Consider the following 230,686-nt stretch of genomic DNA (forward strand, 5'->3'; position numbering starts at 1 on the left):
TCGAAGGACAACAGGTTGAAATTCCTGTACCACCGTAAACCGTTATGAACGATGGGGTGACGCAGGAGGGTAGTGACGCGGACTGATGGATGTCCGTCCAAGCAGTGAGGCTGATGTGTAGGCAAATCCGCACATCGATAAGGCTGGGCTGTGATGGGGAGTGAAAATTATAGTAGCGAAGGTCATGATCTCACACTGCCAAGAAAAGCCTCTAGTCAGGTGAAGGTGCCCGTACCGCAAACCGACACAGGTAGGCGAGAAGAGAATTCTAAGGCGCGCGGAAGAACTCTCGTTAAGGAACTCGGCAAAATGACCCCGTAACTTCGGGAGAAGGGGTGCCTCGGTAGGGTGAATAGCCCGAGGGGGCCGCAGTGAAAAGGCCCAAGCGACTGTTTAGCAAAAACACAGGTCTGTGCGAAGCCGTAAGGCGAAGTATACGGGCTGACGCCTGCCCGGTGCTGGAAGGTTAAGGGGAGCGGTTAGGGAGTAATCCCGAAGCTGTGAACCGAAGCCCCAGTAAACGGCGGCCGTAACTATAACGGTCCTAAGGTAGCGAAATTCCTTGTCAGGTAAATTCTGACCCGCACGAATGGCGTAACGACTTGGGCGCTGTCTCAACGAGAGATCCGGTGAAATTTTAATACCTGTGAAGATGCAGGTTACCCGCGACAAGACGGAAAGACCCCATGGAGCTTTACTGCAGCTTGATATTGGATTTGGGTACGATCTGTACAGGATAGGTGGGAGCCTTTGAAGCATGAGCGCCAGCTTGTGTGGAGGCGACGTTGGGATACCACCCTGATCGTATCTAGGTTCTAACCTGGTACCGTAATCCGGTACGGGGACAGTGTCAGGCGGGCAGTTTGACTGGGGCGGTCGCCTCCTAAAGAGTAACGGAGGCGCCCCAAGGTTCCCTCAGAATGGTTGGAAATCATTCGAAGAGTGCAAAGGCATAAGGGAGCTTGACTGCGAGACCTACAAGTCGAGCAGGGACGAAAGTCGGGCTTAGTGATCCGGTGGTACCGCATGGAAGGGCCATCGCTCAACGGATAAAAGCTACCCTGGGGATAACAGGCTTATCTCCCCCAAGAGTCCACATCGACGGGGAGGTTTGGCACCTCGATGTCGGCTCATCGCATCCTGGGGCTGAAGTAGGTCCCAAGGGTTGGGCTGTTCGCCCATTAAAGCGGTACGCGAGCTGGGTTCAGAACGTCGTGAGACAGTTCGGTCCCTATCTGTCGTGGGCGTAGGAAATTTGAGAGGAGCTGTCCTTAGTACGAGAGGACCGGGATGGACGTACCGCTGGTGCACCAGTTGTTCCGCCAGGAGCATGGCTGGGTAGCTACGTACGGAAGGGATAAGCGCTGAAAGCATCTAAGCGTGAAGCCCCCCTCAAGATGAGATTTCCCAATTCGTAAGACCCCTTGAAGACCACGAGGTAGATAGGTTGGAGGTGGAAGTGCAGCAATGCATGGAGCTGACCAATACTAATCGGTCGAGGGCTTATCCAAAACATATTTCAATGTGTTGCAAATTCGTTTCGTATCTAGTTTTCAGGGAATCAATCTCTGTAACTGCATACAAGTTATGATGGAGAGATACCCAAGTGGCTATAAGGGGACCCTCTGCTAAGGGGTTAGACTGCGTAAGCGGTGCGAGGGTTCGAATCCCTCTCTCTCCGCCATTTGAATAACTTGAACGCAAATAGGTTTATATGGCGGTGTAGCTCAGCTGGCTAGAGCGTACGGTTCATACCCGTGAGGTCGGGGGTTCGATCCCCTCCGCCGCTACCATACATACCTGGAGGCTTAGCTCAGCTGGGAGAGCATCTGCCTTACAAGCAGAGGGTCGGGGGTTCGAACCCCTCAGCCTCCACCATGTACTTATTTTTATTACCTTACCATGCCGGTGTAGCTCAATTGGTAGAGCAACTGACTTGTAATCAGTAGGTTGGGGGTTCAAGTCCTCTCGCCGGCACCATCTTTAATAATGTGGAACTGTGGTGTAGAGGCCTAACATGCCTGCCTGTCACGCAGGAGATCGCGGGTTCGAATCCCGTCAGTTCCGCCATTATTAATCTTAAGGAATAAAAATGGTCGGTTTTCCACAGATTAAAGTGGGCAGGATTGCATTCCGCACTTTATTTTTATGTCATTTATGTAAGGCTCGGTAGCTCAGTCGGTAGAGCAGAGGACTGAAAATCCTCGTGTCGGCGGTTCGATTCCGTCCCGAGCCACCTTTATATCCTGGAGGATTAGCGAAGTGGCCAAACGCAGCAGACTGTAAATCTGTTCTCGTCCGAGTTCGGTGGTTCGAATCCATCATCCTCCACCAGTAAATAAGAGCCATTAGCTCAGTTGGTAGAGCACCTGACTTTTAATCAGGGTGTCGAAGGTTCGAGTCCTTCATGGCTCATCCGAAGAGTCGTCAACGTTGTTGACGGCTCTTTTTGTGTTGTTTTTAAGCAGTTTTTCTCCAATGTAACTGGACTTAGAGAGAAGGCATTGTCGCTTGCACTGGGTGTTATGCTAAAATAAGAAAAAACGATAAAGTGGTGGAGTCATCAATGGTGGAGATGGAGCACATCGTTCAGAAACTAGAGCAGACCTTGGGTACCTCACTCGGTTTAAAAACATTGAATGCTCAGGAAGCAGCATGGTTAACAAAACTAATAGCGACCTCACCGCCATTCGGTGATCGGATGGGTCATGAGGAAAGAGCCCAGGGGACTAGTAGCCGTGAAGAAAACAGAACCTCACACCAATCACGAAGGGTTCACGGCGCCTATGTGCACAAGGACCTTGGTGAGATTTGGATTCCTGTGAATCAACAGGATCCTAGTCGGGTAATTGTAGCGAATCAGAGTGCTTTGACGGAGTCCGAGATTGGGCTTATAACTCTACTATTGTCGAGCCTTCAGGATACGACACCAGGGGTAGTGTCCAAGAGTGCCGGTAAGGTTGAAGAAGAACGACGCGCCCAACAGTTGGGTGGTTGGTTAAAGGAACGCCTGCAAGCCGGTGAACTGCTTGCTGAATTACCAGAGGAAATGTGGATTCGGACAAGCTTGACGGAGGACATGGTTCCCTTTCTTCTTATTCATGAGAGCGAGCACGCCCCTACTCCAAGTTATAAGGCACTGCATCGGTTATTGCGCAGCTATTTTGGCGGGGACATCATTCTGGTGCCACTGCTTGATAAGGAATGGATTATCCTAGCGAACCAGGAATTGCTGGACGGTATAACGACGGATGATAAAGATGATGCTTCGGTGGAAGGCGATCAAGATTTACTCTCCTTATTCTGCATGGGGCTCTACGAGCTGATTTCAACGGAATGGGTGGGGGATTTCCATATCTCGGCGATACCGGCAGTTAATGCCCTGCATGCTCTGCCACAGACCGTTAGCATGTTAAGAGAGACCATGACCATCGGCCGTACATTCCAGGTAAAGGAACATATCCATCTGTCGACCGGGCTTCATCTGGAGCGCCTGGTCTATAGCATTCCCGAGTACCAACGCAATCAATTTCTGCGAGAGTACGCTGCCGGACATACCGATTTATTCGAGGATAGTGAGACCTTGTCAACGCTGGAGTCTTTTTTCGAATTGGATTGTAACGTGAGCGAGACGGCCAAGCACCTATATATTCACCGTAACACGCTGCTATACCGCCTGGATAAGATCAAACAGGAGACGGGGCTTGATGTTCGCAGCTTCAGTGATGCGGTTTTAGTGAAAATAACGCTTCTATTGTATAAAGTGACGAAAAGGAAATAGGTTTTTTGTGCAGATTGTGTATAGCAAGTCAGGTGCCTATGGGGTAATATAAGATTATAAATTAATTGTATTCGATTTCATAACATTCATATGAGGGGGCAAATGCACATGGCTGGTGTACGCTTAGAGCATATTTACAAAAAGTATGCAGGTGCGGATAAAGCAACTGTAATTGACGTTAATTTGGATATTAAAGATAAAGAATTCTTGGTACTGGTAGGTCCTTCCGGTTGCGGTAAGTCCACGACACTGCGTATGATCGCAGGTCTTGAGGAAATTTCTGAGGGTAAACTTTACATTGGCGACCGCGTTGTTAACGATGTAGCACCTAAAGATCGTGACATCGCGATGGTATTCCAATCCTACGCCTTGTATCCACATATGAACGTATATCAGAACATGGCATTCGGTTTGAAACTCCGTAAAGTGAAGAAAGACGAAATCGATAAACGTGTACGTGAAGCAGCAAAAATCCTGGATATCGAGCATTTGCTCGAGCGTAAACCAAAGGCTCTGTCCGGTGGTCAGCGTCAGCGTGTTGCCTTGGGTCGTGCGATTGTCCGTGATCCACAAGTCTTCTTGATGGATGAGCCACTTTCCAACTTGGATGCGAAACTCCGCGGTCAGATGCGTGCCGAAATTACAAAGCTGGTTAAGCGCCTTGAAACCACTTGTATCTATGTAACGCATGACCAAACAGAAGCTATGACGATGGGTGACCGTATCGTTGTTATGCAAGACGGCATTATTCAACAAGCGGATTCCCCAGAGCAACTGTACAACAATCCGAACAACCTGTTCGTTGCTGGTTTCATCGGTTCCCCAACCATGAACTTCATCAACGGTAAATTGTCCGAGCAAAACGGTGGCGTATACTTCACTTCCCAGGGCTTGAACGTTCAAGTACCAGGTGGTAAAGCGCAATTGCTCAAAAACAAATCCATGATTGGCAAAGAAGTAATCATGGGTGTTCGTCCGGAAGATATTCATGAAGAGCCCGTCTTCCTGGAAGCTTCCCCGAACACAATCTTCACTGCAAAAGTTGACGTAACCGAGAACCTTGGTCACGAAATGCTCTTGTACCTGAGCGGCTTGGGCACCGATACGGTTATCGGCCGTGTAGACGGGCGTTCGACTACTCGCGAAAGCGACAATGTGAAATTGGCACTCGACATGAACAAAGTTCATATCTTTGATAAAGAGTCTGAATTGAACGTATTGCTCGAAGACTAATCTTCAGCAATCGGGATCTCTTGAAAACCGCCCTCTCAAGGGGCGGTTTTTTTAGGAGAAAAATACATAAATCCAGGTAGTATTCACTCCTAGAGAGGGTTTAAGGTGTTTCTCGCAGAAGGTAGTAGATGCATTCAAAGGAATAGCAGATATATAAAGCAGTAAACCCAGATACTGGAGAAGAATGGAGTTTATAATGCCTTTCGTGATAAAACATTACATTTATATTATTCAAGTTATAGTACGTAATCGTAGTGTCGGTTCACCCCAATATAAGCCTAATGTCGCGATTGAATAGCCGGTTAGAATTGCATTCATTGGTTTTTTTCGATAAGATAAGCACAAAGCAAGGCATACATAAGTATGGGACATACGGGATGTTGAAGCATATTTCATGTGAATTGCCAGATCGCTGATAAGGCTTATACAGATTATCTACTTTAGATAATATCGAATATGGAATATATCATCCAATACGGGCCGCGTACATGACGGTTGCGTTGTGATGTCAACATACAATGGAAGAAGAGGGGTAAGACCATGGCCAAGAAAGTGAAGGTATCCGAGCTGGTCCAGCAGTTTCAGCTGGAGGTCATCGCAGGTGAGGAAGGCTTAAAACGTCAGATTACAACGGACGATCTGAATCGCCCGGGATTGGAAATGGCCGGTTATTTTGAATACCATCCGCGGGAACGGGTCCAGCTACTGGGCCGCACGGAGTTGGCTTTCTTCGGAATGCTGAAGCCGGAAGAGCGTAAAGAGCGGATGCGCAGCCTGTGTACGGAAGAAACACCTTGCATTGTAGTTACTCGTTCCTTGGAAGTGCCGGAGGAACTGGTGGAACTCGGGAACGAAAGAGGTTTGCCTGTACTGCGCAGCAGTATGGCGACAACCATTCTGACAAGCCGATTCACAAGCTTCCTGGAGCGTAAACTTGCACCAACTACAACCATCCACGGGGTATTGTGCGATGTTTATGGCGTGGGGATGCTGATCACAGGTTCAAGCGGTATCGGGAAGAGTGAGACGGCATTGGAGCTCGTCAAACGCGGACACCGGTTGATTGCGGATGATGCGGTGGAGATACGTCAGACATCGGATTTTCAGCTTCACGGAACGGCGCCGGAGTTGATTCGCCATCTTCTGGAGATTCGCGGAGTTGGTATTATTAATGTCATGACGTTATTCGGTGCAGGAGCCGTTCGGAACAATAAACGGATTACGCTTGTTGTTCGATTGGAAGCTTGGCAGCAGGATAAACAGTATGATCGTCTGGGATTAGATGAAGAAACAACACGAATTATTGAGACAGACATCCCTCTGGTCACCATTCCGGTTCGTCCAGGACGTAACCTTGCGGTTATTATTGAGGTAGCAGCTATGAACTACAGATTGAAACAAATGGGACTGAATGCTGCGCTGCAGTTTACGAACAAACTGACAGCTACGATCGCTGAAGATATGGACGATTTGGACTAGGACTAGGGAGGTTATAAAAGATGCAAACATTGCTCATCGATCCGGTGGCGTTCTCCATCGGATCGCTGCGTGTTCATTGGTATGGCTTGATTTTGGGGTTGGGAGCTTTAGCGGGGCTGTTACTGGCCATTCGCGAGGGGAAGCGTTTTGGCATTCCGCAGGAATTTTTTATGGATTTGCTCTTGCTTGGTGTTCCTTCCGCAATCATTGGTGCGCGTATTTATTATGTAGCTTTTAAATGGGAAGATTATAAAGACAACTTCCTGGATGTGTTCAAAATATGGAACGGCGGGATTGCCATATTCGGTGCCCTTATTGGTGCCATTATCTGTGCGTTAATCTTTGTTCGCCGGAAAGGCTATTCATTCTGGCGGATTGCCGATATCTGCGCTCCGTCCCTGTTGGCTGGTCAGATCATTGGACGCTGGGGGAACTTCGTTAACCAGGAGGCCTATGGCGGTCCTGTAAGTGAATCCTTTTTACGCGGACAGCTGCACCTGCCTGATTTCATCGTGAATCAAATGAATGTACAAGGTGTATTCCATCATCCTACCTTCTTATATGAATCGCTATGGAACTTGGTGGGTATTGTCATATTGCTTATCCTCCGCAGACAGAAATTCCTGCGCGCAGGCGAACTCTTCATCGGATATTTCATCTGGTATTCCATCGGCCGATTCTTCATTGAAGCGGTGCGTACGGACAGCTTGGCGTTCCAAGGCGCAACCGGACTTGCCGACTTCATTAACAATACGCTGTGGGCACCGATGACTTGGATGGGCTTTGAACTGGGCCATCTGGATCCGGCTTACGGCAATATTCGGATTTCTCAGCTGCTGTCGGTGTTCTTCGTCATTGCAGGCATCGTATTGATCGTTGTACGCCGCGTAACAGGCCGCGCCAATGTGCGTTATTTGGACCCCATCGTGTCAACGAAGATCGGAGCAGGGCCAACGCCTGAAGCTGACCTTCAGACGGATAAAGCCGTGAAGTCATCTGCGCAGGCACCTGTTAAGCAGGATAAACTGGCAGCAGATCCAGTAGAGAAGGATGATACAAGCTCTCTAATCCAAACCCAGGAGACGGAAGTCAAATCGTCCCGAGTAGAAGATACTCCGGCAATAAAACCAGATACGGAGGACAAAAAGGAGTAGTTGCAGCATGATAGAAACCGTACTGTTTGATTTAGACGGAACCATTATTGATACGAATGAATTGATTATCTCGTCGTTTCTGCATGTCTTCGAGGCTCAAGCACCGGGACCGTTAACCAGGGAGCAGATCATTCCACATATGGGAACCACGCTGGAACAGCAGCTGCAGGCTTTCTCGGGAGGCGTTGAGGATGTTAGTCCGTTTGTCAAAGCCTACCGTTCCTTCAACACGCTTCATCATGATGAGATGGTTAGACCGTTCCCTCATGTAAATGAGGTCGTGGAGCGCCTTCATCGTCACGGGCTTTCGCTTGGGATTGTAACAACTAAGATTCGTCCTTCTACGATGATGACTTTGGAAAAGTACGATCTCGAGCGATTCATGTCGACGATTGTTACGGTGAACGACGTCGAGCATCCGAAACCGCATCCTGAGCCCGTTCTGACAGCAATTGAGCGGCTGGGCGCCAATCCGGCTACGACATTGATGATCGGGGACAGTCCGGTCGACATTCAGTCCGCCAAGGCGGCGGGTGTGAAGGCCGCAGCTGTAGCTTGGTCCCTGAAGGGTGAGCAGAAGCTGATGGAGTATGGTCCGGATTATGTTTTAAAGGATATGAAAGACCTGTATGAAATCGTAGGACTTCAAGAGGAATAGGAGTTTTGGCAGCATGGCCAGAAAGGTTACCCGTTATCCTGTAGAAGGGCCCAACGCGCTATGGCAAATCTACCGCACCGTGAGCCCGTTTAAGGGCGTCAAGAACTTCATCTTTATCCAGTTGGCCCGCTATTGCCCTATCCTGCCCTTGAAGAACTGGATATACCGCCATATGCTCGGGATGAAGGTGGGAAGACATACTGCGTTTGGATTGATGGTCATGGTGGATGTGTTTTTTCCGGAGAAAATATCTATCGGCGAGAATTCGGTGATCGGCTACAATACAACGATTCTTGCCCATGAGTATCTAATAAAGGAATATCGTCTGGGTGAAGTGCGGATCGGGGAGAATGTGCTCATCGGCGCGAACACCACGATTTTGCCTGGCGTAACGATCGGAGATGGAGCGGTTGTTGCTGCAGGGTCTGTCGTACATAAAGATGTGGCACCGGGTGTTTTTGTAGGCGGCAATCCATTGCGAGAGCTGAAGAGGACATCGACGGAAAGTGAGTCAATTTGAGGTAATGTGACAAGTTAGGTTCTCAAGCTACCTGAATTATTGTAGAATGAGTATAGGATAACATGACACAAAGCGATTCCATAGTCCCCGGGGTATGATGGCCTTGAGGGACTTTTTTGCCCGCCCATCCCTTTTCATTGACTCTATGAAAATACTTGAATCAAGGAGGCGACGCCTGACATGAGTGCAACGCTGAACAAGAAGGAAAGGCTGCCGCAGCTCGATATTTATCGTGCGCTGGCCATCCTGGGCGTGCTTCACGTTCATGCGACTTCATTTGCAACAGTGGATGCGATTGATTCGCGATTCTATTATATTATTAATTTTTTGAATATTTTCTTTAAATACGGTACACCCTCGTTTATATTCCTAAGCAGCTTCGTGCTGTTCTATAACTATGCGGACCGGCCGCTGACCAAAGATCTAATCAAAAACTTCTACAAACGGCGGCTCTTGTACATTTTGCTGCCTTATGTGTTGTTCTCGATCATCTATTTCTTTGTGCGGATGTATCAGAACGGGCTGCTCAACAGCTCATTTGATCTATGGGCACAGATGCCTCTTTTCTTTGAACGTTTAATTCGGGGGCAGAACTATACGCACTTATATTTTGTATTTATCAGTTTGCAGTTCTATATCTTGTTCCCGATCTTCCTTAAGCTGTTCAAATCGTCACGGTTTCTCGTACGGTGGGCGGTTCCCATCGGGTTCCTGCTTCAATGGGGCTTTATCATATGGAATAAATACGAGCTGCACTACACGTTTAAAGGAAGCCTGGCCATCTCGTATTTAGCCTATTATATGCTGGGTGCTTATCTGGCGATGAATTACGACAAATTCAAGGGCTGGCTTACGTCATCCTGGAAAAAGCAGACTTCAGGTCAAAGAGCAGGTACGGTCGTGTTATGGGCCGGTTGGCTTGCGATGGCACTGACACATGTGCAGATTTGGTACAATCAGAGATTGCACGGTGCCAAATACGACTCCCTGTTGTACGAGCTGTTATGGAATCTGCACACGGTTTTCTCCGCGATTGTGCTGATGCAGCTGGCCAGCTGGCTGTATAACAGCGGTTGGAAACTCATCGTGAAGGTGCTGACGCGGATTGGCGAGTTGTCCTTCGCGATCTATCTGGTGCATCCGCTCTGGCTGTTCCTATACCGGGAGTACGATCTCAAGCTGAATCCGGTAACCGATGATTATCTCATCTGGATTTATGGTGGCATGGTTACTGCGCTGATTGTCAGTGCACTGGTGGTACAAACGGTGTTCCGGTGGATTCCAGGCTCCTGGATGCTGCTTGGCAGCGTTCCGCGATCATTGAAGCCATCATCCAAAGCACCGAAAGCACCAACGCAGAGAAAAGATACCGTTACAGGCGACAGCAAAAAATCGGTGGATCTATAACCATAGCAGGCATACTTTTTTCTTATTTATCATTATGAAGCAAAGCCGTCCGGCAATCGGACGGTTTTTTTGTATTATGCGTGGCTCTGGACATAGCAGAGATTCACCCCTAGATAAGCAAGCCACTCCAGCATGTTCTTGTGTTACAATTATACCCAGAAGTTAAGCAGATTCTTTGGCGGCTAAGGCGGATTACAACGGAGAACGATACATAGCAGGACGCATTTATGATGCATTGACGATCAGGCAGGGTTCATGGTAATATAGCCAATATCCTTTAATTTATTAGCAAGGTACTACTTTACCATAGTAAAGACTTTTCTGAATTTGAGGTGGAGCGTCATGTCTAAACCGAAAGGCTTCGAAAAACCGGCAGGTGTTCGTGATTACCTCCCTCATGCGGTCACCAAGCTGCGCCGGATTGAACGTGAAGTGCTGGCATGTATGGACCGCTGGGGATACCGGCAGATTATGACACCAACGATGGAATATTACGATACGGTAGGCGTGGCAAGCTCTACGTCGGACCAAAAACTGTTTAAATTATTGAATAAGCGCGGAACGACGATGGTGCTGCGGTCCGATCTGACTGCTCCCATAGCACGGGTTATGTCGTCGCTGCTGAAGGATGAGCCATTACCGGTGCGTTTGTCTTACCATGCGAATGTGTTTCGCGCAATCGAAGAAGAGGCGGGCCGGGAGGCTGAATTCTTCCAGACGGGTGTAGAGCTTGTAGGCGACGATACGCCGGAGGCTGATGCTGAAGTGATTGCACTGGCCATCGAGTCTCTGAAGGCGGCAGGCGTGGAGAAATTCAAAATCGCGATGGGGCATATGGGTTACCTTAATGGCCTGCTCCAGGAGGTGCTGCCTGAGCGGACGGAGGATCAAGAGAGCCTAAAGCAGGACCTGCTAAACCGCGACTATGTCGGATACCGAAATACCATTGCCAGTCTGCGGCTTACGGAGACACAGCAGGATCAGCTGGAAGGAATCCTGAAGCTGCGCGGGGGGCGGGAGATTGCCGGGCAGGCACTTGAGATTAGCAGCAATGATCTCGCAAGAGCTTCTATTGAGCACCTGTGCAGAGTATGGGAGGTGCTGGAGGCATACGACGTCTCCAGGCATGTTCTGTTTGATCTGACGATGCTCGGAGACTTCTCCTATTACACCGGCATGACGTTTGAAGGCTATGCTGCTGAGCTAGGTTCACCCGTTGCGAGCGGCGGTCGTTATGACAAGCTGCTGCAGCAGTTTGGCCGTGCCGTTCCGGCAACCGGCTTTGCGCTTAAGACCAATCGCATATTGGATGGGGTGCAGGGAGAAGAGATTACGGAGGAGCTGCCCGTTCTGATCCGTTACACGGCTTCCTATCGCAAAGAAGGTTTGGCGAAAGCGTCAGAATTGCGGGCACAGGGTCATACCGTCATCACCTCGATTATGCCGGACTCGGCGAATGTCCGAGATGAGGGGGTACCCGTTGTATCCGGCAGTTTGCTTAATAGAGGCTATCGGGAGATCATTACCCTTCGATAGAACGCTGATATATCACTCTATTTTATTTAGGTTAAGGTCAGGAGGAGTTGAACGTGGCGGAAACGTTGAAAGTAGCGATGCCCAAAGGGCGTATATATAAAAAAGCATCCGCGCTGTTTCGTTCAGCCGGACTTCCGATTCCCCTCGATGTGGATGAGACGCGCAAGCTGGTCATTCCCTTGCCGGAGGCAGGAATGGAATTTATTCTGGCGAAGCCGGTGGATGTGCCGACTTATGTGGAATACGGTGTCGCGGATATCGGAATCGTTGGCAAAGATGTGCTGATGGAAGAGAACAAAGACGTCTATGAGCTGCTCGATCTCGGTATCGCAAGGTGCCGGATGTCGGTTATCGGCTTACCGGACTGGAAGCCGGGCATACGTCAGCGGGTTGCCACCAAATATCCGAATGTAGCTTCGCAGTATTTCCGTGAACAAGGCCAGCAGGTTGAAGTTGTTAAGCTGAACGGTTCCATCGAGCTTGCACCGCTTATCGGCTTAGCCGACCGGATCGTGGATATGGTGGAAACGGGCCAAACGCTCAAGGAGAACGGACTTATAGAGATGACCAGCATTTTTGAAATTACAAGTCGCCTGATTGCCAATCGCGTCAGCTATCGGATGAAGAATGATGAAATTCAGGCATTGTGTGATCGGCTGCAAATGGTCATTATGTCTGAGGGAGCGAATATACAGCGCTAAGAAACGAAGTATAAACAAAGATGAGCATGGATAGATCGGACATATAGATTGTCGATTCGTAAGAAACGCTATGCATGTATGAGGTCAAATGTGATGCAAGCAGCGGGATTGGGGGAGATGAAGGTGAAGGTTGTATCAGCACGGGACTTTCAGCTGAAACGGGAAAATGATTATGGCACACCAGAGCAGAATGAAGTCGTGAAGGCGATTGTGCGGGATATTCGGTCTGAAGGAGATGTTGCCTTATTGCGGCATACCGAGCAATTGGACCGCGTCCGTCTTAAGGCAGATCAGCTTCGCGTAACGGATGAAGAGCTCCAGGAGGCTTATCATCATGTGGAGTCTTCGTTCGTGAAGGCGATTCAGGCCGCGGCGAATAATATTCGCGCTTTCCATGTGAAGCAGAAGCGTAATTCCTGGATGGATCTTCAAGCCGACGGCAGCATCTTGGGACAGATCATTCGTCCGTTGAAGCGTGTGGGTGTATATGTGCCCGGCGGGAAGGCAGCCTATCCTTCGTCCGTGCTGATGAACGTCATCCCGGCGCAGGTGGCAGGCGTGCCCGAGATTGTCATGGTCACCCCCCCGGCTACCGGCGGGAAGGATGGGATTAATCCCTATATCCTGGTCGCCGCAGCCGAGGCTGGCGTTACGGAGATCTACCGCGTAGGAGGAGCTCAGGCGATTGCGGCGTTGGCCTACGGTACGGAGAGCATCTCCCCCGTTGATAAAATCTGCGGTCCCGGCAATATTTACGTTGCGCTGGCCAAGCGAGAAGTGTACGGGGCGGTCAATATTGACAGCCTGGCCGGTCCGAGCGAGATTGCGGTATTGGCCGATGACAGCGCAGATGCTTCGTATATTGCGGCGGATTTGCTCTCCCAAGCAGAGCATGACGAGATGGCATCCGCCATTCTCGTGACGCCTTCACGCAAGCTGGGCGAGGCCGTTGCCACTGAAGTGCAGCGGCAGCTTGAACTTCTGCCGCGGCGTGACATCGCCCGCGCCTCCGTGGACACTTACGGCGCGGTGATCATCACGGAATCCCTTAGAGAAGGGATTGAAGTTATTAACCGTTTGGCGCCGGAGCATCTGGAAATCGTGACGGAGGAGCCGATGGCGATTGTGGGCCAGATCGAGAACGCGGGTGCGATCTTCCTCGGGCCATATAGCTCAGAGCCGGTAGGTGATTATTTTGCAGGACCGAATCATATCATCCCGACGAATGGGACGGCTCGGTTCGCCTCGCCGGTTGATCTGGACGATTTCATTAAGAAATCAAGCTTGATCTACTACAGCAAGGAAGCCCTGCTGCGCGATGGCGAGCAGATTATGGAGCTGGCTCGGCGCGAAGGGCTTGAAGGCCATGCCCGGGCGATCGAGATTCGGCTTGAACAGGAGCATTAAGCATCAAAGAGGAACATGAATGATTCGTTCATACTAGATACGTTTAGAGGAGGCAATCAACGTGAGCAGTTTGGATGCAGCAGCAAGATCAGCCGGCGTGAGCCGTAAAACCAATGAGACCGATATTGCCCTGGATTTCAATGTCGATGGAACCGGGATCTCGGAATTGGAAACCGATGTGCCGTTTCTGAATCATATGCTTGATTTGTTTACGAAGCATGGGCAATTTGATCTTCGCGTCAAGGCGAAGGGAGATATCGAGATCGATGACCACCACACGGTGGAGGATATCGGGATTTGCCTGGGGCAGACGTTCCGCGAGGCGCTGGGCGATAAAAAAGGGATTAAGCGGTACGCCAGCGTGTTTGTACCGATGGATGAGGCGCTTGCTCAAGTCGTTGTAGATATCAGCAACCGTCCGCATTTTGAGTATCGGGCCGAGTATCCTTCGCAGCAGGTAGGCTCTTTTGATACTGAGCTTGTCCATGAATTTCTGTGGAAGTTGGCGCTGGAGGCGCGGATCACGCTGCATGTCATCGTTCATTACGGACACAATACCCACCATATGGTTGAAGCGGTATTTAAGGCGCTCGGCCGTGCATTGGATGAGGCGACTACCGTGGATCCGCGGGTGACCGGCGTGCCATCCACGAAGGGAGTGCTCTAATCGATGGCGATTGCAATCGTGGATTACGGCATGGGCAATCTGCACAGCGTCAGCAAAGCAGTGGAGCGGCTTGGATATAAGCCGCTCGTCACCGGGGAGCGAGAGGAGATTCTGGCGGCGGATGGCATCATTCTGCCTGGGGTCGGCGCGTTCGGCGATGCTATGGAGCAGCTGCGCGAAACCTCGCTGGACTCGGTCATGAAGGAAGCAGCGGAATCGGGGAAGCCGCTGCTGGGGATTTGCCTCGGCATGCAGCTCCTGTTCAGCCGGAGCGAGGAGCATGGCAAGTTTGAAGGGTTGGATATTTTGCCCGGATCGGTTGTACGGTTTACGGGTGGTGACTACAAGGTGCCGCATATGGGCTGGAATTCATTGCAGTTCGAGAAGCGGGAGCATCCGCTGTTTGCGGGACTTGAGGAAGGTCATGTGTATTTTGTCCACTCGTATCATGTTCTTCCTGAGGTTCAGGCTGACTTGCTGGCGGTTACCGATTACGGTCAGCCAGTGACAGCCATCGTGGGCCGCGATTCGGTGTATGGCATGCAGTTCCATCCCGAGAAGAGCGGGGAGCTTGGGATGAGCCTGCTTCGCAATTTCTTGGCTTTAACGTAATGTAAGGTGATCAAATAGACCAGAAGGAAAGTGGGAATGGGGATGTCCTCTTTTATCATATATCCGGCGATCGATATTCGCGGCGGCAAATGCGTCAGGCTCGTGCAAGGCGATTATAATCAAGAAACGGTATACAATGACAATCCGCTCGAGGTAGCCAAATCGTGGGAAGAGCAGGGCGGCACCTTTATTCATCTCGTGGATTTGGACGGAGCGAAGACAGGCCATCCGGTGAATGACGATATCATCGGGAAGATCGCAGCAAGCGTTCAGGTTCCGGTTCAGGTAGGCGGAGGTTTGCGCACGCTGGCGGATGTGGAGCGGCTGCTGTCGCTTGGCGTCAGCCGGGTTATCATCGGTACGGCAGCGATTGAAGATCGTGTCTTTACGGAAGAGGTGCTGGGCAAGTACGGGGATAAGGTGGCCATTGGGATCGACGCGCGCAACGGATACGTCGCAACTAGGGGCTGGTTGGAAACGTCGGAGGTTCAAGCCGAGGTGTTGGCTAAGGAGCTGGCAGCCAAAGGAGCGGAAACCTTTATCTTTACCGATATTTCCCGGGACGGGATGATGCAGGGGCCTAATGTGGAGGGGATTGTCTCGCTGGCGAAAGCCAGCGGCCGCTCGGTCATCGCTTCGGGCGGCGTGACGAAGCTGGACGATTTGCTGGCGCTCAGCGCGCACAGCGGCGAAGGTGTAGGCGGAGCGATCGTAGGCAAGGCGCTGTATACAGGCAATATTGACCTGAACGAGGCAATTACGAGAATCAAATAGGTCTGACTTAGGGTCCGTTCAAATAAGCGGTTGATCGATAGAGTTCATAGGGGAAGAGGGGAAAGGTATGCTGGCAAAACGGATCATACCTTGCCTGGACGTGAAGGACGGCCGGGTGGTGAAGGGTGTAAATTTTGTGAATCTCCGCGATGCGGGCGATCCCGTGGAATTGGCGGCGCTCTATGACCGGGAAGGCGCAGACGAGTTAGTCTTTCTGGATATTTCAGCATCGGTCGAAGGGCGGGCGACGATGGAGGAAGTCGTGCGGAAAACGGCAGGGGAAATTGCCATCCCTTTTACCGTGGGTGGAGGCATTTCGTCCGTTGAGGATATGAAGCGGATTCTGCGGGCAGGCGCGGATAAGATCGGGATGAATACGGCAGCGGTCAAGCAGCCGGAGCTGATCTCAGCCGGGGCACGCAAATTCGGCTCCCAATGCATCGTTGTGGCCATCGATGCCAAGTACAACGAAGCGTGGGGGGAATGGGAAGTATACACGCACGGCGGACGTACGCCTTCCGGCATCAAAGCGCTGGATTGGGTGAAGCAGGCGGAAAGCCTGGGTGCAGGCGAGATTCTGTTGACCAGCATGGATGCGGACGGGACGAAGGATGGGTTCGATCTATCACTTACCTCTGCCGTATCTTCAATGGTGCAGATCCCGGTCATCGCGTCCGGCGGTGCTGGCAAAGAGGATCACTTCTATGACGTGTTCACCACAGGCAAGGCGGATGCGGGTCTTGCCGCAACGATTTTCCATTATAAAGAGATCTCGATTCCTCATCTGAAGTTGCATCTTAGTCAAAAAGGAGTGGATATACGATGAGCGAAGATATGTTGAAGGATTTATCCCTGGAGCAGGTCAGCGAGCATATCCGTTGGGATGCCTCGGGCCTGGTGCCGGCGATTGTACAGGATGCACAGAGCAAGCAGGTGCTGATGATGGCTTATATGAATCGGGAGTCTCTTCGCTTGACGCTGGAAAGCGGCGAAACTTGGTTCTGGAGCCGTTCGCGCGAGGAGCTGTGGCATAAGGGGGCAACTTCCGGGAACGTCCAGACGGTCGTATCCATGACGTACGACTGTGATGGAGACACCCTCTTGCTGCTGGTGGATCCGAAGGGACCTGCTTGTCATACCGGACAAACAACCTGCTTCTACAATGAGATTACGGTTCAGGGGCAGAAGAGCGGGACTGCGAATAACCGTGCAGCTGCAGAGAGCGGGCGGTTTGCGGTTCTTGCCGAGCTGGAAGAAGTCATTGCCCAGCGTGAAGTGGAGCGGCCTGAAGGGGCTTATACGACTTACCTCTTTGATAAAGGGGTAGACAAAATTCTGAAGAAGGTGGGCGAAGAAGCTTCGGAAACGATCATCGCCGCCAAAAATAAAGACAACGCCGAGCTTAAGCTTGAAATCAGCGATCTGATCTATCACCTACTGGTACTTCTCCAGGAGCGCAAGCTCCCACTGGATGAGATCATGGATGAGCTGAGTCGCCGCCACGAACGGCCACGCCGCGATTAGGAGGTCTACCGATGCATATTGATTACCATACCCACCATGCCCGGTGCGGACATGCCGAGGGGCAGCTGGAGGAGTATGTACGGCGCGCCATTGAACTCGGGATGGATCAATTGGGCTTGTCGGATCATATGCCTTTGATTCACGTCAACCCGGAAACCTATTATCCGGAAATGGCCATGCCGATGGACGAGCTGCCGCGTTACGTGGAAGAGTGCCTGCAGCTGAAGGAACGCTACAAAGGACAGATTGACATTCGGATCGGTCTCGAAGGCGATTATATCGAGGGATACGAAGAACAGATTGAGCGGATTGTGAAGGACTATCCGTGGGATTATGTTATCGGCTCCGTACACTTTCTGGGTGAGTGGGATATTACGGATTACCGTCAGACCCAAGGCTGGGAGGACAAGGATCCGCTTGAGGTTTATCAGCAATATTATGATGCAGTGCAGAAAGCCGCCGCGACCGGCTTCTATGATATCATGGGCCATCTGGACGTGATCAAGCGGTTCGGTTATGGACCAGGCCCCGAACAGAAGCCGGACGTGATCGCTCTGGAACAAGCCGCGCTTGCGGCTGTGGCCCAAAGCGGGAAAGCCATGGAGCTGAATGCCTCCGGATTATCAAAGGCCTGTGAGGAAATGTTTCCGAGCCGCCGCATGCTGGAGGAAGCGATTAAGCTTGGCGTTCCGTTGACTTTAGGGTCGGATGCCCATCAGCCGAGGAAGCTGGGCGAGCATCTGGACCAGGCCAGAACACTGCTATCGGAGCTTGGCGTTCGGGAGATCGCGACCTTCCGTAACCGGAAGCGGGAGATGGTGCTTTTGAATGTTGAGGGAAACAATGTATAATAAAGATAAGCACTAATTGCAAACAGGTTTATTGCAGACGGCTGTTTTCTACTTCTAGAGACCCTTCTTCGAAGAGGTTGATGGAGGCGGGAACGGCCTGATTTGACGATAACGCTTTCAACGAGATCGTTGCATCAGCCATTATCAACCACTCTCGTCAGGAGGTCCTCATGTATCGTTCATTACGATTGTTCGCCGGAACTTCCAATCCGGCGCTTGCTGCAAATATCAGTAAGCAGTTGGGAGTTGAACCGGGAAAGATCAAGATTTCCCGCTTTCAGAGTGGCGAAGTTTATGTGCACTTTGAAGAGAGCATCCGCAATTGCGATGTTTTTCTGCTGCAGTCCTTTTCTCACCCTATCAATGAAATGTTCGTAGAGCTGCTGGTGATGATTGATGCCGCGAAGCGTGCTTCCGCCAGAACGATCAATATCATTGTGCCTTATTACGGTTATGCCAGACAGGAACGAAAGGCAGCACCGCGTGAGCCGATTTCGGCCAAAATGGTAGCCGATGTGCTGACCACAGCCGGGGCCAACCGCGTGATAACGATTGATCTGCATGCCCCTGCTATTCAGGGTTTCTTCAATATACCGGTGGATCATCTGACTGCGCTCGATCTGATTACGGAATATTTGAAGACCAAGAAAATTGAGAACCCGGTCATCGTATCCCCCGATGCCGGGCGGGCGAAGACAGCCGAGAAACTTGCGAGCCGCCTAGGATCGCCGTTTGCCATGATGATCAAGCAGCGTCCTGCCCATAACGAAGCCGTTATCACCCATGTCATTGGGGACGTGGCGGGGCGTACGCCGATTATTATCGAGGACTTGATTGATACAGGAACCACCATCGTACAAGTGGTCGAAGGTCTGAAGGAACGGGGAGCTAATGATGCCATTGTTTGTGCAACCCATGGGCTCTTCTCCGGTGAAGCACTAAGCCGTCTGGACCATGCTCATATCGAGGAAATCGTGGTCACAGACTCCATCGTGCTCCCGGATCATCACTGCAAGATGCGGCTTAAGGTGTTGTCTGTTGCGCCCATGTTGGCCCAGGCAACCCACATTATTACCGAGGGCGGCTCGATCGCCACTTTATTCAAAGACGCCGGTGTGTAAACTGGTGTCTTTTTTCTGCAAATGACGTTGAAACTTGTGTTATACTGTTGTGGATAGAGGAGCAAGTTAAAGGAGGTGCCTTGCTTTTCGTGAATGGTTATCCATATGGGTCAAGTGACCCCCACAATGTTATATCTATCGAGATGAATGCCAATTTCTTCTTCGATCGCGCGGTTCGTTCGCTTGATCGTTTCCAATATGACAGGGCTCTGAAATATTTTCGCAAAGCTGTTGAATATGAACCGGATAATCCGGTGAATCATTGCAATATGGCGGGTATATTATCAGAGACGGGAGATTATAAAGCTTCCAACGATGTGCTGGCTCACATTTTGGAGCAAGTTGACCCGTTGATGACGGAGTGCTACTTCTACATGGCGAACAATTACGCCAATATGGAACAGTTCGAGCAGGCGGAAGAAGCGCTTGTTACTTATCTGGAGGAAGACCCCAGTGGTCAGTTTCTGGATGAGGCCGAGGAGATGATGGAGCTGCTTCATTATGAGCTGAATCGTCCTGCCAAGCTGAACCGGATCAAGAGTCGTGAAGGCGTGGTTGAGCATGAGCATGCCCGGGCACTGCTTGAGGAAGGAAAATTCGCACAAGCGGTCAAGCTGTTGGAGGAAATCGTCAAGGATTATCCGGATTTTCTGGCTGCGCGCAACAATCTGGCTTTGGCCTATTATTATATGGGGCGCTTTGATACTGCGAAGCGTACCATTGGCGAGGTGTTGGATCAGGAACCAGGCAATCTGCACGGTTTATGCAATCTGGCTATCTTCTTTCAGCATGAAGGAAATCAGGAGCAGCGTGACCGATTGATGGACATGCTAACGGTGACGGTTCCTTTTCATCAGGAGCATGTGTTTAAGCTGGCGACAACGATGGGAATACTGGGGCAGCACGAAATTGCCTACGGTCATTTTCGCCGGTTGTTGAAGGAAGAGGAGTTTAGCGGAGATCCTAGTCTGTATCATTATACGGCCGTTGCGGCATGCAACAGCGGTTATTATGACAGGGCCGAGAAATATTGGCGGCAAGCATTGAAGCTGGACGGAGATTCGGTGATTCCGAATTTCTATCTGGCGCAGCTGCAGAAGCGTAAAGAGACCGGTACGGACCAGATGAAGGTGAGTTACCACTATCACCTTCCGTTTGAAGAGCAGTTCAAACGCTGGGAGCATGACGGCGACAAATTGACGGAGGAAGCGAAACAGAATCCGCTGATTCGTTCTTCGTTCTTCTGGGCGCTCCGGCATGGCGATCCCCATACCAAGCTGCAGGTGATCCGGACGCTGGAATTGATTGCCGATGAAGAGGTGCAGCATGCGTTGCAATCGTTCCTACAGGAACCGGGAGAGGATGCGGAGCTGAAAGATGCCGCCCGCCTGGTACTCCAGCAGATGGAGGCCGCAAGCAATCGGCTGAAGGAACGCCGCGACGATCGCGATCTATCCAGTAGCAAGACCCGTGAGGTGCTGCCGGATTGGCTGCCTTCCTGGAAGGCGGTGCTGGAGAAGGCAGAGCAGACCATGGACATGCGGGTAGACCCTTTTTGGAAAAAAGAGATGGAGAATCTCTGGTCCGAGTTCCTGAGCCGGCTGTACCCTGATATTCCGAACATTCGGAATGTGGAGGGCTGGGCAGCGGCATTGGAATATCTGACGGCCAAGAAGCGTGGACGAACCCTAACCTATGAACAGGTGGCTGTCCGTTACGGTATTTCGCCATCAACGGTGAGTCGTTACGCACGTCAAATGGATAGCGTATGTGAAACGAAAGCACAGCCGGATGATAATTTCCGGCCATTTACGGAAAACATTTAAGTAAGAACCCATATTCGGATACTTAGGAGACCTTGGTACATGAAGATTCCATAAGTCCTGAATAGGATGTAACACGTAACAGAAATCGACACCTTAAAGGAGGCCGTATCTATGTACAAATCAATCGTAATCGGAACAGGACCTGCCGGATTGACGGCAGCCATCTACTTGGCACGCGCGAACTTGAAGCCGCTCGTTATCGAGGGAATGCAGCCGGGCGGTCAGCTTACGACAACGACGGAGGTTGAGAACTTCCCTGGATTTCCGCAAGGAATCATGGGTCCCGAGCTGATGGATAATATGCGTCAACAAGCGGAGCGCTTCGGTGCAGAGTTCAAGAGTGCCTGGGTCGAATCCGTTGATTTCTCCGAGCGTCCGTTCAAGGTGAATGTCGAGGGCATGGGCGAGCTTCTGGCTGAGTCCGTTATTATATCGACGGGAGCTTCCGCGAAGTATCTCGGAATTCCGGGAGAGCAGGAGAACGTTGGTCGCGGCGTAAGTACATGCGCCACATGCGACGGGTTCTTCTTCCGCGGGAAAAAGATCATTGTCATCGGCGGCGGCGACTCCGCGATGGAGGAAGCCAGCTTCTTGACGCGTTTTGCTTCCAGCGTAACGGTAGTGAACCGCCGGACCGAGCTGCGTGCATCCAAGATCATGCAGGATCGTGCACGTGAGAATGAGAAGATCCAGTGGGCTCTGGACCGTACGCCGGTTGAGGTGGTTACCAGCGAAACCGGTGTTAAAGGCCTGAAGGTCCGCAACAACGAGACCGGAGAAGACGAACTGATTGAAGCGGAAGGCGTATTCGTGGCTATCGGCCATACACCGAACACGGGCTTCCTTGGCAATCAGATTACGACCGATCCGACTGGTTACATCCTGGTTAAACCGGGAACGACGGAGACGAACATTCCGGGCGTATTCGCTTGCGGCGATGTCCAGGATACCCGTTACCGCCAAGCTATTACGGCTGCAGGCACAGGCTGTATGGCCGCTATGGACTGCGAGAAATATCTCGAGGGTCATATGGTGCATGACTGGAGCGAAACGCTGAATAAATAATCCCCGATTTTTTGAGGGATGATATGTAAAATAGAAAAAGCCTCTGGGCTATACGGCTGACGGTTTTGCGAGACTATCTCGTAAAAACCTGTGCTTGTGTAGCCCGGGGCTTTTTTTGCTGGGAGGTTACAGGCTCAATGCCTTGTTGGCATTGTTCATATCATTCTCCAGCAGCTGCTCCAAATTGTAAGACGGATACAGACCGCGTACATACATGAAATAGAAGATCTTCCCGTGCAGCTCTCACCGGATGGAGGAAGGGTGCATCTGCCCAGCCCCGAGCCTTATAAATCTTGCGCCAACCGCACCATGTCACGCAGTCGCATGCCGTTCTCATAGATTTCCTCATCATAATGGCGAACAAAAAAGTCCCGATCGATGCTTGTCATCCGAAATCCGCATTTCTGATACAGCGCCAGCTGCGCCACGCCAGTGCTTCCTGTGCCCACTTCAATTGTTGCATATCCGAGTTCCCGTGCCTGCCCGATGGCATGATTCACAAGCTGTTTGCCATAGCCCTGGCCGTGCAGATTCTCTCTTACCGCAACGTTAACCAGCTCGATCGTATCGGGCCTTGTAGGCAGCAGGACGTAGACCCCGATCTGATGCGAGTCCTCTTCAGCCACATAGCAATGACCGCGCTTTACATAGTCATCAACCAGCCTTAACGATGGATCCGCAAGCAGCAGCAGGTCCATAGGGGGTTTTTCATGAGTATTCAGCTTTCTAATGTTCACGAGCGTTCTCCTTATATCTATAGTGATTTTAAAACAGGTTTATTGTAACATGCCTGGGCACGGAATTCCTGGATTTGGATGATTTCAACTGACGGTTGAATTCTTCCGGGATTCAAAAACCAGGTTATTGTATGCCTTACGCAACGCCCCTACAATGAAGTTATATAGGAGCGTGATCCATATGAGAGACATGTTAGCCAAAAATATTAATCGTTACCGCAAAGAAAGGGGGCTCACCCAGGAGGGATTGGCTCACAAACTGGGCGTTACCTTCCAGGCGGTATCCAAATGGGAAACGGGACAGACCATGCCCGATATCGCGCTGCTTCCGGAGCTGTCCCGGCTGCTGAACGTCAGCATCGATAAGTTGTTTGGTTATTCTGGGGCGGGCAAGCCAATCAGCATATATGAAGAGGAGTACAAAACACCGGAGTACTATTGGGGCACGGAGCCGAACGCGGCCTGTTACCAGGTGCTTGAAATGATCCCGCCCACAAGAAGGGTAAAGCTGCTGGATATCGGGTGCGGGGAAGGGAAGGATGCCGTGTTTTTTGCCCGTAACGGCTATGAGGTCACAGCATTCGACATATCGGATGCGGGGATCGAGAAAACGAAGCGATTGGCTGATAACATCGGAGTACACGTGAATGTATTCAAGGCGGATATTTCGGACTACCGTCTAGACTCGGAGTTTGACGTGTTGTATTCCAGCGGCGTTCTGCATTATATCAGACCCGAATATCGTGAAGAGATCTTTACTAATTATAAAAAATTCACGTCGGCAGGGGGATTTCATTGCCTGAATGTGTTCGTACAAAAGCCGTTCATAACGCCTCCTCCCGAGGATGAGCCGTACGCTTACGACTGGAAATCCGGGGAGCTTATGATGCATTATCACGATTGGTTGATTCACAGCTGCCCGGAGGTCATTTTTGATTGCAATTCGTCAGGTATACCGCACCGGCATGCGATGAGTAAGTTGATTGCACAGAAGGCGTAAAGGAAAGCGAGTTAGGCTGCTTTCTAACTTTTTCGTACAAATATGAGGATGGTTAACATAGCGGCCCCTTCCCAAACATACATAAGGGTGTAGATTAATATTGGCATGGGAGGTTTTTCATGAACAACCATAACCATTTTGGTTATCCAGCGCCGCCTGCGGGTTATGCACCGGGTTACTATGCTTATCCCCCGCCCCAACCGATACCACTGTATTACGCGCCTCGTACCTCGGCAATTCCGCAGCCAGCCCATTACGCAACGTTGGTTGAACCGGTATTTATTGAACATCTGCTCCGGCATAAAGGAGCCAAGGTAGTCATCGTGACTACCGCGGGGAAAGTCGATGGGATTTTGTCCGCAGTTGCGGTGGACCATCTCCAATTGACGGTTGGGGATAATAAGGCACTGCACATTCGTCTGGCCGAGGTGGTGTACTTCGAGGGAGTTCCGTTCTGATAAATAGGTGGGCAAAAATAGTTTAAATAAAAAATTACCGGCTGGAAGGGAAGGATTAGGCCAGCAAATCGCCAATTCATACAGTACAGATCCGAAGGCGTTCCGATGGGGACGTCTTTATTCTATTGAACTGAGACCGACCGATTGGACGGGTCGGTATGGAGGAACGATGAAAAAAGTACGCATTCCATTCGACATAAAAACGCTGCCTGTTAGCTTGCAGCCCTATATCCAGACAGCTGCCGTCTATGACAGCAGCTCCTCGGAACAGGCTAAAACCCTGTACATCGAGGGAGCGAACCAACCGATGTTTTTGAAGATAACGAAACGAGATGAACTTAAGAGAGAAGGGTTGATGTCGGATTATTTACACGGAAAAGGCCTGGCTCCCAAGGTGCTGGCCTATGAGCAGCATGGCGATAACGATTACCTGCTGACCGTCGCCCTGCAAGGGGATGATGGGGTGTCCAGGGGACATCTGGAAGATCCGAAGAGACTGGCTGCCGTGTTCGGGGAGAGTTTGCGTTATCTCCATTCTATATCTGCTGCCGATTGTCCCTTTCCGAATCGAACAGCTGAACTTGTCCAGGAGTATCAGGAAGGCATCATGAACAAAATGGGAGATATCAAAGGGTTTCCGGGCGGAAGAGAACAGGCTCTATTATGCCTTGAGAAGCTGCAGGGAACGGCTGATCATGATGTGCTGCTCCACGGCGATTATTGTCTGCCGAATTTGATTATGAGAGATTTCCAGCTTGAAGGTTTTATCGATCTGGGTTATGGCGGGATCGGAGACCTTCATTACGACCTCTATTGGGGAATTTGGACGCTTCGATATAACCTGGGAAGCGATGACTACCAGGATATTTTTCTCGACCATTACGGCCGCAACGATTTTGATCCGGAGAGATTGGCGCTATGGACCGCATTGACGGATAGTATCTAGGGTGGGAAGGAAGATGCACATGAATTTATACCATATTCGAGTCGCTGGCCGGGAGGATGAATCCTTTTTGCGGGAGATGCTGTATGAGTCTCTGTATGTGCCCGAGGGAGAGGAGCCTTTTAGCCGAGACATACTCGAAGAGCCGTTCATGAAAAAATACGTGGACGACTGGGGGCGAGCGGGCGATTTAGGCTATATTGCCGTGAATGCCACAGGGAAGCCGATAGGCTCGATTACGATCCGTCATTTTGATGAAGAGAACAAAGGGTTCGGTTATGTGAGTGATGACATTCCCGAGCTGGGCATGGCGCTGCTGCCGGAATCCCGCAGGCAAGGGCTTGGAACGGCCCTGATGAAGGAATTGTTCAGAGGAATGAAGGAGCAGGGGATTCAGAAGGTATCGTTAAGCGTCGCTCCCGAGAACACGGCCGCTATGAAATTATATGAGCGTTTCGGATTTCAGGAGGTAGGCGTAAGCGGAACATCTATCACGATGGTTGCGGATGTAATCTGAAACACGAGAATTGGTGATTTAATAATGAAGATGGGGGATCACGATGCTGGTGTACGGGGCTGGACCGATTACGGTTCGTGAGCTGGAGGAGAAAGATGAATTATCTTTAGTTTCTTGGTTGTCGAATCCGGATGTGCTGCAGTATTATGAGGGACGGGATAATCCTCATGACGTGGAGCGGGTGCGGGAGCATTTCTATGTCGATGATGATGAGACCCGCTGTATTATTGAGTATGAGGGGAAACCGATCGGGTATATCCAGTTTTATCTTTTGGATGAGGAGACGTTAGGCGAGTATGGGTATAACGGGAGTGATGCAGACTGCAGAACATTCGCCACGGATCAATTTATCGGGGAGCCGGATTATTGGAATCGAGGCATCGGTACGAGGCTCGTGACTTCCATGGTGGAGTATCTCGTGTTTCAGAGGCAGGCTGACCGGATCGTGATGGACCCGCAGGCTTGGAATGAACGGGCGATTGCTTGTTACGAGAAGTGCGGCTTTCGGAAGATCAGGCTGCTGGAGAAGCATGAACAGCATGAAGGAGAACTGCGGGACTGCTGGATTATTGAGTATCGGGCTGAGCGTAATTAAATATATTTGGATATAGAGGGATGGGCCAGCCTGGCTCATCCTTTTTTGTTCCGCGCAAACGCGCAAAAAGTAAAATTCGTTCCAAAATGCACATTTCTCTTTCTTATAAGCGGCAGGCGACTTTTTTACAATGGAGGTATCCAGATTCTACGTTCAACAGCATCGGTCTCAAATAGAGATACAAGTGAAATGTGGTGCTAAGCAAAAATGCCCAGGAGGAGAGACGTATGAAACGAACAAACAAATCTGCCCATCTTAGCATGGCAGCGAAGGAGCAAATTGCCGGATATTTATTTGTTGCTCCTTTAATGCTTGGGCTGTTTATTTTGACATTAATCCCTGTCATTGGGTCTTTGCTGCTAAGTTTCACGAATTGGAACTTCGTAGCCGGGATGGGTGCAATCAAATTTGCAGGACTGAGTAATTTCGTCACCCTATTCAAGGACAGTGCTTTTATGCAAAGTTTGGTTAACAATCTGGTCTTCATTATTACCGTTCCTGTTACCATGATTTTGGCCTTGGTACTTTCGGTACTGATTGACCGGCAGGTCTATCTTAAGGGTGCCTTTAAGGTTATTTACTTTCTTCCCTATATTTCAAGCATTGTTGCTGTCGCCATGGTGTGGCAGGTTCTATTCCACCCATCTCTTGGCCCGGTGAATAAGTCGCTGATGTCCCTGGGTATAGATAATCCGCCGAAATGGCTTGCGGATATCGATTTTGCGCTGCCGTCCCTGATGATGATTCAGGTGTGGATCCTATTAGGGTACAACATCATCATCTATATTGCCGGATTACAGTCCATCCCAAGAGACCTGTATGAAGCTGCCGAGATTGATGGAGCGAATGCATGGGTGAAATTCCGCAGTATTACGCTGCCGTGCATATCGCCGACCACCTTTTTCTTATTAGTGACCGGGATCATCGGCACCTTCAAGATTTTTGATCTGATCCAAGTTCTAACACAGGGCGGACCGGCTAATTCGACAACCGTCATCGTATATGAATTATACGATACAGCCTTCAATCAGCTGAAGACAGGTTATGCCTCCAGTATGGCTTTGATCCTGTTCCTGATCTGTCTGCTGATCACGGGTGCACAGATGCTAGCTCAGAAGAAGTGGGTCAACTATTAGAGGTTGTTCAAAAAGTCATCCTTTGATCACGAAGCAGCACATGAAGCTTAATCGATATCGAATATTGAATTTAGCCGGGCATGAGAGGAGAGGTATCCCATGAAATTAAATATATCCAAATTGATTTGGACGATCGTTATGGCCTTCATCGGTATTCTGTTTATTCTTCCGTTTGTATGGATGTTGTCAACCTCCTTTAAACCGGAGATGGATGTGTTCAAATTTCCGATTGAATGGATTCCGAAAAATTGGAATGCCGTAGAGAACTACCAGACGGTATGGAGCGGACAGTTCGTACGTTATTATTGGAACTCCATTTATATCACGATCGCTACGACCGTCATTAATGTGTTTGTATGCGCACTTGCAGCCTATGGCTTCTCCAAGCTGCGTTTTCGCGGCAGAGATGCCATGTTTGTGCTTGTTCTGGCTTTGTACATGGTTCCGCCGCAGGCTTCGCTGGTACCGCAGTTCTTATTGTTCAATTGGATGAATCTGATTGATACTCATGCGGGTCTGATCCTGTTGAACAGCTTCAGTATTATTGGGGCATTCATGTTGAAACAATTTTTCATGGGCGTAAACAATGAATATATCGAGTCCGGCAAAATGGATGGGGCGGGTCACTTCCGAACCTTCTGGCAGATTGCTCTTCCGCTTATCCGTCCGGGTGTCGCTACTTATGCGATTCTCCGGTTCATCTGGACATGGAACGACTATCAGTATCCATTAATTTTCTTGAAGTCCAAAGATCTGTTTACGATCCAGCTCGGCATCCGACTCTTTGGGGACCAATACGGGGATGTATATTCCCTCATGATGGCTGGCGCCGTATCGGCCATATTGCCTCTGCTTATCATTTTTGCGATTGGTCAGAAGCAGGTTATCGAGGGCATTTCGCTTGGCGGAGTCAAGGGCTGATAAAAAGTCAAAATAGTTTGGCTTCCGTAAAAATAGGGAACTACGCTAAAAGATCGATCATGATAGGATGATTTTGTAAGCACTTACTTCTATGAATAACGGGAAGCAGTTACTTTCGAGGAGGGTCAATATGAAAATCAAGAGATTATCGGCGATGTTGTTGAGCTTATCCTTTGCGCTTGTTGTTTCGGCTTGCGGAGGTGGAGGCAGCACGACGTCTGATTCGGCCGCTCAAGGCAGCGCGGACGCAGGCAAGGAAGCAGCACCTGATCAAATTGTGTTGAAACTAAGCACGTGGCAGACAGATGCAAAAGCGCAATGGAGCAAGATTATACCCGAGTTTGAGAAGAAGCATCCAAACATCAAGGTGGAGCTAGATCTCCTGAACGAGAAGGGCGATTCGCTGGCATCCATGCAAAAACTGGACCTGATGGCCGCTTCAAATGACCGGTTGGATATCGTCGAGCTTCCTTATACGAATTATTCGCAGCGGGCAGACATCGGACTTTTTGAACCGCTCGAGAGCTACATAGAACAAGATGGCTACCAATACGATGATGAATACTTGGTGGATACCAGAGTCAACGGCAAAATTTACGCACTGCCATCCTCCATGCAGCGCTGGTTCGTCATTATGAACAAAGCGATGTTGGAGGAAGCGGGTCTGCCGATCCCAACGGACTGGACGTGGAAAGAGTTTGAGGGTTACGCGAAGAAGCTGACCAAGGGGGACGGTGTCGAGAAACGATATGGCGCTTACCTGCACAATTGGCCGGATTACTTCCAGCTGCAATTGATGAGCAAGCCGTCTGATAATACGTTTCTTAAAGGCGATGGAACATCCAATGCCAAGGACCCACTGCTGAAAGCTAATCTGGAAATGATGAAGCGAATGATGTATGAGGATAAGAGTGCGAACCCGTACGAAGATATTATTTCGCAAAAGCTGGCTTACCGTAATCAATATTTCAACGGGCTTGCTGCTATGCTCCCTATGGGCGATTGGATGGTGGCGGAGTCTGGGGGAACGGACGCCATTCCGGCTACCTTCGAAACCGTATTTGCACCTCTGCCTAAACTGGAAGGGGAAAGCAAACATTACTCCCCGGTACAACCGACATATATGGCAGTGGCAGCAAAATCCGAAAATAAGGAGGCCGCTTATCAATTCGTCAGATGGTATACGTCCGAAGGTCTCGAAATCGGGGGAAGAGTATTCTCCGGCTGGGCCAAGTCGGATACGGATAAGCTGATCGATACAATTGTAGGCTCCTCGAAAGATCCATCGAAGATCGATGTGGAGTCACTGAAATATACGATTAATAACACGGTGCCAGGATCAGCTCCCGTGCCTGTAAAATATGCCGAGGAAGCAAAGAATGTTGTGATTCCAGAAGCAGAGCTGTATATTCTGAATAAGCATGATCTGGACAAAACGATCGACAGCATCGATCAGAAGATTACCGAGGTTGTGAATAGTAATAAAAATTAGGCTGAGTTCGCAAGAACGTGATATGCCTAATGCATTAACAGGATACGAGGATGGTTAAGGGGAAAACTCAGGTTTTCCCTATTCCAATTCATTAAGATTTGAGGACTGCATCTGTGATGATTCCCAAATTTTCATTGCGAAAAAAATTAATCTGGTCAGCACTGTTATGTTTTCTGCTCCCCCTGGGCGGAATATATTGGGTTACCAATTATTTAACCAAGGATCTTCTGCTGGATAGGGCCATTGTGAGCTCTGAGGATGCACTAAAAGCGGTTCAATCCGATGTGAATAGCGTTCTGGATCAAACATTGGAGCTGTCCAACATGGTGCTGACGAACTCGGAGATCAGACAGCAAATTATGTCCAGGCAGAAGCAGGGCACGCAGGAATACAAGAATGAGATCCTTGTAAACTACAGCCGCTTGATCCGGCTGCTCGATGAGCTCTTTAGGCAGCATGATGATTATTATGTCACCATCCTTGGAAAGAACGATTTTACATATACCAATTATTCTCACAACGACTTTAATCCAGCCATTTTATACAAGCAGCCGTGGTTTGCGGAGCTAAACCAAATTCCCTCGTTCTCAACCTATTGGGTGGGATTGCAGGACAATTATTTTCATACTGCCGATAAGGATGGTTCTTATCTGGTTACGATCGGGCGACCGATAAGAACCTCCTCCAATAGCATCATCGGTTATGTCATCATCAGCGTGAATGAACGTAAAATCCGCAACCATCTTCAGAGCGGCTCTAATTCAGACCAGGATATGATGCTGTTGGATGAGGAGGGCGTGGTCATCTCTCACTCCGATCCGTCCCTAATCGGAAGCAGAATGACCTGGTGGAATCAGGATGAACGTGCAAGAACGATTGAAATGGACGGCCAGGAATATGTATACGCCGAGCAGTCCATTCGCCCGAATACTTGGAATCTGGTCAGCTTAATCCCATTATCATCGGCCGTCTCCAAGTATAAACAGATTTTATTAATCAGTTTTGGGCTGCAGGTGCTTTTCTTTACCTTATTCTGTATCCTTTTGATGGTGTTGATTTCGGCCTTTACGAAGCCGATGAGGGAACTGAGCGGCTTCATAACCCGCATTGGCCGGGGACAGCTGGATATCCGCTCGGGGATACGCGGCAACAATGAGGTGACTCAGCTTGCACGGACGATTGATCATATGCTGGACAGGATCGAATCCAATATTGAGCAAATTACCGTGGAACAGGCCAAGAAGCGAAAGGCCGAGCTGGAGATGCTGCAGGCTCAGATCAACCCGCACTTTATGTTTAATCTTCTGAATTCCATCCGGCTTAACATACTGATCAAAGGGGATAAAGAGAACGCCGAATTGATTGCTTCCTTGTCTTCCCTGCTGCGAATGACGATTAACCGCGATAATGAATTTATTCCACTTCATGAAGAGGTGCAGACGGTTCATCACTATATCCGGCTCATGAATTTCCGGCATGCCAACCAGGTGAGACTAGAGGTGAATTACGAGGCAGGCTGCGAGCAAGCGTTAGTTCCGCGCTTCATGATTCAACCAATAATTGAAAACGCTATTATTCATGGCTATGAGCAGTTTGCCGGGGTCATCTTCATTGAGGCGGTCCATATCACTGAAAAAGGAGCTAACGACATCAGCATCACGGTCCGTGACAACGGGATCGGTATGAGTGAGGCTGCGCTTCAAGAGCTGCGTGCCAATGTGGACTCGGTTCAGGGAGCAGCAGCACCTGCCAAAAAGGGATTTTCCGGCATTGGTGTCAAGAATGTATTTCAGCGCCTTCGTCTGATCTACGGAACGAACGCCCAACTGGAGATTCACAGTGAGCAGGACATTGGAACAAACATCACGTTAAAGTTTCCATTCGAGGTGGAGAGAGGTGAGCATGGTGTTGACAGCGATTCTGGTGGACGATGATTATCCTGTTGTACGCTATTTGTCACAAAGCATTGCGTGGAGAGAGCTGGGTGTTGAATTGATCGGTTGTTACTCGAACGGCTTGGAGGCTTGGGAGGATGCACAGCTTAAGCAGCCTGACATTATTATTACGGATATCGGAATGCCCAAGATGAATGGCCTGGAGATGCTTGAAAAGTTCAACTCAGTGAATCCCTTGTTTCGAGCTGTCATTTTATCCTGTCATAACGAGTTCCATTATGCGCAACAAGCTATGAAGCTGAAAGTGAGTGATTATATTCTAAAAGAGAGTTTGGATGTAGAGCAGCTGCAGCAGCTGCTGCATAACATCGCCGTTGATCTGAGCAAGGAGAAGCACAAAGCGGCAGAAGTGATGATGTATATGCAGAAGGAATCGCTCAATCGGTCCGCGCTAAAAGATCAATTGCTGAAGGATACCCTGTACCAGTTATCCTGGACAAAGGAAGCATGGATTAAGCATGCCCGGTTAAATGGTGTCGACCTTCAGGCCAGATATTACTTGCCTTTCGTTGTCTCTATCGACCGCATGCCCGAAGTTTCAAAGACCCGCAAAATGAACGATTATACGATTGCATTCGCGGTCGAAAATGTGCTGCAGGAAGTGCTCGATTCAATGCACCGCAGCGTTATTTTTCATTACAGCAACAAAGAACTGGTTGTTTTCATCTGTTGCGAGGACCCTGTTAAGGAACAGCAGATACTCTACTATTCCCTGCAGCGGGCGATAACGGCCATGAAACAATATTTGAAAATATCAGTTACCTGCCTATTGGGACGGGAAGCCGCAGCACCTGAAGAGCTTCGGCTTATATTAATGCCCATGCTCAAGGAATGGAGCCATCGCTTCTATCTGGAGGAATCCAGCATCTGCCGGTACGAGAAGGCGTCCTTCACCAGCGGAGATATGTATGGAGAGTATGCCGTATTCTTCTCGCGGATCAATGACATGCTGGCCTTGAATCGGCCTGAGCACGTAGAGGAGATTGTAAAGGAATGGGCGGCATGGGTGGAGACAAACCGGTTCCCTCCTGCAGATGTGAAAGAATGGGTGCTGCAGCTGCTCATGGATTTACAGATGAAAACGAAAGTGACATTACAGGTTCAGGACAGCATAACCGAAGAGAAGCTGTATGACGCGATCAACGATATTCATTCCATGGAGCATCTGCGGAGCTGGATCATGGCATATCTGACGGAGCTCTCCCGCAGATTAAGCGTATTATCCATCCGCTCTAAGCGTTCTGAGATCATCCAGGCACAGAAATATGTGATTCAGCACGTGACCGAGAAATTGACGCTTGAAGAGATGGCGGGTTATTTAAATTTGAACTCAAGCTATTTCAGCCGCTTGTTTAAACGTGAAACGAACCAGAATTTTATCGAATATGTCAATATGGTCAAACTCCAGAAGGCGAAGCAGCTGCTTCAACAGTCTAATAAGACTGTCGAGGAGATATCGGACTATCTGGGTTATGCCAACAAGAGCTATTTTATCAAATTGTTCAAACGGGAAATAGGCATGACGCCGAGCGAGTTTACGTCTTGGAGTTAATAATCGATAGGAGGAGAGTGAGATCATGGAACAGATACAAGGATCGCTACAAGGCCTTCCACTTCGCACCAAAGCTGATCTGCAGAAGGCCGTCCTGGACACGCTGGAGCCTTTGAAGCAGCGATTCACATCGGGATATGCTGGACTAACGCTTGGATCTACAGCAGCCCTATATAGTGACGCCATTGCACTTATGGAGGCTTTTGCCAGGCCCTTATGGGGATTAATTCCTCATGCCAGTGGAGGCGGCGAATCGGATTTATGGCCCCTGTATCTGAAAGGCATCGTGAATGGTACGGACCCGAAGCATGCCGAATATTGGGGAGAGTTTACGACACAGGATCAGCGTATGGTCGAGCAGGCGGTATTCGGATTTGGACTGGCGCTTGCTCCGCATAAGCTGTGGGAGCCATTGCAGGAGCAGGAGAAGCAGCAGTTGTACCGGTGGCTCAATCAGATCAATCTCGTGGATCATTCCAATCCGAACAATTGGCTGATGTTTACGGTGCTTGTAAATATGGGCTTCAAGAAGGTGGGCATGCCTTACAATCAAGCCATTATGGATGAGTATCTCGATATGATCGATACTTACTATTTAGGCGATGGATGGTATTCGGACGGCAAGACAGATCAGCGGGATTATTATATTCCGTTTGGGATGCACTTCTATACGCTGATCTACGCGAAGCTGATGGAGCAGGATGATCCTGAGCGTGCACGGATTTATAGGGAGCGGGCGAAGACGTTTGCCGAGCAATTCATTTATTGGTTCGCCGAGGATGGAAGCAGTCTGCCCTTTGGTCGAAGCCAAACCTATCGCTTCGCGCAGGTCTCCTTCTGGTGCGCGCTCGTATACGCTGGCGTGGAGCCCTTCTCCCTTGGCGTAATCAAAGGAATCATTATGAGGCATTTGCGGTGGTGGTTCGCCCAGCCTATCTTTACGTCAGATGGCTTGCTAAGTATCGGATACGCGTACCCCAATTTGATCATGGGGGAGAGCTACAATGCGCCGGGATCACCATACTGGGCGTTTAAGTCATTTCTCATATTGGATTTGCCGGATGATCATCCGTTCTGGATGGTGGAAGAGGAACCCCTGCCAAGCTTGAAATCAGTGTCAGCCCAGCCTCATGCCAGAATGTTGATTTGCAAACCGGAGGATGATGGACATATAACAGCCCTGGCTTCCGGTCAGATGGCTAACTTTGATATGGCGCACAGTGCAGCCAAATATGCAAAATTCGCCTATTCTACGCGATTTGGTTTCAGTGTTCCCAAAGGGTATTATGGCCTCGGACAGGGGGCTTACGATTCGATGCTTGCTCTAAGCGAATGCGATGAGCATTATCGTGTACGCCGCTTTTGCGAGGAGTTCCGCATCGAAGAACAGCATGTTTACTCCAGATGGCTTCCTTGGCATGATGTCGAAGTGCGGACATGGCTGGTTCCTGCCGGACTGTGGCATGTACGGATTCACCATATTCGTTCCAACCGCTGTCTGACTGCGGCTGAGGGCGGATTTGCCGTGGGAAGGATGACGAATTTTGCCCTCAGCGAGACCGAAGCGGTCAAAGCGGAACCTGAGCGGGTGGCTGCGATGATGCCGGGCGGAATCAGTGGAATCGTCAATGTGCAAGGATACGGCGGTGCGGTCATGGTTTACCCGGAAGCCAATACCAACCTGCTTAAGCCAAGAACAATGATTCCAACGCTAACCGTCCAGCTGGAGCCGGGCGAACATGTTTTGATATCAGCCGTATACGGAGCTTCAAACCGCGAGGAGAATCGGAGGCGCTACGACCTCCCTCCGATTGTAGAGTACACACTCGAAGGAAACATCGTGGTTACGGATGCCGAGAACGGAAGCGTCCTTTTTCGTTTGGACATATAGCACAAGAACAGGAGCAAGAGGAGGATGAACATGTGGAAGGGTGCAATTGAAGATGCCATTCAGAAAATCAAGCAAAACATTAGGAAGCATCCGGGGAAATTGCCGCACATTATCGAGGGCCAGCGATACGAGTGGGGCGATAATAACGACTGGATCGAAGGATTCTATGTAGGGATGATGTGGCTTGCATACGAGTATGGGCACGATCCCTACTATAAGGAGGCGGCCGAGTCTTATTTGACCAATTTCAAAGATCGGCTGGATCGGCACGTGGCATTGGATCATCATGACATCGGCTTTCTATATTCACTGTCTGCGGTAGCGCAGTGGCGTGTAACGGAGAGCGAAACTGCTCGTATGACGGCACTCCAGGCGGCGGACACCTTGCTGGCACGGTGGCGCCCCCAAATGGAAATCATACAGGCATGGGGGGCAGCGAATGATCCGGAGAACGGGGGACGGATCATCATCGATTGTCTGCTGAATCTCCCGTTATTATTTTGGGCTCATGAGCAGACAGGGGAAACAAAGTATTATGATGTTGCCATGAAGCATGCCTTGCAGAGCCAGAAATTTCTGGTGCGTGGGGACGGGTCCTCCTACCATACGTTCTATTTTGACGTTAACAATGGAAATGCGCTTCGGGGCGGTACGCATCAAGGGTACCAAGACGGATCGACCTGGACACGGGGTCAGGCTTGGGGGATATACGGTTTTGCACTGGCTTACAGATATACGAAGCATGAGGCATTTTTGGATACGGCCAAGCGTCTTGCCCGATATTTTATCGAACGTTTGGCTGAGGATGGGGTTGTCTATTGGGACTTCGATGTGCCAATTGATGAGGGCACACCGCGCGACAGCTCCGCATCGGCTGTCGCAGCGTGCGGATTGCTAGAACTTTTGGAACTTATGGAAGACCGTGATCCGGACAGGATGCTGTTCGAGAGTGCCTTGAACCGCAGCATGAGCGCATTGGTGGAGCATTATTCAACGATGGACCTGCCCGATGCGGAGGGGCTGTTGAAGCACGGATCCTATCATGTCAGGGGGGACCGGGCACCGGATGATTATATGATCTGGGGAGATTATTTTTATTTGGAGGCGCTGGTCCGGCTTGAACAAGGAATTAAAGGCTATTGGTACGAATCTTAAAGCGAGATATGTAACGGGTATAGACCTCTGTCGGCGATCTGCTGGCAGAGGTTTTTTGTGTATCTGACGAACGGGACGAGGCAGCGGAATCAAAGAGGTAAAAATCGTGTGGCATCCGTCAAATTTGTTCATTATATCTGTTTTTTAACTTTCCTATAATAAGGTTGATCTAAAATGTAAGTGCTTACAAAAGAACGGAGGGAGATTATGTTTGGGAAAAGGCCTATAGCCCGCACGTTAATACTCCTATTGTTTAGCCTTGTTGTGGGAACCGCGATTATTGCCGTTGTCCTAAACATGGAGATGCGGGCTTCAGCGGATGAAGTCGTTCTCACCATTGATGATGAGCCCGTTACGGTTCAGGAGTTCCAATTTTTTTTACGGCAAAATAAAGCATGGACTACTAGCTACTTCAAGCAGAAACACAATGCCGATTATAATGAAGACTTTTGGACTTCTGCTTATAAGGGAGAAACACCGCTTGATTATGCCAGGCAAAAAACGGTGCAGGATGTAACACGCATAAAAACCGAACAGAGCCTGATGAAGCAGCACGGGATCATCCAGGATGTATCCTATGCGTCCTTCTTAAGGCATCTGGCAGCGGAGAATGAAACCAGGCAACAGAAAATTCGGGAAGGGCAGCCGATATATGGTCCTCAGCAGTATGGTGCCGATTCGTTTTACTCCTATACGCAGAGCATGAATTATCAAAGATTAATCGATACGTTGGTTAAGCAAACAAGGAATTCGCTTGGCGATAAGGAGCTGAAGGCCCTTTATGAAGAGGTCAAACCCGAATATTTTCATCTGGGGCATGCGTTCGTTTATGAAAAAGTAACGGCCTCAGGCACGGAGTCCTCCCGTACCCTAAATACCCTTCAGGAGCTTGTACTCTCTGAGAAGTTTAGTGTCGAGGAAGCTATCGCAAGGTTGAGCCCCTCAGGCGTTGAGGTGCAGAAAGACACGCTGGATATAGACACCAAATCCAAAGACGATGATGCAGCGCGTTATCTACACGATGTGCTGACGTCTACTCAGCCGGGTGAGTTTACCGCTATTCAACAAGATGCGGAAGGCTCTATGATGTTCAGGCTTCTCGATACCAGGGATAAAGGCTATGCGCCGTATGAGCAGGTTAAAGCTTCCCTGGTTCAACTATACATTCAGAAGCAGCTGGAACAGCAGGTAAGTCAGAAGTTACACAATGCTAACATTCGGATCAACGAGGAGGTGCTGAGGTCGATTTCGTTCTAATTCTGATAACCAAAAGATTGTGTCAGGAGGATGATGTAATGAATCATGGGAAAAGAAACAGCAAGCGAAGGTTGCTCACCGTTTGTCTTAGCATGATATTGGCGGTTTCCCTGGGAATTCCCGATCTGCACGGGAATCGGGTAAGTGCGGCTGAATCCTTGGAGGCAGCGGCTTCTGCCCGAGCTGCATCGGGAACGGTCTACTATGTCAGCGCGGACGGGGATGATGCCAATGATGGAAAGTCAGAGAGCCAGTCCTGGAGAACGCTCGAGAAAGTGAATAACATGAGCTATGCGCCCGGTGATCGAATTTTATTTAAAGCCGGGGATGTGTGGAATGGATCACTCAAGCTTCGGGGAATATCCGGTACGGCGGATGCACCGATCGTATTCAGCAGTTATGGCAATATTAAGGGGCTTGGCCGACCGGTTATTAACGGGAATGGCACAACCACCACCGAGAGATCTGCGATTATAGAGAACTACAAGGGCGTTACGGATAAGACGATGTCGGCCACCATCGATGTAGTGGACGGCAGCTATCTGGAGTTCTCCAATTTTGAGCTGACCAACTACCATCCGGATATCATCTCGCAACGAGCGGGCATCAATATCCGCACAGCCTCTACCACGGTATCGGAATGGGAAGCGAATCCTCACATGGGGATTGTCGTCAAGAATAATTATATTCATGACGTGAACGGCAATCCAAAGGGCTGGAAAATCGGAAGTGGCGGAATCCTGATTCTCGGTAATATTACGGACGTTCTCGTTGAGGGCAACATCGTGAAGCGGGTGGATATTGAAGGGATACGTAACGCCGGACTTTATAAAGAAGGCGATATTAAAGCCAATTTCCCAAGAGTCTTCAAAGATATTATTTTCAGAAACAATTATGTAGAAGAAGTCCAGGGCGATGGCTTTGTGATGAGCAACGTCGGCGAGAATGGCCGAATGGAATATAACACCGTAGTCAAACACTCAGCCAAAGACGTGGGGAATGTCAACTACGCGGGACTTTGGGTCATCGCTGTCAAGGATATGGTCATGCAGTATAACGAAGTGTACGGCGGGGTGTACGGGTATAACGACGGCCAGGCCTTTGACGTGGACATGTTCTCGGAAGGAGCGCTATACCAGTACAACTACAGTCACAGCAATCGCGGGGGCTTTATGCTCTTTATGGACGGTTCAACGAATTCCGTGGCCCGGTACAATATCAGCGTGAATGACGGAGACGGCAGATATCTGCTGCATTATTTGCCGAAACAGGCACAGTATGCACCTCTAATTCATAACAATACATTTTTTACAGACGAGAATATCTCCACCAAAATCTTTAACACTTCGGGCAAGTATGCACGGCTCTATAACAACATCTTCTATTCCAAGGCAGATACGCCTATGGGTGCCATCTCCTTCTCCGGCGGGGAGATCAAGAACAATATTTTCTATCCGGGAACGGGGATTAAGGGTACTGCATTCCCGGGTGCAGTCGTAGAGGACAATATCTTTGAAAGCCCGAAGCTCGCCAGACCGGGTGAAGAACCGAAAGATATCATTCAGGCAGATGCGAGCCTCTTCGATGCGGAGAAGCTAAATGGTTATAAGCTGTTATCGGATTCGCCTGCCATTAATGCAGGACTGGATGTGAGCGTACACACCCCTTCGGTATGGGGCAAGGCAGATAAAGACTTTTACGATAATCCCCTGACTGACGGTAAAGCGGATATCGGTGCGCATGAATATTCGGGTGATGCACCAGCTAATCGGGTACCTGAAGTACTGCCCATGGCGATGAAACTGAATCAGGACAAGCTGGACTTGTATGCCCAGCAGGCGGGCCAAACGTTAGCAGTTGAATTCACACCCAAGGACGCATGGTTCAAGGGGATAAAGTGGTCCAGCAGCAATCCGCGAGTCGCGGCAGTAGATGCGAAGGGTTTCATCACTCCACTGAGCCCGGGGAAAGCGAGCATCAGGGCCGAAAGCACGTTCAATACTGCCATTTATGCGGAGACGCAGGTTACGGTTCATCCGCCATCCATGCTGAAGTCGTATCAAGTCGGGGCAGATCAAGCGGAGATATCGGAGTCTCATCCTTCCGTACAGCTTCGAGTCGACGGCGTGACAGAGGAAGGCATTACTCTGAAACATGCGCCTTATTACAAAGTTCAATTCAGGACGGACCAGGATCGGGTCACCTTGGATCAGGAAACCGGAATTCTAACGGCAAATGGTGATGTCTCCGGTATGGATGCGATAGAAGTCACGGCTGATGTCGAAGAATACAGCGACATTCAGTATTCACAGAGTTTTGAAGCGGGCTGGGGAGACTTCGTGTCGGAGACCGGAACGCCAATTGAGACAGGGGTCATCTCTGATCAAGTAGCGTATCAAGGAGAACGAAGCGCCTTATTTGTAAAAGGGAATGGCAGCAATGCGATACAGAAGCTGTTCGGATCACCGCAGCAAGGCATTGTTACCATGATGTTGTATGACGATGGCTCCAAATCGGGGAATACCCGAGTTGTTGCCCATGTCGGAAACGCAAGAAGCCAGCTGCTTGCCGGTATGGGCGTGCTGTATGATGGGAACCCGAACTATGGTTCCCAGGACTATTATTCCGTGAGGGCAAGCGGTGTTTCAACGGCTTGGGAAAAAACGAGCATTAAGCGTAGTAAAGGCTGGCATGAACTGAAATGGGACTATACCTCGGGAACCGAATTAAACATGTACATCGATGGTCATCTGGTGAAAACGACAAACGTGATCACCCATTTCGACCGGATTGTGCTTGGCTTCCTGTGGGACAGCGCGAACGGCCGTACCTTTGCCTTTGACAATATCAAGTATGCTTCGACGGATGACAAGGTGACGAAACCGGCTGAGAAACTCACGCTGTCTGTACATCAGAAAGTGGATAGAGCTGCCTTGAACCAGGCGATTACCGTCGCCCAAAGCGTATATGATCCGGCCGTGGAAGGAACTGAGCCCGGACAATATCCAGCAGGTTCGAAACTCCAGTTATTCGATGCCATCGAAGCTGCTGAGGCAGTGCTTAACCAAGCAAATGCGCTGCAGGATGAAATCGACGCTGCCGTCACTGTACTTCAAGCGGCTGTGGCAGCATTCCAGTCCTTAGTGATCGTGGACCCGGGAGCTCCAGTGGATAAAAGTCGTTTAAACGAAGCGATTACCGTGGCCAAATCGGTGTACGCCGAGGCTGTGGAGGGAGTAGAGCCTGGACAATATCCGCCGGAGGCCATGCTGCTGTTCCATCATGCGATTCAGGCGGCAGAAGACGTGATGATGAATGAGGATGTGACGCAAGCGGACGTCCAGGCGGCCATCAGCGCCATAGACGGGGCCCTTGCAGAGTTTAAAGGGAGCATGATTCCAGGAAGTAAAGTCCCTTCTTGGTTAGGAGGCATACTCACAGCGGAAAATGTCTCTGCCACCAGTATTCATCTTCATTGGTCAGGTGAGGTTCAGGCAGATCAAGTTGAAGGCTATACAATTTCTCGGAATGGGGTCGAATTAGCCAATGTAACCGGGTCAGTATACCGTTATCATGTCACAGGGCTAAGTCCTGACAGCATATACAGCTTCAAGGTTGAAGCAGGCAGTAAGGATAAGTGGAGCCATGACGGGCCAAGTATTACCGTCAGAACAGCCGCACTCGTAACGGAGCCTGGCGGCGGTTCATCGGATGGAGGGACATCGTCAATCACCCCATCCCCAACCGTTCCGAAGACCGGGAACCCGGAGGAGGAGTCCAAGGAAGCTGAAGAAGATAATAAGGGAGAGGTTGAGAAACCGAGCCCTCCGAAGCTGGAGGTGCATCTTCAGGATATTGATAAACACTGGGCTTCAAAGGCGATTGAGAAGGCCGTTGAGCTTGGTTGGGTACAGGGATATAAAGATCATACCTTCCGTCCCAACGCCAAGATTACACGTGCCGAGTTTGCAGTGTTGTTAGGAAGGGCGCTGGGATTGGGCCAGGGCCAGCAGGGGACAATAAGCTTCGAAGATGCGGACGGGATTCCTGCTTGGGCGAAAGCATTTGTTACAGGGGTTGTTAAAGCCGGAATCATGAATGGTTATGAGGATCAGACCTTCAGGCCGGCCCAAGAGCTGACCCGGCTGGAGATGACTGTCATGATCGCCAGAGCAAAGAAGCTTCCATTAGACCCTCAAGCGAAAATTTCCTTTGCCGATGCAGATCAAATCCCTGCGTGGGCTCAGCCTTACGTAGCAGCAGCTGTTGAAGCGAAACTGATCCAAGGCAGAGGCCAGGGGGTGTTCGCTCCACAGGCTCATGCTACCCGCGCTGAATCTGTCAGTTTGATTGTTGCAATCCTCGGTGAGTAAGCCATAGCCGAGCGAACATGCAAAGAGCAAGAGAGTACGGTTCCTGTTAGGACCGTGCACTCCTGCTCTTTTTCTTCGGACTCATATCGTACGGCCTAAGCTCGATTTCGGTTGCTCGACTCTTAGGGAGCCTCTTTCAGCTGCAGCTGCAGATGGTGCTTGGCGAATACTTCCCGCATGGCAGCTTTCGCCTCCATTTGGTCCGGACCATAAACGTAGAGAAGGTATGTTTGGTTGCGGTACAGTGTCATGCTTAGACCCAGTATGCTTTTTGCGTCGATATATTGATCCGGCCCAAGGACGAGTACGATGCTTGATGAGAAATCATTCGCCCTCATATTAATGTCCACGATGGCTCGTATGCTGCTCCCCATTCCTGAACCCTCCCCGTTTCATGGAATCGTAATCGTCATCTTTAGCGGTATTCCCTTGGAATACGGCGCGCGACCCCGGTTCGGATGGCTGCCTGGATGACAAGGTCCCGGATGCCGTTGACGACTTGCTGGTTGAATACGCTCGGGATGATGTAATGCCGGCTCCGTTCCTTGTCCGTGACCGTCGAAGCGATCGCTTCGGCTGCGGCGAGTTTCATCTCCTCATTGATGGCGGAGGCTCTGCAGTCCAGGGCGCCGCGGAAAATACCGGGAAAACATAACACGTTGTTAATCTGGTTCGGATAATCCGATCTTCCCGTTGCAATGACGCCCGCGATATCCTCGGCCTCCTCCGGCAGAATCTCCGGGATCGGATTGGCCATCGCGAAGACGATAGGATGCTCTGCCATCGCCTGAACATCCTCTCTCTTCAGGATTCCGCCGGCAGACAAACCAATAAACACGTCGGCGCCATGGATGACGTCTTGAAGTGATCCGGAACGCCGTTCGGGGTTGGTGTTGCTGGCGTACCATTGCCACATGGGATGGTCATACGTCTGATCGGCGGTCAGCGAGCCGAGGCGATCGACGCCGATGATGTTCTTCACGCCAGCCGACATCAGGATCTTGCTGCAGGCAACGCCCGCGGCGCCAATGCCGCAGACGACAACCTTCAGATTCTCCACGGATTTACCGACGACCTTCAGCGCATTGATCAAGGCTGCATACAAGACGACAGCCGTTCCGTGCTGGTCGTCATGGAACACCGGGATGTCCAATTCCTCGCGCAGGCGCTGCTCAATCTCAAAGCATCGCGGCGAGGAGATATCCTCCAGATTGATACCGCCAAACGCGGGAGCGATCGCTTTGATCGCCGTAATGATGCCCTCGGTATCCTGCGTATCCAGGCAGATCGGGAAGGAGTCTACGTCCGCCAGCTGCTTGAAGAGCATCGACTTGCCTTCCATCACCGGCATGGCCGCATAAGGGCCGATATTGCCAAGTCCCAGGACGGCGCTGCCATCGGAGATAACGGCCACGGTGTTACGTTTGACGGTGAGCGTAAAGGCTTTACGCGGTTCTTCGTGGATCGCCATGCATACGCGAGCAACATCCGGCGTATACACGCGGGAGAGGTCGTCGCGGTTCTGGATCGGCGCTTTCAGCTTGGTTTCAATCTTTCCTCCAAGATGTAGCAGGAAGGTGCGATCAGATAGATGCAGCAGCTGAACGCCGGACATGCTGCGAATGCGCTCGGCAATAATGTCGATGTCGATAGTGTCGATCACGGTGATGGTGACGTCGCGAATCGTGGTATGCTTGCTCGTCTGAATGACGTCAATGGCCACGATGTCGCCGCCAGCCTCAAAGATGGCGGCCGTTACTTGACCGAAGCTGGCTTCTTCCGTATTCATTTCAATTCTAGCGATGACACTTTTCCCGCCTAGTTTGCTGGTATTCATGACTGCCTCCTTGAGCTATCGATATACGTATGATGGTTAGCCTTCTTCGTTCACGACAACTTCCTTGCCTCTTCGCTTGAGCAGAATCGGAACGACAATCCAGAGCAGGGCGATGATGAGAAATGCCAGTGACATCGGCTTCTGCAGGAAGATCATAAAGTCGCCGTTGGACGTGGTCAGCGCCCGGCGCATATTGTTCTCGATCATGGGACCCAGCACGAGTCCGAGCACCAGTGGCGCGAGCGGAAAGTCATTGCGGGCCAGCAGGAAGCCGGCAATGCCGCAGATGAGCAGCAGGACCAGGTCGAAGATCTGCGCTTGCACGGCGTAAACGCCGAAGATGGAGATGGCAATGATGATTGGAATGAGATATTTGGCCGGGATCTGGATGACCTTGGCAAATACTTTGACCAGCGGCATGTTCAGTATGAGCAGAAGCAGGTTGCCGATGAGCATACTCGCAATCAGTCCCCACGCAACTTGAGGATGCTCCTCGAACAGCAGCGGGCCTGGCTGGATGTTGTACATGATGAGCGCCCCCATCAGGATGGCCGTTGTCCCGGAACCGGGAATACCCAGCGTCAGCAACGGGATCATGGCGCCTCCGGAAGCCGCGTTGTTAGCCGACTCGGGAGCAGCAACGCCAGCGATGTTGCCTTTGCCGAAGGATTCTGGATGCTTGCTGACCTTTTTCTCAACGATATAACTGAAGAAGGAAGCAAGCGTTGCGCCGGCGCCCGGCAAAATACCGATAAAGAAGCCGAGGATCGAGCCTCGGGCAATCGGTCCCGCGCTATCCTTCAGGTCTTTACGTGTCGGCAGGATGCGACCGATCTTGGAAGTTGGACCTGCTGCGTAGTCTCTCTCCAAGATGGATTTAAACACTTCGCCAAGGGCAAACAAACCGACGGCGATCGTTAGAAATTCCAGTCCGGAGTACAGGATAGGGATATCAAAGGTGAACCGGGCAACGCCGGATACGGTATCCATGCCGATGGTAGCGAGCAGCAGACCGAATACGGTCATGATGAGTGCCTTGGTGATCGATTTGCCTGCAAGCCCGCTTACTGCACAGAGTCCCAGCAGCATGAGCGAGAAATAATCGGCCGGGCCGAATTTAATCGCTACATTGGATAAAGGCTCCGCCAGCGCGATCAATGCCACAAGCGCGAAGAGCCCGGCTGCGAAAGAGCCGATCGCAGCGATGGACAAGGCCGGGCCTGCTCTGCCTTGCTTCGCCATCTGGTAGCCGTCCAGCGTCGTCACGACAGACGAGGACTCTCCGGGCGTATTGAGCAGGATCGAAGTTGTAGATCCGCCATACATGGCTCCATAATAGACGCCTGCAAGCAGAATGATTGAACTGGTTGCTGCCGCTTCCGCCGGCAAGCCGCTAGTCATGGAGGCGGTGACGGGAATCAGAAGCGCGACGCCGCTCATCGGACCGATGCCGGGCAGTACGCCGACCGAAGTGCCGATCAGCACGCCTATAAAGGCGAAGAGCAGATTATGCCACTGCAAGGCGGTCATAAAGCCATCCGCCAAATAATCCAGAACGTTCATAGTAGATTCCTCCCATGCTCATGATAGCCAAGACGGGAAGCCCGGCATGGAGCCTTCCAGCAAGACAACAAAGATGACGTACACGCCGCCGGAGAACAGTGCGGAGATTAGAATGGATTTCAGCCACTTGCCTCGTTCCAGCGTCTGAAACGCAAACAGGAGGAACAGGAAGGTGCCGATGATATATCCGATGAATTCCAGGAAATAGGCATAGAGAAAGGCTGCCGCAAAAATCATGAAGAAGCGTTTATAGTCCAGCCTCTCCACATGGTTCTCCGTCGGCTTGGCTTTCAGGGCTTCATAAAACAAACGAATGCTCAGTAGCACAAGCGCTAACCCAAGACCGAACGGGAATATGTTAGGGCCGACGGTGCTCCCGTATGCGGATGCGCTGATCTTGGCGCTCTGCCACATAAAGCCGACGCCAAGGAGCAGAAATACGATACTGGCATAGCGGTCAAACGTTCTGTTCAAAGTTGACACCTCCTCAAGGATGAAAAGGGAGAGGGGAGCTGCACTGTTCCCTCAAATTCCAAGGCTTACTTCTGCATGCCTAGCGCTGTGAGCAGCTCCTGCACGTCTTGCTCCTGTTCTTCAAGGAATGCCTTGAAGTCAGCGGCGTTTCGGTATTCGCTTGCCCAGTCGTTGGCAACCAGCTCTTTTTGCCACACTTCGTTCTCGGAGAGCCCCTTCAGCGTTTTGTCCCAGAAGGCCAGCTGCTCTTCCGACAGTTCCTTCGGACCGAATACACCACGCCAGATGGTGAATTCGGCATCCAGACCCAGCTCCTTCAGAGTCGGTACATCTGCAAAGTCTCCGCCCAGGCGTTCGCTTGAGGTAACGGCCAGGATTTTGATCTTGCCTGCTTTCAGGTAGCTCCCGAGCGAAGAAATGTCCGTGCCGATCGCGTCGGCATTGTTGCCGAGGAGGGCCGCGATGGCCTCGCCGCCGCCATCATAGGATAAATACTTCACGGTTCTCGGATCCACACCGGATTTGAATGCAGGCAGAACGCTGATCAAGTGGTCCATCGAACCCGGAGCGGAACCACCCGCAAGTGTGACGGAAGTCGGATCGGCTTTGATCGCGTCGACCAGCGATTGCAGGTCGGTGAATTTGGAGTTTGCCGGTACGGCAATCGCTCCGAAGTCTTTGGTCATCTGGGCGAGCGGCGTCACGTCCTTGTAGCCGAACGGGCTGTTCCCTTCTTTTTTCAAGTTGTTGATGAGGATTGGCGGAGAGCTGACGAACAGCTTGTAGGGATCTTTGTTGTCTTTTGCCACGTATTCTGCGAGAAACACGGTCCCGCCGCCGCCGGGCTTGTTCTCAACCGTCATGGTTTGTTCGATGAGCTTTGTTTCCGTAAGTACTTTGGTGAGGGAACGTGCGGTTTTGTCCCATCCACCGCCGGCGCCAGAAGGCGCGGTCACGATAAATGGTTTTTTCGGATATTCGCCGGCGCTGCTTCCGGTGCTGTTGCAGGCTGTCAGGCTCATGGCCAGGACAAGTGCAGCGGTTATGATTTTTATGCCGTTTCGTTTAAGCATGGATAAGTTCCTCCTTATCGTTGTGCGAGAGTTCGCAATACTTGTAAGCGCTTACCTGATTGAAGTTCCTTCATATTATCATCGAGCGTCTGGCTTGAACAGAATTGCGACATAAGTTGAAAAAACATCATTTCGCTAATTTTGTTCATAAAATTTACGACCGATTTTTTCCAGAGACTATTGTCACATGTGTGATCTAGAATACAATAGGAAAATCAGAGCTGCGCTTATGGCGACAATGTGTATGGAGGAATATGAATGCGTTTACAGACGAGATTGATTCTGCTTATAGGCACCCTGTTGTTCGCCGTCATTGTCGCCCTCACCTTCAGTTTTGAGCGGTTGCTCATCACAACGCTGGAGAAGAGTATCGGCGCTTCGGCATTAAAGCTGGCGAAGGCCGTGGCGGAAATGGACGTTATTCAGAATGCGTTCGAGGAAGAGAACCCGTCAGCCATCATTCAGCCTGTGGTAGAGGAAATTCGGTTGGAGACGGATGCGGAATATATCGTCATCGGTAACCGTGAAGGAATTCGGTATGCGCATCCTCTCGCCGATCGGATCGGCAAAGAGATGGTCGGTGGCGACAACGGCCCGGTATTGAAGGGCATGAGCATCATATCGAAGGCGATTGGCTCCATGGGACCCTCGCTCCGGGGGAAGACGCCGATCTACAATGATAAGAACGAAATTATTGGTATCGTATCGGTTGGCATTCTAATGAAAGATATCGAGATATCAGCACAATCGTACCGAAATCGTGTCCTGTTCTTTGCAGGAATTTCGTTAATCCTGGGATGCGGCGGCGCTATATGGATATCGTCCAGTGTCAAGCGATCCATTCACGGGCTGGAGCCCAAGGAAATCGGTTTATTGTATCAAGAGAAACGCGCGATTCTGGAAACGATTCATGAAGGCATTATTGCCGTCAATCGAGAGGGCATCGTAACCTTGGCCAATCATACAGCCATGATGCTGATCGATCCAAAGGAGCGTAGGGTGATCACCGGGCAGTATGTTCAGGATGTCATCCCGGGCACCAGGCTGCTGGAGGTGATGCAGTCCGGGGTAGCAGAGAAGGATCAAGAGATGGTCATTAACGATCACGCGGTTGTGGTCAACCGGCTGCCTATCTATGATCATGAGCATCGGATTGTGGGGGCGGTCTCCAGTTTTCGGAACAAATCCGAGCTGCTGCGCCTGACCGAAGAGCTTACGCAGGTGAAGAGGTATACGGAAGCGCTGCGCGCGCAGACGCATGAATATTCCAATAAGCTGTATACGATTTACGGACTGATTCAGCTGGAATCGTATCAGGAGGCCATGGATCTGATTACGCATGAGACGGATGTGCATCAGAACCTGATACAATTCCTGCTGCAGGAAATTCCCGATCCGATCATTGGCGGCATTCTCATTGGAAAGTTCAATCGAGGAAGCGAGTTAAAGGTGAAGGTTGAGATTGACCGGAGCAGTTCTTTTAAAGACATTCCCGGTCATATTAGCCGAAACCAGCTAGTTGCCATTATTGGAAATTTGATCGACAACGCCATGGAGGCGGCATTGGGGTCCAAACCGGAGAACAGATGGGTAAGCGTAAAGTTACATGACAAGGGCAATCAATTAATGATCGAAGTATCCGACAGCGGGTCCGGTATAGCCGAGGCTGGAACGGATCGTCTGTTTGAGCGGGGCTATTCCACCAAGGGGGAACGCAATCGAGGATTTGGCCTATCGATCGTCAACGGGACAGTACAGCAATTACACGGTACGATTGTGTGCCATAACTCGCCTGCGGGCGGTGCGGTGTTTACGGTCAAGATTCCAAAAACAGGGGGGAATATCCATGATACGGGTCGTAATCATTGAAGATGATGTGCGCATTGCCAGCATTAATCAACGGTTCGTAGAGAAGGTAGAGGGCTTTGAGGTCGTCGGCATTGCAACGGATCGGGTCCAGGCGCATGAGCAGCTGGATATTCTGGCGCCTGATCTGGTGCTGCTGGATTTGTATTTTCCCGATATGTCGGGATTGGATCTGCTGCAGCATATACAGCGGGGATACCCGAATACCGATGTTATTATCATAACGGCAGCCAAGGAATTCGATACGGTGCGGGAGGCGATTCGCGGCGGAGTGTACGATTTTATGATCAAGCCGGTGGTCTTCGACCGTTTCCAGGAGAAGCTGAAAGCCTACCGGAAATATTACGAGCAGATGAAGCAGCTCGGCGGAGCAAATAAGCAGATTGATCAACAGGGCATCGACCAGCTGTTATGGCGTGCCGGTGAACGGATGGAGAGGGAAGCGTATTTTCCAAAAGGCATCGATAAATTGACGAGCGAGAAAATCCTGTCCTACATCGAGGAGTCCGAGGACGTGTGGACCGCGGAGGAGCTTGGAAAACGTGGCGGCTTCAGCCGAACGACGGCCAGAAGATACCTGGAGTACTTCGTGGAGAAGGGCGTCCTCGTGGCGGATATTTCATATGGCACGGTAGGCAGGCCGGAACGGGTATACCGGAAAGCGGAGGATTAGATAACCGGATGCGAGACTGGGATATTCCGCCTAGACTTGCAGCTGCATATCGCTTGGATCCTTTCCTTGGATTCGAAATTCATAGAAAGGAGGGAGTGACGCGATGATTACCACCGTTGTTTTTGATTTGGACGGGACGCTGCTTGACCGCGACACGTCATTGGTACATTTCGTTCAAGATCAGTATGATCGTCTAGCGCTCCATGGAGGTTTAGTTGTGGGCAGAGATGAGTACGTAAGACGGTTTGTCGAGCTTGATCGTAGAGGTTATGTATGGAAGGATGAGGTGTATCGGCAGCTAACCAAGGAGTTTGCGCTCCCCGTGGGTTGGGAAGCTCTGCTGCGGGATTACATGTCGGGGTTTCAACAACATTGCGTCGGTTTCCCCCATTTGCATGAAATGTTAGCTTACTTGAGGAGTAAAGGGATAAAGCTCGGACTGATCTCCAATGGGTACGGCGATTTTCAATACAGCAATATCAGGGGACTTGGCATTGAGCCTTATTTTGATATTATCGCGTTTTCGGAGTGGGAAGGTTTACGTAAGCCGGATCCTAGGATTTTTCTCCATACATTACATCGGCTTGAATCAAAGGCCGAAGAATCGATCTATGTTGGAGACCATCCGGACAATGACGTAACCGCAAGCCGGCGTATCGGCATGAAGGGCATCTGGAAGCGGGATCCCTATTATGATCAGGACTTCGCCAAGGATGGGGAGATTACCGATTTGCTTGAGATTATCGATTATTTGAAAAATTGAACAACCATTTCATTCTTTTACTCGTTATCATTTATATAAGCCGAATCGAGATAACCGGTTGTTCTGCGTGAGGAGGGTGTCCCCGTGAATCGAAATAAAACCATGACCTTTATAGGCAAGGGTGAGAAGTGGAAAGCGACTTATGCTATTACCCATCAGGATAAGGTCAATACGAAGTTTACCGTGTTTCAGGATTCGCTTGGCGGAAAGTTGAAGCTGCAGTACTTAGGAAAGGAACTCCTCGACCATGGCAAGGTAGACTATCGGCTAGAAGATATGACGGGCCACTCCATGGAGGGCAGAATTGTCGTGGGGATCGATCATGCTGCCATGAAGGAAACCAAGGGGAAGCTGGATTTTGAGCATCTGCTCGATATGATGAACCCAAACAAGGTTCTAACCCTAAAGATTGAGTGGAACGGGCACCGTGAAGAGTTTACGCTGGAGCTTCCCCGGAAGATCGGCTTTGGAAAAGTGGTCCGTAAGCGGAAGGAATAGCGGGACTTCATGGAAGCAGGACAGGGGCCGACTCTCCCATCATCACTTACGCGTAAGGCGGGTATGACAACCATATTACTCCAATGATATTGCATCAAATGCTTTTTTTTGCATATGGTGATCCTGCCCACACTGCTGGTGTGGGTTATTCGGTTTTCGGTTTTGGAGTATAGCTATAACCCCCAGGTTAACAGCAGGGCCGATTATGACGCGGGGGTGCCTTTTTTAAACGCATTTTAAACGAAGGAATCCCCGTCATTTAAACTTGATCCTGTAACCTATAAGTAGAACATCACAGAGGGAGTGAACGAAAGCATGCTGGAATCCTACCTGTTTCCAATATCTTATGCATTTTTAACCTTTCCCATAGCGGCTTTGCTGTGCGCAGTTCCCTTTCTGATTGTGCAGTATCGCAAATATGGTTATTTTAATAAATTCCGGGGATTTCTGCTGTATTTATTTCTGCTCTACATGATGAACGCAGTGTATCTGGTGCTCCTTCCTTTGCCTGCCTCGCGGCATAATGCTCCAATGAATGTTGCCTCGGTCATGCAGTGGATTCCTCTGAACTTTATCCAAGACATATTGAAGGAGACCAAGGTGGTATGGGGCGAGCCTTCGACTTACATGCATCTATTCAAGGAAAGAGCCTTCTTGCAGGTCGTATTTAACGTATTTCTCGTGGTTCCGTTCGGCATGTTCCTGCGTTATTATGCTCGGGCATCTTGGGTTACGTGTTTGGTGGCCTCATTCGGATTATCGCTGTTCTTTGAGGTGACCCAGGTGACCGGTATTTACGGCATCTATGATCACCCTTACCGGTTGTTTGATGTGGATGATCTGCTGTTGAATACCATGGGTGGAATGATCGGATTCGTGCTCGCGGATTGGATGAAAAATCACCTGCCTCGCCTCGATCGGCTGGATGAGAAGGTGGATCTGTCGCAGAAACGGGTCAGTTATACGCGCCGGGCGATCGCTTTCGGTATTGATGCAGGGGTCGTGCTGCCGATGATTGGCGTGTTGACGGTGCTGAATGTGAAGGGTGCGTATTTTATTGTCGTGATTTTATATCATATCGTGCTGCCGTATATGATGCAGGGACAGACGCTGGGCAAGTGGATTGTCCGGGTCCAGATTCGTGGAGCAGAGGAACATCTGAAGTTGAAGGAAGTGATCATCCGTAACGGACTGCTGTATGTGGTCTGGGGTGGATTTCATGCCTTGCTTATTCCCGTTAATATTTTGGGTTCGCAAATCCTGGCTGCCATGTATGCGCTGGGGGTATTGCTTCTGGATGGTGTTGTGTTTATCCATGTGCTGTTATGTCTCATCTATCGTGATCGAGTGCTGCTGCATGAAGCCAAGAGCGGAACGAGGCTGGCTATCGTAGAGAATAAACCATTAAATAAGACTGATTAATGTTGGTTACCACAGGGTTTATTATTTGTTATAATGTGGAAAACGGGTTCGTCGAGGGGGAGATACAACTGAAAGGCAAAATCCTCTCCATTTCCGCAATCATCGTAGGGTTGCTGTTTATTTCCAACCAACATCTGGGCTATTCATTCGGAGATGATCTGTTCCGCTGGGCAGGGATCTCACCATGGACTCAGGAAGGTAATTATGGTCTTCATCTGCCTGTTATAGCAGGTCTTATTTTGTTGGTAGCTGGCATCCTATGGGTGGCACGGATTTATCGTCCACGTTATCCGAAGATTATGAGCCGATTATTAATCGGCTGTATCGCATGGATCGTTATTTTTCCATTTATATCAGAGTTTGTTATGTATGTGGTGAATTATAATTCGAGCGGAATATCTACCGTGTCCTATTCCAGGAAAGACAGCAAGTGTGATTATCGCACAGAGAACGATGCTATTCGGGCGCACTGCCAGCTTCATATTTACAGCTATGGTAACGAGCAGCAGGTTATAGTACGGCCGTTAAGCGTTGATATTGGCGGGAGGATGGTTGATTTCGAGTCTAAGGAGGTTACGGTTCGGCCACGAGGTCGGATACAGATTAGCGAAACCTTTGAGGGTTTCTTGGAACAGCCTGACTCTTCCTACAGTATGTCGGGGGGAACCAACGAGCCGGGCATCGAGCTGATCGTGGATGGCAGAAGCAAACAGGTGAAATAGCCATCCGGTTCTTCAGAATAATGACTCTGAATTGTGGGGTTAACCATGGTCGATATTCATCGTGCGGGTCGGCTTATGAAAATACCGCTGATCACGCTGCTGTTGCTGGTGATGTGTTCATCGCCAGCTGCAGTTGCTTCCTGGGCATACTCATTTGTCGTCAATGATGGGAAGGTTTTTGTCGTGTCAGAGAACCGCGTGGATGAGTCCACGCTTGGAGACGTGGTGGGGAAGGTCACCTACCATACGGATCAGGAAGGGACCTACGGCGGCAACTTCTCTAATATTTACCCAAAGGGAACGAAATACTATGCCATCCAAGGAATCGCTCCTGAATCCGCCATCGCGGTTGAGACGCAGGAAGGTTATGTCATGGCTCGTTATGAGGGTGAGTATGGCGGATCCCGTGTTCCGTGGGAAGTCATCAAGAATTGGATTGCGGCGGGGCTGATCCTGCTAGTCGTTGTGTGGGTGGCGGCCGTTGTTCGAAAGAAGCGGGCAAGTGGCTCATATAGGCGCTAGCTGCTTCGGGAGCTAAGCAGACTTATTCACGATGTGCAATAACAGCCGGTATTCTTTGAGCATGCTCATTGGACACCGGCTTGTTATATTCATGTATCATTGCGGATTGCAGGTTGACCTATGGAGGATTTATATTTGCTACAATAGAAAATAGAACTAGAAACCGATACGATAAGGAGACAGCTCATGAAACCGATACGAAACTCGGCCAAGGCCGTTATTATGCGGAATCATCAAATCCTTCTAACGAAAAACGTAGACCATTTGGGGGATTTCTATCTGTTCCCAGGCGGTGGACAAGAAAAGGGGGAAACCTTGGTGCAGGCGGTGATCAGAGAGTGCCAGGAGGAAATCGGGCGTAAGGTGGAAGTTCGTGATCTCCTGCATGTCCGTGAATACATAGGGTCCAATCATGAATTTGCGGAATGGGATTCCGATGTGCACCAAGTGGAGTTTTATTTTGAGTGCAGCTTGGCGGATGCAGGGGATAGCTTTCTTGGCCATAACCCGGATGAATACCAGGTGGGTGTGGAATGGATCGATCTGTCCGCATTGGATGAGATTCGAGTATACCCTCGATCCCTGGTCAAGCCACTTCAGGATAAGGCTGCACACCCCGTAGTTTGCTATGTTGGCGATACGAACTGATTTTATCTACAGAAAATCTTGAAGTTTGTGGTCAAAAATTCAATGGGATGATGGAGGATGCCGAATATGGATCAATGGGAATACAAAACGCTGAAATACAAAACCGGAGGATTCCTTGGAGGCAAGGTGAACGAAGAGGAATTTGAGGATTTATTAAACAGTTACGGAATTGACGGCTGGGAATTGATCTCGTGCTTTGATACGAGTGTGCATCAAGGCCAGTCCAGAGACATCATTGCCGTAATGAAGCGAAGAGCTTATCTGGGGTGAGGGATAAATAAAGGGGAGACGATATTATGATCATTCGCGAGACAGAGGATGCTTTTGTGATGACGGCCCAGGACGACCATGGCCGATTCTCGGGCGATGTAGCCCGGGGCTTCCGGCGAGAGCTGTTTATGGATGAGTCTGTATTGAAAGAAGTACTGCTGGCTATAACCGAGCATGACCGCGCTTGGCTTCGGATGGATGACACGCCGATCTGGAATGACGAGAGCCGGACTCCATACACTTTTATCGATTATCCGGTCCTGCCGAAAATGCTAATGTATACAAAGGGTGTTGATGAGATCGAAGCGATGAGTCCTTATGCAGGGTATCTCTGCAGCCTTCATTTTGCGTCATTTATGAAAGAGGCGACGGAAGCGCCGCTGGTGGAATTCTACCATGAGGAGTTGGCTCGGCAAAAACGACTAAGTGATCAGTTTCAATTTCCCGATGAAGATGTCGTTAACAGACAGTTTGGCCTGCTGCAGCTGTGCGATGATATCTCGCTCTATGTAAACATGAATGCACCTGGTGTTTCCAAGGATCAGGAGCATCCTTGGTTCAAAGAGGGCTTCGATATGTCGATCGATGGGGAAAGGGTCATAGCGGCCTGGGCAAGCGAGCATGAGATTCGATTGCGACCGTTTCTGTTCGAACAGGCATGGTCGGCTTCGGTGAAGTGGAAATATGTGCTGAAGGCGAAGATTGATGAACTTGGAGTGGCCAAGGCATTTGATGGTGCGGCGTGGACGGAGCAGACGGTTACTTTTGTACCGTAAGTTCATTCATATAAACGATCATACTTCATCAGCAAAAATATGATATGATCACCACAGTAGGCTGCAGACTGGATAGATTTGATTCTGTAGGAATGTAGAGGATGAACAATGAAGAAAAAGGAATTTTTGATCGTTGCGCTGCTTAATTTTTTGGCTGCGATAGCGTTCTTGGTGGTCGTTTTCATTACGGATCGAAGCTCTTGGCAATGGGGATTTGGAATCGTTTCACTGTTGTTTGCGATTGGTGGAGTAGGGAATTTGGTATTGCATGCCAAGAACAAGTAAAACCTCCTTCGCAGGGCTATCACGATAAGATTCACTTTGTAAGGTAGGAGGATTATGATTTTGATGGAATGGAAGAACCTTTATCGGGGTGTGCTGATGGGAGTCAGTGACCTAATTCCAGGTATAAGCGGCGGCACTATTGCTGTCGTGCTGGGTATCTATGATCGTTTGCTGGCGGCTATCAGTGGATTTTTCAGCAGGGAATGGAAGAAGCAGCTGGGCTTTTTGATTCCACTTGGCGTTGGAATTGGAGCAGCTCTATTGTTGCTGAGCCGCGTGATTGAATACCTGCTGGCAAGCTATTATGAGCCTACCCAGTTTTTCTTTACAGGATTGATTTTAGGGGTGTTGCCTCTTATTCTGCGTAAAGCGGAGGCGAGAACCAAATTCAAAGCCGTGCATGTGGTCGTGTTGATTGTGGCAGCCGGTTTATTGGCTTCGACGGCCTTTCTCAGAACGGATGCCACATCCGATCCGATAACCGTCCTGACCTGGTCCAACGGGATCGGACTGTTCTTATCCGGCTGGTTGGCCAGCATGGCGATGCTGCTGCCTGGCATTAGCGGGTCGTTTGTACTTCTCCTTCTGGGTGTGTATTCTACTGCCATTTCAGCTCTATCCTCATTAAATTTAGGGATTATAGCTGTTATTGGGGCGGGAGTGGTGATTGGCTTCGTGGTTAGCAGCCGGTTGATTCGGTACCTGCTGGACCGTTTCCCACATATGACGTATGCCGTTATTATTGGATTGATATTAGGATCTATTGTTATCGTGTTTCCGGGTATTCCATCCGGAACGGGTATGATGGCTACCAGTATAGGAACCTTGCTGCTGGGGCTGATCGTAGCGGTGTTCATGGGTAGAAAAGAATAAGAATGAAATATAAAACAGGGAGCCGAGGCTTCCTGTTTTTAGGTTGCACTGAGCAACTTTGCTCTGAAGGAGCGAAGGGGTGAGATGGCATATGAATGATTTATGCCTTTACTTGTTATCGCATTTATGTGACAATATTCACAAATGGTTTAACATTAAAAAAGTATTCATGAATAGGATCCGTGAGGATTCCGTTCATAAGATATGTTAAATGATAAAGCAATGCATAGATGTCGATGTTGTCTTTCCAAGTAAAGGAGCGTTATTCATGAGGAATAATGGGATTTGTGTCAGCTGCGGCGGCGAGGTATACCCTGCCTCTAACAGATGCGCTCAATGCGGAATGCTGCAGACGTCCGGTCCAACCAAGCACACATTCATGCTGCAGGTCGCTTCGATGATTGGGGCCGGCTTGCTTATTTTTGCGGTCCCGGTGATCCTGCTGCTGATGTGGAGACATTAGGGTAGAAGCGAATATACATTTTACAATCCCCCCACATAAAGACTGTGATCGAAGCGTTCATCAAGTGATGAAATTCGACATGGTTGGCAGGAAGGGGTTTTTGTGCTTGGAGCAGCGAAAGACCTAAATGGGCTTCCCCCTGGAGCTTCAACCGGCATTCCGGACATAAGGGGGAATATTTTATTATACTGGTTGTGTACCGAGACCCTCATCCAGAATGATGTTAAAATACCCCTAATCAGATAAAGGGTGGGATTCGTGATGATACATAAAATGAAGGAATTTGCTGCTGGCATTCGTTTTTCGGGAGCTGTGCTCGTAACAGATGAAAATGACAACGTCGTATGGGATGGTGCCTTCGGTTATTCCAACCGGGCCGATCACATCCCGAATCAAACAGACACCAGGTTTGGCATTGCCTCAGGCTGTAAGCTGTTCACCGCTATTGCGGTTTGTCAGCTTATCGAACAGGGCAAGCTGTCGCTGGACAGCAAGCTAAGCGATTGTTTGGATATCCCACTGCCTAATTTTAGCCCGGAGATTACCGTTTTTCATTTGTTGAGCCACAGCTCGGGTATTCCGGATTATTTTGATGAAGAGGTCATGGATGATTTTGAGGATCTGTGGAAAACGGTTCCCATGTATACACTCCGGAACGGAAGGGACTTTCTACCGCTATTCCAGAGTGAACGAATGAAATTTCAGCCCGGCGAGAGATTTCATTATAACAATGCAGGCTTTGTATTACTCGGTCTGATCGTTGAACAACATGCTGGAATACCGTTTCGCGACTATGTCCAGCAGTTTGTATTTGAGCCGTGCGGCATGCAGGATTCGGGATATTTCCCGCTGGATCGTCTGCCCGCGAATACGGCTTACGGGTATATTGATGAGGAAGACGGCACGTGGAGAACGAACCAGTATGCTATCCCGATTCAGGGTTATGCCGATGGCGGGGCGTATGTGACGGCATCGGACATGATCAAGTTATGGAGGTCGCTTATGAACAATACGCTGCTCACCGCATCCATGACGGAGAAGCTGCTGGCTTCACATAACTTGAATTATGGGCTTGGCGTGTGGATTACCAAGAAAAATGAGGATGTGTTTAAATACCATGTCATGGGCTATGATCCGGGTGTGAATTTTCGGTCTGCTTATTACCCGGCCACCGGTCATACCCTTGTAGTGGCTTCCAATGCCGGTGGTGGCGCTTTTGAAATGATGCAGTTTATCGAGGAAGAATGGTTGAAGTGATCATAATCTACATGAAACAGCCCCGGGCCTTAAATAGGCCAGGGGTTGTTGTTCTGTTGATCCCAAATCAAGCGGGTGCTGAGTTGACTTACGATTCAGCTTTGAAGTACCGATTCGCCGCGGGTCTGAACATAAATATCAAGGCCGCAACAACGGCGATCATATGAAGGGTACGGCTGGAGGCAAATAGTATGGAAATATTGTCTGCTTGAGCAAAGGCGTCCCTAAGGGAACCGCCTGTAATGAGCCATTTGATAGGGTCAATGATTAGGGAGAGAGTGCCAAACCCGCCTAAAAACAAAGCTAATGCGATACGCGCCCAATTCTTTCCCCGAAGCATTCTGATCATGATGTAGACAAGGACAGCGAACATCGTCGTTCGTGCGGCAACTTGAATGAGAATACCGACAATTCCAGCACTCGTTAGGCTGGATATCGAATCGATGACAGCCAGGATCATTTCAAATACCCCTGCACCGATAGCAATTATCCATAACAGAAAGGACTGGAACACCTCAAGGGGGGCAGCATCCTTTTTCAAGATCCATCATTCCTTTCGAGCTAGAGTGATCCAATAACTCGTTGTTAGGGGAAACAATATTAAGCGATGGTGCGTCTGACCGTGAACCACCAGCCTCCTGCAAGCAGAACGAGGGAGATGATCAGCGTGAGTCCGAGTCCTTGCAGCAGCGAATCGTTGAAGAGAAGGGCCAGCAAGCCATCAGCCAGCGTATGCCGGAGTGAAGGAATGGATGTAAAGATAGGGATTGCCGCAATAAATACCACCCAGACCACCCAGCCCATTACATGACGCAGACCGGAAAACAGCAGATTCAGTAATGAAATAAGAAGCAGGTAAACACCGAATTGATAGAAGAACATGCCAACGATGCCAAATTGATTCCATCCAAAGATTTCAAGGATGTTGAAGGTATCCTCATATTGTCGTATAAATCCGTTCTCCACCTGAAGCCAGATGATATTGAGGACAGCAAAGATGGCGGACCATATGGAGTAAACCAGAAGCATACCAATATAATATTCTTTTCGTGTAGCTCCTAAATTCATTACCCGCCGGAACAAGCCTGCCGGGAGCACACTGCCTACAAATATCAGGAACACGGTGAGGATGTTAGCCGCAGACACCTGCGTATTCTCCGAACTGTCTCCAAGAGACAGGCTTATGATCACATTTGCAATCAAACTAATCGCAACGGTGCCGAGCATCACCAAGAGATAAGGTCGAAGCTGAAGAAATGAAGCCCTCATGAGTGCGGTGGTCTTATTCAATGGATTGCCCTCCTTCGATTAAATAGGAGAAAAACTTTTGCAGTGGTAAACCGTCAATAGCAATACCAAGCTTGTTGGCTTGTGAACGGTCTGCCTCATGAATGGCTCCATATATCGCGGTTAAGGAACCTTTACCGTAAGATTCTTTATATATCACGTGACGATCCTTCGTAAATTGTTCGATTTGTTCCTGGTTCCCTGTCAACAGATGAGAATTGGCGCGGATATGGTCAACATCGTCATGCAATAACATAGCGCCGGAATCCATGATATAGACTCTCTCAACGACGGTTGCGATCTCATCAATCAGATGGGTCGAGAGCAGGATGGTCCGGGGATGATTGGCATAATCCTCAACCAGAACGCGATAAAATCTCTCTCGCATGAGCACATCCAATCCCAGCACCGGTTCATCAAATACGGTGATCGGGGCCCGGCTAGCCAAACCGATGATGTTTCCGACCAGGGATTCCATTCCCCGTGAAAGCTGGCGGATTTTTTTGTCCGGGTTTAGCTTGAATGTCTTTAGCAGGCTCTGGGCATAGTCCCAGTCCCAGTCCTCGTGAAAGGCCGATGCCAAGCGCAGCACTTCAATCACCTTGGCACCGCCGAAGAACAAATTTTTCTCTCTTACGTAGCAAATTCCCTTTGGGGTTTCTCCACTCTTAAGCGTTACCCCCGAAACCTGAATACTGCCATAGTCGGGAAAAGATCCGCCGGTCATCATATTAAGCAGTGTGGTCTTTCCGGCGCCATTGCGGCCCAGCAAGCCGTAGATCGTATTCTCTTCCAGCTGGAGCTCCAGATTTCGGACCGCTTCCGTACGCCCGTAACTCTTGCTCAGGTTGGAACAGGTAAGTATTGCGTTCATCCTGCTCATCTCCTATCTCTTTTGTTTGATCATTTCAATAACATCCTCGGTGGTCAATTCAAGCTTTTCTGCCTCATCAAGCAGCTTCAATACGAGTTCGTTGTAAAACCGATCCTGTCGCTTGGTCAATATGATCTGTTTGGCATCTGCAGCAACAAACATGCCCAGCCCCCTTTTCTTGTACAAAATCCCTTCATTGACAAGTAGGGCAATGCCTTTTACAGCTGTTGCGGGATTGACCTGAAAAGTACTCGCGAACTGCGACATTGAGATAATCTGATCATCCGCTTGGTATGTCCCGTTCAATATGTCATCTTCAATCATATCTGCGATTTGCTGAAAAATCGGCTGTCCTTCGTCAAACCTGGAATTCATGATATCACCCTGTCGGTATGTTAGTCTTGTAACATACTATAATGCCTGATGGAAGGATGTGTCAATCAAAAAGAAAAAAACAGACCCAAATGGGCCTGTTTGTGCTGTGAAATACAAAGGACCCCGTCTCTTCAAGACGAGGGTAAGGGGTGTGATCAAGCTGCAAGGAATGCTATATCCAGCCCTTCTCTTCGGCCATCGAGATGGCCTCAATCCGGTTCTTGGCACTGAGCTTGCTTAAAATCTCAGACATATAGTTGCGGACAGTCCCATAGGACAAGTGAAGCTTCGACGCAATTTCATTGGAGCTGTTGCCGTCTGCAGCCAACCGCAGCACTTCCCGTTCGCGTTCGGTCAGCGGATTGGCACCTGCACCTGAAAGCGTACCGAATACGAGCTCAGGGGAGACCTCCCGCCGCCCATCCATTACCCGGCGGATGGCTTCTGCCAGCCGTTCACTGGGCTCGTCCTTAAGCAGGTATCCCTGAACTCCCGCCTGCACGGCCCGCTCGAAATAACCGGGTCTAGCAAAGGTCGTAAGTATGATGACTCGGCTGGCATAACCACGCAGCTTAACTTCCTCCGCTACTTCGAGACCGCTGCGCGCAGGCATTTCGATATCGAGCAGGCATACATCGGGTTGATGCAAGCCAATCAGGGATAGAGCTTCATCGCCGTCGCCGGCTTGACCAATCACATCAATATCGTCTTCAAAATCAAGCAAGGAAGCCAGAGCGCCTCGCAGCATTCGTTGATCCTCGGCGATCAGCACTTTGATGCTCATGGGTTGTGTCCTCCTTCCGGTTCTTGATGATGATCGGAACACGAATTTCTATTATCGTGCCTTGCTGGTCGGAGCTGGCCTCTACGGTGCCCCCGATAAGGGAAAGCCGCTCCACCATGCCTTTCAGGCCATTACTGTTGGATGAAGAAGATGAATCTTCTTCTTTGCATTGAAGACCAACTCCATTGTCGGCCACCTCAAGACGCCACTCATTGTCAAGCGACTCGAGGGCAATCCGGCACTGGCTTGCCTGACTATGCTTCACCACATTGGTCACGGCTTCCCGCAAGCAGAGGCTCAGAATATTGTGGGCCAGGTCGGATATTCCCTCCAGCTTCGGGTTACCGGTGCAGATAAACCGGATATCGGCACTCTCCAGAATGATCTGGGCCTCTACCAATTCCTCGGGCAAGGTGGCGGTCCGCATATCGGACACCAGCTCACGTACTTGGCGCAGCGCGGCACGAGAGGTGTTCTGAATCTCCCGGGCTTCCAATTGGGCCTTCTCTGGATTCTTCATTGCCAGCTTCTCGACAAGCTGGCTCTTCAACGTGATGAGGGAGAGGGTATGGCCTAAGGTGTCATGAAGATCCCTGGCGATACGCATCCGCTCTTCGCCTTTAATCAGATTGCGAATCTGCTCGTTAGCCTGCGCGAGCTCCTTCTCCAACTCCTGCCGCCGGTTCAATGAGCGGATACCGAAGGGTGAAAATAGCATGATGAGAAAGAAAGGAATCATAAATACCAGATCCCTCCAGCCCAGCAAGCTCGCATTTTTGATTAAAGGAACGGTCTCGATGATGCCGAACAATACGAGGGAGATCGTGAAATTACGCCGATCGGTATACCAGCCGATGAAATTGGCCGTAAAGAAGCCCATGTACATGTAGGTTGGGTGGTACCACATGCAGAGAATGAAAATGATGGACATCTGAACGCCCAGCCACGCAAAGAAACGAGGGGTTCCCGCGGCGAAGTAGAGCTGGCGGTACGTGACGAGAAACAAGGCAATAAGCGTAAAGCCGATCCCCATCTTCCATCCTTGTTCGCTCATCATGTTGATCACGGGCAGGCATATATAAATGAGCCATAAATAGGGGAAAAGCCCCAATTGCGTTGGAAACACCTCAAACCCTGCAGATTTCGCGTCGTTCAATTTTTTCATGAAGCCATCATCCTATCCCCTTAATCGGCTTGTTGTTTTTTCCGAATATAGGTGGATAGTAACATAAATACTACCAAATATCCTGCCAAAACCATGAAATTATCCAAGCCCGGCGCTTCTCCGCGCACGATCGACCAGGCACCTCCGCCAAAATGGTAGGAGGGCATCCACTTGCCGATAGCTTGCATGATAGAAGGCATCGCCTCGATCGGGAACCACATCCCGCCCGTTACGGCCAGGCCTAAGTAGATGCCGTTGCTGACGCCACTTGCTGTATCGACCCGTTTCATGGAGCCAATCAGGGTGCCGATAGCCAGGAACGGGACGGACGCGATCAGAATCCACAATCCGCTGAGCAGCCATTGTCCGAGGGTGAGGGAGACGCCGTTAATCAGGTAGCCGGCTACGAATATCACGATGATACAGAGCAGATGCATGACTGTCTGCACAAACATTTTGCCAAAGAAATACACGCTGCCGGGAAGTGGCGTTACCCGCATATATACAGCCCAGCCCTGGACTCGCTCTTGCACGAGGCGAATGCCGAGCGACATGATGGCGGTGCCCATGACACTGAAGGATGCCATCGACATCAGATAATGCGCCTGCCATTGTCCCGTATCGGCGGCCCCCGTATTCACGACCCGGGTAAAGATGAAATAGAACAGAATCGGCATAGCGAGCGACCAGAAAATATAATACGGATTGCGCACCATCCGGAGCAGCTCCATCTTGCACTGTATAGCCAGCAGTTTCCAGGTTGTCATGATTATACGGCCTCCCCTTGATTCATCGTTAATTGCTCAAATGCTTCATCCAGGCTTCCTTGATCGATGCGGATATCACGTACGGCCAGCCCGGCCCGAAACAGAACTGCTAGTGCCGTGTCCGTATTATCCGTTACGGCGTTCAGCCGACCGTTCAGTTCATATACATCCGTTACGCCGGGGACCTCATGAAGCAGCTCCTTGACCTGCTGGTGATCCGCATCGACGATAAAGGAGAGCGACCTTCGGGTCAGCTTAGCCTTAATAGCTTCTGGCGTGCCGTCTGCAGCAACCTGACCCTGGTGGAACAGCAGAATGCGGTCAGCCATATCGTCCGCCTCTTGCAGGTAGTGGGTGGTGAACAGAATCGTCTTGCCCTGATCGGCAAGCTTGCGTACCGTCTGCCAGAATAACCGGCGTGCCGATGTATCCAGGCCGACCGTTGGTTCATCGAAGAATAACAGCTCGGGGTTCCCCGCAATCGCCAGTGCAAAGCTGAGCTTGCGTTTTTGGCCTCCGGACATTTTGATAGCCCATTTGTTAAGTTCCTCTGTTGTGAGCCCGCTAAGCAGGGCGATGTCTGGAAGCGCCAGCGCATTCGGATAATAGCCGCGAATGAGATTGATGATTTCACGCGTGCGGAGCCCGTCCATGACGCTCACCTCTTGAAGCATGGCGCCGATCTTCTCGCGGACCTTCAAGTCCTTCGGGCTTTGACCGAACAAGAGGACCTCGCCTTCGCTGGCGTCTTTAAGACCAAGCATCATGGAGATGGCGGTTGATTTACCTGCTCCGTTTGGCCCGAGAATGGCCGTGATAGATCCTTTTTCTATAGTAAACGACACTTGGTTGACTGCTTTTTTGCTTCCGAACATTTTGGTTACCTGCCGTAGTTCCGCAATAGGTTCATGGATTGGTTTTGACATGGTATCGCTCCTTTCGTAATCGAAATGATCTGAATTCATCATACGAAAGCGAGGGAATGCCCGTTAGTAAAGGATGTCATCACTTCGGAGTGACATTTGTCATGTGCGAACTGCTAAAGATTAGAGGAGGTTTGATTATGAACAAATAAGGGCGGTTTCAAGCTTAGTTGTATGCGCTTACATACGCGCGATTAAAGGACTGCTTACGGCTTTCTGTTACGTTGTCTTCTCTTGACCGCAGGAGTGCCTTCAATTATAGTGGGTACAGTAGGAGCAATCTATAATATAGAAGGAAAAAGGTGGCTTGAAACATGTCTGAGAACATCTACGTCGGTGTCGATCTGGGCGGAACAGCAATTAAAGTTGGAATTTGCAATGAAGAAGGGCATCTTCTGCATAAGTATGAGGGGCCGACGGAAACAGCCAAAGGCGTTGACACGGTTATTGACAACATTGAGAAATATGTGCGTCACATTGTAGAAGAATCGCCATACAGCTGGGATCAACTTGCTGGCGTGGGAGCTGGATTCGCCGGATTTACGAATATTCGTGAAGGCATCATAATTTTGGCACCGAATGTAGGATTTAAAGATGTACCGATTCGCGCACTGCTTGAAGAGCGTCTCGGCAAGCCCGTCAAAATAGACAACGACGCCAATGTAGCTGCATTGGGTGAAGCTTGGAGCGGCTCAGGCCGCGGCGTTGAGAACTGCGTATGCTATACATTGGGTACCGGTGTCGGCGGAGGCATTATTATTAACGGCAAAATTTATCAGGGGTTTGGCGGCATGGCTGGCGAGCTTGGACATATCTCGGTTGTGCCGGACTTGGAAGCGATTCAATGCGGATGCGGTGAAATGGGCTGTCTCGAGACGGTTTCGTCGGCAACCGGCATTATCCGCATGGCGAAGGATGCCGTAGAGCGTGGCGACCGTACTTCCCTTGCCCATGTAGAGAGCATTGCGGCGAAGGAAGTGTTTGACGCTGCAAAGGCAGGCGATGAAGTTGCCGTTCGGATCGTGAATCGCGCAGCTTATTACCTGGGCAAATCCATGGCTGCCGTTGCGGCCGTGTTGAATCCCGAAGCCTTTATTATCGGCGGCGGCGTATCCAAAGCCGGCGACATTCTGTTTAATGAAGTTCGTGCTGTATTTGCGAAGCTGACACCAGAGCCGCTTCAACGAGGTGTACGCATCGTTCCGGCTGAGCTCGGCAATGATGCCGGCGTTGTAGGCGCTGCTGGTCTGCATTTGCGTTCGTAGTCATTAATCACCATACATCGTCTGATCTAAACTTATAAGGGAGGGAAAGCTGATGCTGGAAGCAGCCAACCGCGGCAGCAACACATCATCCATGGCCACCCTGATCATCATCACCGGGATGTCGGGAGCAGGTAAGACCTTGGCCGTACAAAGTCTGGAGGATCTTGGATTCTTTTGCGTCGATAACCTGCCTCCGGTGCTCATTCCCAAATTCGCGGAGCTGATCGAACAATCCAAGGGGAAGATCGGCAAGGTTGCATTGGTCATCGACCTGCGTGGCCGCGAATTTTTCACGGCTCTATCAGAGTCTCTGAGTTACATCAAGGATCACTTTACCATCCATTGCGAGATTCTGTTCCTGGATGCAACGGATTCCGTGCTTGTTCAACGCTATAAGGAAAGCCGTCGTCGCCATCCCCTCGCTCCGGAAGGCATGCCGCTTGACGGTATAAGGTTGGAGCGCAAAATGCTGGATGAGCTGAAGAATTCGGCCACTCAGGTGATCGATACCAGCAATATGAAGCCTGTGCGATTGAAGGAGAAGATTATCTCACGCTTCACACATCTGGAGAGCAGCACGTTATCGGTAAATATTACATCCTTTGGGTTTAAATACGGTATTCCGATTGACGCTGATCTGGTGTTTGATGTGCGCTTTCTGCCCAACCCGCACTATATTGAGCAGCTGCGTCCAAATACCGGCCAGAACAGTGATGTATATGAATATGTGATGAAATGGCCGGAGACACAGGCTTTCTTAACCAAACTGCTCGATATGCTGCATTTCTTGATCCCGCAGTATCGGAAGGAAGGAAAAAGCCAGGTTATTATCGGCATTGGCTGTACCGGCGGGAAGCATCGCTCCGTTGCGATAGCGGAATACCTTGGCAAAATGCTGGGCGTTAGCGAAACGGAGACGGTATCGGTGAGTCACCGTGATTCTGATCGGGATCGGCATTAATTAAGGGAAGTGATAAATGTGGCTGTGCAAGCTAAAAAGCGTCCCCGTATCGTGGTGATGGGTGGAGGAACCGGGCTGTCCGTCATGCTGCGGGGACTCAAGGAAAAGCCGCTTGATATTACGGCCATCGTTACCGTCGCTGATGATGGGGGAAGCTCCGGCATACTGCGTAGCGAATTGCAGATGCCGCCCCCGGGAGATATTCGAAATGTACTTACAGCGCTTGCCGATGTGGAGCCGCTGTTATCCGATATATTGAAATACCGTTTTAAGAATGGCTCGGGACTGGCCGGGCACAGCCTCGGCAATTTAATCTTGGCTGCCATGACGGATTTGCACGGTGATTTTGTCACGGCAGTCAAGGAGATGAGCCGGGTTTTTGTTGTTCGTGGACAAGTGCTGCCTGCGGCGGGTGAAGCTGTTATTTTGCATGCGGAGATGGAGGACGGTTCCATTGTGACCGGTGAATCCAAAATCCCGGAGGCTGGACAGCGCATTAAGCGGATCTTTCTGGAGCCGGAGCATGTCGAGCCGCTGCCGGAGGCGCTGGAGGCAATTCAGCAGGCCGATGCAATTCTGATCGGTCCGGGAAGCCTGTATACCAGTATTTTGCCCAATTTGCTTGTTCCCAAGCTTGCTGAGGCTATCGTATCCTCTGAGGCGATCAAAATGTTCGTGTGCAATGTGATGACGCAGCCTGGAGAAACCGATAATTATACAGTCAGTGATCATTTGCAGGCCGTTTACGACCATATTGGTCTTCATCTGTTCGATTATGTTATTGTAAATGATGGAGAAATCCCGCCTCAGGTTCAGGATAAGTACGCCCAGAAGGGTGCTAAGCCCGTGTTCCTGGATCGTGATGAGGTGACGAGCAGAGGGTACAAACTCATTGCAGATAAGCTTGTGCTATTTAGAACATACTTAAGGCATGACGCTGACAAGCTGAGCAACCATATTTTTCAGCTGGTACAGGATTGGATTACACGAAAGGGGTGAGTACCTTGTCCTTTGCGGCACAGACGAAGAAAGAACTGACAATGATCGAAAGCCAGAACTGCTGTGAAAAAGCCGAGCTGTCCGCGCTCATTCGGATGAATGGTTCTGTTCAACTTTCGAACAAAAAGGTAATCCTGGATATTTCAACGGAAAATGCCGCGATTGCAAGACGTATTTATTCCTTAATTAAGAGGCATTTCCAGGCGCATACTGAACTTTTGGTGCGTAAAAAAATGCGTTTGAAGAAGAATAACGTATATATCGTTCGTATTCCCGCCCAGGTTCAGGAGATACTTAAAGAACTGTGCATCGTTTCCGAAGGCTTTCTGTTTCAATCGCGGATTGATAAACAAATCGTTCGCAAAAATTGCTGTAAACGCGCCTATTTGCGCGGTGCCTTTATGGCTGGCGGATCCGTGAACAATCCGGAGGGGTCTTCGTACCATCTCGAAATTGCCTCAATGTATGAAGAGCACTGCCAGTCCCTGGTGGATCTGGCGAATGAATTTCATCTGAACGCACGTTGTATCGAGCGGAAGAAAGGATTTATCTTCTACATTAAGGAAGGCGAGAAAATTATCGAATTCCTTAATCTAATCGGTGCCCACCAGGCATTGTTCAAGTTCGAGGATGTTCGTATTATGCGGGACATGCGTAACTCGGTAAACCGGATCGTGAACTGCGAGACCGCCAACCTGAACAAAACGATCGGCGCTGCCGTCCGTCAAATTGAGAACATCAAGCTGCTCCAAAAGGAAATGGGTCTTGAGAATTTGCCTGATAAACTTCGGGAAGTGGCGGAAATAAGGCTAGCTCATCCGGACATGAATCTCAAGGAAGTCGGCGAGCTTCTTAAAGGAACCGTCAGCAAATCCGGCGTCAATCACCGTCTGCGCAAAATCGACGAATTGGCCGAAAAGATTCGGAATGGGTAAGAATTTTTTCTTCTAGTGTCCTGTATGGTAAAATGGTATAATATTATAAAATGTCAATCGCGCTTTCAATGCAGCAGATTTATTAGATAGGGGGTAATTTTCATGACAAAGCACCCGGTAGTCGTTCGGTTAAAGACGGGTCTTCACGCCAGACCGGCCGCGCTGTTCGTTCAGGAAGCGAATAAATATTCATCTGAAATCTTCGTTGAAAAAGATGATAAAAAAGTAAATGCCAAAAGTATCATGGGAATTATGAGCCTTGCGATCAGCTCTGGTACGGAAGTTTACATTAGTGCTGAGGGAGCCGACGCTGAGCAAGCGGTTACTTCACTCGTGAACTTGGTGAGCAAAGAGGAACTCGAGAACCAATAAGGGCAACCGTGATTGAAGTTTAAGAAAAGTCTTGTTACTGCAAGGCTTTTTTTGCTATCAAGCTCTGGTATTGCTGGGATTCTCGCTTGATTCTACGTACATAAGAATAGGTTTTAAGAGTAGGGGCGGAGACATCCGCCTTTTTCAATTTTGGGGCCCCCAACAAAGGATTTGGAATAAACATCGTAGCATAAGCTCCACTTTGTGGGGTTATTTTACGTTGTTTTCATAAAATTAAGCCTTCGTTTAACTTCAGTTTAACTTGTTGATATATTCTTTCCTTACAGATGGTAAATAGGGATGGAAGGGAAGAGAAACCGATGAGAGAAACGGATCATACTTCTATACAAGAAATGACGCAGGAAAAGTCGGCCGGCAGCAATAAAGCAGGTTCGCAGGCCTTCTTCCGGCTGTTGAAAGAAACGAAACCTCCGATGCTGCTGCTGATTGGAGCGATCCTGCTGAGTGTGGTATCAACCCTGATCGGACTAGTCATTCCGATGTTTACAAAGAGCCTGGTGGATGGCTTTTCCTTAACGGATATGAATCGTTCCCATATCATCGGGCTTGGCATTGCGTTTGTGTTGCAGACGATTGCCTCGGGGGTCTCGATTTTCCTGCTGAGTTATACGGGACAGAAGATGGTGGCTGCCCTTAGGGATCGGCTGTGGAAAAAGCTGCTTGTGCTGCCGATTCGCTACTTCGATCATAACCGTTCAGGGGAATCGGTTAGCCGGATGACGAATGATACAGGAGTGATCAAAAGTCTCATATCGGACCATGTGGCCGGATTCTTCAGCGGGATCATTTCTATTGTCGGTTCCATTGGGGTGCTCCTCTATTTAAACTGGAAGATGACGCTGACGATGTTTATCGTCATTCCGATTGCAGCGCTGATTCTTGTGCCGCTTGGCAAGAAAATGTATAAAATATCGCTTGGCATGCAAGATGAGACAGCTACGTTTACCGCGAATATCAGTCAGGTGTTGTCCGAGATTCGCTTGGTTAAAGCTTCTAATGCTGAGGACAGAGAGTATGAGAATGGGCATAAAGGGATTACCAATCTGCTGAATTTCGGGATCAAGGAAGGTGTGGTATCCGCCTGGATCGCGCCGCTGATGTCCTTCGTGCTGATGATGCTGCTGGTGGTGGTCATCGGGTATGGCGGACTTCAGGTATCCACAGGGGCGCTGACCGCTGGGGAGCTGGTTGCGTTTATCCTGTATCTGATTCAGATCGTGATGCCGATGACGCAGTTAACGACGTTTTTTACCCAGTTTCAGAAGGCTAAAGGAGCAACGGAGCGAATATTGGAAACGCTGGATGCAGAGGAAGAGTCCATTTCGGCCGGTACTGATGTGGTGAACGCGAATCAGCGGATGTCCATCGAGAATCTTTCGTTTGGTTACAAGCCGGATGAGCTGGTGCTGCATGATATCAGCTTTAAGATGGAGCCGGGCACGGTCACGGCCGTGGTTGGACCGAGTGGCGGAGGCAAAACGACGCTGTTCTCCATGCTGGAGCGTTTTTACCTTCCGCAAAAAGGGCAGATCCGATTGGGCAAGACGGCGATCGATACGTTCTCTTTACGCTCATGGCGCGGATTGATCGGCTATGTTTCACAGGATAGTCCAATGATTGCGGGAACCATTCGTGACAACTTATGTTATGGGATGGACCGGGAGGTTAGCGATGGTGAGATCCGAAGAGCGGCAGAAATGGCCTATGCGGATGGATTTATCGACGAGCTGCCTCATGGCTTTGATACGGATGTGGGCGAACGGGGCGTGAAGCTTTCGGGCGGACAGCGGCAGCGGGTTGCCATCGCCAGAGCCCTGCTGCGGGATCCCAAGATTCTGATGCTGGACGAAGCCACTTCCAGTCTGGATAGTCGTTCCGAGATTGAAGTGCAGAAGGCGCTCAAGAACCTCATGGCTGGACGGACGACGATTATTATCGCGCACCGGTTATCCACGGTGGTGGGAGCGAATCAGATTATTTTCATTGAAAAAGGAACGGTAACCGGACGGGGAACGCATGATGAATTGATTGAGCAGCATGATATGTATAGGGAATTTGCCGTGCAGCAGCTGCAAATGAATGAAACGATCGAGGCCTAAGGCCTAAGGGCGCCTTGAAGATGCTGGGGAAGAAGGGATGGCAACCATGGCAAAAATATTGGTAGTGGACGATGACCCGAACATCCGCGAACTCATAAAGGTGTTCCTGGAGGAAGCGGGAATGGAAGAGGTGTTCGAAGCTTCGGATGGCGTCGAGGCCTTGTCCGTCATGGACCAGACATCCGTCGATCTGGTCGTGATGGATATCATGATGCCGAATATGGACGGATGGGAGTTATGCCGGGAGATCCGGAGGAACACCGGTATTCCGGTGCTGATGCTGACGGCCAAAGGGGAGACGAGACAGATCGTGAAGGGCTTTGAGCTGGGCACCGACGATTATCTGGTGAAGCCCTTCGAGCCCGCAGAGCTCGTCGTGCGCGTCAAAGCGCTGCTGAAGCGGTATCAGGTAGCCGCATCGCAGACGGTGACCGTCGGCAAGCTGCAGATGAACCGCAGAACCTATGAGGTCAAGGCGGGTGATGAGGTTTTTACCCTGCCGCTGAAGGAGTTTGAGCTTCTCTTCAAGCTGGCCAGCTACCCGGGGAGCACGTTGATGCGTGATCGGTTGATCGAAGAGATATGGGGCTATGACTTTGAAGGGAACGAACGGACGCTGGACGTCCACGTGAATCGGCTGCGGGAGCGGTTCCCGGAGGAGAAGTACCGGTTCAGGATTCGGACGGTGCGCGGGCTGGGATATCGCCTGGAAGCAGGTGAGGGCTGATGAAAAAAACGCCTAAAATCTTGTGGAAGATCGTTCGAGAAACGCTTCAGACGATTTTGGTTTTCGCGGTCTTGGGAGCGTCATGGACGGCGGCGACTTATGTGACTCGGTTTGTTTACACCTGGACGGGAACCCCGCCGTGGGATTATGCCATCCAACTGATCGACTTGTTTGTCGGCGTGATCATTTTCTTCCTGTGCATGCTGGTCGTGGGCATGTTCTTCAAGCACCGGCAAATGGCCATGCTGAATTCCATTACGGATGCCATGCGACGGATATCGCAGGGGGACTTCAATGTAAAGATGAACGAAAATGAATGGCGCGGGGAGTTCAAGATGATCGCGAGCAGCATTAACGACATGGCCGGCGAATTGGGGCGGATGGAGACCATGCGTCAGGATTTCATCTCTAATGTGTCCCATGAAATCCAATCCCCACTTACTTCGATTCGGGGGTTTGCCCGAGCGCTCCGAAGTCCCCGCCTCACGGAGGAGAAGAGAGCCCGTTATCTGGAGATCATCGAAGGAGAGAGCCGCCGCTTGTCGCAGTTGAGTGACAATCTGTTGAAGCTGTCGTCCCTGGAAGGAGAGCAGCCGGCATTCGAAAGGGCCCGCTACCGGCTCGACGGGCAGCTGCGTGCGGTCGTCTTGGCGAATGAACCGCAATGGCTGGCGAAGCGGATTCAGGTGGATCTGGACCTAGCTGAGGTAGAGATTGAGGCAACGGAGGATCTCCTGAGTCAAGTATGGAACAATTTGCTGCACAACAGCATTAAATTCACGCCCGAAGACGGCATGATCACGATCGTGCTGAAAGCAGGAGAAGACGGGGCCGAGGTTACGATGACGGATTCGGGAGTCGGGATGTCGGAGTCGGATCAGCTGCATATATTCGAACGCTTTTACAAAGCGGACAAATCGCGCAATCGCGCCGCTGGCGGCAGTGGGCTGGGATTATCCATCGTGAAGCGGATCGTCGATATTCATCAAGGGAAGATAACGGTCCAATCCGAGCTTGGGAAGGGATCGAAATTTACGGTGATGGTACCCTATAAGCGATCTCTGGATACGAAGTAATGATTGTGCAGTGAAGGTTTGACATTAAAATTGTACGTGAAGCTGTGACATGAAGTTGGATATGAAGTTTAGATGGGCTTGGATATGAAGAATAGATGGGTTTAATGAAGTACGTGGGGAGCTGACATAAAAAGGACGCTGATCGTGTGACTCTCCTCTAGGAAGGCGGGAAGGTATAGAGGATTAGGACTGTTTCGGGGATGTTCTCAAGAAGATACTAAAGGTGTGAGGAGATGGCTGCTTACCCGCCATATCTGGAACAACTTGAACCGGATATGTCCATAGAACAGTAGAACAGGAGTAAGGGCTATGGTCGCCCCTACTCCTGTTTAAGCTGTGCGTGATGCGATATGGACAAACTCACCGAGTCGGGTTAAAGCAGGTGAATTAGCTAAAACGGTTGCGAATTTGGCGGACACCAAGGACCTTATTTGCCGAATTAAGCGCCGTATCCTAAAATAACGGACTCCAGATCCGTTATTTTAGGATTTGTTTAGGTAAATGCCACCTTTTGGAAGGAATAACGGATCCTTGGTCCGGAAGTTTCCGGAAAACCGCCATTTTCCCTCAAATAAGGTACTCTCGGTCCGTTAGCTCCACTAAAGCACCGTGCAGCCATCGCACGACCACCGCAGTCGACTCTAATTTTAATGCACATGCCATTATTAGCCGTATGATAACCGGTTAGTCTCACCCTAACGGGCTATCCTGAAGGGTCGCTGGTTACTGCATGAATCTAGTCGACAGCCCTCCAAGCCTGCCCCGGACCACACACCGTGCGCACAGGGAGCAGTGAGCACAGGGAGCAGTACGCCAGGGAGCAGTACGCACACAGGGAGCAGTACGCACAGAGAGCAGTACACACAGGGAGCAGGACAGACAGAGAGCAGTGAGCACAGGGAGCAGAACGCACAGAGAGCAGTGAGCACAGGGAGCAGTACGCCAGGGAGCAGAACGCACAGGGAACAGTACGCACAGAGAGCAGTACGCACACAAAGAGCAGAACGCACAGAGAGCAGTGAGCACAGGGAGCAGCGAGCACAGGGAGCAGAACGCCAGGGAGCAGCCCCAAGGTACATGTAGCTACACGGCAGCGGTTTGTTAAAGAAAGGTTAGCTGCGTGATTACAGCACCTTTTCCAAAAAGCTAATCGTCCGCTCATGCTTCGGTCTGCCGAACACTTCCTCTGGCGGGCCTTCCTCTACGATGTATCCGCCATCCATGAAGATCACCCGGTCCGCAACCTCGCGGGCAAAACCCATCTCGTGCGTGACAATCATCATCGTCATGCCTTCGCGCGCCAGATCCTTCATGACGCCGAGCACTTCGCCGACCATCTCGGGGTCCAGCGCCGATGTCGGCTCGTCAAACAGCATGATGTCCGGATTCATCGCCAGCGCCCGGGCGATCGCCACACGCTGCTTCTGACCGCCCGACAGCTGGCTCGGGAAGGCCTCCGCTTTATCGGAGAGGCCTACTTGCTCCAGAAGCTTTAGCCCCGTGGCACGAGCCTCGGATGCGTTCTGCTTGCCCAGCTCGACCGGGGCAAATGTAATGTTCTTCAGCACGTTGAAGTGGGGGAACAGATTAAAATGCTGGAACACCATGCCGATGTTCTGGCGCGCCTTGTTGATGTCTGTTTTAGGGTCATTGATATCCTTGTCATGCACGAATACCCTGCCTGCCGTAATGTCCTCCAGACGATTGATGCAGCGTAGGAAGGTGCTTTTACCGGAGCCCGAAGGCCCGATGACACAGACAACTTCGCCTTCCTGGACCTGCATGTTAATGCCCTTCAGCACCTCATTCGTGCCAAAGTTCTTCTTCAGTCCTTCTACGCGGATTTTATCCATGACGCACCTTCCCTTCCAGACGGCCCGAAATTTTGGTCAGAATCGTGATCACGACCAGATACATGATGGCGACCACGAGCCAGATATCAAACGAAGCGAACGTTCTTGCAATGATGATTTTCCCGGATTGGGTCAGTTCGACCAGACCGATTACCGACAGGATCGATGTATCCTTGAGCGTGATCACGAGCTGGTTAATAAAGGTCGGAATCATTACTTTGATCGCTTGGGGAATGATGATTTTCATCATGGCTTTGCGGTATGGCAGACCGAGCGAGCGGGCAGCCTCCAGCTGTCCAGGGTCAATGGATTGGATACCGCCCCGGATAATTTCCGTTACATAAGCACCGGCATTCAGGCTAAGTGTCAGGACCGCTGCCACGACCGGCGACATCGTGAAGCCGAGTGCCTGCGGAATACCAAAGTAGATGAAGAAGGCAAGGACTAGCAGCGGTATGCCGCGGAAAATGTCCACGAATACGGTTGCGATGCCTCGGAGCCATTTATTGCGTCCGACCTTCATAAAGCCGAATATCAACCCTAAGAAAAACGCGAAGAACAGCGATACGAGGGTCAGCAGCAGCGTATTGCCAAGGCCCTTCAGCAGCGAAGGCAGCGACTCCACGATCAGCCCCCAACGGCTTTGAGTCGCCGCGCTTACGGCATTTTCGCCAATGTATTTTGCCTTAATGCGATCGTACTCACCACTGGCCCTCAGGTTGATCAAGCCGGCATTGAATTTCTCCAGAAGCTCTTGGTTCTTCCCCTTGGCAACGGCAAATCCGTAGGAGGCGCCAGGCACCATATCCGTGACGATCTTCAGTCCATTGTTCTGTTCGACTCCATAAGCCAGCACAGGGAAATCGTCAAAACAGGCAACGGAATTACCGGTCCTGACATCGTCATACATCTGGGCCGAATCGTCAAAAGGCACGATGGTGAATCCGTACTTGGAGGAGATAGATTCAGCAAAGCTGTAACCCTCCGTACCCGTTTTGACGGCGACTTTTTTCCCTTTTAAATCCTCATACCCTTTGATGGACTCCTGATCCTGGCGAATGGCCATGACCACACCTGAGTCAAAATAAGGATCGGAGAAGTCGAATTTCTGCTTCCGCTCATCCGTGATGCTCATGCCGGCAATGACTCCGTCCACCTGGTTGGCTTCCAGCGCCTGAACCGCCGCATTGAAACCGAGCGGCTTGACTTCATATTTGAAGTTCTGATCTTTCGCGATCGCATCCAGAAGATCCATGTCGATACCGACAAAATTGCCGCTAGCATCCTGGAATTCAAACGGGGCAAACGTAATGTCTGTTCCGATCTGATAGGTTTTACCGGAGGCTGGCTCTGCCGCGGCGCTTGCCGCCCCGTATGGCATGCCCGCTGCCATGAGTATCAGCAGTGACATGAACGCGTATAACATCCGGAATGATTTCATAGTGACCTCCTCTTTTTAACACCGATGTAGTTAGTTACCCATGAAGGCTTCCTTATTAAACAGTTGCCGTCATCTTCATTGGGTATCTTATTGTGCTGATCCACCAATCATGCCTAGATATACCAATTAACAGGGGCGTATCAACAAAGTTAAAGAAAAATCTCAAAACACTTCGTTCCGGATGCAACATTTACCAATGCCCTCACGTTAGAAGGGTAAGGCAAGCATGGCAGCGATGCCAATATAAAGGAGGCTGACAATAATGAAAAGATGGGTCAAACAAGTAGGTTCCATCATGATTGCAGGTGCACTGTTGACTGGCAGTACGGCAGTAGTAGGATTGAGCGGGGCAACCGAGGTGCATGCGGCGGAGGCAGCACAGCAAAACCTTCTTACCGTACTCGGTAAAGGCGAGATCTCGGTGAAGCCAGATATCGTATATCTTTCCATTGGGGCTGAATCGTATGCGGAAACCGCAAAATCCGCACAGAAGAGCAATGCGCAGAAAATGGATAAGATTACGAAGATGCTGAAAGAAACATGGAAGATCGATGACAAGGATATCAAAACCGAACAGTTCTATGTACAGCCTAACTATACGTACTCTGATGATAATGGACGTAAAGTGAAGAATTACAGTGCTTATCATTCCCTGGAAGTCACTCTTCGCGACTTGAGCAAAGTCGGCGATCTGCTCGATGCAGCCTCTGATGCCGGTGCCAATTCCATTGGCAACGCCCGTTTCTCGGTCGAAAACCGTGATGCTTTTGAAGCCCAAGTGATAGATAAAGCCGTGGCAAATGCGGACCTGAAAGCTCAAGCGATGGCAAAAGCCTCCAAGCGTCAGCTGGGTATCGTGCTTAACATTGTGGAAGGTTCTGTGGGTATAGATAACATCTACGGCCTCGAAAAAATGGCGATGGAAGCACAGTCCGTTGCAGCGGACGCGGGTGCCAACACATCCGTGAAGCCGGGCGAGATCAAAATCTCGACGCAGCTGTACGTGCAATATGAGCTGAAATAGTAACTGTTTTCGACTCAGAATACTAAAAACCGTTCATCCGGGTCTTTATCGGTGGACGGTTTTTTGTGCATCCCTTTTCGAAAAATGAAATACCATTATCCGGTCCTGTATCCGTGCCTTCCCTAGATGAAATACACAGAAAAGTGTTGTGTATGGGGGGAAAACGAGGTATAGTGAATATGCGAAAAACTGAACTTTATTTAAACGTTAAAGCCATACCCATGGATATGGCTTTTTTTTTTCTTAGTAGAGATTTCTAGACGCTTCCACCCTTAAGAAACGGATTCTGCCAACCTGAGAACGATAGGCAGTATGACCGTTTCTTCTTAGTGGGGAACGTTTTTGTGCATACTGGTTAGCAGGAATGTACACATGGAATAGGTCACATTTTGAAGAAGGGGTTGATGCATGTGATTGAACTTGTCCAGATCGAGAAGCATTTTCAGGGACAAGCGGTCGTGCATCCGCTGTCGCTCTCCATTAAAGAGGGGGAATTCCTGACTTTGCTGGGCCCCAGCGGCTGCGGCAAAACGACGATTCTCCGAATGATAGCAGGATTCGAACAGCCGACCGAAGGACAGGTCTGGCTGGCGGGTCAGAATGTGACGGAAATGCCTGCGAACAAGCGGGACTTGAATCTGGTATTCCAACACTATGCTCTGTTTCCGCATATGACCGTAGAAGATAATATTGCTTTTGGGTTGAAAATGAAAAAAATGCCGCGTCAGCTCATCAAAGAGCGGGTGGACGAGGCCGTTGCCATGACACAGCTGACCGCCCTGCGGGAACGCTTTCCGCACCAACTGTCCGGCGGACAGCAGCAACGCGTGGCCATCGCCCGCGCCATCGCTAACAAGCCGAAGGTGCTGCTGCTGGATGAACCACTGGGCGCATTGGATCTGCAGCTCCGCAAAAATCTGCAGTCTGAGCTCAAGCATTTGCAGCGGACGCTCGGGATTACGTTTGTCTATGTAACGCACGACCAAGAGGAAGCCATGATGCTCTCCGACCGGATCGTTATCATGAACCACGGACGGGTAGAACAAATCGGTACGCCGCGCGAGATCTATGCGAAACCGCAAACGCTGTTTGCTGCCACGTTTGTAGGGGAGAATAACGTCTTTTCCTCGCCCGAAGGTCTTTTTGCAGTGCGGCCGGAGAAACTCATTCCGCAGCGGGAGTCGGGTGCCAGGAAGAACGGCGTGATTGAGGATGTACAGTACCTCGGCAGTGTTCATAAGCTTCTGGTCCAATTGGATGATGAACCGATGAAGGTCACGATTGCCCTGGATATCTCGGATGACCATCCTTGGGAGGTTGGTGAACGAGTCGGGGTGAACTGGAACACCAAGGATGAGGTGATCATCGGGCCATGAGGAAATCAAGGTTCCTATTGACTCCGGTGCTGCTGTGGCTATCCCTGTTCCTGATCGTTCCGATGCTAATTGTGGTCGGCATCTCCCTGCTCTCGCGGGATTCGCTGGGGAATATCGTTTTTTCCTTCAGTCTCGAAGGCTATAAAACCTTTTTTGATCCATTATATTTGGGAATTTACTGGGATACCCTGGTATTGTCGCTGCTGACTACGGTGATTTGCTTGTTAGTCAGCTATCCTTTGGCCTATTATATAGCCAACGCTTCCCCGCGTATCCAAACCTGGGGATTAATTCTAATCACCGTCCCGTTCTGGATTAACTTTCTGATCCGCACTTATGCCTGGGTTCTGCTGCTACGAACGCAAGGCGTGGTGAACAGCCTGCTGCTGTGGATGGGTTGGATCGACGAGCCGATTCAGATGCTGTATACGTATGGCGCCGTACTTCTCGGCATGGTCTATAATTTCATTCCCTTCATGGTGCTGCCGATTTACGTGGCCCTGGAGCAGATGGATAAGCGTCTGATAGATGCGGCCAGCGATCTGGGCGCTTCTAGATGGAAGGCATTCCGCCACATTACCTTGCCGCAGAGCAAATCCGGTATCATGACGGGAGCGGTTTTGGTCTATGTCTCGACTTCCGGGATGTTTGTAGTTACGGATATTTTGGGAGGCGCGAAGTCCTCCATGATCAGTAATGTTATTCAACAGCAGTTCCTGGGTGCGCGCAACTGGCCCTTTGGAGCGGCGTTGTCGGTGATCTTTGTGATCACGTCCCTGGTGCTGATCCTGCTCTTTAACCGGGCGATGCAAGCCCGCCATCAACGCGTAGGGGAGGGGAGATAAGTGAAGAAGAAGAATCACCCGCTGCTCGGGATTCACTCTTTCCTTATGATGGCTTTCATCTATGTACCGATCATCATGATCATCATCTATTCCTTTAACAACACGCGGCTTAGCGGCAACTGGGAAGGATTTACGTTAGATTGGTATGTGTCGCTATTCGAGAACCGGCACGTGATGGAAGCGCTGATGAACAGTTTGACGGTGGCGGTCATATCAACGATCGTTTCCACCCTGCTTGGAACCGCAGCGGCGCTCTCGCTTCGGAGTATGGGGCGCAGAGGTCGCAGCGGCATGAATGGGCTGCTGTATCTGCCCGTCATTATCCCGGATATTATTATGGGGCTGTCGCTGCTGGTGCTGTTCAGTCAACTGAACATGCCGCTTGGCAAGACGACGGTGATTATCGCACATATAACGTTCAGCCTATCGTATGTGTATGTCGTTGTGACAGCCAGACTGTCGGGCATGGGCAAACAGCTGGATGAGGCGGCCCAGGATTTGGGGGCTACGCCTTGGCAGACGTTCCGGCATGTTACATTGCCGCAGATTGCTCCGGGCATTATCTCCGGCGCCTTGATTGCTTTTACGCTGTCATTGGATGATTTTATGGTCAGTTTTTTTGTCGCCGGCCCAAGCTCAACGACGCTGCCGATCTATATTTACGCTCAGGTGAAGCGCGGCATCTCGCCAGAGATTAACGCGCTGTGTACGCTGCTCATTCTAGTCAGCATCACGCTGATTCTGTTAGCCCAATATATTCTTAACCGCGGCAATGGGCAAAAGAAACATAAAACATTACCGATCTAAGCTGAGATGAACGCTTTTTTCGAAATAAAACATGCAAGTGGAAAGAGAGGAGATATTGAATTGAAAAAATCAAGATGGACCCGCCTGCTGACGGCAGGCATGGTTGCGGTATTGTCTGTGGGACTCTTGGCCGGTTGCGGATCGGATAAGGAGACGCTCCACATTTACAGCTGGGCGGATAACTTTGATCCTGAGGTGCTGAAGGACTTCGAAGCGAAGTTCGACGTGAAGGTAACCTACGACAATTACGCAAACAATGAAGACCTGCTGGCTAAAATCAATGCTGGTGGCAGTGGATATGACCTCATTCAGCCGTCCGATTATATGGTGAAAACGATGATTGAATCGGAGCTGCTTGAGCCGCTTGATATGAATAATATCCCGAACTTCGTCAATCTTACGGATACTTTCAAAGACCCTTCCTATGACCCGGGCAATAAATATTCGATCGTCTACACGTCCGGTGTAACGGGAATTGCATATAACAAGAAGTATGTGAAGGACCAAATCAACAGCTGGGAAGACCTCTGGAACCCGGAATACAAGGGCAAAGTTCTGCTTCTGGATGACAACCGTGAAATGATCGGCATGGCGCTGAAGAAGCAAGGGAAATCCAACAGCAGCACGGATGAAGCGGAAATCACCGCAGCTACGGATGACCTGAAGACCTTGCTGCCGAATGTGCTTGCGTTTGATACGGATAACATCAAGCAGAAGATGATCCAAGAAGAAGGCTGGATTGCTACGGTCTGGTCCGGAGATGCGGCCTTCATTGCAGCGGAGAATCCGGATGTGGCGTATGTCGTGCCAGAAGAAGGGGCTACCATCTTCTCTGATAACTACGCGATTCCTAAGGGAGCCAAGAATAAAGAGCTGGCCGAGAAATTCATTAACTTCATGATGGAGCCTGAGGTCAGCGCCAAAAACTATGAATTCATCGGATACAGCAATCCGAACACCAAAGCGATGGAATTCCATAGCGAGGAATACCGCGCCAATACGATGATCAACCTGACAGATGAAGAGCTGGGCCGTACCGAATGGCTCGATAATGTCGGTGACTCGCTCTCGATCTATGATCGTTTATGGACCGAGCTGAAGAGCGGTCGTTAATTATAACAAGCATTTTCATATTTTTGTAATAAAAAGTCTGTCCCATTGGGGCAGGCTCTTTTTTTTGTTAGCAAAGAATAGGCCCTAAGGCCTGGAATAGGAAAAAATGTCCGATTTATGCGAATCGAACCACAACTTCGGGGCCCGTTTCGTTGTTATATATAAGGGAGGACGCAAATGATTTAAACCAGGTTTCTATGCGTTTAAATCAGGAAAAGGAGAAATCGGCTTGAGCGATGTGATGGGCTTGCTGGTTCTTGCAGGAATCGTAGCGGGCGTTGCAGCGGTGTTGTTTCTGAACTTCTTCAGGAAAAGCGCTCTGCATCTGGTGTTATTGAGTATTCACAGTGCGCTTGTCGGTATCGGATTATTTCTATTAAGTTATGCAATCCGGTGCAGCGAAATCTTGTTGTTTATGGGTGCATGAGCTCTCTTATTCGGTGTATTTCTAAGCTTAAAAGCATTCATGCAGAAAGATTAGATGAACGTATAGGTCCTACGGCATGGAATCAAAATTGTCATTGGCGTTGTTACCAATACATTGAAAGCTTTCCTTATAATGATTAAGGGTAATAGATTAACAACAAACGGAAACTTAATTTAACAAAGGTGGAGTTCTGATATGAATCCTAAATTACGTGTATGTGCATCATTAATTGCAACTAGCGTCCTGCTTGGTGGTCTGGGTTTGAGCGGACAGGTCATCGATGCAAGCGCCGCTAAGGCGCCCGTTTCCGACAGCCAAAAATCGTCAAAGAATGAAGTTGTACTGAAATGGAATGGCAAGACCCTGTCACAGAAAGGTCTCGTGCTGCACGGGGTAACTTATGTACCGGCAAACGCTTTGCGGGACGGCCTGGGGATGCCTCTTAAATATGATGCAAAAAACCGTACGTATACACTGGGTAACGGTTATAACAAACTGAGTGCCATTGTATATGCTTCAACTGAAATCGGTATTCTGGTGAATGGTTCGTATGCCGGCGAGCCTGGCGGACAGATCATCAATGGTCGTCTGTATGTGCCATTCAAAACGATCAGCGAATATATGGGTGTTCAAGGACAATGGAATCCTTCCTTGAAAACACTCAGCATGACACCAAAGAAACAGAATGATATTACCATTAAATCGGTTGCGCTGAAGAAGAAGATTCAAGGCGTGGATGCCGTTGTGAATTATCCTGTAATCAGTGGACTCGATAATGCAGAGGTCCAAGCTGAAATCAACAAAGTTTTGAAAGAAAATGCTTCCGGCGTAATCACAGGTGCTGAAGGGAATGCTGAAGAATTCCCTCCTTCGGAATCCAATCTCTCCTACGAATTCAGTGGTGACTTTGTGGTTCATTACAACCAGAACGATATCCTGAGCATTACGACGTATGATTATTCTTATACCGGCGGCGCCCATGGGATGACCTTCCGTAAAAGCTTCACCTTCTCCTTGAAGGATGGCAAGCAAATGAAGCTGGGCGATTTCATCAACATGCAGGGCAAGAATAAACAGAAGCTGAACAACCTTGTGCTGAACACGATGAAAAAAGAAGGGGGCTACCTCGGCGGATTTGAGGGCGTGCCTGCGGATGCTGATTTTTATGTGAAGGATAATGCTGCGATGCTGTACTTCCAGCTTTATGAGTACACCGCGTATGCCTATGGATTCCCGGAATTTGAGCTGAACCTGAAAGAGTGGAAGTAAGAATATACGGTAAGCGGTTTGTGTAAACTGCAATCATTTATTTTCATACTATAGCTTGTCTAGAAACATTATGTTGTCCTGATGTAACGCTGTGCTGGAACCATTGGCGGAAAATCCCTTGATCACGAAGGAGTGGAGCGCATACTCCCGCTTCCTATGATCAGGGGATTTTCGCGTTTATCGAGAGGCTTGCCTCGATGACAATTTGCATGTTTTGTACATTTTGCACACTGCTTCTGCACGGTGCGTGGCTTTCCTTTATTCCCCTCCTTTCAAGGTAAGGCAGGCCTTTTAGGAGGGGCGCCTTACCGTCTTTAGGTTTTATTGAAAAAGTTGTCCCCTCCAGTGAGAGTATCCCCGGAGGAGCAACGCGTTCGCCTTTGAAATCGGGAAACAACCTATCCATTCATTCCAGTTTCCTGATTTCAACAGCGACCGAAGGGGATACTCTCACTCTCCCGAATTGAAGTTTTCAATAAATCCCCTTCAGAGAATAAGAAAGGGCAGGCACCAGATAACGGCGCCTGCCCTTTACTTCATTTCTTTTATAAGCCTTGCGGCGGTGTATTCTCTAATACTTGATCGATCAGGCCATATTCTTTGGCTTCGTCGGCCGTCATGAAGTAGTCGCGATCGGTATCCTTCTCGATGCGCTCCAGCGGTTGGCCAGTGCGATCAGACAGGATGCGGTTCAGCTTGTCACGCATTTTGAGAATGCGGCGAGCACGGATCTCAATATCCGTAGCTTGACCCTGTGCGCCGCCGAGCGGCTGGTGAATCATAATCTCGCTGTTAGGCAGACCGTAACGTTTGCCTTTAGCGCCTGCGTTGAGCAGGAATGCACCCATAGAAGCAGCCATGCCGACACAGATCGTCGAAACGTCCGGCTTAATGAACTGCATCGTATCGAATATCGCCATACCTGCGGTAATGGAACCGCCAGGACTGTTGATGTAAAGATGAATATCCTTCTCAGGATCCTCAGCCGACAAGAACAGCATTTGGGCAATGATGGAATTGGCGACCACGTCATTTACGTCGGAGCCGAGGAAGATAATGCGGTCTTTCAGCAATCTGGAATAGATGTCGTACGCCCGCTCACCGCGGTTGCTTTGTTCAACGACCATAGGTATAAAACTCACGTGGAAAACCTCCTCTTAAGTACCTCATATAAATACTGTTACCGTATTACCCACATGATAAACAATTTAAATCAAAAAGTCAAAGATAGTCAAACTATTGGGTAAAAAAAAGAGCCGTCATGGGCACTTTAGGGTAATCAGTATAGAGAATAAAGATAAAATGGCGCGCCCGCGAGGAATCGAACCTCGATCTCAGGCTCCGGAGGCCTACGTCATATCCATTGGACCACGGGCGCATAAGAAAAATGTCTATCGACGTACATTCAAAGAAGACAGACCGCGTTTAGCGGTAGTTTTTCTTGCGATATCAGGAAGCTGACTCCGCGAAGTTTATACTTTCTGATATCTAAAAAATTAGCAACGAAGTTGATTATACCGCATCTATTTCAAAAATACAATAGCAGACAAAACTTTGTTCCTATTATATAGACAAGCCTGTAGTTGGTCATAATGAATAAGAATGCTTGGGGTAGAGAAATATACTTTCGGACACTTGCAACCGGCAGGATTATTGGTTAGAATAAGGGTGGGACTTAAAAAGTTCAACTGGGACATTTTACGACCAGGTAGAGGAGAGCCGAGACGAAGTTTGCAGGAGTGGAATGCATGCGTAACCTATTAGAAATACAAGAGCAGCTTCTGCCGGATCTGATGGAAATTCTTAAACGAAGATATTCCATCCTTCATCAGATCAAGCTGTCCGGAATTGTTGGCCGAAGAACATTGGCTTCATCACTCTCGATGACCGAGCGTGTCCTCAGAGCAGAGACTGATCTTCTGAAAGCGCAGGGGCTAATCGAGATTGAAACGCTTGGCATGCGGATCAGCAGCTCAGGGATATGCTTGCTGGAGGAACTCGAACCGGTTATGAATGAGTTATTCGGACTGGTTGAACTGGAAGAGAAGATTCGTCAGGCTTACGGGCTTCGTAAAGTGGTCATTATTCCCGGTGACAGTGAGTTATCTCCGGAAGTCAAACGCGAGCTTGGCCGTGCCGGAGCAAGAACGCTGCTAAGCTTTGTAAAGGATGGAGATACGATCGCCGTAACAGGCGGCTCCACGCTCGCCGAAGTAGCAGAGCAGATGTCCTCTTTACCTGGTGGCGAACCGCTGACAAGCACTTGGTTTGTGCCTGCCCGGGGCGGTCTCGGGGAGAGTGTCGAGATTCAAGCGAACACCATTGCCTCCAAGATGGCAAAGCGTGTGGGGGCTGAGTACCGATTACTTCATGTACCAGATCTGCTAGGCGAAGATGCCTACCAGTCTTTGGTGCAAGATCAGCATATCCAGGAAATTGTGGATGTGATCAGGCGCTGCCGAGTCATTATTCACGGCATCGGAGATGCCATGGAAATGGCAAGAAGGCGGAAGCTGGATGAAAACTCTATTCAGAACTTGCAGGCAGATGGCGCGATTGCGGAATCCTTTGGCTACTACTTTAGTGAAGATGGTGAAGTTGTCCACAAAATGCTTACCCTTGGGCTTCGGCTTGAGGATATTATGCAGACAGAGACGATCATCGGCATTGCTGGAGGGCAAGGCAAGGGCAAGGCGATTCACGCGGTGCTAAAATTCGGACATGAGGATATTCTCGTTACCGATGAAGCAGCTGCACTGGAAGTCGAGAAGGAGATTGACGCCGGTATTTGAATCCACGGGCGTACAACTGATTTTTCATTATTGTTGTCTTGATTGGCTTAACGGCCAATCTTGAATATATAAATTTTACAAATATGGAGGGAACTACTCATGGTTAAAGTAGGTATTAACGGTTTTGGACGTATTGGACGTAACGTGTTCCGCGCTGCGCTGAACAACAGCGAAGTTGAAATCGTGGCAATCAACGATTTGACGGACGTAAAAACGCTGGCACACCTTTTGAAATATGACACAACTCACGGAAGACTTAATGCAACAGTTGAAGCTAAAGAAGGCGCACTCGTTGTAAACGGCCGTGAAGTGAAAGTATTCGCTGAGCGTAACCCAGAAGCATTGCCTTGGGCTGAGTATGGCGTTGAAATCGTTGTAGAATCCACTGGTATTTTCACAGCGAAAGACAAAGCTTCCGCTCACTTGAAAGGCGGCGCTAAGAAAGTTATCATCTCCGCTCCAGCAACTGACGAAGATATCACCATCGTTATGGGCGTTAACGAAGACAAATACGATGCAGCTAACCATACTGTAATCTCCAACGCTTCTTGTACAACCAACTGCTTGGCTCCTTTTGCTAAAGTTCTTGACGAGAAGTTCGGTATCGTTAAAGGTATGATGACTACGGTTCACTCCTACACGAATGACCAGCAAGTGCTTGATCTTCCGCACAAAGATCTGCGTCGTGCTCGTGCAGCTGCTGAAAACATCATTCCATCCACAACAGGTGCTGCTAAAGCGGTTAGCCTCGTTCTGCCACAATTGAAAGGTAAATTGAACGGTATGGCTATGCGTGTACCTACGAAGAACGTTTCTGTAACGGACCTCGTAGTTGAGCTGTCCAAAAACGTAACACTTGAAGATGTAAACGGAGCTCTGAAAGCAGCTGCTGAAGGCCCGCTCAAAGGCATCTTGAACTACTCCGAAGAGCCGCTTGTATCCAGCGACTACAATGGCGACCCAGCTTCTTCCACTATCGATTCGCTCTCCACTATGGTAGTTGGCGACAACATGGTGAAAGTTGTTTCTTGGTATGACAACGAGTGGGGCTACTCCAACCGTGTCGTTGACCTCGCTGCTTACATCGCAAGCAAAGGTCTGTAATTGATCTAGCCATACAATCGAAGAGGAGTTCCGTTTCACGGGTCTCCTCTTTGGTTCATGGTTTTTCCTTGTTTTCATGCCAGAGCACTGGGAAGAATAGACAAGATCCGGGCGCTGGTTAGCGATAGAGAGAGAAACGAGAGCAACTGCATGCTGTCGGTGAGGAGAATAGTTTTCTTAGGAGGAACGTGGAGATGAACAAGAAAAGTGTACGTGATGTAGAAGTAAGTGGCAAACGGGTGTTTGTCCGCGTCGATTTCAATGTACCGCTCGAAGATGGTAAAATTACAGACGACACTCGTATTCGCGAGACTTTGCCGACCATTAAATATTTGGTAGAGCAAGGAGCGAAAGTCATCCTGGCCAGCCACATGGGCCGTCCAAAAGGAGAGGTCGTTGAATCTTTGCGCCTGACTCCGGCAAGTCAGCGTCTGTCCGAGCTGCTCGGTAAACCGGTAGCCAAGGCGGATGAAGCGGTAGGAGAAGCGGTTAAAGCGCAGATAGAGAAGCTGCAAAACGGCGATGTGCTCGTGCTTGAAAATGTTCGTTTTTACCCTGGTGAAGAGAAGAATGATCCGGAACTTGCGAAGCAATTCGCTGAGCTTGCTGATCTGTTCGTGAATGACGCGTTTGGTGCTGCTCACCGTGCGCACGCTTCGACAGAAGGTATCGCTCATCATCTCCCGGCAGTATCAGGATTGTTGATGGAGAAAGAGCTGTCCGTTCTCGGCAAAGCCCTTTCGAATCCGGACCGTCCTTTTACCGCCATCATCGGTGGATCGAAGGTTAAGGACAAAATCGACGTGATCGACAACCTGCTTACGCTTGCTGACAATGTCATCATCGGCGGTGGACTTGCTTACACGTTCTTCAAAGCTCAAGGCCATGAAATCGGTCAATCTCTGCTTGATAAAGATAAGCTTGATGTTGCACTTGGTTTCATCGAGAAAGCTAAAGAGCTGGGCAAAAACTTCTACCTGCCGGAAGATATCGTCGTTACGGACGAGTTCAGTGCAGATGCGAATACTAAGATCGTTGATATCGACGGCATTCCTGCCGATTGGGAAGGCGTTGACATCGGTCCTAAGACTCGCGCCAAGTATGCAGAAGTGATCAAGAACTCCAAACTTGTCGTGTGGAACGGTCCTATGGGCGTATTCGAAATCGCTCCGTTCAGCAACGGTACTCGTGAAGTGGCACAAGCCTGTGCGGATACGGAAGCTTACACGATTATCGGCGGCGGCGACTCGGCTGCAGCTGCGGAGAAATTCGGCCTTGCCGACAAGATGAATCACATCTCGACAGGCGGCGGTGCATCTCTTGAGTTCATGGAAGGCAAAGCACTTCCTGGTGTTGTGGCATTGAACGATAAATAGAATTAGGCACATTGGATAGCAAGTGGATGAAGAAGTTTGGACCCCGATTCTTCGGGGGAATAAAGGAGTGAATCGTGTGAGAACACCTATCATAGCTGGTAATTGGAAAATGTTCAAAACTGTTCCGGAAGCAACTTCATTTATTGAAGATGTGAAAGGCAAAGCGGAAGTAGAAGGCGTGGAAAGCGTGATCTGCGCGCCATTTACCAATCTTCCTGCATTGGTTGAAGCGGCCAAGGGCACGAACATCAAAATCGGTGCACAAAACCTTCATTTTGAAGATAATGGCGCCTTTACTGGTGAAATCAGCGGTTTGATGCTGAAAGATTTGGGCGTGGACTATGTCATTATTGGACATTCCGAGCGTCGTCAGTACTTTGCTGAAACGGATGAGATCGTGAACAAAAAGGTACATGCGGCATTCCGTCATGGTCTTCTTCCAATCGTATGCGTTGGCGAAAAGCTGGAAGAACGCGAAGCTGGCCAAACCAAAGACGTGTGCAAGGTACAAACAGAAGCTGCGTTCGCAGGTGTTCCGGCTGATCAAGCGATTCATGTTGTTATTGCTTATGAGCCAATCTGGGCGATCGGAACGGGCAAATCCTCTACGGCAGAGGACGCGAACGAAGTTATCGCATACATCCGTGAACTCGTTAAAGGGCTGTATGGTGAAACCGTTGCAGACCAAGTTCGCATTCAATACGGCGGTAGCGTGAAGCCTGAAAATGTAGCGGAGTATATGGGACAAAGTGACATCGACGGCGCGCTCGTTGGTGGTGCAAGTCTACAACCGGCTTCCTACATCGCACTCGTTGAGGGGGCGAAGTAAATGTCTGCTCCAAAACCTGTAGCTCTGATCATCATGGACGGTTTCGGTCTTCGGAACACCGAGGTGGGCAATGCGGTCGCACAAGCGAACAAGCCTAACTACGACCGGTATTTGAAGCAGTACCCGAACACCACGTTGACCGCTTGCGGTGAAGCCGTAGGCTTGCCGGAAGGTCAAATGGGGAACTCCGAAGTGGGTCACTTGAACATCGGCGCAGGCCGGATTGTGTATCAGGACTTGACCCGTATCACGAAGTCGATTCGTGAAGGAGAGTTCTTCGAGAACGAAACGTTGGTGGAAGCCGTTCGCGCTGCCAAGAACAACAACAAGAAGCTGCATCTGTACGGACTGGTATCCGACGGCGGCGTTCACAGTCATATTGAGCATATGTTCGCCATGCTGGATCTTTGCAAAAAGGAAGATTTCCATGACGTATACATCCATGGCTTCATGGATGGACGCGACGTGGCACCGGACAGCGGCAAGCAGTTCGTTAAGGATCTGATTGCGAAGATTGAAGAAGTGGGCGTTGGCCAAATCGCTACGCTTTCCGGTCGTTATTATGCGATGGACCGCGACAAGCGTTGGGATCGTGTCGAGAAAGCTTACCGTGCCATGGTGTATGGCGAAGGACCTAAATATACGGATCCGCTGAAAGCCATCACTGAATCTTACGAGAAATCGGTTTACGATGAATTCGTTGAACCGACCGTAATGGTGAATGGTGAAGGCGAGCCGGTTAGTCTGGTGGAGAGCGGAGATTCCGTCATCTTCCTGAACTACCGTCCTGACCGTGCGATTCAGCTGTCCCAGGTGTTTACGAATAATGATTTCCGTGGCTTTGAACGTGGACCGAAGTTCCCGCAAAACTTGCATTTTGTCTGCTTGACGCTGTTCAGCGAGACGGTGGAAGGCTTCGTCGCCTACAAACCGAAGAATCTCGACAACACGCTAGGCGAAGTGCTGGTTCAGCACAACAAGAAGCAGCTTCGTATTGCGGAAACCGAAAAGTATCCACACGTCACGTTCTTCTTCAGCGGTGGACGCGATGTTGAGCTTCCAGGCGAAACACGCGTACTGATCAACTCGCCGAAAGTGGCGACGTACGATCTGAAACCGGAGATGAGCGCTTATGAAGTGGCGGATGCTTGTGTGAGAGAAATCGAAGCGGATAAGCATGATGCGATTATTTTGAACTTCGCGAACCCGGACATGGTAGGCCATTCCGGTATGCTGGAGCCGACGATTAAAGCCGTTGAGACGACGGATGAGTGTGTCGGTAAGGTCGTTGAGGCTGTTTTAGCAAAAGGCGGGGTTGTTCTGATCACCGCTGACCACGGAAATGCGGACATGGTATTTGATGAGAATGGACGTCCATTCACCGCCCATACCACGAACCCGGTTCCGTTCATCGTAACGGATGAGAATGTAACGCTGCGTGAAGGCGGTATTCTCGCCGACATCGCGCCAACGATTCTCGATCTGATGGGGCTGCCGAAGCCGGACGAAATGACGGGAACCTCCATGATTGCAGCACGTAAATAAGTAGTTCATAATGGAACATAAACATAACATTAAAAGGAGACTATACACATGACTATTATTTCTGATGTATATGCACGCGAAGTCCTTGACTCCCGCGGCAATCCAACCGTAGAGGTTGAAGTATACCTGGAATCCGGTGCAATCGGTCGCGCGATCGTTCCATCCGGTGCTTCCACTGGCGTTCACGAAGCCGTTGAGCTTCGCGACGACGACAAATCCCGTTACCTGGGCAAAGGCGTTCTGAAAGCCGTTGAGAACGTGAACGAAATTATCGCTCCTGAAGTGATCGGCATGGACGCTCTGGACCAGCTCGGCATCGACAAGCTGATGATCGCTTTGGACGGTACGCCAAACAAAGGCAAACTGGGCGCGAACGCAATTCTGGCCGTATCCATGGCTGTAGCTCGCGCTGCTGCTGATGCATTGGATCTTCCATTGTACGTTTACCTTGGCGGATTCAACGCCAAACAACTTCCAGTACCTATGATGAACATCGTGAACGGTGGCGCTCACGCGGACAACAACGTTGACGTTCAAGAGTTCATGGTATTGCCTGTTGGCGCTCCTAGCTTCAAAGAAGCGCTTCGCATGGGTGCTGAAATCTTCCACAACTTGAAATCCGTTCTGAAGGGCAAAGGCCTGAACACGGCGGTTGGTGACGAAGGCGGCTTCGCTCCTAACTTCACATCCAACGAAGATGCACTGTCTTCCATCATCGAAGCGATCGAAAAAGCCGGCTACAAGCCAGGCGAAGATGTATTGCTGGGTATGGACGTTGCTTCCACCGAGTTCTTCAAAGATGGCAAGTATGTTCTGGAAGGCGAAGGCAAATCCTTCACGCCGGCAGAATTCGTGGACTTGCTCGCTTCTTGGGTAGACAAATACCCGATCGTAACCATCGAAGACGGATGCTCCGAGGACGATTGGGAAGGTTGGAAATTGCTCACCGAGAAATTGGGTAACAAAATTCAACTCGTGGGTGACGACCTGTTCGTTACCAACACCGAGCGTCTGGAAAAAGGTATCAACGAAGGCATCGGTAACTCCATCCTGATCAAAGTTAACCAAATCGGTACATTGACTGAAACATTCGATGCGATCGAAATGGCAAAACGCGCAGGATACACGGCTGTAATCTCCCACCGTTCCGGTGAGTCCGAGGACAGCACGATCGCTGATATCGCAGTAGCTACGAACGCAGGTCAGATCAAAACGGGTGCTCCTTCCCGTACAGACCGTGTGGCAAAATACAACCAATTGCTTCGCATCGAAGATCAATTGGGTGAACTTGCTCAATACAACGGCTTGAAGTCGTTCTACAACTTGAAGCGCAAATAATTGAAATAATAGAAAGCCCAGCTCCTGCTTTTGGGGGAGCTGGGCTTTTTTGCATTAACTTGAGGGATGTCTGGGGGAGGGAGTGGCTGCACACTCTGATATGGTGCTGTGGGACGGTGCGTATATCGGTTCCGGTCGCTGTTAAAATCGGGAAGCAGGAATGAAATAGGTTTAAGGAAGCTTCCCGATTTTAAAGGCGAACGCGTTGCTCCTCCACCCGATATACGCACCTGAGCAGGGGAGAGGTGTGCAGCCTCTTGGGGGCATCTCGTAGGAGTGCAAAGAAAGCCCAGCTCATGTTAGGTTACATGAGCTGGGCTTTTGAGTGTGGGAGGGGGAGAAAGGGAAGGGCGGCTCTCTGTTATCGTGACGTGGGGTCGTGCGAATATCGGCTCCGGTCGCTGTTAAACTCGGGAAGCAGGAATGAAATAGGTTTAAGGAAGCTTCCCGATTTTAAAGGCGAACGCGTTGCTCCTCCACCGATATTCGCACCTGAGCGGGGAAGAGGTGTGGAGCTACCATGATACTCTAGTAGATCTAAACGCCTATCTTTTTTATAGTTCAAGTTTCCTATATTTGCCGTTATAATGATGAAGACGGAAGTTATAGGAAAAATACTACAAGTAAGGTGGCTTGAATCTATGACACGATCACTCCAACGATCGAGAAAATGGCCGATTTTTCCTGCGGCTATGCTCGTCGCAGCAGTCTTATGGGCCCCCGATGCCCATGCAGCTGACGTTCAGCAGCTGACGGGAGAACGGACGAAGCAGGATATCCTGAATAAATGGCAGCAGTTCAAACCGATGGATACTGGCACATCCTATATGGGGCCTGAACGAATTTACATGGAATCGCCAAGCGTCGCCGTACCCTATAAGGCAGGGACGATAAAACCGGAATATATCGAGGACGGCATTCGGGCCGTCAACTTTGTAAGATACCTATCCGGCCTGCCGGATGACGTGACAGCCAACCCTTCGCTTGCAGGGCAGCAGCAGGCGACAGCGCTTGTGAACGCCCTGCATCAAAAGCTGAACCATTATCCAACCATGCCGGCGGGCATGGACGATTCGCTGTACGCTTCAGCGAAGGAAGGCGCGAGGACAAGCAACCTTTACGGCGGCAGCCCGACCTTTTATGACAATGTCCTTGGTTATATGGCGGATAGCGGGGCTACGAATATCGACCGCGTCGGACACCGCCGGTGGATTATCAATCCGGAGATGAAACAGACCATGTTCGGAATGGTACATACATCCAACAACGTTGCCTATGCGTCGATGTACGCGATGGACAAGGGCCGCGCAGCTTCCGAAGTTCAATATGATTACATCTCCTGGCCGTCTGCAGGATATTTTCCGGAAGAGGTTTTTAAGACAAACGATCCATGGTCGGTGTCGTTGAACCCGCAAAAGTATGACCGGACCAGAACGGATCAGATTCAAGTGAAATTGACCCGTGTGAGGGACGGGAAAGAGTGGAGCTTTGACAAGAGCGACAACGATAAATCGGGCAAATATTTCAATGTGCAGACCAGCTATTACGGCGTGCCGTTTGCCGTCATTTTTAGGCCTGACAGCATAGGCGATTTTGCGCCGGACGATGCCTTCACCGTTCAGATCACGGGGCTATATACCGCTTCCGGAAGCACGGCACAGGTTGAGCTCACCACGACGTTTTTCAAAATGATGCCTGGTTTATTGGCCCGCTACGATATTCAGCTCCAAAAGGGGCAAACCCTTCAAATGGGCCTCACTGGCGGACTTCAGACCAGTGGCAATACGTTCAAGAGCGGAGATAACCGGATCGTTGAGATAGATGCAAACGGCAAGGTCAAAGCCGTAGGCAAGGGATCGACATGGATCTCTGCCAATGATTATCTGGGGGCGAGAAGCCTGGTCTACGTTAACGTGAATGATGGTCCGGCTAATGGCAAAGTGAGCAACTGGGCTCAAGCGGATTACATGAAGGCAAAAGCGAATGGCATTATCGGCTGGTCGTTTGACCGATCCTACCAGCAGCCGATCACCAGAGTGGAGTTTACGGAGATGGCGGTACATATGATCGAAACCATGCTGGGACAGGATCTTTATATGGATGTCTCTGGCGTTAAGCCCCCATTTAAGGACGTCGATGATTGGACCGTGACGTGGGCAAGCCAAAACGGCATCATCAACGGCACATCGCCGCAATCCTTCTCGCCGCGAGCGACCATCACCAGAGAACAGGCTGCCGCGCTGATCCTTCAGGTGTATGCCAAGACAAATGAATTGAAAGGCAGACCGGCGTCAACCGGATCAGCTGCGGCTTCGCTGTTCGCGGACGATAGCAACATCTCGCCATGGGCGAAGGAACAAGTATACCAAGCGATAAACCTCTCTTTAATGAACGGCATGGCCAAGAATCAGTTCAACCCGAAAGGCGAGCTCACCTTCGAGCAGACGTATGTGCTGCTGTTAAATTGCTTTGAAATGCTGATGGAAAAGTAAGTTTTTTAAATCCGATATCAAACGTGGCCCGCATGATCGAGAGTGGCTGACCTCGACGTTAGCGGGCGTGATCGTTAACGCGCTTGAGCACGAAATGTGTTGATGCAGTAGATGAAGGCCAAGCTCTTTCCGGAGAGTTTGGTCTTTTTGTCTGATAAAAATAGAACAAATCTACACATCCACTGCGCTTGCCCTTGGCATCGACCGCACATATCCATGCAATTTCAGGCATTCCCATTCTCAAGCGAACCGGTGCTGATATAATTGAAGAACAAGCGAGCGAAAAGGAGAGTGCGGGAGGGTGCTGAACCGAATACGATTCCTGTTTCCACACAAGCTGAAATACCGTCTGTTTGCCGCGTTCGTTCTGGTCATACTGCTGCCTTTCGGCATTTTGAATTTGTACAACTACCAGCGGATCGAGACCTTGGTCCAGGAGAAAATCAGCCAGCAGAGCCACAGCCAGCTGGAGCAGATGTATCGAACGCTTGAGGATCAGTTGAGCGTGGCCTTTAAAACGCTGATCTTTCTAGAGCAGGATTCGACGGTGGCCTCCGTGCTGACCCATCCCGGGCAGCGACAAGGACTCGAGAACAAAAACCTGATGGAGGAAAAGTTCAAAAATTTGAACAACAGCTTTTTCCTGTATAATCCGTCGGTCTACTTCACGATTCTCGATTTTCATGGTAACGCTTACACTTCATATTCTCCCAGGGAGGCCCTCGATTACAGAAAGCTGCGGGACAACCCTGGATTTGATAGGGAACAGATGGAGGGCGTGTCGTATCACTGGGTTTCGAGCGATGCGAATTACGTACTGAGGGATATCTCCACGAGCCCTTACCTGCTGTCGCTGTACGCTTACATGGAAACTCCCCGCAACAAGCCGTACGGCATGGCCCGGATCAGCATCGATTACTCCTTTTGGTTTCAATCTGTAATGAAGCAGTCGACGCTGCGACAGGAATATTTTTTGATTACGAGCGCCGGCGAGAACGTATCCCAATCGATCCTGAACAGCAGTCTGACAAGCGAGGTGAAAGCCAGGATTGCAGCCGAGCCTAGGCAGAAGTATTTTATCGACAAAGCTTCGAACACCCTGGTGAATTATATTTACGTGGAGTCGCTGGACTGGTATATCGTGAACCGGATTCCGCTGACGGTGCTTTTTAACGAGATTGAGGAACTGAAGCGCCAATATTTTATGACCTTTTTCCTGCTGACCGGCGCGTTTCTTATCATGACCTTCATCATTGCAGCCACGATTACCCGGCCGTTATCTCATTTGCAGAATAAGATGAAGGCGGTTGTCCGCAAAAATCTGAAAATCCGACTGCCCGAGCGTAAGTTTCGAGGTGAGATTCTGGAATTGACGCAGACGTTTAATTCCATGCTCGACGACATGGATGTGCTGATTCAGCGATTGAAGGCCGAGGAAAGGCAGAAGGAAGCGGTGCATTTTCATATGCTGCTGGCCCAGATGAACCCGCATTTTCTGCTCAACACGCTAAATACGGTCAAGTGGATTGCCATCCGTCATGGAAATGACGATATCACCAATATCACCCTGTCTCTCGGCAAACTGCTGGAGGCGAGTCTGAATACGGAGAAAGATCTGGTGCACCTGAAGGATGAAATCGAGCTGGTGCAGGCCTATGTGCATATTCAGCAGGTGCGTTACAATCACCGTTTTGAGGTGACCTTTGCGTATGATGAGGACATTCTCTATGCGCTTGTGCCAAAGCTTTGTCTGCAGCCGCTCGTGGAGAATGCCATCCTGCACGGAATCGGGCCGCTGCCGGAGCAGGAGGGCCTCATTGAAATTACGGTTATCCGGGAGGGGCCGAACCGGCTGGCGGTTGAGATCAAGGACAACGGCGTCGGCATGGAGCAGTCCCGGCAGGCGAACGGGATGCGTAAACGGCCGGGCATCGGTCTTAGCAATGTACAGGAGCTGCTTCGGCTGCTGTTTAAAGAAGAGGGCAGCATGGAGATTATTTCTTCGGAGCTGGGAACGAGGATTCGGTTCTCTATCCCATTGTTAATCTCAACACCCTATCAGAATGAACACTTGATTTCATCATAACGGGCAGATTATTCGGCGCTTCGGCCTGTGCGGGCTGGAACGGGATTTTAAAAGCTACGAGGAGGGGAGACCTATGTGGAAGGTGCTGCTGGTGGAGGATGAGGTGTTCGTGCGAGAGTCCGTACGGGAGATCATCGCGTGGGAGGAGCTTGGATTCAAGGTGGCGGGAGAGGCAGGCAACGGTGCCGAGGCGCTGGAGATGATCCGGAGCAACCCGCCCGATCTCGTGCTGACTGATATCGTGATGCCGGAGATGGACGGCGTGGAGCTCCTCCGCAGAACCCGGGAAGAGGGGTACGCCTCGCGGTTCGTGATGCTGACCTGCATGAGTGATTTCGAGTATGTCCGGCAGGCGATGGAATATGGTGCATCCAACTATATCTTGAAGCTGTCAATGAGCGTGAATACGCTGCGGGAAACGCTGCACAAAATGAACGTCGAGCTGGCGAAGAATAACCCGAACCCGAGCCAACCTGTTCCGATTCCGGTCGTGCCCACGGAGACGATGCCGTCACAGCCGGCACATCATCCCTCCCCAAGGGAAATTACGTCGCACCCGGAAGTACAGAAGATACTGCAGTATATCCATGAGCACTACGAGCAGGACATTACGGTGAAATCGATGTCTGGCTACGTGATGATGGGCGAAAATTACGTCAGCGCGCTCTTCAAGAAAAAGACCGGACGCACCTTGATTCATTATTTGCACCAGGTCCGGGTGGATAAAGCCATCGCGTATTTGCTTCAAACCGACCTCCCTGTTCACGAGATCAGCCTTCGGGTGGGGTTCGTGAACGACAATTATTTTATTAAAATCTTTAAGCGATTGACCGGATTCACGCCGAGTAAATACAGACAACATAGCAAAGACCTCAAATAGAACGATTCTATGCAAGACATAGGATTCGCCGAAACAGGAATTCCATCATTTTGTTCCATCATCTGAATGGATATGTAGCTTAAAAGCGGCTCCCGTTCCCTGCTACGATGAGAGGGCATCATCAAAACCATTATGATTTTCTGGGAGGTCTCTAATATGAAAAATAAAAAGGGATGGGCGATGCTTCTCATCGGTATCATGCTATTGGGTCTTCTCGCCGGTTGCGGTGGTAAGGAACCGTCATCCGCAAGTGAGGGACAAGGAACGGACAATTCGAAAGCGCCTTCATCGGGCGAACCGATCAAACTAACCATGTGGGGCGGCGTACCGCCGGAAGCGGGACCGCAAGAAGTCATTGATGCATGGAATGCTGAGCATCCGGATGTTCAAGTCGAATATGTGCGCTACGTCAATGACGATGACGGAAACCTGAAGCTCGATACTGCCATGATTACGGGCCAGGATGTAGACCTGTTCGTAAATTACACGCTTTCCCAAACGTCCAAACGGGTGGAGTCCAACCTAGCCTTGGATCTGAGCCAATTCAACGATTACAATATTGACGAGAAAATGGGACCTGACGCCGAAGGCTGGAAAATCAACGGGAAGTATTATGGAATGCCGACCACGAAGAGTGCGTTCTTCGTCGCGCTGAACAAGGAAGCCCTCGATGCAGCGGGCCTGCCCGTTCCGAAGGATTGGACGTGGGATGAACTGCGCGAATATGCCAAGAAACTCAAAGTCGGTAATAACTACGGGTTTATTCAAAATATGGAGCCTTTCGTCGATCCGATTGATTCGGTGTTATCGCAAGAGGGGTATACCAAGGCGGACGGAACTTCGAATCTGGACCACCCGCTGGTCAAAAAATGGCTGGAAACGCTGAAGGTCATGATGAAGGAAGACAAGACCACGCCGCCGCTCGGAGAGCAGCTGACTTCCAAAATGCCGGTGGAGCAAGTGTTCTTGAGCGGAGAAGTGCCTATGTTGAATATCGGGGCCTGGCTCCTGCGAAGCTCGAACAACTTTACCGATTTCCCGCGCGACTTCACCATCGCATTCGCACAAGTGCCGAGACTGACGGACAGTGCAGACAATTACGTGACAAGGGGCGGTCTCGGGGATTACATCTCCATTAATGCCAAATCCAAAAAGCAAGCGGAAGCTTGGGAATTCCTGAAGTGGTATGCGGACGGAGGCATGGCTCCTATGGCTGCTGGCGGAAGATTGCCTGCATCGAAGGACGCCAATCAGGAAGAAGCGTTAAACAGCCTGCTCGGGGATAAGAAAGACACGTATGACCTGGATTCCCTGATGCATGTCATGTTCGAAGACAAAACGCCTACGTATGTAAGGAGCTTGCCGCAAGAGGTAATGGATATGCGCGCCCAGGAGTACGAGAAGTATTTCCTGGACGCACAATCGCTGGATCAAACTCTAGAAGCCATGGTAAACCGGCATAATACGTTATTAAAAGAGGGCAAATAAGAGGTTATCAGCACTAATAGAAGGGGACTATCGCTTCAGCGGTGGTCCCCTTTTTTGCTTGAGATAATAGAACAAATCTACGGAGCCGCCAAAAATCACGACCCTGCAATTGCATACTTCTGTAGCATAAATTCGAAGGTTTTGTTCCTTATCCCCGCTTGGTCCCGACTGCTATGCTTGAGATGAAAAAGACCAAGAGGAGTGGGGCTATGTGAAAACATCCTGGATGAAACGGCAACAGTATCTCGGCTATCTGTTTATCGGTCCGAACATGGTCGGCGTGATGCTGTTTTTTATTGTGCCAGCCTTGTATTCGTTCTATCTCATGTTTACGGATTACAAATTTATGAGCTCGGACACGAAGTTCGTGGGTCTGGCCAATATTCAAAAAATGCTGGGCGACGAGGTCTTCTACATTTCGATCAAAAATACGTTGTTCTTTCTGTTATCCGTTCCTATATCGATTGGACTGGCTTTTATCGTCGCCGTAGTTTTGAACCGCTCGGTGTATTTAAAAAAGCTGCTCCGCGCCTTATATTTCATGCCTTACATCACCAGCGGCGTCGCCGTGGCCTTTGTGTGGATGCTGCTGTTCCATCCGAATAACGGCCCGATCAACGGAATCCTCAAGTCGTTCGGCATTACCAATCCCCCGGGATGGCTGTCCACCATGGATTCCTCTATGTATGCCATCGACATCATCTGGATCTGGTTTATGCTCGGCTATAACATGATCATCTACCTAGCCGCTCTGCAAGAGGTTTCGACTGAACTGCTGGAGGCCGCCAAAATCGACGGGGCCCGCGCCTGGCAAACGGTTCGCAGCATCTTGTGGCCGCTCGTCAGCCCTACAACCTTCCTTCTGCTGATTACCGGGCTCATCATGACCATCAAGCAATTCGGGATCATTCAAGCCATTACGCAAGGGGGCCCGGGCAACAGCACCACCGTGCTGTCCCTGTTCATTTACCAAAACGCCTTCCGTTACTACGAAATGGGTTATGCATCCGCGATCTCCTGGGCGCTGTTCTTGATCATCATGATCTTCACTGTCATTCAATGGATCGGTCAGAAGCGCTGGGTTCACTATTAAGGAGGAAGGAATATGACCAAAGCTTTATATACTAAAATAATCATCACGCTCATTATGCTGTTCTTCAGCGTAATTATGATCGTTCCTTTCCTCTGGATGATCAGCACTTCGTTCAAGATGCCGGCGGAAGTGTTCCAATACCCGATTAAGTGGATTCCCGCCCAATTCATGTGGGATCATCATGTGAAAGTGTGGACAGGAGCGAACAGCTTTGGCCAATACTACCTGAACTCGCTAAAAGTCGCCTTGATCAGCACCGTCGGAGCGGTACTGCTGTCCGCTTTAGCCGCTTACGGCTTTGCCCGGATCGAGTTTAAGGGACGGAATGCTATGTTCATGATCTATCTGTCGATGATGATGGTCCCTCCCCAGGTCTTGTTTGTACCGAAGTTCATCATGTTCGACTGGGTCGGTATCTACAACACGCATTGGGCCCTTATATTGCCGGGCGTATTCACGATTTTCGGGGTGTTCATGATGCGGCAGTTCTTCCTCTCCGTACCGCATGAAATTTCGGAGGCTGCCTTTATCGACGGAGCAGGACATTTCCGCATTTTTTCGCGGATCATTCTGCCGATGGCGAAGCCTTCGCTGGCTACGCTGGCCATTATCGATTTCTCCTGGCACTGGAACGATTACGAGAACGCTTTGGTGTTTTTGATCGATCAGGATCTGTATACCGTTCCGCTGGGACTGCAAAATTTCATTCTGGAAAATACGGTGGATTATAACGGCATGATGGCGGCGGCGACCGCAGGCATCATTCCGATGATTCTCGTGTTCCTGATCGGTCAGAAATATATCATTCAGGGCGTGGCGAGCTCGGCTGTAAAAGGATAGCCCAGAATCCAGGTCCACACATGAGCTGGACAAAAATGAAAGGAGTCGAAGCATGAGAAACGAAACGGCAGTAAGCGACATTACGGTGATTGGCGGCGGTTTGGCAGGGGTATGCGCGGCGGTGGCAGCCGCTAGACTCGGACAGAAGGTAGCACTCGTGCAGAACCGTCCCGTGCTGGGGGGCAACTCCAGCAGCGAGGTGCGGGTATGGGTTTGCGGCGCGACGGCCCACGGGATCAACCGCTATGCCCGGGAAACCGGCATTATGGGCGAGATGTTCGTGGAGAACCAGTACCGGAATCCGGACGGCAATCCGTATCTATGGGATTTGATCGTGCTGGAGACCGTACGGGCCGAGCCGAATATAACCTTGTTCTTGAATACGGACGTGCATGAGGTTGAAGCGGATGGTGATTCTGACGCGCGGCAGATCCGATCGGTTACCGGTTGGATGATGGGCTCGGAGCGGCGCATCCGGTTTGAGAGTCCCGTGTTCCTGGATTGCACGGGGGACGGGCTGGTCGGCTTTCTGGCGGGAGCGAAATACCGGATCGGGCGGGAAGCCCGCAGCGAATACGGGGAGGAATGGGCGCCGGAAACGGCGGACGATGTGACGCTCGGCAGCACGCTGCTGTTCTACACCAAGGACGCCGGACATCCGGTGAAATTCGTGCCGCCCGTTTTTGCGAAGGATATTACGCAGACGCCGATCCCGATCAAGCGGGTCATCCGCAGCGGCGACTCGGGCTGCCATTACTGGTGGATCGAATGGGGCGGGGAGCTCGATACCGTGCATGACAATGAGCGGATCCGCGATGAGCTGTGGTCGGTCATTTACGGCATATGGGACTATATCAAAAATTCCGGCAAATTCGATGCCGTCAATATGACGCTGGAGTGGGTCGGCGCCCAGCCGGGCAAGCGGGAATACCGCCGGTTTGTCGGCGACTATGTGCTCACGCAGAACGATATCATGGCCCAGGAGCCGTTCGAGGACCGGGTGGCCTTCGGCGGCTGGTCGATCGATCTGCATCCGCCGCAGGGCATGTACGCCGAAGAGAGCGGCTCGAAGCATATGCATGCGGACGGGAATTACCATATCCCGTACCGCAGCCTGTATTCGGCAAACGTGACCAACCTGTTGTTCGCCGGGCGCAACATCAGCGCCACCCATGTGGCCTTTGGCACCACGCGGGTCATGGCGACCTGCGCCGTCCTGGGCGAAGCGGCCGGCACGGCTGCGGCGCTGTGCGTCCAGCACGGCATCACGCCGCGCGAGCTGTCGCGCAGCCGGAGCGGGGAGCTTCAGCAGACGCTGCTGAAGCAGGATGCCTCCGTGCTCGAGGTGGTGAACCGCGATCCGCGGGATCTGGCACGAAGCGCCAAGATCAGCGCATCGTCCCACCTGTCCAGGATTGTGATCGAGGAGGCGGAGGCCTCTTATGCGCTGGAACGGGACATCGCCGTGCTGATGCCGGCCGATCCGCGTCTGAACGGAGAACTGGAATGGCTGATCGATGCGAAGCGGGATACTCAACTGACCGTAGAAATTTGGAGCACCGGGAAAAGGGAGAATTACGTGCCCGCCAAGCTGGAGAGCCGGACGGAGATCCAGGTGAAGGCAGGAACGCAGCAGTGGGCAGCCATGCCCGTTGATTGGCAGCCGGGAGAAGCGCAGAATGCGTTTGTCATCGTTCGTCGCAATCCGGATCTCTCCCTGTATCTGTCCTCCCGGACCGTCAGCGGATGTCTTGCTTTTGAACGCGGTGCTGCCTCGCAGGTGTCCAAGGAGCTCGAGGACCATGACGACAACCAGCTCGTTGTCGAGTGGAGCATGAAAAAATGGGTTCGCCGAATGTTTTGCCTGAGAATGACCGGCATCACGGATGCTTATCATCCCGAGCATGTCATTGACGGCTATAAACGTCCGTTCGGCGGTCCGCATATGTGGGTATCGGAGCGCATCGCAGACGGGGAGACGCCTTGGTTGAAGCTGGAATGGGAAGAGGCGCGGACGATTCGTGAGATTCACCTCATTTTCAACGATGACGTTAATGAAGATCTGATCAATCTGCACCATCATCGTACGCCTTTCGATATCATCCCTGAGCTGGTCAGTGCCTATAGATTAGAGGCGCTGGATTCGGAAGGGAATTGGATTACGCTTGACTTGGAGGCGCATAACCGCCGCCGGAAGAGAGTCCACCGTTTGGAGGAGCCTGTTCAGAGCACGGCGCTTCGGTTGGTGGTGGAAAGCACGAACGGCTCGGATTATGCCGAGGTTATTGAAGTGAGGGTTTACTGTTAGTTAAAAAATAAAAGCTGGCTCCTGTATTCATCAGGTGCCAGCTTTATTTCGCTTGTGAATTTCGACGAGCCCTCAAAAGGCTGACCGTGGCTCATTGGCATTTCGGTCCGTCTTGAAATAACCGTTTAGTAAGAGGTCACCGAACAGGATCATAAAGGTGGCTTGCTGTAGGCAAGATCATGTATTCATAAGGTTGATGACGCTAATCTTCTTTCGACGGAAAGATCGTCAATTCTGCTGCAGCATCTCCAAAAATGCCCCTGCAGCAAGCGAGGGCGACACCTGCTTCCGAACAGCGACACCAATATATCGATCCGGTAACGGCATTTCTGTTCGAAGCTCTAGCAAGGAACCGTCCGAGATGCGGGACGCGACGAAGGCTCGCGGCAAGAATGCTGTTCCATAACCGCGCTCGGCAAATTCCGCTAACATGTCCAGGCTGTTCAACTCGAAGTCGGCTTCCACTTCCACTCCTTGTGATCGGAACCACCCTTCGATGAAGGAACGTGTCGAGCTGCCGGGGGATAGCATTAAGAGGGGAAGCTCCGTTAACTGTTCTGTCCGAAGGGGCTCTCGCGCCCATTCTGCGAAGGCCGTTCCGATCACAGCGCAATAAGGGGAGTCATGCGAGTCGATGATCTTGATCTCTTCATCCGATACGGGCAGGTGAACAAAGCCGAGATCCAATGAGCCTTTCTTTAAGCGCTCCAAAATGCTGCTTGTCCGCTCCTGTGACAGCTGAATACGGATGTCGGGATAGCGGACATGGAATCGGTCGAGCAAGGCGAGGAGAAAGTCCTTGAGGATTGCCCCATTCGCGCCAATCCTCAGCCTGCCTTCGCTGAACTGCTGTAGCCTTTTCAAGCGGCGCTCGGCTGAATCAAGTTCATCGAATGCTTGCCTTACATGCTGATACAAGGCCTGACCTTCTTGCGTTAAGCGGACACCCTTGGATAACCGGTCGAACAGCCCTACACCGAGTGCTTCTTCCAACTGCTTGATGGCGTAACTCACAGAAGGCTGTGTCATATGGAGGTTTTGCGCAGCTTTCGTCAGATTGGAAGTCTCTGCCGCATGCAGGAACACTCGATACCATTCCGTGTTTGCGATCATTTGTCATCAATCCTCTCTATGGGAACTCTTCGATATTGCGATTTCATTTATTTCAAATATACCTCTAAACTGAAGGAGAAGGAATCGAAAGTATTCGGGAGGTATGGACATGGCAGGGAGTACGTTTGGAGAGCGGTTAAAAATGACTACGTTCGGGGAGTCACACGGAGAAGCAGTGGGCGTCATTTTGGAAGGCGTCACACCGGGCGTTGAGCTGGACGAGGCCTACATTCAGATTCAGATGGATCGAAGAAGACCCGGGCAATCCTCAGTTACAACTCCGCGCAAGGAATACGATAAGATACGAATTTTATCCGGTCTTTTCGAGGGGCGAACGACGGGAACGCCACTGTGCATCATGCTTAATAACACCGACATGCGCCCGTCGGCATACGACACAATCAAATCGGCCTACCGGCCCGGGCATGCGGATTTCACTTATGAAAAGAAATACAAGATCCGCGACTATCGCGGCAGCGGAAGAGCTTCGGGAAGGGAGACAGCTGCGCGAGTGGCTGCCGGAGCCGTGGCGCGCAAGCTTTTAGAACGTCGGGGCGTCTCCATCATGGCTTATACGACGGAGATTGGTGGCATCCGATGTGAGCAATTCGACGCCGATGCTATCGAACAAAATGCCGTTCGCGCGTGCGATCCTGAAGCAGCCGTTCGCATGATCGAGATGATCGAACGACTGGCAGAAGAAGGCGACAGCTGCGGGGGGATCGTCGAATGTCGAATTAGCGGCATTGCCGCAGGACTGGGGGAGCCCGTATTCGACAAGCTTGACGCTGAGTTAGCGAAGGCAATGTTATCTGTTGGCGCGATTAAGGGCATTGAATTCGGGACGGGCTTCCAAGCGGCCTCTATGCGGGGAAGCGAACATAACGATCAGATGGACGCAGGAGGGTTCCGGACGAACCATGCCGGCGGGATCATCGGTGGTATCAGCACTGGGGCGGACATCGTGTTTCGAGTCGTCGTAAAGCCGACTTCATCCATTTCTATCCCTCAACAGACTGTCGATGTGGACGGCAACGAACGGGAGATTGCGACGATCGGCAGGCACGATCCATGCATCTGTCCCCGCGTCGTACCCGTGATCGAAGCGATGGCTTGCATGGTAATCGAGGATCATTACAAGCGTCAAGCCGCCCTGCAAGACGAATAGCCGTCTGGATGAAGCCGATCGGAGAGTATCAGCTGTGTCTCATTTCAGCTATCGGGTATTTCTGGCTGTATGTTTCGCCAGGTCAATTCTTCGGAAAACGGTCCGTTGAATGGAGCTAGAAGTGGCGGTCCCATGAGCGGCAGGCTGTCCAGGTCAGCGGTAAGAGCAAATTATTATACAGCAAAAAACCGGAAGAGACTGAAGTCTTCTTCCGGTTTTTTGATTTAAGAGATAAGAAAGTATAGACATCCGAGGCTTAGCATCCTTATCTCGCAAGAAAAACTTCCGCTACATGCGGTCTGTCTACTGTGAAAGTACGTCGATCGACGTTTTTCTTATAGATATAGAATTTATAAGTTATCAGCGGAGCTGATGAAATTCTATATCGCAAGAAAACCTACCTTTGAATCGCGGTCGCTCGTCCTTGAATTGGCCTCGATAGAGGTTTTCTTATATTTAAAGATCCAATGCGGCTATAAGTCCCGGGGGGTGGGACTGAAATCGCATTAAACCAGGGTTTTCAAGGAATCCGGCGTGAATGGTGCCAACTCGTCGAAACGTCCGTTTCGAACCTTAGCAGCCCACTCTGGATCAGCCAGCAGGGCACGGCCTACGGCAACCAGGTCAAATTCATGCTCCTCAAGGCGGTTCAGCAGCTCTTCAAGGTCCTTCTGGCCGGCACCCTTACCTTGGGTGAAGAGGCTTGTAAATACTTCATCGAGGCCGACAGAACCAACGGTGATAACCGTTTTCCCTGTCAGTTTCTTGGCCCATCCAGCAAAGTTCAGGTCAGAACCTTCGAATTCAGGCTCCCAGAAGCGGCGGGTCGAGCAGTGGAATATATCGACCCCGGCGTCAGACAGCGCGGTTAACAACTGATCCAGCTTTTCAGGCGTATCCGCCAGCTTTGCTTCATATTGGGTCGTCTTCCATTGGGATAAGCGGATAGCAACCGGGAAGTCCGGACCCACCGCCTCACGTACGGCTTTCACCACTTCGACCGCAAAGCGGGCGCGCTTCAGCATGTCACCTCCGTATTCATCGGTACGCTGGTTCGTTCTCTCCCAGAGGAATTGGTCGATCAGGTATCCGTGGGCACCATGGATTTCTACTCCGTCAAAGCCAATGCGCTTGGCATTCGCGGCCGCATCGGCATAAGCTTGAATGACCTGCTCGATCTCATCCTTGGTCATCGGCTTCGTGACGACGTTGCCGTCCAGGTCAAGTCCGGATGGTCCGATGGGAAGTGCCTCCGGATTTGGCTCGGCGCCTATTGGTCTAGTCATGCCGATATGCCAAATTTGCGGCATGATCTTACCGCCGATTTCATGGACCTGACGGACCACCTCGGCCCAGCCGTTCAATGCGGCTTCACCATGGAAGTTAGGCACATTGGGGCTATCGGTAGCCGCTGGATGGTTAATCAGTGTTCCTTCGGTAATGATCAATCCGACGCCATTCTCCGCACGCCGGCGGTAGTAAGCGGCCACATCCGGGCCTGGAACGCCGTTAGGGGAGAACCCGCGCGTCATAGGGGCCATCACCACGCGGGACGAAAGAGTAAGGTTACCGATGGTAAATGGCTCGAATAGGGACGCTGTAGAACGGACATTTTGATTTTGGTTGGTCATGTATGGAATCCTCCAATATGTTTAATATGCTTTTCTGTATTTTCATAAAAATAGATATATATGATAAAAAGAAAGAGCTTTTAAGCTTAATCTTCAATTTCACTTTGCTTTTTAAGCCTAAAGCTCTTTCTTGAGTTGTTCGATAAAACGCTGAATGCCTTCCTCATTCCGTCTGTAATATGTCCACTGGCCCGCTCGATGGGATTCCAGTAGACCGGCCTTTTGCAATTTTACCAGGTAGCCAGAAACGACCGACTGAGCGAGTCCTGTTTTATCCGAAATGGAGCCCACGCAGATACCGCCCTGAAAATCACATTTCGAAGGCATGTGATCCTGCGGAGCAAAATGTTCCTCCGGATGCTTCAGCCACTCCAGGATTTTAAACCGGGACTCGTTTGATAGTGCTTTGATGGTTTGTAAGGTATCCATATGCTTATTATATCTATTTTTATAGAAATGTAAATATGGTTTTTAAAAAGATGGCTATCGGAAGATCAAAACAAGGCCAAGCGTTTGTTGTTTTGCCGTATGAAGGATGCAGACTACAGCTTACCGTGCTCCCACAAATTCAGCTGATTTGATGCCGGCTTGGCGGCCGAAAATAATGATCTCGGCAACAGAGTTGCCACCGATCCGGTTTTGACCGTGCAATCCGCCTGTTAGTTCACCGGCTGCAAACAATCCTGGAATAGGCTTGCCGTCTTTATCCAAAACTTCCGTGTTCGTGTTGATTTTTACGCCGCCCATGGTGTAGTGAATACCGGGGGCGATTTGGATGGCGTGGTATGGCGCTTCGGACAAGTCGTTATCCATGCCTGTCGTTCTGTCGAATTCGGTATCTTTATTGTTCTTCACCGCACTGTTCCATGTATCCAGTGTGACTTTAAGCTGATCAGCTGGGACGCCCATTTCTTTGGCTAAAGACTCGATCGAATCACCGTGAATGACAAAGCCCATTTTCTCATATTGCTGAATCGCTTTGACGCGGGATTTTACCCCGGAATCGAACACAAGATAAGCCGATTTTTCAGGAAGCTTATTGATGGCGGCGGTGACGTTGTCCCGAGTATCCAGCTCGTTTGTGAAACGTTTGCCTTGGCTGGTCACGAGGATGGCTCCTTCTCCCCGAACGGCCTCCCCGATGAGATAAGATTTCTCCTGCTGCACCGTAGGGTGAACCTGGATTTGATCCATATCGACCGTTGTACCGCCGAGCTTTTCAATCATGGTGATGCCGTCACCGGTGCTGCCTTCCTGGTTGGTGGTCACGTACCCTTTCAGATCGGACCGAACTTCGGAAATCATGTCCATATTGGCTCCGAAACCGCCGGTTGTTACAACGACGGCATCTGCTGCAATGTTTTTCTCATCATTCTCGTTGAAGATGACTTTGACGCCGTTTACCTTGCCGTCTTTTTCCGTAATATCCGTTACCTTGGCATTGACGAATAGCGGAATTTCTTGTTCTTGTACATTTTTTACCAGTCCGTTGACAAGGTATTGTCCTACTGCTGAGCCGTCCTCAGGACGGTGCGTGCGTTTTTCGTTCATGCCGCCCGTAATGGTGATATTGTTCAACCGAATCCCAATGGAATCCAGCCAATCGATCGCGCTTGCCGAGTTGTCAACGAAGAAACGAAGCATGTCTTTGTCGTTGGTTCCATGACCGCCCTTTAAAGTCTCTTCATAAAATAAATCGTTGTTGTCCTTAATGCCCTGTTCTTGTTGGAACTTGGTTTCGGAAGCATTCATGCCCGAAGATGATTTTATGGTATTCCCGCCGGCAATCGGCATTTTTTCAAAAATGACCGGATTCATGCCTTTTTCTTTTGCCTCAAGAGCAGCAGACATACCGGCTCCGCCTGCACCGACGATGATGATATCATACTTTTCTTTGAGCTGATCGATCGGCGTATAACCGGTTTGGGACGCACCCGAAACGGCTGTCTCTTGGTCTTCTTCTTTTTTCGCGTTGTCCTGACTCTGATCCTGGTTCCCGCTGCCGCATCCCGCGATAGCAAGCATGAAAGAGAGAATGAGTATAAGCGTTGCTGCAAACTTCCTTTTCACTGTGTAACCCTCCATTTTCTCTATATCTATTTAGTTGACCCTAAAGAGCCAATCGAAAAAGGAGGTCGTAACGAAGGAAAGCGAGAAGTGAAAAGGAACGTGAGCGTGACCTTTACTCTTCGAATCTCAGATCTTCCCTGGTTGCCTCCCTCCGGTCGGCCTCGTCAGGTCCACTTCATTGTAATATAGAGCAATCAATTATGTGGTGAATTATTTCACAATGTGTATTGGGTCTTATTTATTACGATGCCACCCGGGCTACGATCTCTTGACTTCCTGCGTGTTTCCAATTTATTTTGCCTCATAAGGATACCGCTTTTTCGCGTTGAGTTCCTTTATAATGAAGATATATAATCTGATCATTGCCTGTGTGGATGATTACGCTCTTGATTGGAGGGGTTTTATGGCACAAACAACAAAAAAAGCGCTTGCCCTATCGCTAAAAAAAATGCTTGAGAAAAAAACGCTTGATAAGATAACCGTTATTGATATTGTTGAGGACTGCGAAGTAAATCGCCAAACGTTTTATTATCATTTCAAGGATATTTATGATCTTGTGGAGTGGATTTGCACAAGTGAGGCTACCATAGCGTTGGATGGCAAGAAAACATATGACACGTGGCAGCAGGGCCTATTGCAAATATTTGAGTATGTGCTGAAAAACAAGGCGTTTGTGACGAGTGTCTATCATTCGATTAAACGAGAGCAACTGGAAAGGTACCTATTTAACGTAACCTATAATCTTTTGATAGGAGTTATCGAGGAAAAGGCCGTTACGATGTCGATCAGGGATGATGATAAGTCGTTTATCGCTGACTTTTATAAATATGCGTTTGTAGGATTGATGCTGGATTGGATTGCTAAAGGGATGAAGGAAGAGCCCGCTGCGATTGTGGACCGGCTAAGCATTTTGATTCAAGGAGATATTTTTTTCGCGCTTGAAAAGTTTAAATCGCACCACGATCATTAGACAATATTAGGCTTTTGTCGAAAGTTTCGACATTAGGCGGACATTGTCTATAGGAGACCTCCGAATATTTTCTTATGATGAAGTTGCTAGAATCAATTCGGAGGTGACTGGAATGTATTATAGCAATGGAAATTATGAAGCGTTTGCCCGTCCGGAAAAACCGGTCGATGTCGACAAAAAATCAGCATATCTGGTTGGAGCCGGTTTAGGCTCTCTGGCAGCTGCGTGCTTCCTTGTGCGCGACGGCCAAATGAAGGGAGAACGGGTTCACATTCTGGAGGAGCTTAGTCTTCCCGGAGGTGCCTGCGACGGAATTCATGACAGCGATAAAGGTTTTATTATTCGCGGTGGACGGGAAATGGAAGATCATTTTGAATGCTTGTGGGATTTGTTCCGTACTATTCCGTCTCTTGAAATTGAAGGCGCATCGGTTTTGGATGAGTTTTACTGGCTGAACAAGAAAGATCCAAACTATTCTCTAATGAGAGCCACGGTTAACCGAGGCGAGGATGCCCATACGGATGGAAAATTTGCTCTGAGTGAAAAAGCTTCGCTGGAAATCGTGAAGTTATTCTTTACTCGAAACGAAGATTTGTATGATAAGCAAATTACCGATGTATTCACGGAGGATTTCTTTGCCTCGAATTTCTGGCTTTACTGGAGAACGATGTTTGCCTTTGAAGATTGGCACAGCGCTTTGGAGATGAAGCTTTACATTCAAAGATTCATTCACCATATTGGCGGACTGCCTGATTTTTCGGCGTTAAAATTTACGAAATATAATCAATATGAGTCATTGATTCTGCCAATGATGAAATATTTGCAGTCGCATGGCGTTCATTTCCAATATGATACAACGGTCACGAATGTAGTATTTGATATTCAAGGTAATAAGAAGGTTGCCAAGCAAATTGTATGTCGCCGTGCTGGCAATGAGGAATATATCGATTTAACGGAAGATGATTTGGTGTTTGTGACAAATGGCAGCTGCACGGAAAATTCTTCTTCGGGCGACCATCATCGTGCGGCTGAATTCAATCGTTCCGCAGGCGGCTGCTGGGAGCTCTGGAGAAATATCGCCAAGCAGGATCCATCCTTTGGGCGCCCCGATAAATTCTGCACGAATACGGAAGCGACGAACTGGGAATCGGCAACCGTTACGACACTTGATGACAGAATTCCGCCCTATATTGAAAAAGTTTGTCAGCGCGACCCGTTCAGCGGAAAGGTCGTTACCGGCGGCATCGTGTCCGTAAAGGATTCCAAGTGGCTCATGAGTTACACTTTAAATCGTCAACCGCATTTCAAAGAGCAGCCGAAAGATCAGCTTGTGGTATGGGTATATGGATTATTCACCGATGTTCCGGGCGATTACATCAAGAAGCCGATGAGAGAATGTACCGGCGAGGAAATTACGATGGAGTGGCTGTACCATCTGGGTGTGCCGGAGCATGAAATTGCTGACATGGCTGCCAACTCTGCCCGCTGCATCCCGACCATGATGCCTTACATTACGGCATTCTTCATGCCGAGAACAGAAGGAGACCGGCCAAAAGTAGTTCCGGATGGTTGCGTCAACTTCGCGTTTATCGGACAGTTTGCCGACACGGTTCGCGACACCGTATTTACAACCGAATATTCGGTTAGAACGGCAATGGAGGCTGTGTACACCTTATTAAACGTAGACCGCGGCGTACCCGAAGTGTTCGGCTCCTGCTACGATGTCCGTGTACTGCTGGACTCCACTTCCAAAATGATGGACGGTAAAAAACTAACCGATTTGAAGCTTCCGTTGATCATGAACTTAATAGAAAAGCAGGCTTTGAAAAAAGTTTCCGGAACCGTCATCGAAGATATGTTGAAACGCTATAACATCATATAGTCGAAGTCCCATTGTCAAAGATGATATGGAACATCAATGAGCGCACCAATCCAAGATTGGTGTGCTGTATGGAAAAAAACAAACACGATAGATCCCTGGCCTTTATGGCCTTTGGAGACCTATCGTGTTTATTTATTCTTTGAAGGAAAGGCCCTTCTCGGCAAGAGCTTCGCGCAGTATTCTGATCGCTTTGGGCCCTACCCCGTGAAGCGCCAGCAGTTCTTTCTCGGATGCTTGGGTGAGGTCGGCAAGCTGATGATAGCCTGCAGCGATTAGGGCTCGACGTGCAGGTTTACCGGCCTTAACGGGAAAATCGCTCTCTGCAGCCGGAGTGGGGGTTTTGTCACGCATGCAGATCCCTCTCTTTTCGGTTGTTTTGTTAAAGCGGATATAAGGCACCAGACTGAATGGTAGACGCTAAGTTTGTAGGAATAATTTAGTAAGATTATGTTATACATCTCATGTTCTGTAAAGAACGAATTCCATACTCATGGCAGAAAAGGCAGATTCATGGAGGGTTCAGGCAATCTTCATAAATTCTATTGACAATCTTAATGAGAATAATTATCATTGTGCTGAGTGTTGATAATGATAATTGTTCTCAATAATTATTATTAGTAAACAATATCTACAATACATAGAGGGTATGAGGGGGAGAAATTCAATGCGCAGTATGAAGGGTCTCGTGTTTATCGTATTGATTTTTGCATTGGTTTTAGCCGGTTGTGGCGGAGGCGCGGCATCCAATGATGGAGGCGGCTCTACCGCAGCGCAGAATTCGGATCAAGGGGCCGCACAGGGTGGGGATAACACCGAGGCCACGCCGGAGACCCGAACCATTAAGCACGCCCTGGGCGAAACGGAAATCACTGGCGTTCCTAAGCGTATTGTCGCACTGGAATGGCTTTACGCGGAGGATGTCCTTGCGCTCGGCGTTCAGCCCGTCGGCATTGCAGATATTGAGGGGATGAACCAATGGGTAAACATTCCGGTGGAGATCGGTTCGGACGTGACCGATGTCGGCACTCGTCAAGAGCCGAATCTCGAGCTTATCGCTTCCTTGAAGCCGGACCTGATCATCGGTTTGAAATCGAATCTTGAAGCTGGCTATGATACTTACAACAGCATCGCGCCAACATTGGTATTCGATCCTTATCCGGTTGAGGGACAAGGGGACCAATATGAAGAGATGGTTAATACCTTCAATACGATTGCTGACGTGCTTGGCAAAAAAGACGAAGCTGCAAAAGTACTTAGCGACCTGGATCAAACCTATGCCGACGCCAAAGCCAAGCTTGAAGCTGCCGGTATGACGGAAAAACCATTTGCGCTGGCGATGGGGTACAGTAACCAGAATGCGGTGACGTTCCGGATTTCGACGGACAATTCCCTGGCCGTCAAAATTTTGGAGCACATCGGGTTAACCAATGCCCATAAGCCTAATCAATTTGAGGTATATGGATTTACCACTGGGGACGTAGAGGCATTGCCTGCCCTTCAGGATGCGAATTTCCTGCATATAATTCAGGATAGCGATAACGTCATCGAGAACCAATTGAAGGACAATCCGGTATGGAAAGGTCTGAACTTTGTTAAAGAAGACCGCGTGTATGCACTTGGCGGTGACATGTGGCCATACGGCGGCCCATTGTCTGCCCAAACCATGGCCCAGAAGACAGCTGATCTGCTCACAAAATGAGTCTCGGTAAGAAACTGGCACAAGGCTCCGCGCCGGTGAGCATCCATCCAGCCCCACCCGTTTCCTCAGGTAGGGGCTGGAAGCCGTTATGGATGCTGGTTGGAGGCCTTGTGGCTCTGTTATTTCTCACATTTATCAGCTTGACGCAAGGGCTAGCGGATATATCCGTCAAAACGGTGGTCCAAGCCTTGGTGTCTCCGCAGGATATTGCAGATCATCATCTCATCCGCAGCGTGCGTCTTCCTCGAACAGTGATGGGCCTATTATCAGGCGCGGCCTTGGCGGTGTCGGGTGTGCTCATGCAGACCGTCACGCGCAACCCGCTGGCATCGGAGACAACGCTTGGCGTGAATGCCGGCGCTTATTTGGCCGTCGTGGCGGGGATGATCTTCTGGCCGGGACTGCTGCATCAGTATGCCCTTCCTTTGGCTGTCTCAGGGGGAACACTGGCGGCTGTAGCGGTCTATGCGCTGGCGGGAAAAACGCAGGGCTCCCCCTTGCGGATTGCATTGTCCGGGATGATCGTCACTCTGGTTCTATCCTCCGTTACGAGTGCGCTGGTGCTGCTGAACCAGCAAACGACGCAGGGGATTTTTCTGTGGGGCTCCGGCTCGCTAATTCAGAATGACTGGGATGGCGTAGCTTTTTCATGGCCGTGGATCATTGGCGGGCTGATCGTGCTGTGTTTAGCGGTACGCCAGTGGGACATTCTGACCCTCAATGAAGAGTCGGCACGTTCCCTTGGCCAAAAAGTCGGCACTACCCGCTTGCTTGCGATGGGGGCAGCCATTGTGCTGGCCTGCGTGACCGTGAGCGTGGTCGGTCCGATCGGCTTTATCGGGTTGGTCGCTCCTCATCTGGTCCGCCTGTCCGGCGTGATCCGGCATGCGGGGTTAATTCCGCTGGCTGCCTTATGGGGCTCTGCTCTGCTTGTCGGGGCCGACACGGTGGCCAGGATGTTCATAAACGCCTACGGTGAGCTTCCGGTCGGGGCCATTACGGCCATGATCGGAGCCCCGTGCCTCATCTGGCTTGCCATGCGGGTATCCCGCTCGTTGATCGGAGGGAGCGGGGCTTCCGGCGGATCAGCCATGGCGGTCACGAGCCTGCGCCGGATACCATATCCGGCCTTGGTAACACTGTTCAGCGTGCTGCTGGCGCTGGTATGGATATTCAGCCTGATGAGCGGCAGTCTGCGCATTCCCTTCACGGAAGTGCTGGCCGTGCTTACGGGAGGCGGCGAGTCGATGTATCGCCAGATTCTGCTGGAATTCCGCTTGCCGAGGCTGCTCACAGCCGGCTTGTCCGGCATGGCGCTGGCCGTCAGCGGCAGTCTTCTGCAGAATGCGGTCCGGAATCCGCTGGGAGATCCCCAGGTGATCGGAGTGACCAGCGGAGCCGGTGCGGGCGCACTGCTTCTGATGATAGGCTTTCCGCAATTGTCGGCTGGCTGGGTACCGGTCGGAGCGGTTCTCGGAGGGTTGGCTGCAGCCGCTTTGGTATACGCGGTGTCCTGGAAAAGAGGACTTCATCCGACGATTCTTACGCTGGTTGGAATTGCAGTTGCCGCGCTTGGTTCTGCCATCATCAATCTGATGATCATTCATGCGAAGGTCGACGTAGCGCCCGCATTATCCTGGATGGCGGGAAGCACGTATAACCGGGGCTGGACGGAGGTCCAGCGGATTGTTCCCGCCATTCTGATCCTGCTGCCTCTGGCTGCGTGGCTCGGGCGGAAGGTGGATCTGCTGACGTTCAGCGAAGAAAGCTCCACCGGTCTTGGCCTTCATGTACGGAATACCCGGATGTACGTCGCCATCATTGCGGTGCTGTTGGCTTCGATTGCCGCAGCCAATGTCGGCTCGGTCGGCTTTATCGGACTGCTTGCGCCGCATGCCGCCAGAATGCTGGTTGGGGCCCGCCATCGGCAATCGATGGTTATCGCTGCGCTGCTCGGCGGAATTTTGCTGGCTGGGGCAGACTGGATCGGGAGGGTGGTCATGATTCCGAAGGAACTGCCTTCGGGTATCGTTACCGCGCTTCTGGGTGCGCCGTACCTGTTATATTTGATGGGGAAAACCAATAAACTGAAACATAAATAACCGTATGTTGAATATCCAAAAAGGCTATTCCATAGTCGCCAAGAGAGGTGACATGGGATGGCCTTTTTTTGTCTTCAATCGGTTGATTATTAGATTTGCCTCGCTTTGCTTCTTCTGGCTGTGGTCGGCTGTTAGGCTTCCGTGTACCGCACAAACGACAGGATGATATCCTGCGGATGATCTCCGAAACCCGAACCATATAGATTCAGGCCGTTCGGGTGCTCGGCGTCTTTCTTCACTTCAAAGCGGACGCGGATGGGCCGGTTAAAGGCAAGCTCCAGCGAATCGATGGTCGTAGCACTGGATTCGTGGCCATTGACCTGGCTGCCCTGCTTGGTTACGCGCCATTCCGTCAGCATGCCGTACTCACTGCCGCTCCTCCATTTATCCGGGGTGAGTTTCCCCTTGCGATCACCAAAATCACCGGGACTTGTCCAAGTGCCTACAGGGAGGTCGTTGATGCTAACGGTGATGTCGGATGGCCAATCCTGCTGGAAGGAAGGCGCCTCAGAGCTAAGCTCCGCGCGGATGCGGAGCTCATCAAGAGCCGCTCCAGGCGGCATAGGGTTCGCAAAATAATATTCGATATATCCTGATCCCGAGAACCAGAGCAGCGCAGCCTCCGTTCGTTCCGGCATGTAAAAGGCGCGTGGATCGTCAGGCGATCCGATCAGAGAACCGTCCCGAGCTGCCATGCCGCAGGTTGGCTCGATATAGCAGTGGGAGAACATACCGATCGGCATGTGGATTTCTTCCGTGCGCTGCAGCCCCTCGCCGGGCTTCGAGGGGAGTTCGAGAAAAATGGAGCGGCAGGTGACGGCGCAGATTTTTTCCCGATTCGCTCCTTGCGAAGAGACGATCAGATCCGCTTGCTCTAGCATCTGGACATTAATGGATACCGTAGGCTGCGCAATCCCAAGCGCCTCCGCCAACTGACCGACACTCATCGGTTTATCGCCGAGCGCTTCAAGGATGCGAACACGGACATCACTGGATAGGGCCTTGGCTACTTCCACGATCCGGGATGCCGGATAACGGTTGGTTTCCAGCTTCGATTCGTTCATAATCCCCTTCCTTTACTGAAGAGTTGTAGTAGCTCCAAGTGTACAATAAATTCGATGTATTGTAAAAGTATAATGTACATTGCATTTATTATATACAGGTGCTAGAATAGGGGCAAATTCAGAAAAAGGAAAGGTTGTGTTCGCTTCATGAAGACTCCTGTAGCACCCTCCATTCACACGGAAATTCCGCGCGCGGAGTACCCCAGACCGGATTTTGAGCGAAAAGACTGGTTGAATTTGAACGGCCAGTGGTCGTTCCGGCTCGATACGGAAGGATCAGATGAGGTACGACAGCAAGCGGGTACGAGTACCGGTGATGACACTACTGCCTTACAGGGCGGAGACGCTAGCCTTTTTACCTCAGAGATTACGGTGCCGTTCTCTTGGGTTAGTCCCTTGTCCGGGATTGAGCGTAACGAGAAGGGGGTTGGCTGGTATCGTCGGTCCGTGAAATGGGAGCCGGCGAAGAAGCAGTCCCGAATCTTTCTGCGGTTTGGCGCCGTCGATTATCTGTGTGATGTATGGGTCAATGGCAAGCATGTCGGCTCGCATCAAGGCGGCTACGGAACCTTTGAATTTGACGTGACAACGGTGTGGGATTCGGCAAAAGATAATACGATCGTTGTGCGTGCAGAGGACTTCGACCATAATTACCAAGCCCGCGGGAAGCAGGGGTATGGTGAGATCCGGGGCATTTGGCAGCCAGTTTGGCTGGAGGCCCGGCCGCAAACCTACATGGAGCAAGCCATCTTTACGACTTCTATTGACGGTCAGATCGAGTTGAAATCCAAGATCCAGGCTCAAGAAGCAGGCGTAGCGACACTCCAACTCTCGTTTGCGGAGGGCTCGGTTACGCATCAGGTGGAGTGGGAGCTGCAAGAAGGCGCGAATGAACGGACAACGGTATTCCAAGTCCACGAACCGCGGCTGTGGAGCCCCGAAACCCCTCATTTATACGAAGGGGAGCTGCGCCTGGCGGGTTCCTCGGGCGAGGATGTCGTCCATACTTATTTTGGCATACGCGAGATCGGAACGGCGAAGTTTGATGGACGGGATTATCGCTGGATTACGCTCAACGGAAAGCCGGTCTATTTAAACGGGACGCTGGACCAATCCTACCACCAGACAGGATTTTTCACCTATCCGACGGATACGGAGATGCGGGACGAGATCTATCTGATGAAACGGCTTGGACTGAACTTCGTGCGAATTCATATCAAACCGGAGGAGCCTCGCAAGCTGTATTGGGCGGATAAACTCGGGATTCTGGTGATGGAGGATATGCCATGCTTCTGGGGGAATCCGGATGAAACGGCACGTTCTGCTTATGAACGCGAGGCGCTGGAAGTGATTGAACGGGACCGGAATCATCCGTCGATTTTTTCATGGGTCATGTTTAACGAAACTTGGGGACTCCGTACCGACAGTAAAACGACGGGTTTAACGGGCGGAGAGGAGCAGCACAGCTACTATCTTCCGGAGACGCAGGAATGGGTAAGGGAGAAATACAGATGGGCCAAGGAGCTGGACCCGACTCGGATTGTGGAGGACAATTCTCCATGCGCTTACGATCATGTGGAGACGGATATCAACACGTGGCATTTTTACATCAATGGGTATGAACCGCTGCGCAATCATATCGAGGAGATTGTCCAGAAGACTCATCCGGGATCCGAACATAACTATATCGGCGGCAATCAGCAAGGCGATGCTCCGCTCATGAACAGCGAATGTGGAAACGTGTGGGGAATTGACGGAGGAGCCGGGGACAGCGATCTCGCGTGGCATTACCGTTACATGCTGAACGAATTCCGGCGCCATGATAAGCTGTGCGGTTTCGTATTTACGGAATTCCGTGACGTGACAAACGAATTCAACGGCTACTACCGTCTGGATGGGACGGACAAAAAATTCGGGTATGAGGATTTTGTGCCGGGCATGACGATCGCCGACCTGCACACGCCAGACTTCATCGTGATTGACGCACCGCCTTGCCAGACGCTGGAGCAAGGGGCTGAGGCCGTCATACCGCTGCTGCGCTCCAGTTATTCGGATCAATACCATGGACAGAAGCTTATTCTGGCTTGGGAATTATCCTATGATCAGCTCGGAACGAAGGTTGTCGCTGATCAAGGGACCTTGGAAGTGGCCTGGGACGGCTACGGTGTTACGCCACTAACGGAATTGAAGCTTCGCATGCCGAAGACCGATGCGGTTGCGATCCTCGGAGTTCGTCTCTTGAATGCTGCGAACGGTGTGGTAACGCGCAACTTTACAACGTTTGATGTGCGTGGAGGACAGGGACAGGGGAACGATGGAGTGGAAGGCAAAACCGTAAGCATCCCGGTTAACACATTCCGTAAACAAAGCTTCGCCTATATGTGGGAGGCCCTTCAAGGCTCCAAAGTGAATGGCGGCGGAGAAGGCCGATTCGTCTATGAGGTGCAGCTGCCAGATCATGACGAACAGCCGCTGATCCGCGATATCGAGATTTTCTTCGAGGCTGGCGCGAAACGCTTATTAGCCAGAAATATCGAGGGTGCACGGCATCGCACGCACGGAATCGACTTTATGCACGGGGCGTCGGCAGACGTGGAGTATAACCCAAGCACTTATTATATGACGGATGAAGAGCTGCATGAATCCCGTGTATCCGTGTGGGTGGACGATGTCCAAATCGGCGAGGCTGTGCTCACGGATGATCCGGCCGATAGCCGAGGCGTTCTGTCGTGGCACTATCAGCCGGTCAACAACCTTCTGGAAGAAGCTGGTTCGTATGGATACTTGTGCCAGTCGCAGGTACCGGGGAGACTCGCGGCAGAGCTTGACCGCAAGCGCAGCTTCAGACTGGAGCTGCGGGCCGAGGAGGGCGGCATCAGTCTGTACGGACGGAATGCGGGCCGCTATCCGATCGATTTGTTGGTACGGTGCCGGTGATCATGGCAAATACAAACCATTAATGTAGAGTATAATACGAAGTGGGCTGTCCATTTGTAGTGAATAACTACGTGCCGGGCAGCCCATTTTTTATGGGGATTTTTCGTCTCGATGGTCCTAAGGTTGGAAATATGGTGTTATCTGATATTCTCGCCTTCTTTGAAAATAACGCCGCTCTCTTTTCTTACTTAGTCTGTGCGTGCAATTATTTCAGTAAAAAAACTCGCTTGGCCTAGATGGACGCCCTAATCCCAATCCATATAAAAATTCACCACGAGCTTTTCTTGCCCACAATCAGGACAATCTAGTGCTGTGTTTTGGAGATACTCTAAAGGCTTTGATGGCATTGGAGCTGTACAGCGCGGACATACGTAACGGTTCGTATACGTTTGAGAATCTGATCTCATATGTAAATATGGTTCATTTAGTAGATAGCGGCACTTCTGACATACATACAGACCATCAAAGCAGTCAAAAGTCGAATCCTTCTCATGCATAAACTCTCTGATTCGTTGTCGACCGACATCCTCCTTATACCATTCTAAGATGGAAATCAAATTAATATATTGAAATCCAATACCTAAAAACACCTCTTGATTATAAGAGCAGTGACCACAGCTCAATTTACACGCCTCTCCCATAAACTTAACCACCAATCAAGAATAATCTTGTATAAGATGTCAACTGATTTTTCTAATAACTATTTTTCTATACATCCCTTTCAGCATGACGGGTTTATCTTCTTCTATAATTAAATTTTTATTATTTCTTAGGTACAACGCTTCAAAATTCAATCCAATATCTGTTCCTAAGACTTTAATGAGTGGTCTAAACAACTTTTTTGATAACGAGAGTTTATTGTTACTAGGGGTAAATTTATCGAAAATAACGATCCTTCCTTCTTGTTTTAAAACTCTACCCATTTCTTGAAAACACTTGTCAGCATCAGGTACTACGGAAAGAATTAGACTTCCAACCACATAGTCAAACGACATATCGTTGAATGCCATATTTTGAGCGTCCATTTCTAAAAACTTAATGCGAGAATTCTTGAATTTCGCTCTTGCTTTTCTCAACATATCTGGTGAGAAATCTATAGCCGTTATATCTAAATCATAATGGTTCAATAACTCTAAATCAGCTCCTGTACCAACACCGACAAAAAGTATCTTTTGTGTGTTATTGAAGGGGGTCTCTTGGAATATTTGTTTTCGTGTCTGGAGAAAAATGCTTGAATTGAAAATTTTATCATAAATGGGTGACCAGATTTTATAAATAATTTTATTCCAGTTGTTATTCATTAGTTGGTTCTCCTGAATGTGATTAATGTTACTTCTGACAATCAAGGGGCTAATGCACGTAGCGGAGTTTTCGATATTCCTTTATGTATTCCATGCTTTGATTCATATAACAATTTCACCTAACATTCTTGAATTCACGACGCCGAGAGCCTTAGAGCGCTGCTCTTAAGCTCGCATATGTGTCCCGGCATACGTTTTCTCGCTCTATTCTTCCGGGACCGAGGGTCGCTAGGACCGCAGCATGAATGCGGTGTTATCTGATTTAAATACGCTCTTCGATTAAGCTGCGTTTTTCTTTTAGTATAAGTTTAATGGAATTCGCTTTCGCGGCCATTTGTTTATGTACTGTAATAATGCAATCAAGGCGGGTAAGTTTTTCTCTGAGTTTAATATTATTAGGCTCGTCTTCTAACTGAGCCATAATGGAAAAGAACTGTGGGACCTCCCACACACTTCTTAGGGCAGTGCTTAAACAGAATCCATACCTCACTAATCTTATGTCACCCTGCCATCCCATATCTCGCAACCCCTCCAGGTATGCATTATATAAAGAGTTCTGAAACTTCATATATTGGTCAGGCGGAATAATTCCAAGACTCATGTTCACCCCGAATAACTTACCCAAGTCTTCGCCAATACCGGATATACTCATGAACTGCCAGTCAATTAGAACGAGTTGACTTTCGCTCTCTTCTTTTTTAACGAGAAACATATTCATCTGGCTCATGTCTTGATGTGCCAATACACGCGGCAGCTGTTGGAGCGAGTCTATTGAAGAGTCAATGTTACCGAGCAGATCTTGATACCAAGCCCAAGTACTTCGCACATTGTCTGTAGCTATTCGACTTACATACTCCTCCACATTAGGAGCATACATGCGGCATGCAATCGACCATGATTTGAGCCAAGCCCTGCATATCCACTCATGTTCAGGCATCATTTTTATTCCTTTAAGATAGGCCCCATTAAAACGGCCTAATTGTCGGGCGATATATGAAAATTGCTCAACTGTTTTTGCGTATTCGCCCTTAATATATTCCATCCAGATCCATATGGTACCATCTTGTTGTTCTTCAACCAAATAGCTCTCTGCACCATAAATAGAATCGGGAAGTTCTCTTAAAACTCCTGACTCAAATACAAGTGCTTCACGTCTCCAGTAGTTGTGATGTTCAAAGTTATCTTTCTCGGGTGTGTCTGGCTTAATGATTTTTAAGATAACGCACCACGGCTTCAATTCGTTATATAGCTTTACCAACCCATGCAAACGAAATATACCAGAGGTTGTGAAGTTTGGAGTCTTATAACCAATATCATCACAAGTTATTGACACAAGTTCAGCAGTTGAATTTCCATGTATAGATTCAATACAAGCGTTGATCTGGTCAATCTTATCCTCTATAGGTATGTTGGAATTATTCTTCAATATAATTTCTGAGTGCATTTAATCTATCCCTTTATTTAATTTTTACTTGCATTGATTTTAGATAATGTTTTCTCTACGAATTCACCCATTTCCCACATAGAACCCAATGGTCAAATTCGTCTAATGCACATATACAGTATATTAGACGAAGAGGAGGCCAATCCTGCTCCATCTCCGACAAGATTGCTTCACATGAAAATCAAGCCCTTATAAAAAAGCCAGCGTCATCCCAATGGTTGGATAACGCTGGCTTCTTTTGCCTGTCTTCCGACTAACCTGTTTCACCGCTTCTTCCAGAACAGCTGCAGCGCCATCTTCGCGCACCATAGGGAGAACAGCAGGAACAGCAGCGCCCAGACGAAGGCCGGGAGCACGGTCATGTTAGCCAGGTTGGAGGCGTCGCCCGCTTGCTTGGGCTGGGTCAGCGCCATGGTCAGGAGGGTTAGCGGACCGACTACAGATTCTTCCAGCACGAGAAAGGCGAGCAGCAGGTAGTAGAAATTACGGACCTTCTCGCCAAGGAAATAGAAGATCAGATTCACGATCATAAAAATAATGAGCCACCATAATCCATAGCCGGCGCGTACGAAGAAAATGATCATGATGAGGGCAAGCACGGTAATGGTGATCAGGCCGGTGTCCTGTTTTTTCTTGGCATAGCCGTAGAACATCAGAATGGCGAACAAGGATGCCGACATATAGCCTGCAAGCGAGACCACAATCGGACTCCAGCCACCGGAAGCCAGCATGGAATAGGTCACGCCGCTGTGATCGGGATTCAGCTCGATGCTGAGCACCCGTCCCGACATGAGAAGGGTCATGACGGCATGCCCCAGCTCATGGATCATCGTATCCAGGATACGGAACCAGGAAGAGAAGGGGATCAGTCTTGTCAGAATAGCCGCACCCACTAGAAATAACAATGCTTTCAGCCATTTATTCATTCGAAGGTCCTTTCAGCATAAAGTCATTCGCTAGACTATCATTCCGTCCATTATAATACAGATGAGAAACATGTGAAAATCGATTAGTCCCTATAGGTTAAATGGTATAATTGAAGTTGTGACGGAGGTTCATATTCGATGAAAAACGATAAGCCTAACAACGACAATCACATAGAACATATAAGACATACTACGCTCGTGAATGACCAAGGGATTCGTTTTGCTGAATTTGAGCTGGCCGGCGACGAGCAGGACGTCTCGTTACCGGACAAGCCATCAGATCATCAGGGGCAGGAACCCGTTGATTCTGCTGCCAGAGCGAAGGAATCCCTGATTGTGAAGCCGCAGGAGCCGCTGGATATGAATTGGGGCGAGGACTTCCGCTACGTGACCAAGGAGCAGCAATTCGTGCAAAAGGCAAGGGAGCTCGCATGGCATGTAGAGGGAGAGGCCCCTTTTGTAGCTTTCAAAAGCTATTGGCCGACCTACGACCAGATGGCCAGCGACCAGTTCAAATGGTATTTTTACTGGCGGGAGGAAGTAAGGTCCGGGCGGTACCCGGATACGGACTTATCCTATTTGTTTGTCTATTTTTACGAGCTGATCCATGGCGTGGGCTGGAGCGATCCCCTGCAGGGCTATGCATTGATGGAGCAGGCGTGGACGGCCTACCGGAAGCGTTATGCCAAGCTGGATACGTACCTGCGGGAGTGGCTATATGATTTTATGATCGTGCATGGTCTGGATATGCCGATCCGGGAAACGTATCAGCGCTTCCCGCGCGTCTTGTCCGCTGAGCTGAAGGAGAAGGAATGGAAGCGTCGGTTCTCTCTCCAGCCCGTGGAGCTATCATGGGAGCTGCTGCTGGATTTGCTGGATTATGACGTGGAGAAGAGCCGTTTTTACCAGGAGAATGGCCGCAAGGACCTGGAACAGTACGCCCCGAAGGTGATTGCACTCGTGGACAGTTACTTAGCCAAAATGAAGGGGCAGCGCTTCATCGACCGCTTTCAGCCACGGCCCCGGCAGGTGAAACGGCATTTATTCCGCAGCGCGGTGTACGATCATGGGTTATACGGGCGAAACGTCGTGCTGACGGTGGTATCCTTAAGCGAGTACGCTCCTCTGCGCTCCTATATAACGGGGCTGGTTCGCTTGACCGAGAATAAGCTGCGGGAATTGAGAGGCTTTAAGGGACGGCTGCGCGGCCAGGATGCGGTTGAGCCCGAAGTGGAAGAGATCGTCACCCGTTATCTGAAAAAAGAGGTTCAGGAGCAGCTGGAGGCTCAGCGCAAACAGGCGATACCGGAGGTTCAGATCGACACAGGGAAGCTGCACAGATTACAGCGGGAGTCGGACCAGGTCCGCGACATGCTGCTTACGGAGGAAGCCGGGCAGCAGGCTGAGGTGATCAACAGCCAGCCGGTACCGGAGTCTGCTCCGTCAGTTGGAGCCTCTCCAGGCCACTCCGAAGATGCGGGAACAAGCACTAACATGGCTTCGCCTTCCAAAGGCCGTTCCTCCCGAAAATCGGCGGCGAAGAAACCGGACGTGTTCCAAGCTGTGATGGATTTTGATGCGGACCCTTATGAGCCGGGCGCCATAGAGGTGCGTGAACAGCTTGACGATGCAGATGTCATCGTTCGTTCCGTGAACACGGAGCAATCAGAATCAGAAGTAACTAACGGAAGGTCTATGGAGCCATCAGGGAACACTGATGATCGCTCAATGCAATCCATGGGCCCTCTAGATGAACATTCATCTGAGGCTGGGGGTATCCATGTTATAGACCCGCACGTCGTAGATGAAGAGGCCTTTACAATGATGCCTACAGTAGGAGAGCAGTCGTGGCAATGGGAGGTAGAGGATGAGGAATGGCAGGAGCTCGCAGAGCGTCTTAATCCCATCCACCTGGAAGTTCTCCACGCCCTCAAGGCGGGACCGAACCGGCCGGGGCTGCAGCAAATTGCGGAGAAGGCCGGTTCTATGCCGGCGTTATTGCTCGATGAGATCAATGAGGCCGCGATGGATACCATCGGTGATCTTCTGATCGATGGTGAGGCCATTACGGATGATTATATAGATATGCTGGAAACATTGAAGTCCGTATAACCGGACGGATTGAAATCGATTGGACTCGTTATGCTTGTAAGATGCTTGAAAGAGGTGGAACTATGACGAAACTAAAAATACCGAAACGGCTCACAACGGCCCTCGTAAACTCTTTAACGGCAGGGGTTGTGCCGCGGGTGGGGCTTGAGTTCATCGCCGTCGGCCGGAAGCCGGAGGTGGAGTCGATCCTGCGCGATATGGATAATATCGCCGAGGGCGGCGCTGCTTTCCGCCTGATTACGGGCCGTTACGGAAGCGGCAAAAGCTTCCTGCTCCAGATCATCCGCAATTACGCGATGGACCGCGATTTCGTGGTGGCGGATGCGGATCTTTCGCCGGAGCGGCGGCTGGTAGGTACGAAAGGGCAAGGGCTTGCCACTTACCGTGAGCTGATGACCCATCTGTCCACGAGGACGCGTCCGGACGGGGGCGCGCTGGAGGCCATTTTGCAGAAATGGATCGCCGGGATCCAGCAGGACATCATGCAGGAGACGGGTATGCGCCCGGATGATCCTGCCCTGAACGATCGGGTGGAGCTGCAGATCTATGCGGTGACCAACGGCATGCAGAATCTGGTGCACGGGTTTGATTTTGCGAAGGTGCTGGCTGCTTACTGGAACGGCTATAAGCTTGGTGACGATGACCGCAAAGGGGCAGCGCTGCGCTGGCTCCGCGGGGAAGTCCCGACGAAGACGGAGGCGCGCAAGGACCTTAGCGTTGGGGTCATTATCGATGACGACAACTGGTACGAGTATATGAAGCTGTGGTCGGAATTCACGGCTGCCATCGGTTATAAGGGATTGCTGCTGTTCATAGACGAAGGGGTGAACCTCTACAAAATCACCAACAGCGTGTCCCGCCAGAGCAACTACGAGAAGCTGCTGACCATGTTCAACGACACGATGCAGGGCAAAGCGGAGCATTTGGGCATCTATATGGGCGGAACGCCGCAGTTTGTCGAGGATGAGCGACGGGGACTGTTCAGTTATGACGCGCTGCGCTCCCGCCTGATTGACGGGCGTTACGGCAGTGGTTCGCTGAAAACCTACACCTCGCCCATTTTGAAGCTGGACATGCTGTCGTATGAGGAGATTTTGATCCTCCTGCAAAAGCTGCGGGATATTCACGCTCTGCACTTCAAATATGAAGCGCAGTTAACGGATGATCAGCTGATCGCGTTCATGCAGACGGCCGTGAATCGGCTGGGAGCTGAGGAGCTGCTTACCACCCGCGAGGTGGTGCGGGATTTCATGGATCTGCTGCATACGCTGCATCAACATCCGGAGGCCACGTTTGAGGAGCTGTTAGGCGAGCGTGCCGCAGTGCTGCCGCAAGGCAAAGGGGCCAATGATACCAATTCGGATGATCTGGACGATCTGCTGGCGGAGTTTGAGTTATGAGTACGAACCCTTTTTCCAGACTGGCCCCGTTCATTCAGGAGTTCATCTATAAAAAAAGATGGGACACGCTTCGCGAGGCGCAGGTGGAAGCCTGCCGCGTCCTGTTTGATACGCCGAATCATCTGCTGATTGCTTCGGGCACGGCATCGGGCAAGACCGAAGCCGCGTTCTTCCCGGCGCTGACGGAGCTGTACAACCTGCCTTCCAGCTCGGTCGGGATTCTGTATATTGGGCCGCTTAAGGCGCTGATTAACGACCAATTTGAACGTATCACCGATTTGTTGAAGGAAGGCCAGGTGCCGGTATGGCATTGGCATGGTGATGTGTCCCAGGCTGAGAAAACCAAGCTGATGCAGAAGCCGTCCGGCGTGCTGCAGATTACGCCCGAGTCGCTTGAAGGGCTGCTGATGAACCGGCCGAACGCCATCCCGGCGCTGTTCCAGGATCTGCGGTATGTCATCATTGACGAGGTTCATGCCTTTATGGGGGCCGACCGCGGCATTCAGGTGCTGAGCCAGCTGACCCGGATCGAGCGGATGGCTTCCTGCTCGCCTCGCCGTATCGGGTTGTCAGCAACGCTTAGCGACTATGAGACCGCAGCCGGCTGGCTGGGTGCGGGCACGAAGAACGCGGTCGAAGTCATCGCCCCGCAAGGAGGACGGAAGCTGCGGCTGTCGGTCGAGCATTTCTCCTTCCCGGATGCGCGGGATGAGAAGCAGGCGGAGCAGTTGGAGCTTGCGCGCAAAGCCTATTACGACTTCGTATACGACAACACGCATCTGAAAAAAGCGCTGGTCTTCACGAACAGCCGCTCGGATGCCGAGCTGACCACGCTCGAGCTGCGACGGATTGCAGCCAAGCGCGAGCAGCGGGATGTCTTCCATGTGCACCATGGAAGCATCTCCGCGATGCTGCGCGAGGAAGCCGAGGCCGCGCTCCGCGAAGGCCCGGGGCCAGCAGTTGCGGCTGCCACCCTGACGCTGGAGCTCGGTATCGATCTCGGCGAGCTGGAGCGGGTGATCCAGCTTGGCGCGCCGTACAGCTGCTCCAGCTTCGTTCAGCGGCTCGGCCGCTCCGGCCGGCGCGGGGATCAGGCCTCCGAGATGATGTTCCTCTGTCCGGAGGACGAGGACGAGGAAGCCATGCTGCCTGCACGCATGCCATGGATGCTGCTCCGGGCCATTGCCGTCATTGAGCTGTATATTCGCGAGAAGTGGGTCGAACCGCTGGCCCTGCGGAAGAAACCGGTGGGCGTGCTTTACCATCAGACGATGAGCACACTCAAGAGCATGGGCGAGGCTGAACCGCCGGATTTGGCGAGAGCGGTGTTGACGCTGCCGGCTTTCCGCGGCATTGAGCCGGAGGAATATAAGGAGTTCTTGCAGTATTTGCTCCAAACGGACCATATCCAGCGGACTGAAGAAGGCAGTCTGATCATCGGCCTTGGCGGGGAGAAGATCGTGAACAACTACCGCTTCTATGCGGTGTTTAAGGACGATGAGGAGCATGTCGTCTATAACGGGTCCGAAGAAATCGGATCGATTACGACCGTGCCGCCGCCGGGCTACTGCTTCTCGCTCGCGGGCAAGCTGTGGAAGGTGGAGGAAGTCGATACGAAGCATAAGGCCCTGTATGTGAAGTCGGCCAAAGGGAAGGTCGATACCTTGTGGCTTGGTGCAGGCGGCGATGTGCATACCCGCGTGGTGCAGAAGATGCGTGAGGTGCTGGCCGACAGCGCTATCTATCCGTATCTGGCGCCGGGCGCGGTGAATCGACTGGAACGGGCTCGTCGTCTCGCCCGGGAAAGCGGACTGCTGAAGCAGGTGGTCATACCGGCGGGCGGCGACTCCCTGTTCATCCTGCCTTGGGCGGGCAGCAAACAGTTCCGCACGCTGGAACGATTGCTGAAGCGTAATCTGTCCGAGCGGCTGGCGCTGCGCTCCATCGTGCCGATGGAGCCGTATTATATGGTTGTCGCGGGTAAGGTCGATAATAAGACGCTGATGGAGGAAATTAAGAAGGAACTGATGGATTGTGAGGACGCTGGCGCGCTCCTCGATCCGGATGAAGCGCCGTATCTCGGCAAATATGACGAGTTCGTTCCGCCGAAACTCGTTCGCACCGCTTTTGCCGCCGACGGATTGGATCTGGAAGGACTGGCTGAGGTGCTGGGAATGGCATATGGAGCAGCAGGAAGGGGAGCTATGGATGTGTGACAAGGAAGAAGTACTTCCTGGTGGCAATGTGAACGAAGTGGTACGTATCGGAAATAACGTTCACCGTACGACTAAATGGAGTTCCTCCGTGCATGACTTGCTCCGACACTTGGAGAAGCAGGGCTTTGAAGGCGCCCCCAAGTTCATAGGTATTGATCATAGCGGTCGCGAGATCTTGTCCTTCATTCCTGGAGAGGTGCCGGGAAACCAATATCCTGATTTTAAGCCCTATATATGGTCGGACCAGGCCCTTATCCAGAGTGCAGCGTTGTTACGGCGTTATCATGACGCCGTACAAGGCTTTGCAGCAACTTCAATCCAACCGGAGGCTGCGCATAACTCTCAGGCTTCGGAGGAATGGGACGATGAAGTGATCTGTCACAATGATGCCGCTTTGTACAATATCGTGTTTAGAGACGAAGTACCGATTGCGCTGATCGATTTTGATTTGGCTGCGCCAGGTCCACGAATCTGGGACATGGTTTATATGCTGTACACCTCAGTCCCGCTAGCAAGCTTTGCAATAGATTCCACTACAGGGACATCGATACCTTATCGATCCGAATACCATGCAGCGGATCGCACTCACAGAATATCGCTGTTCTTTAAGTCTTATGGTGTAGCACCACCTCCCAACATGAAAGTTTGGACTATAAGACGCATCGAGGCATTATGCGATACACTTACAACCGGTGCGGCACAAGGCAACAAGGCATACCAGAGAATGATCGATGAGGGGCATGTGGCCCATTACGAAAAAGAGATTCAATTTCTGCAGGCACACTTTGAAGAGTGGTACCGATGAAGGGTACCGCTTTGAAGAGTGCCTGCTTTTTCAATATGTCTGACTACCGAGGGGTGGGACTAATCGAAAAAATATTTGAAACCCCTTCCAAAAAAGCATTGTGTTCACCTCACATGTATGGTAACTTATGTACATAAAAACGTTTTTATCGCAAAGGAAGAATGGAATGGTTATATGGGCAAAGTAACAATCAAGGATGTGGCAAGAGAAGCCGGAGTCTCCATTTCTACGGTTTCGAATGCATTAAATGATGTAGATGTATTAAACCCGGAGACCAAATCCCATGTGCTGAAGGTGGCGGAGCGACTCAATTATGTACCTAACCTGAACGGAAAGTTGTTGAAGTCGGGGAAGACCAAGATGCTGGGCTTCTTTACAACAAGCGTGTCAGGGCCTTACTTCTACACATTGGTGGAGTCGATGTCACGGGAATGTGACCGTCTGGGTTATGGATTGAACGTGTTTGTGACAAAGGATAAACAGGTGATTATGAGCAATATTATGGGCGGCCGGGTCGATGGCGTCATTATTTTCGAAGAGCTGAAGATCGACGATAGAGACATCGCCGCCATGGAGAAGGACAAGATAAAGGCCGTTTTCCTGGATCGCGAGGTTCAGAATGAGACGATGGGCAGCATCATATTCGACTCTTACGTAGCCGGTTATGAAGCAACCAAGTACCTGATCAGCCTGGGGCATAAGAAGATCGCCTACATTTCCGGCGTGGATACGATGTTTGACAGCGTGCAGCGGAAGGAAGGGTATCTGGCTGCGCTTAGGGAGTGCCAGTTCCCGATCGACGGAGACTACATACTGCAGGGCTATTTTGAGGAAGAAGGTTCCTATAACGCCGTCAAATCGTTTCTTCACTTACACCCCGGGAAAGTGCCGGATGCTTTTCTTGCCGGTAATGATGTGAGTGCCATCGGCTGCATTCGGGCTCTGAAGTCCCATGGATACGAGGTTCCGCAGGACATCAGTGTCGTGGGCTTCGACGATATCGATATCGCGCAGTATTTTACGCCGCCTTTATCGACCGTACGCAATCAGATTGCCAGACAGGGGATTCTGGTCGTGGATCATCTGGTGCGCATGATTCAGAAGAAAGAGAAGGGCAAGATTCAGAAGCTTCCAGGGGAGTTGGTCGTTCGCGGCTCCAGTCATGTGAAGATGAATCGGAATGAATCGGGTTAAGCGAAGAAAAGAAATCACACCAAGGCGGTTTTTTAAAATGATTTTAAAAAATCAGGGGTTTTTTTCGCCCAAAATAAAAACGTTTTTATGCGGGTTTTGATCAAAGGAGGCTAAGAGGTGAGCGAAACAGCTGCAGTTCAGTCAACCGGCACAAGCCCGGTTCAACCAAACGGGAAGAAGCCGTTGGGGCAGAGGATCAAGGAATTCTTCATCGATTACAAGCGGCAATGGGAGCTTCAATCGATGATCATTCCCGGCGTTATCTTCATGTTTATCTTCTGCTACATCCCGATTTACGGTTTGACGATTGCGTTTAAGAACTACACCGTTATCGATACGTTGGATTCCGCTCCGTGGGTGGGGCTGGATAATTTCAAAATTATTTTGTCGGACAAGTATTTTTGGGATTCCGTCGTTAACACGCTGGGCATCAGCTTCTTGAAATTGGCGATCGGCTTTGTCATTCCGATCATTCTGGCCATTATGATTTATGAGGTCGGCATGGGGCGTTTCAAAAAATTCGTCCAAACCGTGTCGTATCTGCCTCACTTCTTGTCCTGGATCGTATTGGGCGGCATGCTCATTACCTGGTTCTCGACATCCGGCTTGTTCAACGAGATATTGCTTAGTCTGGGCCTGATCTCGCAGCCGCAAAACATTTTGCTCGACCCGAGCAAATACTGGTGGATCGCGACTTTGTCGGATATATGGAAAGAGGCCGGATGGGGAACGATTCTGTATCTGGCGATCATGGCCAAGATTGATCCGACCTACTATGAGGCCGCAAGAATTGACGGGGCTAGCCGACTAAGACAGATTTGGAACATCACCTTACCGAACATGAAGATGATTATCAGCTTGAACCTGATCCTGACTGTAAGCGGTTTATTGGGATCGAATCTGGATCAAACCCTGGTGCTCATGAATTCGCAGAACCGGGAAAAGGCCGAGGTCATTAACTCGTACGTGTACCGGATGGGTATGACGCAGGGCGATTTCTCTTATGCGACCGCCGTTGGTTTGGGTGTATCCATCATCTCCGTCATTCTGCTTGTTACGGCCAACAAAGTGACCAGTAAATTGAATGATAATCAATCCGTCCTGTAGGTCATGCAAAAGGGAGGCATTACGGTGAATTTGAAAGCAGCAAAAGGGGATCTCGATAGCCGGATCTTTGATACGATCAACATCATTTTACTGGTTACGTTTACCATCATCATTGTCGTTCCGTTATGGAACGTTGTCGTTTCATCCTTTAGCTCGGGCAGGTCTCTTGCCGAGGGCGGGTTCATCTTCTGGCCTACCGAATTCTCGCTTGAGAATTATCAGGCCGTGTTCAGGGATGCAAACATATGGAATGCCTTTTTCATCTCGGTGGCCAAAACCGTGATTGGTGTCATCACGCACGTGTTCTTCTGTGCCATGGTGGGTTACGGCTTGAGTAAAAAATACGTCCGCGGCCGCAAGTTCTATGTCGCAATGGGTGTCGTCACCATGTTTTTCTCGGGCGGCATGATTCCGACGTATTTGTTAATCAAAGACTTGGGGCTGTTAAACAGCTTCTGGGTTTATATTATCCCCGCTCTATTAAGCTTTTACGATGTCATTATTCTGATGAACTTCTTCCGAAACGTGCCGGATTCCCTGGAAGAGTCGGCGAAGATCGACGGCGGGGGCGACTGGAGGATTTTCCTGAGCATCTTTATTCCTCTTTCCATGCCGGCCATGGCGACGATTGCCTTGTTTAACGGGGTCGGGCAATGGAATGATTTTATGACAACCAAATTGTATATCACGGACCAAGCGCTCTATCCATTACAGATGATGCTGTATGAGATTATTGTGCAGTCCCAGACGCAATCGATGCAAAACATCGGGTCCGTCGCGATCCAGACGACCACCAAAGGGGTCCAACTAGCAACCATTGTCGTGACGACGCTGCCAATTGTTGTGATGTATCCAATATTACAGAGATATTTTATCTCCGGCATGATGCTCGGAGCTGTTAAAGAGTAGAGAAGCTGCTCTTTAAAGGAGTGGAGCAGAAGCAAGCCTGTAAAAGATTGGGGTCTAACAAGTAAGCGCTTTTATTTAAAAGGGAGGGTTACAGGATGTTGATGAACAAAGCTTTTGGCAAGAAAGGACTTACGCTGATTACGGCACTGATGGCAGTTGTGCTGGTTGTGAGCGGCTGCGGCGGATCAGGCGGCAATTCCGGCTCCAAGAAGGAAAATTGGGTTTCGATCGAGGGTCGTTATACACCGGATCCCGAGACGCCGGCTTGGCAGCTGGATAAAAAAGAAGAGACGACCGAGCTGACTTGGTACGTGAATGCGGACTGGTGGAACACGGATTTTGGCAAGGACGTTGTAACCAAGAAGATTAAGGAAGACCTGAACATCAATATCAAATTCATCACGGGTGACGACACCAAGCTGAATACGTTTTTTGCCGGTGGGGAGATGCCGGATCTGATCACGACGTTTGACTCCAACTCCCCGGTCGTGCAGAAGGCGGCGACATGGGCGCTGCCGCTGAACGATCTTGCCGAGAAATATGATCCATACTTCAATAAGGTAGCGGCGCAGGATACGCTCAACTGGTTCCAACTGAAGGATGGCAAAACCTACGGATATCCGAACTACTCCAATACGCAGGAAGACTATGACAGCGGTAACATTCCGGCCAAAACGGCATTTATTATCCGCAAGGATGTTTACGAAGCGTTAGGTAAGCCTGTTATGGGAACGCCGGAAGAGTTCCAGGCCGTTCTCGCTGATATCAAGAAGCAATTTCCTGCTCTGATTCCACTCGGCTTCAACTCCATTGGTGAAGGAACGGGCTCGCTTGGCGACGTGCTGCAGGATTTCATCGGCGTGCCGTTGGAGGAGAATGGCGGTTTCTATAACCGTAACCTGGATGAAGATTATCTGACTTGGGTGAAAGCGTTCAATACCGTGTACCGGGACGGCGCGATTAGCGATGACAGTTTTGCCGATGACGGAACGGCTTTTGAAGAGAAGGTTAAAGCAGGCAAATACGCAACGATTATGCTAGACGGTACGCCGCAGCAGGGCGGTAACCTGCAAAGCTTCTACAGCAACAATAAAGGGAAAGAGTACATCGCAATTGACGGGCCGCAAAGCACGGCAGGGCGTAAGCCGATGTTGAATCAATCCGGCATCACCGGCTGGATGATTAGCTTCATTACGAAAAAAAATGCAGATCCTGCCAAGTCCATTCAGCTGTTCACGTACCTGCTAAGCGAAGAAGGACAAATGCTGATGAACTATGGCATCGAAGGCGAGACCTACCAAGTGAATGCGGACGGAACGGTTGAGTTCCTCCCTGCCGTGAAGGATCTTCAGATGAACAATCCGGATACGTTCAAGAAGGATTACCGCATGGGCGAATTCATGTTCTTCGGGCATGACCGCCATAAAGCGCTGAGCGGGGATGCTTTCCCGGATGCGATCAAGCAAATGCAGGAATGGGGAAAAGGCAAGCTGACGCCGCACTTTATTTTGGAGAATATCAACCCGGATCAGGGAACGCCGGAAGCGCGCTCTCTGACAGCCATCAATACAAAATGGAACTCCACGCTTGTCAGCATGATTCGTTCCAAGGATGATGCAGCCTACAACAACCTCTTAAACGAATACAAAAAGTTCCTGGACGATAACAACTGGGATAAAATCGTCGAAGTCCGCAATGAGAAGATGAAGGCGAACAAAGAGAAGCTGGGCCTGAAATGAGTTAACGTTTATGGATGGGAGAGCCCCTTTCTTGACAGGGAAGGGGCTCTTTCCAAGTTAACTTTCAAATAGGGCGGGATAGGAAAGCCAGAAGACCATAAGAAACCTGGAGGGAAACAGCATGCTGAACATGACCATCTACCAGTCAAACGGGGAAGAGGAATTATTCGTTAGGAAAGACAAGGAGCAGCTAGCTCCCGGAACTTCGGACGCGCAGCATACGGTTGTTATCGATGAGGAGCAGACGTTTCAGGAGATGGACGGCTTCGGCGCGTCCTTCACGGACTCCGCTGCTTATCTGATCCATCAAGTGCTGGAGACGAAGCAGCGTTCGGAGCTCATGACACGATTGTTCGATCCGAACGAAGGTATCGGGTTATCCGTACTCCGCCAACCGATGGGCGCATCCGATTACGCGCGAGACTTCTACAGCTACAATGATATGCCTGAGGGCCAAACGGATGTGGAACTGAATCAGTTCTCCATTGCGCATGACGAGGAAGATATCATTCCTCTCCTGAAGGAAGCGCTGCGGTTGAACCCGGATGTCAAGCTAATGGGTTCCCCATGGAGTCCGCCAGGCTGGATGAAAACGAGCGGGTCGATGATCGGCGGAGAGCTGAAACTTGAATACTATGCGGTGTATGCTAATTATTTTGTACGTTACATTCAGGGGTATGAAGCCAACGGGCTGCCGATTTATGCGATCACGCCGCAAAATGAGGCATTGTATTCGCCAGGACATTACCCCGGCATGATCATGCTGCCCGAGGCGCAAAGCGATTTCATCAAGAACCATCTGAAGCCGCAATTCGTTAAGAACGGCATTGATACAAAAATCCTTTGTTATGACCATAACTGGGACAAGCCGGACTACCCGCTGACCGTTTTTGAGCAAGCGGGTGACGCCGTGGATGGTGTCGCTTGGCACTGGTACGGCGGCAAGCCGTCGGCCCAATCCGAAGTGTTCGATGCATTTCCGGGGAAAGAGGTTCATTTCACGGAAGGATCAGGCGGGGAGTGGATTCCGCCGTTCGAGCAGGCCTTCTCCAATGTGATGCGAACCGGAATCGAGATACTCCGCAATCACAGCAAGTCTTATGTGCTGTGGAACATGGCGCTGGACGAGAAGAACGGACCTGCCGTGCCGGGCTTTGGCAAAAGCACCTGCCGCGGCATTGTGACGGTGAATCAGCAAACGAAGGAGCTTACCTATACGCTGGATTTCTATGCACTGGCGCATTTTAGCAAGGTGATCCGTCCGAAAGCGGTTCGTATTGCTTCTACCAGCGATGAGTCCATCCGTTCGGTAGCATTCAAGAATACGGACGGTTCGATTGCCGTCGTTATGTTTAACGACAGCGAGCAAGAGGAGAATGCTGCACTGCATATGCAGGGAACGGAGCGGCTTAACCTCCGCCTTGCACCGAAAAGTGCCGTGTCCGTTTTAATAGAGGAGTAATTCTGAGGCAACAGTTCATAGATTTAGACAAGATAAGGCACCTTTGTCGGCGCCGTTAGCCCTTTCGGTTGATGGTTGCCTCGGCGTAGGTGTCTTTTCATATATAGAGTTGGTTATTTCATATAGAAACGGTAGAATAATAACAAGAATAAGGTTTACCAAAGAAAATACAGGTGACAATCATGACCATTAAAACGTTATTTATTGCTCCGTATCCCGCTATGAGCCATTTAATAGAAGAATGCCGGAAGGAAGAGCCGGAGCTGGAAGTCCGAGTCGAGGTCGGCAATTTACTAGAAGCGGTTCCTCTGGCAAAAGAAGGCGAACGCCTGGGATATGACGTGATCATTAGCCGGGGCGGTACGGCCAAGCTGATCGAGCCCGAGGTGGGCATTCCCGTTATCGATGTCCATGTTTCAGGCTATGACATGCTGCGCGTGCTCACCTTGGCCAATCATTTTCCAGGCAAAAAAGCCATTGTGGGCTTCTCCAATATTACGCTCGGAGCCAAAGCCATTACCGATGTGCTGGATATCGAGGTGGATGTGTTCACGGTAGAGAAGGCGCAAGAGGTGGACCGGCTGCTGGAGGATCTGAAGGCGAAGGGCTTCGAATTAATCATGGGCGATGTGGTGACGATGGAGGCAGCCGCCAAGCACCACTTGGAAGGGATTCTGATCCAATCCGGGCGCGAGGCCATTTTCGATGCGTTTCAAAAGGCCAAGTCGGCGTTTCGGTTACATGAACGGACGCAGTGGGAAATATCCTTTCTGCAAACACTGCTGGAGGAAACGGCCGCGAACCTTACCGTATTGGATGCTGAGGGAGAGGTTGTATATGAACAGTGGCCGGATTTCGGTTCCTGTCCGCTCCCTGTGGAAGCCTTACAAGCCGATCTTCGGCTAAACCGGGAGGCGGAAGCCTCCATCCTGATACATGAAAACGGAACCCGGAAGCTTAAACAGAAAAGGACGCTGAAAGTGATACAGGGAAAACGGTACTACCTGTACACTTTTTCCGAGGTGAAGCAGAATGGGGAGGCCGCAGGCTATCATGTCGAGGCGATCACCCAATTGCCGATGTTGATTTCGCAAAGCGAAGCGATGCACGGTTGCCTGCAGCGGATCGAGGATCTACTGGACAGCCGCATCCTGATTCTCATCGGTGAAGCCGGAACAGGCAAGCAGCTGCTCTCCCGGTATATTCATTACCGCAAGAACGAAGGCCAGGGCTTGTATGTCCGGCTTACCGCAAAGCAGGCCATGGCCTTGTCGGGAAAAGACGAAGAAGAAGCTTGGGACAACGATATCCGCACGCTCTACATCCATGGATTGGAAACGATCGCTCCACAAGAAATGACGAATTTGAAGCCGTGGATGAACGAGATGAAAGACCGGGGGTTCACGATCATCCTCTCGCTGGAAAAGGATGATTCGAATTATCATCCACTCCTGCTGGACGAGGAGGCGGCAAGAATCGCCGTGCCGGCTCTGCGTGAGCGCAGGGAGGACATCAAGCCGCTGGTGACTTATTATATTGCGTCCTATCATGGAACGTTAGGGACTTCACCAATCAAGATCAAGGATGAAGCGATTCTCCTGCTGACCCAGTACGATTGGCCGGGCAACGTGTCGGAACTGAAAATCCTGCTCCAGGACGCAGTGACGGAGGAGAAGGGCTACGTGATCGGCAAGCCACTCATTTCCCGGCTTCTAGCCAAGAAGGAAGAACATCCGTCAGCTGCGATGGGCCCTGAGTTTCTTCGCGGTACGCTGGATGAGATCGAGAAGAGGATTATCGACGCGATTATGGAGGAAGAACAATTTAATCAGACGAAGGTTGCGGAACGGCTCGGAATCAACCGTTCGACCCTGTGGAGAAAGCTGAAACAATAGTTTCAGCTTTTTTTGTTTTGCGATCAATAGATCCCTCCGTTTCGGTAGATATTAGGGGAGTAGGAATATATTACAACAAGCTAGAGACAGCGCTGCAATCAATTGTTTAAATTTGCAACAATTAATCCTTAATATGTTGCAAATTTAATTGAATGCACTTACAATTATCCATGCAAGCGATTTCAAAATGAAATCACTGTTTAATATTGAAACAATTATTAAAGGGGTGTTACAATAATGAAGATTAAAGCGACGTTGGATCGGATTCCTGGAGGTATGATGGTGGTGCCGTTGCTTATTGCAGCAGTCATCAACACCTTTGCACCGGATCTACTCCGGATCGGGAATTTCACGGAGTCTCTATTTGTAAACGGTTCAAGTACATTGATTGCGCTGTTCCTCCTCTGTACGGGGGCACAGATTAACGTCAAGTCCTTTGGTGTTTCCGTCGGAAAAGGGGCCACGCTGCTTGTCACGAAGTGGGTGGTCGGCGCAGCGTTCGGTCTGATTGCTTACCTGTTTGCCGGAGAGAATGGATTGTGGCTGGGTTTGGCGCCGATTGCCGTCATTGCGGCGATGACCAACAGTAATGGGGGATTGTTCGTAGCCTTGGTAGGCCAATACGGCAGTAAGGAAGACCGTGCCGCCTATTCACTGCTTGCCCTGAATGACGGACCTTTCCTCACCATGGTTGCGTTATCGATCTTCGGCGCCATGGGATTCGTGGACGGCATGTTCTCCTTCGTGTCCTTTATCTCCGTTCTTCTTCCGATTATTGTAGGGATGGTGCTGGGTAATCTGGATGAAGAGATGCGCAAGTTTTTGGACAAAGGCAGCTCCATGCTGATTCCGTTCTTTGCATTTGCGCTCGGAATGGGCATTGACTTCGGAGCGATCGTGGATGGCGGCTTGTCGGGTATCATTCTTGGATTACTGACGGTTTTTGTTACAGGTACGGCAGGATACTTTGTGTTTAAAGCATTGAAATGGAATCCGATCGTGGGGGCTGCGGAAGGCTCCACAGCCGGTAATGCCGTGGCTACGCCTGCCGCGATTGGGGTGGCGAATGCATCCTTTGCGGCATTTACCGATATTGCGACGGTGCAGGTTGCAGCGTCCGTGGTAACGACCGCCATCCTGCTTCCTTTATATGTCGGATTTTTAGTGAAGCGTCTAGAGAAGAAAGGGCACTCATTTGATACAAATACAGCAGATGCCGAATCATAGAAGGTGTGATGAAATGTGATAAAACAAATTGGAATCATCGCGGACGATTTGACCGGTGCGAATGACTCTGGCGTACAATTGGCGAAGAAGGGACTGGTTTCCACCGTTGTATTCGATCATCGCCATTACCGTCAGGACACCCGTGCCGAAGTGTTGATCGTGGATACGGATAGCAGGGCGAAACGCAGCGTGGACGCCTATGAAGCGGCGTACGAAGCCGCTCATTTCCTTGAAGAGCAGGGTTGCCGCCACATCTACAAGAAGCTGGACTCCACCTTGCGCGGGAATGTTGCAGAGGAACTGCGGGCGGTGCAGAAGGTATTCCAACCGGACTTGGTGCTGATCGCCCCGGCTTTTCCAAAAATGAACCGTACGACGGTACAGGGACATCACTATGTTCAAGGTGTACTGATCACCGAGACGGAGTTTGCCAAGGATCCCAAAACGCCCGTCATGGAAAGCTATATCCCGAAGCTGCTGCAGAAGGAAGGAGAGCCTGAGGCGGTGCTGGTTTCATCAAGTCAAGTGCGACAGCCCGCCGAGCAATTTATGCCATGGCTCCAATCCAAGCTAGCGGAAGGTCAAACCTGGTTTGTATGCGATAGTGAGACGGAAGCGGATTTGCAGGCGATATCGGCATTATTTTCACAGCTGGACAAGAAGATTCTATGGGCTGGTTCTGCCGGACTAATCGAATACTTGCCGGAGGCGCTGTCTCTGACTTCCATGGAGAAGGGGAGCCAAGACTGGGCCCAGGCGGATAAGGCGCTGATCGTATCAGGAAGCTTGTCCCAAACGACCCGGCGACAGCTTCGTGCCGTCGAAGATATGCCTGACTCGTTGATGCTGGAGATCGATCCGGCCGCACTGATTCGTGAAACTTACGATACAGAGGAGGCCCTGCAGCAAATCGCACAGGATATGGACAAGCGCTACCTGGTCCTGTACGTGGACGCTTCGGAAGAAAACCGCAGACTTGCAAAAGAAGCAGGGGATGAGCGAGGATTATCTTCAACCGAGGTAAGCGAAGCGATCTCCCTGGGACTCGGAAGAATGACAAAAGCCATTTTACAGGCATACGCTGAGATCCAGGGGTTGGTATTAACCGGCGGTGATACGGCTAAGGCTATCTGTATCGAACTTGGAATGGGAGAAATGCAGCTGTATTCGGAAGTAGAGCCCGGCCTGCCGTTCGGAAGGCTTCAGGGCATGGAGAAAGGTTACTGGACCGTCACCAAAGCCGGGGGCTTCGGCAATGATCAATCCCTGGTAGATTCCTTGCACTATATAACAAATAAGAAAAAGGTGAGAACATGAGCCAGCATAAACCGGTTATCGGGATTACAATGGGAGACGCCGCAGGCGTAGGTCCTGAAATTATACTCAAGAGCCTCATGAATGAGGAGATGTATCATATTAGTCACCCGGTTGTGATCGGGGACGTGAAGATATTGGAGCGGGCAAAGGCCTTTGTGGGCAGTGACTTGGCTATAGAAGTGATTACTGCCGATGAGCTCGAGCAGGTGGACTACCGTTTTGGCACGGTTCATGTGCTTGATCTGGATCTGCTCCCAGCGGACTTGCCGATTGGACAAGTTGCTCCGGAAGCTGGACACGCCGCGTTTAAATTTTTGGAGACGGCCATCGAATTGGCGAAGGATCATAAAATTCAGGCTATATGCACCGCTCCGCTGAATAAGGAAGCCCTGCATAAAGGGGGCCATAAATATCCGGGCCATACGGAGATTCTGGCGGATTTGACCGGAACGACGGACTACTCCATGATGCTGTCTGCACCGAATCTGAAGGTCATTCACGTTACGACGCATGTTGGCATCATCGACGCTGTCCGTTCGATAAACCCGGAGCGCGTATACCATGTCATTAAGCTTGCTCATGAGACACTGCAGAAGTCCGGCATCGCCGCTCCGCGGATTGCCGTTTGCGGAATCAATCCTCACGCCGGCGAGAACGGATTGTTCGGATATGGCGAAGAGGAAGAGAAAGTCATACCTGGCGTCGAGAAGGCACAGGCGGAAGGAATCCAGGTCGTAGGCCCGCTGCCGGCCGATACGCTGTTCTTCCGGACGGTTCGCGGTGACTTTGACATCGTAGTGGCTATGTATCACGATCAGGGGCATGGTCCCGTCAAAGTGCTTGGCTTGGATGCAGGCGTCAACATTACCGTTGGCCTTCCGATTATCCGCACCAGCGTCGATCACGGAACGGCGTTCGACATTGCCGGTCAAGGCATCGCCGACGAGAAAAGCTTGATGGAAGCGATCCGTCAGGCGGCGGAGCTGGCGCCTAAAGTCTAATGATGTTGTTGATGGGCGGGTATAGCGGCCGCCATTACCTTTTTAATCGAAGTGACAGCAGAAGATTCCGCAGGAATCAAGCTGTCCATGACAAAAAGATGACTCCACCTGTGGGGTCATCTTTTTTTATTGTTCCTCCAGTCTGTTTGCTGTAACGGAATTCGTTCCTCATGACTGGGATAGTCCAAACACGTAAGACTCCCAGCCTGAAAATGTACGGAACCGCTTGAGCAGAGCCCGCAAGAAACTAAAGATGATGCTGGAGAAGAAGCTGGAAGCGATACGGGATGGCAGGGAAAGGGCGATAAAAGGTGCGCATCCGTCCCCTTGACTTTATCCACTGTGAAGTTCAAGTATGATTTTTCGCTAACATGAAAAGCTCGGATAACCCCAATGAAGAGAAAGGGTGTTTTGGTGACGTCTTTGAATGGGAAGCCTCGGCTGCCGCGAAAAAATCGCGGCTTTTTTTGTATAACAATATAAACATCGTGCCCAAGGCCCAATGAGCAAAGAGTGGCCCTTTAGTCTGTTTAGCTCAAAGTGTATCTTTAGTAATGCTTTTCATAAATAGAAGATTAGAGTACTAGTAGTGCCGAAATCAAATTATAGGTCCCAGGGAGGGTGGGATTGGTATAATATGGCTGTTTTTTTTGCATTTGAAGGACATATGTAGAAGGATGTCGTATTCCCACACCATAAAATCTTTCTTAGTGGGTTACCGTGGGGCAAGTCTTTTTTTGATTAGAGTTCCATCAGAATGGCTTTCCTTTCATGGTAACTCGCAAGCTTAACTGTCAGAGTGAGAGGGGTGATCATCCGAGTACAACTAACAGCTTGAAATGAATCAAGGACATCCGCTGGGTCCTGGGCGAAAGACAGCAAACAGCTCTGTTTCATTTGCTACATAGAGCACCTTCATGTTCTTTGTATTTGCACCGGCTGATGCTTTGGTTCATTGATCAATTAACGCGTTACATAATGATGCTAAAGGAGACCTCGTTACATACACAAGCGAAGTAACTCTTAAAGAGATCATGCAGAATTTTGAAAAAGGTTAGATTGTGTGAGGAATGGGTAGAAACGTCGAATTGTGCGGTTTTCGGTATAAACAACAAGGCAGGAAGTCAGTTGTCTTTCTCTTAACTTGCAATTAGCAACACAATGCCTTTTACCACGCACCCGCCATGCTGCAACCTACACGGTTCGCAATATGGATGTTGGTTTAGTCGACGGATTAATTATTTGACAGCATTGGAATGGCCCCAAAGCCTTCCCATTGAAGATAGGGAGGAAACAATGAAAAGAAAACCGATAATCAATCGGCGGTTTAAGTATTTGATGGCTGTTTTCATCATTTTGTTTGGTCAGATTCTACCTCTATACCCTCAAAATGCAGAGGCTGCAGCAGGAAAATGGCTGAATTTTAAATATGATGGATTCCCCGAAGATACTTTCAAACAATCGTTTACCGTTAATGGCGCTGCCCAGGTGCCTCCAGGGGAGAATTTTATACGATTGACACCGGCGACTACACAACAAAGCGGATCTGTATTTAACAATACCGCGCTTTGTCCTAGAGATAACTATTCATTCAGTACAGCCTTTTCGTTTAAAATGAGTAATCCAAGTTCTCAAGGTCCAAGCGACGGATTGACCTTTACGATCCAGGCTGGAAAGACCAGTCAGCATGCAGAAGGAGGCGGCTTGGGATATTACGGTATCCAACCGAGTTTTGCCGTTAAATATGACACATTTCTAAACACTGTATATAAGGATCCTTCTGCAAACTACGTTGGACTTGCGGTAAATGGGACGGTAACCAATGATCAAGCAGGCTGGTTTACCGATTTAGGTCCGTATAATACGGCGAATAACACGAACTATGTATTGTCTAACGGAACCATGTACTACACGTGGATCGAATACAATGGTTCAACTCAGAATGTTCAGGTTTATCTGGGCACTTCGCCGGATAGGGTAAATGCCAGAAAGATAATAGATGTCAATGACATCGATCTTAGTTCGATATTTAACGGACAATCGTTTTTTGCCGGTTTTACGGGATCAACAGGGTCTCCGAATTACGAGACTCATGATATCCATAGCTGGTATTTTGTGAATGAGTACGCTCCGATTGAAACGCTCAATCCGCAAAATGATTACGAACTGAACCAGCCGCCAACCGTGCCGGGTGATTCAAAAATCACGGCGGTAAACACCCCCGTATCCGGACAAGTAAACGGCACGGACCCAGATGGAGATTCATTGACGTACGCCAAAGGCGCGACAGATCCTCAGAACGGAACTGTGACGGTTAATGCGGACGGAACTTGGACTTACACTCCAACGCAAGCTTTTATCGGTCAGGATAGCTTCACCGTCATCGCCAATGACGGCAAATGCGCCAAGACCGAGGCTACGATTAACGTTGAAGTATCGGACTCGGTTCCGTCAACGAATCAACCTCCAGTCGTGTCGGATGATCGGGTGACGACGGAGAAAGATACACCTGTATCGGGCGTTGTGGATGCCACCGACCCGGACGGAGATCCATTAACCTATACCCCTGGCAAGGATCCAACGAACGGGAACGTCACGGTTGATAAAGACGGAAACTGGGCCTATACCCCGGATCCGGGCTTTGTCGGCGAGGATCGCTTCACTGTCATAGTGGATGACGGCAATGGCGGTAAGACCGAAGTTGAAATTATCGTTGATGTGACGGATCCGACTACTCAACCCCCACCTAATGTATGTGGAGAAAGAGTAGCAATGATTAACGGTAGTTTTGAGGATCCGCTTTATACGCCTAATGACCCTAGATTTGATAGATGGCACGAAAGTTATCCATGGTATCAAATTAAACAAGAGGATGTTCCAGGATGGCAAACAACGGATTCTCTTGGTGAATTCGACGCTATGAATAAAGACTTGGCAGAGGAAGCCAGAAATGAGTTGCCGCCTGATGATCCTCATATGGCTTGGGCCGTTGACCCAGCCCATGGCAAACAGTTTGTCGAATTAAACTCAAATGATGCTTCGCAATTATATCAGGATGTTAAGACAACGCCAGGACAAACGATATATTGGCGTTTGGCTCACAGAGGTTTACTTGGCGCTGACACCATGGCAGTTAAAATTGGCCCGAGCTCGATGGTGCCAGGAAATTTGCCTACCGTTGAGACTATCAGCACAGATAATAAAGCATGGAAATATTACTCAGGCACATATACAGTTCCTGCTGGTCAGACCAGCACACGTTTTGGATTTGAATCCGTATCAACCTCAACTGGAGCTCAAAATGCGGGCAATCTCTTAGACGATATCTTCCTTGGTACGACGCCTTGTGTGACGGCCAACAAGACCGCATCTCCACAAGAAGTGAATGCCGGCGATGAAGTAACCTATGAGATTCAGATCAAAAACGAAGGCGGAGATATCGCCGCAAACACGAGTGTTACGGATCTCATCCCGGAAGGAACGGAATATGTTCCTGGTTCCATGAAATGGATCCAAGGTTCGACAACCAAGGACCTGACGGACAAGGCTGATACCGATGAAGGTCAATTCGATGGCAGCAAGGTCAGCATTCAGTTAGGCGACTTGGCCAATACGAGCCAATTGGCTGATGGCGTTACCGTGCAATTTAAAGTCAAGGTTTTAGCGAGCGCCGCCAATCAGCAAATTAAGAACAAGGCACAAATCAGCTACGATAACTTATTGACAGGCGATACCGAACAAAAGGAAACGAACGAAACCACAACACCGGTCCGTTTCAATCCGCCTGTTCTGGAGTCCAACAAAACGGCCGTCCTTCAAACCAAGGCTGCCGGAAACACGGACCCTGACCATCCTGAACCAGGCGATACGCTGCGGTACACGATTCAGGCACGGAACACGGTCGATAACAGCTTCGTCAGCAGTTTGGTCATCTCGGACGATCTACCGGCTGGACTGCAATATGTACCGGGCAGCCTGAAGGTCGATGGCGTTCCCGTCACGGATGACAAAAGCGATCAAGACGACGGTTTTTATACCGATGGTCAAGTGATCGGCCTGCTCGGGGATATTACGGATACCAAGTGGCATACGCTTGATTTCGAAGCGATTATCGCGACCGGGCAAGCCGGCAAAAACATTCGCAATACCGCTATCGTTGGCGGTGAGAATGTGAGCACGCCGAGCAATGCCGAGGAAGTCGTTCAGGTCTATCCGCGCCATCCGGTTGTAGAATCGGAGAAGATCGCAGAAAACCTGGATGCGGGCAAAACCAATTTTGAAGTCGGCGATACGATTGTCTACACCATTCGGACAAGAACGGTGACGGATGACGCGTATATCTCGAATCTAAAGATTACGGATACGCTGCCGGCAGGATTGGAATACGTGCCAGGTTCCTTAAAAGTGAACGGCAAAACCGCTACTGATGCAGAAGGCGACGATGAAGGCCATGTGGTGACCGGCTCTGTGTATGGCGGATTCGGCGACATCTGGGATAAGGAGTGGCATGAGCTTCAATTCCATGCGACGATCCAAACCGGACAAGCTGGCAAAGATATTCGAAATATTGCCGATGTCAGCGGTGACAATTTCGACGAGCCAAGTATGCCGGAAGAAGAAGTCCAGGTCTATCCGCGTAAACCGGTCATCGTATCGGAGAAGTCCGCAACGAACCTCGAAGCGGGCAAGGATACGTTTGAAGTCGGCGATACCGCAATCTATTCGATACGGACAAGAACGGTAATAGGCGATACGTACATGGCCAATCTGGTAATCACCGATACGCTGCCTGCAGGTCTGGAATATATTCCGGGCAGCTTGAAGGTAGACGGCGTTTCGGTCACCGATGACAAGGATAGCGACAAAGGTCATTATGCTTCAGGTCAGGTCGTCGGTCACGTTGGGGATGTATGGGATACGAAATGGCATACGCTGGAGTTCCGGGCGAAGATCGTAGCAAACGCCGGAGAGTCGATCCGAAATACCGGGGAGATTACCGGGGACAACATCGATCAACCGAGCCGGCCAACGGATGAGATTGTGGTTGAGAACGGTGGCACACCGCCAGTGGACCCACCGGTTGATCCGCCAATCGATCCACCAGTCAATCCACCGGTAGATCCAAATCCACCGGTCACGCCGCCTGTAACACCACCGACTACGCCTTCCCCAGTCATCGAGTCACGGAAGACGTCGCGGGATCTGAATGGCGGCAGCACCGCGGTCGGCGATACGATGGAGTATACGATCTCGGCACGCAATACCGTTAGCGGCAGCTATGTGTCCAACCTTGTGATTGCCGACATCCTGCCAGAAGGGCTTGCGTATGTAGCAGGCAGCCTGAAGGTGGATGGCGTTTCCGTCACCGACAACGCAGATGGCGACAAAGGCCAGTATGTTAACGGCAAAGTGAGTGGTACCTTTGGACGGATTGCCGATACCGAATGGCATACGATTGAGTTCAAGGCAACCGTCAAGGCGGGACAAGCCGGTAAATCGATCGAGAACATCGGTGAAGTCACGGGTGATAATGTGACAAGTCCGGAGAAGCCATCGAATGTCATCGAAGTGACGGACAACGAGAACCATGATGGTAACAATCCGAATCCGGGTGGAACGGGAGATTCCGACGGAGATTCGAATGAAGACCCGAACGGGAATTCGAACGAAGGCTCGAATGAAGACACGGATGGAGATTCCGACGGGGATTCGAACACCGGGTCACAAACACCGGACGATCATAACGATTCAACATTGGGCGTATCGGATTCGACTCCACAAGATCCGGCTCAATCTGGAGATCAGGCAACGAACCAGCTTAACGGAAATAAACTACCGAATACGGCTACGAATATGTACAGCTACATGGTAGCCGGAGCTATTCTGCTTCTTGCAGGCTTGCTTCTGCTCAGAAGAAGAAAAAAAGCATAGGCTAAAGAAACAGCTGCCCCCCAGGTGAATTTGACTTGGGGGGCAGCTGTTTATTGTATAAGTATCCTTTTAAAGGAGAAATGGTCATTGTAGACGTAGTCTCTCAGAGAGGAACACACTTCTTCAGACTGTCGAGACTTTCTCGACAGCCATATTATGTCCAGTTCTCACTCTTACTCAGCACACCATTTCTAATAGAGTCAAAGCGCATGAAGCGCTTTTTTTCGATACCAAGTGATTAAAACCGACACGAAGCAAGAAAACACTGCAAAAATGAGGCTTAAGATCCGGTTGGCTTTTGCTATACACCCACTTGACACCAAGAGCAGTGTTCGGGTATGATTTCCAGTAACTTGAATAACCTTAGACAAAAGCAATGAAGAGAAAGAGTACCTTGGCGACGTCTTTGAACAGAGAGCCCCGGCCGGTGAAAAGGGGTAAGGAACGAACCTGGGGAATATGGTCTCTGAGCTGTACACCGAAACCCTGTAAGGGTTGTAGGCTGTACCGGATCCCGCACCCGTTAACGTGCTAGGGTATACACGCGATATATGGCGTCGTACCCGAAGAGGTGAATGCCGCAAGGCATGAATGAAATTGGGTGGTACCACGTGAGCGGCAAGCTCTCGTCCCTTTTGGGATGAGGGCTTTTTTTGTTGTCAAAAAAAAGGAGGAAGATTGACATGACGAACATTTTTATCGGCGGTGCCTGGCCTTATGCCAATGGGTCCTTACATTTGGGGAGGCTTGCAAGCCTGTTGCCTGGAGACGTATTGGCACGTTATTTCCGCGCGAAAGGCGATCAAGTCTTGTACGTATCCGGCAGTGATTGTCATGGAACGCCCGTGGCGGTTCAAGCCATTCAGGAGGGCGTGGCTCCGGGGGATATTGCGGATCGGTACCATGGGGAGTTTGTGGATTGCTTCGAACGGCTGGGTTTCTCCTACAACTTATACACGCGAACCGATCAGGCGTTTCATCACGCCGTGGTGCAGGAGCTGTTTCTGAAGCTGCTGGAAAACGGCCATTTGTATCGAAAAACCATGAAGCAAACGTATTGCGAAACCGATCAGCGGTTTTTGCCGGACCGCTACGTGGAAGGAGACTGCCCCGTATGCGGCAGCAGGGCCCGTGGCGATCAGTGCGACGCCTGCTCCACGATACTTGATCCGTCCGACCTGACGAACAGGGCCTGCAAAATTTGCGGAAACCCTCCGGTGGAGCGTCCTACCGAGCATTTTTACGTATCGCTGTCGCATTTTCAGGGTGAGCTGACGGATGATTTGAATAACGCTCATGGCTGGCGGGACAATGCGGTGCAATTGACCCGAAGATACTTGGAGGAAGGGCTCCAGGACCGGGCAGCTACGCGGGATCTGACCTGGGGCGTGGATGTCCCAGTTCCGGGCTTTGAGGATAAGAAAATCTATGTCTGGATCGAAGCGGTAAGCGGCTATTTATCCGCCAGCAAGCAGTGGGCCGCGGAAACGGGCGGCGATTGGGAATCCTTTTGGCGCAAGGGACGGGGCGAGGTTACGGCTTACTATGTTCATGGGAAGGACAACATTCCGTTTCATACGTTGATCTGGCCTGCCTTGCTGAAGGGGGCCGGGGGTCTGCACTTGCCGGACCGAATCATATCTTGCGAGTACATGACGCTGGAAGGGAAGAAGTTCTCGACCAGTCGGAATTGGGCCATATGGGTGCCGGACCTGTTAAGCCGTTACCAGCCGGACTCGATTCGTTATTTCCTCATAGCGAACGGCCCCGAGAAGCGGGATACGGATTTCTCCTGGAGGGAGTTCATTCACAGCCACAATGGCGAGCTTCTTGGTGCGTTTGGGAATTTCGTCAACCGTACTTTGGTGTTTGTGAATAAATCGTTTGAGGGGAAAGTGCCCGAGGGCTGTATATCTGAAGAGTGGCAGAGCAGGGTTGAGGCATTGTACTGCGAGTCCGGGGCGCTCATTGAGGATGGGCGACTGAAGGAAGCGTTGGAGTCAATCTTCAGCGTGGTGCGCCTGGCGAACAAATATTTTGATGAACAGAAGCCGTGGATTCAGGTCAAGGAGGATCGCGAAGCGTGCGGGACAACGCTGTATACCTGCGTTCAGATCATAGCCAATTTGGCGAATCTGCTGCAGCCGTTTATTCCGTTCTCTTGCGATAGGATACGAGGCTTTCTCTCGCTGGAGAAGCCTGTGTGGGAGTGGTGCCGTGTTCCGGCTGGCAGGCCGATTCATGACGTAGAGCTTTTGTTTGAGCGGATCGATACCAGCCGGATTGAGGAGGAAACGCGTAGGCTGGGGGAGTTATCCGAAAGGGAGTAATTGATTTAAGTGGCTAAGATTCAACTGACCCAAGGAGTGAGTAGTAAGTGATCAAGGAATGTAGTGGATCCAGTGCTAGAGCAGCAAGTAATTAGGGGTCTAGAGGTCAAAGAAGCAAGGGGTTTAAGTGGTCCAAGGAACAAAGGGGTTAAGCGATCCAAGGAGCAAGTGATTAAAGGGGCCATTAGCGAGTGTCAAAGAAGAGGAGGCTGACCCGATGGTCCATTGTGACTGAGTACGGACTGCGATTTTGAGGACTGTGGTTCCGCTATTCCGTTGTTTCTTGGCATTTCGTAGGGTCATGCGGACAGGAGATCCGCTATTCTTAAGTTTTTACAAGAATGAGCCGTGATTATGGTGCATTAACGGAACCTGTGTCCGCATGGGTTTAAAAAACGATGGAATATCAGCAAATAACGGAACCTGTGTCCGTATGGACTTAAAAAAGGAGCGGTTTTCAGCGAGAAGAGCATCCATCCGGACGATGCCGCTGAAGCCGTATGAAGCGAGAGTTTACCGGTTAATACTCAAGTAGACGTAAAAGGAGCCCCCAGCGGAATGCTGAGGGCTCCTCTTCATTACAGTAACGGCATACGTTGTATCTTCACCGGATTAGTTGTCCGTTTCATGAATCCAATCTGTTAATATGGCATCAAAAAGCTCAGGCTCTTCGAACATCGGATTATGGCCGCTTTTTTCAAAAATGACCTTCTTCACGTGTTCCTGCGAGTCGTCTACAGCATCCCAGAGTGATACGGGACTGACCAAATAGTCGTACCGTCCAAGACCGATGAGGACGGGCTTGGCAACCTCTTTCAACGAATCGATCAGATTGAGCCGTGCGAAGGCTTCTCCCCATAAATGATCCATGACGGGCATGCTGGTGAAGACCCCTTCCCACATCCAAGCCGCATCATAAGCATAGTCATAGAAGCTGTGCGCTCCCATTCGGATGCACATATGAGCAAAACGACGTTCCGGCTCTCTCTGGATGTCCCCCGCCAGCAGGGCGATATCCGCTTCAAACTGCCGTTTCCGTTCAGGGCTTGCCGTTTCATTGAAAAAAGCGATGCTCTGCTGCTGCCGCTCCGGGCTGTTGGTCGGGGCCGTGTTCAGCAGGACCACCTTCCGGACATGTTCCGGATATTTTTTGGCATACTCCAGCGCCATGAAGGCATGGCCCGAATGCCCCAATATAATAAAATCCTCCAGTTCCAGCGTTTGCCTTGCCGCTTCGATATCATCCAGAACCTTATCCAGCGCATAGTCTTCCGGCTCCAGTGTCCGAGGGGGCTTCACAAAGCCTCGATGGTCCAGGAAAATCAGTTGAAATGAAGTGTAGAGTTGTTCCGAAAACAAGCGGGGGTAGTAAATACTGCTTCCCACCACCAAAATAGGCCTGCCGTTTCCACGAATGGAAACATTCAATGCAAATCCTTCGCTTATTACCGTACTCTGTATGCTCATGTGTATCGTCCTCGTTTCGTTTTTTATTTAATCGCACCATCCCCTTTCCTGTTCTGATTCCATTACATTCTCCATAGAACGTTCCAGCATTCTATATCACCTCGATTAGCGTTCGTTCAAGCTCAGTATAGCACCAGACATGGGTTCGGTCGACAGCCATCCAAGCTTGCCCGGACCCCACACCCCACACCGTGTGTCTCTACCACCCGGACCGGTATCGTTCCAGGACCGTTGCTTCAGCCACGGTTTGCATAGGGAGCAGTACACTCGATGTGGCATCTGAGCGTACCGCTGCTGTAAAAAAGCACGGTTCACATTCTTCGAACTGCCCCTTCTGCAGCTCCTTTATTCAGCGGTAACGCGGATTGTTAGGGTGAGTCCAGGATAGTCGGCGGCAATTGCGCTCTTGCGCTCCATGATGCGGTCAAATTCAAAGGCAGAGCTGAATAATTCCGGCTCAGGCTTGAATGTCACGCTGGTACCTGTCTCCTGAGTCATGCCGACAATCTGAAGCCCGGTCTGCGGAATGCCGTGCCTGTACTCCTGCCGGTATATGTTCCCGTCACGGCGAATTTCCACGGTCAGCTGCTTGGAGAGGGCATTGACTACGGCGATGCTGATGCCTTTTTCGGCGCCGGGGACCAGAAAGTGTGCGCTGGCGTTCAATTGGTGGACATCGGTTAGTACCGATTGTACGACTGGGATGTTGGAATTCGGAAGGGCCTGCACAGGTATGCCTCTCCCGTTATCGGTAACCGTCACGCTGCCATCCTCATGCAGGAAAATGCCAATCTGATCGCCATACCCGCTCGTGTGCTCCAATACTGAATTTTCCACTACGGCCCAAAGCAGCTGATGAATATCGAAGCCGTGCGAGGTTCCAAAATACATCCCCGGATTGTTGCGGGTTTCGGTCATCTCCAGGTAATCGCTTGTATCGAGCAAATCGCCTGCAGCAGACAGCAGCAGCAGGAACGGCAGGCTCCGATGCTTAGGAAGAGCGTACCGGCCGCCCTGCTCCTGCACAAGGAGATCCGCGCCGAGCAGCGCTTTGAGGTGGTGATACAGCTGACCCGTCGTTCCCATATTCAACCGTTCTACCAGCTCGGAACCGGATAGGGGCTCTGCCATGACGGCCTTTAAAATATCCAGGCGCTGCTTGTTGCCCAGTGCTGCGAGGATTTTGGCAGCCTTCTCGGTGTTCATGTCCAGCAATTGATCCATTCGCCGTTCCTGCGGCTCCCAGCGGATGTTTTGTCCGTTCAGGTGCACTTGCCCGGAGTAGAATACGGAGCCGTCTTCGAAGGTTGCTTCATGTATCGTAGGTGCTGTTGCGATTTCTTGGCGGTGTTGGTTTGATGCGGATACAGGTTTGCGTTCCATAAGAGCTTGATAAACAAGCTGCTGCAGCTCTGCCATTTGATTCTTTAAGACATCCATCTCATAAACCAGATCACGTGTCATGTGGAATCATCAACCTCACTTTATCAATATTATGTTATTACGTAATTATTTTATTACGTAATTCCAACATTGTAAACCCGTATTAAGGAAATAGGTACACGAATAAGCGATTTATTTATCTATAGTTGTTTTTTATCTATGTTTATCATCCCGGGTCGTCTTACAATGAACGCAAAGGTTGGTGACATTCATTTGGGTGAAAGAATCATACGGAATTTTAAGCAGGACGATATGCCTCTGCTGGGGGAGCTGTATCAGGTTGTATCCGCAGCGGATGCACTGTTTTGGTGGGTAGGTGACCAGGACAATTGGGGCAACGTGTTCTGTGCTATTGAAGATGGGAAGATGGTGGCCAAGGGACAAGTGGGCATTATTAACGTGATCCCGCCTGGATGTGAGCCTACCTGCAAGCATCACATTTATGTGAATCTCAAGGCTGTACCACAGCGGGAGCGGGATTATGATCTGTTAGGTGAAATGTATAAGGTGCTCTATGAACGTGCCCTTGCGTTAAAGAGGACGCTGCCGGAGACATACGGGACGTATTTGTGCGTGGGCAACTATGCCCATGAGATCGGCAACAACACTTTCTTTACAGAGGATATCGGATTTCAGCCGCTGGAGAAGTTGTATTCAATGAAGCGGTCACTTAATGAGCCTTTACATGCCTTGCCGTTAGATGATCGCTATCGCTATCGACTGTGGAAGATGGAATCTGCGGAAGAGGAAGAGATGTATCTAAAGCTCGAGGCTGAGGTTTGGCCGGAAGCGCCGCTGGGGCTTGGACGATTACGGGAATACAAAGGGCATCCCAGCTGGACTGCCACGAATGTCCTGGAAGGGGACACGATAATCGGCAGTACCATGGCATGGGTGGAAGAAGGGAACGTCGGCGTGATTGAAGATGTGTTTGTGAGAGAACCGTGGAGACAACGGGGAATCGCCAAATATCTGCTCTACCGTGCCATGTCCTATCTTCAGGCTCATGGATCCGTCTCGGTAAAACTTCAAGTGAAGGCAGCCAATGAGACGGCGTTGTCACTCTATCATTCGGTTGGCTTTGCCAAAGATCAAGAGGAGCATCGATTTTATCTGCCTTTATAACCGAAAGGCCGCTAATACAAAGACCACGCCAAGAAATAATCCTGACGTGGTTTTTTTCTATATAAAATGAGGAGTTATGAGGTCGATCCTTACCCGCCTGTTACATTCGGATTGGCATCCAGAATACCTTCCGTGACGCTCCACAGTTTTGGCAGGAACCGAAGAACCTTGTCGGCCCGTTGCAGCAGGTCATCGGTGGACGTTATGCCGAGATCCGCAAGGATGGCCTCAAAAGAAGGGGCATACTGCTCTTGAAACTCAGGAGTCCCGTCAACTTCCAATATGTTGTGGCATCGAGCGAAGGTGGCCACCATCCAGAAGACGGCCTCTCTATGGCTTCCGTTTAGGATCAGCTCGCGGCTGCCGTCAATGGCAATCGGTCTTGCATCCGGCGTAATGTCACTGCTGAAGAAGAAGGGGGTCTTGGCAATCGCAGCAGCGGCATCGAAGGTGCGGGCCAGCCCATTAAGATGATGGAGCGCTTGTTCGGCACTCATGTCTTTACAACCCAGTAGTTGTAACAGTTCGTCGTAAATTACCTCTTGGTCATATTCCTTGAGCACATCGTGAACCGCCGCATAGCGCAGCCTGACCGTGGGGTTGCGAAGAGCAGCGACCAGGAGCAAATGGGTGGTTACGCCGGTAGGGAACAGCCATGAGGTAACCTGGCGATGCCAAGGGGCAGAAGGATCTATGGAGCGGAGTCCGGTTATGATTCGTTCGCGTACGTTCTCACAGCGGCGGGCGACCCATATCCGGTCGGCAAAATGACGCGAAACCTCCGTCTGCAGCTTACGCAGCTGCCCGGTTGGATCGGACATCAGGGTATCCACACGGAAGCTGCCCGCAAGATGATAGGATGTTAATACCTGCTCGGGCGAGGCGAGGTCCCGCCAGGACAGGTAGGTGGCTTCGATCAAAGCATCCTGGTAGATAAATTTTCCCAGCTTAAGAGGGGGCTCCGCATCCTGGGTAACAACAACGATGTCAATGTCCGAGGACGGAGCCATCTCTGCTTCATCCGGCTTTCCAACCGTGGAGCCACTAAAATAGGCACCCATAAATCCAGGCTCCCTGCTGGCATGCTGCAATACCCAATCCGTCGCCGCTGCGCGTGCTGATCCAACGTTCATAACCTTTATTCCTCCTCTACTTGCATGGTGTCTCACATAATTAGAAAAAATATCCTGTTTCTCACTACATTATATTGACTTCAATTCGAATGTACAACCGCTTACAAGAAGAGACTTGAGCTTTCACGTTTATGAAAATACGGGATTACAGAAGAAGAGAAAATGATACGGGTCCAAGAGATTCGCAAGGGCTTGGCACATATAAATTAAAAGTTAATACGGGTGCGTGCCTGTGTGAAACCGAAACGGACATTCTCTTATCGTAAACATTCAGCGAGGAGGAACGCCCGTTTTTTTGGTCTTTTATTCTATTCATCGGCAATCACTAGCGTTGAATTGGTTTTTTTGAATTTTGGAATGAAGCTTGCATGGACATTCGCATCGGTCACGATCATATCAATTTTGTCGAGCGATGCGATGGAAATGGTGACGTCTTTGCCGAACTTGGTGCTGTCCGCCATGACAACCACCTCTTTGGACAGCTCGATCATTTTTTTGCGCGTAATGGCTTCTTCCAGGTTGTAGTCGGAGATGCCTTTTTCAATCGTAATGCCGCTGCAGCAGATGAAGGCTTTCAGCACATTCAGCTCGTGAAAGTTGAAGATGTATTCATACGCTACGACGGATTGTTCTTCCCTACGGATTTTGCCGCCGATCATAATCAGTTCCACATCGCTGTCCATCAGCTCAATCGCAACCGGCAGCGAGTTGGTAACGACCGTCAGCTTCTTCTTATGCTTCACGTATTTGGCCATCTGATATGTGGTCGAGCCGCTGTCGATATAGATGCAATCGCCGTCATGAATGAATTCGCTGCATTTGCGGGCGATCCGATCCTTCTCTTCCAACTGGCTGACCATGCGCTCGTCCATGGAGGATTCGCCGAACCGGGACTCCACGAGTTTAACCCCGCCATATATCTTCTCGATCCGCCCCTGCTTGGTCAGGGTGTTCAAATCCCGGCGCAGCGTATCTACAGAGACGTTCAGCTCTTCCGTTAGCTCCGTGATCTTCAATACTTTTCGAATCGTTAGCAGCTCAAGTATTTTCTTCTGCCTCTCCAGTGGAAACATTCGCTCACCCATTCAATCTGCATTAGTAGTTGATGCCTGTATTCATGTCTAGTTTACCGATTCGCCTGGCTATGTTCAATAGATTTACCTATATTATTCCTGAGTTGGGCATCAATTATGGATCAATATGGTCAATAGTTGGTATTGATGTATGAATGATATATGCATAATTTACTTACATTTAACAGTTTCCATGATTCTTATTTACATATGGTTTCTATACTGAGGATGTGTTTAAAGGAGGTGAGCCGTTTGCTGAAGCTAGAGCATATTAGCAAACAATTCGACGATAAAGTGGTTTTGGATGACATCAACGTAGAAATCGGTTCGGGCGAAATCGTGTCACTGCTCGGTCCGAGCGGCAGCGGGAAGACCACATTACTGAATATTATTTTGGGACTCACCCGGATGGATCAGGGAAAAATCGTGTTCCATGACCAAGATCTGAGCAACGTACCGATGAAGAAGCGCGGGTTTAATATCGTTTTTCAGGACTATGCCTTATTTCCCAATCTGAATGCCTACGACAATATCGTATACGGCCTGCGCAACAAGAAGGGGAGCGTGAGTCAGCAGGAGGTACAGGAATATATCGACTTTCTGGAGCTTCAGCCTCATGTGAACAAGCGGATCGGCGAACTGTCAGGAGGGCAGAAGCAGAGAGTGGCCCTGGCCAGAACGCTGGTCACGAAACCGAAAATCCTGCTGCTCGATGAGCCGCTCAGCGCGCTGGACGGCGTGATCAAGGAGTCGATCAAGCAGCGGATTCAATCGATTGCCAGAGAGTTTAACCTGACCACGATTATTGTGACGCATGACCCGGAGGAGGCGCTGACGCTCTCAGACAAAATCCTGATTATCCATCAGGGGCAGATCGCCCAATTCGGCACACCCCAGGAGATTGTCCATCATCCGAGCAATGATTTTGTGAAGCAGTTTATTATCAAGCAGCTGCACATCAAAAGGCAGAACATCTACAATCTGTTCGGTGAGCAGTATGCATAACGTGAAACCGGAAATGCGGGTCATCTTTACCGTCATCCTGTTATTGTTCGCCGTGTTTCTGTTCTTGCCGCTGCTCATCTTGCTGATCCGTTCCTTCGAATCCGATCAGGGGTTTACCCTCGGGCATTATGTATCCATAGGGTCGAATCGGGAATTCATCGCAGCGATTGGCAACAGTGTGAAGATATCGGGCATCACGGCGGTAATCACAACTGTCCTCGGGTTTATACTCGCGTATTCCATTCATTGCACCAAAATATATCGGCCCGTCAAAGGCCTGCTGAAAACCGTCATCATCATCCCCATGCTGCTCCCGACCATTACATATGGGTTCGCCATTATGTATTCGTTCGGTAATCAGGGGTTGATCACCCGGCTTGCCGGACGCAATCTGTTCGAAATCTACGGATGGAACGGACTGCTCATAGGCTACGTCATTTACACGCTGCCTCCAGTATTCCTGTTGATCCATAACGCGTTTAAATATATTGATAAAAAATTCATCATCGTCTCCAAGTTAATGGGTGACGGAACGTTGAGAAGTTTCCTGAATACGATTTTGCGTCCCTTGGCCGGAGCGCTTGGCGGAGCCTTTGTGCTTTCCTTTATCTTAAGCTTTACGGATTTTGGGATTCCGGCTTCGGTTGGCGGGACCTATCCGGTCGTGGCAACGCAGCTGTATCAGGTGATGCTGGGCTCCATTCCGGACTTCAACCAAGGCGCCGTCATTGCGGTCATGATGCTGATCCCCGCCGTGTTCGGCATTTGGCTGCTGAATTACTTGGAAAAATGGAATTTCCACTATGACAAGCTGTCGGATATCGAGCTGCCGCGGCAGCGCGTGCGGGATATCGCCTTCGGCATAATGTCATCGGTCATCGTGCTTGGAATGCTTTCCATTTTTGCCGTGATGTTCATTGCGCCATGGCTGAGCAGTTACCCCTATGACATGACGTTTACGCTTAAGCATGTACGGGACGTGTTTCAATCGAGTGATTTAACAGGGGTATACCGAAACTCCCTCTGGGTCGCCTTCTTGACGGCGCTATTCGGTACCTTGATGGCGTATGGATCAGCACTGCTCAATGTGCGTACATCGTTAAAAGCTCGATCCACGGTGGATATGGTATCGATGATCACGAATACGGTGCCTGGCATGGTGCTGGGGATATCCTACCTGCTCTTCTTTAATGGAAGCAGTCTGAAAGGAACCTTCATCATTATCGTTCTGTGCAATATTGTTCATTTCTTTACGACGCCGTATCTGATGGCCAAGAACTCCCTGTCCAAGATGAATCCTTCTTGGGAAACCACGGGGGAACTGCTCGGTGACAGCTGGTTCAAGACCGTTTATCGGGTGATCCTGCCAAACTCGGCTTCAACCGTCATTGAGATGTTCAGCTACTATTTCATCAACGCCATGGTGACGATCAGCGGCATTATCTTTCTTGTATCCGCCCAGACGTCGCTCGTAGCCAGCAAGATCAAAGAGCTGCAGCATTTCGCCAAGTTTAATGAGATTTTCGTGCTGTCGATGCTGATTTTCTTCACAAATCTGATCATCAAGCTGGTGTGCGACGCATTACAGAGGAGAACGGCGCATCGGTAACTTATTTATTAATACAAATAAAAAACAAGGAGTGGAGTTAATCATGATGAAGACGCTTAAGGGAATGCTGCTGTCATTGATCGCAATCAGCATGGTGTTGGCTCTGGCCGCTTGCGGCAGCGGAAGCGCGGGGGAAGCGAAGAAGGTGGTCATCTACACCAACGGGGATGAAGAGGCCGTCGCCGCAATGGAAACATCGTTGAAGAATGCCGGATACGAAGGACAGTATCTCGTGCAATCCCTGGGTACATCCGAACTTGGCGGCAAACTGATGGCTGAGGGGAACAAAATCGAGGCTGATCTCATCACGATGAGCTCATACTTTATCGAAAGCTCGCAGACCAAGCACTCCATGTTTAAGGATTTGGCTTTTGACACAGGCGCTGTCGGAACTTATCCGAAATACTACACGCCGATTCTGGCGAATACCGGCTCTATCTTCGTGAATACACAAGTGCTGAAAGACAAAGGCTTGCCAATGCCAACCTCCATCACGGACCTGACCAAACCGGAATTCAGCGGACTCGTATCGATTCCGAATATTATGGATTCCTCCACCGGTTGGCTGCTGGTTCAGGCGATTATCAACCAATACGGCGAAGATGCGGGACGTAAGGTGCTCCATGACCTGATCGCTAATGTGGGACCGCATCTGGAGAGCTCGGGTTCCGGTCCGATCAAGAAAGTGCAGGCTGGAGAAGTGGCTGCGGGCTTCGGACTCCGCCATCAGGCGGTAGCCGCCAAAGCTGACGGTGCACCGATAGATTACGTGGATCCGGTCGAAGGAAACTTCTCGCTAACCGAGTCGGTTGCGGTGGTGGACAAGAAGAATGCCACAACGGATTTAGCGATGAAAATGGCCGAGACCATCGTGAAGGATGCCAGAAAAGACCTGATCGTGAACTATCCGGTGGCCCTATATGAAGGGGAGACCGTGGATGAAGTCAACAAACCTGCGTACTCGATGACCTTCGAGAAGCCGCTGACGGTGGAGCTGCTGGAAAAGCATCAGCAATTCTTCAATGGATCTAAAGAATAAGCCAGCATAGGAGCGATGCGAAATGAATACCTATAAGCTTTTGACACCAGGACCTTTGACGACAACCAAGACGGTGAAAGAGGAGATGCTCTTTGACCGCTGTACATGGGATGATGAGTATAAATCGATTACGCAAAAAATCAGATCGCAGCTCCTGGCACTCGCCGGGGCGGATGCGGCACAATACACAGCGGTACTGATGCAGGGAAGTGGAACGTTTGCCGTCGAAGCAGTGATGACATCCACCATATCGAATGACGATAGAGTGCTGATTGTAACGAACGGCGCCTATGGTGAGCGGATCGTCAAAATGGCAAAGTATATTGGATTGAATTATGAGGAGTACCAAGTGAATTACGATGAACATCCAAGCGAGGATGAACTGCGAGCTATACTGCATAAGGATGAAGGTATTACGCATATCGCAATGGTACATTGCGAGACGACAACCGGGATTCTGAATCCGCTGGAGATGGTCTCGACGTTGTCCAGAGAATATGGAAAGACCCTCATTATCGATGCAATGAGCAGCTTTGGCGGCATGGAAATCGATGTTCAGGGACTTGGCATCGATTATCTCATCAGCAGTGCGAATAAATGCATCCAGGGCGTTCCGGGGTTTGGATTCGTCATCGCCAAGCTGGACAAGCTTGCAGCCTGCGAAGGGATTGCGCGCAGCTTGGCGCTCGATTTGTATGATCAGTGGAAAGGCATGGATCAGGACGGAAAATGGAGATATACTTCGCCGACCCATGTCGTGGCTGCCTTCTCCAAAGCGTTGGATGAGCTGAACGAAGAAGGCGGTGTATCGGCGAGATTCAGCCGTTACCAGAATAACAATCGCCTGCTGCGTGAGAGATTGGCGCAGATCGGCATCCAGTCTTATATTACTGATGATAAGCAATCTCCGATCATCACGACATTCTTATTCCCGAGTGAAGGGTTTAGCTTCGAACACTTTTACGCTTATATTAAAGAAAGGGGCTATGTGATATATCCGGGCAAGCTGACCGACGTGGATACCTTCCGAATTGGGAATATCGGAGAAATCTATGAGCAGGATATCGAACAGTTATGTCATATTATCGAAGAATATAGGGGAGTGATGGCACAATGAACCGAATCGAAGGCGTTATATTGGACTGGGCCGGAACGGCTGTGGATTTTGGATGCTTTGCACCGGTGAACGTGTTTGTCGATATTTTTAAGAATGCGGGCATTGAAGTGACGATGGCTGAAGCAAGAGCACCGATGGGGATGCTGAAGATCGATCATATTCGTGCCATGCTATCCATGCCGAGAGTGTCGGCGCTATGGGAAGCGAAGTACGGAAGAGCCTTCGATGAGCAGGAAGTGGAACGGCTGTATGCAGAATTCGAGCCGGCGTTGATGGCTTCTTTATCCGAGTACACGGACCCGATTCCGGGTGTTATTGAGACGGTTGAAGCATTGAAGGGTCAAGGCTTGAAGATTGGTTCTACGACAGGTTATACGAGCAGCATGATGGAGGTCGTGGTGGCAAATGCCCGGCAAAAGGGCTACAGCCCGGATGTCTATTTCACGCCGGATGACACGAATTCCCAAGGAAGACCTTATCCGTACATGATTTATCGGAACATGGAGTCTCTGCGGTTATCGGCATCCTGGAAGGTCGTTAAGGTGGGGGATACCGTCTCGGACGTAAAGGAAGGCGTGAACGCAGGTGTATGGTCGGTTGGCGTTGTTATCGGCAGCTCGGAAATGGGCCTGAGTTCAGAAGAGTATCATGCCCTGTCAGAATCAGACCGGGAAGCTGCGATCTCGAAAACCGAACAGACATTTATCCAGCATGGGGCCGACTTTACGATTCGAACGATGGACGAACTGCCGCAGTTAATCGAGAGAATTAACGACATGCTGGCTGAGGGACAAAGACCGGGGATTCAGCGCTAGGAACCATTCAGGTCTTTCGATACGCGGATGAAGTAAAAATCACGCAAATAGATGCGCAAATTGAACAGGCAACCCGAGCGCCTGAAAGGAAAGGAAGCAGCGTTATAGGCTTCCCCCTCACCTCGCACCAAAAAGAGCAGTCCACTTGGGCTGCTCTTTTTCTTCATTTCTCTTATTGCACGTACGTGCCAATAAACTCTGTTACTTCGCGGTCATATCCCTCGGGGTCGAACTGGCGCGCCATGCCGTGACCTGCTTCGGGGACGATGAACAACTTCTTTTGCTCCGGACCATTCTCGTACAGCTCATACACCATCTCGGTAGGTACGAACAAATCGCCGCCGCCATGAATGAACAGCATCGGGGTCTTGGACTTCTTGACCTGCTCCAGGGCGGATGCTTCACCGAAGGAGTATCCAGCGCGGATCTTGGTCAACAGGCTTGTGGATTGAAGCAGCGGGAAGGACGGAAGCTTATACATGCGCTTCAGCTGATAGGTCAACTCATCCGTGACCGAGGTATACCCGCAGTCCTCGACAATGGCTTTTACCTGGGCAGGAAGCTCTTCGCCGCTGGTCATCATAACCGTTGCGCCACCCATGGACACGCCATGTAGGACGACTTGAGCGCCTTCACTCGTATGCCCGATGACTTGATCAATCCATTTCAGATAATCCTTGCGCTCCGGCCAGCCGAAGCCGATGTAATCGCCTTCGCTTCGTCCGTGCCCTCGCGCGTCGGGAAGAAGGACGTTGTAACCCAGGTCCTCATGGTACATTTGGGCGAATCCGCTCATCTGCTCCGAATGACCGGAGTAGCCGTGGGCAATGATGACGGTTTTATCCGTTGATACTTTGGCAGGTAAAAAATAAGCATGCAGCTTCAGACCGTCGTCTGAAGTAAGGTTCCATTCCTCGAAGCTCTGCTGGGCCCACCAATCCTTGCTGTCCGCAAAGGGATTGTCGATATTCGAGTTGGCTTCCAGGTCGGGGTTGCCATTCAGAAAGCCCTTGTCGGCGCGGGCAATAGCGACGTTATAGAAGTAGAAGCTTGCTGAAACAATAATGATAGCTAGTAGTGCGATGATAGCTGCTGACATGATCATAATCCTTTTTTTCATGTTGATGTATATCCTCCCCGTATTCCATGGAACACGATGAATGAAGGTGATAAGGAAGGCATATGTCGATACGATATCGTTCCTTCCACCTATCATATCGCACGTACCCTAATTAATCTATGTCGCGGATCACGTTCGTTTCGCGGGTGTTACATCAATCCTATCGGTTGGGGTAGCCTAAAGATAAAGAGCTGCAGCAGGAGGCGAGAGAGAAATATGAACAAACCCTTCATCAGCCTAATCCTTGCCGTCGTTATGGTTATGGGTTTACCGCTGCCGTCCCATGCCGAGGGGGCCTATTCTTCACCGAAGAAGGATAGTGCACAGCTGCAATATCAGGATATGCTAATGCTATTTCTGCTTCCTCATATCGATAAAGCGGTTCGCGGGCATTATATCCATACGTTGAAGGAGCAGCCGCTTGTCTATCCCTACTTTGTGGATGTGACCGGAGTGAAGAGGGTGAACGGATTTCGCGGTTTTCATTTCATCATTACGCTTGAGGCCAGCCCGACGGTCGGTCCCCATATTATGGTGGGAAAGGACCGGCTTGTGTTTGAGGTGGCTCCGACGATTCCCGGCGGTATGGTCAAGCTGGTGGAATACAAACATCTGGAGACGTATGAGCTCCCCCCGCTTGGCAAGATATCGTGAAGTAACGGCGGTGAAACCAATCCAATGTCACATCCAAAAAAACAAGCAAACGCAGTTCGCGCGTTTGCTTGTTTGGCATGGACATAACGGTACGTTTATCGGGTGTCACACCCTCAAGCATTGAGTGGCAGCAGGGTGCCTGTAATGATTAACGCATCTCGAAAATCGGTCGATCCGGTCCAGGATCGGCCTGGATCCAGCCGATGGCGAGCAGAACGACGACGGCGATGAAGGCAGCCGGCAGTACCCATTTCCAGGCATATGCGAGCATTCGTACAGCCGGGGACATCATGGCAAGTATCAGCCCGATCAGTACGACGCTGAATAGGTGAATCCCTGGCGGCAGCATGAGGAACACAATATGAAAGACCGAAGTAAACATCAGAACAGGGATAAGGGACGTTCCCAGTACAATAGCCGGATGGTTTAAGGATTCGATTGGGTCCCGGGTAAATGCCGCCCATGTCAATGCCGCAAACTGGACCAGCAGCGGAATCGCAAATAAATAGCTTGCACCCGGCAGGAACCAGGTTGAACCAACAAGCAGCAGCAGGAACAGGAATGCGCCCGCCAGCAGCATCTCCAATTCATTCACTTTCTGCACGATCCAGCGGGTGAGTGCAACATGAATGATGAAGGTTACCAGTATAAAGCTGACACTGTACAGAAACGAATCATAGGTTGCGCCTGTGGGCTGCGTCATTTTGCCGGCCCACAACGTATCGACCAGCGACCACAAGCCAAAGCTTAGCGCTGCCGAGAGCACGACGGCCAGAATCGGGGTTAGCAAGCTGATCAAACTTCCCTTTAGGAAGAGTCTAGAGATGCGGGCAAACAATACCGCGAAAGCCAGCCATATCGCCGCGAACACCACGGTGATCGGGACCGCCCATTTTGCAGGGTAATGAACCAGCAGGCCAAATAGATTGAAGTAAATACGGTCGTCTGTTGAAGCCAGGTCAGTCAAGTCGAGATTGCCAAAATGCTTTGCCATGGCGAGTGCATTCTCGCCTTGATGCTGCATGGTTTCAAGGGAGACGTTCTCCGTGTTGTCCATCGGGGTATGATAGGCTACCCACCCATCGCCATAGGCAAAGTTCAGTCCCGGGAGACCATGCTCAAGCGCCACCGTCAGATCGGTATCGTTCGGCAGTTGTTTGTAGAGGTCCACCAAGAGCGAGTTGCTGACAGGATTGGATACGGCCTTGGCGTATTCTTCAATGATCCGACTATTGTTGTCGCTGGTCTGGAACATAAGGGAGGATCCTTTTGATCCTCGGGCTTCAAAATTCGCAATCATGCCAACCTCACGATGCTGTGGGTCACGGAAGAACACTTCAGCCCCCAGCAGGCCTTTCTCCTCCCCGTCTGTCAGCAGAATCCATATGTCATTCTGCGGTGGAGGCCCGGCTTGGATCGCTCTTGTCGTTTCCAGCAATGAAGCTATGCTTACCGAAGCATCATTCGCTCCGGGTCCGGTAGGGACCGAGTCATAATGGGACATAAGCAGGAGCGGTTTGCCCGATCCGGTGCCCTTAATGACGCCCAGAATGTTCGTTAGCTGAGTGTCGGTGTCGATGTGCTTGGTTGTCAGGCGGTCATTAAATTCTTGAACGTCCGGGTTCAAGCCGAGTTGCTCCATCTGTTCCACCAAGTAAGCTCTGACTTCCGCATTGGCAGGCGAACCCATCGGATGGGGCTGCTGTGCGATCTGCTCGACATGCGCCATCGCGCGTTCGGCAGAGAATTCGGTTGCGGGTGCATCGATGCTGCTGGCCTGCGGCGGCTTCTCGAACCACAGCATGAGGGAGATAAAGAGTATGACGGTGAGGATGGTTGTAAGCGGCAGCCAATAAGGAGGTTTGTAATCCGGCGGTCTACTCAATTGAATTTGCATGATAAATACTCACTTCCTTTTATGATCATTCAGGCGTTTCGTAAAGCGATCTTTCATCGTATGTAAGAAACGTGCTCTTACACAGCGTAGTTCCAGAATATGACATGTGTCAACATAAGATTGAGAATGATCAGCTTTCCATGCATAACACAAAGCAAGAGCCTCCATCAGAATGGAAGCTCTTTAGATTTATATTCAATATTCATTTTTTCATACCATGCGTTCAGTCCGGTCCAGAGCTGTTCACAAAGCTCATATACATGATCGATCTGGAGAAGCTGACCTCGCATGACCAATTGCGCAAGTTCATCGTATCCGGAAGGCCTGGATTTCAGGGACAGTGATTCCTCCAATGTCTTGGCTCTTGTATTGTAAAATGTTCGGTTGGCAAGTCCAATCAGCTTGGCGGCCTGCCAGGTCAGATCTTTGGCCCCGAGCGGGAGGTAGCTAAAGTTACCGGATTGGACGTTGTTACGTATTTTGCCCATCGTTTCGTAGGGTTCCCAGATCATGAATACCCGCATCGTTTCTTTGATGGCTTCCTCTGAAACCTGGAGGGGCAGCTTCCGAATCTCAGCGAGCAGGTTCGCCGGATCGTAGATTTCCTGTAGATGGACATAAGCGCCAGCTGTAATCGCCCATGAGTCGTCCACAGACGCGGCAGCCTTCAGTATGTCCTGTTTTTGTTCCATGCCGATTTCGATTTTGAAAGGGGGGTATATGAATTCGTGTCCGGTAAGGGAGACTCCGTCCTGTGTAACAACTTGAAGTTCAATGTCCGAGTAAGGGCCATCAATCCCTTGCGCGATCGAGCCGTACAGGCCAATGGCCAGAATGTCATCGCCGTGCAATTGAAGCAGCCGGTCTTTGATTTGATGAATGATGTTCATTTTCTCTTCTCTGGTCGTAGCCGCAGGATAAGGTAACATAAGGAAATCCCCTCCGAAATAAGTTAGTTATCAATATTATAATATAAATAGAACGGTTGAAAGCGGAGTGGAGTTTGGGATTCTGTGAATAAATATAAGGGTTATCCGGCATTCCATCATATGATAATATATGCTTACGGATGTGGGAAGTAGTGGTCGCCCCCGCACCCACAATTAATAGCTGAGGTGAGAAGAGATGAGTAGAGCTGAGCAGAGTCAAGGCAAGACCAAACAGGAATTGGACCGGGTTGTATTTATTGGCCGCACGTTTGAAGAGTACACGTTTATGTTTGATTTGGAAATGTCAGAGCTTACCGGCAAAAGCATATTGGATTGCCCCTCCGGAGCGTGTTCGTTCACCGCTCACGGTTCGAAGCATGGTCTCGATATCACGGCCAGTGATATTGCCTATGATCACAAGCCGGATGACCTGGAGGCCAAGGGACTGCAGGATATCGGGCATGCGATGGAAACGATGGAACAGGCGAAGAGTAATTATGTTTGGGACTATTACGGAGATGTAAAGGGGCTTCGTCGGCATCGCCAGCAAGCGCTCCGTGACTGCGTCCAGGATATGAGGGAGTTTCCGGATCGCTATGTCGCTGCAGTACTGCCGGAGCTGCCTTTTGCTAACGAACAGTTTCACCTGGTGCTGTCCGCCCATTTTCTGTTTATGTACAGTGACCGATTGGATTATGACTTTCATGTCCAGACGATTCGGGAGCTGCTGCGAGTGGCCTCGGAAGTGGTGCGCATCTTCCCGTTGACCGATTTATCGGGGAGTCGTTACGGCCATTTGGACCGCTTGATTCATGAGCTGGAGGCAGAAGGCTTTCGGGTAGCGGAAGTCACTGTGCCTTATGAGTTTATGAAGAACGGCAATTCGCTGCTAAGCATTCGTAAGAGATAGACAGACAGACGGATAAAATTAAGATATAGAATGAATGTAAAATAAGGGAGGGAGCCGGCAATCAGCTGGCTCCCTCTTTTGGTTGGGATGGTTTTTGCAGAGTGGACGTGCGCTCTAATTCTCTATTAGTTCTAATTCTCCTGTCTTACAGGAGCACGGAGAATGGTTTTCATGGAGGCGGCGGCGGCTTTTCGTGGATCGGACAAATAAATCTCATGATGCAGCCCGTCCTGGACGTAATGATGCTGTTCCATGTAGGCATACATTTTCGCCAACGTATCAGGCTCCGTGCTGTAGGGGCCGATATGCATGATTTGGATGCATAGTCCCTCATGGATCGTTTCCAACACCACTTGTTGAATGGGTTCCAGATGGTTTTTCTTGGAGAAGGCTTTGTCCCGCGCGGAACTTACGATCTCCGAGGTGACGAACGCCGGCATCCGAATGAGCAGCTTCCAATGCCATTCCTCTTTCGGAACCTCCAAACCGTACCGATCCGAGTTAACCCACCATTGTCCTTCAAGTTTAGGAACGGTAAAATCCTGAATTTCCGCCTTGCAATGTCCCTTAACGCCATAGGCAACGGTATAAAGCGCCTCGGTAGCATCCTCGAAAAGAGAGCTTTCGGGCGCACCTTGACCTTCGAATGACAGATAGAGCAAGGGGTCGAACTGCACAAGCTCAGGGGTGTTCCCGGCTGTGTAATAGGTTTTATCGCTTTTGGCTAAATCGAGTTTAGGAAGCGTCATACGTAAATCTCTCCTTTTTGGTCATGATTTACGGCTATCATAAACCAACTTCACTGACTGCATAGGAGTCAGTGAAGTTATCTGAAGTTATCGAAGGATCAGTCCTCGTAATATGCGGCCAGGTCTCGGGCTGTCTCGGAAAGAATGGTTCGCAGCTGCTGAGGCTCAAGTACATTAATTCCTCTGCCATAAGAAAGCAGCAGATAAGGCATGTATTGCAGCATCCAATCCGGATGCATACGGAATTCGGCTTCGTCGTCAGTTCTTCTTGTGACAAGATAAGGCTGCAGGAACCACTGGTTGCATATCGCGTCCAGGACCTCGGTGAGCCCTTGAAGGCGAACGGTTACCAACGTCGTTTCGTTCTCCTTCGTATTCTGATCCTGATACTCATGAATACGGCTCATGTAGTCATGTACCGAGAAATGCTCCGGCATTTCAAACGTGCGGCCTGTTAAGGACAGGCTGTTCATCCGGTCTACCCGGAATACACGGAGGGCTTCCCGTTGATGGCAATAGGCAATCAAATACCATTTGCCGAGCCGGTAGATCAGCCCATAGGGATCAATGTGGCGCTCCTCCGCGGAGCCGCTGAAGGACTTCGCATATTGAAGGATCAGGGTTTCCCGACTGGCAATGGCTTGCTCTAACTCGCGCAACATAGGGTGAAGCAAGGCACTCTGGGATGGCGAGGGGATATGGATGCTGCCGACATGACGCCTCAAGTCTTCCAATTGGGATTCCTGAAGACGGTGTTCAATTTTAGTTCGTGCTTTTTCAAGAGCATCCGTAAACGGATAGTCCGCTTGCCGGGCAAGAAGCACACTATGTTCCATGGCTTTAAGCTCGGTAAGTTCGAAGAACAGCGGCACGCTTAAAAAAGAGTCGGGCAGCCTGAACCCCCCGCCATGCCCCGATTCGGATATGATGGGGACTCCGCTCATACCCAGTGTGTCGATATATCGGTAGACCGTTCGGACACTTAACTCAAGTCTCTCCGCCAATTGCTCGGCTGTCATTTTTTTATGGGATCGAAGCAGCCATAGGATGGATAACAGATAGTCCAGCTTAGCCATGGACAGCACTCGCTTTCTTCATGTTATTTAGGTTAAATCCGGATTAATGAAGCTATTATAACAATCCATGAGGGGGTGTGATCAAGGGTATGAAGAGGGGATTCCAGGTATAACAAATAACAAAAGTTCAATATTGATATTGAATGATGGTTTGTTATAATGTGTTCAACAGAGAGGGGGCGTAAAGATGGGCAGTTGGGCGGAAAATCCAAGGTCTCTATGCTCATTGAACCTATGTCACATGATCAACCATTAACGAAAGAAGCCATATTGGACGCTGCCGAGCAGACGCTTCGGCGCTATGGCCCTGACAAGACCTCGGTTGTCGATGTTGCCAAGGCGCTTCAAGTGAGCCATGGATCTCTATACCGGCATTTTCCCAGCAAGGCCGCTCTGAGAGAAGCCGTAACGGAACGATGGCTGCAGCGGATTGCGGATCCGTTACAGAAGATTGCAGACGGAACGGAAGGCAGCGCCGCTGATCGCTTGCGATTATGGACGGATACCCTCATCCGGGCCAAACGGGCTTATGTCCTTGAGGATCCCGAGATGTTTGCCATGTATACGACCGTGACGCTGGACGCCGTCAAGGTGATTGATACGCATGTGAGGCTGTTAATTGGACAGATTGCCCAGATCATCGATCAAGGGATGTTTACCGGTGAATTTAAGCCGGGCCAGTCGGAGTCGGTGGCAAAAGCTTTTTTCATGGCAACGTCCCTGTTTCACCATCCGGCGCATGCCTCTCAGTGGACCTCGAAGGAGATTGAAGCCGATTTTGACTCGGTGTGGGCGCTATTGTTATCTGGAATCACAAAACAGTAAACAGGCGAGAATAATAGTAAGCGGGAACTAAGCAGTGCTCGCGGCCGCCGTTATGCGATACTGCAAAAGCACCGCGGGAGCTAGCGCGGTGAGATCACCACCTACGTTAAAAAGATGCTATTCTTGGCGATACTCGCATGGGATAGCGTCTTTTTTTGTTCTCATTCAATTACAAATGACAAAAATATAAAATTGTCACTTGTAATTTGTTATATAGAGACATATAATCAAATTACAAAAAAGACGTACAGATCAGAGGATCCATCTGATGAGATATTCGTGCACCTAATTCCTATGCGGGAGGTTGTATCATGGCAAAGAGTTTATCGGGCAAGGTAGCTATCGTAACGGGAGCATCAAGAGGCATCGGGCGTGAAATTGCGGAGAGGCTTGCGGAAAACGGGGCTAAGGTGGTTATAAACTATGCGAGCAGCCCCGCTAAAGCTGAGGAAGTGGTGAGCGCCATTAAGCAAGGCGGCAGCGAAGCCCGGGCCATTCAAGCCGATATAAGTCAGGTAGCAGCAATTGAACGTTTGTTTAGTGAAACAATCGAGGCTTATGGCGGAATCGATATTCTCGTGAACAATGCCGGCATCATGACAACCAAGCCGATTGCGGCCATGACGGAGGAAGATTTCGATCAGCAGTTTGCGATTAATGTGAAGGGGACTTATTTTGCGATCCAGCAGGCTTTTCACCATATGAATTCGGGCGGGCGCATCATCAATTTCTCGACGTCTGTAGTTGGGCAAATGTTCCCGGCGTACAGCGTATATGCTGGCACGAAGGGCGCTGTAGAGCAGTTTACGCGTCAGTTGGCTAAAGAATTCGGACCCAAAGGAATTAGAATTAACGCTGTGGCACCCGGACCGATTAATACGGAGCTCTTCACGGTTGGCAAATCGGAGGAACAGATCGCGGGAATCGCAAGCACGAATGCTTTCGGACGTCTGGGGGAACCGGACGATGTCGCAGGGGCCGTCCTTTTTCTGGCCGGCGAAGAATCGAAATGGATCACAGGTCAAACGATCCGCGTGAACGGCGGGTTTGTGTAATACTCGTCAATATTGCAAAACAAAAAAGGCACCGGGGGTCCGGTGCCTTTCGTTACGGGATACGGTCGATCCGTGGAGAAGGTCATAATTACGCATCAACCTACTTGTGAGTAGAATGCTTCCCCTGAATGTGGGGGAATGATCGATATTCTCCGTAAACGTCCCTTAATCTAGGTCCTTCCACTTCAAGTCCAGCGTCGGAGGCGTGTAGCTATCCATGAGCTCGAGCAGCTTGAGCGGGTCATCGGAGAGGTTGATCAGGTTTAAGTGGGAGGCATTGGAGAAACCTTCCGTGATACTGTACTGAATCAGCTTCATGAACGGTTCATAATACTCCCGGACATTGAGCAGTCCGATCGGCTTCTGATGAATTCCAATTTGCGACCAGCACAATACTTCGAACAATTCCTCAAAGGTTCCAAAACCGCCCGGCATGGCGATAAACCCGTCGGACAGTTTCGCCATCGTCGCTTTGCGCTCATGCATATCCGCTACTTCAATGAGCTGGGTCAGCTCGGTATGTACAATCTCACCTTTAAACAGTCCGCTCGGCATCACACCGATAACTTCACCGCCATGCTGCAGAACGGCATTAGCCACTTCACCCATCAATCCGATATTGGAGCCGCCGTATACAAGCTTATATTGGTTGTGAGCAATGTGTCTGCCGAGCTCGGCAGCTTTCGCTTGATAGTCTGGGTGTTCCCCCATGTTCGATCCTGCAAATACACATATAGATTTCAATTCGCACACTCCTTGACAAGATGTTGATATTTCATTTGAGTAATTATACTATATATAGTGATTTATGTCATGGCATCGATGGACTATACTGTTAATGCTCATCAGATGGCACCTACTTATATTATGGCATACATGTTAGCATTATCATGAGTTTGATCTTGAATTATGTAAAAAGTAAAGGTTAAGTGATCCCAGGGAATCGCGGAGGTAGCACAAGCATGGATATGAATGAAGCGCAGCAATGGATTAAACAGTTTTACGGGGAGCGAGGCTGGACCCAGTACGGTCCCTTTATTCGCGTTGGTTTTTTGATGGAGGAGACAGGGGAAACGGCGCGTGCCGTCCGCGCTTATGAGATCGGCAGGGACCGCCCCGACGAGGAGGTTCAATCCAAGGAACAGCTCAAGCAGGATTTGGTGGAGGAGATCGGCGACGTGCTCGGCAACATTTCACTGTTGGCGGATCTTTATGGCATTTCGCTGGAAGAAGCATTTACGGCCCATCAGCAGAAGCTGCTGAAGCGGTTTGGTTCTTAAAGGTGATACGCTAGACCCTGTTTTGCATCCCATTGACGAGGCTGCCCCCCAGGAATGATTCATAGTCGAAGGGGCATTATTACGGCAAAACTTACGAAGTAAAAGGCTGCCCCAGGTCCCTTGGACCTTTTGGAGCAGCCTTTTTTGACATATATCGTGGGATAAACCATTAGAAGTCTTACGATACCAGGACCTTGCGGAATTCCTCCGTCAGCAGCGGGACGATATCGAACAGATCGCCGACGATGCCGTAATCGGCTACCTTGAAGATCGGTGCCTCAGGGTCTTTGTTAATCGCAATAATGACCCGCGATTGGCTCATGCCGGCCAGATGCTGGATGGCGCCGCTAATGCCGCAGGCAATATAGATCTCGGGCGTGACCACTTTGCCGGTCTGCCCGATCTGGAGCGCGTAATCGCAGTAGCCGGCATCACAGGCTCCGCGCGATGCGCCGACGGCCCCGCCGAGCAGGTCCGCGAGCTCCTCCAGCGGCTGGAAGCCTTCCGCACTCTTCACGCCGCGACCGCCGGAAATGACGATTTTGGCTTCCGAGAGGTCGATTTTTCCCGTGGTTTTGCGAACGACGTCCTTTACCACAGAGCGGAGGGAAGGAGCCGGGTAAGCGATGTCCTCAATACTGGTGCCCGCACCTTCGATGGCTTCCGCGGCGGGAATATTGTTCGGACGCACCGTGACCACCCACGGTCCGTTCTGGAAGACGCGCTTCTCAAAAGCTTTACCCGCATATAGCGGACGCGTGAACACCGCTTCTCCACCTTCAGTCTCGATCGCGATTACGTCGGAAATTTGCCCGGCATTCAGGGAAGCGGCGACAAGCGGTGCTAAATCGCGGCCGATGGCCGTATGTCCGAAGAGGACGGCATCAGGCTGCGCTTGACCGATGACCGCTTCAATGGCCGATATATAAGCTTCGGGATTATAGCTCTCCAGATCATCATGCTCAACCGTATAGATCGTGTCGGCACCGTAGGCTTTCAGGGCCGATACGGCCTCGGTAATATTCGAGCCTGCGACCAGAATGCGGATGCTGTCACCGTCACCAGCAATCAAACGAGCTGCACCAAGCGTCTCGAGGGCAACCTGGCGCAGCTTTCCATCCCGGTTCTCGGCATACACTAATATCGTTTTGCTCATATCATAACCTCCTAGGATCCATTTGAGATTGAAGTGAAGAGAGTTTGACGATTTAACCAGCCTGAGCAACCTAAGCGAATTCAGGAGATTTCCTCCGACCGCTGCTGCTCCGGATTCCCGAAACGTATCAAGCGAAAAGCGTGCATGACGGACATCCCGTAAACCATACAATCAGAATACATAAGGAATGATGACATGGCCCTCTGTCGGTTCCGTGTAACCGCATTCAATAGCGGGTGTCAAAGGGTACACCCGTACACCCGTTCATTAGATCACTTTCGACTGGGTACGGAGCAAGGATACCAGCTCATGTGCTACTTCGGCGGGCTCACCCTTCAGAATACGTCCGGCACTTCGCTCCGGCGGCAGTGACAGCTCGCTTTGCTTTGTTGCCGGCTGGATATCAGCTTCCGATAGCCCGAGATCATCTAGTGTCAACGTCTGAAATGGCTTTTTCTTAGCCTTCATGATGCCAGGCAGCGATGGATAGCGGGGTTCGTTCAATCCCTGCTGTGCCGTGAAGATCGCCGGGAGCTGAACCTCCAGCACTTCAAGATCGCCTTCGGCATCCCGATGCACTTCAGCCGTGGTACCGTTCAGTGTAAGCTTGGTAATGGAGCCGGCATGCGAAATACCGAGAAGGCTTGCCAGGCGAATGGCCACCTGACCCGAACCGCGGTCTACGGAGAAGTTGCCGCCAAGGATCAGATCCGGGCTTTCCTTGGACAAATACGCATGCAGCACCTTCGATACCGCATATTCATCGTCCGGAATTCGCTCGTCGGAGATCAGCACGGCATCATCAGCGCCCATGGCCAGCGCAGTCCGCAAGGCCTCTGCCGTACGATCCGGTCCGACGGACAGGAGTGTCACGCTGCCGCCGTGGTCATCCCGAAGCTTCACGGCTTCTTCCACCGCATATTCGTCATACGGATTGATTACGAATTTCACCCCATCCTCGGCAATCGATCCGTTCTCAATCGTAATTTTTTCCTCCGTGTCAAAGGTCTGTTTAAGCAATACCACAATCTTCATCGGTTAAACGCTCCCTTCAATATGAATATCAGCGGGACTTATTGTCCGCTGGAAACACCGTTCAGGAAAAAGCTAAGCGTCTCATCCGCCTGATCGGACAGAGAATACTTGCGGCCGGAGATCAGCCAAGAGGTTACCGCTTCATCCATCGCGCCAAAAATCAGGTTGCGCACCAGTTTGACGTTCAGATCGGAACGGAATTTCTGTTCTTTGATACCCTGTTCCAGGATATTCTCGATCAGCACAATATATGGCTTCAATGCGCTGCCGATTTCCTTGCGCAGCTCCAAATCGCTCTGCCGCAGCTCAATCTGCGTGACATAAGCAAGCTCAGGATTGCTCTCCAGCTCTGAGAAATGGATGCTGCAAACCGTCCGCAGTGCTTCCACCGCGTCCGTGGTTCCTTCCACGCTTTCGTGGAATTTGCCGACCAACTCGCCAAGCTTTTCCTGAAACAGGCGGATCAGGATATCCTCCTTCCTCTTAAAGTATAAATAGATGGTGCCGTCAGCCACGCCGGCGGCCTTGGCGATCTTGGATACCTGGGACCGGTGGTAGCCGTTCTCGGCGAATACTTTCAGGGCGCCCTGGAGAATAAGGTGGTATTTTTCATTTTTTTTACTTGTCATATGCTCACCCCGATGTTAGAATACAGTTAAAATTATGAATGAATACTCATTCATTTCTTGTATCCATCATAAAATACGTTCATGTCGTTGTCAACGATGGGTTACGAAGAAGCGCGAAATGGATGAAGCAGATGGATCAGAGCAGCAGAATAAGGCGTTCATATCAGAGCAATAGACGGCAGTTCAACCGGAAGAAACAAGTCACTGGGTATCCGCAGGCAAGTACAGATGAGAGCGTTGTACGGATGAAGAGATGCAGCCAGAAAAGATGAAGTTCGGTTTAGCGTGGTCGGCACGGCACGATGTGGAGGTCTATTTTTGTTCTCGCAATGAAAGCGCTTCATATATTATCCCGACCTGGACATATGACGAGAGTTAGGAAGGAGTGACAGGAGCTTCGGAAAATGGGACGCTGCACCAGACTACCAGAAGAAAGAAGGATTTTTTAACGCAAGGGGCTGAGAGAGATGTTTCTAACCTTAATCAACGCACTGCTCTTTGTCTTGATCACCGGTTGGGCGGTGTACATGTTCGCCACCGTAGTGTATCGCCGGTACCTGTATATCCGTTTGGGCAAGCCAGCGAATCTGAAGAAGGACCTGAAGGAACGCCTGAGCCAATTCGCTATCCAGGTATTCGGACAGAGCAAGCTCTTTAAGGACCGCAAGAGCGGCATCATGCACTTTATCGTTTTTTACGGATTTATCATTTTACAGTTCGGTGCGCTCGACATCATCTGGAAGGGATTGTCCGGCCACAGCCTGCCGATCCCGGGGCACGCCGGCTTTATCCTTATGCAGGAGATTACGGTTGCGCTGATCCTGCTCGCTATCGGTTATGCGGCCTATCGCCGCTATGGCGAGAAGCTGAAACGGCTCAAGCGGGGCTGGAAGCCAAGCATTGTCGTGTTTTTCATCACCACGCTGATGGCTTCGGTGCTGCTGACGATGGCTTTTGAACGGCTCATGGAAGGACTGGCGTGGTCGGCAATGGCCCCGATCTCATCCAGCGTTGCGGCCGTGTTTGCCTGGATGCCGCCGGTGGCGGTGACGGTTTGTTATTACCTGTTCTGGTGGCTGCACCTGTTGATTCTGTTGTCTTTCCTCATCTATGTGCCGCAATCGAAGCATTTTCACCTCATTACAGCGCCGATCAACATTCTGGTCCGCCGAACCGATCCCCCGGGCAAGCTCAGCAAGCTGGATCTGGAGGATGAAGAGGCGGAGGAATTCGGGGTAGGCAAAATCGAGGACTTCACGCAGAAGCAGATGCTCGATTTCTATGCCTGCGTCGAGTGTGGAAGGTGCACCAATGTATGCCCGGCATCGAATACAGGCAAGCTGCTGTCGCCGATGCATATGATTGTGAAGCTTAGGGATCATCTCACGGAAAAAGGTGCCGCGCTCACCTCCAAATCAGCGTGGATGCCAGCCTCGGTGTTTGGATCGCCCGGCGTCCATACAATGGCTGCGACAGATCTGGCGCTTGTTGGCTGGAAGGGCGAGGGCGTTACCGATATCGGTCCGACGATGGACGTGCAGAAGCGCTCTTGGCATCAGGTCGAGGGCGTAGACCCGAAGGACATTCAATTGATCGGCGGCGTCATGACGGAAGAAGAGATTTGGGCGTGCACGACCTGTCGCAACTGCGAGGATCAGTGCCCGGTCGCGAATGAGCATGTTGACAAAATCGTGGATCTTCGGCGTCATCTCGTTCTAATGGAGGGCAGCGTGCCGCAGGAAGGCCAGCGCGCGATGCAAAACATCGAGCGACAAGGCAACCCTTGGGGAATCAGCCGCGCGGACCGGAGCAAGTGGGTGAAGGAGGTCGACCCGGAAGGGACGTTGGATCTGAAGATTCCGACCGTGAAGGAAAACCCGGATTTCGACGTGCTGTTCTTTGTCGGCTCCATGGGCTCTTACGACAATCGCAGCCGCAAGATCACCAAGGCTTTTGTCCGGCTTATGAATGAAGCGGGTGTCAACTTCGCCATTCTCGGCAACGAGGAGAAGAATTCGGGCGATACGCCGCGCCGCATGGGCAATGAATTTCTGTTCCAGCAGCTGTGCACGGAGAACATCGAGACATTCCAGAAATACGATGTGAAACGAATCGTTACAGCTTGTCCGCATACCTTCAATATTTTGAAGAACGAGTACCCGGAGTTTGGGCTTGAAGCCGAGGTCATTCATCATACGGAGCTGCTGGACCAGCTGGTGAAGGAAGGGCGTCTTCAGCCTAAATATCAGGTTCAGGAGAAAATTACTTATCATGACTCCTGCTACCTGGGACGGTATAACGATGTGTACGATCAGCCGCGCAGCGTGCTTCGCGCCATTCCTGGCGTTGAGCTCCTGGAAATGGAGCGGAATCGCGAGAACGGGATGTGCTGCGGGGCCGGCGGCGGGCAGATGTGGATGGAGGAAGACGCGGGCAAGCGCGTGAATCTGGCACGCACCGAGCAGGCGCTTGCCGTATCCCCGACGATGATCAGTTCAGCCTGTCCGTTCTGTCTGACGATGCTGGAGGACGGCACGAAGCTGAAGGAAGTGGAAGAAAGCGTAAAAACGCGAGATATCGCGGAAATCCTGGAGTTATCCGTATTCGGTCTATCCGAAATCCATGAACAGGAGGTCGTTGTGCAATGAGTAATACCATTACCAAGGAATCCGTCAGCGGTTCCGGTATCGCCAGTCGAAACATAACCAAAGCCGCCGTGATCGGCTCGGGCGTCATGGGGTCGGGGATCGCCGCCCATCTCGCCAACGCAGGCATTCCCTGCCTGCTGCTCGACATCGTTCCGAGTTCCTTAACCGCGGAAGAGGAAAAAGCCGGATTGTCGCTGGATCATCCGAAGGTACGAAACAGGCTGGCCTCCAAAGCGATTGCCGCTCTCCCTAAATCCAGCACGGCTCCGCTGTACAGCGCTGATTTTGTGGGCCGGATCACCCCGGGCAATACCGAGGATCATCTGAGCCAGCTGAAGGACGTGGACTGGATCATTGAGGTGGTCACGGAGCGTCTGGAAATCAAGAAAAGCATCTTCAAACAGATTGAGAGCGTGCGTAAAGAAGGATCGATCGTCAGCACGAATACCTCCGGCATTTCCGTTAATGCGATGGTCGAGGACTGCAGCGAGGAATTTCGCAGCCACTTCCTGGGGACCCATTTCTTTAATCCGCCGCGTCATATGAAGCTGCTGGAGATTATCCCGGGCTTTGATACCGATCCGGACATTACGAAGTTTATGGTTGATTTCTGCACGAAGCGCCTTGGTAAAGGGGTTGTGCTGGCGAAAGATACGCCGAACTTCATCTCGAACCGGATCGGCACCTACGGGCTCCTGGTCACATTGCAAGAGATGGTGAAGAACAGTTATACCGTGGAGGAAGTCGATGCAGCCACCGGTCCTGTTCTCGGGCGTCCGAAGAGCGCCACCTTCCGTACGCTGGATCTGGTCGGCATCGATACGTTTGTCCATGTGGCCAGAAATGTGTACGACTCCGTTCCGGACGGGAACGAGAAGGATGTGTTCACGGTTCCCGATGTCATGAATGAACTCGTCACCCGCGGCTGGATCGGTGAGAAGGGCGGCCAGGGATTCTATAAAAAAGTAAAGAGCGAACAAGGCAGCAAAATCTTATCGCTTAACCTATCCACGATGGAGTATAATCCGAGCGCCAAAGTGAGCTCTGCTTCCATCGAAGCCGCCAAAGCGGTGAAGGGAGCCAAGAGAAAGATCAAGGCATTCCTCGGTACGCAGGACCGTTACTCGGAACTGGCTTGGAATGTATTGAAGCAAGTGCTTGTCTATGCGGCCGATAAGTTGGGAGAAATCGCCGATTCCATTCAGGACATTGACAACGCAATGAAATGGGGTTTCAACTGGGAGCTCGGTCCATTCGAGACGTGGGATCTGATCGGACTGCCTGAATCCGTGCAGCGTATGGAAGCAGAGGGCATGACGGTTCCGGCTTGGGTGAAGGATTGGATTGCCGCCGGCAACAAGTCCTTCTATCAGCAGAAGGACGGCGAGGTGTTCCATTATTTCAAAGGTGAGTATAAGGGCGTTGAGGTTCAGCCTGAGCTGATCTCGCTGCAAGCACTCAAATCGCAAAACCGGGTCATTCGCTCGAACACGGGGGCGAACCTGATCGACATTGGGGATGGCGTAGCGTGTCTTGAATTCACTTCCCCGAACAATGCAATCGGTGCCGATATTCTGGTCATGATCCAGCAGAGCGTAGAAGAGGTTCGGGCGAATTATCGCGGGCTGGTGCTCGCGAACGAAGGCCGCAACTTCTGCGTCGGCGCCAATCTGATGCTCATGCTGATGGAAGCGCAGAGCGGCGACTGGGATGAGGTGGATGACATCATCCGTCTGTTCCAGGGCAGCATGATGAAGCTGAAAGCGCTGGAGAAGCCGGTTGTGGCTGCACCTCACCGGATGACACTTGGCGGCGGCGTGGAAGCATGCCTGCCGGCCGACCGGATCATCTTCTCGGCGGAGACCTATTTCGGCCTGGTGGAGACGGGCGTGGGCCTCATTCCGGCAGGCGGCGGCTGCAAGGAGCTGGCGCTCATGACCAGCAACCGTCATCCCGACAAGGACAGCGACCTCCAGCCGGAGATCAACAAAATCTTCGAGATGGTGGCGATGGCGAAGGCGTCAACCAGCGGACATGAAGCGATCCGCATGGGTTATGGGCGCAGCGGGGATTCGGTGGTCATGAACCAGGACTACCGGATTTATGAAGCGAAGCAGGCGGTATTAGAGATGGACCGGGCAGGCTATGTTCCGCCGCAGCCGGGCAAAGCCCGCGTTGTTGGCCGTGATGGCCGGGCCGTGCTCCAGATGGGCGCCATCGACATGAAGCGCAGCGGTTATATCAGCGATCACGATCTGTTGATCGCGAAGAAGCTGGCGCACATCCTGACGGGCGGCGATGTTCCTGCGGGAACCGTGGTGAGCGAGCAGCATCTGCTCGACCTGGAGCGCGAAGCCTTCCTCAGCCTGCTCGGCGAGGTCAAGACCCAGCAGCGCATGCAGCATATGCTGGCGAAAGGCAAGCCGCTGCGGAATTAGGGCTTTAAGAGAGCTGCTTCAGCTAAAAGAGATACACCATCTTTCGCAACGTGCGATTCGCCAAATCGACGCTGCATACAGCACATGGTGGCAGGTTATCCATGCTGGCGAAGTTTAATGATGGAGACTCTTTAATCAGTTCCGCCGTTACGAATTCATTTCACGGCCGATTAGCGGCCCGCAATCATATCGGTATTGGATCCAACCATTTCAAGTTGATGAGGTGAATGGCATGAGAGAAGCAGTCATAGTATCCCTTGCCCGTACTCCGGTGGGGAAGGCGAAGAAGGGCAGTTTTGCCCAGACGCGCGTGGAGGATCTCGGCAAAGCCGTACTGGAAGCCGTCATTGAGCGTGCGCCGGGCCTGAAAAAAGAGGACGTCGAGGACATCATCCTCGGCTGCGCGATGCCGGAAGGCGAGCAAGGCCTGAATGTCGCGCGGATTATCTCGCTGTATGCGGGATATCCCGTGACGGTACCCGCGCTGACCGTCAATCGTTTCTGTTCCTCGGGACTTCAGGCGATCGCTTTCGCGGCGGAGCGCATTATGCTCGGTTATGCCGAGGTGATCGTCGCTGGCGGCGTCGAGAGCATGAGCCATGTGCCGATGACCGGCTTCAAGCCGGCGCCGCATCCGACGATTGTCGAAGAGATGTCAGAGGTGTACATCGGCATGGGGCATACCGCGGAAGAGGTGGCTCGCCGCTTCGGCATCACCCGCGAGGCGCAGGATGCCTTCGCGGCCAGCAGTCACCGTAAAGCTGCCGCCGCTATCTCCGAAGGCAAGTTCCGGGACGAGATCGTACCGGTGAACGTAACGCTGGCTGCGGCCGACGAGCAGGGCAAGGTGCGCAGCAAAACCTTTGCCTTTGATACGGATGAAGGGGTTCGGCCGGACACGACTCCGGATGTGCTGGGCAAACTGAAGCCGGCCTTTGCCCTCGGAGGCTCAGTTACCGCGGGTAACGCGTCGCAGACGAGTGACGGCGCGGCGGCGGTTGCCGTTATGAGCCGCGAGAAAGCGGAGCAGCTGGGCCTTACCCCGCTGGCTACCTTCAAGTCGTTTGCCCTGGCAGGCGTAGAGCCGGAAATTATGGGCGTCGGCCCCGTCGAAGCGATCCCGAAGGCGCTGCGCATGGCGGGGATCGAGCTGGATCAAGTGGATGTGTTCGAGATTAACGAAGCGTTCGCTTCGCAATGCCTCCACATCATTCGCGCTTTGGGTATCGACGAGAGCAAAGTCAACGTCAATGGCGGCGCCATTGCGCTCGGCCATCCGCTCGGCTGCACCGGTGCCAAGCTGACCGTCAGCCTCGTCTCCGAGCTCGCCCGCCGCGGCGGCGGCTACGGCGTCGTGAGCATGTGTATCGGCGGCGGTATGGGCGCCGCGGGGGTGTTCGAGGTGCACGCCGCAGGGGCGTAAGGAGTAGGTTGTGGCAAGAAGAAATTTCCTTCCATACCCCAAAGGGGCTTGGGGAGGGATTCCCGCATTAGTCCTTGCCGCTGCTCAGCGTGGTTCGATTCGCGCTATCAGTTCTCAAGGAACTAGTAGCTCCCAAGCAAGGTGCTAGGGAATTTTAGTTCAACAATGCTTCTGAATGTATTCAATGAACCAGATCTAGGTTTTCGATATCTAAGTTCAATGATCTTCTAATGATGCATGACTAGCCAATTCACACTGAGATGTAGTCTTAGTGCGGTGTCCGTTCCGTACCCGGACCGGACACTGCACCACTCACTCCAACCACAGGGGAGTGCAAGGATAGCCGTCGGTACGGCTCAGGACCTGAGTGCTCTAGCCTAGCGGAGAGAGCGGAATTGTACTGGAGAAACGAAGTGGTCGCCTTTGAGTTTGGATTTCTTCTACTTATAGAGCCATTCCTTGAAATCCAAACTCAACAGCGATCGGAAGTACAATCCGCACGCGGAGCGCCACTAATGAGCCACGAGTTATACCTCTATGCCCAGCCCGCAACCTAGCAATACCAAGGCAGTCCTTGCACTCCACCTTATTCCACATTCCGAAAGGGGAAACCAATTATGAGCGATAACCAAACCAAAGAACCGAAAATCAAAGGCGGCAGCTTTGTCATCGATAATCCCGATATGCAGCGCATCCTGACACCCGAGGATTTCACGGAAGAGCACCGCATGATCGGCGAGACAGTGCGTGATTTTATCGATGGGGAAATCGTGCCGCACGATGAAGAGCTGGAGAAGCTCAATTACGAGATGACGGTAGATCTGCTTCGCAAAGCAGGCGAGCTGGGCCTGCTCGGAGCCGATGTGCCGGAGCCGTTCGGCGGGATCGGTCTGGATAAAGTCAGCTCCACGATTATTAACGAAAACTTGGCGAAGGGATCGTCCTTCGCGCTTTCCTTCGGGGCTCATGTCGGGATTGGTACACTGCCGATCGTGTTCTTCGGCACGACCGAGCAGAAACAGAAGTACCTGCCGGATCTGTCGACTGGCGCGAAAATCGCGGCTTATTGCTTGACGGAGCCAACCTCCGGCTCGGATGCGCTGGGTGCCAAAACGACGGCACGCCTGTCCGACGACGGAGACTATTATATTTTGAACGGATCGAAGCTATATATAACTAACGCCGGATTTGCGGATATCTTTATCGTCTACGCCAAGATTGACGGAGAGCACTTCACCGCGTTCATTGTCGAGAAGGAGATGGAAGGCTTTACACTCGGACCGGAGGAGAAGAAGATGGGCATCAAGGGCTCATCGACGCGTCCGCTCTTTTTTGAAGACGTGAAGGTACCGAAGGAGAACCTGCTCGGCGAGATCGGCAAAGGCCACCGGATTGCCTTTAACATCCTCAACATCGGGAGGTATAAATTGGCAGCCGGCACCGTCGGTGCAGCGAAGGAATCGATCGAGCTGAGCGCGAAATATGCTAACACCCGTAAACAGTTCGATACGCCCATCTCGCAGTTCCCGCTCATGCGCAAGAAGCTGGCCGAGATGAACATCACCACCTTCGTGATGGAGAGTATGGTGTACCGTACAGCAGGTCTGCTGGAGGAAGCGATGCAGGACATCGATTACAACAACGAGGATGCCGGAATCCACTCGGCTGCCGCTATCTCCGACTATGCCATTGAATGCTCGATCAACAAGGTGTTCTGTTCGGAAGGACTGGATAACGTAGCAGACGAAGCGGTGCAGATTCACGGGGGCTATGGGTATATCCAAGAATATAAAGTGGAACGCATCTATCGGGACTCCCGCATCAACCGCATCTTTGAAGGCACAAACGAGATCAACCGGCTCCTGATTCCGGGCACGCTCGTGAAGAAGGCCATGAAAGGTGAAATCGCACTCCTGCAAAAAGCCCAAGGTCTCCAGGGTGAGCTGCTGCAGCTGGTACCTGGTCAAACCTTTGAAGGCACACTGGAGCAGGAAGCGCACTTCCTGGACATGAGCAAGAAGATTTTCCTCCTCGCAGGCGGCTTGGCGGTACAGAAGTTCGGCACGAAGCTGGAGAAAGAGCAGGAGGCCTTGTCTAATCTGGCGGATATGATGATTGATATTTATGCCCTCGAGAGTGCGCTGCTGCGTACCCGCAAGCAAATCGAACGCACCTCGGAGGAAAAGGCAGCCAGCATGATCGAGATGACGCAGGTGTTTGCATACGAGGCGTTCCAGCGCATTGAAGCACTCGCAAAAGAGACGATGGCCTCGGTGGAAACCGGTGATATGCTGCGCATGCAGCTGTCGGTGCTCAAGAAACTGACGCGTTGCACGCCGGTCGATACGGTGGCCCTCAAGCGCAGCATAGCCGCCCGTGTCGTCAAGAACGAACGGTACACCGTGTAGCATCCGGCACCGAAAGAGATGTGAATGTAGCCTGAAAAGAGAGAGATTTTTCTTGGAGTAGGAAAGAAGGAGCATTCCTGAGGAAAGGGTTGGTTTTGTATGGATACAAAGCCTTGGCTGCCGTTTTATCCGCCCGAAGTAGCCCCCGCTTTTGATTATCCGAAACAGAATTTGGCATCATTTCTCGTGACGTCGGCACAGAAATTTCCGAATCGGCCGGCCATGTATTTCATGGGCAAAACGATCAACTATAGGAGTTTGCTGGAGTCGTCCTATCGTATGGCGAACGCGCTCCGCAGCAAAGGGATTAAGAAGGGCGACCGGGTAGCGATTATGCTGCCCAACTGCCCACAGGTAGTGATTTCGTATTATGGCGTGCTGCTCGCAGGAGCCGTGGCCGTTATGACCAACCCGCTCTATATGGAGCGGGAAATTGCACATCAGATGAAGGATTCCGGAGCTAAGATCATCATCACGATGGATATGTTTGTGTCCCGCGTTGAAAAAGTCATCGAGGAGACGGAACTGGAGCATATGATCGTCACATCTGTGGCGGATTATCTGCCATTCCCCAAGAATCTCCTCTACCCGATCAAAGCCAAGAAGGAGGGTCCCCTTCCGGTCGTCAACTATGGAAGCCGCGTCCATGCCTTCAAAAAGCTGCTCGCCAGTGCGCCGAATGACCCGATCTGCGAATCCGTGAAGGCGGAGAAGGACTTGGCCCTGCTCCAGTATACCGGCGGCACGACCGGTGTTCCCAAAGGCGTCATGCTGACGCATATGAATCTGATCGCCAATACTGTGCAGTCTGCGAACTGGTGCTTTCAGGTGGAGGATGGGAAGGAGCGGTATTTGGCGGTTCTCCCCTGTTTTCACGTATTCGGGTTGACCGTACTGCTTAACCAGGCGATCTACCGTGCCGGCATGCTGATATTGGTACCGAAGTTCGAAGTGACGATGATTCTGAACCTGATCAAAAAAATGAAGCCGACGCTCTTTCCGGGCGCGCCGACCATGTATATCGCACTGATTAATCACCCACGGATCAAGGAATATGATCTGTCTTCGATCAATGCTTGCGTCAGCGGCTCTGCCGGGCTTCCGGTCGAGGTACAGGATAAGTTCGAGGAGCTGACCAAAGGGCGGCTGATCGAAGGTTACGGCTTGACCGAAGCTTCCCCGGTTACCCATGTAAATCCGATCTGGGGAAGGCGCAAAATCGGTACCATCGGCCTACCTGTCCCGGATACGGATGCCAAGGTGGTCGATCCCGATACGGGGGAAGAAATGCCGGTCGGCGAGCCTGGCGAGCTGATCGTGAAAGGACCGCAGGTGATGATAGGGTACTGGAACCGGCCGGAGGAGACGTTCGATACATTGCGCAACGGCTGGCTGTTCACGGGCGATATGGCTACGATGGACGAAGAGGGGTATTTTACGATCATTGACCGCAAGAAAGACATGATCATTGCAAGCGGTTTCAATATATACCCTCGGGAAATCGAGGAAGTGCTGTATGAGCATCCATCCGTGAAGGAAGCCGTTGTTGTCGGAACGAAGGACGATTACCGCGGCGAAACCGTGAGAGCTTATATTGTGCTGAAGGATGGCGCGTCTCCGGACCCTTCGGGCCTTGAGAAGTTTTGCCGCAGTCAGCTGGCTGCCTATAAGGTTCCGCGCGAGTACGTGTTCCGCGAATCGCTGCCGAAGACGATGGTAGGCAAGGTGCTGCGCCGCAAGCTGCTGGAGGAGGAAGAGGAAGGCAGAACGGGCTGATGCGCAGAATAGCGGAGTAGGCACGATAAGCGATTCATGTTATCCCGCTGGAATGGATACAGTACTAACGACGTCAGAAGAAAAAAGGAGGCGGCCTGATGAATCATACCAATGCCAATCCGGAGACGAAGGCCGGACAGCCGGAATTCGACCGGGAGGCGTACATTGAAGCCATGACCCAAGCGGCGGAGTCCACCTTCTGGGGATATCTCGGCTGCAAGCTTGCGTCTGCCAGCTCGGAGGCGGTTGTTGTGACGCTGGATGCCCAGCCTCATCATATGAATATGGCGGGCATCGTGCATGGCGGCGTACTCTCCTCATTGATGGATAACGCCATGGGCATTGCCGTCATGCTGGAGCGCCCTGGCGAATCAACGGTGACGAGCAATTTGAATGTGCATTTTGTCATGCCAGCCAGAGCAGGTATCCTCACCGTAACGGCAAGCATCGTGCATCAGACGCACCGTTCGGTCACGACGGAATGTAGAATTACGAACGAGAAGGGCGAACTTGTGGCGATCAGCACAGGGTCCTTCCGAGTGAAATAAAGCAGCCTTGGCTGCTATGAAACAGGTGGTCTGCCAACGCTGGAGGGGCAGGCCATTTATTTTTTTGGTGAGCTGGAAATTTTGTGGGTGAGTAGTTTGAGTAACTATTGGTCAGTAGCTTCCCGTCAATTGAGCTTATGACAGGAGGGGGCGCTAACCCCCGTCCTCTCACACCACCGTACATGCGGGTCCGCATACGGCGGTTCCAAAAGGTTAACAAAGCTCCAGATCCACCTGGTACGGGGTCTTCTTTATGGGATTAAAGCAAAGAAGCAGAGAGGGCATGTTCGTGGTTGGAGTTATGAAGTGATTCCCCCTTACTCCTTGTCAGGTCGATAAAGCTGTGGTACAATGAGAATGCTGTTTTTCATGTAGAATCTAGAATGTCTCTTAAGATAATAAATTCAGATGTTTACATACGTAGGAGGTGGAAGTCATGGTTGTATTTTTTGAAGTGTTGCTTGTTATTTTCTCCATCGGGTTGATTACTGTCGTTCTTCTCCAAAAAGGGAAAAGCGCAGGTCTTGCCGGTGCCATCTCCGGCGGTGCGGAACATCTTTTTGGTAAAACAAAGGCTCGCGGTATGGATCTCGTACTGCAGCGTACAACGGTAGGTCTTGCAGCAGGATTTATGATTTTGGCCATCGTTGTTGCTATGTTGAAATAACAATGAACGTTACCCTCGCTTTTTCACTCTTGGAAGAGCGGGGGTTTTTTATTTGCCTGAATTTTGGAATACATAGGTGAAGACGGTGTTCGGAAGGATACCGGAGATTAAATTCGTGTATACTAGGGTATGAGTATATGAAGGTAAAGAATGGATAGCGGAACGATGAAATTGCAGGTTCCCCGAGGTGATAATGATGATAACTGAAGAAATATTACTGAATTTTATGCGGGAAACTGCATACAAACCAATGACGTACCAGGAATTGGAGCAGCATTTTGCCATTAAGGATGCTCATGAATTCAGGGAATTCTTGAAGCTGCTGAATGAACTTGAACAATCCGGAAAAATCATTCTGACCAGCACCCAGCGTTATGGCGTGCCGGAACGGATGAATTTGCTGCGCGGACGTCTGCAGGCACATGCAAAGGGTTTTGCCTTCTTGATTCCTGATGATCGCGAGCACCCGGATGTGTACATTCATGCCAATGACTTGAAGAGTGCGATGAATGGAGATATCGTGCTTATCCGGATCAGTTCCAAACAGAACGATGGCGGCAAAATGGAAGGCGAAGTGGTCCGTATCGTGACGCGCGCCGTCACCCAAGTCGTGGGTGTATTCCAGAACCATGAAGCCTATGGCTTCGTGCTGCCGGATGATAAGCGGATCAACCGGGATATTTTTATTCCGAAGCATGCGATTAACGGAGCCGTTGATGGCGTGAAGGTCGTGGTGAAGCTGGTCAGCTATCCGGAAGGAAGAGCTGCGGCGGAGGGTGAAGTTGTGGAGATTCTGGGTCACAAGGATGATCCGGGTGTCGACATTCTGTCCATTATCCGCAAGCATCAGCTGCCGGAAGGCTTTCCGGAGGAAGTGCTGGCCGAAGCGGATGCAGCGCCCGATGCCATTACGGAAGAAGAAATCGTACAACAGGGCCGTCGTGATTTGCGCGGTCTGAACATCGTGACGATTGACGGCGAAGATGCCAAGGATCTCGATGATGCGGTGAATGTGGAACGTCTGCCGAACGGGAACTACCGTCTGGGCGTTCACATTGCCGATGTCAGCTATTACGTACGCGAGCGCTCCGAGCTGGATAAGGAAGCTTACGATCGCGGCTGCAGCGTGTATTTGGTGGATCGGGTCATTCCGATGCTGCCGCACCGTCTGTCCAACGGGATTTGCAGCTTGAATCCGCAGGTGGATCGTCTGACGATGTCCTGTGAAATGGAATTCAACGAGCAGATGAAAGTCGTGAAGCACGATATCTTCACCAGTGTTATTCGTACGAAAGAACGGATGACGTACAATAATGTGCGCAAAATCCTCGTCGATGAGGATCCAGAGCTAATCGAGCGCTACGGTGACCTCGTGGAGGATTTCCGTTTGATGCGCGAGCTGGCGCTGAAGCTGCGGAACCGCCGGATGCGCCGGGGCGCGGTGGATTTTGATTTTGTGGAATCCAAGGTCATCGTGGACGAGAACGGCAAGCCAGTGGATATCGTCAAAAGAGAACGCTCCATTGCGGAGCAGATCATTGAGGAATTCATGCTGGCAGCCAACGAAACCGTGGCAGAGCATTTCCACTGGCTCAAAGTACCGTTCATCTACCGGATCCATGAGGACCCGGATCAGGAGAAGCTGCAGAACTTTATGGCGTTTGCGGCCAATTTCGGGCATCAGGTGAAGGGACGGGGCAACTCGATCCATCCGCGCGCCCTGCAAAACCTGCTGGAAGCCATTCAAGGAACGAAGGAGCAAACGGTGCTCAGCACGATGATGCTCCGTTCGATGAAGCAGGCGAAATATGATGCGGAGAGCACGGGCCACTTCGGTCTTGCTGCGGAATATTACTCCCACTTTACGTCTCCGATTCGGCGTTACCCCGATCTGGTCATTCACCGGGTCATCCGGGAAGTGCTGGAGAGCGGCGGCGCGCTCGATGAGAAGCGCCATGAGCATCTGGCCGGCCGGATGGCTGATATCGCTCAGCAATCCTCCGAGCGCGAGCGTGTAGCTGTAGATGCGGAGCGGGATACGGAAGCGCTCAAGAAAGCGGAGTTCATGCTGGATAAGGTCGGCGAAGAGTTCGAAGGCATTATCAGCAGCGTGACCAGCTTCGGCATGTTCATTGAACTGGAGAACACGGTCGAAGGCTTGATTCGTCTCAGCGCGATGACCGACGATTATTATCACTTCGATGAGGGTCATATGGCACTGATCGGGGAGCGGACCTCGAAGGTATACCGCATCGGTGATGATGTGAAGGTTCGCGTGGCGAAGGTGAACATGGACGATCACACCATCGATTTTGAGATGGTGGATATGAAGCCGCGCCGCCAAGGGCGCGGCGAAGGCGACCGCGGCGGCAACGGCGGCCGCGGGTTTGGTGCCCGCGATGGCGCAGCCCGCGGGGGCAAGGGCCGCGGCGGTAAGCGCGGCGCGGCTGAAGGCGGCGCACCAGGCGGACGCCGCAGTGACAGCGCCGGCGGCCAGGGTGGCCGCGGCAAGCGCAGCGGCGAGGCGCCAACTGGAGCGGGCGCTGGTGGTCCTGCTGCTGGTGCCGACGAGCAGCAGGCGTCGAACTTCGCCTTTGGCTCCGGCAAAGGCGGCTACAGTTCCGCAGGCGGCGGCGCACTAGGCTTCGACCGCAATGCTCGCAGCTCTGGCGGTGCCGGCGGGAAAAACCGGCGCAAGAAGACGTCGGGCAGCGGCATTTTCATCGGCGAAGGTCCAACGCCGGGCGGCGGTAATGCTGGAGGTAACTCCGGCGGCGGTGGCCGCAAACGGAAGAGCAAGGGCGGAAACGGCACAGCCGCTTTTGTCCGCAAGAAGAAAAAGTAAGCCTCTCCTTCTGATCTTACGCTGGAGGCGCTTGCCCCACCTTGCTTTTGGAGGCTGACGTTTGATACAATGGACTTCTGGTGAGATTGCAATTGGCGGTCTGCCGGAAGTCCTTTTTCCATTATCATTGTTGATGACAAGGGGTGAGACCATGGGTAAGAAAAGTGACGGGAAGGTTCTGGCCCAGAACAAAAAAGCTTCCCATGATTATTTCATCGAGGATACGTATGAAGCCGGGATGGTGTTGACCGGAACGGAGATCAAATCCATACGGAACGGCCGTGCCAATATTGGAGACGCGTTCGCAACCATTCGGAATGGCGAGATTCATATCCATAACATGCATATCAGTCCGTTCGAGCAAGGGAACCGCAACAACCCGACGGACCCTACGCGTACACGGAAGCTGCTGCTGCACAAGGAGCAGATCCGCAAGCTGCTGGGCCTGTCCAAGCAGGACGGCTACGCAATCGTACCGCTGAAGATCTACATCCGTAATGGCTATGCGAAGTTGTTGCTGGGCCTCGGTAAAGGTAAGCGTCAGTACGACAAGCGCGCCGATGCCGCCAAGAAAGATGCACAACGCGATATCCAGCGTGCGCTGCGCGAGAAGCAGAAGATTGCAAGGTAATGGAGCAACTAGCAGGATGGCAGCTTTTAGCTGTGTTACCTGCAATGTATATATCATTTTGATATCAAATGTGATATACTAAGTGATGTAAGAGAGATCAATAAGATCTTTGACAATCAGCATACAGCTTGCGTTTTCCTTTCTTGGAGGGAAAGAATTCGCAATAGATTGACTGCTATGACTGAATACATTCTTTGATTTAATCCGATAGCCCTTTTTGGCAGGAACGCCAAGGTGCGAAGCACCGGCATTTCTCCAACTTAAGGGGGCGTTTTTGGATTCGACGGGGATAGTTCGGGCATGAGTAGCGGGTAGTGGGGACGCGTCCACTTCATCAACGCTAAAGCCAATTAAACGGCAAACAACAAAACAACTACGCTTTCGCAGCTTAATAACCTGTGAGCGTGCTCTCGCTCTGTATCGCCCATGTACCGGGATGAGGGCTCAACTTTAGTGGGATACGCTGTCTAGTCTCCGCCTGGGGCTAGCTGAAGAAGACAATCAGGCTGACCTGAAGGGAATCCGGTGACAGGGAGTCTCTAGGGTGACATCAAATCTGTCACTACACCCGTAGAAGCTTGTGTTGTCGTTATCTTCGGACAGGGGTTCGACTCCCCTCGCCTCCATACATAACAATGATAGAGCCATCAGCCAGTGATCTGGTTGGTGGCTCTTCTGTTTATGATATAATAAGCGTAATTAGAAAACTGGAGGGGACTCAGGATGGTTGCCAATCGAGAGCAGCTCCAAGAAATTCTGAAAAAAGCGAATCAACATGCACGCAAGCAAGCTAGAGAGTCAGGGGCATCCATTTACTATATCAAGAATAATAAACGAGTACGTGAGGATGCTAACGGTAATAAGTTCGAAATCATTTATGATGCAACCGGAAAACGACATGAGTTCGAATATCATGAATAAACTAAAACCAGTTATGACGGTTTTTGCAGGAACAAATGGGGCGGGAAAAAGCACGCTCAGTATGCAGATGAGAGCATGGTTAGGCGAGTTGGTTGACCCTGATCAGATTGCCCGTGAACTAAAACCAGATGATCCAAGAAGTGTCGATCTTTCGGCGGGAAGAGAAGCGGTCAAAAGAATCAGATCGTTGATAAAAAGACAGGAGCATTTTGCAATTGAAACTACACTATCAGGTACATTTGTTCTAAAGCATATGCAAATTGCTAAGGAAAGCGGTTATGACATCGTCATGTACTATATTGGACTTCAAGATGTGCAAATGCATATTGACCGTGTGGCCTCTCGTGTCGAGCAGGGTGGACATTGGATTGCAGAAGAGGATATTCGTTTTCGATACGGTCAGTCATTGCAAAATTTAAAGCCTGCACTAGCCATTGCAGATCAGGTTTTTATTATAGATAACACAAACCAACCAACGATTGTTGCTGAAATCGCAGAAAGTAAGCTGATATATTGCATAGAGAATATACCTGCTTGGTCTGCGAATGTTATTAGGGATCATAGTTGGTAGTGCGTTTTGGGGTGTTATGGCAATTAGCTTAATAACCTTGCACGTGTGCTCTCGCTCTGTATCGCCATTGTACCGGGATGAGGGCTCAACTTTAGTGGGATACGCTGTCTAGTCTCCGCCTGGGGCTAGCCTGAAGAAGATAATTAGGCTGACCTGAAGGGAATCCGGTGACAGGGAGTCCCTAGAGTGACATCAAATCTGTCACTACACCCGTAGAAGCTTGTGTTGTCGTTATCTTCGGACAGAGGTTCGACTCACCTCGGTTCCATCATAAAGAACACCATCCGCATGAGGATGGTGTTTTTGTTTTATATTAATACTATAGGTTAGAACATGTCGTACAGATGGAGTGAAATCGATGAATCATAGTCATGATGGAGAGGAACCATTGATAACGGTACTCAATATGGATGGTCAACAACTAACACCATGTTTACCCCATCGGGCTTGGCGGGAAGTTGAGCGAGCGCGAGCTGTCTGGATTGATGAGCAGACGATCCAATTGCTTTATAATCCGTTCTTATTTCGATACTATCGAAAAGCTGCACTGAAACGAGATCATCACATTTGTTTGTGGTGCGGACGCCACGCCACGACAGTGGACCATATTATCCCCTCAAGCAAAGGCGGCTCGGATCTTCCGCAAAACCTGATCGCTTCATGCAGCGAATGCAATACGAAACGAGGAAACCGTTCTGCATTGTCCTATCTCAAAGAAAACGCACACTCTGTTCCAAATCTTATGAAGCTTTGCTGGCGTATCTTTCTAGCTAAATACAGACATCGTCAAATGAAAAAAGGGTCACTTGAGTAAAGGCTTAGATTTATGATTTTGGGAATCGTGGTGCAGTGAGCTTCAATGATCGCAGCCGTTTGTTGACGATCGAATTGATGGTTAACCATATCCACTGTAAAATTTTCGGCTTTTTTGCATCCATCTTGAAGTGCAGGCCATTTAAAGCGTAGGATGCCTGTGACAATCACCAATAATCACGGACGTTCTTAACTCCAATGAATAGGTAGAACAAAATGGTGTGGCTTCTTACTGCAATGTTAGCTAATTGACAATTGAATACAATATTTTTAGCCGCGAATTTCATGCAACGCTTCCACATGAGAAAGGGTCACGGACATTACCTATTTTCCCTTCGGACAATCGTTCCTGTACCTATAAGGAATACTTTTTTCGAACGTAAAATGAGGTAGAACGCGTTCTAAAGATTGGTTGTTTTTCCTGTAACAACATACAGAATCAAATATTAAGAAATACACTCTTCTCTTGCAACTATACGTATACCCGTACCACATATTGAAATTGCATATGGTAGTATTATCTAATAAGTAACTTAACACAATGAGAAGAGGAGAATCCCATGCCAAGCTTCCTGGAATCCCTATATTACGGAAATTTGAATCCTGTAGAGAAGGCTGTTTCCACCGACCCTCAGTATCGCCAATTGAGTCGGCAAATATCCGAGTCCATGGATGCCTGGAAGAAGAGGCTTTCCGATGATGATTTTCATGAGCTTGAGGAGTTATTAGATTTGTATCGACAAGTACAAGGGCTGGAAATGGCGGCTTCTTTTACTGATGGTTTTAGGCTGGGAGCGACGATGATCATTGAGGTGTACTCTGAATAGTGTGATCAGTAAGAACACTCATAGAAATGCCGTAAAGACACGAACCGTGTCTTTTTTTATATCGTAAAATATTGACTATCAGCCCCTACTTCAGACATCATAAAAAACGAATTTCACACGCAACAACTCCTATAAAAGGTATCCTCGCTCTATATTTGCTCCACACGGCAGGAATATATCCCCAATTTATAGAAATCTCTCTATATAACATCGATTACAGATACAGAGAGGCTGCTATGGACCAAGAGAAATTTATGATGATTGTTAAAGGTGATGACAAAACACAGGATGTATCTTCATACGAAAAAGATCCTCCAATAGTAAGGATTGTATATAAAGGTTATCCCGAGGTTTATACATATAAGTCGAGTGATATACAGTTACTAACGCCGACCGTTCAGGATATAACGGAGGATATGGCTGTTTTTCATAATGGGTATCCCTTTTATAATGTAGAGCGGGTGCTAGATTTCGGTCCAAAGATTCGGGTGTGTTTCAACAATGGGAGTATTCGTACATACGATAGTCGACGTATTCAAGTTAGAAGTAGTAGTACCCAAAACGCTGAAGGGCGTCAGATTCTGGACTATTGGCGCGAGATTTCAAAACATGTGAAGAGTGAGGATGAACAGGAGAACAAGGAAGCTTTTTTGGCCAAGCAATTTGCAAAACTACATTATGTAGATCCGGATAGTGCTTTGAGCCATTATCTTCTGAAAAAACCTATAAAGAGCGATATCCCGGTTACAAGCGAACCGATTTTCCCGTTCAGGTACAATTTGAGTCAAAGGACCGCGCTTGAACAGGCTTTAAAAAGCACCATCAGTATTATCGAAGGCCCTCCGGGCACGGGTAAAACCCAGACGATCTTAAACATCCTTGCGAATCTGGCGGTTATGCAAGGGAAAAAGGTAGCGGTTGTTTCCGGTAACAACGCTGCAGTTCTGAATGTGCAAGAAAAGATGGAACGGCAAGGGTACCACTTTTTTGTAGCTAGTTTGGGCAACCAAGAGAACAAGAAAAAGTTTTTTGCTAATCTACCCGATTGGGATGTATCGGAATGGTCAAGTGACGTGCCAGAGGACGAATTAAACGCCAAACTACAAGATTTGGATCTACGTATTCACCGCCTGATGGAACTGGATCGGGAGAAGGCACAGCTTATGCAGAAGCTGTCGGCTTATTTGCTTGAACAGGAGCATTTTGAGCATTATTTTGCTAGGCAGGATGTTCAGCCTATAGAGAAGTGGTCATTTTATCGGCAGACACCAAAGCGGATTTTGGAGTTTATGAAAGACAGTTTTCTGGCTGTAGAGGTGAAAAGGAAATATAAGCTCCTGTACCAATTCAAGTTATTCTTCAGGCATGGTTTTACGGATTTCAAACGATTGAAGGAGCAGGGGCTGGATGTCATCTTGAATGTTCAGCGTGAATTTTACACGTTAAAAGTTGAGGAGCTATCAGATCGTATACAGGAGCTTGAGAAAGAATTAGAGTCCCAGGACTATCAAGCCTTAATGGATCAGCACCAGCAGTTCTCCGAAATGCTTTTTCGGCACCGATTACATGAGAAATACCATAACCGTTCGGCTGTGGGCTGCAATGAGAAGACATACACTCACAACAACAAGTTTAAAACGTTTATCGAGCATTATCCGATTGTGCTTAGTACAACGCATTCTTTGCGGAATTGTATACCTGCGAATTACTTGTTTGATTATTGCATCATTGACGAATCCTCGCAGGTTGATCTGCTGACAGGGGCTCTGGCCTTGTCCTGCTGCAAGCAGGCTATTATCGTGGGCGATACCAAGCAACTGCCGCATATCGTGGGGAAGGAGATTGAACAGAAGATCCAGAGCCAGGCGGCTCCTGACATGGATGAAGCTTACAGTTATATCGAGCATAATTTGTTGTCGTCCATGTTGGCTTTATACGGGGACTCCGTTCCGAAAGTGATGTTACGAGAACATTACCGCTGCCATCCCCAAATTATTGAATTCTGCAATAGGAAATATTACGACAGCGAATTGATTGCTTTTACCGATCCGGGGATTTCCGAGTCTCCTTTATTGATCTACAAGACGTCACCGGGCAATCACATGAGGGAAGTGACCCATGGCAAAAAAGGAAAGTTCAATGCCAGGGAACTTGATGTCATTGAACAGGAAATTCTGTTGGGGTACCTCGAAGCGGCAGCCGGTCATGCGGATATCGGCTTTGTGACGCCATATCGAAAGCAGGTGGAGAAAGCGACCCAGCAATTCACTGCTGATATAGAGAGTGACACGATCCATAAATATCAGGGACGTGAGAAGTCCGTTATGATCATGTCTACGGTGCTTGACCGAACGAGAGCAGGAGGCATGGGGATGAAGTTTGTTAATGATCCTTGCATGATTAATGTGGCTGTGTCCCGTGCGCAGGAGAGGTTTATTCTGGTGACCGATCAGTCTGCGTTTCGCAAGTATGGGAATGAAGTGGGAGATCTCATGCGATATATGGAATATAGCACACTGGACAACAATGTCGTGGAGAGCGAGATTCATTCTATATTTGACTTGCTATACAAGGAATACTCGGATAATCTCCAGGAATTTCGAGAACGCGTTCGTTTCTTTAATAAATCAAGGCATCGGAGCGAGAATATTATGCACGCCTTGCTCGACCAGATATTACAGGAGCCTATGTTTAAGGATTTTGAACTAGGGAATCAGGTTTTACTAATGAATTTGTTTACCGACCTGGAACGGTTAAATGAGGAAGAGCGCAGATTCGTCAGAAATCGTTCTTCTGTTGATTTTGTGATTTATCATAAACTGGACAGATCGCTAGCGCTGGCGATCGAAGTCGATGGATTTGCCTTTCATGAGAACAATCCTGAACAACTAAAGCGAGATGAGAAAAAAGGAGAGATTTTCAAGAAATTTGGAATGGAATTAGCAAGGTTCCGTACAAACGAGAGCGGGGAAGAACAGAAGATTAGGGAGCTATTAAGCTCTATGTTGTATTAGGTGGAATGAATTAAATAGAGCTAATCATCACCGATTCAACTTATTAGTTGCAGGTTTTACCTTTTAATGTTCGACTCCCCTCGCCTCCATACATAAAATTTTAAAATCCACAACCGCCTGAGGTTGTGGATTTTGCTTTTCCGGCATCTACAACTTTACGATAAGCCCCGCATGTTCATTGAACTTGGATAGCAGTTGACGTAGACTACTTCTGCATGAGACACACACGTGTTTGTTATGAAAATGGTGAGTATGCTTTTAAACCACATCCTTAGAAATAGATATAAAGACCTATCTTGCTGTCGAATTAAGTCGACCGATAAGTCTTATATGGGCTTTTCTATAAAAAAGGAGTGGGGTTCATCATGAGGATTTCTACTTGGATTAAAACGATGAGCGGAGTGTTTATTTTACTTACAGTTCTGAACGGAGTTAGTGTCTATTATCTTCAAAAGAGCGTAGCGCTTGAACGCGAAACAGTAAAAATGCAAGCAGAATTCAAGCAATTAGGTATTGATTTAGCCAGCTCCTCGGATTATTTGAGTAATGAAGTAAGAGCTTATGTGCAGTTCGGAGAAAAAGTTCACTATGACAACTACTGGAAGGAAGTAAACGAGACCAAAACGAGAGATCATGTAGTGGAGAGTTTAACTGCATTGGGCGCGCCTAAAGAAGAGCTGGATCTTATAGAAGAGTCAAAACAAATTTCGGATACCCTTGTCGAGCTAGAAAATGTGGCAATGAAAGCTGCGGAGGACAAAGATTTTACCAAAGCTCGGGAACTCATGTTTGGCAGCGAATACGATACTATTAAAGAGACCATTATGGAGCCGCTGCAGCAGTTTCAGGAAAAGATGAATACTAGGACGGAAAATGAAGCAAACGCTGCAAAGCAAAAAGCGAGCCTGATGCTTACGGGAACTATTGTTTTGCTTGTAATTACATTCGGGGCATTACTTGTGATTTTTGCTGTTATTTTCATCAAGTTGAAGCCACTTAAATTAGTCAATGAAAAGATCGCCGAAATTGCACAGAGTGGAGGCGATCTTACCGGACGACTGGATTACTCCGGCAAGGATGAAATAGGAGAAATTTCAAAATCCTTAAATGCCATGTTTGAGACTCTGCAATCCATTATTAAAGATGTCCGTAACGCTTCCCACAGTGTATTGAATTCGTCAAGTAAATTGGTTGAAAATACGAAAGAAACTGCAAGCGCGACAGAGGAAATTACGAGACAGGGGGCCAGTATTGAGCAAGGGGCGACCACCTCAGTGCAGAGCACACTTGATGCTTCGCATGCAATCAATGAAATGTCCATAGGTGTGCAGCGTATCGCCGTATCTGCTGAGGATCTTGCTACTGTCGCAACTGAGACGGAGCGAGAGGCAGCAAGCGGTGTGAACTTTATACAGCAAGTTAGCAAGCAGATGGTCCAAATTAGCGATTCTGTCGGGTCTACAGTAGAAATTGTATCCAATTTGAAAGAACGCTCTTCTCATATCGAGGAAATTGTAAATGCAATTACTGAAATTTCGAATCAAACGAGTCTGCTTTCGTTAAATGCATCAATTGAAGCGGCAAGAGCGGGCGAGCATGGAAGAGGCTTTTCTGTAGTGGCCAGCGAAATCCGGAAATTGGCAGATCATTCCTCTGCTTCAGCGGGGCAAATATTCGGATTGCTGCAAGATATTACGAAAGACTCTCAAGAAACAGAACATGCGATGCAGCAAGTGACGAGTGAAGTATTGACGGGGCAAAAGAAGATGGAAGAAGCAATTGAATCGTTTGAGAACATATTGAAATCCGCTCAGAAAGTGGCCTGGAAAGTTCAGGAGGTCTCCGCTGTTAGCGAACAAATGGCGGCAGGCTCTGAAGAAATTGCAGCATCTGTTTCCGAAATGGCAACTATAGCTGAAGATTCGCTTTCAGGAGTTAAGGCAGTGAACGATATGACTGCAAAGCAGAGCTCTTTAGTTCAGGAGGTTGCTTCAGTTACGGACTTGATTAGCAAAAATTCTCGAAGCTTGGAAGCACTCGTTATGAAGTTTAAAGTCTAAAATGAATAGAACGTGATTCATATGGTACCTAGGTCATTACCCGAAATAATCTCAGCAATATGCGTCGGCGAATTGTGGATTTGCCAAGCCACGGTTCGCCTCCATACATAGAACCCGCTCATTGAGCGGGTTTTTACATTTATATCTGAAACAAAGTATTGAGTATTAGATCTCCGAATTGGATGGATGCATCAGCTCTTTGATCTCAAGAAACTGTGAATTCGTTATTTGTTGGGATTGATGGAGGGCGTTCAGCTTATATTCTATTCTTTCCATTCGAAGTTGCGTATCTTTTTGGAGTTTCTCGGTCTGTTTTTGTGTTTTGGAGTTATCCATGACGACTAAGATGGTCAGACCCGCACTAAAGATCGTTAACCCTCTAGCGATTTGATTTAAATCGATTGAATTCATGGCAATCAGGCAGTCGGCAAATCCTGCTCCTATAAGTAGACCGCCAATCGTGACAATCCCCGTTCTTTTCCATTGTTCTGGGATGATATTTAATGAATGTTTCATGTAGAGATCTCCTTCAGTTAGGTAGTAAACGTGAAATTAGGATAGCTTCATTCTATATTTAATAAAACACAAATCCTGGAACAATAAAAGGAAATACATAGAAGCTTATTGCGTAAACATTAAGGATTCAGTTTGTGGAAATCTAGTGATCAGCGGTAACGTATTATTTGGGAATGACTTGGAAAGAGGAGGCAGGACTGATACTCAAAGCAAGAAGGAATTAGGAGACTTACGGAGAAATTTTCTAGTGGACATTATTTATATGAGATTATCCTGGGTCGACGGATCTTCGCTCACGCGATCAGGTTAAATATGAACTGTAGATTGGCTGGTGATCTGGAATGAGTGAACAATTCTGGTTAGTGGTACAGTATCCTCTGAAAAGTGCAAAAGGCAGCCAACGTGACCACTGGTTAAGAGAAAAAGTAATGGAATATTTAGAAATATCTCTAGCAGATGCTGGTTTAGGCTATGTAGATGGGTTTGACATGGGGAAATGCATTTCCGACCCGAAGAAATATGCGCTTAATATATTTTGTGTTGTTACGGAAGAAGAACGAAGTATTGCCTTGGTGAAAAGAGTGTTAAGAGAGGGTCGACTTGATTATACTCGAATAAAAATCGCTACAATGTCCTATGGGAATGAAGAAACATATACTCTGAAATATGCCTATAAGAAGGGTGTTACGGAATTTTCACTATAGCATGTATTATGTTTATTGGTGTCGCCTTTGTAGCAGTCTAGTTGTAGAAAACAAGGAGGGAAGAGGTTTATGATTACCATTTATGACTGGTTTGGCTGTGAATTGCCCAATCAAAAGCGTTATCAGTTAATAAAAGAAGCTGGATTTGATGGCGTTTTAATATGGTGGAGTGATGGCTTTGGTCGTGACTGCTTTGGTCGAAACGATTATCGCAACGGGCCGCAAATCGCACGAGAAGCGGGTCTATTTATAGAAAATATCCACACACCAATCCAAAACGAAAACAACCTCTGGCTTGACAATCTGGATGGTGAAGCGGCAGCTGAATGCTATCTGCAATGTGTTGCAGATTGTGCTGAATTTGAGATTCCGACAATGGTTGTGCACTTGCCGGGCGAAGACAATCCATATAACGAATTGGGACTGGATAGAATCAAGAGAATCGCTGACAAAGCTGAACAGCTTGGTGTCAATGTTGCAATGGAGAATTTATGGAACTTTTCCAATTTGGCATATGTGCTGGAGCAAGTGGATTCCCTGCGTATCGGATTCTGTTATGACAGCGGACATCACTACCGCCATTACCCGGAGAAAGATTTATTATCCATGTACGGGTCTCGGCTGATGGCACTACACTTACATGATAATAACGGAAGTTATGCCCAGCACGGGTTACCCCTTGATGGCACGATTGATTGGTCTACAACCATGAAAAAAATTGCGGAAACGAACTATTCAGGCCCGATTGCAATCGAGGCCATGAATTGGGATTATGAGGATTTATCGGCACAAGAGTTTTTACATAGAGCGTTTGAGCAAGCCAAAAGACTGGAAGCGTTAAAAACTGATTCCTCAAAGACGACTGTAACAGAATGAAATTACTATAAAACTAGGCACTCTACATCCATCATGCAGAGTGCCTAGTTCATTTATGCCCTTATTCATCTTCCCAAATGGCGTTGAACCAGAGACTGTAGCTACTAATGTCGCGCCTTCCGAACACCTGATAGCCTGTTACACCCGCATTGTCCGTTGAATCATTAATGGGGTCACTTCAGAGATTGTGGTTTTTTGCTGTGTTCGATTAAAAGTGTAAAATCCTTAGCTATAAGTTTGCAAAACAAGGCACCTCAATCAAAGAGTGTCAAATGCACGTTATGCTGAAGAAGGGCCTAGAGGTCCTTCTTTTTTGCTTTCTTTTTTCTGACATTTGTCATAATCGGCTTGTGACAACCCACACTAATTGGTTCTCGCGCTTTTTCAATATAATGAGGACATCAAGTAACGAAAGAAGAAATTAGCGGAGGTTAGTACAAAATGACAAAGGCGATTGAATGTATAAATCTAGTGAAGAAATTCGGCAACTACTGTGCCGTTGATCATATGAATCTATCATTTGAGAAAGGTCAAATAACAGCATTGCTCGGACCGAATGGGGCAGGCAAGACAACAACCATTTCCATGATCCTCGGAATGATCAAGCCAACATCAGGAGAAGTCAGGGTCTTGGGGATGCCGTCTGGAACAAAAGAATTACGGCAACGCGTCGGAGCGCTTATGCAGGATGTTAAAGCTGCAGATGGACTTACGGTCAAAGAAGTGCTTCAATTGTTCCGCAGTTATTATCGTAATCCGATGTCGCTAGAGCGATTGTTAGACATTTCGGGTCTCCACGCGGATCAGAAACGGCGCGCATCCTCGCTGTCTGGAGGACAACGTCGTAGATTAGCTTTCGCCCAAAGCTTGGCGGGAAATCCAGAGCTTCTCCTGCTGGATGAACCAACAGTCGGAATGGATATCGAGGCTCGTGGCCGCTTTTGGGACACCATCCAAGCGCTGGCAAATGACGGACGTACGGTACTCTTAACTACACATCATTTAGATGAAGCGGATGCTGTCGCAGATCATATCGCAGTAATCGCCAGTGGACAGGTTGTTGCGGAAGGGACTCCAGAAGGTTTAAAGGCTCAAACAGCGCTTAGAACCGTTTCATTTCGAGCGGCGAACGCGCCAGCCCATCAGGAATGGCTCACATTACCTGGTGTAGAAAAGGCAGAATGCAACGGCGAGCGAATTCGTCTGTATGCTCAAGAGACCGATGTATTGTTATTTACACTGATGCAGTCTGAATGGGGAATTTCAGATATTGATATACAATCAGCCAGCTTAGAAGATACATTCCGAAGTCTTACAGGCTCAAATAAACAAACAATTATACGATAATAAACATTTTTAGGAGGAAAATAGCCATGTTACATATGTTTGTTGCCCAAACCAAAGCAGAAAGTATACGAATTATCCGCAGTCCATTTTTCTTACTCTTCTCCATTGCGATGCCGCTTGCTTTCTACTTTTTATTTGCGAGTATGAATGGTGTAGATAAATCGATTCAATCAACAACTTGGGGTGTCTTTTCATTGATGTCGATGACTGCATTTAGTTTGATTGGTACAGCCGTATCTCAATTCGGTATCCGTCTATCGTTCGAGCATCAAGATGGGTGGGTACGCTTGTTGAAGCTAACTCCACTATCTCCTGCAGTCTGGATTGGCAGCAAAATTGTATCGCAAATGGCTGTTCACTTGATCGTCATTGTAGTTATATTTTTATCTGCTGGCCTTGTTCATGATATACAATTGACAGCCGGGCAATGGATTTTATGCGGACTATGGTTATGGATTGGGAGTATATCTTTTCTGGCGCTTGGTGCATTGCTAGGAACGCTTAAAAATGCGAATACCTCCGTTGCCATCGGAAATGTATTACAGATGGGACTTGCCATTGTGGGGGGGCTTTGGATGCCGCTTAGTACTTTGCCAAGTTGGATGGGCTCGGTCGGGGAATGGCTTCCATCTCACCGTTATGCCAATGGGGCATGGAATATGATCGCTGGAAAAAATCCAGCAAGTATTGATTTCATAATTTTGACAGGATGCGGTCTCCTCTTTATGCTACTATCAATCTATATATATAATCGACGGGATGCGGTCTAATTGAATAGAGAAAAGTGGCGTCTCTTTCCAAAATCGGAAGGAGTCGCTCCTTATATTTTGTTAACAAATTTAATGATACCCATGTACTTTCTACTCTATGAGCCATCAAGTCTACAGTGGCTTGGCTTTGTTCTGTTAGGCATATTCGTTCTATCCTTTCGACAATCCTACTTTTATGCAAAGTGGGCCACGCCAATATTGATCGTTCAGGTGGGTATACTTTTAATTTTAGCAGCTGTATTTCACCCTATGTATACGTTTATAGGTTTTATGATAGCTGCTCCGCTGAGCAAACAAAAGCTGCCGATATTACTCTCTATAACGATCGTTTTCACTGTAGCTATGGGATTTATCGCTGTTCCTTACTTGGAGAGGATGGGCAGCCTAGTATGGATAGGGCTGGTGCCTATGTTTGGCATCTGTATTCTGCCGTATCTTATACGAACATCGACTCGATTTCAACAGAAGTCTGCGCGGTTGCGGGCAGAAACGGCTGAACGAATGGCACAGCAGGAGGAGCGCCAGCGGATTGCACGTGAACTCCATGATACATTGGGCCATACGCTGTCATTAATCGCACTAAAAGGGGAAGTCGTTGAAAAATTGGTCAATCGCCATCCCGAGAGAGCGATAGCAGAGGCTCGTGAAATACGAGAAACGGCACGCGCAGCCTTGAAACAAATGCGTGAATTGGTTACGGAGATGAAAGTCACATACTTCGCTGACGAATATAAGCATGCTGTATCGTTATGTTCAGCTGCGGGCATACCGCTTTTATTTCAATATCAATCGATTTCTGATCCCAGACCTTCTAATGTAGGGACGGAAGACGCATTAGTGAACAATCCGCTTCCGTTAACACCCTTGCAGGAGACGATTTTGGCGATGTGTTTTCGCGAGACGATTACCAATGTGGTACGACATAGCCGAGCAACAAGTTGCAACGTTCTTCTCGACATTCAGGAAGGGGAAGTTCGTGTATCTGTAAGTGATGACGGTATTGGGGCAGATATGGATCAATTCTATACAAGCAGTAATGGCCTCGCCGGATTGCGGCAACGGTTGGTTATGATCGACGGGCGTATGTCGCTGTCCTCATCCTCAGGCAAGGGGACGGAAGTCACCTTACATATACCTAGGGTAATACGAAATGAAAAGGTAGGTAGTGCTTAGATGATTCGTATTGTTTTGGCAGAAGATCAAAAGTTATTAAGGGGAGCACTGGCAACTTTACTCTCGTTAGAAGATGATATTGAAGTAGTCGGACAAGCTGAAAATGGGGAAGAAGTGATGTCCATGATTCAGCAATATGAACCCGATGTAGCTGTTTTGGATATTGAGATGCCACTAAAAACGGGGTTAGATATTGCGGAATTGGTTCAAAAAAATAAGTTAGCTGTTCGTGTCATCATCTTGACGACATTCGCGCGTCCTGGATATTTCCAGCGGGCTATGCAGGCAGGAGTTTATGGATATCTTCTCAAAGATACGGGCAGCGAGGAATTGGCTGATGCGATTCGTCGGGTCTATGATGGGAAACGTGTCATCAATTCAGAATTGTCGCTCGCGGTATGGGATGATCCATGTCCATTATCACCCAGGGAGCGTGAAGTCATGAAGTTGGCTGCCCAAGGCTTAGTTCTTCAAGATATTGGAGCACAGCTGTTTCTATCCTATGGAACGGTACGGAACTATATGTCAGAAGCGATTGGGAAGCTCGGGGCGAATACACGGATCGAGGCGATAGATATCGCACGTAGCAAGGGATGGTTGGATTAAGGAGAGCTCCGAGGTATGGAGGTAAGCGGATCACCCCTCTCAAGAGATGATGCAGCCAGCCCATAGAGAGCTTTAGAAGCTCTCTTTTTTATGATCCGCTACTTAGCATACCGTAACCTAATCAATACATTCCGGCGAATTGTGGTTTTACACAGCCACGGCTCGCCTCCATACATACCATAAAAAGGCGACCGTGATCGGTCGCTTTTTTGCATTTCCTGGACATGCAGCTTTAAGATAATGTCACATACTCTTATAGACAATCATTTTTTATATGTGACTGACGATGAAATTTCTAATCTCTAACCGCTGGAACTTCCGGTCAGTGACGACGCCTTTGAAGCCAGCCAGCAAATTTCGTAGAGACTAGTATGACATCCTCTTCTTTTTTATATGACTATTCCAATGAATCTTACTAATGAAGTATTCCTTCTACTTTTGATGTACAATTGGAATATATTATTAAAAAGGGGAGATAATCCTATGGATCTACTCAAAGGGCAAAAGATAGAAATTACAAAAGGTAGAAAGTTAACTGCCCTTAGTTTTCAATTTGGTTGGACGAAGAAGGAAGCGACGATGAGCATCGATGCAGCATGTTTTCTTTTATCGGAGAAGAATCGATGCGAGCGGGATGAGGATTTTATTTTTTACGGGAATCCCTTTGATCTTTATGGTGCAGTTTCACATAGTGCAACTACTCAAGGGGACCAAGAGACTATTGAGCTGCATCTATCGAAACTGCCGAAAAGCGTTGCAAAAGTAGCCCTTTCTGTGACTATTCATGCTGGGGACGAGCATGGGCTTACGATAAGTGATGCGTCAGACTTTTATTTACGGCTTGTAGATACGATTACGGGAGAAGAATTATTTCGTTTTGAATATGGGAATGATCTGTCAAAGGAAACAGCGATTGTCGTGGGTGAGTTGTACCGATATAACGAGGAATGGAAGTTTAATGCCATTGGCAGTGGATTCTATGGGGGGTTGGCTGCGCTTTGCACGAATTATGGGCTTGTGGTCGAGCAGGCGGAAGAGATTGTCGAAGCTGTAGCAGTCGCGGAAGAGATCGTATTGTCTAAAATAGATTTGCGTAAGAACATTGTGGCGTACACGTTGGAAAAGAAGAAAATGACCCATCTATCGGCTAGAGTAGGCATCGTGCTAGATGTTACAGGATCTATGCGGACCTTGTATAAGAATGGGACGGTCCAAGAAGTTGTTGAGCGTATATTGGCCGTAGCTAGCAAATTTGATGACAATGCTGCTTTGGATGTGTGGGTTTATGATCATGAATTCAGTCGATTACCCACTGTGACGGAGCGAGACTTCATTTCCTATGTAAATACTCAAATTTTAAATAATTCGAATATCCATAAGTATGGCCGCAATAATGAGCCTCGAGTTATGGAGGATGTTATTAAGAAATATACCATCGAAGAGGAATCAAGCCTGCCTGTATTCATTATCTTTATCAATGATGGAGGCGTAGTGAAGCCGACTAAAAAAGTGATCGTAGACTCTGCGACTCTTCCAATATTTTGGCAGTTCGTGGGGATAGGAGATTCTGATTTTGAAGTACTAAAACAACTGGATACGATGGAAGGGCGGATTGTCGATAATGCAAATTTCATTCATTTGAAAGATATTTCGGCGGTATCCGATGAAGTGCTGTATGACCAACTCCTGAATGAATTTCCGAAGTGGATCAAGGATGCGACAGAGAAAAAGATTATTCGATGATCATGCAGCCTTTTTACATTGCCATTCTGCTAGCGGGAAACAATGGTTAAGTCTTGGCTATGTTATTTAGGAGCAGACAAGCAGACAGGTTGACTACTCAACTTCCTCAAACGATTTCAGCATCACATTCCGGCGAATTGTTGGTTTTGCACAGCCACGGTTCGTAAACACCATCCGCATGAGGATGGTGTTTTTGCATTTTATTATTTTGAAATCATGATGCAATGATCTTCAATGATAGTAGCCGCTTGTTGACGATCAAATCGATGATAAACCATATTACCTTGAAATCCTCGGCTTTCTCGGTATCCATCTTGAAGCTCAGACCACTATATCGCAGGAATATAACCAGTGTTGTAAAAGCAGTTCTTTTATTTGCGTTGTGGAATTGAAATTCAACTTATCTAATCAATGCTAAAGCCATTTTCTTTGAAATTCTAAATATACATAGTCGCGGAATGCCGGGAATGTCTCTTCCAGAAGCGCTACCGTCCACAGCCCGTACGGCGCCACTATATCCCGAAGAAAGACGGTCGCAAGCGCCCGCTCGGCATTCCGTCGATCCAAGACCGAGTTGTACAGACGGCGTTAAAACTGGTGATGGAACCGAATACTCTACCTGGATTATGCGGTGCATACTCCTGTGCTATAATTAGATATAGCGCAGTTTCATTCAGAGAAATCACATTTCTATACATAAATCTATTGGCAAGGGGTGCATTGACCAACCATGCACGATTATTTGCACCACAAGTTGATTATTATCGGCGCAGGCGCATCAGGACTCATGGCCGCCGTTACTGCGCGGGATTTGGGTATTGATACCGCCATTCTGGAGGGTAACGACCGGATTGGGAAAAAAATCTCAATGACAGGCGACGGTCGTTGCAATATTACGAACGATTCCACTACGACGGGTACGGACGACGAAGCGGTGGTCTTATCGCGCAAGTATCACAGCAGTCAGGCTAAATTTCCGTTGCCTGTGCTGCAGCAATTCGGCATCCGTCAGACCATTGATTTCTTTCACGTGCTCGGGCTGCCGCTTACAAAATTGAAAGAGGGCTTAATGTACCCGATGTCGCTACAGGCTGCATCTGTGGTGGATATTTTCGAGCTTGCTTTAGAGGAGCGGAACATTCCGGTATACCTTAACAACAAAGTGCTGGATGTCACCGTATCGGCAGATCATCCACGATTTAAAATTACATGCCGAACTGAAACAGAGGAGCAGGTTGTTTATACCAGCGAGTACCTGTTTCTTTGTACGGGCAGTCTTACCGGCCAGAATGCGGGGACGGACGGGTCTGGGTATACACTTGCCCAGCGAATGGGGCACTCCTTGGTAGAGCCTGTTCCGGCCATCGTGCAATTAAAGGTGAAGTATCCCTATCAGAAGGCGCTATCGGGCATCAAGCTCCAGGGACGAGCCCATCTCCTTGTAAATGGTAAAATCGTTCGCAGCGAAGTCGGCGAAATTCATTTCACCGACTACGGTTTCTCCGGCCCTCCGATCCTGCAGCTCGGGCGGAAGGCAGCCATACATCTCGCGAAAGGGGACTCCGTTACCCTATCCGTAGATTTGATGCCGAACCGCACGGAGGAAGAGGTTATCGAATTTCTGGAGACGAACTGGGGAACGTTCGCGCATCGGACGGTCGCGGAGTCCTTCGTCGGTTTTTTACACAAGAAACTGGTCTCCGTCCTGCTGAAGGAAGCGAAAATTGATCAAGAGCCGAACCTGCTTTGCCAAGATCTTTCGTTGAAAACCAAAAAGATCTTTTATAAGTTATTGAAGTGTTGGGAGTTTAAAGTAACCGAAACCCAAAGCTTTGAGTACGCACAAGCGACAGCCGGCGGCGTCGCTACGAAAGAGCTCGTCGCAGATACGCTGGAATCCAAGCTCGTGCCTGGGCTCTATTTGGCCGGCGAGGTGATGGATGTCGACGGGGACTTTGGGGGTTACAACCTGCAATGGGCCTGGAGCTCCGGTTATGCGGCCGCGATGGCGTTAGGGAAACGCATTTTTAGATGAAGCTATTAGAAAAAGGAATGAATTCAACACCTATGTATAAGTCGAAATCTACTATGCACCACAAGCTGTTCATTATCGGTGCAGGCGCTTCAGGTCTTATGGCCGCCGTTACTGCGCGAGACCGAGGGATCGATACTGCGATCATTGAAAGCAACGACCGGGTCGGAAAGAAGGTACTAACGACCGGTAATGGGCGTTGTAACATTACGAACAAATCCACGGCGACGGGTACGGACGAAGCGGTCAATTTATCCAGTAAATATCACAGTAATCAAGCGGAATTTCCGCTACCTGTGCTGCAGCAATTCGGCGTTCGGCAAACTGTCGATTTCTTTAACACACTCGGCCTTCCGCTGATCGCTATTGAGAATGGCCGAATGTATCCGATGTCGCTGCAGGCTGCATCGGTGTTAGAAGTTTTCCGGATTGCACTGGAGGATCGGAATGTTCCGATATACTTCAAAACCAAAGTATTGGACGTTACCGTGTCGAAGGAACATCCGCGATTCACGATTGTGTGCCAGACGGAAACAGAGGAAAAGGTCACATATACCAGCGATTATCTCTTCCTCTGTACGGGCGGCCTTACCGCTCCAAAGACAGGAACGGATGGCTCCGGTTACACACTTGCCCAACGACTGGGACATACCCTGATCGATCCTGTACCCGGGATTGTTCAATTGAAGCTGGATAGCCCATATCTGAATGAACTTTCCGGAGTTAAATTCGAGGGATGGGGGAATATCATTGTAAATGGTGAAGTCATCCGCAGTGAGTATGGAGAGGTTCTGTTTACGAAATATGGCGCTTCTGGCCCGCCGATTCTCCAGTTAAGCCGAAAGGCTGCATATCAACTCGCAAGAGGAGAAACGGTGACCTTATCGCTTGACTTGATGCCAGACCGAACAGAGGAAGAGGTCGTCGATTTTCTGGATACGCATTGGGGAATGTTCGGACACCGGACGGTGGCTGCTTCCCTAATCGGGATTTTAAACAAGAAGCTGATCCCCATCCTCTTGAAAGAGGCGGGAATCGATCAGGACCAGAACCTGCTGTGTCAGGATCTATCGTGGAAAACCAGAAAAGCCTTGTGTCGCCTCATGAAGCATTGGGATTTCATCGTGACCGATACCAATGGTTTCCCGAATGCCCAAACGACAGCCGGCGGCATCGATACGACAGAGTTAAGAGAAGGAACGCTAGAATCGAAGCTCGTGCCTGGGCTCTATTTGGCCGGCGAGGTGATGGATGTGGATGGGGATTGCGGTGGCTATAACCTGCAATGGGCCTGGAGCTCCGGCTATTCCGCCGCGGTGGCACTTGCTGATCAACTTAGAGGCATCATGGAAAAAGATTGATATTATTTTTCAGAATATGCTAGAAGTGGTTGAGCATTTAAATGCGCAATATATAGAAGGTTAAGGTAGAGGGCACCTAAATCTGAGCCGGCCCAGTCCCTAGTCTAAAGTCTAGGTTCAGATACCCCCTAAGACGGTTATGTCAGCCCAATAAAGCGGATATAATGGATTTATTACTCGGAGCGTGACTTAGCCATAAGGGGTGTTTGAATATGAAGGCAACAGAAGCGGCTGCAACGTCGCGGGCAGGCAAGGTGAATTGGGTGCTTTTTAATCCAAAAACCTATGCAACGATTCTCTATTTCTTACTATCTCTCCCGTTAGGGATTATTTATTTTACAGTAGCGATAACGGGACTTACACTATCCATCAGTTTGACTCCAATATTTATCGGAATACCGCTGTTTTTTGGAATAGCTAAGTTGTTGAATGGGATTGTGAATTTTGAACAAAGCATGATTAGACAAATTTTAGGATTACCTACTCCTTCTGTATCGTATACCTACAATCGACAATCTGAAGTTGGGGAGAACTGGTTGAAGCGAATGGTGAGAGACTTTGAGGGTGGGTTATTCATTCGAAATCTGCTGCTTGTATTATTAAGATTTGTAACAGGCATTGTATTCTTTGTTATTATGGTAACGGCGATTTCACTAGGACTCGGATTAATTGCTCTTCCAGTCGTCCATATCATTTTGATGAATGAAATGCAGCTTGATATTTTAGAGAATAGCGTGTTTAGTTATTTTCATATAGATTGGACTTATAATCAGCAATATTTGCTGTACGTAGGCATTGGCCTTATCCTTTTCTGGGTCGCGCTGCGCGTCGTGAATGGGCTCATGCAAATTCTTCGTAGAATCATGTATGTGGATGAGCCCTATCAGCAGCCGTCAGTGCCGCCAATGGAAGCACACATACATGCGCCCGTTCAGTCGCAATATTACGAGTACCCAGAGGATCACCCCACTCAAGGGATGATGCAGCCAGCCCAAAGAGAGCTTTAGAAGCTCTCTTTTTTAAACTCCACTACTTGAAGCGTGATTTATTTGGACAACTGAAGAGCTTAACGAAATTCGTCTGACAGGTTTAAAAGATACGATGAAAAACCCGACCGTTTGAGGCCGGGCTTTTGTCTATGCGATTGTATAACGATCCGTTCGAAATAATTGATTTTTACGCAATTTCCTTGTACGGTAGCAAAGGCACGGGCCACTAGAGCAGCATCCTTTTTAGGACTAGCGCTTGAGCCAATGATCTCTCGATGCAGCTGCTAATCTTTGTGTTTTGGAGCGGTAGAAATGGTGTGTGTTTTATTTATTAATTATTAAGCTGTTGATGAGATTTTCGAATGTAACAATTTTCATATATAATTGAACTGAAGTAATGTCATGCTGTCAACAGCGGTCGGAAGTCAAGTCTTTCGTATTGTGACTCTCCAGGTTCATCCGTAAATCTTTAGATAACTAAAATATAATTAAATGAGGGAAGCGAATGAATTTTTTGCGGGAGTTTTTTGCTAACAATATAGTAAGAAGAATTCTGTTCCTCTTACTTGTCGTTTTATTGCTGTATAGCTTAAGAGGTATGCTCAATTTGCTGTTATTGCTGTTTCTTGTTACCTTCGTCATGGGACGCCTAGAGCACTTTATTACGAAGAAAATATCTAAGCTGTTTCCTATATCGTCTATTGTCGTTAATACGATATTGTATGGGGCTTTAATATTTGGGCTTGTATACGGAATTGCCAATTATGTTCCGAAGCTCATTAATCAAATTTCTGATTTATATTTTTCCATTATCAAATTCGTGAATACACCTCAGTCGGATGAAATTGCTGAGCTTGTCTCCTCCGCGCTGGGTAAGCTGGAATTAGAGCAATACGGAAGCCAGGCATTAAATTATATTCTGAAGATAGGCAAATGGGCCGAGGTTATCATTTTTGTTATTGTATTGAGCTACTTCTACTTAATCCAGAAGAAAACAGTCAATGACTTTACAGATAAGTTGAGCAAAAGCAAAATAAGCTGGGCTTACAATGAGTTTAAATATTTTGGCAAAAAATTCACCTCTTCCTTCGGTAAAGTGATAGAGGTTCAACTGATGATCGCCTTGTTCAACACGATTCTAACGACTATCGGGTTGTCGATTTTGGGCTACCCTTACTTGTTCGCTCTAACGATTATGGTATTTTTACTAAGCCTTATCCCGGTAGTCGGTGTTGTTATTTCCTTCATTCCAATCAGTATTATCGGTTACCAGATTGGTGGTATCTCAACCGTCATTTGGGCGATTGTCATGATTTTGCTCATCCATGCAGTTGAGACATACTTCTTAAATCCGAAGCTGTATGCTCACAAAACGAAGCTGCCGATGTTCTACACCTTTATTGTTCTTATTTTCTCCCAGCACTTCATGGGGATCTGGGGGCTTATTATCGGGATTCCGATCTTTATGTTCCTGCTCGATATTTTTGAAGTCGATCAAAGCAACGCGGTATCATCAAAAAAAGAAGCTGTACAGCTTTCAGGAGAAAACGTAAGTCCTAGGAGTCATCATTTCTCGCACAACGAAGATAAAGAAGAATCCTGACCTCGGAGTCCTCCATGCGGATATTAGCTGGATGGGATAAATATAAGATAAGAAAAATGACTACAGAAAATTCTGTAGTCATTTTCTATGAAAGTCAGAAGATTAAGGAATGACTTTCCACACGTCGGCTCCACCTGGAGTCTCACCTAAAGTCCACCATTTCGCTTCATAGTTCACACCGTTATGGGTTACTTTGCTGCCACCAACATAAACCGTGGATGCATCCCAGGCAGGGTATGTGACAGGTGCGCTAGGTGTCGTTACATTGACAATATTGCTAGCAGCGGATACATTGCCAGCGGCATCAAGAGCTTTTACCGTAAAGGAGTAAGCCGTATTTGGCGACAGACCTGTAACCGTGTATTCAAGCGCTGAACCCGAAACCGTAGCGACTAATGTCGAGCCTTGGAACACTTGATAGCCAGTTACACCCACATTGTCCGTTGAAGCATTCCACATTAAAGGCACTGTAGTAGATGTAGTTGTACCCATCACATGTAAGCTTGTAGGTGCTGAAGGAGCCTCTGTATCAGGACCTACTACAGCTAGTGTGGTAAAGGATGCAGGATTGCTGGCGGGTGATATGTTCCCAGCAGCATCTACTGCTTTAACGGTGATGTTATAGGTTGTATTCGGTGTTAAGCCTGTTAGATTGTAATTCAATGCACTTGTGGAACCAATTTGGGTTGAGCCGTTAAAAATACGGTAATTCGTAACGCCAACATTATCAGTAGCAGCATTCCAAGAAATTGTTGCACTCGTGGTTGCGACATTGGAAGCTGTTACTCCTGTCGGAGCAGTTGGCGCTGTTGTATCTGGATTTCCACCACCGGTGAAGTTCACATCGATAACGTTATAGAATGCATTTCCTGTGTCCGCAATTTCCCAAACAGCGAGGATGACTTGATACCCCGTTCTGCTCGGTACGTTACAAGTGTCGGAATAAGTATTGGATGGCATCCCTTTATACGGTACATTACAGAAAGGAGTTAAGTCGAAGGATGCACGAGTTAATGGTGCATTCGGGTCCCAGTCCTGCTTGGTAATGTAGTATTTCCAGCTAGCTGTAGCATGCGGCACTTTTAACTTCCAGTCAAAAGTCGTTTGTCCAGGTGAAATGTTTACTTTTGTCCAACGAGTTGCGGATTGCTGATCAAGTGGAGCGAACAAGCCGTTAGCACTTGCAATTTTACCATCGGCTGGACCTGCTGCCGGGAATCCTTTTGCTGCTTCTAAGCTATACGGTTCATAAATAATAAGTCCACAATTCGTATTGACTCCTCTTGCACATAAATCCGCACGGCTGGAAGGATTACTTACATATCCGTGAGCGGATGCTTTGGACTCGAATAAGAATAGTGCCATAACAGCGAGCGTCATTAATAGACCGCCAGCCAAGACCTTCTTAATGAGTCCGGAATTGGGAAAACGTAGGGTTAACATCAATAAAAAAACCTCCTCTTTTAGATAAACTATGCACGAAGAACCAAACGATCATTCGTACCTTGATGGCATAACGACGTGTTTTCTCACCTCCTTCCAGGTCAATATGTATGCTCAATAAGTGAACATAAATAACTAATGGTTGGTGTAATAGATGATTGTGTTGGTGAATAAGAGGGGATTTCTGACGTAGGTGGTAAAATATAAGCGGATCACATTTTAGGATAATTATGGAATTAAAAGTAATTTAAAAACATTTTATAACAGGCTTTTGTACACTGCAATAGTTAATGAGAACCAGAAGAGTGTGAAACATCCACATCTTCTCCCAGATTAACTGAAGAAGGCATTCAGGCTGACGTTACGGGGTGTCGGGGTTTCGCTTTCGATGCAGGGATTCGACTCCCCTCGGCTCCATACATAAAACCCGCCCATAGAGCGGGTTTTCGCATTTCTTATAGTTAAAATCTAGTCCGAAACTGTGTGAAGAGTGAAAGCATGCTATGACTATGCACCCTTTTTTTATTCGGTCATATTCACCTCCGGAAACGCCAACCGGAATCGGGTAAATTTGAAAATGTCTGCGAAGGGAAACTAGACCATATGCTTATGAAAACAAAGGTTCCGCTATAAATAAAGAACCCGATAGTACATCGGGTTGGATAAATTCGTGAATTGTAAAAAAAGTCCTCGCGTTAATCGGTTAAATGAACGGACTCATTGAAAATTTGGTCAACTCGCATTATTACATCCAGCCACCCATACCTTTATAACGGTGCGCAAGTGCTTTATGGTAATATTCTTGCTCGGCATATTTATAAAAGAACGGCGGATTGCCCGCGCAAGCCATCTTCATTCGCTCAAAATGTTCAGCTTTCACAAAATGATAACCAGCCATTTGTTCAGGATCGTAAGACCTATTTTGTAAATAAACCGTTTCGGACAAAATAACACACTCCTTTTTAGATTTGGTGTTCGATCTAGGCAATAATAATATATGTCGATAGCCCGAAAATCTCCTGTGATATTAGCCTAATCTAGGTGGAAATACTCGAGGAGATTGAAGAATTTACGCCCCTATCATCCGAACTTTATGAGGGGAAAGGATATCCCATCTACGGCTTTCTTATTTTGCACAACACTTCTCTGGAACACCACATAGGTATTTGTCATATGTTATATAGATGTGTTTTTCAAATTATGACAAAGGAGTATGCAACTCATGAATAGATTTATGTACTATGGCTATCCGCGACCATATGCCCCATTCCCAGCTCCGCAATATTATCGGAATGAAGATGTACTGCGCAAGGAAACTCCGGTATTACCAAAAAATGTTATGTATACGACAACTGTGGAACCCAAATTCACTGAGCATTTGATCCAGCACATAGGGCTAATGATTGCCATCACGACAACTGTCGGCAAATTGGTAGGTACTCTGGATGATGTTTTCATTGATCACGTAGCTCTTGTAGTCCATGGAAAAAAGCATCACATTCGATTATGTGAAATCGTTTATTTTGAAAAAGCAGAAGAGAAATAAACAATGGACGAGAGCCGATCTAAGAGGCTTTGGACAAAATCTTCATCAAGGAAGGGCTAGGAATTGTTCATGGTTAAGATCAATACGAAAAAAGGCACCGTTTCGGTGCTCTTTTTGTTTTCTTGAAAGTCTTACAAATATCCAAATTAACCCCGCGATGTCTTAATCGTTTGTTGTTGGCGATCTATTCGGGACAGATAAGGAACCGAAGTCATGTACATTGCCCGGCGTAATATGGACATCCGTAATCATATTGTATATTTTTATCTGGTTTCCCATCTTTTTAGAAAGCGACTCGTCACTTTTCGAAGAAACGGATCACCTCTCTTTGTTCAATGAATTTTCATTTCATTTGTGTTTTTAATCACAAGCTGTGGAGCATGAGGATGCTAGTTTAGAGAAGTAAACAAGATAAAATTTAATCTTTATATATTGAAACAAAACCGAGGTGAAGAACATGAGTGAATTCATTAATAACCGTGAAAATGGAGTTTCTGCTCATCGAACCGTCCGTATAAATATGCTCAAGGATATCATTAAAGAGCTGCACTATGGAAAAAGCGTGGAGGAAGTAAAGGCCAAGTTTAATCAAACTGTAGGGGAAATTTCCGTTGATGAGATTTCGGAGCTGGAGCAAGTGCTGATGCAGGAGGAAGGAATACCCGTAACCGAGGTACAGCGACTGTGCAGTGTGCATGCTGCCGTATTCAAAGGTTCCATCCAAGACATTCACAGAGCTCATCAACCGGAAGAGCAGCCTGGACATCCAGTGCATACCTTTAAAATGGAGAACCGAGAAATTGATCGACTGGCAAATTTCAGAATCGCCCTGCATCTGGATCAATTTCTTAAGGATCAAGGAGAGGCAAACCGCCTCAAATTGCTAGAGGATTTCAGTCTCCTCTATGATGTAGATAAACACTACAGCCGCAAAGAAAATGTGCTGTTTCCTTTTCTCGAGAAATATGGGATCTATGGACCGACCAAGGTGATGTGGGCAGTAGATGACGGTATCCGATTGGGAATAAAAGAAGTGAAATCCAAACTCACTCACTTTGATGGCAATGCCGAGACCGTAGTGGATCTGGCAAAACGCGTCTTAACCGAAGTAACAGAAATGATCTATAAAGAGGAACATATCTTATTACCAATGGCTCTGGAAAAGTTGACGGAAGACGAATGGCTTCAAATTGCTGCCCAAAGCGAAGAAGTCGGTTATTGCTTAATTGCGCCCGATCAAGAATGGATTCCCGAAAGAGCAGCTGAACCTGGCGCAGATCAGGGATTGGGGTCTTCTCCGCTGCAAGAGGGATATATCCGAATGAGTACAGGCATTTTATCGGTCAGACAGATGGAATCCATCTTAAACCATTTACCAGTCGACCTAACCTTTATCGATGAAAATGATATCGTTCGATATTTTTCACAGGGAAAAGAACGAATCTTCGTTCGTACCAAAGCGGTAATCGGCAGAAGTGTTCAGAACTGCCATCCTCCGCAAAGCGTTCATGTCGTCAATCAGCTGCTTGCTGATTTCAAGGCAGGTGTCAAAGATGCAGAAGATTTCTGGATCCCGATTAAAGATAAATTTGTTTACATTCGCTATTTTGCCGTAAGGGATGAAGAAGGAAACTATTTAGGTACGCTTGAATTCACTCAAAACATTAAGCCGATTCAGGAACTCACAGGTCAAAAACGGATACTCTCTTCGTAAGTTGTTACGCGAACCCCAAAACCGCATCCAGAAAAAGTAAAGGGCAAAACTGGGCCGATTTCCCGGCACCGTCATAGCAGATGCCGGATATGCGTCCTTTCCATAAAAGAGGGCTGTCCTTCAAGTAGAATATCTACTTGAAGGACAGCCTTTGTTGTTAAATCGTAACGGATTTCCTGCTAATGATGAACTGTACGGTTAGTCATGATTTAGGTCATTTGGCATAAGGTACTTTACTTTTAACTGGACGCTTTGGGTTTGAATTCGTAATCGGCTCTGTCCACCCACTATGTGAAAAGGGAATTGGTTCCAAGGACCTAACGATTTTTTTACTATTCTGATACTTGTTCCTTTTGTGAAGATTGATAACCTTTACTAGAATAATTACATTAATCTGTATATTGTTGAGGTGAGTGCCATGGGCAAAATATTAGTTCCTCCGGAAAGACTTATGGAGATATCCCAACAATTTGCACAGGCCAGGGAGATCGGGGTGCAAATTTGCAGCCACCTTACCCAGCAGATTCATATCCTTGAAAGTGGATGGGAAGGTACCACAAGGCAGCAATTCTATCAAAATTTCCAGCTTGCCCGTCAGCAAATGGATAATTTTACTGCAGCGGTAGGTTCGGTTAGCACGGAATTACATACGATTGTCAACCGCTTTAAAGAGGCCGATTCCACTCAAGCTTCGTTACAGGCAAGGACGGCCGCCGATCCGATTGATCAAACCCAGAACGTGTTAGACAGCTCGCTTGAAGCAAGAGATAATCTGGAAAAGTGGGGAACTCTCCTTTACAGCTCTGTGGGCGCTTCTTTAGTCTTAAGTAAGACGGTACAATTCAGAGTAGATCCCAGAAATCCGTCCCGAGCCAAAATTCATAATGCGCCATGGGTTAAAGGCAAAGGTAACAATACGTTCTTGAAGAACCTGGCAAGAGGCATAAATCGCCAGATTGTGAACCCAGGCCTCATGATGAAAGGAATCAAAGGCTTTGATAGAGTGGCAAGCAAATTCGGTCTCAATTTTGGGTTAGGCTTTAGTCAAGCTAAGAACTTTCCTCAATGGACTAGACAGGTCATAGCCGGCGTAGAAAAAGGTAGATATGGGATCGCTACCAAGAAAATTCCAGGCATGATCGCCAAAAAGATATTCCCGATTAACGCAACCTTTAATGTGATCGGCGAGGCTTCCGGCCTTGTCAGTAAGTATCGTGAAGGCAAGCTTAACGGGGAAGAAGTAGCTGTAGCCGCATCCAACGTTGTTGTAAAAACAGCAGCGACCTATGGCGGGGCTGTAGCAGGCGGAGCCGTCGGTGCGATGATTGGTGGCCCGGTTGGTGCGGCCATCGGTTCCTATGTAGGTGGTACGGTTGGAGCTTTTGTCGGTGATGGCGCAGCTAAAGTTGTCGAAAAGGGAGTTCGCTGGATTAGCGGACTGTTCAAATAATTTCAGGAAGGCGCTAAATTATGAACGCAATATCTTATCGGAAATCCGTGGCATGGGGCAAATCACTTGGCAGTTTACTGTTTGTGCTGGCCTGCCTGTTTCTGCTGTACGCGGCTTTTTTTATGGATACTTCCTTTATTCGCAAGTTTTTTTGTATCACATCAGCCATAATAGGGATTCCGTTTTTTGGAGGATATTTGGTTGTCAGCTTGCCAAAGGCGTTGAAATCAGACACGCAGCTGCTCACCTACGATCAAAATTCCATTTCAGATGGTACGCGGACCGTAGCCTGGACGGAGATTACAAGCATCAGCTACAGCGGCCCTTCCATTCGGAAGTGGCTGCTTCCGAAATTTCCTGTGCTGATTTTTCATTTGAAAAACAGAGAGACCTGGACGGTGAATACGTATTATTTGTTGACCGATACCGAAATCCAGTCTGTCATGAAGCGCCTGCGGGGGCTGATCAGCCGTAACGGAAAGGAAACGAAATAGATCTGTACTGGAGGATTTGCTTACATGAGCGAGCATACCTATATATTTTCATTAGAAGAGCTGGGATACACCTTGGCCGTTCATCAAGGGGAGGAAATGGCTGCAGGACTTATGAAGGCATACTATGGAGACCTGTCTGAAGACAGATGGGAGCTTCTATTTCAGGCAGCTACACATAGCTTGATGTCCAAAGGCTTTATAGAATCGATTGATGAAGGGAACGGAGTGGTTCGTTTTACTTCCGAAATTACGCAAATGATTCAGCACTTGCTGCAGAGCAATTATATGCTGAGAGGGATTACCGATCGGAATTCTAGCAAAGTACTGACCATCCACGAGCTGCAGCAGCGGTATTTGTACCACCTGTCTGACAATAACACGCTTCATTTTCTATCCTGGACAGAGCCGCAGGATTGGGAAGAGGAGCTTGTACGTTTCTATGGAGTGAAGCCTTCGAAAGCTGAAGGGATGACTTTATCCGAATCCAAGGTTGTGATCACTGAAGAATTGTGGAACCGGCTGACAGCTGGTGAATCCCCTGCCTGCCCTCTCTATGACGAGCTTTCATCCGACCAACAGCGGCTGATTGCAGAATGGCAGCAGGATTTTCAAACCAATGCCCGTACCATGGACAATCTAAGCACGATAAGAATTGGAAGCGGAAACCAGACGGCAATCGAGGATATTTTGTTTGTGCTTCCTGCCAAAGAAGGGGTCTGGATTGTATGTAATCAGGAAGCGGACAGGAATGAGGAACCACAGATTTGCATTGAGCTGCAATCCTTCTCTGCATGCAGAAAGACGCTAGGCTCTTTTGCTGGAGCTTTGACTTAGGGAATACGGTAAGTGTAGTACTGCTCATCTGAAAGGTCTTCTATGCGATCCATAATCTTAGCACCCTTCGGCCATATCGAATCAGACTAAGAGAGCACCCTTCCGGTGCTCTCTTTTGTTTTTCAAACAGTCAGTCTTACCCTAGCTTATTCCAAATCAACCCATCGATGTCTTATCTTGGACTTTGCGTGGTAATAGAATTCAATTTATAATAATAGGCTAATCTTAAACTACGTCAGGAGGAAATAATGGACTTTATCAAAAACCAACTAGACGGATACGGCATGAGCGAACCAACCATTGGATATCTCTCAAATATGATCATGGTTGTTTTTATAGCCGTTGTCTCTATATTAGCCAATTTTTTAACCAAAAAAATCGTATTGAAGATCATAATTCATATTGTCAATAACAATCGTTATACATGGGATAATATCATTGTCGAGAAAAAAGTATTCCACAAGCTGTCACATCTCGTGCCGGCGATCATTATTTATTTTTCGGCGTCCATCTTTCCGCCCTATCAGATTCTGATTGAAAAGGCGGCAATGACGTACATGATTATCGTAACCATCACGGTGCTCAATGCGCTGCTTAATGCCTTTGATGACATCTATCGTTCGTTTGAGGTCTCCAAGATCAGGCCGATCAAGGGATACATTCAGGTGGTGAAGATCGTTCTCTTCATCATCGGCGGCATTGTGGTGATCTCAAACCTCATCGGTCAGAATCCGTTGATCATTCTCAGTGGGCTTGGTGCTTTATCGGCCGTGCTGATGCTAATCTTTAAGGATTCCATATTAGGCCTGGTGGCAGGCGTTCAATTATCGTCGAATGACATGGTGCGTGTCGGCGACTGGATTGAAATGCCGAAATACGATGCGAACGGCGACGTGATCGACATTACGTTAAACACGGTAAAGGTGATGAATTTCGATAAGACAATCACCATGATTCCGAGCTACGCTCTCATCTCCGACTCGTTCAAGAATTGGAGAGGCATGCAAGTATCCGGCGGCCGAAGAATTAAGCGAAGCGTCTATATCGATACGACCAGCATAAGTTTTTGTACGAAAGAAATGATTGAGGAATTCCAGAAGATTCACTACCTTACCGATTATGTCACGACAAAAATAAATGAAATTCATACGTATAACATCGAACACCAGATTAATACGGATAGCAAAGTGAATGGCCGACAACTTACGAATATCGGTGTATTCCGAGAATATATCCATCAATATCTGAGGCATCATCCGAAAATTCATCAGGATATGACGCTGATTGTCAGACAGTTAGCACCGGGAGATAACGGACTGCCGTTGGAAATCTACGCTTTCAGTAATGATACCGCCTGGGGAGTGTATGAATCGATTCAAGCGGATATTTTTGACCATATTTTTGCCGTTGCGCCGACATTTGGGCTGCGTGCTTTCCAAAACCCAACCGGCCATGATATCGTTCAACTCAAAGAAAGCCCGGAATATTCGCGAGGATATTGAGATCTGATCGTAGGCGTCGAAACGAGTTGAAAAGTAAGGCCTGAATAAAATAAGTCTGTAACGGCGATATGAGGGGCATGAGTTCGGTACTTTACCGGATTCATGCCTTTTAGCTTCGCCTTAATTCCCTTGTCATGGAAGTAATCTAAGACCCGGTTCAATATCTCATCTTGAATATGCGTTCCGTTGGAGGCGATTACGCCGATTCCCGTAGGGTGCATTTATTCGATATTGGCCATGGAGAGAAGTGAAATGGGGGTTGACGATTTCACGCGGGAGGAGAATGGCTAACCGGTGTAGAAGCAATGGTAGAACATGGCCATATCTCAATCGAGCGTCATTGGTCGGCGGGTGATAGACATTGCTCGAACTCGACATGTCCGCTAAGATTATCCGCGCTAGGCAGGAAGTACAAGCCAATGAAGGCCGAATCGCTTTGCAGCGCGGCCCACGTCATATATCACTCAGATTGAGTCTTGGTCATGTATGAACTAAGCGCAGCACAGGAGAGGAGTGTCTACCATTGAACATTAACAATCCGATCATACCCGGCTGGTATGCAGATCCCGAAGCCAGAACGTATGAGGGGAAGCACTGGATTTATGCGACGCGGTCCTTCACGGAATATACGATGCAGATGAATCTGGACGCATTCAGTTCCGACGATCTGGTCCATTGGGAGAAACACGAAGGCATTATCGAAATGGTGGATTTTCCATGGATATGGAGGGCGGTTTGGGCACCGACCCATATCGAGCGCCAAGGGAAATATTATCTCGTGTTTGCATCGAACGATATTCAATCGAACGAGGAAACCGGCGGCTTGGAAATCGCCGTTGCGGACCGTCCGGAAGGGCCGTACAGAGGCTACTTGGGGAAGCCGCTCGTGGATAAGTTCATTCATCAGGCACAGCCGATCGATGCGCATCTATTCAAGGACGAAGACGGAACGATCTATCTGTATTATGGCGGATGGGGGCACTGCAACGTTGCACGGATGAACGAAGAGATGACGGGATTCGTTCCATTGGCAGACGACGGCAATGAAATTTTCCGTTCCATTACGCCGGAGGGATACGTGGAAGGTCCTTGTATGATTAAGAAGGACGGACTTTATTATCTCATGTGGTCCATGGGCGGATGGACGAATGGAACCTATCGCGTTGCCTATGGCGTAAGCGACAGCCCGCTCGGTCCATTCAAGAATGAAGGCACGATTCTAGAGCGACAGGAGCCGATTGCCGAAGGACCCGGTCATCATGGCTACTTGCATTTGCAGGAGAGAGATGAATGGCTTATCGTATACCACCGCCGAATCATTGGAGACACCGAGCCGGGCCATCGCCAGCTATGTATGGATCGGATGCGGATCGGCAACGGCAAGATTGAGCCGGTCATCATGACTTAATTAAGGGAATCCATGGTGAAAAAGCGGCGCGCAATCGGTCGTTTTTTTGCGTCTTCGTAAGGGTTAGGTGTTGGGAAATACCGGAAATAATCCGTATGATATAATCTAGTTATATCTTTTGACCATGGCAGGAGGATAGAACCCGAAATGGCTATATTGAAGAATGACTGGGCGTCATATTTAGAGCAAGAGTTTACGAAACCATACTATTTACAGCTGCGGGAATTTCTCATTGAGGAATATCGGACGAAGACTATTTATCCTGATAAATACGATATTTTTAACGCGCTGCACTATACGTCGCTGGCCGACACCAGAGTTGTCATTTTGGGCCAGGATCCTTATCATGGACCGGGACAGGCCCACGGCTTAAGCTTCTCTGTCAAAGAGGGCGTCAGCACGCCTCCTTCCTTGCAAAATATGTTCAAGGAGCTTCAGGATGATCTGGGCTGCTTCATTCCCAACAACGGCCATCTGCTAACATGGGCGCAGCAAGGGGTACTCCTTCTAAATACGGTGCTCACTGTAAGGGCCCATGAAGCGAATTCTCATAAAAACAGGGGATGGGAAAGCTTTACGGATAAGGTCATTGAGACGATCAATCGGAAAAATGAGCCTGTCGTGTTATGGGGAAGCCACGCCCAGAAGAAGGCGGAGCTCATTACGAATCGGCAGCATACACTGATTCGTTCGCCGCATCCGAGTCCGTTGTCTGCGCACCGAGGTTTTTTTGGCAGCAGGCCGTTTTCACGTGCTAACGAATGTTTACGCAATATGGGGCTTCAAGAAATTGATTGGCAAATTCCTAACTTGTAAGAGGAAGGAGAGGGGCCATCCATAGTGAAACCTCTTCATCCCGCAAGCAATTGTATCTGGACAATGAAAAACCACATCCGCATGAGGATGTGGTCTTTTTCCGCTGGAATGTCTGCTTGTGATAGGCTCGGGATGCTCCATTCGCTATGTTATTAGTATAAATTCGTACAAATAAGCTGTTGGTCCAATACTATTTTCTCCTTCAATCATAAGATACATAGAATACGATTAAAGGAGGACTTATAATGGCTGAACAAGTTAGAGTGAGCCCACAATTCAAAAGGCTCTGTACCCAATTTGCAAGAATTCTGGGAGGCCAATCGGAAATCGAGGAAGGTCCGGTTTGTTTTGTCACGCGGATGACGAACCTAAGGGAATCCATCTTGGGAAGAAGAACGCGCTCCCCTTTGGTTCAGATGCAAATGTTTTCCTTCGAATCTCTTGATAAATCGGGCCGCGCGCTTTGTTTGGGTGAGACTGCCGTTCACCAAAATCAGGTGAATCGATTGATGTCGAATCTCCGCAAACGTGGGATAAAAGTAACAGCGGTTCATAATCACTGGCTAAAAGAACAACCTCGCTTAATGTATATGCATTGGGAATCTATTGACAATCCTGTTGCGTTTGCAAGAAAAACAAAAGAATCCATTGCATTCTTGGGTTAATGCCGTTGAGTGATTTTGCTCGTATTTCTATCATTTAATGAGAGGATGATTTCGTATGGCGGAAGTGAAGGCAAGTCCTCGCTTTAGAAGATTATGTAACCAATTCTCGGCTATTCTAGGCGGAACGGAGCATGAAATAACAAAAGGACCGGTTTGTTTTGTCTCCAGAAATCGGAGAATAAGAGCATCTATTTTAGGAAGAAAGACGACTTCCCCTTTGATCCGTTATCAATTATTCTCCTTTGAAAACCTGGACAGTTCCGGTCGCGCACTTTGTTTAGGGGAAACCGCTCTCTTACAAAGTCAAGTAAATCAATTGCTGACCAATCTTCGCAAAAATGGGATTAAAGTGACAGCGGTCCACAATCACTGGCTGTTTGAGAACCCGCGTTTAATGTATATTCACTGGGAGTCGATTGATGATCCCATTGCATTTGCAAGGAAAGTAAAACGCTCCATTGCATTCTTGGGTTAATGTAAGGGCAAAATGAAGGCCCTTGAAATAGACAATTCAGCCGTTAATTATGTGAGGTCAAGGTGAATATTATTCAATTTGTACCCGTAGAAAAGCGACCGTGATAGGTCGCTTTTCTACGTTTTCACATTTGAAAGGAAGGTATACAACGCGTGTTAATGGAGTTCAGACGGTGCTAACGATCCTAATGATAGTTCTTGGATTCATTTTCTTTGTATTTGTCATCGCTGTCATGCAGCGCTTGTTTCCGGCGATCGTTGCGGGCCTGCTGCTGTTGCTGGGCCTCCTGACTGTTCACGGGTGTCTCTGCCAGCTGTTCCACCGTGTTGATTAGGTTCTTGTCCGGTTGATTTGTGCTCAATTGAAAGGTCCTCCTTGTTTACTTATATAGGTTAATGAGGTTTATTATGTGCTGGCCGTTGTACGGATATACGTGTCGTGGATCTCCAGAGGACGTTTGATGGCAACGGTTGGTGAATGTATGGAACAAGATTATGTTATTGAGCACATAGAGCAGCGATTTCATTGCACGGTATTATGATATCCCTTCAATTTATTGTATTTGAGAGGATTGTAATGGTTTATGGATGAAAGAAAAAGCCCCGAAAATTTCAGGGCTTATATGCTATAATTTGGAATGTACAACACACCTTGAGTGGGCGCAACCTCCGAAAGGAGGTGATGCGATGAACATTTCGTTTGGTGAAGTGCTTACCTTCGGGTTATTCCTGTTGGCATTGCTAACTTACATCGATAAACGAAAGTAACCCACTCTTAGGTTGTCGCCGAAGTGGGTTACTTTCTGATCACACCTGATCTTGGAGGGAACTCCACTCAAGATGTTGTACTGAGGACGGTTGGCACACCGTCCTTATTTCTATTCTTATCTTATCATACCCGTTTTTAGTCCTCAACGATTGTGTTTAGCAAATTATTATCCGGATGATCCCTCAACCGAAACTGCACTCTTTTCAGCAACTTCAAGACTTTTTCACATATTCCTATACAGAATTTGTTACTATGATAGTACATAGATGCCTCATACCTAATGTTGGAATTCGTCAGGCATTTACTAATCTTTCTTCATTATCAATTGGATACAGGAGAAAACAAACGGGAGGGAATATATTGAGTACACAGAGAATGGGAGCTCCTTTGGAAGGCTTTGCTGAGTTTAGCCGAAAGGTCGCTGCCGAAGGTGCCGTATTGTTAAAGAATGAAGGACAGGTGCTTCCCCTTCAATCGAACGAAAACGTTGCTGTTTTTGGCAGAACGCAAATTAATTATTACCGCAGTGGTACGGGTTCGGGCGGGAGCGTTCATGTTTCCCATACAACGAATCTGCTCGGCGGCCTTCGGGATAAGAAGAACATCACCGTCAACGAACAATTGGCAGCTGCCTATGAACAGTGGATTGAACAAAACCCTTTCGATAATGGCGGCGGCGGTTGGGCGGCTGAACCGTGGCATCAGAAAGAAATGCCTCTGACCGATGAGCTGGTATCCGCAGCAAGACAGGCATCCGATAAGGCTATTGTTGTCATCGGGCGAACAGCCGGTGAAGACCAGGATAATGCCAATGAGCCGGGCAGTTACCAGTTAACGTCTGAAGAAAAAGCGATGCTGCAGCAGGTGACAACGCACTTCGAGCACACGATAGTTGTCCTGAATGTGTCCAACATTATCGATATGAGCTGGATGCGCGATGATAGTTATGTGCACCCGATTTCCTCTGTGATTTATGCTTGGCACGGTGGAATGGAAGGCGGTAACGCGATTGCGGACGTACTAGTTGGCGAGGTGACGCCAAGCGGCAAATTAACCGACACGATTGCTTATGCGATCGAGGATTATCCATCGACCCGCAATTACGGCAACGAGCTCAAGAATGTTTATCAAGAAGATATTTACGTCGGCTACCGTTTTTTCGAAACGTTTCGACCCGCTGCCGTCCAGTATGAATTCGGCTTCGGTTTGTCGTATACGTCGTTTAAAATCGAGCCACAAGAAGCCAGGTTGGTGGTTAGAGAGGGAGCGCAGTACGTTGAAATCGGAGTAAACGTAAAAAATATCGGGACCACCTATACAGGTAAAGAGGTTGTGCAAGTTTATTACGAAGCGCCGCAAGGCGTCCTGGGCAAGCCTGCCAAAGTGTTGACGGCATTCGGAAAGACGCAGGAGCTTGGGCCGGGGGATTCGCAGACGCTCACCATCAGCTTCCCGGTCCACGCCATGGCTTCCTATGATGACGCCGGTGTGACGGGACAGGCTTCCGCTTATGTCTTGGAGGCCGGAACCTATCGTTTGTATGTGGGAACCAGCGTGAAAAATGTGAAGCCTATCGGTTTGGATGGCCAAGATGGTTACGTTGTAGAAACGCTGCAAGTTGTGGAGCAGCTGCAGGAAGCCATGGCGCCGATGGAAGGCTTCACCCGAATGAAGCCGGGCAGTCGCAAGGAAGACGGCTCATACGAACTGACATATACAGAGGTGCCGCAGCGCAAGATTAACATGGAGGAGCGCATTCACCAAAACCTACCTCTTACCTTGGAGCAAACGGGCAATCGAGGTTATACCTTAAGGGACGTTTATGGGGGAAAAGTCAGTTTGGAAGCCTTTATCGCTCAACTAAGCGATCAAGATCTGGCGGTGATCGTCAGAGGAGAAGGCATGAGCAGTCCGCTGGTTACAGCGGGAACGGCTTCGGCTTTTGGCGGGGTGAGCGACAGCTTGCTCGATTACGGAATTCCGGTGGCTTGTACGGCGGATGGGCCGTCCGGGATTCGGATGGACAGCGGACAGCAAGCAACGCAGGTGGCTATTGGAACCCTGCTTGCGGCAACCTGGAACACTGAGTTGGTCGAAGAGCTCTATGTTATGGAAGGCCGAGAGTTGCTTAGCTATAACATTGATACTTTACTTGGACCGGGTCTGAACATTCGGCGCAGCCCGCTGAATGGACGTAATTTTGAATATTTTTCGGAAGATCCGCTGATCTCGGGAGTATTTGCTGCTGCATGCACACGCGGGATTATGAAGGGCGGCTCCAATGCCACCCTGAAGCATTTTGCCTGCAACAACCAGGAGAAGCATCGCAGTAAAGTCGACGCTGTTGTGTCCGAACGCGCCCTTCGTGAAATTTATCTGAAAGGCTTTGAAATCGCGGTGAAGCAGGGCGGGGCAAACTCCATCATGACCTCGTATAACCCGATCAATGGACACTGGGCGGCTTCCAATTATGATTTGAATACCACTATTCTACGGGGAGAGTGGGGATTCCAGGGCATCGTGATGACCGACTGGTGGGCCATTATGAACGATGTAGTGAACGGAGGCCCAGCCGATCGCAAAAACACGAACTGGATGGTCCGCGCCCAAAATGATCTCTACATGGTGGTTATGAATTACGGTGCGGAAATCAATGCATGGGAAGACAATACCTTGGCATCCTTGGAAAATGGTACGCTGACTCGTGGAGAGTTACAGCGTAGCGCCATGAACATTTGTCGGTTCCTGATGCATGCGCCGATATTTTCAAGAAAACAGGTGATCGAGGAAGCCGTAGGTACTTTTAAATCCGCTCCTTCTCTCGCGCCGGAACAAGCACAAACTTTATCGAAGAGCACGCAAGTAAAGCCGGTAGCAGCGGGGTCGACTTATGTGAAGGTCGAAGAATCCGGCGAGTACCGGATCATTGTGCGCATTATGTCTCCGGAATCCGAACTGGCCCAAAGCGCGTGCAACGTAACGCTGAACGACCAACCGGTAACCACGATTCAAACGAATGGTACCGACGGCAGATGGATTAGACAGAAGCTTGTCAAAGTAGATCTGGAAGCGGGGTATTATGAGATGAAGCTGGACTTCGTCAAGCCCGGCTTGCAGATCGACTGGATTGAATTTAAACAGGTGTAAATTTAGAAACAAAGGGGTATCCAACAGATCTAGGATCTTTTGGATACCCCTTTTTCCTACTGATGTCCAATATGTGTGACGAATGTCATCGAAGAAATATTCGAAATTTGAATAATAAGGGTGATGCAAGAACTTAAAGAGATGAAAGGGTGTGAGACGTTTGGCAGCAGCAATCCGTGAATGTGTGGAACAAGACTATGTTATTGAGCATGTGAAGCAACGATTTCATTGCACGGTATTATGGTGTGAAGGGCGTGCATGCCTGGAATATAACGGCGAGGAAGAGCTAGCGCGAATATCGGATTACGTAAAACAAACGTTTGATAAAGAGCTGCTGGACGTATTTTTCACAGCTATTGAAAGCCTTCCGCTGGATGATTAAAGCATGATTATCTCATGCATTCCCTTGGCTGTCTTCGGATAGGGGCGCGACTCCCCTCGTCTCCATACCTTAAACCCGCAAAGAGCGGATGCTTTTATATGAACGTGTAAATGATACAGCTCAGAAGATCCCCCATACAGCAAAAGACACTGACCGCAGGCCAGTGTCTTCTTCATGTTCTGAAGCAGGAACATACTTATTAATGCACAAGCCGTTAGGAACAGTGCTAGCAAAAACACTCAGGTTGATCCGGAGGTTCATTTTGCTGCACGTCGTCTGGGGAAGTTGTTGTGGTGTCGTATGCCACTAATGCATGGGTGGCGTGACTAAGAATGGCACCTGCGCGAGTAGTCGTTGCTACGAATACAGCTTCAAGGATTTCTTCTCGTGTACCGCCTAATTGTTTGAATTTCTTCACATGAACGTCGATGCAATAAGGGCAACCTGTAACATGGGCGATGGCCACGGCAATCAGTTCTTTTGTCTTTAGCGGGATGTGATTGAGTGTCTGGTAGACGTCTTTTTCAAAGGCTAGAAAAGAGGCGGAGGCCTCGGGGGCAAGCTGCATAAGCTCGGGAATTTTCTTTAAGTTGGAAGAGTCGTAATAATGGGTCATAGCGGTCTCTCACCTGTCCCTCTCTTTATCCGGCAGGAATTGATCCCGAAAATACGGTTGATGAAGCAGATTCGAGTCAGGACATTAAACAATAAAACTAGCCCGATCAGACCGATGTACCTCCAGTTACTATCTAGATAAAAAAGAACAAACAGAAGAGGGAAACTCAGAATGAACCGGAATAACCGGTCGATACCACCGACATTTTTCATATCATACCTCCGCATCATTGGAATTAATTCCATCTTAGCGGGATATCGAATCCTTTTCCGTGACTAAGTCACGATAAGTATTGCTGGATGATCTCCTCTAGAGCCAATCGATCGGTAAGACGGATATTCCCTCTGGATAGCGACAGGATTCCTTGGTTTTGAAAGTCCTTTAGCATTCGACTAATGACTTCCCGGGCTGTTCCTAGCTCTACGGCTAACTGTTCATGCGTGATCTTCAATGCTGTTAGATCGTCATTCGTATTCGTATATAAAAAATGGGCAAGTCGATAGTTCATCGGTTTAAATGCAATGTCCTCGAGAAGGTTCGTAACGGCCGTTATTCTCTGCACAAATTGCTGATAAATAAATTGTCTAAGAGGTTTGTTATGATCCATCCATTCTCTAAATACGCCTACCGAAATAAGCAAAATTTCGCTTTCCACTTCAATTGAAGCCGAGGCTTCATATTCCGATTCTCCCAGAATACTTGCCATCATGAGCACGCAGCTTTGCCCGCCTTGGACTCGGTATAAGGTAATTTCTCTTCCTTGCTCACTAATCTTATGAATTCG

192 protein-coding genes, 9 tRNA genes, 1 rRNA gene, 1 other RNA gene, 2 pseudogenes and 1 other annotated feature (2 of these 206 cut by a window edge) are annotated in these 230,686 nt (G+C 49.6%); of the genes and pseudogenes, 156 read left to right on the forward strand and 49 right to left on the reverse strand.

The window, feature by feature from the left end; translation table 11 throughout:
* From MKY48_RS00685 to trxB, 28 genes are all read left to right on the forward strand, one after another.
* Positions 1–1,511 (forward strand): 23S ribosomal RNA (locus MKY48_RS00685); it begins 1,418 nt to the left of the window's first position.
* Positions 1,512–1,592: 81 nt separating this feature from the next.
* A tRNA-Ser gene (locus tag MKY48_RS00690) sits at positions 1,593–1,684 on the forward strand.
* A 32-nt stretch (positions 1,685–1,716) separates the two neighbouring features.
* Positions 1,717–1,793, forward strand: a tRNA-Met gene (locus MKY48_RS00695).
* Between the two features lie 9 nt (positions 1,794–1,802).
* Positions 1,803–1,878 (forward strand) — tRNA-Val (locus tag MKY48_RS00700).
* Between the two features lie 26 nt (positions 1,879–1,904).
* Positions 1,905–1,980: transfer RNA gene (locus tag MKY48_RS00705), tRNA-Thr, on the forward strand.
* A gap of 13 nt (positions 1,981–1,993) precedes the next feature.
* Positions 1,994–2,070: transfer RNA gene (locus MKY48_RS00710), tRNA-Asp, on the forward strand.
* Between the two features lie 93 nt (positions 2,071–2,163).
* Positions 2,164–2,236, forward strand: a tRNA-Phe gene (locus MKY48_RS00715).
* 12 nt (positions 2,237–2,248) lie between these two features.
* Positions 2,249–2,334 (forward strand) — tRNA-Tyr (locus tag MKY48_RS00720).
* Positions 2,335–2,342: 8 nt separating this feature from the next.
* Positions 2,343–2,415: transfer RNA gene (locus MKY48_RS00725), tRNA-Lys, on the forward strand.
* A 151-nt stretch (positions 2,416–2,566) separates the two neighbouring features.
* Complete coding sequence (locus tag MKY48_RS00730; protein ID WP_339269298.1) at positions 2,567–3,781, forward strand: helix-turn-helix domain-containing protein; 1,215 nt, start codon at positions 2,567–2,569, stop codon at positions 3,779–3,781.
* Between the two features lie 108 nt (positions 3,782–3,889).
* Positions 3,890–5,014: a sn-glycerol-3-phosphate ABC transporter ATP-binding protein UgpC gene (ugpC, locus tag MKY48_RS00735; protein WP_076326126.1), complete on the forward strand. Its 1,125-nt coding sequence runs from the start codon at positions 3,890–3,892 to the stop codon at positions 5,012–5,014.
* A gap of 540 nt (positions 5,015–5,554) precedes the next feature.
* The gene (gene hprK, locus MKY48_RS00740; RefSeq protein ID WP_076326127.1) at positions 5,555–6,493 is read left to right on the forward strand and encodes an HPr(Ser) kinase/phosphatase; all 939 of its coding nucleotides are present in this window, start codon (positions 5,555–5,557) and stop codon (positions 6,491–6,493) included.
* Between the two features lie 20 nt (positions 6,494–6,513).
* On the forward strand, positions 6,514–7,647 hold the full coding sequence (gene lgt / locus MKY48_RS00745; protein ID WP_339269301.1) for a prolipoprotein diacylglyceryl transferase: 1,134 nt from the start codon (positions 6,514–6,516) through the stop codon (positions 7,645–7,647).
* 7 nt (positions 7,648–7,654) lie between these two features.
* The gene (ppaX, locus tag MKY48_RS00750; protein ID WP_339269303.1) at positions 7,655–8,305 is read left to right on the forward strand and encodes a pyrophosphatase PpaX; all 651 of its coding nucleotides are present in this window, start codon (positions 7,655–7,657) and stop codon (positions 8,303–8,305) included.
* Positions 8,306–8,318: 13 nt separating this feature from the next.
* A complete protein-coding gene (locus MKY48_RS00755) occupies positions 8,319–8,825 on the forward strand; it encodes an acyltransferase (RefSeq protein ID WP_076326130.1) in 507 nt (168 codons plus the stop codon).
* Between the two features lie 180 nt (positions 8,826–9,005).
* Positions 9,006–10,232 carry an acyltransferase gene (locus MKY48_RS00760; RefSeq protein WP_339269305.1) on the forward strand — a complete coding sequence of 409 codons (1,227 nt, stop codon included), beginning with the start codon at positions 9,006–9,008 and terminating at the stop codon, positions 10,230–10,232.
* A 342-nt stretch (positions 10,233–10,574) separates the two neighbouring features.
* Positions 10,575–11,768: an ATP phosphoribosyltransferase regulatory subunit gene (locus MKY48_RS00765; RefSeq protein ID WP_339269307.1), complete on the forward strand. Its 1,194-nt coding sequence runs from the start codon at positions 10,575–10,577 to the stop codon at positions 11,766–11,768.
* Positions 11,769–11,821: 53 nt separating this feature from the next.
* Positions 11,822–12,469 (forward strand): ATP phosphoribosyltransferase, encoded by a 648-nt coding sequence (gene hisG, locus MKY48_RS00770; RefSeq protein WP_076326133.1) that lies wholly within the window; start codon positions 11,822–11,824, stop codon positions 12,467–12,469.
* A gap of 123 nt (positions 12,470–12,592) precedes the next feature.
* On the forward strand, positions 12,593–13,876 hold the full coding sequence (gene hisD / locus MKY48_RS00775; RefSeq protein ID WP_339293459.1) for a histidinol dehydrogenase: 1,284 nt from the start codon (positions 12,593–12,595) through the stop codon (positions 13,874–13,876).
* A gap of 61 nt (positions 13,877–13,937) precedes the next feature.
* Positions 13,938–14,543 (forward strand): imidazoleglycerol-phosphate dehydratase HisB, encoded by a 606-nt coding sequence (gene hisB, locus MKY48_RS00780; RefSeq protein ID WP_076326198.1) that lies wholly within the window; start codon positions 13,938–13,940, stop codon positions 14,541–14,543.
* Positions 14,544–14,546: 3 nt separating this feature from the next.
* Positions 14,547–15,155: an imidazole glycerol phosphate synthase subunit HisH gene (gene hisH / locus MKY48_RS00785; protein ID WP_076326134.1), complete on the forward strand. Its 609-nt coding sequence runs from the start codon at positions 14,547–14,549 to the stop codon at positions 15,153–15,155.
* 42 nt (positions 15,156–15,197) lie between these two features.
* Complete coding sequence (hisA, locus tag MKY48_RS00790; RefSeq protein WP_339269310.1) at positions 15,198–15,929, forward strand: 1-(5-phosphoribosyl)-5-[(5-phosphoribosylamino)methylideneamino]imidazole-4-carboxamide isomerase; 732 nt, start codon at positions 15,198–15,200, stop codon at positions 15,927–15,929.
* 67 nt (positions 15,930–15,996) lie between these two features.
* Positions 15,997–16,755, forward strand: coding sequence for an imidazole glycerol phosphate synthase subunit HisF (gene hisF, locus MKY48_RS00795; protein WP_076326136.1), 759 nt, complete (start codon positions 15,997–15,999; stop codon positions 16,753–16,755).
* Positions 16,752–17,453, forward strand: coding sequence for a bifunctional phosphoribosyl-AMP cyclohydrolase/phosphoribosyl-ATP diphosphatase HisIE (hisIE, locus tag MKY48_RS00800; RefSeq protein ID WP_076326137.1), 702 nt, complete (start codon positions 16,752–16,754; stop codon positions 17,451–17,453). Before hisF ends, hisIE begins: the two co-directional genes overlap by 4 nt.
* A gap of 11 nt (positions 17,454–17,464) precedes the next feature.
* The gene (gene hisJ, locus MKY48_RS00805; RefSeq protein WP_339269313.1) at positions 17,465–18,304 is read left to right on the forward strand and encodes a histidinol-phosphatase HisJ; all 840 of its coding nucleotides are present in this window, start codon (positions 17,465–17,467) and stop codon (positions 18,302–18,304) included.
* A gap of 170 nt (positions 18,305–18,474) precedes the next feature.
* Positions 18,475–19,425: a ribose-phosphate pyrophosphokinase gene (locus MKY48_RS00810; protein WP_076326139.1), complete on the forward strand. Its 951-nt coding sequence runs from the start codon at positions 18,475–18,477 to the stop codon at positions 19,423–19,425.
* A gap of 143 nt (positions 19,426–19,568) precedes the next feature.
* The gene (locus MKY48_RS00815; RefSeq protein ID WP_179090737.1) at positions 19,569–21,251 is read left to right on the forward strand and encodes a tetratricopeptide repeat protein; all 1,683 of its coding nucleotides are present in this window, start codon (positions 19,569–19,571) and stop codon (positions 21,249–21,251) included.
* A 111-nt stretch (positions 21,252–21,362) separates the two neighbouring features.
* Positions 21,363–22,316 carry a thioredoxin-disulfide reductase gene (gene trxB / locus MKY48_RS00820; protein ID WP_076326141.1) on the forward strand — a complete coding sequence of 318 codons (954 nt, stop codon included), beginning with the start codon at positions 21,363–21,365 and terminating at the stop codon, positions 22,314–22,316.
* Positions 22,317–22,442: 126 nt separating this feature from the next.
* Here the strand turns inward: trxB and MKY48_RS00825 are convergent.
* Positions 22,443–22,559: pseudogene (locus MKY48_RS00825) on the reverse strand (spore coat protein); the annotation flags it as partial.
* 41 nt (positions 22,560–22,600) lie between these two features.
* Entirely contained in the window at positions 22,601–23,053 is a 453-nt protein-coding gene (locus tag MKY48_RS00830; RefSeq protein WP_339269315.1) for a GNAT family N-acetyltransferase, read from the reverse strand.
* Between the two features lie 181 nt (positions 23,054–23,234).
* On the opposite strand from MKY48_RS00830, the gene MKY48_RS00835 reads away from it, so the two are divergent.
* The 14 genes from MKY48_RS00835 to MKY48_RS00900 all read left to right on the forward strand — a co-directional run bounded on the left by MKY48_RS00835 (position 23,235) and on the right by MKY48_RS00900 (position 42,298).
* Positions 23,235–24,053, forward strand: coding sequence for a helix-turn-helix domain-containing protein (locus MKY48_RS00835; protein WP_339269317.1), 819 nt, complete (start codon positions 23,235–23,237; stop codon positions 24,051–24,053).
* 119 nt (positions 24,054–24,172) lie between these two features.
* Positions 24,173–24,511 carry a DUF2642 domain-containing protein gene (locus MKY48_RS00840; protein WP_339269318.1) on the forward strand — a complete coding sequence of 113 codons (339 nt, stop codon included), beginning with the start codon at positions 24,173–24,175 and terminating at the stop codon, positions 24,509–24,511.
* A gap of 169 nt (positions 24,512–24,680) precedes the next feature.
* Positions 24,681–25,457, forward strand: coding sequence for an aminoglycoside 3'-phosphotransferase (locus tag MKY48_RS00845; protein ID WP_339292098.1), 777 nt, complete (start codon positions 24,681–24,683; stop codon positions 25,455–25,457).
* 13 nt (positions 25,458–25,470) lie between these two features.
* A complete protein-coding gene (locus MKY48_RS00850; RefSeq protein ID WP_339292099.1) occupies positions 25,471–25,971 on the forward strand; it encodes a GNAT family N-acetyltransferase in 501 nt (166 codons plus the stop codon).
* 43 nt (positions 25,972–26,014) lie between these two features.
* On the forward strand, positions 26,015–26,566 hold the full coding sequence (locus MKY48_RS00855) for a GNAT family N-acetyltransferase (RefSeq protein WP_339269324.1): 552 nt from the start codon (positions 26,015–26,017) through the stop codon (positions 26,564–26,566).
* A gap of 227 nt (positions 26,567–26,793) precedes the next feature.
* Entirely contained in the window at positions 26,794–27,702 is a 909-nt protein-coding gene (locus MKY48_RS00860; RefSeq protein ID WP_076326148.1) for a sugar ABC transporter permease, read from the forward strand.
* A gap of 99 nt (positions 27,703–27,801) precedes the next feature.
* Positions 27,802–28,623, forward strand: coding sequence for a carbohydrate ABC transporter permease (locus MKY48_RS00865; RefSeq protein WP_339269326.1), 822 nt, complete (start codon positions 27,802–27,804; stop codon positions 28,621–28,623).
* A gap of 130 nt (positions 28,624–28,753) precedes the next feature.
* Positions 28,754–30,115, forward strand: coding sequence for an extracellular solute-binding protein (locus MKY48_RS00870; RefSeq protein WP_339269328.1), 1,362 nt, complete (start codon positions 28,754–28,756; stop codon positions 30,113–30,115).
* A gap of 116 nt (positions 30,116–30,231) precedes the next feature.
* Complete coding sequence (locus MKY48_RS00875) at positions 30,232–32,049, forward strand: sensor histidine kinase (RefSeq protein ID WP_339273347.1); 1,818 nt, start codon at positions 30,232–30,234, stop codon at positions 32,047–32,049.
* On the forward strand, positions 32,018–33,622 hold the full coding sequence (locus MKY48_RS00880) for a helix-turn-helix domain-containing protein (protein ID WP_339273348.1): 1,605 nt from the start codon (positions 32,018–32,020) through the stop codon (positions 33,620–33,622). Before MKY48_RS00875 ends, MKY48_RS00880 begins: the two co-directional genes overlap by 32 nt.
* A gap of 25 nt (positions 33,623–33,647) precedes the next feature.
* Complete coding sequence (locus tag MKY48_RS00885; RefSeq protein ID WP_339269330.1) at positions 33,648–35,513, forward strand: DUF2264 domain-containing protein; 1,866 nt, start codon at positions 33,648–33,650, stop codon at positions 35,511–35,513.
* Between the two features lie 30 nt (positions 35,514–35,543).
* Positions 35,544–36,668, forward strand: coding sequence for a glycoside hydrolase family 88 protein (locus MKY48_RS00890; RefSeq protein ID WP_339273350.1), 1,125 nt, complete (start codon positions 35,544–35,546; stop codon positions 36,666–36,668).
* 207 nt (positions 36,669–36,875) lie between these two features.
* On the forward strand, positions 36,876–37,925 hold the full coding sequence (locus MKY48_RS00895; protein ID WP_339269331.1) for a peptidylprolyl isomerase: 1,050 nt from the start codon (positions 36,876–36,878) through the stop codon (positions 37,923–37,925).
* 38 nt (positions 37,926–37,963) lie between these two features.
* Positions 37,964–42,298 (forward strand): S-layer homology domain-containing protein, encoded by a 4,335-nt coding sequence (locus MKY48_RS00900; RefSeq protein WP_339269332.1) that lies wholly within the window; start codon positions 37,964–37,966, stop codon positions 42,296–42,298.
* A gap of 122 nt (positions 42,299–42,420) precedes the next feature.
* Here the strand turns inward: MKY48_RS00900 and MKY48_RS00905 are convergent, their stop codons facing one another.
* From MKY48_RS00905 to MKY48_RS00925, 5 genes are all read right to left on the reverse strand, one after another.
* On the reverse strand, positions 42,421–42,672 hold the full coding sequence (locus tag MKY48_RS00905; protein WP_076326153.1) for an HPr family phosphocarrier protein: 252 nt from the start codon (positions 42,670–42,672) through the stop codon (positions 42,421–42,423).
* 41 nt (positions 42,673–42,713) lie between these two features.
* Positions 42,714–44,135, reverse strand: a complete 1,422-nt coding sequence (locus MKY48_RS00910; protein ID WP_339269335.1) for an NAD-dependent malic enzyme — start codon at positions 44,133–44,135, stop codon at positions 42,714–42,716.
* Positions 44,136–44,171: 36 nt separating this feature from the next.
* Positions 44,172–45,698 carry a tripartite tricarboxylate transporter permease gene (locus MKY48_RS00915; RefSeq protein ID WP_339269337.1) on the reverse strand — a complete coding sequence of 509 codons (1,527 nt, stop codon included), beginning with the start codon at positions 45,696–45,698 and terminating at the stop codon, positions 44,172–44,174.
* 18 nt (positions 45,699–45,716) lie between these two features.
* Positions 45,717–46,172, reverse strand: coding sequence for a tripartite tricarboxylate transporter TctB family protein (locus tag MKY48_RS00920; protein ID WP_339269339.1), 456 nt, complete (start codon positions 46,170–46,172; stop codon positions 45,717–45,719).
* 65 nt (positions 46,173–46,237) lie between these two features.
* Positions 46,238–47,245 carry a tripartite tricarboxylate transporter substrate binding protein gene (locus MKY48_RS00925; RefSeq protein ID WP_339269341.1) on the reverse strand — a complete coding sequence of 336 codons (1,008 nt, stop codon included), beginning with the start codon at positions 47,243–47,245 and terminating at the stop codon, positions 46,238–46,240.
* Positions 47,246–47,503: 258 nt separating this feature from the next.
* Here MKY48_RS00925 and MKY48_RS00930 point away from each other — a divergent pair, with 258 nt between their 5' ends.
* From MKY48_RS00930 to MKY48_RS00995, 14 genes are all read left to right on the forward strand, one after another.
* Positions 47,504–49,114 carry a sensor histidine kinase gene (locus MKY48_RS00930; protein WP_339269343.1) on the forward strand — a complete coding sequence of 537 codons (1,611 nt, stop codon included), beginning with the start codon at positions 47,504–47,506 and terminating at the stop codon, positions 49,112–49,114.
* Positions 49,092–49,784, forward strand: coding sequence for a response regulator (locus tag MKY48_RS00935; protein WP_339269345.1), 693 nt, complete (start codon positions 49,092–49,094; stop codon positions 49,782–49,784). Before MKY48_RS00930 ends, MKY48_RS00935 begins: the two co-directional genes overlap by 23 nt.
* 103 nt (positions 49,785–49,887) lie before the next feature.
* The gene (locus tag MKY48_RS00940; protein WP_339269347.1) at positions 49,888–50,547 is read left to right on the forward strand and encodes an HAD family hydrolase; all 660 of its coding nucleotides are present in this window, start codon (positions 49,888–49,890) and stop codon (positions 50,545–50,547) included.
* An 84-nt stretch (positions 50,548–50,631) separates the two neighbouring features.
* Positions 50,632–51,045, forward strand: a complete 414-nt coding sequence (locus MKY48_RS00945; protein ID WP_076326161.1) for a hypothetical protein — start codon at positions 50,632–50,634, stop codon at positions 51,043–51,045.
* Between the two features lie 315 nt (positions 51,046–51,360).
* A complete protein-coding gene (locus MKY48_RS00950) occupies positions 51,361–52,467 on the forward strand; it encodes a VanZ family protein (RefSeq protein WP_339269349.1) in 1,107 nt (368 codons plus the stop codon).
* A complete protein-coding gene (locus MKY48_RS00955; protein WP_339292100.1) occupies positions 52,467–53,189 on the forward strand; it encodes a hypothetical protein in 723 nt (240 codons plus the stop codon). Before MKY48_RS00950 ends, MKY48_RS00955 begins: the two co-directional genes overlap by 1 nt.
* Positions 53,190–53,234: 45 nt before the next feature.
* Complete coding sequence (locus tag MKY48_RS00960) at positions 53,235–53,711, forward strand: hypothetical protein (protein ID WP_339269352.1); 477 nt, start codon at positions 53,235–53,237, stop codon at positions 53,709–53,711.
* A 186-nt stretch (positions 53,712–53,897) separates the two neighbouring features.
* Positions 53,898–54,359, forward strand: coding sequence for an NUDIX domain-containing protein (locus MKY48_RS00965; protein ID WP_076326164.1), 462 nt, complete (start codon positions 53,898–53,900; stop codon positions 54,357–54,359).
* A 66-nt stretch (positions 54,360–54,425) separates the two neighbouring features.
* On the forward strand, positions 54,426–54,629 hold the full coding sequence (locus MKY48_RS00970) for a DUF4177 domain-containing protein (RefSeq protein WP_006207549.1): 204 nt from the start codon (positions 54,426–54,428) through the stop codon (positions 54,627–54,629).
* 26 nt (positions 54,630–54,655) lie between these two features.
* The gene (locus MKY48_RS00975; RefSeq protein ID WP_076326166.1) at positions 54,656–55,405 is read left to right on the forward strand and encodes a DUF3891 family protein; all 750 of its coding nucleotides are present in this window, start codon (positions 54,656–54,658) and stop codon (positions 55,403–55,405) included.
* A 108-nt stretch (positions 55,406–55,513) separates the two neighbouring features.
* Positions 55,514–55,690, forward strand: coding sequence for a hypothetical protein (locus tag MKY48_RS00980; protein WP_009595674.1), 177 nt, complete (start codon positions 55,514–55,516; stop codon positions 55,688–55,690).
* A 63-nt stretch (positions 55,691–55,753) separates the two neighbouring features.
* On the forward strand, positions 55,754–56,563 hold the full coding sequence (locus tag MKY48_RS00985; RefSeq protein WP_076326167.1) for a DUF368 domain-containing protein: 810 nt from the start codon (positions 55,754–55,756) through the stop codon (positions 56,561–56,563).
* 268 nt (positions 56,564–56,831) lie between these two features.
* Positions 56,832–57,026 (forward strand): hypothetical protein, encoded by a 195-nt coding sequence (locus tag MKY48_RS00990; protein ID WP_098741325.1) that lies wholly within the window; start codon positions 56,832–56,834, stop codon positions 57,024–57,026.
* Positions 57,027–57,287: 261 nt separating this feature from the next.
* A complete protein-coding gene (locus tag MKY48_RS00995) occupies positions 57,288–58,283 on the forward strand; it encodes a serine hydrolase domain-containing protein (RefSeq protein WP_339269356.1) in 996 nt (331 codons plus the stop codon).
* 88 nt (positions 58,284–58,371) lie between these two features.
* Here MKY48_RS00995 and MKY48_RS01000 read toward each other — a convergent pair whose 3' ends face one another.
* The 8 genes from MKY48_RS01000 to MKY48_RS01035 all read right to left on the reverse strand — a co-directional run bounded on the left by MKY48_RS01000 (position 58,372) and on the right by MKY48_RS01035 (position 64,461).
* Positions 58,372–58,824, reverse strand: coding sequence for a hypothetical protein (locus MKY48_RS01000; RefSeq protein WP_076326170.1), 453 nt, complete (start codon positions 58,822–58,824; stop codon positions 58,372–58,374).
* 59 nt (positions 58,825–58,883) lie between these two features.
* Positions 58,884–59,573, reverse strand: coding sequence for a hypothetical protein (locus MKY48_RS01005; protein ID WP_339269359.1), 690 nt, complete (start codon positions 59,571–59,573; stop codon positions 58,884–58,886).
* Positions 59,566–60,444 carry an ABC transporter ATP-binding protein gene (locus MKY48_RS01010; protein ID WP_339269361.1) on the reverse strand — a complete coding sequence of 293 codons (879 nt, stop codon included), beginning with the start codon at positions 60,442–60,444 and terminating at the stop codon, positions 59,566–59,568. The genes MKY48_RS01005 and MKY48_RS01010 overlap by 8 nt, the downstream gene beginning before the upstream one ends.
* Positions 60,445–60,456: 12 nt before the next feature.
* The gene (locus tag MKY48_RS01015) at positions 60,457–60,819 is read right to left on the reverse strand and encodes a GntR family transcriptional regulator (protein ID WP_076326172.1); all 363 of its coding nucleotides are present in this window, start codon (positions 60,817–60,819) and stop codon (positions 60,457–60,459) included.
* A 172-nt stretch (positions 60,820–60,991) separates the two neighbouring features.
* Positions 60,992–61,603: a response regulator transcription factor gene (locus MKY48_RS01020; protein ID WP_339269364.1), complete on the reverse strand. Its 612-nt coding sequence runs from the start codon at positions 61,601–61,603 to the stop codon at positions 60,992–60,994.
* Positions 61,536–62,768, reverse strand: coding sequence for a sensor histidine kinase (locus MKY48_RS01025; protein WP_339269366.1), 1,233 nt, complete (start codon positions 62,766–62,768; stop codon positions 61,536–61,538). The genes MKY48_RS01020 and MKY48_RS01025 overlap by 68 nt, the downstream gene beginning before the upstream one ends.
* A 20-nt stretch (positions 62,769–62,788) precedes the next feature.
* On the reverse strand, positions 62,789–63,535 hold the full coding sequence (locus MKY48_RS01030) for an ABC transporter permease (RefSeq protein ID WP_339269368.1): 747 nt from the start codon (positions 63,533–63,535) through the stop codon (positions 62,789–62,791).
* Between the two features lie 2 nt (positions 63,536–63,537).
* Positions 63,538–64,461: an ABC transporter ATP-binding protein gene (locus MKY48_RS01035; RefSeq protein WP_339269370.1), complete on the reverse strand. Its 924-nt coding sequence runs from the start codon at positions 64,459–64,461 to the stop codon at positions 63,538–63,540.
* A 311-nt stretch (positions 64,462–64,772) separates the two neighbouring features.
* Between MKY48_RS01035 and MKY48_RS01040 the strand changes: the two genes are divergently transcribed.
* From MKY48_RS01040 to MKY48_RS01075, 8 genes are all read left to right on the forward strand, one after another.
* Complete coding sequence (locus MKY48_RS01040; RefSeq protein WP_076326177.1) at positions 64,773–65,723, forward strand: ROK family glucokinase; 951 nt, start codon at positions 64,773–64,775, stop codon at positions 65,721–65,723.
* A gap of 52 nt (positions 65,724–65,775) precedes the next feature.
* Positions 65,776–66,684, forward strand: coding sequence for an RNase adapter RapZ (gene rapZ / locus MKY48_RS01045; RefSeq protein WP_076326178.1), 909 nt, complete (start codon positions 65,776–65,778; stop codon positions 66,682–66,684).
* 57 nt (positions 66,685–66,741) lie between these two features.
* Complete coding sequence (locus tag MKY48_RS01050; RefSeq protein ID WP_174819264.1) at positions 66,742–67,683, forward strand: YvcK family protein; 942 nt, start codon at positions 66,742–66,744, stop codon at positions 67,681–67,683.
* A gap of 5 nt (positions 67,684–67,688) precedes the next feature.
* Positions 67,689–68,618: a DNA-binding protein WhiA gene (gene whiA / locus MKY48_RS01055; RefSeq protein WP_076326180.1), complete on the forward strand. Its 930-nt coding sequence runs from the start codon at positions 67,689–67,691 to the stop codon at positions 68,616–68,618.
* A gap of 102 nt (positions 68,619–68,720) precedes the next feature.
* On the forward strand, positions 68,721–68,990 hold the full coding sequence (locus MKY48_RS01060) for an HPr family phosphocarrier protein (RefSeq protein WP_006207570.1): 270 nt from the start codon (positions 68,721–68,723) through the stop codon (positions 68,988–68,990).
* Positions 68,991–69,343: 353 nt separating this feature from the next.
* On the forward strand, positions 69,344–71,110 hold the full coding sequence (locus tag MKY48_RS01065) for an ABC transporter ATP-binding protein (RefSeq protein WP_339273352.1): 1,767 nt from the start codon (positions 69,344–69,346) through the stop codon (positions 71,108–71,110).
* A 46-nt stretch (positions 71,111–71,156) separates the two neighbouring features.
* Positions 71,157–71,837 carry a response regulator transcription factor gene (locus MKY48_RS01070; protein ID WP_339269372.1) on the forward strand — a complete coding sequence of 227 codons (681 nt, stop codon included), beginning with the start codon at positions 71,157–71,159 and terminating at the stop codon, positions 71,835–71,837.
* Complete coding sequence (locus MKY48_RS01075) at positions 71,837–72,913, forward strand: HAMP domain-containing sensor histidine kinase (RefSeq protein ID WP_339269374.1); 1,077 nt, start codon at positions 71,837–71,839, stop codon at positions 72,911–72,913. Before MKY48_RS01070 ends, MKY48_RS01075 begins: the two co-directional genes overlap by 1 nt.
* A gap of 1,124 nt (positions 72,914–74,037) precedes the next feature.
* On the opposite strand, the gene MKY48_RS01080 is transcribed toward MKY48_RS01075, so the two are convergent.
* Both MKY48_RS01080 and MKY48_RS01085 read right to left on the reverse strand, forming a co-directional pair.
* Positions 74,038–74,766 carry an amino acid ABC transporter ATP-binding protein gene (locus MKY48_RS01080; protein ID WP_076326183.1) on the reverse strand — a complete coding sequence of 243 codons (729 nt, stop codon included), beginning with the start codon at positions 74,764–74,766 and terminating at the stop codon, positions 74,038–74,040.
* The gene (locus MKY48_RS01085) at positions 74,759–76,147 is read right to left on the reverse strand and encodes an amino acid ABC transporter substrate-binding protein/permease (protein WP_339273354.1); all 1,389 of its coding nucleotides are present in this window, start codon (positions 76,145–76,147) and stop codon (positions 74,759–74,761) included. The genes MKY48_RS01080 and MKY48_RS01085 overlap by 8 nt, the downstream gene beginning before the upstream one ends.
* 322 nt (positions 76,148–76,469) lie before the next feature.
* On the opposite strand from MKY48_RS01085, the gene MKY48_RS01090 reads away from it, so the two are divergent.
* The 7 genes from MKY48_RS01090 to MKY48_RS01120 all read left to right on the forward strand — a co-directional run bounded on the left by MKY48_RS01090 (position 76,470) and on the right by MKY48_RS01120 (position 83,068).
* Entirely contained in the window at positions 76,470–77,231 is a 762-nt protein-coding gene (locus MKY48_RS01090; RefSeq protein ID WP_076326185.1) for an SIMPL domain-containing protein, read from the forward strand.
* Positions 77,232–77,635: 404 nt separating this feature from the next.
* Positions 77,636–78,607, forward strand: coding sequence for an ABC transporter ATP-binding protein (locus MKY48_RS01095; RefSeq protein WP_076326186.1), 972 nt, complete (start codon positions 77,636–77,638; stop codon positions 78,605–78,607).
* On the forward strand, positions 78,604–79,452 hold the full coding sequence (locus MKY48_RS01100; RefSeq protein WP_339269376.1) for an ABC transporter permease: 849 nt from the start codon (positions 78,604–78,606) through the stop codon (positions 79,450–79,452). Before MKY48_RS01095 ends, MKY48_RS01100 begins: the two co-directional genes overlap by 4 nt.
* A 45-nt stretch (positions 79,453–79,497) precedes the next feature.
* Positions 79,498–80,259 (forward strand): ABC transporter permease, encoded by a 762-nt coding sequence (locus MKY48_RS01105; protein WP_179090738.1) that lies wholly within the window; start codon positions 79,498–79,500, stop codon positions 80,257–80,259.
* Between the two features lie 60 nt (positions 80,260–80,319).
* Positions 80,320–81,372, forward strand: coding sequence for a spermidine/putrescine ABC transporter substrate-binding protein (locus tag MKY48_RS01110; protein WP_339269377.1), 1,053 nt, complete (start codon positions 80,320–80,322; stop codon positions 81,370–81,372).
* A 229-nt stretch (positions 81,373–81,601) separates the two neighbouring features.
* On the forward strand, positions 81,602–81,799 hold the full coding sequence (locus MKY48_RS01115) for a hypothetical protein (protein ID WP_339269378.1): 198 nt from the start codon (positions 81,602–81,604) through the stop codon (positions 81,797–81,799).
* A gap of 195 nt (positions 81,800–81,994) precedes the next feature.
* A complete protein-coding gene (locus tag MKY48_RS01120; RefSeq protein ID WP_339269380.1) occupies positions 81,995–83,068 on the forward strand; it encodes a DUF4163 domain-containing protein in 1,074 nt (357 codons plus the stop codon).
* Positions 83,069–83,228: 160 nt separating this feature from the next.
* Here the strand turns inward: MKY48_RS01120 and MKY48_RS01125 are convergent, their stop codons facing one another.
* The 3 genes from MKY48_RS01125 to MKY48_RS01135 all read right to left on the reverse strand — a co-directional run bounded on the left by MKY48_RS01125 (position 83,229) and on the right by MKY48_RS01135 (position 84,446).
* On the reverse strand, positions 83,229–83,474 hold the full coding sequence (locus tag MKY48_RS01125; RefSeq protein ID WP_339269382.1) for a hypothetical protein: 246 nt from the start codon (positions 83,472–83,474) through the stop codon (positions 83,229–83,231).
* Between the two features lie 139 nt (positions 83,475–83,613).
* Positions 83,614–84,210 carry an ATP-dependent Clp endopeptidase proteolytic subunit ClpP gene (gene clpP, locus MKY48_RS01130; protein ID WP_006207581.1) on the reverse strand — a complete coding sequence of 199 codons (597 nt, stop codon included), beginning with the start codon at positions 84,208–84,210 and terminating at the stop codon, positions 83,614–83,616.
* 161 nt (positions 84,211–84,371) lie between these two features.
* Positions 84,372–84,446, reverse strand: a tRNA-Arg gene (locus MKY48_RS01135).
* Between the two features lie 370 nt (positions 84,447–84,816).
* On the opposite strand from MKY48_RS01135, the gene MKY48_RS01140 reads away from it, so the two are divergent.
* The 13 genes from MKY48_RS01140 to MKY48_RS01200 all read left to right on the forward strand — a co-directional run bounded on the left by MKY48_RS01140 (position 84,817) and on the right by MKY48_RS01200 (position 103,239).
* A complete protein-coding gene (locus MKY48_RS01140; protein ID WP_339269384.1) occupies positions 84,817–85,860 on the forward strand; it encodes a sugar-binding domain-containing protein in 1,044 nt (347 codons plus the stop codon).
* Between the two features lie 99 nt (positions 85,861–85,959).
* Positions 85,960–86,964 (forward strand): type I glyceraldehyde-3-phosphate dehydrogenase, encoded by a 1,005-nt coding sequence (gap, locus tag MKY48_RS01145; RefSeq protein WP_098741346.1) that lies wholly within the window; start codon positions 85,960–85,962, stop codon positions 86,962–86,964.
* 194 nt (positions 86,965–87,158) lie between these two features.
* A complete protein-coding gene (locus MKY48_RS01150) occupies positions 87,159–88,340 on the forward strand; it encodes a phosphoglycerate kinase (protein ID WP_339269386.1) in 1,182 nt (393 codons plus the stop codon).
* Positions 88,341–88,416: 76 nt separating this feature from the next.
* The gene (gene tpiA, locus MKY48_RS01155) at positions 88,417–89,169 is read left to right on the forward strand and encodes a triose-phosphate isomerase (protein WP_213646118.1); all 753 of its coding nucleotides are present in this window, start codon (positions 88,417–88,419) and stop codon (positions 89,167–89,169) included.
* On the forward strand, positions 89,170–90,714 hold the full coding sequence (gene gpmI, locus MKY48_RS01160) for a 2,3-bisphosphoglycerate-independent phosphoglycerate mutase (protein WP_100539594.1): 1,545 nt from the start codon (positions 89,170–89,172) through the stop codon (positions 90,712–90,714). It abuts the gene before it with no gap.
* 48 nt (positions 90,715–90,762) lie between these two features.
* Positions 90,763–92,052, forward strand: a complete 1,290-nt coding sequence (eno, locus tag MKY48_RS01165) for a phosphopyruvate hydratase (protein WP_071219501.1) — start codon at positions 90,763–90,765, stop codon at positions 92,050–92,052.
* A 641-nt stretch (positions 92,053–92,693) separates the two neighbouring features.
* Complete coding sequence (locus MKY48_RS01170) at positions 92,694–94,544, forward strand: S-layer homology domain-containing protein (RefSeq protein ID WP_339292101.1); 1,851 nt, start codon at positions 92,694–92,696, stop codon at positions 94,542–94,544.
* Between the two features lie 301 nt (positions 94,545–94,845).
* On the forward strand, positions 94,846–96,630 hold the full coding sequence (locus MKY48_RS01175) for a histidine kinase (RefSeq protein ID WP_339269391.1): 1,785 nt from the start codon (positions 94,846–94,848) through the stop codon (positions 96,628–96,630).
* A 73-nt stretch (positions 96,631–96,703) separates the two neighbouring features.
* Positions 96,704–97,510, forward strand: coding sequence for a response regulator (locus tag MKY48_RS01180; RefSeq protein ID WP_339269393.1), 807 nt, complete (start codon positions 96,704–96,706; stop codon positions 97,508–97,510).
* A 156-nt stretch (positions 97,511–97,666) separates the two neighbouring features.
* Positions 97,667–98,998, forward strand: a complete 1,332-nt coding sequence (locus MKY48_RS01185) for an extracellular solute-binding protein (protein WP_339269395.1) — start codon at positions 97,667–97,669, stop codon at positions 98,996–98,998.
* 211 nt (positions 98,999–99,209) lie between these two features.
* Positions 99,210–100,091: a sugar ABC transporter permease gene (locus MKY48_RS01190; protein ID WP_009593631.1), complete on the forward strand. Its 882-nt coding sequence runs from the start codon at positions 99,210–99,212 to the stop codon at positions 100,089–100,091.
* A gap of 12 nt (positions 100,092–100,103) precedes the next feature.
* A complete protein-coding gene (locus MKY48_RS01195; protein WP_076322663.1) occupies positions 100,104–100,931 on the forward strand; it encodes a carbohydrate ABC transporter permease in 828 nt (275 codons plus the stop codon).
* Between the two features lie 52 nt (positions 100,932–100,983).
* Positions 100,984–103,239, forward strand: a complete 2,256-nt coding sequence (locus MKY48_RS01200; RefSeq protein ID WP_339292102.1) for an FAD-dependent oxidoreductase — start codon at positions 100,984–100,986, stop codon at positions 103,237–103,239.
* Between the two features lie 228 nt (positions 103,240–103,467).
* Here the strand turns inward: MKY48_RS01200 and MKY48_RS01205 are convergent, their stop codons facing one another.
* Entirely contained in the window at positions 103,468–104,352 is an 885-nt protein-coding gene (locus MKY48_RS01205) for a LysR family transcriptional regulator (RefSeq protein ID WP_339292103.1), read from the reverse strand.
* 109 nt (positions 104,353–104,461) lie between these two features.
* Between MKY48_RS01205 and aroC the strand changes: the two genes are divergently transcribed.
* Positions 104,462–105,520: a chorismate synthase gene (gene aroC / locus MKY48_RS01210; RefSeq protein ID WP_076322659.1), complete on the forward strand. Its 1,059-nt coding sequence runs from the start codon at positions 104,462–104,464 to the stop codon at positions 105,518–105,520.
* Positions 105,521–106,026: 506 nt separating this feature from the next.
* Here aroC and MKY48_RS01215 read toward each other — a convergent pair.
* From MKY48_RS01215 to MKY48_RS01225, 3 genes are all read right to left on the reverse strand, one after another.
* Positions 106,027–107,151 carry an NADH:flavin oxidoreductase gene (locus MKY48_RS01215; protein WP_339269403.1) on the reverse strand — a complete coding sequence of 375 codons (1,125 nt, stop codon included), beginning with the start codon at positions 107,149–107,151 and terminating at the stop codon, positions 106,027–106,029.
* A gap of 117 nt (positions 107,152–107,268) precedes the next feature.
* Positions 107,269–107,580, reverse strand: coding sequence for a helix-turn-helix transcriptional regulator (locus MKY48_RS01220; protein WP_076322657.1), 312 nt, complete (start codon positions 107,578–107,580; stop codon positions 107,269–107,271).
* Positions 107,581–107,700: 120 nt separating this feature from the next.
* Positions 107,701–109,221, reverse strand: coding sequence for a flavocytochrome c (locus MKY48_RS01225; protein WP_339269405.1), 1,521 nt, complete (start codon positions 109,219–109,221; stop codon positions 107,701–107,703).
* A 403-nt stretch (positions 109,222–109,624) separates the two neighbouring features.
* On the opposite strand from MKY48_RS01225, the gene MKY48_RS01230 reads away from it, so the two are divergent.
* A complete protein-coding gene (locus MKY48_RS01230; protein ID WP_339269407.1) occupies positions 109,625–110,191 on the forward strand; it encodes a TetR-like C-terminal domain-containing protein in 567 nt (188 codons plus the stop codon).
* Positions 110,192–110,303: 112 nt separating this feature from the next.
* Positions 110,304–112,073 (forward strand): oleate hydratase, encoded by a 1,770-nt coding sequence (locus tag MKY48_RS01235; protein WP_339269409.1) that lies wholly within the window; start codon positions 110,304–110,306, stop codon positions 112,071–112,073.
* A 132-nt stretch (positions 112,074–112,205) separates the two neighbouring features.
* Here MKY48_RS01235 and MKY48_RS01240 read toward each other — a convergent pair whose 3' ends face one another.
* Complete coding sequence (locus MKY48_RS01240; protein WP_339269411.1) at positions 112,206–112,424, reverse strand: helix-hairpin-helix domain-containing protein; 219 nt, start codon at positions 112,422–112,424, stop codon at positions 112,206–112,208.
* A gap of 313 nt (positions 112,425–112,737) precedes the next feature.
* Here MKY48_RS01240 and MKY48_RS01245 point away from each other — a divergent pair, with 313 nt between their 5' ends.
* Positions 112,738–113,772, forward strand: a complete 1,035-nt coding sequence (locus MKY48_RS01245; protein ID WP_339269413.1) for an iron-siderophore ABC transporter substrate-binding protein — start codon at positions 112,738–112,740, stop codon at positions 113,770–113,772.
* Between the two features lie 110 nt (positions 113,773–113,882).
* Positions 113,883–115,874, forward strand: a complete 1,992-nt coding sequence (gene fhuB, locus MKY48_RS01250) for a Fe(3+)-hydroxamate ABC transporter permease FhuB (RefSeq protein WP_339269415.1) — start codon at positions 113,883–113,885, stop codon at positions 115,872–115,874.
* Positions 115,875–116,005: 131 nt separating this feature from the next.
* Here the strand turns inward: fhuB and MKY48_RS01255 are convergent, their stop codons facing one another.
* Positions 116,006–116,938: a helix-turn-helix domain-containing protein gene (locus MKY48_RS01255; protein WP_339269416.1), complete on the reverse strand. Its 933-nt coding sequence runs from the start codon at positions 116,936–116,938 to the stop codon at positions 116,006–116,008.
* Between the two features lie 147 nt (positions 116,939–117,085).
* Here MKY48_RS01255 and MKY48_RS01260 point away from each other — a divergent pair, with 147 nt between their 5' ends.
* Entirely contained in the window at positions 117,086–119,875 is a 2,790-nt protein-coding gene (locus MKY48_RS01260; RefSeq protein ID WP_339269418.1) for a sugar-binding domain-containing protein, read from the forward strand.
* A gap of 680 nt (positions 119,876–120,555) precedes the next feature.
* Here the strand turns inward: MKY48_RS01260 and MKY48_RS01265 are convergent.
* The 3 genes from MKY48_RS01265 to MKY48_RS01275 all read right to left on the reverse strand — a co-directional run bounded on the left by MKY48_RS01265 (position 120,556) and on the right by MKY48_RS01275 (position 123,546).
* Complete coding sequence (locus MKY48_RS01265; protein ID WP_339269420.1) at positions 120,556–121,176, reverse strand: class I SAM-dependent methyltransferase; 621 nt, start codon at positions 121,174–121,176, stop codon at positions 120,556–120,558.
* 262 nt (positions 121,177–121,438) lie between these two features.
* On the reverse strand, positions 121,439–122,620 hold the full coding sequence (locus tag MKY48_RS01270) for a phosphotransferase (protein WP_339269422.1): 1,182 nt from the start codon (positions 122,618–122,620) through the stop codon (positions 121,439–121,441).
* 263 nt (positions 122,621–122,883) lie between these two features.
* Positions 122,884–123,546, reverse strand: coding sequence for a M50 family metallopeptidase (locus MKY48_RS01275; RefSeq protein ID WP_339269424.1), 663 nt, complete (start codon positions 123,544–123,546; stop codon positions 122,884–122,886).
* 138 nt (positions 123,547–123,684) lie between these two features.
* Here MKY48_RS01275 and MKY48_RS01280 point away from each other — a divergent pair, with 138 nt between their 5' ends.
* The 15 genes from MKY48_RS01280 to metG all read left to right on the forward strand — a co-directional run bounded on the left by MKY48_RS01280 (position 123,685) and on the right by metG (position 150,191).
* Complete coding sequence (locus MKY48_RS01280) at positions 123,685–125,658, forward strand: TerB N-terminal domain-containing protein (protein WP_339269425.1); 1,974 nt, start codon at positions 123,685–123,687, stop codon at positions 125,656–125,658.
* A 62-nt stretch (positions 125,659–125,720) separates the two neighbouring features.
* Positions 125,721–127,058, forward strand: a complete 1,338-nt coding sequence (locus tag MKY48_RS01285; RefSeq protein WP_339269426.1) for an ATP-binding protein — start codon at positions 125,721–125,723, stop codon at positions 127,056–127,058.
* Complete coding sequence (locus tag MKY48_RS01290; RefSeq protein ID WP_339269427.1) at positions 127,055–129,274, forward strand: DEAD/DEAH box helicase; 2,220 nt, start codon at positions 127,055–127,057, stop codon at positions 129,272–129,274. Before MKY48_RS01285 ends, MKY48_RS01290 begins: the two co-directional genes overlap by 4 nt.
* On the forward strand, positions 129,267–130,079 hold the full coding sequence (locus MKY48_RS01295) for a phosphotransferase (protein ID WP_339292104.1): 813 nt from the start codon (positions 129,267–129,269) through the stop codon (positions 130,077–130,079). The genes MKY48_RS01290 and MKY48_RS01295 overlap by 8 nt, the downstream gene beginning before the upstream one ends.
* Before the next feature lie 174 nt (positions 130,080–130,253).
* Positions 130,254–131,273, forward strand: a complete 1,020-nt coding sequence (locus MKY48_RS01300) for a LacI family DNA-binding transcriptional regulator (protein WP_339269432.1) — start codon at positions 130,254–130,256, stop codon at positions 131,271–131,273.
* A gap of 117 nt (positions 131,274–131,390) precedes the next feature.
* Positions 131,391–132,380 (forward strand): ABC transporter permease subunit, encoded by a 990-nt coding sequence (locus MKY48_RS01305; protein ID WP_339269434.1) that lies wholly within the window; start codon positions 131,391–131,393, stop codon positions 132,378–132,380.
* A 24-nt stretch (positions 132,381–132,404) separates the two neighbouring features.
* On the forward strand, positions 132,405–133,289 hold the full coding sequence (locus MKY48_RS01310) for a carbohydrate ABC transporter permease (protein WP_083659649.1): 885 nt from the start codon (positions 132,405–132,407) through the stop codon (positions 133,287–133,289).
* Between the two features lie 95 nt (positions 133,290–133,384).
* Positions 133,385–135,028 (forward strand): sugar ABC transporter substrate-binding protein, encoded by a 1,644-nt coding sequence (locus MKY48_RS01315; RefSeq protein ID WP_339269436.1) that lies wholly within the window; start codon positions 133,385–133,387, stop codon positions 135,026–135,028.
* A 121-nt stretch (positions 135,029–135,149) separates the two neighbouring features.
* Entirely contained in the window at positions 135,150–136,490 is a 1,341-nt protein-coding gene (locus MKY48_RS01320; protein ID WP_339269437.1) for a glycoside hydrolase family 30 beta sandwich domain-containing protein, read from the forward strand.
* 182 nt (positions 136,491–136,672) lie between these two features.
* On the forward strand, positions 136,673–138,385 hold the full coding sequence (locus tag MKY48_RS01325) for a PrpR N-terminal domain-containing protein (protein ID WP_339269439.1): 1,713 nt from the start codon (positions 136,673–136,675) through the stop codon (positions 138,383–138,385).
* A 237-nt stretch (positions 138,386–138,622) separates the two neighbouring features.
* Positions 138,623–139,612, forward strand: a complete 990-nt coding sequence (locus MKY48_RS01330; RefSeq protein ID WP_339269441.1) for a 2-keto-3-deoxygluconate permease — start codon at positions 138,623–138,625, stop codon at positions 139,610–139,612.
* A gap of 15 nt (positions 139,613–139,627) precedes the next feature.
* On the forward strand, positions 139,628–140,929 hold the full coding sequence (locus MKY48_RS01335; RefSeq protein ID WP_339269443.1) for a four-carbon acid sugar kinase family protein: 1,302 nt from the start codon (positions 139,628–139,630) through the stop codon (positions 140,927–140,929).
* Positions 140,926–141,930 carry a 4-hydroxythreonine-4-phosphate dehydrogenase PdxA gene (pdxA, locus tag MKY48_RS01340; RefSeq protein WP_339269445.1) on the forward strand — a complete coding sequence of 335 codons (1,005 nt, stop codon included), beginning with the start codon at positions 140,926–140,928 and terminating at the stop codon, positions 141,928–141,930. The genes MKY48_RS01335 and pdxA overlap by 4 nt, the downstream gene beginning before the upstream one ends.
* Before the next feature lie 1,296 nt (positions 141,931–143,226).
* On the forward strand, positions 143,227–147,861 hold the full coding sequence (locus tag MKY48_RS01345) for an isopeptide-forming domain-containing fimbrial protein (RefSeq protein ID WP_339269447.1): 4,635 nt from the start codon (positions 143,227–143,229) through the stop codon (positions 147,859–147,861).
* A 367-nt stretch (positions 147,862–148,228) separates the two neighbouring features.
* Positions 148,229–148,498 (forward strand) — a binding site (T-box leader).
* Positions 148,499–148,544: 46 nt separating this feature from the next.
* On the forward strand, positions 148,545–150,191 hold the full coding sequence (gene metG / locus MKY48_RS01350) for a methionine--tRNA ligase (protein ID WP_339292105.1): 1,647 nt from the start codon (positions 148,545–148,547) through the stop codon (positions 150,189–150,191).
* Between the two features lie 612 nt (positions 150,192–150,803).
* On the opposite strand, the gene MKY48_RS01355 is transcribed toward metG, so the two are convergent.
* Positions 150,804–151,658 carry an alpha/beta hydrolase gene (locus MKY48_RS01355; protein ID WP_076322631.1) on the reverse strand — a complete coding sequence of 285 codons (855 nt, stop codon included), beginning with the start codon at positions 151,656–151,658 and terminating at the stop codon, positions 150,804–150,806.
* A 345-nt stretch (positions 151,659–152,003) separates the two neighbouring features.
* Entirely contained in the window at positions 152,004–153,122 is a 1,119-nt protein-coding gene (locus tag MKY48_RS01360) for an ATP-binding protein (protein ID WP_339269449.1), read from the reverse strand.
* 165 nt (positions 153,123–153,287) lie between these two features.
* On the opposite strand from MKY48_RS01360, the gene MKY48_RS01365 reads away from it, so the two are divergent.
* The gene (locus MKY48_RS01365) at positions 153,288–154,226 is read left to right on the forward strand and encodes a GNAT family N-acetyltransferase (protein WP_339292106.1); all 939 of its coding nucleotides are present in this window, start codon (positions 153,288–153,290) and stop codon (positions 154,224–154,226) included.
* A gap of 89 nt (positions 154,227–154,315) precedes the next feature.
* Here the strand turns inward: MKY48_RS01365 and MKY48_RS01370 are convergent, their stop codons facing one another.
* Both MKY48_RS01370 and MKY48_RS01375 read right to left on the reverse strand, forming a co-directional pair.
* Positions 154,316–155,359: a hypothetical protein gene (locus tag MKY48_RS01370; RefSeq protein ID WP_339269451.1), complete on the reverse strand. Its 1,044-nt coding sequence runs from the start codon at positions 155,357–155,359 to the stop codon at positions 154,316–154,318.
* Positions 155,360–155,667: 308 nt separating this feature from the next.
* A complete protein-coding gene (locus MKY48_RS01375; protein WP_076322628.1) occupies positions 155,668–156,432 on the reverse strand; it encodes a DeoR/GlpR family DNA-binding transcription regulator in 765 nt (254 codons plus the stop codon).
* A gap of 252 nt (positions 156,433–156,684) precedes the next feature.
* On the opposite strand from MKY48_RS01375, the gene MKY48_RS01380 reads away from it, so the two are divergent.
* From MKY48_RS01380 to phnX, 5 genes are read left to right on the forward strand one after another with little or no spacing between them, the layout of a single operon-like run.
* Positions 156,685–157,437, forward strand: coding sequence for an ABC transporter ATP-binding protein (locus MKY48_RS01380; RefSeq protein WP_339269453.1), 753 nt, complete (start codon positions 156,685–156,687; stop codon positions 157,435–157,437).
* Positions 157,430–159,046 carry an ABC transporter permease subunit gene (locus tag MKY48_RS01385; RefSeq protein WP_339269455.1) on the forward strand — a complete coding sequence of 539 codons (1,617 nt, stop codon included), beginning with the start codon at positions 157,430–157,432 and terminating at the stop codon, positions 159,044–159,046. Before MKY48_RS01380 ends, MKY48_RS01385 begins: the two co-directional genes overlap by 8 nt.
* Positions 159,047–159,089: 43 nt before the next feature.
* The gene (locus tag MKY48_RS01390) at positions 159,090–160,085 is read left to right on the forward strand and encodes an extracellular solute-binding protein (protein ID WP_339269456.1); all 996 of its coding nucleotides are present in this window, start codon (positions 159,090–159,092) and stop codon (positions 160,083–160,085) included.
* Positions 160,086–160,107: 22 nt separating this feature from the next.
* Positions 160,108–161,202 (forward strand): 2-aminoethylphosphonate--pyruvate transaminase, encoded by a 1,095-nt coding sequence (gene phnW, locus MKY48_RS01395; RefSeq protein WP_339269458.1) that lies wholly within the window; start codon positions 160,108–160,110, stop codon positions 161,200–161,202.
* Positions 161,199–162,017, forward strand: a complete 819-nt coding sequence (gene phnX, locus MKY48_RS01400; RefSeq protein ID WP_339269460.1) for a phosphonoacetaldehyde hydrolase — start codon at positions 161,199–161,201, stop codon at positions 162,015–162,017. The genes phnW and phnX overlap by 4 nt, the downstream gene beginning before the upstream one ends.
* A 172-nt stretch (positions 162,018–162,189) precedes the next feature.
* Here the strand turns inward: phnX and MKY48_RS01405 are convergent, their stop codons facing one another.
* Positions 162,190–163,137, reverse strand: a complete 948-nt coding sequence (locus MKY48_RS01405) for an alpha/beta hydrolase (protein WP_339269462.1) — start codon at positions 163,135–163,137, stop codon at positions 162,190–162,192.
* Between the two features lie 216 nt (positions 163,138–163,353).
* Here MKY48_RS01405 and MKY48_RS01410 point away from each other — a divergent pair, with 216 nt between their 5' ends.
* The gene (locus MKY48_RS01410) at positions 163,354–163,791 is read left to right on the forward strand and encodes a DUF3888 domain-containing protein (protein WP_339269464.1); all 438 of its coding nucleotides are present in this window, start codon (positions 163,354–163,356) and stop codon (positions 163,789–163,791) included.
* 148 nt (positions 163,792–163,939) lie between these two features.
* Here MKY48_RS01410 and MKY48_RS01415 read toward each other — a convergent pair whose 3' ends face one another.
* Complete coding sequence (locus tag MKY48_RS01415; RefSeq protein WP_339292107.1) at positions 163,940–165,688, reverse strand: M28 family peptidase; 1,749 nt, start codon at positions 165,686–165,688, stop codon at positions 163,940–163,942.
* A 167-nt stretch (positions 165,689–165,855) separates the two neighbouring features.
* Positions 165,856–166,617 (reverse strand): kanamycin nucleotidyltransferase C-terminal domain-containing protein, encoded by a 762-nt coding sequence (locus tag MKY48_RS01420; RefSeq protein ID WP_339269468.1) that lies wholly within the window; start codon positions 166,615–166,617, stop codon positions 165,856–165,858.
* A 196-nt stretch (positions 166,618–166,813) separates the two neighbouring features.
* Between MKY48_RS01420 and MKY48_RS01425 the strand changes: the two genes are divergently transcribed.
* Positions 166,814–167,527 (forward strand): SAM-dependent methyltransferase, encoded by a 714-nt coding sequence (locus tag MKY48_RS01425; RefSeq protein ID WP_339269470.1) that lies wholly within the window; start codon positions 166,814–166,816, stop codon positions 167,525–167,527.
* 131 nt (positions 167,528–167,658) lie between these two features.
* Here MKY48_RS01425 and MKY48_RS01430 read toward each other — a convergent pair whose 3' ends face one another.
* Together MKY48_RS01430 and MKY48_RS01435 are read right to left on the reverse strand one after the other, a co-directional pair.
* On the reverse strand, positions 167,659–168,276 hold the full coding sequence (locus MKY48_RS01430) for a GyrI-like domain-containing protein (protein ID WP_339269472.1): 618 nt from the start codon (positions 168,274–168,276) through the stop codon (positions 167,659–167,661).
* A gap of 98 nt (positions 168,277–168,374) precedes the next feature.
* Complete coding sequence (locus MKY48_RS01435) at positions 168,375–169,352, reverse strand: YafY family protein (RefSeq protein WP_339269474.1); 978 nt, start codon at positions 169,350–169,352, stop codon at positions 168,375–168,377.
* 159 nt (positions 169,353–169,511) lie between these two features.
* On the opposite strand from MKY48_RS01435, the gene MKY48_RS01440 reads away from it, so the two are divergent.
* Together MKY48_RS01440 and MKY48_RS01445 are read left to right on the forward strand one after the other, a co-directional pair.
* The gene (locus MKY48_RS01440; protein ID WP_339269476.1) at positions 169,512–170,177 is read left to right on the forward strand and encodes a TetR family transcriptional regulator; all 666 of its coding nucleotides are present in this window, start codon (positions 169,512–169,514) and stop codon (positions 170,175–170,177) included.
* 311 nt (positions 170,178–170,488) lie between these two features.
* Entirely contained in the window at positions 170,489–171,232 is a 744-nt protein-coding gene (locus tag MKY48_RS01445) for an SDR family oxidoreductase (protein ID WP_339269477.1), read from the forward strand.
* A gap of 165 nt (positions 171,233–171,397) precedes the next feature.
* Here MKY48_RS01445 and MKY48_RS01450 read toward each other — a convergent pair whose 3' ends face one another.
* Positions 171,398–171,976, reverse strand: a complete 579-nt coding sequence (locus MKY48_RS01450) for a TIGR00730 family Rossman fold protein (RefSeq protein WP_339269479.1) — start codon at positions 171,974–171,976, stop codon at positions 171,398–171,400.
* Between the two features lie 218 nt (positions 171,977–172,194).
* On the opposite strand from MKY48_RS01450, the gene MKY48_RS01455 reads away from it, so the two are divergent.
* Entirely contained in the window at positions 172,195–172,512 is a 318-nt protein-coding gene (locus tag MKY48_RS01455; RefSeq protein WP_098741415.1) for a MazG-like family protein, read from the forward strand.
* 178 nt (positions 172,513–172,690) lie between these two features.
* Here the strand turns inward: MKY48_RS01455 and MKY48_RS01460 are convergent, their stop codons facing one another.
* From MKY48_RS01460 to MKY48_RS01470, 3 genes are all read right to left on the reverse strand, one after another.
* A complete protein-coding gene (locus tag MKY48_RS01460) occupies positions 172,691–173,668 on the reverse strand; it encodes an electron transfer flavoprotein subunit alpha/FixB family protein (RefSeq protein ID WP_339269481.1) in 978 nt (325 codons plus the stop codon).
* Between the two features lie 267 nt (positions 173,669–173,935).
* The gene (locus tag MKY48_RS01465; RefSeq protein ID WP_076322611.1) at positions 173,936–174,703 is read right to left on the reverse strand and encodes an electron transfer flavoprotein subunit beta/FixA family protein; all 768 of its coding nucleotides are present in this window, start codon (positions 174,701–174,703) and stop codon (positions 173,936–173,938) included.
* A gap of 38 nt (positions 174,704–174,741) precedes the next feature.
* Positions 174,742–175,332 (reverse strand): TetR/AcrR family transcriptional regulator, encoded by a 591-nt coding sequence (locus MKY48_RS01470; RefSeq protein WP_076322610.1) that lies wholly within the window; start codon positions 175,330–175,332, stop codon positions 174,742–174,744.
* Between the two features lie 467 nt (positions 175,333–175,799).
* On the opposite strand from MKY48_RS01470, the gene MKY48_RS01475 reads away from it, so the two are divergent.
* The 16 genes from MKY48_RS01475 (at position 175,800) to MKY48_RS01550 (ending at position 198,922) form a co-directional block, all read left to right on the forward strand.
* Positions 175,800–177,980 carry a (Fe-S)-binding protein gene (locus MKY48_RS01475; RefSeq protein WP_339269484.1) on the forward strand — a complete coding sequence of 727 codons (2,181 nt, stop codon included), beginning with the start codon at positions 175,800–175,802 and terminating at the stop codon, positions 177,978–177,980.
* Positions 177,977–180,418: a 3-hydroxyacyl-CoA dehydrogenase NAD-binding domain-containing protein gene (locus MKY48_RS01480; protein ID WP_339269486.1), complete on the forward strand. Its 2,442-nt coding sequence runs from the start codon at positions 177,977–177,979 to the stop codon at positions 180,416–180,418. Before MKY48_RS01475 ends, MKY48_RS01480 begins: the two co-directional genes overlap by 4 nt.
* 232 nt (positions 180,419–180,650) lie before the next feature.
* Positions 180,651–181,841, forward strand: coding sequence for an acetyl-CoA C-acyltransferase (locus MKY48_RS01485; protein WP_339269488.1), 1,191 nt, complete (start codon positions 180,651–180,653; stop codon positions 181,839–181,841).
* 617 nt (positions 181,842–182,458) lie between these two features.
* Positions 182,459–184,249: an acyl-CoA dehydrogenase family protein gene (locus MKY48_RS01490; protein ID WP_339292108.1), complete on the forward strand. Its 1,791-nt coding sequence runs from the start codon at positions 182,459–182,461 to the stop codon at positions 184,247–184,249.
* A gap of 99 nt (positions 184,250–184,348) precedes the next feature.
* Positions 184,349–186,025 carry a long-chain fatty acid--CoA ligase gene (locus MKY48_RS01495; RefSeq protein ID WP_339292109.1) on the forward strand — a complete coding sequence of 559 codons (1,677 nt, stop codon included), beginning with the start codon at positions 184,349–184,351 and terminating at the stop codon, positions 186,023–186,025.
* Between the two features lie 98 nt (positions 186,026–186,123).
* A complete protein-coding gene (locus tag MKY48_RS01500) occupies positions 186,124–186,573 on the forward strand; it encodes a PaaI family thioesterase (RefSeq protein WP_339292110.1) in 450 nt (149 codons plus the stop codon).
* Positions 186,574–187,009: 436 nt separating this feature from the next.
* The gene (gene secG / locus MKY48_RS01505) at positions 187,010–187,240 is read left to right on the forward strand and encodes a preprotein translocase subunit SecG (protein WP_009593367.1); all 231 of its coding nucleotides are present in this window, start codon (positions 187,010–187,012) and stop codon (positions 187,238–187,240) included.
* Between the two features lie 196 nt (positions 187,241–187,436).
* On the forward strand, positions 187,437–190,085 hold the full coding sequence (gene rnr / locus MKY48_RS01510) for a ribonuclease R (RefSeq protein WP_339292111.1): 2,649 nt from the start codon (positions 187,437–187,439) through the stop codon (positions 190,083–190,085).
* 151 nt (positions 190,086–190,236) lie between these two features.
* Positions 190,237–190,716, forward strand: coding sequence for an SsrA-binding protein SmpB (smpB, locus tag MKY48_RS01515; protein ID WP_009593386.1), 480 nt, complete (start codon positions 190,237–190,239; stop codon positions 190,714–190,716).
* Positions 190,717–190,980: 264 nt separating this feature from the next.
* Positions 190,981–191,345: a transfer-messenger RNA gene (ssrA, locus tag MKY48_RS01520) on the forward strand.
* 94 nt (positions 191,346–191,439) lie between these two features.
* A complete protein-coding gene (locus MKY48_RS01525) occupies positions 191,440–191,637 on the forward strand; it encodes a hypothetical protein (RefSeq protein ID WP_053490481.1) in 198 nt (65 codons plus the stop codon).
* A complete protein-coding gene (locus MKY48_RS01530; RefSeq protein WP_192570046.1) occupies positions 191,630–192,208 on the forward strand; it encodes a zeta toxin family protein in 579 nt (192 codons plus the stop codon). Before MKY48_RS01525 ends, MKY48_RS01530 begins: the two co-directional genes overlap by 8 nt.
* Before the next feature lie 358 nt (positions 192,209–192,566).
* Positions 192,567–193,022: an HNH endonuclease gene (locus MKY48_RS01535; protein WP_339269498.1), complete on the forward strand. Its 456-nt coding sequence runs from the start codon at positions 192,567–192,569 to the stop codon at positions 193,020–193,022.
* 559 nt (positions 193,023–193,581) lie between these two features.
* The gene (locus tag MKY48_RS01540) at positions 193,582–193,848 is read left to right on the forward strand and encodes a DUF6809 family protein (protein ID WP_326098592.1); all 267 of its coding nucleotides are present in this window, start codon (positions 193,582–193,584) and stop codon (positions 193,846–193,848) included.
* A 611-nt stretch (positions 193,849–194,459) separates the two neighbouring features.
* The gene (locus MKY48_RS01545; protein WP_339269502.1) at positions 194,460–196,862 is read left to right on the forward strand and encodes an AAA domain-containing protein; all 2,403 of its coding nucleotides are present in this window, start codon (positions 194,460–194,462) and stop codon (positions 196,860–196,862) included.
* A gap of 365 nt (positions 196,863–197,227) precedes the next feature.
* Entirely contained in the window at positions 197,228–198,922 is a 1,695-nt protein-coding gene (locus MKY48_RS01550) for a methyl-accepting chemotaxis protein (protein WP_339269504.1), read from the forward strand.
* A gap of 165 nt (positions 198,923–199,087) precedes the next feature.
* Here the strand turns inward: MKY48_RS01550 and MKY48_RS01555 are convergent, their stop codons facing one another.
* Positions 199,088–199,438 (reverse strand): hypothetical protein, encoded by a 351-nt coding sequence (locus MKY48_RS01555; protein WP_339269506.1) that lies wholly within the window; start codon positions 199,436–199,438, stop codon positions 199,088–199,090.
* 341 nt (positions 199,439–199,779) lie between these two features.
* Here MKY48_RS01555 and MKY48_RS01560 point away from each other — a divergent pair, with 341 nt between their 5' ends.
* From MKY48_RS01560 to MKY48_RS01615, 12 genes and pseudogenes are all read left to right on the forward strand, one after another.
* Complete coding sequence (locus MKY48_RS01560; protein ID WP_076322596.1) at positions 199,780–200,142, forward strand: hypothetical protein; 363 nt, start codon at positions 199,780–199,782, stop codon at positions 200,140–200,142.
* A gap of 69 nt (positions 200,143–200,211) precedes the next feature.
* Positions 200,212–201,018, forward strand: coding sequence for a sugar phosphate isomerase/epimerase family protein (locus tag MKY48_RS01565; RefSeq protein ID WP_339269509.1), 807 nt, complete (start codon positions 200,212–200,214; stop codon positions 201,016–201,018).
* 441 nt (positions 201,019–201,459) lie between these two features.
* Complete coding sequence (locus tag MKY48_RS01570; RefSeq protein WP_339269511.1) at positions 201,460–202,365, forward strand: ABC transporter ATP-binding protein; 906 nt, start codon at positions 201,460–201,462, stop codon at positions 202,363–202,365.
* A gap of 26 nt (positions 202,366–202,391) precedes the next feature.
* Positions 202,392–203,135 carry an ABC transporter permease gene (locus tag MKY48_RS01575; protein ID WP_098741436.1) on the forward strand — a complete coding sequence of 248 codons (744 nt, stop codon included), beginning with the start codon at positions 202,392–202,394 and terminating at the stop codon, positions 203,133–203,135.
* Complete coding sequence (locus MKY48_RS01580; RefSeq protein WP_339269513.1) at positions 203,136–204,308, forward strand: sensor histidine kinase; 1,173 nt, start codon at positions 203,136–203,138, stop codon at positions 204,306–204,308. It abuts the gene before it with no gap.
* Complete coding sequence (locus tag MKY48_RS01585) at positions 204,309–204,914, forward strand: response regulator transcription factor (protein WP_054404444.1); 606 nt, start codon at positions 204,309–204,311, stop codon at positions 204,912–204,914. It begins immediately after the preceding gene.
* A 483-nt stretch (positions 204,915–205,397) separates the two neighbouring features.
* Positions 205,398–205,865, forward strand: a pseudogene (locus MKY48_RS01590) (TerD family protein); the annotation flags it as partial.
* 180 nt (positions 205,866–206,045) lie between these two features.
* Positions 206,046–206,657 carry a VWA domain-containing protein gene (locus MKY48_RS01595; RefSeq protein ID WP_251036220.1) on the forward strand — a complete coding sequence of 204 codons (612 nt, stop codon included), beginning with the start codon at positions 206,046–206,048 and terminating at the stop codon, positions 206,655–206,657.
* Positions 206,658–207,387: 730 nt separating this feature from the next.
* Positions 207,388–208,692, forward strand: a complete 1,305-nt coding sequence (locus tag MKY48_RS01600) for an NAD(P)/FAD-dependent oxidoreductase (protein ID WP_339292112.1) — start codon at positions 207,388–207,390, stop codon at positions 208,690–208,692.
* Positions 208,693–208,724: 32 nt separating this feature from the next.
* Positions 208,725–210,050 carry an NAD(P)/FAD-dependent oxidoreductase gene (locus MKY48_RS01605; protein ID WP_098741567.1) on the forward strand — a complete coding sequence of 442 codons (1,326 nt, stop codon included), beginning with the start codon at positions 208,725–208,727 and terminating at the stop codon, positions 210,048–210,050.
* A gap of 212 nt (positions 210,051–210,262) precedes the next feature.
* Positions 210,263–211,057 carry a sensor domain-containing protein gene (locus MKY48_RS01610; RefSeq protein WP_339292113.1) on the forward strand — a complete coding sequence of 265 codons (795 nt, stop codon included), beginning with the start codon at positions 210,263–210,265 and terminating at the stop codon, positions 211,055–211,057.
* Between the two features lie 580 nt (positions 211,058–211,637).
* A complete protein-coding gene (locus tag MKY48_RS01615; protein WP_339293460.1) occupies positions 211,638–212,642 on the forward strand; it encodes an AI-2E family transporter in 1,005 nt (334 codons plus the stop codon).
* A gap of 102 nt (positions 212,643–212,744) precedes the next feature.
* Here MKY48_RS01615 and MKY48_RS01620 read toward each other — a convergent pair whose 3' ends face one another.
* Positions 212,745–214,085 carry a lytic polysaccharide monooxygenase gene (locus MKY48_RS01620; protein ID WP_339292114.1) on the reverse strand — a complete coding sequence of 447 codons (1,341 nt, stop codon included), beginning with the start codon at positions 214,083–214,085 and terminating at the stop codon, positions 212,745–212,747.
* Positions 214,086–214,830: 745 nt separating this feature from the next.
* The gene (locus tag MKY48_RS01625) at positions 214,831–215,031 is read right to left on the reverse strand and encodes a hypothetical protein (protein ID WP_215164152.1); all 201 of its coding nucleotides are present in this window, start codon (positions 215,029–215,031) and stop codon (positions 214,831–214,833) included.
* A 276-nt stretch (positions 215,032–215,307) separates the two neighbouring features.
* On the opposite strand from MKY48_RS01625, the gene MKY48_RS01630 reads away from it, so the two are divergent.
* The 10 genes from MKY48_RS01630 (at position 215,308) to MKY48_RS01675 (ending at position 224,989) form a co-directional block, all read left to right on the forward strand.
* Positions 215,308–215,631, forward strand: a complete 324-nt coding sequence (locus MKY48_RS01630; RefSeq protein ID WP_339292115.1) for a DUF2642 domain-containing protein — start codon at positions 215,308–215,310, stop codon at positions 215,629–215,631.
* Positions 215,632–216,088: 457 nt separating this feature from the next.
* Positions 216,089–217,345, forward strand: a complete 1,257-nt coding sequence (locus MKY48_RS01635) for a DUF438 domain-containing protein (RefSeq protein WP_339292116.1) — start codon at positions 216,089–216,091, stop codon at positions 217,343–217,345.
* 418 nt (positions 217,346–217,763) lie between these two features.
* Positions 217,764–218,795, forward strand: a complete 1,032-nt coding sequence (locus tag MKY48_RS01640; RefSeq protein WP_339292117.1) for a WXG100 family type VII secretion target — start codon at positions 217,764–217,766, stop codon at positions 218,793–218,795.
* Positions 218,796–218,815: 20 nt separating this feature from the next.
* Complete coding sequence (locus MKY48_RS01645; protein ID WP_339269532.1) at positions 218,816–219,289, forward strand: DUF5381 family protein; 474 nt, start codon at positions 218,816–218,818, stop codon at positions 219,287–219,289.
* A gap of 24 nt (positions 219,290–219,313) precedes the next feature.
* Positions 219,314–220,123: a hypothetical protein gene (locus tag MKY48_RS01650; protein ID WP_339292118.1), complete on the forward strand. Its 810-nt coding sequence runs from the start codon at positions 219,314–219,316 to the stop codon at positions 220,121–220,123.
* A 248-nt stretch (positions 220,124–220,371) separates the two neighbouring features.
* On the forward strand, positions 220,372–221,625 hold the full coding sequence (locus MKY48_RS01655) for a mechanosensitive ion channel domain-containing protein (protein ID WP_339269536.1): 1,254 nt from the start codon (positions 220,372–220,374) through the stop codon (positions 221,623–221,625).
* A 523-nt stretch (positions 221,626–222,148) separates the two neighbouring features.
* Positions 222,149–223,033 carry a glycoside hydrolase family 43 protein gene (locus tag MKY48_RS01660; protein ID WP_339292119.1) on the forward strand — a complete coding sequence of 295 codons (885 nt, stop codon included), beginning with the start codon at positions 222,149–222,151 and terminating at the stop codon, positions 223,031–223,033.
* Between the two features lie 147 nt (positions 223,034–223,180).
* Positions 223,181–223,849: a uracil-DNA glycosylase gene (locus MKY48_RS01665; protein ID WP_339292120.1), complete on the forward strand. Its 669-nt coding sequence runs from the start codon at positions 223,181–223,183 to the stop codon at positions 223,847–223,849.
* A gap of 245 nt (positions 223,850–224,094) precedes the next feature.
* Positions 224,095–224,514, forward strand: a complete 420-nt coding sequence (locus tag MKY48_RS01670; protein WP_215162800.1) for a DUF1259 domain-containing protein — start codon at positions 224,095–224,097, stop codon at positions 224,512–224,514.
* Between the two features lie 55 nt (positions 224,515–224,569).
* The gene (locus MKY48_RS01675) at positions 224,570–224,989 is read left to right on the forward strand and encodes a DUF1259 domain-containing protein (RefSeq protein WP_339292121.1); all 420 of its coding nucleotides are present in this window, start codon (positions 224,570–224,572) and stop codon (positions 224,987–224,989) included.
* A gap of 184 nt (positions 224,990–225,173) precedes the next feature.
* Here the strand turns inward: MKY48_RS01675 and MKY48_RS01680 are convergent, their stop codons facing one another.
* Positions 225,174–225,350: a hypothetical protein gene (locus MKY48_RS01680; RefSeq protein ID WP_213646217.1), complete on the reverse strand. Its 177-nt coding sequence runs from the start codon at positions 225,348–225,350 to the stop codon at positions 225,174–225,176.
* Positions 225,351–226,117: 767 nt separating this feature from the next.
* On the opposite strand from MKY48_RS01680, the gene MKY48_RS01685 reads away from it, so the two are divergent.
* On the forward strand, positions 226,118–228,904 hold the full coding sequence (locus tag MKY48_RS01685; protein WP_339292122.1) for a glycoside hydrolase family 3 C-terminal domain-containing protein: 2,787 nt from the start codon (positions 226,118–226,120) through the stop codon (positions 228,902–228,904).
* 151 nt (positions 228,905–229,055) lie between these two features.
* Positions 229,056–229,286: a hypothetical protein gene (locus MKY48_RS01690; protein WP_339292123.1), complete on the forward strand. Its 231-nt coding sequence runs from the start codon at positions 229,056–229,058 to the stop codon at positions 229,284–229,286.
* A gap of 226 nt (positions 229,287–229,512) precedes the next feature.
* Here MKY48_RS01690 and MKY48_RS01695 read toward each other — a convergent pair whose 3' ends face one another.
* The 3 genes in view from MKY48_RS01695 to MKY48_RS01705 are tightly spaced (at most 35 nt apart) and all read right to left on the reverse strand, a layout consistent with a single transcriptional unit that may run on beyond the window.
* Positions 229,513–229,902: a carboxymuconolactone decarboxylase family protein gene (locus MKY48_RS01695; protein ID WP_339292124.1), complete on the reverse strand. Its 390-nt coding sequence runs from the start codon at positions 229,900–229,902 to the stop codon at positions 229,513–229,515.
* On the reverse strand, positions 229,899–230,147 hold the full coding sequence (locus MKY48_RS01700) for a DUF2892 domain-containing protein (protein WP_339269546.1): 249 nt from the start codon (positions 230,145–230,147) through the stop codon (positions 229,899–229,901). Before MKY48_RS01700 ends, MKY48_RS01695 begins: the two co-directional genes overlap by 4 nt.
* Positions 230,148–230,182: 35 nt before the next feature.
* A protein-coding gene (locus MKY48_RS01705) for a Crp/Fnr family transcriptional regulator (RefSeq protein ID WP_339269548.1) crosses the window boundary here: on the reverse strand, positions 230,183–230,686 show its 3' portion. Its footprint extends 171 nt past the window's final position; the window shows 504 of its 675 coding nt (coding positions 172–675); the start codon falls outside the window, past its right edge; it ends in the stop codon at positions 230,183–230,185.

It is taken from the genome of Paenibacillus sp. FSL W8-0187, from assembly GCF_037969755.1.
Lineage (GTDB): Bacteria > Bacillota > Bacilli > Paenibacillales > Paenibacillaceae > Paenibacillus_AQ.

What these genes read in the sequence shown, in the direction of transcription:
- phnW (WP_339269458.1), top strand. Translation starts at nt 160,108, where the DNA reads ATGAATACCTATAAGCTTTTGACACCAGGACCTTTGACGACAACCAAG.
- MKY48_RS01575 (WP_098741436.1), top strand. Translation starts at nt 202,392, where the DNA reads ATGTTACATATGTTTGTTGCCCAAACCAAAGCAGAAAGTATACGAATT.
- MKY48_RS00950 (WP_339269349.1), top strand. Translation starts at nt 51,361, where the DNA reads ATGCTGGAATCCTACCTGTTTCCAATATCTTATGCATTTTTAACCTTT.
- MKY48_RS01195 (WP_076322663.1), top strand. Translation starts at nt 100,104, where the DNA reads ATGACCAAAGCTTTATATACTAAAATAATCATCACGCTCATTATGCTG.
- MKY48_RS01455 (WP_098741415.1), top strand. Translation starts at nt 172,195, where the DNA reads ATGGATATGAATGAAGCGCAGCAATGGATTAAACAGTTTTACGGGGAG.
- MKY48_RS01500 (WP_339292110.1), top strand. Translation starts at nt 186,124, where the DNA reads ATGAATCATACCAATGCCAATCCGGAGACGAAGGCCGGACAGCCGGAA.
- aroC (WP_076322659.1), top strand. Translation starts at nt 104,462, where the DNA reads ATGGCAGGGAGTACGTTTGGAGAGCGGTTAAAAATGACTACGTTCGGG.
- MKY48_RS01240 (WP_339269411.1), bottom strand. Translation starts at nt 112,424, where the DNA reads ATGCGTGACAAAACCCCCACTCCGGCTGCAGAGAGCGATTTTCCCGTT.
- MKY48_RS01360 (WP_339269449.1), bottom strand. Translation starts at nt 153,122, where the DNA reads ATGACACGTGATCTGGTTTATGAGATGGATGTCTTAAAGAATCAAATG.
- MKY48_RS01290 (WP_339269427.1), top strand. Translation starts at nt 127,055, where the DNA reads ATGAGTACGAACCCTTTTTCCAGACTGGCCCCGTTCATTCAGGAGTTC.
- MKY48_RS01065 (WP_339273352.1), top strand. Translation starts at nt 69,344, where the DNA reads ATGACGCAGGAAAAGTCGGCCGGCAGCAATAAAGCAGGTTCGCAGGCC.
- MKY48_RS00915 (WP_339269337.1), bottom strand. Translation starts at nt 45,698, where the DNA reads ATGAACGTTCTGGATTATTTGGCGGATGGCTTTATGACCGCCTTGCAG.
- hisA (WP_339269310.1), top strand. Translation starts at nt 15,198, where the DNA reads ATGTCCTCTTTTATCATATATCCGGCGATCGATATTCGCGGCGGCAAA.
- MKY48_RS01345 (WP_339269447.1), top strand. Translation starts at nt 143,227, where the DNA reads ATGAAAAGAAAACCGATAATCAATCGGCGGTTTAAGTATTTGATGGCT.
- lgt (WP_339269301.1), top strand. Translation starts at nt 6,514, where the DNA reads ATGCAAACATTGCTCATCGATCCGGTGGCGTTCTCCATCGGATCGCTG.
- trxB (WP_076326141.1), top strand. Translation starts at nt 21,363, where the DNA reads ATGTACAAATCAATCGTAATCGGAACAGGACCTGCCGGATTGACGGCA.
- MKY48_RS01695 (WP_339292124.1), bottom strand. Translation starts at nt 229,902, where the DNA reads ATGACCCATTATTACGACTCTTCCAACTTAAAGAAAATTCCCGAGCTT.
- hisJ (WP_339269313.1), top strand. Translation starts at nt 17,465, where the DNA reads ATGCATATTGATTACCATACCCACCATGCCCGGTGCGGACATGCCGAG.
- MKY48_RS01100 (WP_339269376.1), top strand. Translation starts at nt 78,604, where the DNA reads ATGAGGAAATCAAGGTTCCTATTGACTCCGGTGCTGCTGTGGCTATCC.
- MKY48_RS00835 (WP_339269317.1), top strand. Translation starts at nt 23,235, where the DNA reads ATGAGAGACATGTTAGCCAAAAATATTAATCGTTACCGCAAAGAAAGG.
- MKY48_RS01170 (WP_339292101.1), top strand. Translation starts at nt 92,694, where the DNA reads ATGACACGATCACTCCAACGATCGAGAAAATGGCCGATTTTTCCTGCG.
- MKY48_RS00810 (WP_076326139.1), top strand. Translation starts at nt 18,475, where the DNA reads ATGTATCGTTCATTACGATTGTTCGCCGGAACTTCCAATCCGGCGCTT.
- MKY48_RS00860 (WP_076326148.1), top strand. Translation starts at nt 26,794, where the DNA reads ATGAAACGAACAAACAAATCTGCCCATCTTAGCATGGCAGCGAAGGAG.
- hisIE (WP_076326137.1), top strand. Translation starts at nt 16,752, where the DNA reads ATGAGCGAAGATATGTTGAAGGATTTATCCCTGGAGCAGGTCAGCGAG.
- MKY48_RS01325 (WP_339269439.1), top strand. Translation starts at nt 136,673, where the DNA reads ATGACCATTAAAACGTTATTTATTGCTCCGTATCCCGCTATGAGCCAT.
- MKY48_RS01540 (WP_326098592.1), top strand. Translation starts at nt 193,582, where the DNA reads ATGCCAAGCTTCCTGGAATCCCTATATTACGGAAATTTGAATCCTGTA.
- MKY48_RS01300 (WP_339269432.1), top strand. Translation starts at nt 130,254, where the DNA reads ATGGGCAAAGTAACAATCAAGGATGTGGCAAGAGAAGCCGGAGTCTCC.
- MKY48_RS01550 (WP_339269504.1), top strand. Translation starts at nt 197,228, where the DNA reads ATGAGGATTTCTACTTGGATTAAAACGATGAGCGGAGTGTTTATTTTA.
- MKY48_RS00935 (WP_339269345.1), top strand. Translation starts at nt 49,092, where the DNA reads ATGATACGGGTCGTAATCATTGAAGATGATGTGCGCATTGCCAGCATT.
- MKY48_RS01020 (WP_339269364.1), bottom strand. Translation starts at nt 61,603, where the DNA reads ATGAGCATCAAAGTGCTGATCGCCGAGGATCAACGAATGCTGCGAGGC.
- MKY48_RS01025 (WP_339269366.1), bottom strand. Translation starts at nt 62,768, where the DNA reads ATGAAAAAATTGAACGACGCGAAATCTGCAGGGTTTGAGGTGTTTCCA.
- MKY48_RS01295 (WP_339292104.1), top strand. Translation starts at nt 129,267, where the DNA reads ATGTGTGACAAGGAAGAAGTACTTCCTGGTGGCAATGTGAACGAAGTG.
- MKY48_RS01410 (WP_339269464.1), top strand. Translation starts at nt 163,354, where the DNA reads ATGAACAAACCCTTCATCAGCCTAATCCTTGCCGTCGTTATGGTTATG.
- MKY48_RS01420 (WP_339269468.1), bottom strand. Translation starts at nt 166,617, where the DNA reads ATGTTACCTTATCCTGCGGCTACGACCAGAGAAGAGAAAATGAACATC.
- MKY48_RS01600 (WP_339292112.1), top strand. Translation starts at nt 207,388, where the DNA reads ATGCACGATTATTTGCACCACAAGTTGATTATTATCGGCGCAGGCGCA.
- MKY48_RS01480 (WP_339269486.1), top strand. Translation starts at nt 177,977, where the DNA reads ATGAGTAATACCATTACCAAGGAATCCGTCAGCGGTTCCGGTATCGCC.
- rnr (WP_339292111.1), top strand. Translation starts at nt 187,437, where the DNA reads ATGATAACTGAAGAAATATTACTGAATTTTATGCGGGAAACTGCATAC.
- MKY48_RS01655 (WP_339269536.1), top strand. Translation starts at nt 220,372, where the DNA reads ATGGACTTTATCAAAAACCAACTAGACGGATACGGCATGAGCGAACCA.
- MKY48_RS01635 (WP_339292116.1), top strand. Translation starts at nt 216,089, where the DNA reads ATGAGTGAATTCATTAATAACCGTGAAAATGGAGTTTCTGCTCATCGA.
- pdxA (WP_339269445.1), top strand. Translation starts at nt 140,926, where the DNA reads ATGAGCCAGCATAAACCGGTTATCGGGATTACAATGGGAGACGCCGCA.
- MKY48_RS00910 (WP_339269335.1), bottom strand. Translation starts at nt 44,135, where the DNA reads ATGAATACCAGCAAACTAGGCGGGAAAAGTGTCATCGCTAGAATTGAA.
- MKY48_RS00990 (WP_098741325.1), top strand. Translation starts at nt 56,832, where the DNA reads ATGAGGAATAATGGGATTTGTGTCAGCTGCGGCGGCGAGGTATACCCT.
- MKY48_RS01485 (WP_339269488.1), top strand. Translation starts at nt 180,651, where the DNA reads ATGAGAGAAGCAGTCATAGTATCCCTTGCCCGTACTCCGGTGGGGAAG.
- MKY48_RS01200 (WP_339292102.1), top strand. Translation starts at nt 100,984, where the DNA reads ATGAGAAACGAAACGGCAGTAAGCGACATTACGGTGATTGGCGGCGGT.
- MKY48_RS01570 (WP_339269511.1), top strand. Translation starts at nt 201,460, where the DNA reads ATGACAAAGGCGATTGAATGTATAAATCTAGTGAAGAAATTCGGCAAC.
- MKY48_RS01490 (WP_339292108.1), top strand. Translation starts at nt 182,459, where the DNA reads ATGAGCGATAACCAAACCAAAGAACCGAAAATCAAAGGCGGCAGCTTT.
- hprK (WP_076326127.1), top strand. Translation starts at nt 5,555, where the DNA reads ATGGCCAAGAAAGTGAAGGTATCCGAGCTGGTCCAGCAGTTTCAGCTG.
- MKY48_RS01630 (WP_339292115.1), top strand. Translation starts at nt 215,308, where the DNA reads ATGAATAGATTTATGTACTATGGCTATCCGCGACCATATGCCCCATTC.
- MKY48_RS00730 (WP_339269298.1), top strand. Translation starts at nt 2,567, where the DNA reads ATGGTGGAGATGGAGCACATCGTTCAGAAACTAGAGCAGACCTTGGGT.
- MKY48_RS00765 (WP_339269307.1), top strand. Translation starts at nt 10,575, where the DNA reads ATGTCTAAACCGAAAGGCTTCGAAAAACCGGCAGGTGTTCGTGATTAC.
- MKY48_RS00925 (WP_339269341.1), bottom strand. Translation starts at nt 47,245, where the DNA reads ATGCTTAAACGAAACGGCATAAAAATCATAACCGCTGCACTTGTCCTG.
- MKY48_RS01605 (WP_098741567.1), top strand. Translation starts at nt 208,725, where the DNA reads ATGTATAAGTCGAAATCTACTATGCACCACAAGCTGTTCATTATCGGT.
- MKY48_RS01280 (WP_339269425.1), top strand. Translation starts at nt 123,685, where the DNA reads ATGAAAAACGATAAGCCTAACAACGACAATCACATAGAACATATAAGA.
- MKY48_RS01460 (WP_339269481.1), bottom strand. Translation starts at nt 173,668, where the DNA reads ATGAGCAAAACGATATTAGTGTATGCCGAGAACCGGGATGGAAAGCTG.
- MKY48_RS00885 (WP_339269330.1), top strand. Translation starts at nt 33,648, where the DNA reads ATGGAACAGATACAAGGATCGCTACAAGGCCTTCCACTTCGCACCAAA.
- MKY48_RS01030 (WP_339269368.1), bottom strand. Translation starts at nt 63,535, where the DNA reads ATGACAACCTGGAAACTGCTGGCTATACAGTGCAAGATGGAGCTGCTC.
- MKY48_RS01470 (WP_076322610.1), bottom strand. Translation starts at nt 175,332, where the DNA reads ATGACAAGTAAAAAAAATGAAAAATACCACCTTATTCTCCAGGGCGCC.
- hisH (WP_076326134.1), top strand. Translation starts at nt 14,547, where the DNA reads ATGGCGATTGCAATCGTGGATTACGGCATGGGCAATCTGCACAGCGTC.
- MKY48_RS01120 (WP_339269380.1), top strand. Translation starts at nt 81,995, where the DNA reads ATGAATCCTAAATTACGTGTATGTGCATCATTAATTGCAACTAGCGTC.
- MKY48_RS00875 (WP_339273347.1), top strand. Translation starts at nt 30,232, where the DNA reads ATGATTCCCAAATTTTCATTGCGAAAAAAATTAATCTGGTCAGCACTG.
- MKY48_RS01265 (WP_339269420.1), bottom strand. Translation starts at nt 121,176, where the DNA reads ATGAATAACAACTGGAATAAAATTATTTATAAAATCTGGTCACCCATT.
- MKY48_RS00975 (WP_076326166.1), top strand. Translation starts at nt 54,656, where the DNA reads ATGATCATTCGCGAGACAGAGGATGCTTTTGTGATGACGGCCCAGGAC.
- MKY48_RS00850 (WP_339292099.1), top strand. Translation starts at nt 25,471, where the DNA reads ATGCACATGAATTTATACCATATTCGAGTCGCTGGCCGGGAGGATGAA.
- MKY48_RS01640 (WP_339292117.1), top strand. Translation starts at nt 217,764, where the DNA reads ATGGGCAAAATATTAGTTCCTCCGGAAAGACTTATGGAGATATCCCAA.
- ugpC (WP_076326126.1), top strand. Translation starts at nt 3,890, where the DNA reads ATGGCTGGTGTACGCTTAGAGCATATTTACAAAAAGTATGCAGGTGCG.
- metG (WP_339292105.1), top strand. Translation starts at nt 148,545, where the DNA reads ATGACGAACATTTTTATCGGCGGTGCCTGGCCTTATGCCAATGGGTCC.
- MKY48_RS00985 (WP_076326167.1), top strand. Translation starts at nt 55,754, where the DNA reads ATGGAATGGAAGAACCTTTATCGGGGTGTGCTGATGGGAGTCAGTGAC.
- MKY48_RS00940 (WP_339269347.1), top strand. Translation starts at nt 49,888, where the DNA reads ATGATTACCACCGTTGTTTTTGATTTGGACGGGACGCTGCTTGACCGC.
- MKY48_RS01585 (WP_054404444.1), top strand. Translation starts at nt 204,309, where the DNA reads ATGATTCGTATTGTTTTGGCAGAAGATCAAAAGTTATTAAGGGGAGCA.
- MKY48_RS00870 (WP_339269328.1), top strand. Translation starts at nt 28,754, where the DNA reads ATGAAAATCAAGAGATTATCGGCGATGTTGTTGAGCTTATCCTTTGCG.
- MKY48_RS01270 (WP_339269422.1), bottom strand. Translation starts at nt 122,620, where the DNA reads ATGCACTCAGAAATTATATTGAAGAATAATTCCAACATACCTATAGAG.
- MKY48_RS01185 (WP_339269395.1), top strand. Translation starts at nt 97,667, where the DNA reads ATGAAAAATAAAAAGGGATGGGCGATGCTTCTCATCGGTATCATGCTA.
- MKY48_RS00755 (WP_076326130.1), top strand. Translation starts at nt 8,319, where the DNA reads ATGGCCAGAAAGGTTACCCGTTATCCTGTAGAAGGGCCCAACGCGCTA.
- secG (WP_009593367.1), top strand. Translation starts at nt 187,010, where the DNA reads ATGGTTGTATTTTTTGAAGTGTTGCTTGTTATTTTCTCCATCGGGTTG.
- MKY48_RS01675 (WP_339292121.1), top strand. Translation starts at nt 224,570, where the DNA reads ATGGCGGAAGTGAAGGCAAGTCCTCGCTTTAGAAGATTATGTAACCAA.
- MKY48_RS01275 (WP_339269424.1), bottom strand. Translation starts at nt 123,546, where the DNA reads ATGAATAAATGGCTGAAAGCATTGTTATTTCTAGTGGGTGCGGCTATT.
- MKY48_RS01370 (WP_339269451.1), bottom strand. Translation starts at nt 155,359, where the DNA reads ATGAACGTTGGATCAGCACGCGCAGCGGCGACGGATTGGGTATTGCAG.
- MKY48_RS00980 (WP_009595674.1), top strand. Translation starts at nt 55,514, where the DNA reads ATGAAGAAAAAGGAATTTTTGATCGTTGCGCTGCTTAATTTTTTGGCT.
- MKY48_RS01430 (WP_339269472.1), bottom strand. Translation starts at nt 168,276, where the DNA reads ATGACGCTTCCTAAACTCGATTTAGCCAAAAGCGATAAAACCTATTAC.
- MKY48_RS01235 (WP_339269409.1), top strand. Translation starts at nt 110,304, where the DNA reads ATGTATTATAGCAATGGAAATTATGAAGCGTTTGCCCGTCCGGAAAAA.
- MKY48_RS01390 (WP_339269456.1), top strand. Translation starts at nt 159,090, where the DNA reads ATGATGAAGACGCTTAAGGGAATGCTGCTGTCATTGATCGCAATCAGC.
- MKY48_RS01610 (WP_339292113.1), top strand. Translation starts at nt 210,263, where the DNA reads ATGAAGGCAACAGAAGCGGCTGCAACGTCGCGGGCAGGCAAGGTGAAT.
- MKY48_RS00855 (WP_339269324.1), top strand. Translation starts at nt 26,015, where the DNA reads ATGCTGGTGTACGGGGCTGGACCGATTACGGTTCGTGAGCTGGAGGAG.
- MKY48_RS01560 (WP_076322596.1), top strand. Translation starts at nt 199,780, where the DNA reads ATGAGTGAACAATTCTGGTTAGTGGTACAGTATCCTCTGAAAAGTGCA.
- smpB (WP_009593386.1), top strand. Translation starts at nt 190,237, where the DNA reads ATGGGTAAGAAAAGTGACGGGAAGGTTCTGGCCCAGAACAAAAAAGCT.
- MKY48_RS00995 (WP_339269356.1), top strand. Translation starts at nt 57,288, where the DNA reads ATGATACATAAAATGAAGGAATTTGCTGCTGGCATTCGTTTTTCGGGA.
- MKY48_RS00900 (WP_339269332.1), top strand. Translation starts at nt 37,964, where the DNA reads ATGAATCATGGGAAAAGAAACAGCAAGCGAAGGTTGCTCACCGTTTGT.
- MKY48_RS01285 (WP_339269426.1), top strand. Translation starts at nt 125,721, where the DNA reads ATGACGAAACTAAAAATACCGAAACGGCTCACAACGGCCCTCGTAAAC.
- MKY48_RS01650 (WP_339292118.1), top strand. Translation starts at nt 219,314, where the DNA reads ATGAGCGAGCATACCTATATATTTTCATTAGAAGAGCTGGGATACACC.
- MKY48_RS01260 (WP_339269418.1), top strand. Translation starts at nt 117,086, where the DNA reads ATGAAGACTCCTGTAGCACCCTCCATTCACACGGAAATTCCGCGCGCG.
- MKY48_RS01440 (WP_339269476.1), top strand. Translation starts at nt 169,512, where the DNA reads ATGTGTTCAACAGAGAGGGGGCGTAAAGATGGGCAGTTGGGCGGAAAA.
- MKY48_RS01425 (WP_339269470.1), top strand. Translation starts at nt 166,814, where the DNA reads ATGAGTAGAGCTGAGCAGAGTCAAGGCAAGACCAAACAGGAATTGGAC.
- MKY48_RS01060 (WP_006207570.1), top strand. Translation starts at nt 68,721, where the DNA reads ATGACAAAGCACCCGGTAGTCGTTCGGTTAAAGACGGGTCTTCACGCC.
- gap (WP_098741346.1), top strand. Translation starts at nt 85,960, where the DNA reads ATGGTTAAAGTAGGTATTAACGGTTTTGGACGTATTGGACGTAACGTG.
- MKY48_RS01385 (WP_339269455.1), top strand. Translation starts at nt 157,430, where the DNA reads ATGCATAACGTGAAACCGGAAATGCGGGTCATCTTTACCGTCATCCTG.
- MKY48_RS01665 (WP_339292120.1), top strand. Translation starts at nt 223,181, where the DNA reads ATGGCTATATTGAAGAATGACTGGGCGTCATATTTAGAGCAAGAGTTT.
- MKY48_RS01075 (WP_339269374.1), top strand. Translation starts at nt 71,837, where the DNA reads ATGAAAAAAACGCCTAAAATCTTGTGGAAGATCGTTCGAGAAACGCTT.
- MKY48_RS01215 (WP_339269403.1), bottom strand. Translation starts at nt 107,151, where the DNA reads ATGACCAACCAAAATCAAAATGTCCGTTCTACAGCGTCCCTATTCGAG.
- MKY48_RS00905 (WP_076326153.1), bottom strand. Translation starts at nt 42,672, where the DNA reads ATGGGGAGCAGCATACGAGCCATCGTGGACATTAATATGAGGGCGAAT.
- MKY48_RS00970 (WP_006207549.1), top strand. Translation starts at nt 54,426, where the DNA reads ATGGATCAATGGGAATACAAAACGCTGAAATACAAAACCGGAGGATTC.
- MKY48_RS00960 (WP_339269352.1), top strand. Translation starts at nt 53,235, where the DNA reads ATGGTCGATATTCATCGTGCGGGTCGGCTTATGAAAATACCGCTGATC.
- MKY48_RS01375 (WP_076322628.1), bottom strand. Translation starts at nt 156,432, where the DNA reads ATGTTTCCACTGGAGAGGCAGAAGAAAATACTTGAGCTGCTAACGATT.
- MKY48_RS01415 (WP_339292107.1), bottom strand. Translation starts at nt 165,688, where the DNA reads ATGCAAATTCAATTGAGTAGACCGCCGGATTACAAACCTCCTTATTGG.
- MKY48_RS01140 (WP_339269384.1), top strand. Translation starts at nt 84,817, where the DNA reads ATGCGTAACCTATTAGAAATACAAGAGCAGCTTCTGCCGGATCTGATG.
- MKY48_RS01150 (WP_339269386.1), top strand. Translation starts at nt 87,159, where the DNA reads ATGAACAAGAAAAGTGTACGTGATGTAGAAGTAAGTGGCAAACGGGTG.
- MKY48_RS01180 (WP_339269393.1), top strand. Translation starts at nt 96,704, where the DNA reads ATGTGGAAGGTGCTGCTGGTGGAGGATGAGGTGTTCGTGCGAGAGTCC.
- MKY48_RS01445 (WP_339269477.1), top strand. Translation starts at nt 170,489, where the DNA reads ATGGCAAAGAGTTTATCGGGCAAGGTAGCTATCGTAACGGGAGCATCA.
- phnX (WP_339269460.1), top strand. Translation starts at nt 161,199, where the DNA reads ATGAACCGAATCGAAGGCGTTATATTGGACTGGGCCGGAACGGCTGTG.
- MKY48_RS01085 (WP_339273354.1), bottom strand. Translation starts at nt 76,147, where the DNA reads ATGCCATACGGGGCGGCAAGCGCCGCGGCAGAGCCAGCCTCCGGTAAA.
- rapZ (WP_076326178.1), top strand. Translation starts at nt 65,776, where the DNA reads ATGCTGGAAGCAGCCAACCGCGGCAGCAACACATCATCCATGGCCACC.
- gpmI (WP_100539594.1), top strand. Translation starts at nt 89,170, where the DNA reads ATGTCTGCTCCAAAACCTGTAGCTCTGATCATCATGGACGGTTTCGGT.
- MKY48_RS00930 (WP_339269343.1), top strand. Translation starts at nt 47,504, where the DNA reads ATGCGTTTACAGACGAGATTGATTCTGCTTATAGGCACCCTGTTGTTC.
- MKY48_RS01435 (WP_339269474.1), bottom strand. Translation starts at nt 169,352, where the DNA reads ATGGCTAAGCTGGACTATCTGTTATCCATCCTATGGCTGCTTCGATCC.
- MKY48_RS00840 (WP_339269318.1), top strand. Translation starts at nt 24,173, where the DNA reads ATGAACAACCATAACCATTTTGGTTATCCAGCGCCGCCTGCGGGTTAT.
- MKY48_RS00815 (WP_179090737.1), top strand. Translation starts at nt 19,569, where the DNA reads ATGAATGCCAATTTCTTCTTCGATCGCGCGGTTCGTTCGCTTGATCGT.
- eno (WP_071219501.1), top strand. Translation starts at nt 90,763, where the DNA reads ATGACTATTATTTCTGATGTATATGCACGCGAAGTCCTTGACTCCCGC.
- MKY48_RS01090 (WP_076326185.1), top strand. Translation starts at nt 76,470, where the DNA reads ATGAAAAGATGGGTCAAACAAGTAGGTTCCATCATGATTGCAGGTGCA.
- MKY48_RS01070 (WP_339269372.1), top strand. Translation starts at nt 71,157, where the DNA reads ATGGCAAAAATATTGGTAGTGGACGATGACCCGAACATCCGCGAACTC.
- MKY48_RS01330 (WP_339269441.1), top strand. Translation starts at nt 138,623, where the DNA reads ATGAAGATTAAAGCGACGTTGGATCGGATTCCTGGAGGTATGATGGTG.
- MKY48_RS01040 (WP_076326177.1), top strand. Translation starts at nt 64,773, where the DNA reads ATGTCTGAGAACATCTACGTCGGTGTCGATCTGGGCGGAACAGCAATT.
- MKY48_RS01010 (WP_339269361.1), bottom strand. Translation starts at nt 60,444, where the DNA reads ATGAACGCAATACTTACCTGTTCCAACCTGAGCAAGAGTTACGGGCGT.
- MKY48_RS01620 (WP_339292114.1), bottom strand. Translation starts at nt 214,085, where the DNA reads ATGTTAACCCTACGTTTTCCCAATTCCGGACTCATTAAGAAGGTCTTG.
- MKY48_RS01050 (WP_174819264.1), top strand. Translation starts at nt 66,742, where the DNA reads ATGGGTGGAGGAACCGGGCTGTCCGTCATGCTGCGGGGACTCAAGGAA.
- MKY48_RS01700 (WP_339269546.1), bottom strand. Translation starts at nt 230,147, where the DNA reads ATGGAATTAATTCCAATGATGCGGAGGTATGATATGAAAAATGTCGGT.
- MKY48_RS01615 (WP_339293460.1), top strand. Translation starts at nt 211,638, where the DNA reads ATGCTCAATTTGCTGTTATTGCTGTTTCTTGTTACCTTCGTCATGGGA.
- MKY48_RS01220 (WP_076322657.1), bottom strand. Translation starts at nt 107,580, where the DNA reads ATGGATACCTTACAAACCATCAAAGCACTATCAAACGAGTCCCGGTTT.
- MKY48_RS01255 (WP_339269416.1), bottom strand. Translation starts at nt 116,938, where the DNA reads ATGAACGAATCGAAGCTGGAAACCAACCGTTATCCGGCATCCCGGATC.
- MKY48_RS01105 (WP_179090738.1), top strand. Translation starts at nt 79,498, where the DNA reads ATGATGGCTTTCATCTATGTACCGATCATCATGATCATCATCTATTCC.
- MKY48_RS01405 (WP_339269462.1), bottom strand. Translation starts at nt 163,137, where the DNA reads ATGAAAAAAAGGATTATGATCATGTCAGCAGCTATCATCGCACTACTA.
- MKY48_RS01015 (WP_076326172.1), bottom strand. Translation starts at nt 60,819, where the DNA reads ATGAATTCCAGGTTTGACGAAGGACAGCCGATTTTTCAGCAAATCGCA.
- MKY48_RS00880 (WP_339273348.1), top strand. Translation starts at nt 32,018, where the DNA reads ATGGTGTTGACAGCGATTCTGGTGGACGATGATTATCCTGTTGTACGC.
- MKY48_RS00890 (WP_339273350.1), top strand. Translation starts at nt 35,544, where the DNA reads ATGTGGAAGGGTGCAATTGAAGATGCCATTCAGAAAATCAAGCAAAAC.
- MKY48_RS00845 (WP_339292098.1), top strand. Translation starts at nt 24,681, where the DNA reads ATGAAAAAAGTACGCATTCCATTCGACATAAAAACGCTGCCTGTTAGC.
- MKY48_RS01320 (WP_339269437.1), top strand. Translation starts at nt 135,150, where the DNA reads ATGCTGAACATGACCATCTACCAGTCAAACGGGGAAGAGGAATTATTC.
- MKY48_RS01035 (WP_339269370.1), bottom strand. Translation starts at nt 64,461, where the DNA reads ATGTCAAAACCAATCCATGAACCTATTGCGGAACTACGGCAGGTAACC.
- MKY48_RS01525 (WP_053490481.1), top strand. Translation starts at nt 191,440, where the DNA reads ATGGTTGCCAATCGAGAGCAGCTCCAAGAAATTCTGAAAAAAGCGAAT.
- MKY48_RS00760 (WP_339269305.1), top strand. Translation starts at nt 9,006, where the DNA reads ATGAGTGCAACGCTGAACAAGAAGGAAAGGCTGCCGCAGCTCGATATT.
- MKY48_RS01205 (WP_339292103.1), bottom strand. Translation starts at nt 104,352, where the DNA reads ATGATCGCAAACACGGAATGGTATCGAGTGTTCCTGCATGCGGCAGAG.
- MKY48_RS01245 (WP_339269413.1), top strand. Translation starts at nt 112,738, where the DNA reads ATGCGCAGTATGAAGGGTCTCGTGTTTATCGTATTGATTTTTGCATTG.
- MKY48_RS01230 (WP_339269407.1), top strand. Translation starts at nt 109,625, where the DNA reads ATGGCACAAACAACAAAAAAAGCGCTTGCCCTATCGCTAAAAAAAATG.
- ppaX (WP_339269303.1), top strand. Translation starts at nt 7,655, where the DNA reads ATGATAGAAACCGTACTGTTTGATTTAGACGGAACCATTATTGATACG.
- MKY48_RS01465 (WP_076322611.1), bottom strand. Translation starts at nt 174,703, where the DNA reads ATGAAGATTGTGGTATTGCTTAAACAGACCTTTGACACGGAGGAAAAA.
- MKY48_RS00895 (WP_339269331.1), top strand. Translation starts at nt 36,876, where the DNA reads ATGTTTGGGAAAAGGCCTATAGCCCGCACGTTAATACTCCTATTGTTT.
- MKY48_RS00865 (WP_339269326.1), top strand. Translation starts at nt 27,802, where the DNA reads ATGAAATTAAATATATCCAAATTGATTTGGACGATCGTTATGGCCTTC.
- MKY48_RS01095 (WP_076326186.1), top strand. Translation starts at nt 77,636, where the DNA reads ATGCATGTGATTGAACTTGTCCAGATCGAGAAGCATTTTCAGGGACAA.
- MKY48_RS01125 (WP_339269382.1), bottom strand. Translation starts at nt 83,474, where the DNA reads ATGGATAGGTTGTTTCCCGATTTCAAAGGCGAACGCGTTGCTCCTCCG.
- MKY48_RS01595 (WP_251036220.1), top strand. Translation starts at nt 206,046, where the DNA reads ATGACCCATCTATCGGCTAGAGTAGGCATCGTGCTAGATGTTACAGGA.
- MKY48_RS01475 (WP_339269484.1), top strand. Translation starts at nt 175,800, where the DNA reads ATGTTTCTAACCTTAATCAACGCACTGCTCTTTGTCTTGATCACCGGT.
- MKY48_RS00955 (WP_339292100.1), top strand. Translation starts at nt 52,467, where the DNA reads ATGTTGGTTACCACAGGGTTTATTATTTGTTATAATGTGGAAAACGGG.
- MKY48_RS01645 (WP_339269532.1), top strand. Translation starts at nt 218,816, where the DNA reads ATGAACGCAATATCTTATCGGAAATCCGTGGCATGGGGCAAATCACTT.
- MKY48_RS01315 (WP_339269436.1), top strand. Translation starts at nt 133,385, where the DNA reads ATGTTGATGAACAAAGCTTTTGGCAAGAAAGGACTTACGCTGATTACG.
- MKY48_RS01355 (WP_076322631.1), bottom strand. Translation starts at nt 151,658, where the DNA reads ATGAGCATACAGAGTACGGTAATAAGCGAAGGATTTGCATTGAATGTT.
- MKY48_RS01670 (WP_215162800.1), top strand. Translation starts at nt 224,095, where the DNA reads ATGGCTGAACAAGTTAGAGTGAGCCCACAATTCAAAAGGCTCTGTACC.
- MKY48_RS01530 (WP_192570046.1), top strand. Translation starts at nt 191,630, where the DNA reads ATGAATAAACTAAAACCAGTTATGACGGTTTTTGCAGGAACAAATGGG.
- hisF (WP_076326136.1), top strand. Translation starts at nt 15,997, where the DNA reads ATGCTGGCAAAACGGATCATACCTTGCCTGGACGTGAAGGACGGCCGG.
- MKY48_RS01535 (WP_339269498.1), top strand. Translation starts at nt 192,567, where the DNA reads ATGAATCATAGTCATGATGGAGAGGAACCATTGATAACGGTACTCAAT.
- MKY48_RS01080 (WP_076326183.1), bottom strand. Translation starts at nt 74,766, where the DNA reads ATGGATAAAATCCGCGTAGAAGGACTGAAGAAGAACTTTGGCACGAAT.
- MKY48_RS00965 (WP_076326164.1), top strand. Translation starts at nt 53,898, where the DNA reads ATGAAACCGATACGAAACTCGGCCAAGGCCGTTATTATGCGGAATCAT.
- MKY48_RS01555 (WP_339269506.1), bottom strand. Translation starts at nt 199,438, where the DNA reads ATGAAACATTCATTAAATATCATCCCAGAACAATGGAAAAGAACGGGG.
- MKY48_RS01565 (WP_339269509.1), top strand. Translation starts at nt 200,212, where the DNA reads ATGATTACCATTTATGACTGGTTTGGCTGTGAATTGCCCAATCAAAAG.
- MKY48_RS01495 (WP_339292109.1), top strand. Translation starts at nt 184,349, where the DNA reads ATGGATACAAAGCCTTGGCTGCCGTTTTATCCGCCCGAAGTAGCCCCC.
- MKY48_RS01365 (WP_339292106.1), top strand. Translation starts at nt 153,288, where the DNA reads ATGAACGCAAAGGTTGGTGACATTCATTTGGGTGAAAGAATCATACGG.